General features: G+C 64.2%; 198 protein-coding genes, 6 pseudogenes and 1 riboswitch (2 of these 205 running past the window's edge). Of the genes and pseudogenes, 116 read left to right on the top strand and 88 right to left on the bottom strand.

Features of this window, described 5'->3' with window-relative positions:
* The 14 genes from AB4Y40_RS12760 to AB4Y40_RS12695 all read left to right on the top strand — a co-directional run.
* Positions 1 to 610: the 3' portion of a carbohydrate ABC transporter permease gene (locus tag AB4Y40_RS12760; protein WP_256094494.1), read on the top strand. 308 nt of this gene lie to the left of the window's left edge; only the last 610 of its 918 coding nucleotides appear in the window; its start codon lies beyond the left edge, outside the window; it ends in the stop codon at positions 608 to 610.
* A 3-nt stretch (positions 611 to 613) separates the two neighbouring features.
* On the top strand, positions 614 to 1,444 hold the full coding sequence (locus AB4Y40_RS12755) for a carbohydrate ABC transporter permease (RefSeq protein WP_368687979.1): 831 nt from the start codon (positions 614 to 616) through the stop codon (positions 1,442 to 1,444).
* Between the two features lie 45 nt (positions 1,445 to 1,489).
* Positions 1,490 to 2,620 (top strand): ABC transporter ATP-binding protein, encoded by a 1,131-nt coding sequence (locus AB4Y40_RS12750; protein WP_368687978.1) that lies wholly within the window; start codon positions 1,490 to 1,492, stop codon positions 2,618 to 2,620.
* A 107-nt stretch (positions 2,621 to 2,727) separates the two neighbouring features.
* The gene (locus AB4Y40_RS12745) at positions 2,728 to 5,136 is read left to right on the top strand and encodes a glycoside hydrolase family 3 N-terminal domain-containing protein (RefSeq protein WP_368687977.1); all 2,409 of its coding nucleotides are present in this window, start codon (positions 2,728 to 2,730) and stop codon (positions 5,134 to 5,136) included.
* Positions 5,137 to 5,224: 88 nt separating this feature from the next.
* Positions 5,225 to 5,992: an SDR family NAD(P)-dependent oxidoreductase gene (locus AB4Y40_RS12740; protein ID WP_368687976.1), complete on the top strand. Its 768-nt coding sequence runs from the start codon at positions 5,225 to 5,227 to the stop codon at positions 5,990 to 5,992.
* A complete protein-coding gene (locus tag AB4Y40_RS12735; RefSeq protein WP_368687975.1) occupies positions 5,989 to 6,873 on the top strand; it encodes an SMP-30/gluconolactonase/LRE family protein in 885 nt (294 codons plus the stop codon). The genes AB4Y40_RS12740 and AB4Y40_RS12735 overlap by 4 nt, the downstream gene beginning before the upstream one ends.
* Positions 6,874 to 7,023: 150 nt before the next feature.
* Positions 7,024 to 7,650, top strand: coding sequence for a hypothetical protein (locus AB4Y40_RS12730; protein WP_368687974.1), 627 nt, complete (start codon positions 7,024 to 7,026; stop codon positions 7,648 to 7,650).
* Positions 7,651 to 7,806: 156 nt separating this feature from the next.
* A complete protein-coding gene (locus tag AB4Y40_RS12725) occupies positions 7,807 to 8,091 on the top strand; it encodes a type II toxin-antitoxin system Phd/YefM family antitoxin (protein ID WP_133183973.1) in 285 nt (94 codons plus the stop codon).
* Positions 8,091 to 8,429 carry a type II toxin-antitoxin system RelE/ParE family toxin gene (locus AB4Y40_RS12720; RefSeq protein ID WP_133183974.1) on the top strand — a complete coding sequence of 113 codons (339 nt, stop codon included), beginning with the start codon at positions 8,091 to 8,093 and terminating at the stop codon, positions 8,427 to 8,429. The genes AB4Y40_RS12725 and AB4Y40_RS12720 overlap by 1 nt, the downstream gene beginning before the upstream one ends.
* Positions 8,430 to 8,623: 194 nt before the next feature.
* A complete protein-coding gene (locus tag AB4Y40_RS12715) occupies positions 8,624 to 9,775 on the top strand; it encodes a diguanylate cyclase (RefSeq protein WP_368687973.1) in 1,152 nt (383 codons plus the stop codon).
* A gap of 483 nt (positions 9,776 to 10,258) precedes the next feature.
* Positions 10,259 to 11,494: an MFS transporter gene (locus AB4Y40_RS12710; protein WP_368687972.1), complete on the top strand. Its 1,236-nt coding sequence runs from the start codon at positions 10,259 to 10,261 to the stop codon at positions 11,492 to 11,494.
* Positions 11,495 to 11,822: 328 nt separating this feature from the next.
* Complete coding sequence (locus AB4Y40_RS12705) at positions 11,823 to 13,067, top strand: ABC transporter substrate-binding protein (protein WP_368688091.1); 1,245 nt, start codon at positions 11,823 to 11,825, stop codon at positions 13,065 to 13,067.
* Positions 13,064 to 16,024 (top strand): EAL domain-containing protein, encoded by a 2,961-nt coding sequence (locus AB4Y40_RS12700; protein WP_368687971.1) that lies wholly within the window; start codon positions 13,064 to 13,066, stop codon positions 16,022 to 16,024. The genes AB4Y40_RS12705 and AB4Y40_RS12700 overlap by 4 nt, the downstream gene beginning before the upstream one ends.
* A gap of 99 nt (positions 16,025 to 16,123) precedes the next feature.
* Positions 16,124 to 16,423, top strand: a complete 300-nt coding sequence (locus tag AB4Y40_RS12695) for a hypothetical protein (RefSeq protein WP_368687970.1) — start codon at positions 16,124 to 16,126, stop codon at positions 16,421 to 16,423.
* Between the two features lie 99 nt (positions 16,424 to 16,522).
* Here AB4Y40_RS12695 and AB4Y40_RS12690 read toward each other — a convergent pair whose 3' ends face one another.
* Both AB4Y40_RS12690 and AB4Y40_RS12685 read right to left on the bottom strand, forming a co-directional pair.
* Positions 16,523 to 17,314, bottom strand: a complete 792-nt coding sequence (locus AB4Y40_RS12690; protein WP_368687969.1) for a 3-hydroxybutyrate dehydrogenase — start codon at positions 17,312 to 17,314, stop codon at positions 16,523 to 16,525.
* 24 nt (positions 17,315 to 17,338) lie between these two features.
* Complete coding sequence (locus tag AB4Y40_RS12685) at positions 17,339 to 18,739, bottom strand: GntP family permease (protein ID WP_368687968.1); 1,401 nt, start codon at positions 18,737 to 18,739, stop codon at positions 17,339 to 17,341.
* A 357-nt stretch (positions 18,740 to 19,096) separates the two neighbouring features.
* Between AB4Y40_RS12685 and AB4Y40_RS12680 the strand changes: the two are divergent.
* Positions 19,097 to 20,554: pseudogene (locus tag AB4Y40_RS12680) on the top strand (sigma-54 interaction domain-containing protein).
* Between the two features lie 18 nt (positions 20,555 to 20,572).
* Here the strand turns inward: AB4Y40_RS12680 and AB4Y40_RS12675 are convergent.
* A complete protein-coding gene (locus tag AB4Y40_RS12675) occupies positions 20,573 to 21,493 on the bottom strand; it encodes a 3-hydroxyacyl-CoA dehydrogenase family protein (protein ID WP_368687967.1) in 921 nt (306 codons plus the stop codon).
* Between the two features lie 166 nt (positions 21,494 to 21,659).
* On the opposite strand from AB4Y40_RS12675, the pseudogene rbsK reads away from it, so the two are divergent.
* The 9 genes and pseudogenes from rbsK (at position 21,660) to AB4Y40_RS12630 (ending at position 34,255) form a co-directional block, all read left to right on the top strand.
* A pseudogene (gene rbsK, locus AB4Y40_RS12670) lies at positions 21,660 to 22,624 on the top strand (ribokinase).
* Between the two features lie 8 nt (positions 22,625 to 22,632).
* Entirely contained in the window at positions 22,633 to 23,031 is a 399-nt protein-coding gene (gene rbsD, locus AB4Y40_RS12665; protein WP_368687966.1) for a D-ribose pyranase, read from the top strand.
* Positions 23,032 to 23,050: 19 nt separating this feature from the next.
* Complete coding sequence (locus AB4Y40_RS12660; protein WP_368687965.1) at positions 23,051 to 24,550, top strand: sugar ABC transporter ATP-binding protein; 1,500 nt, start codon at positions 23,051 to 23,053, stop codon at positions 24,548 to 24,550.
* A gap of 42 nt (positions 24,551 to 24,592) precedes the next feature.
* Positions 24,593 to 25,552, top strand: a complete 960-nt coding sequence (locus AB4Y40_RS12655; protein ID WP_368687964.1) for an ABC transporter permease — start codon at positions 24,593 to 24,595, stop codon at positions 25,550 to 25,552.
* Positions 25,553 to 25,659: 107 nt separating this feature from the next.
* Positions 25,660 to 26,625 carry a ribose ABC transporter substrate-binding protein RbsB gene (gene rbsB, locus AB4Y40_RS12650; protein WP_368687963.1) on the top strand — a complete coding sequence of 322 codons (966 nt, stop codon included), beginning with the start codon at positions 25,660 to 25,662 and terminating at the stop codon, positions 26,623 to 26,625.
* 197 nt (positions 26,626 to 26,822) lie between these two features.
* Positions 26,823 to 27,851: a substrate-binding domain-containing protein gene (locus AB4Y40_RS12645; RefSeq protein ID WP_368687962.1), complete on the top strand. Its 1,029-nt coding sequence runs from the start codon at positions 26,823 to 26,825 to the stop codon at positions 27,849 to 27,851.
* A gap of 94 nt (positions 27,852 to 27,945) precedes the next feature.
* Positions 27,946 to 29,913 (top strand): amylo-alpha-1,6-glucosidase, encoded by a 1,968-nt coding sequence (locus tag AB4Y40_RS12640; protein ID WP_368687961.1) that lies wholly within the window; start codon positions 27,946 to 27,948, stop codon positions 29,911 to 29,913.
* 92 nt (positions 29,914 to 30,005) lie between these two features.
* Complete coding sequence (locus tag AB4Y40_RS12635; protein ID WP_368687960.1) at positions 30,006 to 32,735, top strand: glucosidase; 2,730 nt, start codon at positions 30,006 to 30,008, stop codon at positions 32,733 to 32,735.
* 200 nt (positions 32,736 to 32,935) lie between these two features.
* Positions 32,936 to 34,255: a tetratricopeptide repeat protein gene (locus AB4Y40_RS12630; protein WP_368687959.1), complete on the top strand. Its 1,320-nt coding sequence runs from the start codon at positions 32,936 to 32,938 to the stop codon at positions 34,253 to 34,255.
* Here the strand turns inward: AB4Y40_RS12630 and AB4Y40_RS12625 are convergent.
* Positions 34,246 to 34,404, bottom strand: a complete 159-nt coding sequence (locus tag AB4Y40_RS12625) for a hypothetical protein (protein ID WP_368687958.1) — start codon at positions 34,402 to 34,404, stop codon at positions 34,246 to 34,248. The two genes, AB4Y40_RS12630 and AB4Y40_RS12625, sit on opposite strands and share 10 nt — an antisense overlap.
* Between AB4Y40_RS12625 and AB4Y40_RS12620 the strand changes: the two genes are divergently transcribed.
* Positions 34,403 to 35,587 carry a TIGR03118 family protein gene (locus tag AB4Y40_RS12620; RefSeq protein ID WP_368687957.1) on the top strand — a complete coding sequence of 395 codons (1,185 nt, stop codon included), beginning with the start codon at positions 34,403 to 34,405 and terminating at the stop codon, positions 35,585 to 35,587. The genes AB4Y40_RS12625 and AB4Y40_RS12620 overlap by 2 nt on opposite strands.
* 157 nt (positions 35,588 to 35,744) lie before the next feature.
* On the top strand, positions 35,745 to 36,950 hold the full coding sequence (locus tag AB4Y40_RS12615; RefSeq protein WP_368687956.1) for an NAD(P)/FAD-dependent oxidoreductase: 1,206 nt from the start codon (positions 35,745 to 35,747) through the stop codon (positions 36,948 to 36,950).
* A 96-nt stretch (positions 36,951 to 37,046) separates the two neighbouring features.
* Here the strand turns inward: AB4Y40_RS12615 and AB4Y40_RS12610 are convergent, their stop codons facing one another.
* Positions 37,047 to 37,562 (bottom strand): Rrf2 family transcriptional regulator, encoded by a 516-nt coding sequence (locus tag AB4Y40_RS12610; protein WP_368687955.1) that lies wholly within the window; start codon positions 37,560 to 37,562, stop codon positions 37,047 to 37,049.
* 198 nt (positions 37,563 to 37,760) lie between these two features.
* Between AB4Y40_RS12610 and AB4Y40_RS12605 the strand changes: the two genes are divergently transcribed.
* A complete protein-coding gene (locus AB4Y40_RS12605; protein ID WP_368687954.1) occupies positions 37,761 to 38,141 on the top strand; it encodes a BON domain-containing protein in 381 nt (126 codons plus the stop codon).
* A 172-nt stretch (positions 38,142 to 38,313) separates the two neighbouring features.
* Here AB4Y40_RS12605 and AB4Y40_RS12600 read toward each other — a convergent pair whose 3' ends face one another.
* The gene (locus tag AB4Y40_RS12600; protein ID WP_368687953.1) at positions 38,314 to 38,529 is read right to left on the bottom strand and encodes a hypothetical protein; all 216 of its coding nucleotides are present in this window, start codon (positions 38,527 to 38,529) and stop codon (positions 38,314 to 38,316) included.
* Positions 38,530 to 39,011: 482 nt separating this feature from the next.
* On the opposite strand from AB4Y40_RS12600, the gene AB4Y40_RS12595 reads away from it, so the two are divergent.
* Positions 39,012 to 39,305: a phasin family protein gene (locus tag AB4Y40_RS12595; RefSeq protein ID WP_368687952.1), complete on the top strand. Its 294-nt coding sequence runs from the start codon at positions 39,012 to 39,014 to the stop codon at positions 39,303 to 39,305.
* Between the two features lie 81 nt (positions 39,306 to 39,386).
* The gene (locus AB4Y40_RS12590; RefSeq protein ID WP_028204658.1) at positions 39,387 to 39,584 is read left to right on the top strand and encodes a hypothetical protein; all 198 of its coding nucleotides are present in this window, start codon (positions 39,387 to 39,389) and stop codon (positions 39,582 to 39,584) included.
* Positions 39,585 to 39,642: 58 nt separating this feature from the next.
* Here AB4Y40_RS12590 and AB4Y40_RS12585 read toward each other — a convergent pair whose 3' ends face one another.
* On the bottom strand, positions 39,643 to 39,810 hold the full coding sequence (locus AB4Y40_RS12585; protein WP_176732827.1) for a hypothetical protein: 168 nt from the start codon (positions 39,808 to 39,810) through the stop codon (positions 39,643 to 39,645).
* 198 nt (positions 39,811 to 40,008) lie between these two features.
* Between AB4Y40_RS12585 and AB4Y40_RS12580 the strand changes: the two genes are divergently transcribed.
* The 3 genes from AB4Y40_RS12580 to AB4Y40_RS12570 all read left to right on the top strand — a co-directional run bounded on the left by AB4Y40_RS12580 (position 40,009) and on the right by AB4Y40_RS12570 (position 41,430).
* Positions 40,009 to 40,602 carry a DnaJ domain-containing protein gene (locus tag AB4Y40_RS12580; protein ID WP_368687951.1) on the top strand — a complete coding sequence of 198 codons (594 nt, stop codon included), beginning with the start codon at positions 40,009 to 40,011 and terminating at the stop codon, positions 40,600 to 40,602.
* 83 nt (positions 40,603 to 40,685) lie between these two features.
* Positions 40,686 to 41,015, top strand: coding sequence for a hypothetical protein (locus AB4Y40_RS12575; protein ID WP_342921722.1), 330 nt, complete (start codon positions 40,686 to 40,688; stop codon positions 41,013 to 41,015).
* A gap of 118 nt (positions 41,016 to 41,133) precedes the next feature.
* Positions 41,134 to 41,430 carry an H-NS histone family protein gene (locus AB4Y40_RS12570; protein ID WP_368687950.1) on the top strand — a complete coding sequence of 99 codons (297 nt, stop codon included), beginning with the start codon at positions 41,134 to 41,136 and terminating at the stop codon, positions 41,428 to 41,430.
* A 37-nt stretch (positions 41,431 to 41,467) separates the two neighbouring features.
* Here AB4Y40_RS12570 and AB4Y40_RS12565 read toward each other — a convergent pair whose 3' ends face one another.
* The 8 genes from AB4Y40_RS12565 to AB4Y40_RS12530 form a co-directional block, all read right to left on the bottom strand.
* The gene (locus AB4Y40_RS12565) at positions 41,468 to 42,229 is read right to left on the bottom strand and encodes a YoaK family protein (RefSeq protein ID WP_368687949.1); all 762 of its coding nucleotides are present in this window, start codon (positions 42,227 to 42,229) and stop codon (positions 41,468 to 41,470) included.
* Positions 42,230 to 42,466: 237 nt separating this feature from the next.
* On the bottom strand, positions 42,467 to 42,598 hold the full coding sequence (locus AB4Y40_RS12560) for a hypothetical protein (protein ID WP_368687948.1): 132 nt from the start codon (positions 42,596 to 42,598) through the stop codon (positions 42,467 to 42,469).
* Positions 42,595 to 42,984, bottom strand: a complete 390-nt coding sequence (locus AB4Y40_RS12555; protein WP_368687947.1) for a hemerythrin domain-containing protein — start codon at positions 42,982 to 42,984, stop codon at positions 42,595 to 42,597. Before AB4Y40_RS12555 ends, AB4Y40_RS12560 begins: the two co-directional genes overlap by 4 nt.
* Before the next feature lie 1,708 nt (positions 42,985 to 44,692).
* Entirely contained in the window at positions 44,693 to 44,986 is a 294-nt protein-coding gene (locus AB4Y40_RS12550; protein ID WP_368687946.1) for a hypothetical protein, read from the bottom strand.
* 9 nt (positions 44,987 to 44,995) lie between these two features.
* Entirely contained in the window at positions 44,996 to 46,912 is a 1,917-nt protein-coding gene (locus AB4Y40_RS12545; protein ID WP_368687945.1) for an SMP-30/gluconolaconase/LRE-like region family protein, read from the bottom strand.
* A gap of 271 nt (positions 46,913 to 47,183) precedes the next feature.
* Complete coding sequence (phaC, locus tag AB4Y40_RS12540) at positions 47,184 to 48,869, bottom strand: class I poly(R)-hydroxyalkanoic acid synthase (RefSeq protein WP_368687944.1); 1,686 nt, start codon at positions 48,867 to 48,869, stop codon at positions 47,184 to 47,186.
* Positions 48,866 to 49,354, bottom strand: a complete 489-nt coding sequence (locus tag AB4Y40_RS12535; RefSeq protein ID WP_368687943.1) for a MaoC family dehydratase — start codon at positions 49,352 to 49,354, stop codon at positions 48,866 to 48,868. Before AB4Y40_RS12535 ends, phaC begins: the two co-directional genes overlap by 4 nt.
* Before the next feature lie 277 nt (positions 49,355 to 49,631).
* Positions 49,632 to 50,309, bottom strand: coding sequence for a TetR/AcrR family transcriptional regulator (locus AB4Y40_RS12530; RefSeq protein WP_368688090.1), 678 nt, complete (start codon positions 50,307 to 50,309; stop codon positions 49,632 to 49,634).
* Positions 50,310 to 50,697: 388 nt separating this feature from the next.
* On the opposite strand from AB4Y40_RS12530, the gene AB4Y40_RS12525 reads away from it, so the two are divergent.
* The 5 genes from AB4Y40_RS12525 to hydA all read left to right on the top strand — a co-directional run bounded on the left by AB4Y40_RS12525 (position 50,698) and on the right by hydA (position 57,908).
* Positions 50,698 to 51,963 carry a Zn-dependent hydrolase gene (locus tag AB4Y40_RS12525; protein ID WP_368687942.1) on the top strand — a complete coding sequence of 422 codons (1,266 nt, stop codon included), beginning with the start codon at positions 50,698 to 50,700 and terminating at the stop codon, positions 51,961 to 51,963.
* 123 nt (positions 51,964 to 52,086) lie between these two features.
* Positions 52,087 to 53,481, top strand: coding sequence for an NAD(P)-dependent oxidoreductase (locus AB4Y40_RS12520; protein WP_368687941.1), 1,395 nt, complete (start codon positions 52,087 to 52,089; stop codon positions 53,479 to 53,481).
* A gap of 62 nt (positions 53,482 to 53,543) precedes the next feature.
* Positions 53,544 to 54,821 (top strand): NAD-dependent dihydropyrimidine dehydrogenase subunit PreA, encoded by a 1,278-nt coding sequence (preA, locus tag AB4Y40_RS12515; RefSeq protein WP_368687940.1) that lies wholly within the window; start codon positions 53,544 to 53,546, stop codon positions 54,819 to 54,821.
* 64 nt (positions 54,822 to 54,885) lie between these two features.
* Positions 54,886 to 56,388, top strand: coding sequence for an NCS1 family nucleobase:cation symporter-1 (locus AB4Y40_RS12510; RefSeq protein WP_368687939.1), 1,503 nt, complete (start codon positions 54,886 to 54,888; stop codon positions 56,386 to 56,388).
* A gap of 44 nt (positions 56,389 to 56,432) precedes the next feature.
* Positions 56,433 to 57,908 (top strand): dihydropyrimidinase, encoded by a 1,476-nt coding sequence (gene hydA, locus AB4Y40_RS12505; RefSeq protein WP_368687938.1) that lies wholly within the window; start codon positions 56,433 to 56,435, stop codon positions 57,906 to 57,908.
* A 24-nt stretch (positions 57,909 to 57,932) separates the two neighbouring features.
* Here the strand turns inward: hydA and AB4Y40_RS12500 are convergent, their stop codons facing one another.
* The 4 genes from AB4Y40_RS12500 to AB4Y40_RS12485 form a co-directional block, all read right to left on the bottom strand.
* Positions 57,933 to 58,904, bottom strand: a complete 972-nt coding sequence (locus tag AB4Y40_RS12500) for a lipase family protein (protein WP_368687937.1) — start codon at positions 58,902 to 58,904, stop codon at positions 57,933 to 57,935.
* 68 nt (positions 58,905 to 58,972) lie between these two features.
* Positions 58,973 to 59,752: a phosphoribosyltransferase gene (locus AB4Y40_RS12495; protein WP_368687936.1), complete on the bottom strand. Its 780-nt coding sequence runs from the start codon at positions 59,750 to 59,752 to the stop codon at positions 58,973 to 58,975.
* A 174-nt stretch (positions 59,753 to 59,926) separates the two neighbouring features.
* Complete coding sequence (locus AB4Y40_RS12490) at positions 59,927 to 61,042, bottom strand: patatin-like phospholipase family protein (RefSeq protein ID WP_368687935.1); 1,116 nt, start codon at positions 61,040 to 61,042, stop codon at positions 59,927 to 59,929.
* A 75-nt stretch (positions 61,043 to 61,117) separates the two neighbouring features.
* The gene (locus AB4Y40_RS12485) at positions 61,118 to 61,681 is read right to left on the bottom strand and encodes a TetR/AcrR family transcriptional regulator (protein ID WP_368687934.1); all 564 of its coding nucleotides are present in this window, start codon (positions 61,679 to 61,681) and stop codon (positions 61,118 to 61,120) included.
* Between the two features lie 61 nt (positions 61,682 to 61,742).
* Between AB4Y40_RS12485 and AB4Y40_RS12480 the strand changes: the two genes are divergently transcribed.
* A complete protein-coding gene (locus AB4Y40_RS12480; protein WP_368687933.1) occupies positions 61,743 to 62,195 on the top strand; it encodes a DUF4188 domain-containing protein in 453 nt (150 codons plus the stop codon).
* Positions 62,196 to 62,208: 13 nt separating this feature from the next.
* Here the strand turns inward: AB4Y40_RS12480 and AB4Y40_RS12475 are convergent, their stop codons facing one another.
* Positions 62,209 to 64,221, bottom strand: coding sequence for an esterase/lipase family protein (locus AB4Y40_RS12475; RefSeq protein WP_368687932.1), 2,013 nt, complete (start codon positions 64,219 to 64,221; stop codon positions 62,209 to 62,211).
* Between the two features lie 274 nt (positions 64,222 to 64,495).
* Between AB4Y40_RS12475 and AB4Y40_RS12470 the strand changes: the two genes are divergently transcribed.
* From AB4Y40_RS12470 to AB4Y40_RS12420, 11 genes are all read left to right on the top strand, one after another.
* Positions 64,496 to 66,112 (top strand): MFS transporter, encoded by a 1,617-nt coding sequence (locus tag AB4Y40_RS12470; RefSeq protein WP_368687931.1) that lies wholly within the window; start codon positions 64,496 to 64,498, stop codon positions 66,110 to 66,112.
* 463 nt (positions 66,113 to 66,575) lie between these two features.
* The gene (locus AB4Y40_RS12465) at positions 66,576 to 66,995 is read left to right on the top strand and encodes a cellulose synthase (RefSeq protein WP_368687930.1); all 420 of its coding nucleotides are present in this window, start codon (positions 66,576 to 66,578) and stop codon (positions 66,993 to 66,995) included.
* Positions 66,996 to 67,091: 96 nt separating this feature from the next.
* A complete protein-coding gene (bcsR, locus tag AB4Y40_RS12460) occupies positions 67,092 to 67,541 on the top strand; it encodes a BcsR/BcsP family cellulose biosynthesis protein (protein WP_368687929.1) in 450 nt (149 codons plus the stop codon).
* Complete coding sequence (gene bcsA, locus AB4Y40_RS12455; RefSeq protein WP_368687928.1) at positions 67,538 to 69,784, top strand: UDP-forming cellulose synthase catalytic subunit; 2,247 nt, start codon at positions 67,538 to 67,540, stop codon at positions 69,782 to 69,784. The genes bcsR and bcsA overlap by 4 nt, the downstream gene beginning before the upstream one ends.
* 68 nt (positions 69,785 to 69,852) lie before the next feature.
* Positions 69,853 to 72,114, top strand: coding sequence for a cellulose biosynthesis cyclic di-GMP-binding regulatory protein BcsB (gene bcsB / locus AB4Y40_RS12450; RefSeq protein ID WP_368688089.1), 2,262 nt, complete (start codon positions 69,853 to 69,855; stop codon positions 72,112 to 72,114).
* Between the two features lie 40 nt (positions 72,115 to 72,154).
* Entirely contained in the window at positions 72,155 to 74,482 is a 2,328-nt protein-coding gene (gene bcsB / locus AB4Y40_RS12445) for a cellulose biosynthesis cyclic di-GMP-binding regulatory protein BcsB (RefSeq protein WP_368687927.1), read from the top strand.
* A 13-nt stretch (positions 74,483 to 74,495) separates the two neighbouring features.
* Entirely contained in the window at positions 74,496 to 78,491 is a 3,996-nt protein-coding gene (locus AB4Y40_RS12440) for a cellulose synthase subunit BcsC-related outer membrane protein (RefSeq protein WP_368687926.1), read from the top strand.
* 44 nt (positions 78,492 to 78,535) lie between these two features.
* Positions 78,536 to 79,186, top strand: coding sequence for an SGNH/GDSL hydrolase family protein (locus AB4Y40_RS12435; RefSeq protein ID WP_368687925.1), 651 nt, complete (start codon positions 78,536 to 78,538; stop codon positions 79,184 to 79,186).
* Positions 79,187 to 79,233: 47 nt separating this feature from the next.
* Positions 79,234 to 79,974 carry a cell division protein FtsQ gene (locus AB4Y40_RS12430; protein WP_368687924.1) on the top strand — a complete coding sequence of 247 codons (741 nt, stop codon included), beginning with the start codon at positions 79,234 to 79,236 and terminating at the stop codon, positions 79,972 to 79,974.
* A 4-nt stretch (positions 79,975 to 79,978) separates the two neighbouring features.
* Positions 79,979 to 81,388, top strand: coding sequence for an MBOAT family protein (locus tag AB4Y40_RS12425; RefSeq protein ID WP_368687923.1), 1,410 nt, complete (start codon positions 79,979 to 79,981; stop codon positions 81,386 to 81,388).
* Between the two features lie 4 nt (positions 81,389 to 81,392).
* The gene (locus AB4Y40_RS12420) at positions 81,393 to 82,550 is read left to right on the top strand and encodes a cell division protein FtsQ (RefSeq protein ID WP_368687922.1); all 1,158 of its coding nucleotides are present in this window, start codon (positions 81,393 to 81,395) and stop codon (positions 82,548 to 82,550) included.
* 41 nt (positions 82,551 to 82,591) lie between these two features.
* Here the strand turns inward: AB4Y40_RS12420 and AB4Y40_RS12415 are convergent, their stop codons facing one another.
* The 4 genes from AB4Y40_RS12415 to AB4Y40_RS12400 form a co-directional block, all read right to left on the bottom strand.
* Positions 82,592 to 82,969: a hypothetical protein gene (locus tag AB4Y40_RS12415; protein WP_368687921.1), complete on the bottom strand. Its 378-nt coding sequence runs from the start codon at positions 82,967 to 82,969 to the stop codon at positions 82,592 to 82,594.
* Positions 82,970 to 83,101: 132 nt separating this feature from the next.
* Positions 83,102 to 84,364: a DUF3734 domain-containing protein gene (locus tag AB4Y40_RS12410; protein WP_368687920.1), complete on the bottom strand. Its 1,263-nt coding sequence runs from the start codon at positions 84,362 to 84,364 to the stop codon at positions 83,102 to 83,104.
* A 26-nt stretch (positions 84,365 to 84,390) separates the two neighbouring features.
* Positions 84,391 to 85,173, bottom strand: coding sequence for a 3-hydroxybutyrate dehydrogenase (locus tag AB4Y40_RS12405; RefSeq protein WP_368687919.1), 783 nt, complete (start codon positions 85,171 to 85,173; stop codon positions 84,391 to 84,393).
* A gap of 34 nt (positions 85,174 to 85,207) precedes the next feature.
* Entirely contained in the window at positions 85,208 to 86,005 is a 798-nt protein-coding gene (locus tag AB4Y40_RS12400) for an acetoacetate decarboxylase (protein WP_368687918.1), read from the bottom strand.
* A gap of 577 nt (positions 86,006 to 86,582) precedes the next feature.
* On the opposite strand from AB4Y40_RS12400, the gene AB4Y40_RS12395 reads away from it, so the two are divergent.
* A complete protein-coding gene (locus AB4Y40_RS12395; protein ID WP_368687917.1) occupies positions 86,583 to 88,595 on the top strand; it encodes a hybrid sensor histidine kinase/response regulator in 2,013 nt (670 codons plus the stop codon).
* Here the strand turns inward: AB4Y40_RS12395 and AB4Y40_RS12390 are convergent.
* Positions 88,592 to 89,287 (bottom strand): response regulator transcription factor, encoded by a 696-nt coding sequence (locus AB4Y40_RS12390; RefSeq protein ID WP_342921697.1) that lies wholly within the window; start codon positions 89,285 to 89,287, stop codon positions 88,592 to 88,594. The genes AB4Y40_RS12395 and AB4Y40_RS12390 overlap by 4 nt on opposite strands.
* A 167-nt stretch (positions 89,288 to 89,454) precedes the next feature.
* On the opposite strand from AB4Y40_RS12390, the gene AB4Y40_RS12385 reads away from it, so the two are divergent.
* On the top strand, positions 89,455 to 89,901 hold the full coding sequence (locus AB4Y40_RS12385) for a hypothetical protein (protein ID WP_368687916.1): 447 nt from the start codon (positions 89,455 to 89,457) through the stop codon (positions 89,899 to 89,901).
* Between the two features lie 26 nt (positions 89,902 to 89,927).
* Positions 89,928 to 90,293, top strand: coding sequence for a hypothetical protein (locus tag AB4Y40_RS12380; RefSeq protein WP_368687915.1), 366 nt, complete (start codon positions 89,928 to 89,930; stop codon positions 90,291 to 90,293).
* Positions 90,294 to 90,490: 197 nt separating this feature from the next.
* Here the strand turns inward: AB4Y40_RS12380 and AB4Y40_RS12375 are convergent, their stop codons facing one another.
* Positions 90,491 to 91,972, bottom strand: a complete 1,482-nt coding sequence (locus AB4Y40_RS12375; protein ID WP_368687914.1) for an HD domain-containing phosphohydrolase — start codon at positions 91,970 to 91,972, stop codon at positions 90,491 to 90,493.
* 151 nt (positions 91,973 to 92,123) lie between these two features.
* Between AB4Y40_RS12375 and AB4Y40_RS12370 the strand changes: the two genes are divergently transcribed.
* Positions 92,124 to 92,708, top strand: a complete 585-nt coding sequence (locus tag AB4Y40_RS12370) for a DUF308 domain-containing protein (RefSeq protein ID WP_368687913.1) — start codon at positions 92,124 to 92,126, stop codon at positions 92,706 to 92,708.
* A gap of 131 nt (positions 92,709 to 92,839) precedes the next feature.
* Here the strand turns inward: AB4Y40_RS12370 and AB4Y40_RS12365 are convergent, their stop codons facing one another.
* Positions 92,840 to 94,879, bottom strand: coding sequence for a pyridoxamine 5'-phosphate oxidase family protein (locus tag AB4Y40_RS12365; protein WP_368687912.1), 2,040 nt, complete (start codon positions 94,877 to 94,879; stop codon positions 92,840 to 92,842).
* A gap of 33 nt (positions 94,880 to 94,912) precedes the next feature.
* Complete coding sequence (locus tag AB4Y40_RS12360) at positions 94,913 to 95,554, bottom strand: glutathione S-transferase family protein (protein WP_368687911.1); 642 nt, start codon at positions 95,552 to 95,554, stop codon at positions 94,913 to 94,915.
* A 126-nt stretch (positions 95,555 to 95,680) separates the two neighbouring features.
* Here AB4Y40_RS12360 and AB4Y40_RS12355 point away from each other — a divergent pair, with 126 nt between their 5' ends.
* Positions 95,681 to 96,625, top strand: coding sequence for a LysR family transcriptional regulator (locus AB4Y40_RS12355; protein WP_368687910.1), 945 nt, complete (start codon positions 95,681 to 95,683; stop codon positions 96,623 to 96,625).
* Positions 96,626 to 96,673: 48 nt separating this feature from the next.
* Here AB4Y40_RS12355 and AB4Y40_RS12350 read toward each other — a convergent pair whose 3' ends face one another.
* The 4 genes from AB4Y40_RS12350 to AB4Y40_RS12335 form a co-directional block, all read right to left on the bottom strand.
* Positions 96,674 to 97,912, bottom strand: a complete 1,239-nt coding sequence (locus tag AB4Y40_RS12350) for an FAD-dependent oxidoreductase (protein ID WP_368687909.1) — start codon at positions 97,910 to 97,912, stop codon at positions 96,674 to 96,676.
* Between the two features lie 225 nt (positions 97,913 to 98,137).
* On the bottom strand, positions 98,138 to 98,506 hold the full coding sequence (locus tag AB4Y40_RS12345) for a DUF2784 domain-containing protein (RefSeq protein WP_368687908.1): 369 nt from the start codon (positions 98,504 to 98,506) through the stop codon (positions 98,138 to 98,140).
* Between the two features lie 52 nt (positions 98,507 to 98,558).
* Entirely contained in the window at positions 98,559 to 99,614 is a 1,056-nt protein-coding gene (locus tag AB4Y40_RS12340) for a hypothetical protein (RefSeq protein WP_368687907.1), read from the bottom strand.
* Positions 99,615 to 99,914: 300 nt separating this feature from the next.
* Complete coding sequence (locus AB4Y40_RS12335) at positions 99,915 to 100,511, bottom strand: DUF1571 domain-containing protein (protein WP_368687906.1); 597 nt, start codon at positions 100,509 to 100,511, stop codon at positions 99,915 to 99,917.
* Positions 100,512 to 100,615: 104 nt separating this feature from the next.
* On the opposite strand from AB4Y40_RS12335, the gene AB4Y40_RS12330 reads away from it, so the two are divergent.
* The 5 genes from AB4Y40_RS12330 (at position 100,616) to AB4Y40_RS12310 (ending at position 106,216) form a co-directional block, all read left to right on the top strand.
* Positions 100,616 to 101,107, top strand: a complete 492-nt coding sequence (locus AB4Y40_RS12330) for an SRPBCC family protein (RefSeq protein WP_368687905.1) — start codon at positions 100,616 to 100,618, stop codon at positions 101,105 to 101,107.
* Positions 101,108 to 101,219: 112 nt separating this feature from the next.
* On the top strand, positions 101,220 to 101,693 hold the full coding sequence (locus AB4Y40_RS12325; protein ID WP_368687904.1) for a bacterioferritin: 474 nt from the start codon (positions 101,220 to 101,222) through the stop codon (positions 101,691 to 101,693).
* A 25-nt stretch (positions 101,694 to 101,718) separates the two neighbouring features.
* The gene (locus AB4Y40_RS12320; RefSeq protein WP_368688088.1) at positions 101,719 to 102,405 is read left to right on the top strand and encodes an ABC transporter ATP-binding protein; all 687 of its coding nucleotides are present in this window, start codon (positions 101,719 to 101,721) and stop codon (positions 102,403 to 102,405) included.
* A gap of 69 nt (positions 102,406 to 102,474) precedes the next feature.
* Positions 102,475 to 105,060 (top strand): FtsX-like permease family protein, encoded by a 2,586-nt coding sequence (locus AB4Y40_RS12315; protein WP_368687903.1) that lies wholly within the window; start codon positions 102,475 to 102,477, stop codon positions 105,058 to 105,060.
* A 16-nt stretch (positions 105,061 to 105,076) separates the two neighbouring features.
* On the top strand, positions 105,077 to 106,216 hold the full coding sequence (locus AB4Y40_RS12310; RefSeq protein ID WP_368687902.1) for a lipocalin-like domain-containing protein: 1,140 nt from the start codon (positions 105,077 to 105,079) through the stop codon (positions 106,214 to 106,216).
* Between the two features lie 5 nt (positions 106,217 to 106,221).
* On the opposite strand, the gene AB4Y40_RS12305 is transcribed toward AB4Y40_RS12310, so the two are convergent.
* The 16 genes from AB4Y40_RS12305 to AB4Y40_RS12230 all read right to left on the bottom strand — a co-directional run bounded on the left by AB4Y40_RS12305 (position 106,222) and on the right by AB4Y40_RS12230 (position 123,837).
* Positions 106,222 to 107,067, bottom strand: coding sequence for a GNAT family N-acetyltransferase (locus AB4Y40_RS12305; RefSeq protein ID WP_368687901.1), 846 nt, complete (start codon positions 107,065 to 107,067; stop codon positions 106,222 to 106,224).
* A gap of 5 nt (positions 107,068 to 107,072) precedes the next feature.
* A complete protein-coding gene (locus AB4Y40_RS12300) occupies positions 107,073 to 107,480 on the bottom strand; it encodes an OsmC family protein (protein WP_368687900.1) in 408 nt (135 codons plus the stop codon).
* A 64-nt stretch (positions 107,481 to 107,544) separates the two neighbouring features.
* A complete protein-coding gene (locus AB4Y40_RS12295) occupies positions 107,545 to 108,354 on the bottom strand; it encodes a CoA ester lyase (RefSeq protein ID WP_368687899.1) in 810 nt (269 codons plus the stop codon).
* 60 nt (positions 108,355 to 108,414) lie between these two features.
* Positions 108,415 to 109,158, bottom strand: coding sequence for a GntR family transcriptional regulator (locus AB4Y40_RS12290; RefSeq protein WP_368687898.1), 744 nt, complete (start codon positions 109,156 to 109,158; stop codon positions 108,415 to 108,417).
* Between the two features lie 38 nt (positions 109,159 to 109,196).
* Positions 109,197 to 110,387, bottom strand: coding sequence for a CaiB/BaiF CoA transferase family protein (locus tag AB4Y40_RS12285; protein WP_368687897.1), 1,191 nt, complete (start codon positions 110,385 to 110,387; stop codon positions 109,197 to 109,199).
* Positions 110,384 to 111,556 (bottom strand): acyl-CoA dehydrogenase family protein, encoded by a 1,173-nt coding sequence (locus tag AB4Y40_RS12280; protein ID WP_368687896.1) that lies wholly within the window; start codon positions 111,554 to 111,556, stop codon positions 110,384 to 110,386. Before AB4Y40_RS12280 ends, AB4Y40_RS12285 begins: the two co-directional genes overlap by 4 nt.
* Before the next feature lie 43 nt (positions 111,557 to 111,599).
* Positions 111,600 to 113,048, bottom strand: a complete 1,449-nt coding sequence (locus AB4Y40_RS12275; protein WP_368687895.1) for an MmgE/PrpD family protein — start codon at positions 113,046 to 113,048, stop codon at positions 111,600 to 111,602.
* 50 nt (positions 113,049 to 113,098) lie between these two features.
* Positions 113,099 to 114,490 (bottom strand): MFS transporter, encoded by a 1,392-nt coding sequence (locus AB4Y40_RS12270; RefSeq protein ID WP_368687894.1) that lies wholly within the window; start codon positions 114,488 to 114,490, stop codon positions 113,099 to 113,101.
* A 131-nt stretch (positions 114,491 to 114,621) separates the two neighbouring features.
* Positions 114,622 to 116,019 (bottom strand): amidase, encoded by a 1,398-nt coding sequence (locus AB4Y40_RS12265; RefSeq protein WP_368687893.1) that lies wholly within the window; start codon positions 116,017 to 116,019, stop codon positions 114,622 to 114,624.
* Positions 116,009 to 116,227, bottom strand: a complete 219-nt coding sequence (locus tag AB4Y40_RS12260) for a hypothetical protein (RefSeq protein WP_368687892.1) — start codon at positions 116,225 to 116,227, stop codon at positions 116,009 to 116,011. Before AB4Y40_RS12260 ends, AB4Y40_RS12265 begins: the two co-directional genes overlap by 11 nt.
* 35 nt (positions 116,228 to 116,262) lie before the next feature.
* Positions 116,263 to 116,772 carry a MaoC family dehydratase gene (locus AB4Y40_RS12255; RefSeq protein WP_368687891.1) on the bottom strand — a complete coding sequence of 170 codons (510 nt, stop codon included), beginning with the start codon at positions 116,770 to 116,772 and terminating at the stop codon, positions 116,263 to 116,265.
* 206 nt (positions 116,773 to 116,978) lie between these two features.
* Entirely contained in the window at positions 116,979 to 117,449 is a 471-nt protein-coding gene (locus AB4Y40_RS12250) for a hypothetical protein (RefSeq protein WP_368687890.1), read from the bottom strand.
* Between the two features lie 228 nt (positions 117,450 to 117,677).
* Positions 117,678 to 117,896, bottom strand: a complete 219-nt coding sequence (locus tag AB4Y40_RS12245; RefSeq protein WP_342921677.1) for a DUF2945 domain-containing protein — start codon at positions 117,894 to 117,896, stop codon at positions 117,678 to 117,680.
* Positions 117,897 to 117,958: 62 nt separating this feature from the next.
* Positions 117,959 to 118,912: an ornithine cyclodeaminase family protein gene (locus tag AB4Y40_RS12240; RefSeq protein ID WP_368688087.1), complete on the bottom strand. Its 954-nt coding sequence runs from the start codon at positions 118,910 to 118,912 to the stop codon at positions 117,959 to 117,961.
* A 25-nt stretch (positions 118,913 to 118,937) separates the two neighbouring features.
* Positions 118,938 to 120,386 (bottom strand): short-chain fatty acid transporter, encoded by a 1,449-nt coding sequence (locus tag AB4Y40_RS12235; RefSeq protein WP_368687889.1) that lies wholly within the window; start codon positions 120,384 to 120,386, stop codon positions 118,938 to 118,940.
* Between the two features lie 52 nt (positions 120,387 to 120,438).
* Positions 120,439 to 123,837 carry a molybdopterin-dependent oxidoreductase gene (locus tag AB4Y40_RS12230; RefSeq protein ID WP_368687888.1) on the bottom strand — a complete coding sequence of 1,133 codons (3,399 nt, stop codon included), beginning with the start codon at positions 123,835 to 123,837 and terminating at the stop codon, positions 120,439 to 120,441.
* A 111-nt stretch (positions 123,838 to 123,948) separates the two neighbouring features.
* On the opposite strand from AB4Y40_RS12230, the gene AB4Y40_RS12225 reads away from it, so the two are divergent.
* Positions 123,949 to 124,860, top strand: a complete 912-nt coding sequence (locus tag AB4Y40_RS12225; protein WP_368687887.1) for a LysR family transcriptional regulator — start codon at positions 123,949 to 123,951, stop codon at positions 124,858 to 124,860.
* An 82-nt stretch (positions 124,861 to 124,942) separates the two neighbouring features.
* Here AB4Y40_RS12225 and AB4Y40_RS12220 read toward each other — a convergent pair whose 3' ends face one another.
* From AB4Y40_RS12220 to AB4Y40_RS12180, 9 genes are all read right to left on the bottom strand, one after another.
* Complete coding sequence (locus AB4Y40_RS12220) at positions 124,943 to 126,523, bottom strand: isocitrate lyase (RefSeq protein ID WP_368687886.1); 1,581 nt, start codon at positions 126,521 to 126,523, stop codon at positions 124,943 to 124,945.
* A gap of 363 nt (positions 126,524 to 126,886) precedes the next feature.
* Positions 126,887 to 128,194: a chloride channel protein gene (locus AB4Y40_RS12215; protein ID WP_368687885.1), complete on the bottom strand. Its 1,308-nt coding sequence runs from the start codon at positions 128,192 to 128,194 to the stop codon at positions 126,887 to 126,889.
* A 90-nt stretch (positions 128,195 to 128,284) separates the two neighbouring features.
* Positions 128,285 to 128,704, bottom strand: a complete 420-nt coding sequence (locus AB4Y40_RS12210) for a MarR family winged helix-turn-helix transcriptional regulator (RefSeq protein WP_368687884.1) — start codon at positions 128,702 to 128,704, stop codon at positions 128,285 to 128,287.
* A gap of 124 nt (positions 128,705 to 128,828) precedes the next feature.
* Positions 128,829 to 128,987 carry an Lrp/AsnC ligand binding domain-containing protein gene (locus tag AB4Y40_RS12205; RefSeq protein ID WP_368687883.1) on the bottom strand — a complete coding sequence of 53 codons (159 nt, stop codon included), beginning with the start codon at positions 128,985 to 128,987 and terminating at the stop codon, positions 128,829 to 128,831.
* An 84-nt stretch (positions 128,988 to 129,071) separates the two neighbouring features.
* Positions 129,072 to 129,500 (bottom strand): hypothetical protein, encoded by a 429-nt coding sequence (locus AB4Y40_RS12200; RefSeq protein WP_368687882.1) that lies wholly within the window; start codon positions 129,498 to 129,500, stop codon positions 129,072 to 129,074.
* Positions 129,501 to 129,568: 68 nt separating this feature from the next.
* Positions 129,569 to 130,927: an epoxide hydrolase family protein gene (locus AB4Y40_RS12195; RefSeq protein ID WP_368687881.1), complete on the bottom strand. Its 1,359-nt coding sequence runs from the start codon at positions 130,925 to 130,927 to the stop codon at positions 129,569 to 129,571.
* Between the two features lie 153 nt (positions 130,928 to 131,080).
* Positions 131,081 to 132,016, bottom strand: coding sequence for an NAD(P)H-binding protein (locus AB4Y40_RS12190; RefSeq protein ID WP_368687880.1), 936 nt, complete (start codon positions 132,014 to 132,016; stop codon positions 131,081 to 131,083).
* 82 nt (positions 132,017 to 132,098) lie between these two features.
* Positions 132,099 to 133,091: a carbon-nitrogen hydrolase family protein gene (locus AB4Y40_RS12185; protein ID WP_368687879.1), complete on the bottom strand. Its 993-nt coding sequence runs from the start codon at positions 133,089 to 133,091 to the stop codon at positions 132,099 to 132,101.
* Between the two features lie 49 nt (positions 133,092 to 133,140).
* Positions 133,141 to 133,617, bottom strand: coding sequence for a MarR family winged helix-turn-helix transcriptional regulator (locus AB4Y40_RS12180; RefSeq protein ID WP_368687878.1), 477 nt, complete (start codon positions 133,615 to 133,617; stop codon positions 133,141 to 133,143).
* Between the two features lie 454 nt (positions 133,618 to 134,071).
* Between AB4Y40_RS12180 and AB4Y40_RS12175 the strand changes: the two genes are divergently transcribed.
* On the top strand, positions 134,072 to 134,395 hold the full coding sequence (locus AB4Y40_RS12175; RefSeq protein WP_368687877.1) for a DUF4148 domain-containing protein: 324 nt from the start codon (positions 134,072 to 134,074) through the stop codon (positions 134,393 to 134,395).
* Positions 134,396 to 134,470: 75 nt separating this feature from the next.
* On the opposite strand, the gene AB4Y40_RS12170 is transcribed toward AB4Y40_RS12175, so the two are convergent.
* Positions 134,471 to 135,004, bottom strand: coding sequence for a 4-oxalocrotonate tautomerase family protein (locus AB4Y40_RS12170; RefSeq protein WP_368687876.1), 534 nt, complete (start codon positions 135,002 to 135,004; stop codon positions 134,471 to 134,473).
* A 106-nt stretch (positions 135,005 to 135,110) separates the two neighbouring features.
* On the opposite strand from AB4Y40_RS12170, the gene AB4Y40_RS12165 reads away from it, so the two are divergent.
* Positions 135,111 to 136,100 (top strand): GlxA family transcriptional regulator, encoded by a 990-nt coding sequence (locus AB4Y40_RS12165; protein ID WP_368687875.1) that lies wholly within the window; start codon positions 135,111 to 135,113, stop codon positions 136,098 to 136,100.
* A 33-nt stretch (positions 136,101 to 136,133) separates the two neighbouring features.
* Here AB4Y40_RS12165 and AB4Y40_RS12160 read toward each other — a convergent pair.
* Together AB4Y40_RS12160 and AB4Y40_RS12155 are read right to left on the bottom strand one after the other, a co-directional pair.
* Positions 136,134 to 136,256, bottom strand: a pseudogene (locus AB4Y40_RS12160) (branched-chain amino acid ABC transporter substrate-binding protein); the annotation flags it as partial.
* A 282-nt stretch (positions 136,257 to 136,538) separates the two neighbouring features.
* Positions 136,539 to 136,754, bottom strand: a complete 216-nt coding sequence (locus AB4Y40_RS12155; RefSeq protein ID WP_342921661.1) for a hypothetical protein — start codon at positions 136,752 to 136,754, stop codon at positions 136,539 to 136,541.
* 267 nt (positions 136,755 to 137,021) lie between these two features.
* On the opposite strand from AB4Y40_RS12155, the gene AB4Y40_RS12150 reads away from it, so the two are divergent.
* A complete protein-coding gene (locus tag AB4Y40_RS12150) occupies positions 137,022 to 137,285 on the top strand; it encodes a hypothetical protein (protein WP_368687874.1) in 264 nt (87 codons plus the stop codon).
* Between the two features lie 42 nt (positions 137,286 to 137,327).
* Here AB4Y40_RS12150 and AB4Y40_RS12145 read toward each other — a convergent pair whose 3' ends face one another.
* Positions 137,328 to 137,606 carry a hypothetical protein gene (locus AB4Y40_RS12145; RefSeq protein WP_368687873.1) on the bottom strand — a complete coding sequence of 93 codons (279 nt, stop codon included), beginning with the start codon at positions 137,604 to 137,606 and terminating at the stop codon, positions 137,328 to 137,330.
* Positions 137,607 to 138,145: 539 nt separating this feature from the next.
* On the opposite strand from AB4Y40_RS12145, the gene AB4Y40_RS12140 reads away from it, so the two are divergent.
* The 4 genes from AB4Y40_RS12140 (at position 138,146) to AB4Y40_RS12125 (ending at position 143,608) form a co-directional block, all read left to right on the top strand.
* Positions 138,146 to 139,780 (top strand): L-lactate permease, encoded by a 1,635-nt coding sequence (locus AB4Y40_RS12140; RefSeq protein ID WP_368687872.1) that lies wholly within the window; start codon positions 138,146 to 138,148, stop codon positions 139,778 to 139,780.
* Positions 139,781 to 139,790: 10 nt separating this feature from the next.
* Entirely contained in the window at positions 139,791 to 140,009 is a 219-nt protein-coding gene (locus AB4Y40_RS12135; RefSeq protein ID WP_069262417.1) for an EmrB/QacA subfamily drug resistance transporter, read from the top strand.
* Between the two features lie 69 nt (positions 140,010 to 140,078).
* On the top strand, positions 140,079 to 141,740 hold the full coding sequence (gene ggt, locus AB4Y40_RS12130) for a gamma-glutamyltransferase (protein WP_368687871.1): 1,662 nt from the start codon (positions 140,079 to 140,081) through the stop codon (positions 141,738 to 141,740).
* 59 nt (positions 141,741 to 141,799) lie between these two features.
* Positions 141,800 to 143,608: an SLC13 family permease gene (locus AB4Y40_RS12125; RefSeq protein WP_368687870.1), complete on the top strand. Its 1,809-nt coding sequence runs from the start codon at positions 141,800 to 141,802 to the stop codon at positions 143,606 to 143,608.
* Between the two features lie 18 nt (positions 143,609 to 143,626).
* Here the strand turns inward: AB4Y40_RS12125 and AB4Y40_RS12120 are convergent, their stop codons facing one another.
* Positions 143,627 to 144,274 (bottom strand): transcriptional regulator, encoded by a 648-nt coding sequence (locus tag AB4Y40_RS12120; protein ID WP_368687869.1) that lies wholly within the window; start codon positions 144,272 to 144,274, stop codon positions 143,627 to 143,629.
* 104 nt (positions 144,275 to 144,378) lie between these two features.
* A complete protein-coding gene (locus AB4Y40_RS12115) occupies positions 144,379 to 145,347 on the bottom strand; it encodes an ornithine cyclodeaminase family protein (protein WP_368688086.1) in 969 nt (322 codons plus the stop codon).
* Positions 145,348 to 145,515: 168 nt separating this feature from the next.
* Here AB4Y40_RS12115 and AB4Y40_RS12110 point away from each other — a divergent pair, with 168 nt between their 5' ends.
* From AB4Y40_RS12110 to AB4Y40_RS12095, 4 genes are all read left to right on the top strand, one after another.
* Entirely contained in the window at positions 145,516 to 146,313 is a 798-nt protein-coding gene (locus AB4Y40_RS12110) for an ABC transporter substrate-binding protein (protein ID WP_368687868.1), read from the top strand.
* 31 nt (positions 146,314 to 146,344) lie between these two features.
* Positions 146,345 to 147,589 (top strand): NAD(P)/FAD-dependent oxidoreductase, encoded by a 1,245-nt coding sequence (locus AB4Y40_RS12105; RefSeq protein WP_368687867.1) that lies wholly within the window; start codon positions 146,345 to 146,347, stop codon positions 147,587 to 147,589.
* 444 nt (positions 147,590 to 148,033) lie between these two features.
* On the top strand, positions 148,034 to 149,143 hold the full coding sequence (locus AB4Y40_RS12100) for a 3-oxoacyl-[acyl-carrier-protein] synthase III C-terminal domain-containing protein (RefSeq protein ID WP_368687866.1): 1,110 nt from the start codon (positions 148,034 to 148,036) through the stop codon (positions 149,141 to 149,143).
* A gap of 28 nt (positions 149,144 to 149,171) precedes the next feature.
* Complete coding sequence (locus AB4Y40_RS12095) at positions 149,172 to 151,760, top strand: hybrid sensor histidine kinase/response regulator (RefSeq protein ID WP_368687865.1); 2,589 nt, start codon at positions 149,172 to 149,174, stop codon at positions 151,758 to 151,760.
* On the opposite strand, the pseudogene AB4Y40_RS12090 reads toward AB4Y40_RS12095, so the two are convergent.
* Together AB4Y40_RS12090 and AB4Y40_RS12085 are read right to left on the bottom strand one after the other, a co-directional pair.
* Positions 151,733 to 152,053 (bottom strand): annotated as a pseudogene (locus AB4Y40_RS12090) (ATP-binding protein); the annotation flags it as partial. The gene AB4Y40_RS12095 and the pseudogene AB4Y40_RS12090 overlap by 28 nt on opposite strands.
* On the bottom strand, positions 152,037 to 153,974 hold the full coding sequence (locus AB4Y40_RS12085) for an EAL domain-containing protein (RefSeq protein ID WP_368687864.1): 1,938 nt from the start codon (positions 153,972 to 153,974) through the stop codon (positions 152,037 to 152,039). The gene AB4Y40_RS12085 and the pseudogene AB4Y40_RS12090, both read right to left, overlap by 17 nt.
* Positions 153,975 to 154,211: 237 nt before the next feature.
* Here AB4Y40_RS12085 and AB4Y40_RS12080 point away from each other — a divergent pair, with 237 nt between their 5' ends.
* Positions 154,212 to 154,571: a DUF3564 family protein gene (locus AB4Y40_RS12080; protein ID WP_368687863.1), complete on the top strand. Its 360-nt coding sequence runs from the start codon at positions 154,212 to 154,214 to the stop codon at positions 154,569 to 154,571.
* 45 nt (positions 154,572 to 154,616) lie between these two features.
* Here AB4Y40_RS12080 and AB4Y40_RS12075 read toward each other — a convergent pair whose 3' ends face one another.
* Positions 154,617 to 154,874 carry a hypothetical protein gene (locus AB4Y40_RS12075; protein WP_368687862.1) on the bottom strand — a complete coding sequence of 86 codons (258 nt, stop codon included), beginning with the start codon at positions 154,872 to 154,874 and terminating at the stop codon, positions 154,617 to 154,619.
* 264 nt (positions 154,875 to 155,138) lie between these two features.
* On the opposite strand from AB4Y40_RS12075, the gene AB4Y40_RS12070 reads away from it, so the two are divergent.
* The 3 genes from AB4Y40_RS12070 (at position 155,139) to AB4Y40_RS12060 (ending at position 157,661) form a co-directional block, all read left to right on the top strand.
* Positions 155,139 to 155,963, top strand: a complete 825-nt coding sequence (locus AB4Y40_RS12070; RefSeq protein ID WP_368687861.1) for an IclR family transcriptional regulator — start codon at positions 155,139 to 155,141, stop codon at positions 155,961 to 155,963.
* Positions 155,964 to 156,014: 51 nt separating this feature from the next.
* On the top strand, positions 156,015 to 156,716 hold the full coding sequence (ehuD, locus tag AB4Y40_RS12065) for an ectoine/hydroxyectoine ABC transporter permease subunit EhuD (RefSeq protein WP_368687860.1): 702 nt from the start codon (positions 156,015 to 156,017) through the stop codon (positions 156,714 to 156,716).
* Positions 156,717 to 156,800: 84 nt separating this feature from the next.
* Positions 156,801 to 157,661, top strand: a complete 861-nt coding sequence (locus AB4Y40_RS12060) for a substrate-binding periplasmic protein (protein ID WP_368687859.1) — start codon at positions 156,801 to 156,803, stop codon at positions 157,659 to 157,661.
* Positions 157,662 to 157,691: 30 nt separating this feature from the next.
* On the opposite strand, the gene AB4Y40_RS12055 is transcribed toward AB4Y40_RS12060, so the two are convergent.
* The gene (locus AB4Y40_RS12055) at positions 157,692 to 158,984 is read right to left on the bottom strand and encodes a GGDEF domain-containing protein (RefSeq protein ID WP_368687858.1); all 1,293 of its coding nucleotides are present in this window, start codon (positions 158,982 to 158,984) and stop codon (positions 157,692 to 157,694) included.
* 179 nt (positions 158,985 to 159,163) lie between these two features.
* Between AB4Y40_RS12055 and AB4Y40_RS12050 the strand changes: the two genes are divergently transcribed.
* From AB4Y40_RS12050 to AB4Y40_RS12015, 8 genes are all read left to right on the top strand, one after another.
* Positions 159,164 to 162,061: an EAL domain-containing protein gene (locus AB4Y40_RS12050; protein ID WP_368687857.1), complete on the top strand. Its 2,898-nt coding sequence runs from the start codon at positions 159,164 to 159,166 to the stop codon at positions 162,059 to 162,061.
* Positions 162,062 to 162,158: 97 nt separating this feature from the next.
* A complete protein-coding gene (locus tag AB4Y40_RS12045; protein WP_368687856.1) occupies positions 162,159 to 162,851 on the top strand; it encodes a DUF1223 domain-containing protein in 693 nt (230 codons plus the stop codon).
* A 150-nt stretch (positions 162,852 to 163,001) separates the two neighbouring features.
* Positions 163,002 to 164,114: a lactonase family protein gene (locus tag AB4Y40_RS12040; RefSeq protein WP_368687855.1), complete on the top strand. Its 1,113-nt coding sequence runs from the start codon at positions 163,002 to 163,004 to the stop codon at positions 164,112 to 164,114.
* 128 nt (positions 164,115 to 164,242) lie between these two features.
* The gene (locus AB4Y40_RS12035) at positions 164,243 to 166,267 is read left to right on the top strand and encodes an FAD-dependent oxidoreductase (RefSeq protein WP_368688085.1); all 2,025 of its coding nucleotides are present in this window, start codon (positions 164,243 to 164,245) and stop codon (positions 166,265 to 166,267) included.
* A 39-nt stretch (positions 166,268 to 166,306) separates the two neighbouring features.
* On the top strand, positions 166,307 to 166,753 hold the full coding sequence (locus tag AB4Y40_RS12030; RefSeq protein ID WP_368687854.1) for a nuclear transport factor 2 family protein: 447 nt from the start codon (positions 166,307 to 166,309) through the stop codon (positions 166,751 to 166,753).
* The gene (locus AB4Y40_RS12025) at positions 166,750 to 167,577 is read left to right on the top strand and encodes an enoyl-CoA hydratase-related protein (protein WP_368687853.1); all 828 of its coding nucleotides are present in this window, start codon (positions 166,750 to 166,752) and stop codon (positions 167,575 to 167,577) included. Before AB4Y40_RS12030 ends, AB4Y40_RS12025 begins: the two co-directional genes overlap by 4 nt.
* 81 nt (positions 167,578 to 167,658) lie before the next feature.
* Positions 167,659 to 168,636 carry a dienelactone hydrolase family protein gene (locus AB4Y40_RS12020; protein WP_368687852.1) on the top strand — a complete coding sequence of 326 codons (978 nt, stop codon included), beginning with the start codon at positions 167,659 to 167,661 and terminating at the stop codon, positions 168,634 to 168,636.
* Positions 168,637 to 168,814: 178 nt separating this feature from the next.
* On the top strand, positions 168,815 to 169,504 hold the full coding sequence (locus AB4Y40_RS12015; RefSeq protein ID WP_368687851.1) for a CBS domain-containing protein: 690 nt from the start codon (positions 168,815 to 168,817) through the stop codon (positions 169,502 to 169,504).
* A gap of 81 nt (positions 169,505 to 169,585) precedes the next feature.
* On the opposite strand, the gene AB4Y40_RS12010 is transcribed toward AB4Y40_RS12015, so the two are convergent.
* Complete coding sequence (locus AB4Y40_RS12010) at positions 169,586 to 170,212, bottom strand: universal stress protein (RefSeq protein WP_368687850.1); 627 nt, start codon at positions 170,210 to 170,212, stop codon at positions 169,586 to 169,588.
* 278 nt (positions 170,213 to 170,490) lie between these two features.
* Between AB4Y40_RS12010 and AB4Y40_RS12005 the strand changes: the two genes are divergently transcribed.
* The 10 genes from AB4Y40_RS12005 to AB4Y40_RS11960 all read left to right on the top strand — a co-directional run bounded on the left by AB4Y40_RS12005 (position 170,491) and on the right by AB4Y40_RS11960 (position 181,694).
* Entirely contained in the window at positions 170,491 to 170,658 is a 168-nt protein-coding gene (locus AB4Y40_RS12005) for a hypothetical protein (protein WP_368687849.1), read from the top strand.
* Positions 170,659 to 170,841: 183 nt separating this feature from the next.
* Positions 170,842 to 170,941, top strand: a riboswitch (guanidine-I (ykkC/yxkD leader).
* Positions 170,942 to 170,999: 58 nt separating this feature from the next.
* Positions 171,000 to 172,070, top strand: a complete 1,071-nt coding sequence (locus AB4Y40_RS12000; RefSeq protein ID WP_368687848.1) for a putative urea ABC transporter substrate-binding protein — start codon at positions 171,000 to 171,002, stop codon at positions 172,068 to 172,070.
* Positions 172,071 to 172,103: 33 nt separating this feature from the next.
* Entirely contained in the window at positions 172,104 to 172,919 is an 816-nt protein-coding gene (locus tag AB4Y40_RS11995) for an ABC transporter permease (protein ID WP_069262094.1), read from the top strand.
* Positions 172,916 to 173,704, top strand: coding sequence for an ABC transporter ATP-binding protein (locus AB4Y40_RS11990; protein ID WP_368687847.1), 789 nt, complete (start codon positions 172,916 to 172,918; stop codon positions 173,702 to 173,704). Before AB4Y40_RS11995 ends, AB4Y40_RS11990 begins: the two co-directional genes overlap by 4 nt.
* A gap of 13 nt (positions 173,705 to 173,717) precedes the next feature.
* Positions 173,718 to 174,422 carry an urea amidolyase associated protein UAAP1 gene (locus AB4Y40_RS11985; RefSeq protein ID WP_368687846.1) on the top strand — a complete coding sequence of 235 codons (705 nt, stop codon included), beginning with the start codon at positions 173,718 to 173,720 and terminating at the stop codon, positions 174,420 to 174,422.
* 14 nt (positions 174,423 to 174,436) lie between these two features.
* On the top strand, positions 174,437 to 175,078 hold the full coding sequence (locus AB4Y40_RS11980; RefSeq protein ID WP_069262091.1) for an urea amidolyase associated protein UAAP2: 642 nt from the start codon (positions 174,437 to 174,439) through the stop codon (positions 175,076 to 175,078).
* A gap of 172 nt (positions 175,079 to 175,250) precedes the next feature.
* Entirely contained in the window at positions 175,251 to 178,850 is a 3,600-nt protein-coding gene (gene uca / locus AB4Y40_RS11975; RefSeq protein ID WP_368687845.1) for an urea carboxylase, read from the top strand.
* Positions 178,851 to 178,868: 18 nt separating this feature from the next.
* Positions 178,869 to 180,680, top strand: coding sequence for an allophanate hydrolase (gene atzF, locus AB4Y40_RS11970; RefSeq protein ID WP_368687844.1), 1,812 nt, complete (start codon positions 178,869 to 178,871; stop codon positions 180,678 to 180,680).
* 42 nt (positions 180,681 to 180,722) lie between these two features.
* On the top strand, positions 180,723 to 181,127 hold the full coding sequence (locus tag AB4Y40_RS11965) for a hypothetical protein (protein WP_368687843.1): 405 nt from the start codon (positions 180,723 to 180,725) through the stop codon (positions 181,125 to 181,127).
* A 72-nt stretch (positions 181,128 to 181,199) separates the two neighbouring features.
* Positions 181,200 to 181,694 carry a GFA family protein gene (locus tag AB4Y40_RS11960; protein WP_368687842.1) on the top strand — a complete coding sequence of 165 codons (495 nt, stop codon included), beginning with the start codon at positions 181,200 to 181,202 and terminating at the stop codon, positions 181,692 to 181,694.
* 12 nt (positions 181,695 to 181,706) lie between these two features.
* Here the strand turns inward: AB4Y40_RS11960 and AB4Y40_RS11955 are convergent, their stop codons facing one another.
* The 3 genes from AB4Y40_RS11955 to AB4Y40_RS11945 all read right to left on the bottom strand — a co-directional run bounded on the left by AB4Y40_RS11955 (position 181,707) and on the right by AB4Y40_RS11945 (position 183,688).
* Positions 181,707 to 182,168 (bottom strand): hypothetical protein, encoded by a 462-nt coding sequence (locus AB4Y40_RS11955; RefSeq protein ID WP_368687841.1) that lies wholly within the window; start codon positions 182,166 to 182,168, stop codon positions 181,707 to 181,709.
* A gap of 19 nt (positions 182,169 to 182,187) precedes the next feature.
* Positions 182,188 to 182,610, bottom strand: coding sequence for an ACT domain-containing protein (locus AB4Y40_RS11950; RefSeq protein ID WP_368687840.1), 423 nt, complete (start codon positions 182,608 to 182,610; stop codon positions 182,188 to 182,190).
* Positions 182,611 to 182,740: 130 nt separating this feature from the next.
* On the bottom strand, positions 182,741 to 183,688 hold the full coding sequence (locus AB4Y40_RS11945; protein ID WP_368687839.1) for a pseudouridine-5'-phosphate glycosidase: 948 nt from the start codon (positions 183,686 to 183,688) through the stop codon (positions 182,741 to 182,743).
* Positions 183,689 to 183,880: 192 nt separating this feature from the next.
* Between AB4Y40_RS11945 and AB4Y40_RS11940 the strand changes: the two genes are divergently transcribed.
* From AB4Y40_RS11940 to AB4Y40_RS11915, 6 genes are all read left to right on the top strand, one after another.
* Entirely contained in the window at positions 183,881 to 184,618 is a 738-nt protein-coding gene (locus AB4Y40_RS11940; RefSeq protein WP_368688084.1) for an alpha/beta hydrolase, read from the top strand.
* Positions 184,619 to 184,963, top strand: coding sequence for a hypothetical protein (locus AB4Y40_RS11935; protein ID WP_368687838.1), 345 nt, complete (start codon positions 184,619 to 184,621; stop codon positions 184,961 to 184,963).
* A gap of 167 nt (positions 184,964 to 185,130) precedes the next feature.
* Complete coding sequence (locus tag AB4Y40_RS11930) at positions 185,131 to 186,105, top strand: cysteine synthase A (protein WP_368687837.1); 975 nt, start codon at positions 185,131 to 185,133, stop codon at positions 186,103 to 186,105.
* A 62-nt stretch (positions 186,106 to 186,167) separates the two neighbouring features.
* Entirely contained in the window at positions 186,168 to 186,371 is a 204-nt protein-coding gene (locus tag AB4Y40_RS11925) for a hypothetical protein (protein ID WP_342921622.1), read from the top strand.
* A gap of 19 nt (positions 186,372 to 186,390) precedes the next feature.
* Positions 186,391 to 187,890: a type I glutamate--ammonia ligase gene (gene glnA / locus AB4Y40_RS11920; protein ID WP_368687836.1), complete on the top strand. Its 1,500-nt coding sequence runs from the start codon at positions 186,391 to 186,393 to the stop codon at positions 187,888 to 187,890.
* A gap of 134 nt (positions 187,891 to 188,024) precedes the next feature.
* Positions 188,025 to 188,762 carry a BON domain-containing protein gene (locus AB4Y40_RS11915; protein WP_368687835.1) on the top strand — a complete coding sequence of 246 codons (738 nt, stop codon included), beginning with the start codon at positions 188,025 to 188,027 and terminating at the stop codon, positions 188,760 to 188,762.
* A gap of 109 nt (positions 188,763 to 188,871) precedes the next feature.
* On the opposite strand, the gene AB4Y40_RS11910 is transcribed toward AB4Y40_RS11915, so the two are convergent.
* From AB4Y40_RS11910 to AB4Y40_RS11895, 4 genes are all read right to left on the bottom strand, one after another.
* The gene (locus tag AB4Y40_RS11910; RefSeq protein ID WP_368687834.1) at positions 188,872 to 190,038 is read right to left on the bottom strand and encodes a porin; all 1,167 of its coding nucleotides are present in this window, start codon (positions 190,036 to 190,038) and stop codon (positions 188,872 to 188,874) included.
* Between the two features lie 356 nt (positions 190,039 to 190,394).
* On the bottom strand, positions 190,395 to 191,924 hold the full coding sequence (locus AB4Y40_RS11905) for a SulP family inorganic anion transporter (RefSeq protein ID WP_368687833.1): 1,530 nt from the start codon (positions 191,922 to 191,924) through the stop codon (positions 190,395 to 190,397).
* 113 nt (positions 191,925 to 192,037) lie between these two features.
* Positions 192,038 to 192,658, bottom strand: coding sequence for a carbonic anhydrase (locus AB4Y40_RS11900; RefSeq protein WP_368687832.1), 621 nt, complete (start codon positions 192,656 to 192,658; stop codon positions 192,038 to 192,040).
* A gap of 365 nt (positions 192,659 to 193,023) precedes the next feature.
* Positions 193,024 to 193,788 carry a class I SAM-dependent methyltransferase gene (locus AB4Y40_RS11895; RefSeq protein ID WP_368687831.1) on the bottom strand — a complete coding sequence of 255 codons (765 nt, stop codon included), beginning with the start codon at positions 193,786 to 193,788 and terminating at the stop codon, positions 193,024 to 193,026.
* A gap of 443 nt (positions 193,789 to 194,231) precedes the next feature.
* Here AB4Y40_RS11895 and AB4Y40_RS11890 point away from each other — a divergent pair, with 443 nt between their 5' ends.
* Positions 194,232 to 194,438, top strand: coding sequence for a hypothetical protein (locus tag AB4Y40_RS11890; protein ID WP_028204535.1), 207 nt, complete (start codon positions 194,232 to 194,234; stop codon positions 194,436 to 194,438).
* Positions 194,439 to 194,635: 197 nt separating this feature from the next.
* Here AB4Y40_RS11890 and AB4Y40_RS11885 read toward each other — a convergent pair whose 3' ends face one another.
* Positions 194,636 to 195,019 (bottom strand): ATP-dependent protease, encoded by a 384-nt coding sequence (locus AB4Y40_RS11885; protein ID WP_368687830.1) that lies wholly within the window; start codon positions 195,017 to 195,019, stop codon positions 194,636 to 194,638.
* A 162-nt stretch (positions 195,020 to 195,181) separates the two neighbouring features.
* On the opposite strand from AB4Y40_RS11885, the gene AB4Y40_RS11880 reads away from it, so the two are divergent.
* The gene (locus AB4Y40_RS11880) at positions 195,182 to 195,982 is read left to right on the top strand and encodes a LuxR C-terminal-related transcriptional regulator (protein WP_368687829.1); all 801 of its coding nucleotides are present in this window, start codon (positions 195,182 to 195,184) and stop codon (positions 195,980 to 195,982) included.
* Between the two features lie 201 nt (positions 195,983 to 196,183).
* Positions 196,184 to 196,651, top strand: a complete 468-nt coding sequence (locus AB4Y40_RS11875; protein WP_368687828.1) for a hypothetical protein — start codon at positions 196,184 to 196,186, stop codon at positions 196,649 to 196,651.
* A gap of 512 nt (positions 196,652 to 197,163) precedes the next feature.
* Here AB4Y40_RS11875 and AB4Y40_RS11870 read toward each other — a convergent pair.
* Together AB4Y40_RS11870 and AB4Y40_RS11865 are read right to left on the bottom strand one after the other, a co-directional pair.
* Positions 197,164 to 198,624, bottom strand: a complete 1,461-nt coding sequence (locus AB4Y40_RS11870; RefSeq protein ID WP_368687827.1) for an esterase-like activity of phytase family protein — start codon at positions 198,622 to 198,624, stop codon at positions 197,164 to 197,166.
* Positions 198,625 to 199,055: 431 nt separating this feature from the next.
* A pseudogene (locus AB4Y40_RS11865) lies at positions 199,056 to 199,220 on the bottom strand (SDR family oxidoreductase); the annotation flags it as partial.
* On the opposite strand from AB4Y40_RS11865, the pseudogene AB4Y40_RS11860 reads away from it, so the two are divergent.
* Positions 199,184 to 199,690, top strand: a pseudogene (locus AB4Y40_RS11860) (LysR family transcriptional regulator); the annotation flags it as partial. The pseudogenes AB4Y40_RS11865 and AB4Y40_RS11860 overlap by 37 nt on opposite strands.
* A gap of 321 nt (positions 199,691 to 200,011) precedes the next feature.
* On the opposite strand, the gene AB4Y40_RS11855 reads toward AB4Y40_RS11860, so the two are convergent.
* The 3 genes from AB4Y40_RS11855 to AB4Y40_RS11845 form a co-directional block, all read right to left on the bottom strand.
* Positions 200,012 to 201,280, bottom strand: a complete 1,269-nt coding sequence (locus AB4Y40_RS11855; RefSeq protein WP_368687826.1) for an RNA polymerase sigma factor — start codon at positions 201,278 to 201,280, stop codon at positions 200,012 to 200,014.
* The gene (locus tag AB4Y40_RS11850; RefSeq protein ID WP_368687825.1) at positions 201,277 to 201,648 is read right to left on the bottom strand and encodes a YciI family protein; all 372 of its coding nucleotides are present in this window, start codon (positions 201,646 to 201,648) and stop codon (positions 201,277 to 201,279) included. Before AB4Y40_RS11850 ends, AB4Y40_RS11855 begins: the two co-directional genes overlap by 4 nt.
* 409 nt (positions 201,649 to 202,057) lie before the next feature.
* Positions 202,058 to 202,741 carry a hypothetical protein gene (locus tag AB4Y40_RS11845; RefSeq protein WP_368687824.1) on the bottom strand — a complete coding sequence of 228 codons (684 nt, stop codon included), beginning with the start codon at positions 202,739 to 202,741 and terminating at the stop codon, positions 202,058 to 202,060.
* Between the two features lie 842 nt (positions 202,742 to 203,583).
* On the opposite strand from AB4Y40_RS11845, the gene AB4Y40_RS11840 reads away from it, so the two are divergent.
* Positions 203,584 to 204,663 (top strand): tartrate dehydrogenase, encoded by a 1,080-nt coding sequence (locus AB4Y40_RS11840; protein WP_368687823.1) that lies wholly within the window; start codon positions 203,584 to 203,586, stop codon positions 204,661 to 204,663.
* A 51-nt stretch (positions 204,664 to 204,714) separates the two neighbouring features.
* Here the strand turns inward: AB4Y40_RS11840 and AB4Y40_RS11835 are convergent, their stop codons facing one another.
* The 4 genes from AB4Y40_RS11835 to AB4Y40_RS11820 all read right to left on the bottom strand — a co-directional run bounded on the left by AB4Y40_RS11835 (position 204,715) and on the right by AB4Y40_RS11820 (position 209,703).
* Positions 204,715 to 205,812: a PAS domain-containing protein gene (locus tag AB4Y40_RS11835; RefSeq protein WP_368687822.1), complete on the bottom strand. Its 1,098-nt coding sequence runs from the start codon at positions 205,810 to 205,812 to the stop codon at positions 204,715 to 204,717.
* Between the two features lie 223 nt (positions 205,813 to 206,035).
* Positions 206,036 to 207,004 (bottom strand): 2Fe-2S iron-sulfur cluster-binding protein, encoded by a 969-nt coding sequence (locus AB4Y40_RS11830; RefSeq protein WP_368687821.1) that lies wholly within the window; start codon positions 207,002 to 207,004, stop codon positions 206,036 to 206,038.
* Between the two features lie 80 nt (positions 207,005 to 207,084).
* Positions 207,085 to 208,545, bottom strand: a complete 1,461-nt coding sequence (locus AB4Y40_RS11825) for an NAD-dependent succinate-semialdehyde dehydrogenase (RefSeq protein WP_368687820.1) — start codon at positions 208,543 to 208,545, stop codon at positions 207,085 to 207,087.
* 9 nt (positions 208,546 to 208,554) lie between these two features.
* Positions 208,555 to 209,703 (bottom strand): aromatic ring-hydroxylating dioxygenase subunit alpha, encoded by a 1,149-nt coding sequence (locus AB4Y40_RS11820; RefSeq protein WP_368687819.1) that lies wholly within the window; start codon positions 209,701 to 209,703, stop codon positions 208,555 to 208,557.
* Positions 209,704 to 210,100: 397 nt separating this feature from the next.
* On the opposite strand from AB4Y40_RS11820, the gene AB4Y40_RS11815 reads away from it, so the two are divergent.
* From AB4Y40_RS11815 to AB4Y40_RS11790, 6 genes are all read left to right on the top strand, one after another.
* Positions 210,101 to 211,546 (top strand): cytosine permease, encoded by a 1,446-nt coding sequence (locus AB4Y40_RS11815; RefSeq protein ID WP_368687818.1) that lies wholly within the window; start codon positions 210,101 to 210,103, stop codon positions 211,544 to 211,546.
* 24 nt (positions 211,547 to 211,570) lie between these two features.
* Complete coding sequence (locus AB4Y40_RS11810) at positions 211,571 to 212,722, top strand: porin (protein WP_368687817.1); 1,152 nt, start codon at positions 211,571 to 211,573, stop codon at positions 212,720 to 212,722.
* Positions 212,722 to 213,714, top strand: a complete 993-nt coding sequence (locus AB4Y40_RS11805) for a LysR substrate-binding domain-containing protein (RefSeq protein ID WP_368687816.1) — start codon at positions 212,722 to 212,724, stop codon at positions 213,712 to 213,714. Before AB4Y40_RS11810 ends, AB4Y40_RS11805 begins: the two co-directional genes overlap by 1 nt.
* 15 nt (positions 213,715 to 213,729) lie before the next feature.
* On the top strand, positions 213,730 to 214,965 hold the full coding sequence (locus AB4Y40_RS11800; RefSeq protein ID WP_368687815.1) for an SRPBCC family protein: 1,236 nt from the start codon (positions 213,730 to 213,732) through the stop codon (positions 214,963 to 214,965).
* 256 nt (positions 214,966 to 215,221) lie between these two features.
* Complete coding sequence (locus AB4Y40_RS11795; RefSeq protein ID WP_368687814.1) at positions 215,222 to 216,811, top strand: amino acid permease; 1,590 nt, start codon at positions 215,222 to 215,224, stop codon at positions 216,809 to 216,811.
* Positions 216,812 to 216,874: 63 nt separating this feature from the next.
* The gene (locus tag AB4Y40_RS11790) at positions 216,875 to 218,143 is read left to right on the top strand and encodes an NAD(P)/FAD-dependent oxidoreductase (protein WP_368687813.1); all 1,269 of its coding nucleotides are present in this window, start codon (positions 216,875 to 216,877) and stop codon (positions 218,141 to 218,143) included.
* A gap of 77 nt (positions 218,144 to 218,220) precedes the next feature.
* On the opposite strand, the gene AB4Y40_RS11785 is transcribed toward AB4Y40_RS11790, so the two are convergent.
* From AB4Y40_RS11785 to speB, 3 genes are all read right to left on the bottom strand, one after another.
* Complete coding sequence (locus tag AB4Y40_RS11785) at positions 218,221 to 218,877, bottom strand: methionine ABC transporter permease (protein ID WP_069267213.1); 657 nt, start codon at positions 218,875 to 218,877, stop codon at positions 218,221 to 218,223.
* A gap of 42 nt (positions 218,878 to 218,919) precedes the next feature.
* The gene (locus tag AB4Y40_RS11780; RefSeq protein ID WP_368687812.1) at positions 218,920 to 219,735 is read right to left on the bottom strand and encodes a MetQ/NlpA family ABC transporter substrate-binding protein; all 816 of its coding nucleotides are present in this window, start codon (positions 219,733 to 219,735) and stop codon (positions 218,920 to 218,922) included.
* A 197-nt stretch (positions 219,736 to 219,932) separates the two neighbouring features.
* Complete coding sequence (gene speB, locus AB4Y40_RS11775; protein ID WP_368687811.1) at positions 219,933 to 220,886, bottom strand: agmatinase; 954 nt, start codon at positions 220,884 to 220,886, stop codon at positions 219,933 to 219,935.
* A gap of 326 nt (positions 220,887 to 221,212) precedes the next feature.
* On the opposite strand from speB, the gene AB4Y40_RS11770 reads away from it, so the two are divergent.
* From AB4Y40_RS11770 to AB4Y40_RS11745, 6 genes are all read left to right on the top strand, one after another.
* Positions 221,213 to 222,916 carry a 5-guanidino-2-oxopentanoate decarboxylase gene (locus tag AB4Y40_RS11770; RefSeq protein WP_368687810.1) on the top strand — a complete coding sequence of 568 codons (1,704 nt, stop codon included), beginning with the start codon at positions 221,213 to 221,215 and terminating at the stop codon, positions 222,914 to 222,916.
* Positions 222,913 to 224,406 carry an aldehyde dehydrogenase family protein gene (locus tag AB4Y40_RS11765; protein ID WP_368687809.1) on the top strand — a complete coding sequence of 498 codons (1,494 nt, stop codon included), beginning with the start codon at positions 222,913 to 222,915 and terminating at the stop codon, positions 224,404 to 224,406. The genes AB4Y40_RS11770 and AB4Y40_RS11765 overlap by 4 nt, the downstream gene beginning before the upstream one ends.
* Before the next feature lie 146 nt (positions 224,407 to 224,552).
* On the top strand, positions 224,553 to 225,650 hold the full coding sequence (locus AB4Y40_RS11760; protein ID WP_368687808.1) for a PotD/PotF family extracellular solute-binding protein: 1,098 nt from the start codon (positions 224,553 to 224,555) through the stop codon (positions 225,648 to 225,650).
* Positions 225,651 to 225,655: 5 nt separating this feature from the next.
* Positions 225,656 to 226,582: an ABC transporter permease gene (locus AB4Y40_RS11755; protein ID WP_368687807.1), complete on the top strand. Its 927-nt coding sequence runs from the start codon at positions 225,656 to 225,658 to the stop codon at positions 226,580 to 226,582.
* Positions 226,579 to 227,421 carry an ABC transporter permease gene (locus AB4Y40_RS11750; protein ID WP_368687806.1) on the top strand — a complete coding sequence of 281 codons (843 nt, stop codon included), beginning with the start codon at positions 226,579 to 226,581 and terminating at the stop codon, positions 227,419 to 227,421. The genes AB4Y40_RS11755 and AB4Y40_RS11750 overlap by 4 nt, the downstream gene beginning before the upstream one ends.
* A 41-nt stretch (positions 227,422 to 227,462) precedes the next feature.
* Positions 227,463 to 228,192 carry the 5' portion of an ABC transporter ATP-binding protein gene (locus tag AB4Y40_RS11745; protein ID WP_368687805.1) on the top strand. It continues 344 nt past the right edge of the window, so 730 of the gene's 1,074 nt are visible here — the first part of the coding sequence; the start codon lies at positions 227,463 to 227,465; its stop codon lies off the right edge, out of view.

Here is a 228,192-nt window from a genome sequence, read left to right as displayed (position 1 = left end):
GCTGCTGGAAAAGGCCGGCCGTGGCTCGCGCGTGCTCAAGGTTCTCTATTTTCTGCCGCTGCTCATGTCGAGCGTGGCGATCGGCGTGCTGTTCAAGCAGATCTACGATCCGAACTTCGGACCCCTGAACGTAGCGCTGCAGGCGTTCGGGCTCGATGGCCTCGCGAAGGACTGGCTGGGCGACCCGCACTTCTCGCTGGGCGCGACCATCGCCGTGATCATCTGGCAGAACGCGCCTTTCTACATGATTCTGTTCCTCGCCGGCCTCTCGTCGATGCCGGCCGAGGTCAACGAGGCGGCGCTGCTCGACGGCGCTTCCGAGTGGACCATCTTCTGGCGCATCAAGCTGCCGCACCTGCAAGGCACGGTGCGCACGGCCGTGATCCTTTCCGTGCTCGGCTCGCTGCGTTACTTCGATCTCGTCTTCGTCATGACCGGCGGCGGCCCCGAGGGCTCGTCCGAGGTGATGGCCACCTACATGTATCGCACGGTGTTCAGTTCGTTCCAGCTCGGCTACGGCAGCACCATCGGCTCGGCGATGTTCCTGATCGTCATCGCAGTGGCGGCGGTGTCGATGTACTTCACGCGCCGCTATGCAACCGAGGTCTGAAGCATGATCAAGAAATTTCGCTTTCCCCGCGTGACGATTCCGATCCTCGCGCTGATCTGGCTGGCCGTCACCACGGTGCCGTTCATCTTCATGGTGGTGTCGAGCTTCAAGAGCCAGGAAGAGACCTTCACGACTTCAGTGTGGGCGCCGCCGAGCCACATTTACTGGGGCAATTACGCGGCCGTGCTGAAGGGGCCGTTCTTCACGTATTTCCGTAACAGCCTGTTCACGGTGGGTGTGTCGGTTGCGCTGATCGTCGTCATCAGCGCGATGGCGGCCTATGTGTTCGCACGCATGCGCTTCAGGCTGAACAAGCTGCTCTTCGGCCTCGTGGTCGCGGGCATGATCGTGCCGCTGCATGCGACACTGGTGCCGATCTATCTGCTCACGCGCAACCTCGGCCTCTACGACACGCAGTTCGCGCTGCTCGGCCCGTATGTGGCGCTCAGCCTGCCGGTGTCCATCTTCATCCTGACCGAGTTCATGCGGCAGATTCCGCGCGAGCTCGAAGAAGCCGCGCAGCTCGACGGCTGCAGCCCGTTCCGCATTTTCTGGCGTATCTTCTTCCCGCTTTCGGGACCGGGGCTCGCCACGGTGGCGATCTTCAACGGCATTGGTCTCTGGAACGAGTTCATCTTCGCGTACATGCTCACGTCGACGTCCGAGCACCGTACGCTGCCCCTCGCGATCTGGGATTTCATGGGGCAATACGCGTCGAACATACCCTCGATGCTGTCCGTTCTCGTGCTCACGTCGCTGCCGTTGATCGTCGCCTACGCGTTCGGTCAGGAGCGCGTGATCAAGGGGATGATGGCCGGCTCGCTGAAGGGCTGATTCAGGTCTGATTCGCACCGCTAACCGAACTTCGCATAAATCGATATGGCAAGCATTTCCCTCAATAACGTACAGAAGGCCTACGCGAGCGGCAACGCCGTGATCCGCGACGCCAACCTCGAAGTCGGCAAGAACGAGTTCTGCGTGTTCCTCGGCCCGTCGGGCTGCGGCAAGTCCACGCTGCTGCGCATGATCGCCGGACTCGAATCGATCACCGACGGCGAACTGCGCATCGACGGCGAACGGATGAACGAGGTCGAACCCGCGAAGCGCAAGGTCGCGATGGTGTTCCAGAACTACGCGCTCTATCCGCATATGAGCGTGTACGAGAACATGGCATTCGGTCTGCGTCAGGCGAAGATCGACAAGGCCGTCATCGACAAGAAGGTGCGCAGCGCCGCCGCGGCGCTGCAGCTCGATAGCTATCTCGAACGCCGCCCCGCAGCGCTTTCCGGCGGCCAGCGCCAGCGCGTGGCGATTGGGCGCGCGATCGTGCGCGAGCCGGGCGTGTTCCTGTTCGACGAGCCGCTGTCGAATCTCGATGCGGCGCTGCGCGTGCAGACGCGCACCGAGATTGCGCGTCTGCATCGCGAGTTCAGCGAGGCGAGCGCCGTGTATGTGACGCACGATCAGGTCGAAGCCATGGCGCTGGCCGATCGCATCGTGCTCCTGCAGGCCGGCGATCACATGGAGCGCCACGGCAGCGTCGCGCAGGTGGGGGCGCCACTCGATCTGTATCACCATCCGAAGAGCCGCTTCGTCGCGGGCTTCATCGGCTCGCCGAAGATGAACTTCTTCGCGGGCACGGTGGTGGGCGGCGACGATGGCGGCGTGGACATCGACCTGCAAAGCGGCGAGCGCGTGCGTGCGCGCGTGGACGGCGCGCGTGCGCGCGCCGGCATGAAGGTGACGCTCGGTGTACGGCCGGAGCATCTGCGTGTGGCCGGCGATGCGCGCAACGAACAGACGCTGGCGTGCCGCGTGAAGCTCGTCGAACACATGGGCGAGCACAGCTACATCCACGCGGCGCAGACGGGGCCCGGCGCGACGACATTGATCGCCAAGGTGCCCGGCGACAGCGCGTTGACGCACGATGAAGTGGTCAAGCTCGCGCTGCCGGCCGAGGCATGCCACGTGTTCGACGATCACGATATGGCGCTGCGTCGTCTCATCTAAGCCGGGCGCGGCTTTCGCCGCGCGACCGCGCAACGCCATTTTCAAAAGCACAACTAAACGGACGGCGAGAAAAAACGCCGTCTCGTGCAATACCAGGGAGTGAAGCAATGTCGCTTGAACACACCACCGAGATTCCGCTTTACCGCCGCTCCGACGCACCGACGGCGCAGCGCGTGACCGACCTGCTCGCGCGCATGACGCTCGATGAAAAGATTGCCCAGCTTCACGCCGCGTGGCTGGTGCTTTCGGCCGACGGCGAGCACAAGGCGCGCAGTATCGACTTCGCGCAAAGCGCCAACAGCCTCACGGTGAACCAGATTCTCGAACACGGTCTTGGGCAGATCACGCGTCCGCTCGGGACCCACACGGTCGATCCCAAAGAGGGCGTGCGCGCGCTCAACGAGCTGCAGCGCAAGATGGTCGAAGACACGCGCCTGGGCATTCCCGTCATGTCGCACGAGGAATGCCTCGTGGGCCTGATGATCAAGGACGCCACGCTGTTTCCCTCGCCGCTGAACTACGCGGCGACGTGGAACCCGAATCTCGTGGGCGAAGTGGGGCGCATCATCGGCGAGCAGGCACGCTCGATCGGCTGCCACCAGGGCCTGGCTCCCGTGCTCGATGTGTCGCGCGATCCGCGCTGGGGCCGCACCGAGGAAACGCTCGGCGAAGATCCGTATCTGGTGGGCGTGCTCGCGTGTCACTACGTGAACGGTCTGCAAGGCGAGCGGCGTGACGTGCTCGCCACGCTCAAGCACTTCGTCGGCCACTCAGCGAGCGAAGGCGCCCGCAATCATGCGCCCGTGCATGTCGGACCGCGCGAGTTGAACGACGTGTTTCTGCTGCCGTTCGAAATGGCGGTCAAGCTCGCGCACGCGGGCTCGATCATGCCCGCGTACCACGATATCGACGGCGTGCCCTGCCATGCGGACCGCACGCTGCTGCACGATACGCTGCGCGAGAAGTGGGGTTTCGAGGGGCTCGTCGTTGCGGACTATGCTGCTGTCGACCTGCTCTACAGCCATCATGCGGTAGCGCACGACAGCGCGTCGGCGGCGGCGCTCGCGTTCAATTCGGGACTCGACGTCGAGTTGCCGGGCCACGAGTGCGCGGTCCATCTGAAAGAAGCGCTCGATCGCGGCGAGATCACCGAAGCGACGATCGACACCGCGGTGTCGCGCGTGTTGAGCACCAAGTTCCGCCTCGGCCTGTTCGAGAATCCGTATGTGGACCCCGAGCGCGTGGACGTGAAGGGCACGGCGGCGGCCGATACCGCGTATCAGGTCGCGCTCGAATCGGCGGTGCTGCTGCGCAATGAAGGCGGCGTGCTGCCGTTGAACGCCAACGGCGCGGAAAAAATCGCGGTGATCGGTCCGACCGCCGACGACCCGCTCGCGCTGCTCGCCGGCTACAGCTTCCCGGTGCACCTCATCAACTCGGGCGAGCAGTCGGTCGCTTCGATCGCCACGCCGCTGGGCGCATTGCGCGAGGTGCTGGGCGAGTCGCGCGTGCTGCATGCCAAGGGTTGCGACATCATCAAGACCCGCCGTGCGGGCGCGCCGGTTTTCCCGGGCGACGTGTCGCTCGACCTGAGCGCCGCTGCCAACCGCGACGACCTGATCAGCAAGGATACCGAAGCGATCCCCGACGCGGTCGAAGCCGCGCGCAAGGCGGACGTGGCTGTCGTGTTCGTCGGCGATCTGGCGGGCTTGTTCCAGTCCGGTACGGTGGGCGAAGGCTCCGATACGGACAGCCTGGAACTTCCGGGCGTGCAACTGGAATTGCTCAAGGCCGTGGTCGAGAGCGGCACGCCGACGGTCGTCGTGATGACGGGCGGCCGGCCGTACAACCTGGGCGGCCTCGAAGATCGCATCGCCGCGCAGATCATGGCGTTTGCGCCGGGCGAGCGCGGCGCCGAGGCGCTTGCCGATCTGCTGGTGGGGCGCGCCGGGTTCAGCGGCCGTCTGCCGCTCTCCGTGCCGAAGAGCGCAGGCGCGGTGCCGTATGTGTACAACCATCGCCTCAAGAGCGCGGGCACGCCGATCGCCTACCACTTCGGCAGCCGCTATCCGTTTGGTTTCGGCCTCGGCTACACGCAGTTCCGTTACGGTGATCTCGCGGTGGCGCAAGGCGAAGTGCCGCTCGAAGACGGCACCGTCGAACTGAGCTTCACGGTCGAGAACATCGGCTCGCGCGACGGCACGGAAGTCGTGCAGATCTACGTGCGCGACCAGCACGCGTCGACGGCGCGGCCGGTGCGCGAACTCAAGGCGTTTGCACGCGTGCCGCTCGCGGCAGGCGCGCGCACTCGCGTGAACGTGAAGCTGCCCGTCGATCTGTTCAATTTCACCGACGCACGCGGCGAGCGCATCGTCGAACCGGGCAAGTTCGATCTGATGGTGGGCAGTTCGAGCCGCGACATCCATCTGAGCGGTACGGTCACGGTGGTGGGCAATGCCACGCGCACGCTCCCGCGCGACTGGCGCATGCTGAGCGCCGTCGAGGTCGTCTCGTAAGCGAAAGGGAAGCGGCAGGTCAGGGCGGCGAGCCATCTGCGGCTCGCCGCCCTGTTTGGGTTCTGACAAGTCAACACTGGAATATCTGATGTCGTACGCAATCTATCCGAGCCTGGCGGACAAAACCGTCGTTATCACCGGCGGCGGCAGCGGGATCGGCGCCGCGGTCGTGGAGGCATTCGCGCAGCAGGGCGCGCGCGTATTTTTCCTCGACGTGGCCGAAGACGATTCGCTCGCTCTTCAGGAGAAGCTTCGCGGTGCGAAGCATCCGCCGCTGTTCAAGCGTTGCGATCTGTGCAGCGTGGAGGCGATCGAAAGCGTGTTCGCATCGATCGTCGATGCCGCGGGCCCGATCGACGTGCTCGTGAACAACGCGGGCAACGACGATCGCCATGAGATCGGCGAGCTGACCGCGAGCTACTGGGACGGGCGTATCGCCGTGAACCTGCGCCATCAGTTCTTCTGCGCGCAGGCCGCCGCGCGAGGCATGCGCCAGGCGGGAAGCGGTGTGATCCTTAACTTCGGTTCGGTGTCGTGGCACGTCGCCTTGCCGAACCTGCCGATCTACCTGACCGCGAAGGCCGGCATTGAAGGCATGACGCGCGGCCTCGCGCGCGATCTGGGCGGCGCGGGTATTCGCGTGAACTGCATTATCCCGGGCGCCGTGAAAACGCCGCGGCAGATGAATCTGTGGCAAACGGCGGAGAGCGAGGCGAAGGTCGTCGCGGGGCAGTGTCTGCAATTGCGCATCGAGCCCGAGCACGTGGCCCGCATGGCCTTGTTCCTCGCATCCGACGACGCCTCGCGCTGCTCCGGACGCGATTACTTCGTCGACGCGGGATGGTACGGAGAATGACGATGCCGCATCCCGTGTGCGTCTGGCCGATCGGCGCCGAGCTGGCCGAAGGGCCGCTCTGGCAGGCCGCGGAAAACGCGGTCTATTTCGTCGATATCAAGGGTCGCCGGATTCATCGCTTCGAGGTCACGACCGGGGAGCGCATGACGTGGTACGCGCCCGACCAGGTCGGCTTCATCGCGCCGCTGGGCGACCGCGTGTTCGTGTGCGGCTTGCCTGACGGCCTGTATCGCTTCGACGCCGTGAGCGGGGAATTCGACAAGCTGGTGGATGTCGAGCCGCATCTGCCGGGCAATCGCCTCAACGACGGTTTCGCCGATGCGCGCGGGCGCCTGTGGTTCGGCTCGATGGACGACGCCGAGGAAGCGCCGAGCGGCACGCTGTATCGCGTGGACGCAGGCGCGGTGTTGAGCGCACAGGACAGCGGCTACGTGATCACCAACGGCCCGGCCATGAGTCCGGACGGCCGCACGCTCTATCACAACGACACGATGCGTCGCGTCGTGTATGCGTTCGACGTCGCCGTTGATGGCACGCTGTCGGGCAAGCGCGTCTTCACCGCCATAGCCGGCGACGGGCACCCGGACGGCATGGCGGTGGACGCCGAGGGCTACGTGTGGGTCGCGCTGTTCGGCGGCTGGCGCATCGACCGTTACTCACCCGAGGGCGAACTGGCCGGTCGGATCGCGTTTCCTTGCGCGAACATCACGAAGCTCGCGTTCGGCGGGGACGATCTGCAGACCGTGTACGTTTCCACCGCATGGAAGGGGCTCACGGCTGCCGAGCGCGAGAAACAGCCGCTGGCGGGCGGCTTGTTCACGTTCCACTCGCCGGTGCCGGGGCAGGCGCCGGCGAACTGCGCGGCGGCGTTCGCACGGTAGGCAGCCTCGACCCCGGCCTCGACCCTCTTGACCCTATAGGACCAAAGTCCGATGGTCGGGGCGTCCTGCGGTGTTAGGCTCCGAGAGCACACGCCATGGTCCCTGACCGGCGCAACAAGCGTGGCACCTGATCGTTCCAGGGGGACTACCATGCTCTATCGATCGAATACGTGCATTGCGTTCGCGCGCGGCCTGGCGCTCTCAGTCGCGGCTTGCGGCTTCTTTGCGGCCTCGGCGCCCCTGTGCCGCGCGGCCGACACGGAAGCTTCCGCCGCCTCGGAGGCCATGCCAGCCGGGGCCTCCGTCGACACGGAAAGCGGCACCATCAGTTTGATCGATCAGAAGAATGCACTCATCGTCGTGACCGTGCCGGGTCGCGACGACCTGAGCTTCAATGTGAAAGATCATCCCGACGTGCTCAAGGTCATCCGGGTCGGCGACAAGCTCACGACCCACTACATGGAGCCGTACGTCACCGGATTGACGCCTGCCGAGGGCGCGGCGGTCACGCGCCTGACCCACACGGCAAAGGTGACCCAGCATTCCTCCGGCGCCGACCAGGAAAACTTCCAGGTGCTCCGCGAGTTCAGCGGCGTGGCGCAGGTCACCGGCGTGGACCGCAAGCTCAACCTCCTGACCGTCGTGGACAAGTCCGGCACCGCCCGTTCCATTCGGGTCAGCCGCCCGGACCTGATCGAAGTAATGCAGTCCCTCAAGCACCATAGCCACGTGCGCATCAAGTACGAATCGGAGATGACGATCATCGTCGCCCGTTAGCGGCCATGCTGGGGGACGCACGCGTTTCGCACGCGGCGCCGATCTCGATCGGCGCGGAGGTGCGATCGGTCAAACCCGGCCCTAAAAGGTGGTGCGTGCAAGCGGACCGATAATAGTCTATATTTGGTCCTGTTTAACTTGCTACGGGAGCACCTCATGCATCTCGCCGATCACGTGAAGCCAATCAGCTACCTCAAGAGTGAAGCCGCGCAAATCGTCAAGGATCTGACCGATTCAGGGGAGCCGCTCATCATCACGCAGAACGGCGAAGCGAAGCTCGTTGTTCAGGACGTGCGAACCTATGAATCGACTCAACAAACGCTCGCATTGCTGAAGATCCTGGCCATCGGCCAAAAACAGATCGAGCGTGCGGACCATCTGGATGGCGACGAGTTCTTTGCAGAACTCAACGAACTCGACCGCCAGGAAAAGCTTCGCTAATGCAGGCCCCGCTGCTGAAGTACCGCGTCCTGCCGACCGCGCGGATCGGTATCGATGAGTTGAGAAGCTACATCGTCCGCGCATTCGGATGGGAGACCTGGCGCCAGACGTCGGCTCAACTTCAGGACGCCATTGCGCAGATCCGCCAGTTCCCGGAGAGCGGCCACTTGCCTGCCGAACTCGAAGGCTTTGTCGACGACACTTTTCGACAGATACTTTCGGGCAAGAACCGGATCATCTATCAGGTCCGCGATGACACCGTTTTTATTCACCTCGTGATCGACACGCGACGCGACCTGCAAGCGCTTCTACAAAGAATCGTGCTTCGCCTGATGTAAATCGCATACCAAATCTTCAATTGGTTGCTAGCTCAACCAACGATATCCACCCGCATTCCTAAAGTTTCCCTTACAGCCTGCCGTTATCGCAGTTGGGTGGCCGCCTGTTGCTTTCGCGCGGCCGTACGACCCGGACTTGACAGGGCGCGAGAGGCGATAACGTCTGGCGCGCGGTACGACCGACGGTGATGCATGTGAGCTCCCGCAACGAAATCTACTCTTTGCCGCGCGGCAAGCTGGCCCGTTGGTTGACCGAACCCGGACGGGACACGCCGCACGAAATCCGTGTCGCCCTTGTCGGCACCTTGTTTGGAACGTTGCCGATCTTCTTTGGCGGCGTATCCAATACCGTGGCCGTGGCGTGGGTGCTCGCGCGCCGGCACGGCACGCTGCCGTTCAAGTTCTGGCTCGTCGCCGAAATCCTCGTCTGCGCGGTGCGCCTCGCCACGCTCACCCTGTCGCGCCGCCGCGCGAGGGAGGGCAAGAGCACGCCCACCGACTTCTATATTCTGCTCGCGCCGTTGTGGGGCGCGACGGTCGGCTACGGCGCGCTCGTCAGCGCCATGAGCCGGGATTGGGTATCCGCTACGCTCGCCTTTCTTTCCGCCGCCGCCATGGTGGGCGGGATCTGCTTCCGCAATTTCGCGGCGCCGCGCCTGGTGGCGGTCATGATCTGCCTTTCGCTGGGCCCGTGCTGCATTGGCGCGCTGCTGGGCGGCGAGCCAGTTCTCCTGCTCTCGCTCCTGCAAATTCCCTTCTATCTGTTCGCGATGAGCGCCGCCGCGCGCCACCTGAACGCCATGCTCATCTCGACGATGAAGGCCGAACGGGAAAACAGCCATCGCGCGCGCCATGACGCCCTCACGGGACTCCTGAACCGCGATGGTCTGTTCAGCGCGGCCGGGCCCACGAGCGCCACGCCACTCAAGGCCGGCATGACGGTGTTTTTCGTCGATCTCGACGACTTCAAGCTGGTGAACGATGCGCATGGCCACAAGGCCGGCGACATGCTGCTCGTGCAGGTCGCCAGCCGTCTGCGCATGCTCGCTAGCGCGGGCGCATGGGTGGCCCGCATGGGCGGCGACGAATTCGTCATCGTCGATCCTCAGGTGGACCGGGCGCCGCGCGATTGGGCCAGCCTCGTGACCGAAGCGATCGAGCGGCCGTTCGAGCTTGCGCCGGGGCTGCTGGTGAAGGTTGGGGCGAGCGTGGGCTTCACGACGGTGGCGGCAGACGACCTGGACGTCGATCAGGTCTTGCGCCGCGCCGATCTCGCGATGTACGCCGTCAAGCGCGAGAAGGCGCCTGGCGAGCCCGTTGGGGTGGTCGAACGACCCGCGTCTTGAGAGCGGCCTGCCCGATCGCGCCGGTACGTCGAGTGGTCCTAACCAGTTCATCGCCCGCATGGGCGTGCGGACACGCTTCTGAACTGGGTCGCTTGCGAGCGCCGCGCGCTGACCAGAAAGACCGGTTTCCGGCAATGCCTCACAGGGCGCTTTCCCGGCGCCCTTAGCCTCCTGGCCAGCGACAGGCATAAGCATCGATTCGATGCCTAATTTGTCCCCGGAAAAATATCGTTTATTTTTCCGGCGCTGAAATGACATAATCTCTGCCCCGCCGGCGCGGCGCGCGGCGGGCCGCGTCACATTCCATTCATAACCCTTTTGACGACCCCGCTAATCGCAGGGCCGCACGCCATTCTTTATTTGATGTTAATTTAAACCCCATTCCCGATTGGCCATTTAAACGGCGATTTTCCCCATTTTTTGGTGCGAAATTGCCGAACAATGGCTTTTATTATTCGCCACACACAAAACAGTCATAGAAACATGAACGACCGTTCTCCCAATCTCGCGCCCGCGCCGCTCGAAGAGACGACACTGCGCCAGTGGTTGTCTGTCTTTGCCGTGGCGATCAGCGCATTCGCGTTCGTGACGTCCGAATTCCTGCCGGTCGGTCTGCTCACCGAGATCGCCCGCGACCTCGGCGTGACGCCAGGCACGGCCGGCCTCATGGTGACCACGCCGGGCGTCATGGCGGCGATCTTCGCGCCGGGCCTGATGATGTTCGCCGGCCGCATGGACCGGCGGCAGGTATTTCTCCTGCTCACGGCCGTGCTGCTCGCATCGAATATCGTCTCCGCGCTTGCGACGAATTTCGCGCTCATGCTGGTTGGCCGCGCGATGCTCGGCGCAGCGCTCGGCGGCTTCTGGACCCTCGCAACCGCAGCGGCGGGCCGCCTCGTGCATACGAGCGACGCCGCACGCGCAACGGCCATCATCCTGACCGGCGTGACCTTCGCGACGGTGATCGGCGTGCCGCTCGGTACCTTTATCGCCGGTTTCGCGTCGTGGCGCATGTCGTTTTTCGTAACGGGCGGCCTCGTCGCGCTCGCGCTCGCTGCGCAGGCGTTGCTGGTGCCAACGCTTCCTTCCGCAGCCGCATTGCGTCTCGCCGATTTCGCCACGCTGCTGCGCCGCCCGCATGTGCGTCTGAGCATGCTGATGGTGGCGCTCGTGTTCGGCGCGCATTTTTCGACCTATACGTTCATCGCGCCGCTGCTTCAGCAGGACTTCTCGATGAGCGCGATCACGCTGCTGCTGCTCGCATTCGGCGTGATCGGCTTTTTCTCGAACGCGCTGACTTCGGCGGTCGTGGCCACGCGACTGAAGTCCGCCGTGGCGACGATGACGGCGCTGCTGTTGTGCGCGCTCTCGGCGATGATTCTGCTCGACCACGTGCGAATCGGCGAGATCGCGGCGATGCTGATGTGGGGCGTGGCGTTCGGCGCGATTCCGCTGTGCTTCTCCGTGTGGATTCAGCGCGGCACGGCCGATCTCGCCGAAGCGGGCTCGGCGATGTTCGTGAGCGTGATCCAGGTGGCGATTGCGCTTGGCTCGTCGGTGGGCGGCACGATCGTGGACCGTGCGGGCATCCGTGCCGATCTGGTGCTCGGCTGCGCGCTCGCCGTGTTCGGACTCGTGACGCTGCAGCGGCTTGCGGCAATGGAGCGGCCGGCGCGGGTCGCGGCGCTCGAATGCGAATGCAGCCCGTCGCTCGATTGAAACCATTGAAACGGGAGCGACACAAGGCGGCGAGCCATCGACCTTGCCGCGCCGCGCGCCGGGTCTGCGCAAAGAGACCTGATTTCATTGCACCACGTTAGCGCATCGCGCACTGCGCTAACGTTTGCGAACGGGCATGATCGTCCGTCCGCAAGGCTCGCCAATTGTCGCGTGCCACGCTCACGCGTAACCCCTCAAGTGACGCCCGGTTTCGGCCGATATGCAATGTGGTTCCCCTGCGTTCCGCAGGGTCCGCCATTCCCGAACTGAAAGCGAGCGTTACGTGCACGGAATCAAGTTTGCCTGGCTGTGGTCCGGTCTGATCGGCATGCTTTTGCTCCTGGGTTGCGATCAGCAGAACGGCGCCCAGAGCAGCAAGGCCGCGCCGGCACGGACCACCATCACCGCGCTGATCTGGGCGCCGGACTGGCCGGAGGAGATGCTCCAGATCGCCGCCGGGTTCGACAAACTGAATCCCGATCTGCACGTGAACGTGCAGTTCATGGTCGGCAACTCGATCGAGGAGAACATCAAGCCGCGCGTGGCGGCTGGCACGCTGCCCGACCTCGTCAGCATCAATCCGAACGCCTATGCCGCCGAGCTGGCCGACCAGGGCGTGCTCGCCGATGTCCGCCAGAGCGCCGCATGGAAGAACATGCTCGATCCGCTCGAGGCCGACTGGACCAGTCGCGACGGCAAGGGGTTCGGCGTTTCGGGCGGCGTGGCGACGACGATGATCTATTACAACCGCGCCATGTTCGCCAAGGCCGGCATCGACACGCTGCCGACGAATTTCGATGAGTTCCTGGCGGTGTGCGCGAGGCTCAAGCAGGCGGGCATGATTCCGGTGATGTGGAGCGGCGGGTTTCCGAACATGCTCGGCAACGGGCCATTCGCTTCAGGCTTTGCCAATGATGTGGTCGCGCGCGAGCCCAACTGGAAAGAGAAAATGGCGGACGGCACGCTGAACCTCGATACGCCGGAGGCGGCCGATATCTTCGCCAAAATCGCATTGATCCCGGAGCGCGGTTACGCGCAGCCGTCGTTCATGACGACGGGGTACGACGAGGGCATTCGCCTTTTCAAGGAAGGCAAGGTGGCGATGGCGTTCCAGGGCAGCTGGTCAGCCGGACTCATGCTGCATGGAAACGATTTCTCGGTGGGCGTGTTCGTGCCGCCCTGGAACGCGCGCGGCGAACGCGTCGTGCCGGTGCTCGGCAGCGAAACGGGCTTTGCCGTTTGCGAAACGCCCAACAAGGCCGCGGCCATGCGTTTTCTGGAATTCATCGCCGGCAAGGGGTTTCCGATTCTTCAGCGGAAACGCCACAACATTTCGCCGTTCCAGAAAGGCATGGGGACCGTGGTGAGCGACGTGGAGATCGTCGACTACACGAACGCGCTCAGCCGTTATCCCGTCACGGCAAGCCCCTATTATTCGTCGCTTCCTTCCAATACGATTGAGCTGGTGCATGAATTGATGCAGGATGTGCTGCTCAGGAAAATTACACCCAGGCAGGCTGCGCAGCGCCTGGACATCTCGGTCAAGACTGAAGCGAAGATGCACTACAAATGAATGCAATCTCCGCACTGCTGCGACGCGCTTTCGACTACCTCTGCCAGGATTTGCTTCGACGCGTCGAGATTCGCTATCGACTGATTGCCGCTTCCATTCTGTTGGCGCTGTTGCCCATTATCATTTCGGGCTGCATTTCCTATGTGAAGTCAGTTGCTGCGATCAAGGAAAATGCGGAGATATTTTCGAAAGAGGTGGTGAGGCAGGTTTCGAGAAATGTCGAACTGCGCATGCATGAGATCGAAACGGAAAGCAATCTGCTCGTGCTTTCGGACCGGGTCCAGGGCGCGCTCGCGAGAGTGGCGAGCGGCAGCGCGAGGGAGCAGAGCGAGGCGCGCGAGGACATGACGCGTTTGCTGCTCGAGCATTATGGGTCGGTCGATTTCATCAACCAGAAATATTTGCTCGACCAGAAAGACCGGATTCTCGATACGCAGGCATTTGCGCAGTTGACTTCGGGTGTGACGGCGCTCGTCGGCATCGCGGAAGAGTCGCATGAACGCACCTACTGGGGCAGCTACGACGACGGCGTCGGGCAGCAGAACCTGGGGATGGTGCGCGCCATCTACAACAAGAGCGACAACGCGAAGATCGGCAGTCTGGTTCTGGTCGTTCGCCCCGAATACTTCTCGACGATTTTCAACGACGTCGCGACGGGCAGCGGAACAGAGATTTACGTATTCGATGCGAGCGACAACAAGATCATCGTAGTCCCGAATCACGCGTCGTCGCCCAACCCGGGCGCCGCCCCCGAGCCTGGCCTGATCGAGGATATCGCGCGCCACCGCGTATCGGGCGAGTCGAGCCGGTTCGTCAATTTCGCAGCAAAGCGCGGCGGCCATTATCTTGCCGCCTACGCGCGCATTCCCGGCACGAGCTGGTTCGTGGTCAGCACGATCGCCGAACAGAATCTCACTGCGGAGGCCCAGGCCGTACGCAACCAGATCGTGGTCGTCGGCATCTCCGGGTTTCTGCTTTCCATTTTCCTTGCCTACTTTATTTCGTACAGCATTTCGGCGCCGCTGCAGGATCTGGTGCGCCGCATGCACGACACCGGCGAGGATGCCGGCGCCGTCGAGGACGATGGCAAGGACGGGGAAGGGCCGCTTGGCGGACCGGACGAATTGGCCCGCCTGGCGCAGCGTTTCGAGCGCATGCGCACGGCGATCAGGCAGAAGATTCACAAGATCAACGAAATCAATGCGTCGCTCGAACAGACTGTCGTCGACCGGACGGCGGAACTCGTCGCCCGCGAACGGGAGGCGCGCACGCTGATCGAGAATTCGCCCGATACGATCACGCGATATGACCGCGAGCTGCGCCGCACCTTCGCCAATCCGGCCTTTTGCACGTCGGCGGGATGCGATCTCGCCACCGTCCTCGGCAAGCGGCCTTCGGAGCTTCCCGGCGGGGCCAATGCGCTGGTCTACGAAAGGAAGATCGGCGAAGTCATCGCGACGGGAAAAAGCGCGCAGTTCGAACTGCGGTGGGCAGGGAAGGACGGGCAGGAGCAATGTACTCACATTCGCATCACGCCTGAGATCGATCGGTCCGGCCATGTCACTTCCGTGCTGGCGGTCGGTCGCGATCTCTCCGACCGGATGGCGTTCGAGGCGACCATCTGGAAGCAGGCCAATTTCGATGCATTGACGGGGCTGCCGAACCGGCAGTTATTCCACGATCGTCTCACCGAGGAGGCCGCGCTCGCGCGCCGTTCGCAAAGGCGCGTGGCCCTGATGTTGATCGACCTCGATCGCTTCAAGGAGGTCAACGACTCGCTGGGGCACGACCGCGGCGACGTGCTGTTGATCGAGGCTGGGCGCCGTATCAGCGCCTGCGTGCGCAATCTGGATACCGTCGCGCGGCTGGGCGGCGACGAGTTCACGGTGATCTTGCCCGATCTCGAAGACATGGAAGCGGTCGAGCAGACCGTGCGCAATATCAATCGCAAACTGACTGAGCCGTTCAAGCTCGGCGCGGACGAGGTCTACATTTCGGCGAGCATCGGCGTCACCGTTTTCCCCGACGACACGGTCGAACTCGACGCGTTGTTCAAGAACGCCGACCAGGCCATGTACGCGGCCAAGAATGCCGGACGCAACCGCTTCAGTTACTTCACGCCCGATATGCAGCTGGAGGCGGAAACGCGCTTGCGCCTGACCAGCGACCTGCGTTCGGCGCTGCCGCGCGGTCAGCTTCGGCTGGTTTATCAGCCGGTCGTCGACCTGGCGACGGGCCGGGTCTGCAAGGCGGAAGCCTTGTTGCGCTGGCTGCATCCCGAGCGCGGCATGATCAGTCCGCTCGAATTCATTCCGCTCGCCGAAGATACCGGCCTGATCATTCCCATCGGCGACTGGGTGTTCCGGCAAGCCGTGCAACAGGCGCGCATCTGGCGTGAGCAATACGATCCGTCGTTCCAGATCAGCGTGAACATGTCGCCGGTGCAGGTCCGCCAGGACAGCACGGTCGGCGTGCGGTGGCACGACTATCTCGACCGCGAGGGCATGCCGGGGCAAAGCGTGGTGGTGGAAATCACCGAGGGGCTGCTGCTGCAGGCCGAATCGAATATCGACGAGAGGCTGCTCGATTTCCGTCTTGCAGGCATTGGCATTTCGATCGACGACTTCGGCACGGGCTATTCCTCGCTGGCCTATCTCAAACGCTTCGACATCGATTACCTGAAAATCGATCGCTCATTCGTCCAGAACCTGAGCGTGGACGAAAACAATCAGGTGCTCTGCGAGGCGATGGTGGTGCTCGCGCACAAGCTCGGAATCCAGGTCATCGCCGAAGGCGTGGAAACCGTCGAACAGCGGGATTTTCTGAAGTCGATGGGCTGTGATTTCGCGCAGGGCTATTTGTACTCCAGGCCGATCGAGCCCGAACAGTTCGAACAGGTGGTCTGGCCGTTGATCGCAGAAGGCGCGACGGGCGAGCCGGAGCGAAGCGATCGCTAACGAATCGATGCGGCAGCATCGCGTCGACTCATTGTGAAGCGACCCGAAGTAATCAGCCAGCATATCAATCGACGCGTTCGGGCGTTCTGTACGGTGCGCGTGCTTTCGGGAAAACAGGGCATCCGTCACTCGAACAATTTCCACTACGACTCGTACGCCATATCGATCCTGCTGCCGATTCTGATTCCCAATGACCCGGGCGAACTGGCCGCCCATCTCGTCATGTTTCCGAATCTACGCAAGGCGCGGCGCTTCGCAATCGTCAATATCGTCGAGAAGGCGATCGTGGAAAAGCTGCTCGCGAGGATCTGGCGCTCACCGCGTGTGCAGACATGGCTTTCTGCGAAGGTCGTGACGTTGCAGCCGGGTAACCTTTACTTCATTTGGGGCTTGCGCTAAACAGTGTCTTCAAAGGGCTCAGCCAACGGCTGCACGCCATGAAGCTGCGGCGCATGGCGCGCGATTGACGCGTTGTGCGTCGCTCGCGCGCCGCCGCTTTTACTGCGCGAGCCAGCCGCCATCCACCTTGAACTCGGCGCCACGCATCTCGTTCGCCGCTTCCGAGCACAGGAACGCCGCCACGCCACCAATCTGCTCGACCGTCGCAAAGCTTGCCGACGGTTGCTTTTCGCCGAGCAGTTTCAGCGTAGCGTCTTCGACGGACATGGCCTCGCGGTGGGCCAGATCGTCGATCTGCTTCTGCACGAGCGGCGTGAGCACCCAGCCCGGACAGATCGCATTGACGGTCACGCCGCTGCGCGCGGTTTCCAGTGCGGCGACCTTGGTGAGCCCGATCACGCCATGCTTGGCCGCGACATAGGCCGACTTGCCGACCGAGCCCACGAGCCCGTGTACCGAAGCGATATTGATCACGCGTCCCCAACGCGCTGCGCGCATGATGGGAAGCGCCGCGCGCGTCGCGTGAAACGTCGCGCTCAGATTGATCGCGATGATCTGGTCCCAGCGCTCCACCGGAAAGTTCTCGATCGTTTCGACATACTGAATGCCCGCGTTGTTGACGAGAATATCGAGTCCGCCGAACGTGCTGGCCGCGAAGGCCACGAGGGCTTCGATCTCGGCAGGACGGCTCATATCCGCGTTGTGATGCGCGACGCGCACGCCGGCCGCCTCGATTTGCGCTAGCGCGGGCGCCGGATCGCCGAAACCGTTCAGGACGATATTGGCGCCTGCGCGAGCCAGCGCCGTCGCAATGCCGAGACCGATGCCGCTGGTCGAACCGGTGACGACGGCGGTTTTTCCGGCGAGGGAGAGCGTGTTGGGGAGATGCATGGGTGGGCCTGGTGTAGTTGCCGGTTAGACGATGCCGGTCAGGTAGAACACGGCGATCACGAAGAAGACCGCAAGCGTTTTGATGATGGTGACCGCGAAAATGTCGCGATACGATTCGCGGTGCGTGAGGCCCGTGACCGCGAGCAGCGTGATGACCGCGCCGTTGTGCGGCAGCGTATCCATGCCGCCGCTCGCCATTGCCACCACGCGGTGCAGCACTTCCATCGGAATGTGCATGGCCTGCGCGGTCTTGATGAAGGTGTCCGACATGGCGGCGAGCGCGATGCTCATGCCGCCCGACGCAGAGCCCGTGATACCCGCGAGCGCCGAAACCGACACGGCCGCATTCACGAGCGGATTCGGGATGGCCTTGAGCGCATTGCCGACCACGAGGAAGCCGGGCAGCGCCGAGATCACGCCGCCGAAGCCGTACTCGGATGCCGTATTGAGCGTGGCGAGCAGCGCGCCGCTCACTGCGGTCTTCGTGCCGGTCGCAAAGCGTTCCTTCACGCGGCCGAACGCCGTCACGATGACGAGCAGAATGCCGAGCAGCAGTGCGCCCTGCACGGCCCAGATGGCCACGACGCTCTTCACGGCCACCGTTACGGGCGCATGCATGCCGGGCAGCACGTCGGGCGCGACGGTGAAGCTTTCGCCGTACCACTGCGGAATCCACTTCGTCAGCAGGAAGTTGGCGACGCCAACGAGCGCGAGCGGCGCGATGGCCAGCGCCGGATGCGGCAGGTTGCCGGTCTCGACGCGCTCCGGTTCGTTCACGAGCGACGTGCCATAGCCTTCGCCCTTCGCCATGGCGCTGCGGCGGCGCCATTCGAGGTACGTGAGACCGACCACGATGATGAAGATCGAGCCGATCACGCCGAGCCAGGGCGCGGCCCACGCGGTGGTCTTGAAGAACGTGGTGGGAATGATGTTCTGGATCTGCGGCGTACCGGGCAGCGAATCCATCGTGAACGTGAACGCGCCGAGCGCGATCGCACCAGGCATGAGGCGCTTCGGAATGTTGCTCTGGCGATAGAGTTCGGCGGCGAACGGATACACCGCGAACACCACGACGAAGAGCGAGACGCCGCCATACGTGAGCAGCGCGCAGACCGCGACGATCACGGCATTGGCGCGCGAGCGGCCAATGTAGCGGATCGCGGCGGCCACGATCGCCTCGGAGAAGCCCGATAGTTCGATGACCTTACCGAACACGGCACCGAGCAGGAAGACGGGGAAGTAGAGCTTGACGAAGCCGACCATCTTTTCCATGAAGATGCCGGAAAACACGGGGGCGACGGCGGAAGGATCGATCAGCAGCACGGCGCCCAGTGCGGCAATGGGCGCGAAGAGAATGACGCTGTAGCCGCGGTAGGCCACGAACATCAGGAACGCCAAAGCGGCGATCACAATCACAAAGGACATCTTGTCTCCAGTTGGTTTATTCGTGCAGGTCTGTTTGTTGTTCGCGCGCGCCGAAGCCGGCGCGACCGCGCAATAGAGCACGATATGTGCCAGCGGGCGGGGAGCCTTGCGCGAAGCGGCGCGCGAACGGGCGGCATGGGGCGCGAGGGCACAGCTGGGGTGGTTGCGGCGGCAGTGCGTCTCAAGACTGAGACGGGTTAGGCGAAGAGAGCGCGCCGCCGCTTGCCACCCCGCGCGCAAAGCCAGGAATTTCAGGGGACGTGGCGCAATCTCATTTCTGAGATAATGCGTCCCGCAAATGAGAATCCACTGGTCGTGACGGGCTACGTCAGGGCCGCGATCCAGGAAAAGCACCGAATGGAAATCGAAACGACCGCGCTGCTGGCCGACTACGACCACGTGCGCAAGCTGGCGATGCAATCGCTCTTTCAATCGCTCGACAAGTTCAGCGAAGGCACCGTGATCGTCGATCGCAACGCGCGCGTGGTCTAGATCAACCGGGACTACGCGGCGCGCTTCGGCTTTGACGACCCCACAGCCGTGATCGGTCTCGATTGCGAAGCCGTCATTCCGAACAGCATGATGCGCGACGTCGTGAAGGGGGGCGAGCCCATTCTGCTCGACATTCTCGAGACCGATCGCGATCCGATCGTCGTCACGCGTTTGCCGATCAAGGACGACAACGGCGAAACGATCGGCGCCGTCGGCTTCGTGCTGTTCAACGAACTCAAGGGACTGTCGCCCCTCTTCAGCCAGTACGCGCGGCTGCGCGCCGAACTGATCAGCACGCGCCAGTCGCTCGCGCAGGTGCGGCGCGCGAAGTACAGCTTTTCTAGCCTGATCGGCACCAGCGCCGCAAGCCTCGAAGTGAAGCGCCAGGCGCGCCGGGCCGCGCGTCTCGCCTCGCCGGTGCTGTTGCTCGGCGAAACGGGCACGGGCAAGGAATTGCTCGCACACGCCATCCACGGCGCGTCCGGACGCGCGGACAGTCCGCTCGTGACGGTGAACGTCGCGGCGATTCCCGACACGCTGCTGGAACTCGAGTTCTTCGGTGCGGAGGCGGGCGCGTACACGGGCGCGGAGCGCAAGGGGCGCATCGGCAAATTCGAGCTGGCCCAGGGCGGCACACTCTTTCTCGACGAGATCGGCGACATGCCGCTCGCGCTGCAGGGCAAATTGCTGCGGGTCTTGCAGGAGCAGGAGTTCGAGCCGCTCGGCTCGAATCGCATCGTGCGCACCGACGTGCGCATCATCGCGGCGACCTCGGCGGATCTGCCCGCGCTCGTGGCGCGGGGCCGGTTTCGCGCGGACCTCTACTATCGGCTCAACGTACTGATGATTCGTGTGCCGCCGCTGCGCGAGCGCCTGGCGGACATCGAGGCGATGGCGTATTCGATTCTCGACAAGCTCGCGGTGGAGAGCGGCGCGGGGCATCTCGAACTCGACAAGGACGCGCTCGCGGTGCTGTGTGCGTATGGCTGGCCGGGCAACGTGCGCGAGTTGCGCAACACGCTCGAGCGCGCGGTGCTGCTATCGGATAGCGAGCGCATCGATGCGCGCTCGCTCGCGCGCTTCATCGGCGACGGGCGCGGGCAGCGCCGGGACGAGGAGGAGGGCGCTCAGCACGATACGCAGGACGACACCGGCGCGCCGCAGTATCAGCAGTACGACGAAGCAATGCGCGACTACGAACGCCGCTTCCTGACCGACGCGTTGCGCGCGGCGGGCGGCCAGGTGACGAAAGCCGCCGCGCAGATCGGCATGGCGCGCGCGACGCTGTACCGGCGCATCGTTGCGCTGGGTATCGACGTTTGATGCCGTGAGTCCGCGCAGTCACCCGCCCGCAATGAGTTTTTTGCGCGCGGCCTTCACGCGCGCCACGTGTGCTTCATCCCAGTCGTAGAAGCCCGCGCCGCTGCGCACACCCACACGGCCCGCTTTGACTTGCGCGCGCAACAAATCTATCACGTCTTCGTCCTTCGCCAGTTCGGGCATGAGATGCGAGGAGATGTCGACGAAGGTGTCGAGGCCGCCCATGTCCGCGCTCTCGAACGGGCCGACGATGCCCCACCGGCGGCCGAGCGACGCCTTCATCACGCGGTCCACCACCTCGGGGCTCGCCGCGCCCGAACGCACGATATTGAGCGCCTCGCGCAGCACCGCGAATTGCAGCCGGTTGCCGACGAAGCCGGGGATCGCTTTGGCGAGCACGACGGGCTCCATGCCGATCGCGCGCATCAGCGTCTCGGTTCGCGCGGTGACGTCGGGCGTGGTGGCGCGCCCCGGCACGACTTCGACGAGCGGGATCATGTGCGGCGGATTCCAGAAATGCGCGATCACGAAGCGCTCGGGCGCGGCCAGCGGCTCTGCCAGCAGATCCGGCTCGAAGCCGCTCGTGTTGCTCGCGAGAATCGCGTCGGGGGCGAGCACCGCGCCGAGTTGCGTATAGAGCCCGTGCTTGAGATCGAGCACTTCGGGCACGGCCTCGAAGACGAACTGGGCTTCGGTCATGGCTTCGAGTGTCGCGCTCGTTTCGATACGCGCAAGCGCGGCCGCGCCTGTTGCCGCGTCGATGCGGCCTGCGTCGGTCAGTTCGTCGAGCACGGCCTGGGCCTTCGCGGACACACTGTCGAGCCGCGCGGGATCAACGTCATGGACGATCGTGCGCAGGCCGTGCAGCGCACATTGCGTCGCGATGCCGACGCCCATCAATCCCGTGCCGATCACGCCCGCCACCGTCACCGTTCTGTTCATGCTTCGTCATCTCCTTGCTGTTCTTCAATTGGGTTCGACAGCATAGCGCTTCGCATGACGCGGCGTCGTCCCGCTTCGGCTGGTTGCCAATAATCGGGGACATATTTGCTATGCGTATCCGGTAATACCCTGGGTCTATTTCACCCGCGTGAGGACTCTGGTATAACTGCGCTCCCAAGCTGATTACGTTTTAGCACGGCAAAAAACCGCAGGCGCGGCAAGCCGTGGAAAGGGAGTGCAATGGCGCGCGTAGTGGTGGTGGGCAGCATCAATATGGACATGGTCGTCACGACCGACACGTTTCCCCGGCTCGGCGAGACGCTGTTCGGCACGCATTTTTCGACCCATCCGGGCGGCAAGGGCGCGAACCAGGCGGTCGCGGCGGCGCGTCTTGGCGCGGAGGTGACGATGATCGGCTGCGTCGGCGCCGATGCGTTCGGCGGCGAGATGAAAGCGACGCTGGCGCGCGAAGGCGTCGATATCGCGCATGTGAGCACGGGTCGCGAGGCGACCGGCATCGCCTCCATCACGCTCTCGGGCGGCGACAACGCGATCATCGTCGTGCCGGGCGCGAACCACGAGCTTTCGCCCGAAGACATCGACCGTGCAAGCGCCGCGATCGCCCAGGCCGACGTCGTGCTCGCGCAACTCGAAGTGCCCTATGCAACGGTGCTCCATGCCGCGCGGCGCGCTCGCGAACACGGCAAGCCGTTCTTCCTCAATCCCGCACCCGCAGTCGAACTGAGCGGCGAGCTGCTCGAGCTGACCACGCTGCTCACGCCCAACGAGCACGAGCTCGCGACCGCGCTGCAAACGCCGGAAGGCGCGTGGGCCGAGGTCATCGCGCGCTCGCCTGTGCGCATTGCCATGACGCACGGTAAAGACGGCGCGTACTACACCGACGCCGATGGCGCGCTCGTGCATCAGCCGGGATTCACCGTCGAAGCCGTCGATACGACCGGCGCCGGCGACACCTTCAACGGCGCGCTCGCGGCGTTCTGGCATCTCGGCATTGGCGAGGCCGTGCGGCGCGCGAACGCGGCGGGCGCGCTCTCGGTGACGCGCGCCGGTGCGCAGGGCGGCATGCCCACGCTCGCCGAACTCGAAGCCTTCCTGAACACGCAAGCCTGAGATTCGCAGTGAAAAAACACGGACATCTGAATCGCGATATCGCACGCGTGCTCGCGCGCATGGGCCACACGGACAGCCTCGTGATCGCCGACTGCGGCCTGCCCATTCCCGACGGTGTGGAATGCATCGACGTTTCGCTCGCGGTGGGCGTGCCCGACTTCTTCGCCGTGCTCGACAGCGTGCTCGCCGACTTCAAGGCCGAGCGCGCGGTGTTCGCGAGCGAGGCGCAGACGCACAACGCGGCCGTGGTGGCGCGCAGCCGCGAGATGGCCGCCGCGCACATCGCCGTGGAAAACGTGCCGCACGAAGAATTCAAGCACCGCTGCCGCGAGGCGAAGGCGGTGATCCGCACCGGCGAATGCAGCCCCTACGCGAATGTGATTTTGCATTCGGGCGTGATCTTCTGAGAGGTCCAGGATGCAAGTGATGATGCAGGGGATCGGCAAGGCGTTCGGTCCGGTTCGGGTGCTCGAAGGCGTTGATTTCCGCATCGAGGCCGGCGAGATCCACGCGCTGATGGGCGAGAACGGCGCAGGCAAATCGACGCTCATGAAGATCCTGAGCGGCGTGTATCAAGCCGATGCGGGCGAGATCCTCGTGGACGGGCGCGCGGTGCAGATCCGCAGCACCGTCGAGGCCGAACGCGCGGGCATTGCCATCATTCACCAGGAATTGAACCTCATCCCGCAACTGACGGTGATGGAGAATCTGTTCCTCGGCCGCGAGCCGAGCCGCTTCGGCATGGTCGACGTCGCGACGATGCGCAAAGAGGCGCGCAAGTGGCTCGACAAGGTCGGCGCGCAGCGTATCGATCCGCAGACCGAGGCGGGGCTGCTCTCCATCGGTCAGCAGCAACTCGTGGAAATCGCCAAGGCGCTGTCGCTGAACGCGCAAGTCCTCGTGATGGACGAGCCGACCGCCGCGCTCACGAACCGCGAGATCGAAACGCTGTTCGAGATCATGCAGTCGCTCAAGGCGAGCGGCGTGGCGATCGTCTACGTCTCGCACCGCATGGAAGAGATCTTCCGTGTTTGCGACAAGATCAGCGTGCTGCGCGACGGCCATTTCGTCGGCGAGCGCGCGATTCGCGACACCGGCTTCGACGAGATCGTGCGCCTGATGGTGGGCCGCGAGATCGGCGAGCGATTCCCGAAGCGCAGCCATGCGCCGGGCGACGTGCGCATGAGCGTGTCCGGTCTGGCGGACGACGGCCATATCGAAGGCATTACGTTCGACGTGCGCGCGGGCGAGGTGCTGGGCATCGCCGGACTCATGGGCGCAGGCCGCAGCGAGATTCTGCGCACGCTGTTCGGCGCGAACCGCAAGACCGCGGGCACGGTCACGCTCGACGGCAAGCCGCTCGAGGTGCGCGATGCGTCGAGCGCGATTGCGGCGGGCATTGGCTTCGTCACGGAAGACCGCAAGCGACAGGGGCTCGTGCTCGGCATGTCGGTGCGCGAAAACGCGACGCTCGTGCATCTGGACCAGTACGCCACGCTCGGCTTCGTCAACGAGCGCGCGGAGCGCAGCGCCGTCGACGGGCTCATCAAGCAGTTGCGCGTGCGCACGCGCGACGCCGAACTGGACGTCAAGGCGCTTTCGGGCGGCAATCAGCAGAAGGTCGTGTTCGCGAAGTGGCTGGCGCAGCCGCCGAAGGTGCTGCTGCTCGACGAGCCCACGCGCGGCGTGGACGTGGGCGGCAAGGCCGAGATCTACACGATCATCAATCAGCTCGCGGAGCAGGGCGTCGCCATCGTGATGGTGTCGTCCGAGCTGCCCGAAGTGCTGGCCATGAGCGATCGCATTCTCGTCATGCATCAGGGACGCCAGAACGGCATCTTCGAAGCGGCCGCGGCCACCCAGGAACGGATCATGACGGCGGCAGCCGGCGGCCAGGCGAGTGCCGCGCAAGCCGTGGCGGCCTGAGCGAAGGCGCTTACCAATCACTGAAAACTAGCGAGACATGACATGTCGCAAGTGACCCTTACCCCCGCCAGCCGGGCGACGCTGCAAAAGCTCGGACCCTTCGTAGCACTGCTGATCATTTCGGTGGCGCTCTCGATCGTGAGCCGCGATTTCCTCACGCTCGACAACCTGCTCAACGTGATGCGGCAGGCGTCGATCAACGCGCTGATCGCGTTCGGCATGACGCTCGTGATCCTGCTCGGCGGCATCGATCTCTCGGCGGGCTCGGTGCTCGCGCTGTCCTCGGTGATCATCGCGACGCTGCTGAGCGCGGGTACGCCCGCCGTCGTCGCGACGCTCGCCGGCCTCGTGGCCGGCGGCCTGATGGGCTTCGCGAATGGTCTCGTGATCAGCAAGGGCAAGGTCGCGCCGTTCATCGCCACGCTCGGTTCGATGACGGTGCTGCGCGGCCTCGCGCTCGTCGGATCGAACGGCAGCCCGATCAGCAGCTTCAACAGCGACTTCTTCTCGTTGCTGGGCGGCGGCTATGTCGCGCGCCTCGTGCCGATTCCCGTCGTGCTGATGCTAGTGATGTTCGGTGTGTTCTGGGTCCTGCTGCGCAAGACCGTGTTCGGCCGCCATATCTATGCAACGGGCGGCAATGCCGAATCGGCGAAGCTGTCCGGCGTGAAGGTCGATCGCATCCAGTTGTGGGTGTACACGATCGCGGGCGTCATGTCGGCGCTCGCGGGCGTGGTGCTGACCTCGCGCCTGAACTCCGCGCAGCCGACCGCCGGCACGGGCTACGAGCTCGACGCCATCGCGGCGGTCGTGCTGGGCGGCACGAGCCTCACGGGCGGCCGCGGCTGGATCTTCGGCACGCTCGTGGGCGCGCTGCTGATCGGCGTGCTCAACAACGGCCTGAACCTGCTCGACGTGTCGTCGTTCTATCAGCAGGTCATCAAGGGCATCGTGATCCTGCTTGCCGTGCTGATCGACCGCGGCAACAAGAAGTCGTCGTAATACCTCGGCGCGCCACGCTTCATTCGCGTGGCGCGGCAGTTCTGCATCAATAGTTATCCTGACGTTTTTTATCTCCACACACTCCATATATAACGAGGAGGAAGACTATGCATAAGCACAATTCGCCGTCGATCTTGAAACTGTTTGCGGCGCTCGCCGCCGGTTCGCTCGTGCTGGGCCTCGCAGCCTGCTCGAAGGAAGGTCCGGGCAGCACCGCCGATGCCGGCGCATCGGCCGCGGCGCCGGCTTCGGGCGGCGCAGTCACGGTCGGCCTGTCGATCTCGACGCTCAACAATCCGTTCTTCGTCTCGCTCAAGAAGGGCGCCGAAGACGAAGCGAAGAAGGACGGCGTGACGCTCATCACCGTCGACGCGCAGAACGATCCGGCCAGGCAGCAGGCGAGCGTGGAAGACCTGATCGAGAAGAAGGTCAACGTCATCCTCATCAACCCGACCGATTCTTCGGCGGTGGCCAACGTCGTGAAGGAAGCGACGAGCAAGGGCATCAAGGTGATTTCGCTCGACCGCAGCGTGAACGGCGCGGAAGTCAGTTCGCATATCGCTTCGGACAACAAGGCGGGCGGCAAAATGGCTGCTGATTTCCTCGCCGACACGCTGGGCGGCAAGGGCAACATCGTCGAGCTGCAAGGCATTCCGGGTTCGTCGGCGGCCAACGAGCGCGGCGCCGGTTTCGACGACGAAATCGCGGCCAAGGGCGGCGTGAAGATCGTCACGAAGCAGCCGGCCGACTTCGATCGCGCCAAGGGCCTTTCGGTGATGGAAAACATCATCCAGAGCAACAAGGACATTCAGGGTGTGTTCGCGCAGAACGACGAAATGGCGCTGGGCGCGGTCAAGGCGCTGCAGGCTGCGGGCCTGAAGAACGTGGCCGTGGTAGGCTTCGACGCCACCGACGACGCGATCGCCGCGGTCAAGGCCGGCCAGATGGCCGCGACCGTGCAGCAGCAGCCCGAACTGATCGGCCAGTATGGCGTGCAGGCCGCGAAGAAGGTGGTCGACGGTCAGCCGGTCGACAAGTTCATCCCGGTGCCGCTGAACCTGTACAAGCAGTAAGCACGTTTTCAGGCGCGCGCGAGCGTAGTACCATCGGACGCGAAGATCTTCGCGTCCGCGCGCGCTTGAGAGCGACCGCGCGCCCCGTGCCACACGGGGCGCTTCGTTTTGGGGCTTGCCCGGGCTCCCAGCCGCGTCGCCGGCTCTTCGCTCTCGCGTTTATCCGATCCCCAACCCACATCCAGCAGGAAGGCCGCGTGTCCCAGTTCGAGCGTCTGACTATCGACGACATTGCCCGCCTCGCGGAGGTTTCGCGCACCACGGCCAGCATGGTGCTCAACGGCAACGCCGAGCGCTACCGCATTTCGGCGGCGACGGTCGAGCGCGTGCTGCAGGTGGCGAGGGACCATCATTTCACGCCGTCGCAATCGGCGCGCGCGCTGCGCTCGCGGCGCAGCAACACGATCGGCCTCGTGATTCCCGATCTGACCAACTCGGCGCACGCCGCGCTCGCCCAGGCCATGGAATGGCAATGCCGCGAGCGCTACCGTTATCAGCTCGTGATCGTGACGAGCGACGAAGATCCGGTGCGTGAGACCGAAGGCCTCGCGCATCTGGTCGCGCAGCAGGTAGATGGCGTGGTGGTCGTGCCGTGCACCGCCGATGCGCCGCGCTACGACAAGTGGGTCAAGCGTCTGCCGATCGTCTTCGCCGACCGCCGCGTGGCGACGAGCGCGATTCCCTATGTGATTACCGACGCCGCCGAAACGGTGGCGGCCCTGGTGGGCGAGACGATCGCGCAGGGCGCACGGGAAGTGGTGTTTTTCGGCGGCCAGCCCGAACTGTCACCGAGCCGCGACCGCCTGGCGGGCTATCGGCTCGCGCTCGAGCGCCACGGCATTGCGGAGCAGGCCGACTGGGTGTTTCAGCGCGACTACCAGCGTGAGTCGGGCTATGCGCTGATGAAGGCCTGGTTCGAAGCGCATGGGCGCTATCCCGAGGCGCTGTTCGCCGGTTCGATCACGCTGCTCGAGGGCTTGCTGGAGTTCGTGAACGAAGCGCACCAACTCGCCCAGGCGCCGGGCTGCGTGATGACCTTCGACGATCATCAGCTGCTCGACTGCCTGCCGCTTCGCATCGACGCGATCGTGCAGGACAGCGCGCAACTCGCGGAACATAGCCTGCGTTGCGTATTTTCGCTGCTCGAAGGCGAAGGCGCGCCAGAGTCCGTTCAGGTGCCCGCGCAGATCCATTATCGGCAGCGGCGCGGGCGAACCGTCGAATGACGGGTCGGTGCAACTGCGCCGACTTTGACGCTCACGGCAGCCCGAGGCGAACGGGAGTATCGTTGCGCAGATGATCCACGAGGTAGGACATCCGATGACGCGTCTTGACAGCCCCATCGATGGGCAGCGCCTCGACGACGAATGGCTCGAAGCGGACGGCGCTGGCGGATTCGCATCCGGCACCGTCGGCACCGCGCGCACGCGCCGCTATCACGCGCTGCTGCTCACGGCCAGGCAGCCGCCCACGAACCGCGTGGTGCTCGTCAACGGCATCGAAGCCTGGCTCGAGGACGGGGAGCGCAAGACCGCACTGACGATGCAGCGCTACGCGCCCGATCTGCTCTATCCCGATACCTCCGAGCGCATCGCGAGCTTCGACTCCACGCCGTGGCCCACGTGGCGCTACCGGCTGGACGGCGGCGCCATGCTCACGGCAGAAGTGTTCGTGGCAAAGGCGAGCCGCGAGACCGTGCTGCGCTGGCGGCTCGATGCGCCCTCCGGGGCTGGCGGTGCCGTGCTGAAGGTCCGCCCGCTGATCTCGGGCCGCGACTATCACGGGCTCCACCACGAGAACCCCGCGTTCGACTTCAACGCCCGGATCGACGGCGAGCACGTGCGCTGGCAACCGTACGGCGATCTACCGGCCATCGTCGCGCACTCTAACGGCGGCTATACGCATGCGCCGGACTGGTACCGCAACTTCTGCTACACGTGCGAACGCGAGCGCGGTCTCGACTACACCGAGGACCTCGCGACGCCGGGCGTGTTCACGTTCGATCTGCGCGAGGGCGACGCGGTGATGCTGTTGCGCGCGCAACCATCGTCCGGTGCACCTGCGCCGGATACCTCGCTCGACAGCGGCGAAAGCGCGGCGAGCCGCGCGCAGCTGCTCGCCGGCTTTGAAGAAGTGCGCCGGGCGTCGTTCGGCTCGCGCCTGCAGCGGTCGGCCAGCGCCTATGTCGTCGCGCGCGGCGACGGCCGCACGATCGTCGCGGGCTATCCGTGGTTCACCGACTGGGGCCGCGACACGTTCATCGCCATGCGTGGTCTGCTGCTCGCGAACGAGCGCTACGAGGAGGCGGGCGAGATCCTGCTCGAATGGGCGGCGACCGTATCAGAGGGCATGCTGCCGAACCGCTTTCCCGATGCGGGCGGCGCGCCCGAATACAACTCCGTCGACGCATCGCTGTGGTTCGTCGTGGCGGTGCACGAGTACTTCGCGGCCGGGAACGTGCCGCCCGAAGCGCGGCATGCGCTGCAAGGCGCCGTCGATGCCATCCTCGAAGGCTATGCGCGCGGCACGCGCTACCGGATCGCGGCCGATCCGCGCGATGGCCTGCTGCGAGCCGGCGTGCCGGGCGTGCAGCTTACCTGGATGGATGCGAAGGCGGGCGACTGGGTGGTCACACCGCGTATCGGCAAGCCGGTCGAAATTCAGGCGCTGTGGATCAACGCGCTGCGCATTGCCGCGGCATGGGATACGCGCTGGCGCGAACTCGAAGCGCGCGCCAGCGCCTCGTTTGCGGGGCGCTTTGTCGATCCGTCGACGGGGGCGCTATTCGACGTGGTCGACGTCGACCACGTAGACGGCACGGCCGATCGCTCGATCCGGCCGAACCAGATCTTCGCGGCAGGCGGTCTGCCGTTCGCGCTGCTCGAAGGCGACGCGGCGCGCCCGGTCGTCGCGCAGGTCGAAGCCAGGCTGCTTACGCCCATGGGGCTGCGCACGCTCGCGCCGTCTGACCGCGCGTATCGCGGGCAGTACCGTGGCGGCGTGCTCGAGCGCGACGGCGCCTATCATCAGGGCACCGTCTGGCCCTGGTTGCTCGGCCCCTTCGTGGACGCCTGGCTGCGCGTGAACGGCGATACCGCGGCGCAGCGCGCGCTCGCTCGCGAGCGGTTCGTCGCGCCGCTGCTCGCGCATCTCGACCGCGCCGGGCTCGACCACCTTCCCGAGGTCGCCGATGGCGATGCGCCGCACCGGCCTGGCGGCGCACCGTTCCAGGCTTGGTCGCTCGGCGAACTGCTGCGCGTCCTGAAACGGCTCGGCGACGCCGGCTAGCCCGCAGCCGAAGCGCCGCGCGCACGCCCGGCGGGCAAACCGCGCTAGCATGGGAGACTCGCGACGCTTGCGCCGCGCCCCAATTCAAGGAGATGCCCATGCTGCAGCGCGCCGCCGGCCTCATCCACACGGTTGAAGGCCAACGCCTCTACTCGGCCGATTACGCCCGCTGGCAGCGCTGGGGACCGTACCTCAGCGAGCGCCAATGGGGCACGGTACGCGAGGATTACAGCGAGCACGGCACCGCGTGGGACTACTTCCCGCACGACCACGCGCGCATGCGCGCCTATCGCTGGGGCGAGGACGGACTGGCCGGTTTCGGCGACGAGCGGCTGGACTGGTGTTGCTCGCTCGCGCTGTGGAACGGCCTCGATCCGATTTTGAAGGAGCGTCTGTTCGGCCTCACGAATCAGGAAGGCAATCATGGCGAGGACGTGAAGGAGCTGTACTTCTACCTCGACAGCACGCCGACGCATTCGTACATGCGCATGCTCTACAAGTACCCGCAAGCGGCGTTTCCCTACCAGGACCTGGTCGATGAAAACGCGCGGCGCGGCGCCGGCTCGCCCGAATATGAAATCCTCGACACGGGCGCATTCGACGACGAGCGCTATTTCGATGTACAGATCGAATACGCAAAGCACACGCCGGAAGACATCGTCATGCGCGTGACAGTCGAGAACCGCGCCGGGCAGCACGCGTCGATCGATGTGTTGCCGCAGTTCTGGGCGCGCAACACGTGGTCGTGGAAGGCCGCAGGCAGCAAGCCGTCGCTCGCACTGGTCTCGTCGGCCGGCGGCGAGCACGTCGTGGCGCACTGTGGCACGCACGAGCCGCTCGTCGTGACGGCTGCCGCGCAAGGCGGCGAGCGCGTCGAGTGGCTGTTTTGCGAGAACGACACCAACGTGAAGCGTCTCTTCGGCATGGACGGCGCCGGTCCATTCAAGGACGGTTTCGACGACTATGTCGTGCATGGCAACAACGACGCGATCCGGCGCGACGCGGGCACGAAGGTGGCCGCGCGTGTGCATATCGAGATCGCTGCGCACGGCCGCGCGGTCGTCACGTTCCGCTGGCGTCCGCTGTCCGCGCCGAAGGATGAAGTGGCGCTCGACATCGACGGCCTGTTCGCGCAGCGCATTGCCGAAGCAGACGCGTTCTACGACGCGCTGCAGCGCGACATCGAGAGCGCCGACGCGCGGCTCGTGCAGCGCCAGGCGCTGGCGGGGATGCTGTGGTCGAAGCAGTACTACCAGTACGACGTGAACCGCTGGATGGCAGGCGACCCGCTGCAGCCGACACCGCCCGCCGCGCGGCAGCGCGGGCGCAATGCGGACTGGCGGCATCTGTGCAACGCGGACATCCTCTCGATGCCGGACAAATGGGAGTACCCGTGGTACGCATCGTGGGACCTCGCGTTTCAGGCGGTCGCGTTCGCGCTGGTCGATCCGATGTTTGCAAAGAAGCAGATGCTGCTGCTCGTGAAGGACCGCTATCAGCATCCGAACGGCCAGTTGCCCGCCTACGAATGGGCGTTCGGCGACGCGAATCCGCCCGTGCACGCGTGGGCGGCGTGGCGCGTGTATGAAATCGATCGCGCGATCACCGGCAAGGCGGACCGGGATTTTCTCGAACTCGTCTTCCACAAGCTGCTGCTGAATTTTTCGTGGTGGGTGAACCGCAAGGATGCGGACGGGCACAACATCTTCCAGGGCGGCTTCCTGGGGCTCGACAACGTCGGCATCTTCGACCGCTCGTCGCCGCTGCCGACAGGCGGGCACCTCGACCAGGCGGACGGCACCGCGTGGATGGCGGCCTACGCGCTCGACCTGATGCGCATCGCGCTCGAACTCGCGTTCGCGAACCATGTGTTCGTCGATATCGGCGTGAAGTTCTTCGAGCACTTCCTGTATATCGCGGGCGCGGTGAGCTGCGACGACGGCTGCGAGACGGGCCTGTGGGACAGCGTGGACGAGTTCTTCTACGACAAGCTGAGGCTGCCGGACGGCACCAGCGTGCCGCTGCGCATGCGCTCGATCGTCGGGCTGATTCCCTTCTTCGCGGTGCGCGTGCTGGAGGAGCGGGTGCACGGCGGCCTGCCGGGGCTGCGCGAGCGGCTGGTCTTCTTCCTCCAGCACCGGCCTGACCTCGCCAGCCTCGTGTCGCGCTGGAACGAACCCGGCAAGGGCAATTCATTGCTGCTCTCGCTATTGCGCGGGCACCGCATGAAGGCACTGCTGCGGCGCATGCTCGACGAAGCCGAATTTCTCTCGGACCACGGCGTGCGTGCGCTCTCTCGCGCCCATCTCGACGAGCCTTTCGTTTACCGGCACAACAGCTGCGACTTCCGCGTCAGATACCTGCCGGCCGAATCGGACTCGCGCGTATTCGGCGGCAATTCGAACTGGCGCGGCCCGGTGTGGATGCCGGTCAACTATATGCTGATCGAGTCGCTGTACGAATTTCACCGCTACTATGGCGACGATTTTCGCGTCGAGTATCCGACCGGCTCGGGCAAGAAGCTTTCGCTCGCGCAGATCGCCGACGAGCTGGCGCGCCGCGTCACGACGCTCTTTCTGCTCGACCGCAACAACGAGCGCCCGGTGATGGGCGCGTACCCGCTGCTGCAGGCCGATCCGCGCTGCCGCCATCTCGTGCTGTTCCATGAGTACTTCCATGGCGACAACGGGCGCGGCGTCGGCGCATCGCACCAGACCGGCTGGACCGGACTCGTCGCGTTGATGCTGCAGCCGCGCATGATGAGCCCCTCGGGCAATGTGCCGGTGGCGGGCGAGGTCGAAGACGTGGAGGCGGTGAAGTAAGCGCGCGTTCGCAGGTGTGTGCCGCGAACCGGCACTCGCCGCGTTCAAGCGTTGGTCAGGAGAAAACACCCGCCACGCCAGAAATTCGCAACATGGTCAAAACGCCCGTCAATCAAGCCTTTGCGGGCGCTGGCACACTCGATGCGTTCATGCCGACCGACGGTTGGGCCCAGCCAACTGCAGCCGAGTCGAGGTGCAACATGTCGAGCGTTCCGGATCGCAGGCCCGCGGGTCTGTCTCATGTGTTGTTTCTGGTCGGGCTGATCGGCCGCGCGCCACGGGAGCTGTGGCCCTTTGTGCTCACCTGGGTCATCGCGGTACTGACCGTGCCCTTTTGCTGGCTCGTCATCTCCGGCGCGCTCACGCAGCACGTGCTGGTGCCGCCGGTGGAAACACCGAAAGCGCTGGCCGAGACCGGCTATACGCCGGAATTCCTGGCAGAACGAATTCTTTCGGCGATGCGCGGAATCAGCAGCGACAGCGAAGCGGTTCCACACGATGTCTCGCTGGCCGATAACGACAGCCCGGATATCAAGCTGCCGGGTCAAGACATGTCCTATGCCTCGATCGTCGGCTTTCTGAAATCGACGCTGTTCAGGAACAAGCAGGACGTGGTCGTCCATATCGGCATTACGCATGTGAGCGGCGGCGCCGATGGGTATGTTGCGCATATCCAGATCGAAAACGGCCCGTTCAACGCCATGCACGACGACGTCGCGTTCACCGGGAAGGACTTCAACCAGTCGGTGCGGGACATCGCGATCGAGGTCATGCGGCTCGTCGAACCGAATACGCTTGCGAGCCATGTGTTCACGACGGTGCAAAAGACACGGTGTTCGCCGGGCCAATGCGACTACAGCGACGTCGAAGCCATTTATGACGATGTCCTCAGCCGGCCTGGCTCACCGCAACGCCAATGGGCGCTCGCCGGAAAAGGCTGGCTGCTGCTGCGGCAAAACCGTGCCGAGGAGGCGGAACAGCAATCGCGCGACGCGCTGTTGCTGTATCCACACTCGGCCGTCTTGCGCGCCAATCTCGGTATCGCGCTCGAGCAGGAGCACAGCATCGACGCCGCGATCAAGGAGCTTCGCGCGGGCGCTCACGAGCGGTGGAGCACTGCGGAGAACCAGCGCTTGCTCGGCGACGTCCTGTTGCACGCGCACCGGTATGCCGAAGCGCTTGGCGCGTTTCGCCGCGCCGATGAAATGCACCACGACGACGTGAACATCCTGCATGACTGGGGAGAAGCGCTCATCGACAACGGACAATACGAGGCGGCGATCGTCAAGCTGGCGCGCGCGGTGGAGCTTCGTCCCGATCTCGCGCCCTCTTATGAACTGTGGGGGCAGGCGCTGGAAGACGAAGGCGATCTGTCTCGTGCAGCGCAAAAATATGCCGAAGCGGACAAGCGCGACAGTGGCGCGCTGACGCCGCACGAGAAGCAGCTCGCCCTGCTCGGTACGCCGCGCAGATCGCCGCCGGTATCGGCGAGTCTGCAGGCGCCCGATAGTCACACATAGCGCTCGTTGCCCGCCACGTGTTTTTCGCTAGCTAGTTCAGTCATTGCGATCGCCAGAGAAGCAAGCCCTGTTTCTTCGCTGGAATAAACGCTGCATCCTCCTCGTTCTTTGTCCGTTAGTCCCCTGGATTGAACGAGGAGTGCGGTCATGAAGTCTCTACTCGCCGTATTCGGCGTCGTAGCATGTGGCGCGGCCATCGCGACGCTCGTGTCGTGTGGCGGCAGTTCCGGTTCCAGCTCGGGTTCCAGCAGTGCGAGCGTGCCCGCCCCGTCGTCGTTCACGGCGACGGCGCTCGTTTCCGATGGCGCGGTGGCGGCCGCGCACATCGACGGGAATCTGAAAAACCCCTGGGGTGTCGCCTTCAATCCGAACGGGTTTGCCTGGGTCGCGGACAACGGCACCAATGTCGCCACGCTCTATGACGGCAACGGCGTGCCGCAATCGCTGATCGTCGCGATACCCAGCGGCAAGAACGGCACGGCATCGCCCACGGGCATCGTCTTCAACGGCACACAAAGCTTCACCGTCACGGAAAACGGCAAGTCCGGCCTCGCGGCGTTCATCTTCGCGGGCGAGGGCGGCACCATCACCGCGTGGGCGCCAGCGGTCGGGCCGACCAACGCATTCGTCATGTACGACGACGGCACGGGCGGCGCCGTGTACAAGGGGCTCGCGCTCGCGACGATGAACAACGCGAACTTCCTCTACGCGACCGACTTCCATAACAACAAGATCGACGTTTTCAATACCTCATTCAACAAGGTGACGATGCCCGGCGGCTTCACGGACCCGACGATGCCGGCCGGCTTCGCGCCGTTCGGCATTCAGGCGATCGGTTCGAATCTGTTCGTCACGTATGCGATGCAGGACGCGGCGAAGCACGACGACGTTGCAGGCGCGGGGCTCGGCATGGTCGACGTGTACGACACGGCCGGCAACCTGAAGCAGCGCTTCGCGACGGGCAGTCCGCTCGACGCGCCATGGGGCATTGCGCAAGCGCCCGCGAACTTCGGCTCGATGAGCGGCGCGATACTGATCGGCAATTTCGGTAATGGCGCAATCAACGCGTTCAATGCATCGAACGGCCAGTCGATGGGGCCGCTCAACGGGTCGAACGGCAATGCGCTCGTCGAATCCGGCGTGTGGGGCATCGCGTTCGGCAACAACCTCAGCAATCAGCCCTCCAATACGCTGTTCTTCGCCGCGGGACCGAACGACGAAGCCGATGGCGTGTATGGACGAATCGATCTGAATGCGACGCCGAACCCGGTCACGACCACGGGCACGGGTACGGGCACAAGCACGGGAGCAGGGACGGGCATGGGCATGTAGCGCCCGGCCACGCAACATCGTTGCCTGATTCGTCAACAGTGCGTCCCAAAAGGGGGCTTGCGCATTTAAACTCCGACTCATAGAATCCGAGTTATGCGTTGCTCAGGCGCGGCGCGAGTCCACCGATATCCCGTATCCCTGCATTGGAGAAGCACACATGTCGAAGCGTATTCTTGTTATTGGGGCCGGCTTCGCCGGCATGTGGAGCGCGCTGAGCGCGGCGCGGCTGCTCGATGAGCAGGAGCGCACGGACGTGGAGATCACGCTGGTCGCGCCGGACCCGCATCTGCATGTCCGTCCGCGTCTGTACGAAGAGGGCCCCGCGAACTTCCGGGCGCCGCTCACGGAGATCTTCGATGCGACTGGCGTCAAGTTCATCCAGGGCACGGTCGAACGCATCCACGTGGAGCGCCGCGCGGTGGATCTGACCGATGTCGACGGCCAGTCCTCTACGCTCGGCTACGACCGCCTCGTGCTCGCCACTGGCAGCCGGCTGTTCCGCCCGTCGATTCCGGGCCTGGCCGATCACACCTTCAGCGTGGACCAGACCGACGAAGCGGTCGAACTGGAAGCGCACATCCGCAGTCTGGCCAGCCAGCCGGACTCGCCCGCGCGCAATACCGTGGTGGTGGCGGGCGGCGGATTCACCGGCATCGAGACCGCTACGGAAATGCCGGCACGCCTGCGCGCGGCGCTGGGCGAGCGAGCGAATGTGAAGGTGATCATCGTCGAGCGTAACGATGCGATCGGCCCCGATCTGGGCGCGGGCCCGCGTCCCGTGATCGAAGAGGCGCTGGGTTCGCTCGGTGTGACCTGGAAGCTCGGCTCGGGTGTGGCTTCAGTGGATGCCGGCGGCGTCACGACAATGGACGGCCAGCGTATCGAATCGCACACGGTGATCTGGACGGCCGGGCTGCGCGCGAGCGCGTTGACCGCGCAGATTCCGGGCCGCCTCGACGCCATGGGACGTCTGCATGTCGATCGCAATCTCGCGGTGGAGGGCGTGCCCGGTGTCTACGCGACCGGCGACGTCGCCCGTGCAGCCACCGACGACGAAGGCAATCACACGATGATGTCGTGCCAGCACGCGATGAACCTGGGGCGCTCGGCAGGCCACAACGCGGCCGCCGATCTGCTCGGCCTCGCGCCGATTCCGTATAGCCAGCCGAAGTACGTGACCTGTCTGGATCTGGGCCCGTGGGGCGCGGTCTATACCGAAGGTTGGGAACGCGAAGTGAAGTTGCAGGGCGCCGAGGCGAAGAGGCTCAAGCACCAGATCAACTCCGAATGGATCTATCCGCCTCGCGCGGACCGCGAGCAAGCGCTCATCGCCGCAGATCCGCTGCGCATCGTGGTTGCCTGATCCTTCAGGATAACGACGGATCGGATTGGACGCGGAAGCCTCGTTGGAGGCTCCGCGTTTTTTCGCATGCTGGAAGGTCTTGTAAAGCGACGGATGTTACCCGCGCCGATTGGCGGCACGCTCCGTGAACCAGTCGACCACATGATGGTGATAGCTGGCAGGCGCCTTGGAATACGCGCGGGTGCCGAGATCGGCAATCGAGTGTTGCTTGAGCTCCGCGCGCATGGCGCGCTCGGCGCCCTGCATCACGGCATGGATCGAGCAGGTGCCGCGTGTGGCCCATGCCGGCGGCTCGTCGTCGAAAACGGCACATTGCCGGCGCACTTCGCGACAGTCGAAGAGCGCCTTTTCGCCGTCGATGGCGTCGACGACATCCAGCACCGAAATATTGCGTGCGGGTTTCGCGAGTCTGAAGCCACCGCGTATGCCTTCGGTCGACTCGACGATGCCGGCTTTGGCGAGGCGTGTGAAGAGCTTGGCGGCGTAATCGACGGGCACGCCCTGCATTTCCGCGAGGTCGCGCACGCTCGCCTCGCACACGCCGGCGGACGTGCCGGCAAGATAGAGCAGGCAATGCAGCCCGTATTCGACGCCGGTGCTGATGTGTGACATGGTTATACGACGACTTTTTGTATCGGAGTTGTTAGGGTAGCGCAGTGCGGCGCCGAAGTCATCCGCTGCATCTGCGTGTGCGCTCGGGCAGGCATCGGGTCGGGGCAGGCCATCGTGAACGCGACGCGTGAATACCTGTGCGAACATACGCGTAGAGGCGGCGCTTTTCCTCGGTTGACTCGACCCGATGGAGGCAGCATGAACAGAAACGGTGCGAATGGAACGATCGGCGCGATGGTGTTCGTGGCTATCGCGAGCTGCGCTGCCAATGCGAACGCGCAAACCGGTGTGAGCGAGCTGGCCGGTGTGGCCGTGCAACGTGTCTCGGCATCGACACCCGGAAGCCGGCCGGATACCTCGGTGGTGCGTGACGTTCGCCGTGCCATCAGGCGCGTTCCGGATCTCGACGATTCGGACATTCACATTCGGGTCAGCCATGGCGTCGTCACGCTCTCGGGCACCGTCCCGGAGACCTGGCAGATCTCGCGCGCGGGCAATGCGGCGAGGCCAGTGCTGGGCGTGACGGCCGTGAGAAACCGGCTGAAAGCCCAGAAAGAGGACGCCGCGGCCAGCGAGTAGCGTCTCGCCCGCGCTTCCATCCGAGGCAACGCCGCCAGAACGCGACTCCCGATCTTTCCTTACCCCGGCGAACGCTCCCAGGAGCCAGTTCAAACCTGGCTTGCGCTGACGCAGAATACTGTATAAATTCACAGTATGTGTTTATGTCCAGTAGGAGCGTCGCATGGAATCGCTAATTCGCATTGTGAATGACGAAGACCGTCAGGCGTTTGAATGGCTGGTGGCAAATGTAGGGGCGGATCGCGTTGCCGCTGCGACCCGGCGGCTTGCTGGTGGAGGGAAGCGGCCGTTCGTTTCCGCGCTGTGCCGATACCTCGGCGCGTGGCCGCCTGCTGCGCGTCGGGCCCGCAAGGTCGAGCCCGTTCATACGGCCGTTGGCGATCTGCATCTGGCGCGCATACGCGAGCTGCTTGCGCAACGCAATGCGGTGAAAGTCAGCGCGCATTGATTGGCCCGTTCACCCTTGCTCGAGGGCGCAACAGCGCTGCACTCCCAATCCGCTTGCGATGAATCCTCATCGCAAGCGGTACCTTGTTTGACTTCTTGCCTCACCAGACAGCGCAAAACCCGTAATTCGTCTTTTCTTGTCTGACTGGCTGAGATCCAGGCTGACAAGTCAACTTTTCACAAGCCTGTTCTGCACTTGCCGCCGCCATACTTCGGGGTGAATCCATCCGCGTAATAAATTGGGGAAACTCCTGACTCAACTAGCATTCATGAGGCGGATTTAACAAAGTTAGAATCAAGGCTCTAGATCGACACCGGCATTCGCTTCTGAATGAGCAACGCTACGCGCGTTGAGAAGCCATACATCAAACGCGGTCGATACAGACATAACGATTGATGAAATGCACGGGGGGGTAAATTAGTATGTCTAATCAAAAATTCGCGGCGGCGGGAAGCGAATCGTGGGCCGCAAAGTTCACTACGTTGACCGGTCATCTATTCGATGGCTTTTGTGAACTCTCACGCCTGAATCTCGCGACTTGCAGGTCGATATTCGCTGGCTCGCAACAGCACTTCGAAGGCATGTTGTCCGTGCAGACGCCCGAGCAATTTGTCCGCAACCAGGTCGAGATGTTGCCGTGGGTTGCTTCGCAGGCGGCCGGGTACACGCGCGCATGCATGGACATCGCGGCGGAGACTGCGGCGAAGCTGCGGTAGCACGCATCGCATTCGGGCCGCGAGTGCGCTCGCAGCCGCGAAGAAGCGTGATCAAACAGGATCAAGCGGGAGGGAAATGACATGTTGAGCCCCCACGAACTTGCCACGTTGATGCTGATAAAGAATGCGCCGGGGCGGATCGAGCCGGACCGGGAGGAACTCGGTGCGCTTCGCGATCTTCACCTGGTCATCGTCGATACGCCCGAATCCGGCTTCCCTACGCCCCGCGTGACGCCTCAAGGCGATGCGCTCCTGAGAGCGGTCGCCCGCGTGCGCTGATTGGCGGTCGAGACCGCATAGTCTGTCACACGGACAGGCTATATTCAGAGTGCGTTGCTCACAATTGGGTTGCGATCCGCATGGATCCGAGGAGGCTGACGTGGACCAGTCCTGGCTGGGTATGGCTGCCGGCACGATCGTGCTCGTAATAGCCGCAGTTGGTGTCACCGCTCACTATCGGCGCGAACGGCGCAGGGCCGATTTGCTGCGCAATCTCGATCACCACGACTGGTGTCGCTGGACACGGGTTCGACGCTGAGTACCCGGGTGCTGCGCGCTGGTGGCGCAGGCGGATTTCGATTTCCGCGGCCTGTTTGCTTAGGACAATTGACCGGTTGCCGGTTGGCGATCGTCATCGCATGCGCGGTGCATCTGCGGACGACATGCTACGATCGACCGCATCTCACTTCCATTTGTGCGAGCCATGGCGACGTTGTATGACTTGCTGGGCGTAAGCGACGACGCGAGCGACGCCGATATCAAGCGGGCCTACCGCAGGGCCGCGATGAAAGCGCATCCCGACCGTAATATGGGACGCGAAGCCGCTGCTCATGCGCAGTTCCAGGAGATCAAGGAGGCTTACGCGATTCTTTCCGATCCGGCGCAGCGCAGCGTCTACGACGCGGTCTATGCCAAGGAGATGGGGCGTATGGCCCGTGAGCGGGAAGAAGAGGCGCGTTTGCAGGAGGCCGCGCGTCAGGAGGCGTATACGCGGCACGTGAGCGTGGCCATGCGCTTCGCGGAGCAGGGCTACAACCGCGACGTCGTGTTCGGTGCACTGCTCGCGAGTGATTGCGAATCCCAACTGGCCGGGCGCATTGCCGATGGCGCTATCGCGCTGCACCTGTCGCGTCAGGCGGACAGCGCCGCGTCGCGCAATGCCGCAGAGCCGGACCAGGCCGTGCCGCCGTCTTCGTCGCACGGCGCAGGCGACGAGGAGTCGCAAAAGTCCGACGATCGTCGTCACGCCAACCTCTTTAGTACGATCTGGCACGGTATGTTCGGGCTACATCCCTGAACGCATCCCGCTGCCAAAATGCGCCGAACAGGCAGGAGCGGGGGTACGATAGTGATCGACATACTACTCAGCGTGGCCCCCCTATGACTTCGAACACACATGCAGCCCGCGATGTCGACACAGAGGCGTTGGCGACCTTGTCCGAGTACCTGGAGATTGCGCTCGACAAGGGGGGAAGCCTGATTCTCGTTCGCACGCCTGGCGGGAAAAACGAGGTCTATCTGGGCGATCCCGCGCTGTTGCCGGAAGACTGGGCGCACCTCGGCGCGATTCCGGAACCCGTGGCCCGGGCGATACTGGAGGGCACGCGCTCCGGGCTCAACGAACTGACTATCCAGGCGCAAAGCTATCGTTTCGTACGGTTGTTCGCCCAGGTTGCCGATGCGGGGGCAATCGTCTTCGTCACGGCCTGAACGGTCTGCCGCGTGGGCTTGCTGTGCCCGCTGCGCATGTCGGGTGATCACGTTGGAAGGGGGTGTGAGCGAAAGCCACTATGATTGGCGAATGGTGTCCACGCGCAGGAGACGATTCGTGGCAACGTACAAGGAACTGAAGGCGCAACTCGCGGAACTCGAGCGTCAGGCGGTCGTCGCCCGTCAACAGGAGTTCGAGACGGTTCTCGCGGATATCCGCGCCAAGGTGGCCGAATTCGGGTACACGCAGCAGGACATCTTTGGTAGTCGTCGCGGCAGGTCCGGGCTTTCGCATAGCGCGGCGCCGCCGAAATATCGCGATCCCGCAAGCGGCGCGACCTGGTCCGGCAGGGGACGCGCGCCGAACTGGATCAAGGACGCGAAGAATCGCGACCGGTTTCTGATAAGCGAATGAGTTGGCGGGTATTGGCCGCCGGCGACCGACGTATTCGTCAAAACAGGTCGCGCAGCGGCAGGCGACGCAAATCGTCGGTCACCGGCACGCTCGCCAGGATCACCAGCAGCATCGACAAGGGCACGCCCGCGGCAAATCCAAAATGCCGGAAAGCCACGGCGCCCAGCGTTCCGCCAAGCAGGAACATTCCGAGCAGGGAGCCGAGTACGCGGACGCGCTGCATGTCGGCCGCCACGTGATGCGCCGCTGAAGGCGGCACGCCCCAGTTCCAGTAGAGCGCCTTCCCAAGTTCGATTCCCAGATCCGTCACGATGCCGGTCACATGCGTCGTGCGGATTTCGGCCTGCGAGATTTTCGTGATCATGGCGTTCTGCACGCCCATGATGTAACAGAGCACAGCCACCGTCAGCGGCACGAAGAGAACGCGATGGATGCCGGGATTCGCGCCGAGCGCGGCGAAGCAAAGGAGCAGGGCGGCTTCGAGCAGGAGTGGCAGCGCGTAGACGCTGCGCGCGCAACGGCGGCGTCCCCAGTTGATCAGAATGGCGGACGTCGCGGCGCCACTCGCGAAAGCAAGGATCGAACTGATAGCGGACAACGCGATGCCGCTCTCGCCGAGCGCGGTGCTGTCGGCAAGCGACGAGACGATGCCCGACATATGCGACGTGTATTGCCCAACGGCGAGGAACCCGCCGGCGTTGATTGCACCGGCGACCCACGCCAGTGCACGGCCAAGCCGCAGGTTGGCCCGCTCGGTGCGTTCGACAGAGGTGAAGCTGCGCAGATAGTGAATGGGCACGACGGCGTTCCGGGCTACGAGCGTCGAAACGCACAGTGTACGACGCGGACTGATTGCACGGCCCAAGCTCATCTGGCGTTTGGGCTGCGGTTGTTTGCCGCAGGCTTGCCACGTTGCCGTGAATTCGTGTAGTCCGTTTGCAGATGTTTTTTCGCGCTAGACCCAGGGCTCGATCGAGCGTCTGCAAGTCCGGACGGGCGGCGATCCACGATGCACATCGCGTGAAGTCGCTCAGGCTTACGCTTCGGGCATCGTCTGGACGATCAATCTGTAAAGATCGTTAAGATTGTCCTCGGTCTCCAGACTCTCGAACGGATCGCGATTCGCGCCGAACGCCTCGTCGATCGCCACCCAGTCCGATAGCGTCAAATAAGGTTGCGCGCCGGCAGGATGACGGACTCTTCCAGGTGCCGGTGACTGGCGTAGAAGTTCGCGTAACCATACACGCCCTCGCGCAACGCCGGCAGCATGTCGGCGCCGGCCAGTTCATAGCGTGTGAGTGCGCGTTCGAGTGCATGAACGCGCAGCTTGCCCTCGTGCTGGCGCGCGAGTTCCCCGATGACAGCGTCGAATTCTTCGGTGCGATTGCGAAGCCGCGCGAACAGGTATTGCTCCTCTTTGGGGTGATGAACCTGCTCGGGGAATTCGCTGACGTAGTAGAGCACTGCCCGCATCAGCATGGCGCTGCGTGGCCCGGAGCCGGACGCCATGCCATCGGCCACACTCAGCATGGTCAGCCGCGGCTGATTCACCATGCGCCCGGCATTTCACAGTGCATTGATCTTGATCAATTTGTACTCGTGCTGCGGGTCGCTCATCGGCGCTGCTACACAAGATTTCGGCACGGCGATGCGTCACCGTGCCGAATCCAAAGCGATGTGTCGCGCGAGAGCACGAATGCGTCTATGGCGTGCTCGTTGGGGTCAGGATCGGTGGTTCGTACCCGCCCGTGTCCACCGCGAAACCCGCTTTGGTCGTGCCGCCCACGCCAGGCGAGCCTGAGTTGTTCGCGGCCCGTGCAGGACCGGCGCCGTGGCCCGCGCCGCTGCTCGTACCGGATACGCCCGGCGGACCGTAGTCGTTCGCAACCGGCTCGGCAGCTGGTCTTGCGACCGCAACGGGGGGCGGACGCGGTACGCCCGGCGGCGGCGCGTAGTTCGCCACCGGCGCAGTGGGTGCCCCGGTGGTTGTGCCCCGGACCGACGTGGTCGCGCTCGGCGGCGGGGCATTGTCGCTCCCCGCTGGCGTGGGTATCACCAACGCATTCGGACGATAATCCGAGTGCGGCGGTGGGCTATATGCGTTTGTAACCGGTGCGTCGATGATCGGCGCAGGTGGAGGAGGCGGCACGATTTCGACCATGGCCGTCCGTGCACTCATACCTGGTGAGCCGCCGCGGCCCATAGGTCCACCGGGGCCGCCTGCACTCGCGCTACCTGAGGAGCTACCCGCACTCGAACTACCGCCTGCCCCAGCGCTACTGCCACCGGCGCTGCTTCCACCGGCGCTACCCGCACCGGAACTGCCTGCGCCGGAGCTGCCCGCGCCGGAACTGCCTGCGCCAGAGCTACCTGCACCGGAGCTACCCGCGCCGGAACTGCCTGCGCCAGAGCTACCTGCACCGGAGCTACCTGCACCGGAGCTGCCTGCGCCGGAGCTGCCTGCGCCGGAGCTGCCTGCGCCGGAGCTGCCTGCGCCGGAACTGCCTGCGCCGGAGCTACCTGCACCGGAGCCCGAGCTTGATCCCGAACCCGAGCCTGAGCCTGAGCCCGACCCAGAGCCTGCGCCCGACCCAGAGCCTGAGCCCGACCCTGAGCCGTGACCACCACCCGCACCAGCACCAGCACCCGCGCCGCCGCCATTGCCGCCGCCGTTACCGCCGCCGTTGCCCCCACCATTACCGCCGCCGTTCCCTCCGCCGTTACCGCCGCCCGCACCATAAGCGGCACCCGACAGGGCCAGAGCGAGCACCCATACCACGGTCTGCTTGGTTGATCGGTTCATCGTTCCCCCTATTTCGCGCAAGCCGCTTCAAATGCCCGACTTGCCCGCGCAAAACCGCTCCGCGCGTTGGCCAACAGGCGCGCAAGCGATGTGCCGCAACGCGCTCCCCCGGTGCGCGTCGTCGGCATGGTTCAGAAGGACTATCTTCATCGCGACGCCGCCCCTCATAAGCGGAACGCAATGATGTATCGCTGCAGGATACGGCGATTAGAAAGCCACGTCTTCGCTCAGTTGATTCGCATTGCGAATCAATACCATTCGTATGATTTGCAGACTCGGTAAACGACGCAGCCTATAGGTAGATTGTCCGGGCTGGCAGCTGAGATGGGCCAGGTTGGCGAAGAAATGCTAGCGAATGGCGTGGGTTCGGGCAAACAAAGCGCTTTCACCAAACGCTTTTAATGAAGCGAGGAGTCGGCGACATCCGGGCGTAGGCGGGGTCAGGCCCGGCCGCGTGTCCTAATGCGAAGCCATTGCGTCTTCTTCTTCGCTGCCGCGAAAGCGGTTTTCCGAATCGATCATGCGCCGCTTCAGTGGCGGCACATTGTTGACGACGCGCATTGCCGTGCGCATCGCACCGAGCGCAAAGCTTCCGACAATGGGCCGATGTATTGCGTCGCGCTCGTCGAACTGTTTGCGCGATTCGGCCACCGCGTGAAAGCCATAACGGCGCATCTGCGTTTCATAGCCGGCAATCGCATTCACGAGCGCCAGTTCGCCGCGCGCTACCCGCACGAGTTGCGAGCCGAGCAAGGTCAGCTGTTACGGGTGCCAGCGATAAACCACGACGCTCGATCCGTTGTAATTGTCTTTCGTGACGACGTATTCGCCGGTCGAGCGCAGGTACGCGCGGATGCCGTACATCGAATCCACGTCGTTGCCGACATCCATCGCCGTCGGGTTCGAGTTCGTCAATGTCGTGACGAGACTGCCGGTGTTCAGGTCGAACACGTCGATATTCGGTACCGTATGCACGTAGCCCACGAACAGGTAATGGCCCGCTGCCGCGATCGATTTCGGATTCGCGCTGGTGAGATCGATCACCGGGCCCGGCGCGCTCGTGTTGCCCGCTTTCCAGCCGCGATAGATCTCGATGTGCCCGTTCATGGCTGTCCAGTCCCAGCTCCCCGCAATGCCTTGCGCGAGGATCATCGTGTCGCTGTCCGACTGATAGACGATGCGCGTGAGCGGGCGCACGGTCCGCGGGATCTGGATCGTGCTGGCGGCGCCCCATGATGGCTTGCCGTTCGCGTCGAAGCCGGTCAGCGGGTAATGGTAGATCTGGTTGGTCCGGTCGAGGCCGGCCCAGACGTTGCCATTGCCGTCGATCGCGAAGCCACCCGTCACCTTCGTATTCGTATTGAACGCCTTGCCCGGGATCGAGCCGTCGGGAATGGCAATGTACCCGCTCGACGGCTGGAAATGAAAGAAGTTGAAGGTGTCGGGATTCTGCCCGGAGGCGACGAGAATGCGGTTGCCGCCCACCACCACGAGTTGTCCGAAAAGCTGGCCGCGCTGATAGTCGTTCATGTTCAGGCGCGGGTCAGTCGGCCAGCTGAATGGATCGATCGTGTTTGCGACGAACGTGCCGCCCGATGCACCCGTGTAGATGGTGTTGCCGCTGTAGAAGTTCGCGCCATCGGTTGCCGGGTCGGGTGCCGCGACCGCCTCGAAATTGAGCGCTTGCAAAGTCCACTGCAGCGTGCCCGTTGAGTTGTACGAATGAATGTCGGTACTGCCGTTGCGGCCGAGGTCCCAGTCGCCGCCCCACGCGTTGTTGAGCACGTACAGATTGCCCGCCGCATCCTTGCCGATACCGGCGACGCGCGTGAAGCGCTTGTCGCCGACCTGCCCCTTGATGCCCGTCGTGGTGTCGAGATAGCCGCCCTGTACACCGAACGTGCCGACCAGCGCCGGCACCCCGGTCAGGGCATAACACTTGATGTTCATGTCGGGACCTTCGTCGCCAACCAGCAGCTGGTTCGTCGGTGCGTCGAAATCGAGCGCCGATGGCCGGCCGCCCGCGGCCATCTGGATCGTGTTCATCGCCGCGCCAGCCGGGCTGAACTGCGCAATCACACCGGCGTTCGCGCGTGCGACCCAGAGGTTGCCCGCACCGTCGATTGCGAGTGCACCGGGTTGCTGGACGCCGATGTCGCGTTGCCAGACGCCGTCGGTCGTGTACACACGTACGCGGTTGCCGTAATAGTCGCTGGCATAGAGGAGTGTGCCCGCAGTCGCGAGGCCGGTGATCACGTCCGCGTTCTGGATGCCGGTCCAGGTGCTCACGGCAATGCGAAGGTCACGGGTCTTCGAGCTTCGGCTGTAACGGCCCACCGATCCGCTGCCGTACGCCCGGCTATAACCGAGCGCGACGAAGATCGACGTCGCGTTGCCTGTGATCGCACTGCCCTGGAACTCGTCGTGCGCACCGATGGTGCCGAGCGTTGCGCCGTTCTGGTAGAGCGCGACGCCACCCGCGTTTTCGTCCCAGCGCGATGACGTATAGATGACACCTTCGGGCGCGACCCACATCGAGCGCGCGCCGTTGCCGACGTGTGCGGCGAGCGTGCCGAAGGTGTTGGCGAGCCAGTCGGTCATGTATTGCGCGTGACTGGCAGGCGCGATGGCGGCGACGAAAAGCCCCAGCAATGCTGCGCGAATCCGCTTCTTGAACATGCGCTGGGCTTCCCATAGACATCGCGCCGCGATGGCATGAATCGCGGCGCATAAAGTGACCGATAGTGAAGCCACGCCGCAATCGGGAGGTCGTGCTCAGTGAGCACGTGTATCTGGAGTGTAGTCAGAAAATCGCGTTCGGCGTTTCAACCCGCCCATGGATTTATGAAGGATGCACAGCGAATGATTCAGTGCGCATCAGCGTGAATTGGGTCACCCGGAGGCAATCAGGAGCACGTAGCACGTGCCATGACTGCTCGTGCACGTGGACTCAATTCACCCGCGCCTTGACGTAACGGCCAGGCGCGGGCTCTATCGGCCGAAACTTCGTGCTTCCGAGCTTCGTGCGCGCCTTGACTTGACCACCCGCATGCGGCTGCAGCCACGCGATCCAGTGATTCCACCAGCTGCCCGAAGTCTGCTGCGCAGAAGCGAACCACTCTTCAGCGTCGCTTTCAGGATTGCCGCTCGGGCCGCTGTCGACCCAATAGCTCCGTTTGTTCTTTGTCGCCGGATTAATGACGCCGGCGATGTGTCCACTCGCCCCGAGCACGAACTGGGCTTCGCCGCCAAGGAGCCGGGTGCTGCGCCATGCCGATTTCCACGGCACGATGTGATCCTCCTGGGTCGCCAGCACGTAGGCCGGCATGTCGACGCGGCCGAGGTCGACCGGCACGCCGCACATGGTGAGCTTGCCGGGCTCGCGCAGGTTGTTTTCGAGGTACATGTTGCGCAGGTACCAGGTGTACATGGGGCCGGGCAGATTGGTGCTGTCGGCGTTCCAGTAGAGCAGGTCGAACGCCGCGGGGCTCTTTCCCTTCAGATAGTGGTTGATCACATTTGGCCAGATCAGATCGTTGGCGCGCAGCATCTGGAACACGAAGCCGAGTTCGCGCCCCGGGTAGATGCCGCCGCTGCCTATCGAATGCTCACGCTGCAGCACGGTTTGCTCGTCGATGAACACGCCGAGATCGCCCGGATCGGTGAAGTCGAGCATGGTCGTCAGAAGCGTCAGGCTCGCAACCTTTTCTTCTTCGCGCGCGCGTATCACCGCGAGCGCCGAAGAGAGGATCGTGCCGCCCACACACCAGCCTACCGTGTTGACCTTGTCCGCGCCGGTAATCGCAAGCGCGACGTCGATGGCCTGCATCACGCCCGTTTCCAGATAGTCGTCCCATGTCGTATGCGCAGTTTCCGCATCGGGATTGCGCCACGACACCATGAAGACCGTTTGTCCCTGCTCGACGGCGAAGCGAACAAACGAGTTTTCAGGCTGAAGGTCGAGAATATAGAACTTGTTGATGCAAGGCGGCACGATCAGCAAGGGACGCTTCGCTACGTGCGTGCCGAGCGGGGCGTACTGGATCAGCTGAAACAGGGCGTTCTCGAAGACCACCGCGCCTTTGGACACGGCAACGTTGTGACCCACCTCGAAGGCGGCTTCGTCGGTGATCGTAATGGTGCCGCGCGCGAGGTCTCCAACCAGATTGGTCATGCCCGTGCGAAGGCTGGCGCCGTTCGACTCGATGGCCATCCGGATCGCATCGGGATTGGTCGCGGCATAGTTGGTGGGGCTCGCCGCATCGATGAACTGGCGCATGAAAAAGCGCAGCCTGTGCTTTTCGCTCTCGTTATAGCCGGTCGCGCCGACCATGTCTTCGAGCAGGCCCGCGTTGGCCAGATAGCTCTGCCGGAGCAGGTTGTACCAGGCGTTGCTGGTCCATTCGTCGGCCCGAAACCGTGGGTCGCGGGATGCCTGACCGGCTGCCGCCTGCGGGTTCAGCACGGTCGTCCACAGCGCCCACTGCTGTTCCCAGTAGCGAGTGCCGGCTTCATGCATGACAGCCGGCGCAACGGCTGCGCTCGCCGGAATACCGGCCAATGCGTTCAGGAAATCTTTTGCCGAGCGGGAAAAGCCGTGCGCGACTTCGTCGGGCATATTGAAGTGATTGCTCATGCCGGTTCCACTGCGGTATGCGTCGAAGCGTCTTCGCAACGTGCTTCGCTGGCGCGATCCGCGCGCGAAGTGGGCATGACGAGCGCGTCACCGTCGATGACAACCTTGCCTTGCACGGTGCAGATGGTGTCCAGCACGACCCGGCGCTTGCCCGGAATGAGTTCGCGGACCGTCACCGTGGCCTGCACGGTATCGCCCGGCCTGACCGGCGCCTTGAAGCGCAGGTTCTGCCCGAGATAGATCGTGCCGGGGCCCGGCAACCGGCCGGCGATGGCCGCGGAAATAATGCTTGCACTGAGCATGCCGTGCGCAATGCGTCCCTTGAAGGGCGTCTTGCGCGAGAACTCTTCATCGATGTGCACGGCATTGTTGTCGCCCGAGGCGCCGGCAAACAGCACGATATCCGCGTCGGTAATGGTCTTGGCGAAGCTCGCGCTCATCCCGGGTGCCAGGTCTTCGAAGTCGTATCCTGCGATGTCGTTCATACGTGATCCTAAGGAAATGGTGATCGCGTTCAGCCGTCTTGTTGATCCGTGCGGGGAAGACGATCACCTCGCGTAGCGAGGCGCAGCATGCTGGCGCGGCCCGACCGTCATGGCGTGATTCTTCACACGAAGCGTCGTCGGTACTGGGTTCATGGTTGAAGTCGCACGATACGGCAAACGCGGATCTCGCATTTGCGATTGGACGCCACGGTTTTAGTATTTCGCGCCATCGTTTGTTTTGGAACGGGGCGGAAAAAGGGCGGCAATCGTGTTTCGCTCAATGCCCAGGCGAGCGCGCGCCGCTCGCGCGCAAAATCAGCCGCACCACTTCCTCGGTGCTCGCCTCGAAACCCGCCGATGAAAGCGCGCGCTTGCCCGAGAGCGCGCGTATTTGCGCCTCGAAATCGGCGTAGTGCTGCGTGGTCGCCCAGATCATGAAAAGCAGCGTTTTCGGATCGACGGGTGCGAGCAATCCCTCCGCGATCCAGCGATCGATCAGCTTCACGCGCGTTTCCATCCACGGCTTCACACGCTTGAGCAGGATGTCCTGCATATGCGTCGCGCCGCTGATGATCTCGTTCGCCCACACTTTCGACCCCAGCGGCCTGCGCCGCGAGAGTTCCATCTTCGCACGCACGTAACCGCCAATCGCCTCGACCGGATCGTCGCTCGCGTCGAAGGTGTTGGCCGCCGCGTTCCATTCCTCGAACAGATCGTCGAGCACGCGCCAGTAGAGCGCGAGCTTGGTCGGGAAGTAGTAGTGCAGATTGGCCTTCGGCAGGCCGGCGCGCTCCGCGATCAGCGCCGTGCTCGCGCCTTCGAAGCCGCGCTCGGCGAACACGGCCTCCGCGCAGGCGAGCAGATGCGCTTCGTTCGACTCGCGAATGGCGGCTTTGCGCCGACGCGGCTTGTGCGTTGCGTCAGCGGCATCCCGTTCGTGCGCCGGGCCTCGCATCGCGTGGTTCGCGGCTCGCGTGGTGGGTTCGTCGTCGCGCATGATGGTCGGTCCGTTCAGAAGGGAAGAGGCGGCGCACGGCTGCCGCGCCCATGTCGGCTTCATTGTAGTCACGATGTAAGCGCCTCGTGCATTCACCGCCCTCGGGGAAAACGCGCGGAGCGCGGGGGCGTTTTCGCGCACTGCAGCATCGATGGCACGCTTCTCGCTGGTAACACCGCATTGAATTCGCAAAGTTTATCGTCTACAACCTGTCCAATCGGACAGGATTCGCGGGGCGAGGTTTCGGGAGTCGTGAAGCGCCATTCGAGCGTGCACCGCCATGGATCTTCCCGCCCCAGAAGGTGGCACGAATGCACGTTTGACGAACACGGACAGGAGAACACGCATGAACGCAGTAAGCGAAGCCGCGCTGACGACCGCGATTCACGTGAACGGCCAGCGTTTGTGGGACAGCCTGATGGAGATGGCGAAGATCGGCGCCACGCCCAAGGGCGGGGTGTGCCGCCTCGCGCTCACGGACCTCGACAAGACAGGGCGCGATCTCATCGTGCAATGGGCGAAAGAGGCGGGCTGCACGGTGAGCGTCGATCAGATGGGCAACGTGTTCATGCGCCGCGCGGGGCGCAACGACGACCTGCCGCCGGTGATGACCGGCTCGCACGCCGATTCCCAGCCCACGGGCGGGCGCTTCGACGGCATCTACGGTGTACTGGGCGGTCTCGAGGTGATCCGCTCGCTCAACGATCACGGCATTCAAACCGAGCGCCCCGTCGAAACCGTGATCTGGACCAACGAGGAAGGCTCGCGTTTCGCGCCGGCCATGGTCGCCTCGGGCGTGTTCGCGGGCGTCTTCACGCTCGACTACGGCCTCTCGCGCAAGGATGTCGACGGCAAGACCATTGGCGAGGAGTTGCAGCGCATCGGCTACGCGGGCGAACTGCCGTGTGGCGGCCGCAAGATTCACGCGGCGTTCGAGCTGCATATCGAGCAGGGGCCGATACTCGAAGCCGAACACAAGACTATCGGCGTCGTCACGGACGCGCAGGGCCAGCGCTGGTACGAAGTCGTGCTCACCGGACAGGAAGCGCACGCGGGCCCGACGCCCATGCCACGCCGCCGCGACGCGCTGCTGGGCGCCTCGCGTGTCGTGCAGCTCGTCAACGAAATCGGACTGCGCCATGCGCCGCTGGCCTGCGCGACGGTCGGCATGATGCAGGTGCATCCGAATTCGCGCAACGTGATTCCGGGCCGCGTGTTCTTTACCATCGATTTCCGCCATCCCCGGGACGACGTGCTCGCGCAGATGGACGCCGAACTGCGCGAAGGCATCGAAAGGATTGCCGAGCAAGGCAAGCTCGAAACGCAGCTCGAGCAGATTTTCTATTACGCACCGGTGCCGTTCGACAAGGCCTGCGTGAACTCCGTGCGGGCGGCGGCGGAGCGCTTTGGCTACTCGAACCGCGAGATCGTTTCGGGCGCGGGCCACGACGCGTGCTATCTCGCGACGGTCGCGCCGACTTCGATGGTGTTCGTGCCATGCATCGACGGCATCAGCCACAACGAGGTCGAGGACGCGACGATCGAATGGATCGAGGCGGGCGCGAACGTGCTGCTGCACGCCATGCTCGAACGCGCGAGCGAACCCGGCTGACGCCTTTGACGCCAACGCAAGCGGCCTGAGAGCCGCGCTGTCTTTCACGCTTTCCCCACGTACCGGCTGCGCGCGTCGCGCACAGCCGGCGGACCCGTGTTTTGCCTCGCAAGGAGCATCCGGATGTCCCAGTCCAACTCGAATGCCGCCGACGGCATCGCGCCTGGCCGCCTCACGGCCGAACAGCTTGGCTGCAACTTTGCCGACGTCGCGCCGCCACTGTCCGCCAATGCGGCCGTCATCGCCGCCGACCGCTGCCACTACTGTTACGACGCGCCGTGCGTCGCGGCTTGCCCGACCGGTATCGACATTCCGGGCTTTATCCGCAAGATCGGCAACGGCAATCTCAAGGGCGCGGCGCGCGATATATTGAGCGCGAATCCGCTGGGCGGCACGTGCGCGCGCGTGTGCCCGACCGAAATTCTCTGCGAAGGCGCGTGTGTCCGGAATCATCAGGATGGCGAACCAGTTCGGATCGGCGCGCTGCAGCGCCATGCCACCGACTTTCAGATGGCGCGCGAAGCCGCCGGCGCGCCGGCGCTCTTCAAGCGCGCGAGCGAGACGGGACGGCGCGTGGCCGTGGTCGGGGCCGGACCGGCTGGACTCGCCTGCGCGCATACGCTGGCGCTCGCCGGGCATCGCGTGAGCGTGTTCGACGCGGGCGAGAAGCCGGGCGGGCTCAACGAATACGGCATCGCGGCGTACAAGGTCGTCGACGATTTTGCGCAGCGCGAAGTGCAATGGCTGCTTTCCGTCGGCGGGATCGAAATACGTCAGGGTCAGCGGCTTGGTCGTGACGTCACGCTTACGGAACTGCGAGCCGCCTATGACGCCGTGTTCGTCGGCGTGGGCCTCGGCGGCACGCAAGCGCTTTCCATTGAAGGCGAAGCGCTCGATGGCGTGCGCGATGCTGTCGAATTTATCGCCCGCCTGCGCGAAACCGACGATCTTTCGACGCTGGCGGTGGGCCGCAAGGTGGTGGTGATCGGCGGCGGCAACACGGCCATCGATGCCGCCGTGCAAAGCCGCAAGCTGGGCGCCGAGCAGGTGACGCTTGCGTATCGCCGCGGTGCGGCGCAGATGAGCGCCACCTGGGCCGAACAGGAATTCGCACGGGCGCAGGGCGTGATGCTGGTCGAGTGGATGAAGCCGCTACGCATTACCGGCGACACCTGCGTGCAGGCCGTGGAGTTCGAGCGCACCGCGCTCGATGCGGGCGGCGCGTTGCGCGGCACCGGCGAGATCGTGCGTGTGGAAGCCGACATGGTCCTGAAAGCCATTGGCCAAAAGCTCTTGCCCGAAGGCCTGGTTGGCCTCGACGCCTTGCGACTTACCGCGGGCGCCGCGCGCATTGCCGTGGATGCCGATGGTGCGACCTCCATCGAAGGCGTATTCGCCGGCGGCGACTGCGCAGCCCATGGCGCAACCGATCTCACCGTGCAGGCCGTGCAGGACGGCAAGCTCGCCGGGCGCGCGATCGACCGCTACCTCGCGAGTCAGTCCGCCAAAGCCGCTTGAGTCGCGCAACTCGATCCATGCGAGCAACACACCGAATCCAGACAATACGAAGGAGTCGCATCATGGCCGACCTGCGCTGCACGATTGCCGGCGTTGAATCGCCGAACCCGTTCTGGCTCGCCTCCGCGCCACCCACCGACAAGGCCTACAACGTCAACCGCGCCTTCGAGGCGGGCTGGGGCGGCGTGGTCTGGAAAACACTCGGCCTCGACCCGCACGTGGTGAACGTGAGCTCGCGCTATGGCGCCACCACATGGCGCGGCCAGCGCATGGCGGGGTTGAACAACATCGAGCTCATTACCGACCGCCCGCTCGACGTGAACCTCAAGGAAATCGCGCAGGTGAAGCGCGACTGGCCAGACCGGGCGCTCATCGTCTCGCTGATGGTGCCGTGCACCGAGCAGGACTGGAAGTGGATCCTGCCGCAGGTGGAAGATACCGGCGCCGATGCGGTGGAGCTCAACTTCGGCTGCCCGCATGGCATGAGCGAGCGCGGCATGGGCGCGGCCGTGGGGCAGGTGCCCGAATACATCGAAATGGTCACCCGCTGGGTGAAGGAGGGCACGCGCCTGCCTTGCCTCGTGAAACTCACGCCCAATGTGACCGACATACGCCACGGCGCGCGCGCGGCGATGAAGGGCGGCGCGGACGGCGTCTCGCTCATCAATACGATCAACTCGATCGTGGGCGTCGATCTCGACGTGATGGCGCCGCTGCCGACCGTCGATGGAAAAGGCACGCACGGCGGCTACTGCGGCCCCGCCGCGAAGCCCATTGCGCTGCACATGGTCGCGGAAATCGCGCGCGACCCGCAAACGCACGGCTTGCCCATCTCCGGCATCGGCGGCATTTCCGACTGGCGCGACGCCGCCGAATTCATCGTGCTGGGCGCGGGAAGCGTGCAGGTTTGCACCGCCGCGATGCACTACGGATTCCGAATCGTCAGCGACATGATCGACGGGCTCTCGAACTGGATGGACGACAAGGGCTACGCGAATCTCGACGCCATTCGCGGCCGCGCCGTGCCCAACGTCACCGACTGGCAGTACCTGAACCTCAACTACGACATCAAGGCGCGCATCGATCAGGACCGCTGCATCCAGTGCGGGCTCTGCCATATCGCCTGCGAGGACACCTCCCATCAAGCTATTACCGCCACGCGCGACGGCAAGCGTCACTTCGAGGTGGTCGACGCCAACTGCGTCGGGTGCAATTTATGCATGCATGTCTGCCCGGTCGACCAATGCATCACGATGGAGCGCGTCGACTCGGGCAGCTACGCGAACTGGACCACGCATCCCAACAACCCGGCGCGCGTGGCCGATCCGAAAGCCGCCTGACGCATCGAAACAGAACTGAGCCGAACCGAACCAGACCAACGACAAGCCACGGAGAACTGCAACCATGAGTCAGCCATTGACAGGCGACGCCAGCGCGCGCCGCGCCGAAAGCGAGCTATACAACGACGATCTCGCGCCCACCGGCGCAGCGCAGCGCACGTGGCGCTGGTATCACTTCGGGGCGCTCTGGGTGGGCATGGTGATGAACATCGCCTCGTACATGCTTGCGGCCGGGCTCACCGAGCAGGGCATGTCGCCGTGGCAGTCCGTGCTCACGGTGCTGCTCGGCAATCTCATCGTGCTCGTGCCGATGCTGCTGATCGGCCACGCAGGCACGAAATACGGCATTCCCTACGCGGTGCTGGTGCGTTCCTCGTTCGGCACGCAGGGCGCGAAGCTGCCCGCCATGCTGCGCGCCATCGTGGCGTGTGGCTGGTACGGCATCCAGTCCTGGCTTGGTGGCAGCGCCATCTATACGCTCGCCAATATCCTCACGCACAACGCGCTGGTGGGCGACGCGCTGCCGTTTCTCGGCATCTCGATCGGCCAGGGCGCGTGCTTCCTCGTGTTCTGGGTGCTGCAGCTCTACTTCATCCTGCACGGCACCGATTCGATCCGCTGGCTCGAGAGCTGGTCAGCGCCGATCAAGGTCGTGATGTGCGTGGTGCTCGTGTGGTGGGCCTGTTCGAAGGCGGGCGGCGTGGGTTCGATGCTCTCGCAGCCTTCCCAGTTTGCCGCTGGCGGCAAGAAGGCGGGGCTCTTCTGGGCGACGTTCTGGCCGAGCCTCACGGCCATGGTGGGCTTCTGGGCCACGCTCGCGCTGAATATTCCCGACTTCACGCGCTTCGCGAAAACGCAGAAGGACCAGTTCGTGGGGCAGGCCATCGGCCTGCCAATTCCGATGGCGCTGCTTTCGGTGGTCTCCGTCGTCGTGACGTCGGCCACGGTGGTGATCTACGGCAAGGCGATCTGGGACCCCATCGATCTCACGAGCCGCATGGAAGGCGTGGGCGTGGGCATCGCGCTCGTCATCCTCACGCTCGACACGATGTGCTGCAATCTCGCTGCCAATCTCGTCGGCCCGGCCTACGATTTTTCGAGCCTCTGGCCCAAGGCCATTTCGTACAAGGCCGGTGGGCTCATTACCGCGGGTATCGCCATCGTGATGATGCCGTGGAAGATTCTCGCCACCACGCAGGGCTACATTTTCACCTGGCTCGTCGGCTATTCGGCGCTGCTCGGACCCGTGGCGGGGATTCTCATCGTCGATTACTTCCTCGTTCGCGGCACGCGCCTCGATACGGCTCAGCTATTCGAGGAGAACGGCGAATATACCTACTCGAACGGCTGGAACCCGGCGGCCGTGATCGCGCTGGTGCTGGGCGTGCTGCCCAATCTGCCGGGCTTTCTCAACACCGCGTTCCCGAATGTGTTTTCCTCCGTGCCCGACGCGTTCAAGAGCATCTACACCTATGCGTGGTTCGTGGGGCTCGCGATTGCGGCGCTCGTCTATGGCGTGATGATGAAGCTAGGCAAGAGCCGGCGCCCGAGTGTGGCAAGCGCGTGAGTGGTGGCAGCGCGAATTCGTTCAACTGAAGGAGACTTGGCATCATGGCGATCCTGATTCGAGGCGGCACCGTCGTCAATGCGGACAAGAGCTGGCGCGCGGACGTGCTCTGCGAAAGCGGCGTGATCCAGGCCGTGGGCGAAAACCTCGACGCGCCCGCGGGCGCGACCGTGGTCGACGCGGGCGGCCAGTATGTGATGCCGGGCGGCATCGACCCGCATACGCACATGGAGCTGCCGTTCATGGGCACGACGGCGAGCGACGACTTCTATACGGGCACGGCGGCGGGCCTGGCGGGCGGCACGACGTCGATCATCGATTTCGTGATTCCGAACCCGAAGCAGCCGCTGATGGACGCGTTTCGCGAGTGGCGCGGCTGGGCCGAAAAAGCCGCCGCCGACTATGGCTTCCACGTGGCGGTCACGTGGTGGGACGACAGCGTGCATCGCGACATGGGCCTGCTCGTGAACGAACATGGCGTGTCGAGCTTCAAGCACTTCATGGCGTACAAGAACGCCATCATGGCCGACGACGAGATTCTCGTGAATAGCTTCGCGCGTTCGCTCGAACTGGGCGCGCTGCCTACTGTGCATGCGGAAAATGGCGAACTCGTCTTCCAGTTGCAGCGGCAACTGCTCGCGCGTGGCTTCACGGGGCCCGAGGCGCATCCGCTTTCGAGGCCGCCCGAAGTCGAAGGCGAGGCCGCGAACCGCGCCATTCGCATTGCGCAGGTGCTGGGCGTGCCGGTGTACATCGTGCATGTTTCGGCGAAAGACGCGCTCGAAGCCATCGCCCGCGCGCGCAGCGAAGGGCAACGCGTGTTCGGCGAGGTGCTCGCCGGGCATCTGGTGATCGACGAGTCCGTGTATCGCGACCCGGACTGGACGCGTGCCGCCGCCCATGTGATGAGCCCGCCGTTCCGTACGAAAGAGCATCGCGACGCGCTTTGGCGCGGGCTGCAAGGCGGGCTGCTGCACACCACGGCGACCGACCACTGCGTGTTCTGTGCATCGCAGAAGGCAATGGGCCGCAACGATTTCACGAGGATTCCGAACGGATGCGGCGGCGTGGAGGATCGCATGGCCGTGCTGTGGGACCAGGGCGTGAATACGGGCCGGCTCACGCCGAACGAGTTCGTGCGGGTAACCTCCACGAACGCCGCGCAGATCTTCAACCTGTATCCGCGCAAGGGCACGGTGGCTGCCGGCGCCGACGCCGATCTCGTCGTTTGGGATCCGCAGGCTACGCGCACGATCTCGGTGAAGACGCATCATCAGAACGTCGACTTCAACGTCTTCGAAGGCATGACGGTGCGCGGCGTGCCCACGCATACGGTCTCGCAAGGCGAACTCGTGTGGGCGAACGGCGATCTGCGGGCGCGGCGCGGTGCCGGGCGGTATCTGAAGCGGCCCGCGAATCCCGGCTATCTGCAGGCGTCGCGGCTCGCGAAGAGCCTGAAGGAGACGCAGCCCGTGCATCGCGAGGGAGACGCGGCTAATCAGGTGAAAGGGCTCGGTTAGTCTGATTGACGGCGACGTGTCGTTTCACGGAACCAGACTTCTCACGTAGTTGATGGGTGCGTGATCCGCGAGGTCACGCACCATGACGTCACCGATGCGCCAGGCGTATTGGAGCAGATAGTCCTCCCGGGCGGCGGCGCGGTCTGCCTGCACGAATGCGTCGTCCGCATGCGGTGCCAGTTTGCCTTCGCGCGTGATGTAGTCCGACGCTCCCGTGTGAACGTATCCGCCAATGGGCGGCGGCAAATCGGTGACGAGATCGCAGCAGTCGACATAGCGCCTGATGCCGACAGGGGCAAGCGTGGCGACGAACGCCGCGTCGCCTACGCGTGGCGAACCGAACGTCACGAGGGCGTTTGGCGTGCATAGGCTGGCAAAGAGCGTCGCGATGGCCGCACCGAGGCTATGGCCTGTCAAGATGAGTTGTTTTCTCGTCGGCGCGGTCTCGTTCAACCAGTTGCCGACTGCTTCGTGCAAGCCGCGGGCGGCACGTGCAAATCCAGCATGAACCTGGCCGGCGCTTTCGGTCCAGGCGGTCAAGCTGCCTTCGAGGTCGATTGCGATATCGGCGAGCGATTGCGGTTCCGTTCCCCGGAAGGCGAGGACGGCGAGGCCATCGGAGCGCCTCACTGCGCCGAAGCCGTGCGTGTCGTCGTCGGCATTGTTGAAGGGAACCGCGCCTTCGAAACCCACCAGCGCGAGCGCCTGTTCGAGCCGCTGGAGTTCGGCGCCGCCATTCTCGTAGCGTATGTAGGCAAGCCGCGCGAACTCCGCACACAGTCCGTCGATATCGTAGTTGCCGCCCGCGGTGAATACCGTCGGCCTGAGTTGCGGTGAGTTGAGCGCGTCGCGCGACGGGTCGTAGGGGACAGGCATTTTCACCTCCGTCTTCACGTACTGTATCGCGAACCAGTCTCTCATCGAGAATACGAGGTATTGAAGGTCGTCCTTCAAGCCGTTCGGCACGAGATAGTCGCAGTGCGCCGATGTACGCACAAGCTTCCGTTTGCTTACAACGTGCCTGGTACCCGTACTCGCCGAGGTGCCGAGTGCAGAGTCAATCGCTAATCAGAAGCGCTGATCCTGTACCGCTTGCTGTTGATCGTTTTATATATGATGGAAAACGGAAATGCTTTAAGCAAGACTTCTATCAGAGATTCGTTGTTGCAATAAATCTCCTCTGGTCCAACGGACTCGATGGTTTTCAAGAGCGAGTGGTGATCGCCCGCGAATTCCAGGCGGCAATCCACCTTCCATTCCCGTTTCAGGTTCAACGGATAGGCGGAATCGTCGATGGCCAATGTCTTTTTATAGCCTTGATCTTCCAGCAGCGCCGCTTCCGTCTTCACGAAATCATCGAGGCACTGACGGCTGGTGACATACCGCTCCCATGGCAATACTGCGCGCACCGAAGAACAGTCTTTGTAGTGGTCTGCCGCCGTTCTGCTATCGACGTGGTGCACCAGTGTCAGCACTCTGATCAAAGACGCGTCCTTAACAAACGAAAGCAGATACGCGTAGCAGTTGGCCAGCGTATATCCAACGCCGGCAACATCGTCCACCAGCAGGATTCTCTTGCCCTCCTTGACGCAGGCATCGACAAGATCAAACACTTTCTCGTTGTTGATTTCAGCCTTGGCTTCCCGACGATCGTAGTGTACGAAGTCGACGTGCAGGCCCAACATCTGCGAAAGCATCAGGGCCGGTATGGCGCCTCCGCGCATGATGCCGAGTATCAAACCGATGTTTTCCTGAACCAGCTGCTCTCTTTTGGACAGGCAAAACGTTTCTATGTCGTCGTAGCCATAGAAGTAGACAGGAAGGCGGGCAAATTCTGTGTTCACCTGGTTTCGCTCCGTTCACCTATAGCGATAGCGGCAACGCAAGATGTCGCGCTGCATTGCGGTTTCGACGTCGATATATTCGAACGGCATTGATCTGCTCCCTCGAGGCGAGCAGGGCCAGCGTACTCGCCCCGCCCAGCCGATCCAGGTCCGAATATTACGCCACGCGCGTTACTACGTGTGTGATCCGCTGACCTGCTTGAGCGTCGGATCGAGCAGCGCATCCTTGACGTCGAGCGAAGACGCTTGCCCGAGATTCACATAGTTTTTTTTGAGCCACCCGTCCGCCACCTCGCGTCCACGGTCGAACAGCGTTTTGAGCAGCGACCAGGACGTGCTGCTCTTGGAGACGAAGCCGAACTGCGCGAGAAAAGCGTCGTCGCGAATCAGGTGAAACCGGACGGTCTTAAAACGGCTTTGGCGCGCGGCTTCCTTGCCCACCGAATCGAGCACGCGGTTGACCGCTTCGATCGCGTTGATCTCCAGCACGACGGAAGCGTTGAAACCGATTTCGTTGAGCCGGTCCAGAATGCCGCGCGCATTTTTCGGCGGCATGTCGTGGCGCACGAACGGATTTACGAGGATCAGGATCAGGTCCTGGGCATGGGCGATCAACGGCGCCAAAGGCGGATTGCCCAGATAGCCGCCGTCCCAGTACGGCACGCCGTGGAGGTTCACGGTGCGGAATTCATTTGGCAGGCATGCGGATGCGCGCAGCACATCGACTGAAATTTCGGGCTGCGTAAAGATGGTGCGTTCGTTGGTTCGTACGTTGGTCGCGCAAACGAAGACCTGCGGGCTCCCGTTCTTCGCGTTGAGCGCGGAGAGATCCGCTTCCTGGAGCGCGGAGCGGATCACCGGGCCGAGCGGATCGCGATAGAAGGGATTGTTGTAAGGCGAAGCGACGAGTCCCACGATCTCCGAGAAGATGGCGCCAGGACTCCAGTCGATATTCCAGCCGCCGAACGGCCCCGGCTCGGAAAAACCGAAGAGCGCATTGCCGGCCTGCTCCCCGGCGTGCGACACCGCTTCCCAGAAGGTGCGCAGTTTCTCGCGCGCTTTCGTGGCTCCCCCGCTGGCCAGGCCCGCCGCGCAGAGTGTCGCGTTGATTCCGCCCGCGCTCGCGCCGCTGATCGCCTCGACACTGAACGGCGTGCCCTGCGATGTCGATTCCAGCAATCGATCGAGCACGCCCCACGTAAAAGCGCCGTGTGAGCCGCCGCCTTGCAGGGCAAGCGCGACCTTGGGGCCGGACTGTTGCCCGCCGCTCGTGGATTCGTCTGTCGCCATGGCTCCTCTCTCGTCGTCGTCGCGTTGCCGGCAATCGTACGCGCGAGAGGGAATGCGCGTGCTGCGAATGCCGCCTCAGGAACCGGTGAGCGAGGGCGGCGCGGCCTTGAGCGCGTGGGTGATCAGCGCGATCGCCGCACGCTCACCGGCCGGATCGGCCGGAATTCTTCCGTCGAGCGCCAGCGTGGCCAGACCGTGAACCAGCCCCCAGCAGGCGAGTACTCCCGCCTCGACGCAATGCGGCGCCAGCGCCGCCACGTTGCGTGCCATCAGCGTATAAGCGCCCCGGCAATCCTCATGGGGCAGGGCGAGTCCTGCGCCGTCCGCGAACATGAGCCGGAACAGGGCCGGATGCGCACGGGCGAAGCCAACGTAGGCCACGCCCTGCGCCTCGAGGGCTGCGCGCGCGTCGTCCGCCTCGTTGGCGCGCGCGGCGCCTGTCTCCAGCATAGCGAAGCCCTTGAGCGCGACGGCGCCCATCAGCGCCGCCTTGTCCTCGAAATGGCGATAGGGCGCCATCGCCGAAACGCCGGCCGCCCGCGCCACCGCACGCAGGCTGACGTCGCTTTCGCCCTGTTCGAGCAAGGCCAGCGCGCAATCGACCAGACGGTCACGGAGAGTCAAATTCGACTCGCTCATTGGTTGTTTACACTGTAATCATTCGGGGCTATGCTTACAGCGTAAACAACCGGGAGCCATCATGCAAGCCACCGTCACCCGAAAGTCCGTCGACCTCAGCGCCTATCCGAATCTTGTGGTCATCCTCCTGGGTTTCCGCGTACGCCGGCTGCGGGGGCTCGCGACCTTGTTCGGCATCGGCAAAGGCTTGCGGCAAATCGAGTCGAATCCGCCGGAGGGATTGCTCTCCAGCGAGCAGTTCCTGTTCGCCCTCAACCATGTCGGCATCCGCCAGTATTGGCGCGACCTCGAAAGCCTCGAAGCCTTTACCCGCAGCGCGCCGCATTCGCGCTGGTGGGGCGAGTTCCTGCGCGACAGCGGCGGCGCGGGCTTCTGGCATGAGAGCTATAGCCGGCAGGGAATGGAAGCGGTGTATATCGACATGCCCGCCCCCGTGGGCTTCGATCGCTTCGCGCCGGCACGCCAGCCGACGGGACCTTTTATGACCGCGCGAAAGCGCATGGCGGCGGACTAGACCAGAGCGCCGTTCACTGCGTCTCATGTACCGCCGCGCGCCTGCCGCAAGCGCCTTCGTGTGCGCCCTGGTTATCGAACACCTCGACATCCTCGTGCAGAATGCGCCGGATTTCGAAAATCGCCTCGGGTGTTTCCTGAACGCTGTGTCCCGCGACGATCACCTTTTCGGAGAGCGCGCCGTCGAGGTGCGCGCTGCGATAGGGGACGACCCCGTCATCGGAATCTTCGAGCGGGCCTGTCTCGCGGCGCCGCGCAATGATCGAGTGAAAGCACACATCGGGGCTGATCGGTAGTCGTGAGATCGACTGGATGATGGGATCGGTCTCCCGCAACTGCTCGATGCTGTTGGGAACCATGATGGTCTTTCCCGCCCGCTGGGTGCTATCCGCGTTGGTGGCGCTCTGCAGCATCTCGTCGATTTCCTTGAGCAGCGCAAGCGGCAAGCGTACCAGGTTCGCGACCCAGCGAGACAGGCGATTGCTCGCGAACGGCGTGCCGCGGTGTGGCGTGGCGATGAAGATCGCGCGCTCGACCTGTGGCATCGGCGTAAAACGCAGCAGACGATCGAGCCGCTCATCCTCGCGCACGATGTCGACCCCTTCGGGCAGGTACTTGTTCTGGATGGTTACCCACAGAACATCGTCGGAGGACGACACGAGCAAGCGCGCGAGCACGCCGCCCATGCTGTGCCCGATCAGCACCATGCCGTTCGAAGCCGGCAGCTTGCCTGCGGGATCGAAATGCGCGAGTGTGAGTTGCACCGCCTGCCGAATTCTCGCGAGGTTGATGAGAATGGGCACGTTGGTCGGGTAATAGACCTGCCAGACCTGGAAGTGCTGGCGCAGCATTTCGTCGCCCTGAATGTCGTTGGCGACGTTGACCCATGCCTCGGGGCTGCTGGCCAGGCCGTGCAGCATCAGAACGATGCGCCGGTCCGGATCGAACGGTTGCATCATGTAAATGCGCGGACGATCGATGCCCCTCGTGCGGCCGAGCAGCGAACGCAAGGACTGCCTGGCAAAGCCGGAGCGGGCAAGCCAGATGCCGTAGCCCGCACTGAAGTTGGCCGCGAGCGGCACGGTCTCGCCATTGATCTCCACGCTCTCTACGCGAAACGGATCGTAGGCGGAGAACACCACGTCGTGCGAAGCGAGCAGCTGCTCGAGCGTGCCATTGCCAAACAGCAGCAGTGCGGTGACGTTCGGCGAAGGCATTTCATTGAACGGACGCGAGCCGGGTGCGAACCAGAAGGCTGCGCCTGCGTTCGCGTTCGCATCGTCTTCAGCCGTTGTCGTTGCGCTGTGAGTCGTAGCGCTATTTGCGTCGGGCTGGGCGGGCTGTGTGACCGCAACCAGATCCGCACCAAGGCCGTCACGGCGATAGGTACTGTGGAGTCCCGCGAACGACAGTCCCGAGGCGGGAATGACTTCGCTGAGTTCGCGCACGCCCTCGGGCAGCCGGACCTCCCTCAGGTCGATATGAATGGTCCAGCCTGCGATGAACTGATTTGCCGGATCGCGATGGCCGGTGGTCGTTTCAGCGGTGCCGCGCAGAAACAGCGCGCCGGCCAGCTCCTGGACCGCATAGTTGTAGTAGTCGCGAACCTGCGTCTGGCGGTCCTCGAAGGCCCGTTCGCCAGCCGTGCGCTGGCCGAGGAACAGAAACGCGTACGCGTATCGCGCTGTCTTGAGCCACGAATCGAATTGCGCGTCGGTCCAGGGGGTGCCGGCAGGCGGCGTTTGCTCGAGCGCCATCTGGAGCGATAACTCGGCGAGGCAGGCAAGGCGCTGTCCGGTACTGAGTCCGCCGACGGTTGCGATCGTATCGATACACGCTTGCGGCGCGCTCTGGCACGAACTTTCGTCGAGGGCCGCGACCCGCAAGGTGGCCTGTGTCGCCGCGCTCAACTGGCCGGTCGAGAGAATATCTCCGCGACGCATGGCAAAGTACTGCTGCGGGCCGAGCGAGTTCACGCGCACCATCGCGCAGCCGCAGAGCAGCGCGGCAGCGAGGAGGGCCGACACATTGGCCAACACATGGGCTAACGGCGGGCAACGCGGCATGCGTGATGGGTAAGGGCGCGTCATGAAGGATCCAGGCCATTCGCGCGGTCACGCACGAGCGTGTGGCGAAATGGGGGACGGCGCAGCGCGGTGGCCGGCAGACCGATGTATACCAGCCTGATCTGGATCGCGTCCGCACGGTGATCCGCGGCCGGCGCCTATGCGCTCTCCCGGGTTGACTCGCGCCGCTGGCATCAACAGACTCTAGTCATCGTCGATCCAGACGGGAGCGAACTTGGCCAACCCGGATCTTGTTGAAAGCGGGCCGAAGGGCGCGCATGTCGTCGCCGCGCAGGCGAGCCCGTGCGACGAGCTCGTGATCCGCACGCAGCCCGCCTCAGTCGACCGTCCGTGCCGGCGCAAGCGTCTCGCGCTCGCGGCGACGATCCTAGGGTCGAGCATGGCGTTCATCGACGGCTCGGTCGTCAACGTCGCACTGCCGTCCATTCAGAGCGAACTCGGTGCGAGCGTCGCGGCGATGCAATGGGTCGTCAACGCGTATCTGCTGTTTCTCGGCTCGCTCGTGCTGGTCGGCGGATCGATGGGGGACAAGCTTGGCCGCCGCACGGTGTTCATCGCTGGCATCGCGCTGTTCACGCTGGCGTCGGCGGCTTGCGGCCTCGCGCCGAATGCGGCTGCGCTGATCGCCGCGCGCGCGGTCCAAGGCATCGGCGCGGCGCTGCTCGTACCCAGCAGCCTCGCGATCATCGGCGCGGTGTTCGACGACGCAGCGCGTGGGCGGGCGATCGGCACCTGGGCGGGCGTCGGCGCGATCACGTCGGCGGTGGGGCCCGTGGCGGGCGGCTGGCTCGTCGATGCATTTTCCTGGCGCGCGATCTTCTTCCTCAACGTCCCGCTCGCCGCGCTCACGATCGCGCTCGCCGTTTCATCGGTGCCCGACAGCCACAGGCTCGATGCACCCGGGCAGCTCGACTGGCCCGGCGCGCTGGCCGCGGCGGCAGGACTCGCCGGTCTGACTTTCGGGCTGACCCAGGCGTCGGCGCGAGGCTTCCAGCATCCGTTCGTGCTGGTTGCAATCGGCGCCGGCGTGCTCGTGCTCGCCGCGTTCGTGATGATCGAAGCACGCAGCGCCAATCCCATGATGCCGCTCGATGTGTTCCGTTCGCGCGACTTCACCGGCGCGAACCTCGTCACACTGCTGCTTTACTTCGGGCTCGGCGGCGCATTCTTCTTCCTGCCGTTCACGCTGATCCGCGCGCATGGTTTTACCGCGACGGAAGCGGGCGCGGCGCTGTTGCCGGTGCCCGTCATCATCGGTTTGCTGTCGCGCTTCACCGGTGGACTGACGAGCCGCTTCGGCTCGCGAGCGCTGTTGACCATTGGCCCGGGCGTCGCCGGACTCGGGTTCACGCTATTGGCGTTGCCGTTCGTGCGCGGCAGCTACTGGAGCGGATTCTTCCCGGCGCTCGCGGTGCTCGGCCTCGGCATGACGATCACCGTCGCGCCGCTTACCACGACCGTGATGGGCGCGGTGTCGAGCGAGCGCACCGGCGTCGCCTCCGGCATCAACAACGCTGTTGCGCGCGTGGCGAGCCTGCTGGCGGTAGCGGTGCTCGGCATCGTATTCGTGTGGTCGCATCACGCAGCGCTGGCGGCGCGCCTCGAAGCATTGCACGTGACGGTGGGCGTACGCCAGATCGGCCAGTTGCTGGAGCCGGACGCGCAAGGCGGGCTCGCACCGGACGGCGCCGGCACGCCGCACGCAAGGCTGGTGGCGCGTGCGGAAGCGGAGGCCATGCTCGACGCGCTGCGTGCCGTCGCCGTTGTGTCCGCCGCGTGCGCGTTCGCTGGAGCGGCTATTGCGGCGGCAGCCATTCAGCCGCGCAAATGAATTGCAAACGTTTGCACCTGATTGAATTCGCGGAAATGACACTTCAACGTGAATATTTAGCGAATCCAGGTGAATTGATAAATGCGCGGCGAAATTTCCCGGTCAAAATGAATACGACCGAATTCGTATTTCGTATTCGGGGAAGCCGGGCGTGTGGGCTAATGAATGTAATGGGGCGTTAAATTGGCGTGCCGCTTTTTTATGCGCAAACGTTGTCGTTTTTGATTTGTCGCGAACGCGTGACAATTTGAGTGCTGCAGGCAAATTAAATAATAAACACTGCGAAAATAATACGTATAATCCGCCGCGCGCGTCAGTTGATCCACCGTCCTTCCGGAATCACCCACCAGGATCGCCTGCGCTTAACGCCGGTCACCGTTCGAATGGTGATCATGGCCGCTTCTGCAAATTCTGTTGACCCTGTGCGCTTTCTTTCCGGGCGCATGAATAGGTGATGAATTCCATGCCAGCACCGCAATGGCGTCCGTTCCTGTCGTTTCTCACGCAGGAGTTGACGCAGAACCTGACGCCCAGGTTTTTGACCCAGCTTATGCGTGCTGCGGGCGGCCAGTTCGCGCATCAATATGCACTGGGTGAGGCGGCCACCGTGGCCGCGATGCGGGACGCCATGAATCAGGTGTGGAGCGAGCTGGATTGGGGCCAGGTCGAGATACGCGAGGCACAGGACTGGCTGGTGCTCACGCATTACCACGCGCCGCTCAAGGCCGTATTCGGCGCGGAGAACGTGGCGTGGGCCGGGGCGTTCCTCGAAGGGGCCTATGAAGCGTGGATGCATCAGTTGGGCGCCGATACGCAGTTGCGCATGACCACGGCGTGTCCTGCCGACGCATCGGACACGATGGCTTTCCTGTTTGGTAAGTAGAGGTCGGCAGGTCGGCAGTTCAGTAAAAAAACACAGAACGTGCTGCGCGCATGACGCGCCTTGATGGACAGCACAACGAATATACGGGGTCGGGGCATGAGCAGTGCATCGGACATTGCGAATCTTTTCGAGGTAGCGGACGCAAGCCCATCGCAGTACCGGGAAGTGGAAAGGGCGGAGCAGTCGCAAGGCCTGCGTGGGCGCTGGTCCACGCTGAACGCGGCGGAGCCGGACCCCGTTGCGCCCGCGCCTGTCGCGTCGGCGCAGGGCGACGCCGCTGATCCGGCCGATATCCTCGTTACGGCTGATACGCTCGATGCGCCCGCCACGACCGATGTGTCACCCGACCCGGTTAGCGCCACGCCTGCTGCCGCCGCGTCCGAACCTCCGCCGGCTGAGCAGGCCGCAGCCGAAGCGCCCGTCGCTCAACCCTTGCCCGAGCCTGTCGTCGCTGTGCAGCAGTCTGCCGCGCTGAGCAGTGTGTTTGCACGCCTCATGGAACGCAACGAGCCTCGCGGCGATGTTGCGCAGCGTGGCGCGCCATGATCCTCAAACCGAAATCGATGCGGCCGCAACGACAAGCGGCCGGTGCCGGGCAAAGCGACGATGCCGGAGACTGGGACGACACACTGCTGCAAGCGGGTGCGTCGCTGCTCGCGTCGCGCTGGTCACGCGTGCTCGTGACGCTGGCGGCCGTGCTGTTGTTCACGTCGGCCATGACGGTCCATCTGGCGGTGTCGAAGCAGTGGCTGTTCGCGATCCTGTGCATGGGCGTCGCGATTGCGCTGAGCCGCATTCGCGGCCGCGTCCTCACCGTGTCGCTGGTGACGTTGTCGGTGTTCATGTCGCTGCGCTACCTGTACTGGCGCGTGACGCAGACCCTGTCCTTCACCAACTCGCTGGACCGGACCTTCGGCTATCTGCTGCTGCTGGCCGAAGGCTACGCGGTGCTCATGCTGCTGTGCAGCTACTTCCAGACGCTCTGGCCGCTGCATCGCCGGCCTGCGCCGCTGCCGGCCGATACGTCGGCCTGGCCCACGGTGGACGTCTACATCCCCACCTACAACGAGCCGCTCGAAGTGGTGCGGCAGTCGGTGCTGGCCGCGACGCTGCTCGACTGGCCGGCCGACAAGTTGCGCGTGTATCTGCTCGACGACGGTCGTCGTGACGAGTTCCGGGCCTTCTGCGAGCAGGCCGGCGTGGACTATCTGACGCGCCCCGACAATACGCACGCCAAGGCGGGCAATCTCAACGCGGCGCTGGCGAAGACGAGCGGCGAGTACATCGCCGTGTTCGACTGCGATCACGTCACCACGCGCTCGTTTCTGCAAATCTGCATGGGCTGGTTCCTGAAAGATCCGAAGATGGCCATGGTGCAGACGCCGCACGTGTTCTACTCGCCGGATCCGTTCGAGCGCAACCTCGAAACCTACCGCAAGGTGCCCAATGAGGGCGACCTGTTCTATGGCGTGCTGCAGAACGGCAACGATCTCTGGAATGCCGCGTTTTTCTGCGGTTCCTGCGCGGTGTTGCGGCGCTCTGCGCTCGATGAGGTGGGCGGCGTGGCGACCGAAAGCGTCACGGAAGACGCGCTGACCGCGCTCAAAATGAGCATGAAGGGCTACAACACGGGTTATCTCGCGATTCCGCAGGCGGCGGGCCTCGCGACCGAAAGCCTGGGCCGCCACATCGGTCAGCGGATTCGCTGGGCGCGCGGCATGGCGGAGATCTTCCGCCAGTTCAACCCGCTGCTGATTTCGGGGCTGACGCTGCCGCAGCGGCTGTGCTACCTCAGCGCGATGATGCACTTCTTCTTCGGCTTGCCGCGCATCGTGTTCCTGATCACGCCGATGGCCTATCTGTTCTTCGGCGCACATGTCTTTCACGCGTCGGCGCTGATGGTGTTGGCCTATGCCGTGCCGCATCTCGTGATTTCGAGCATCGGCGCTTCGCGCATTCAGGGCCGCTTCCGCCATTCGTTCTGGAGCGAGGTCTACGAGACGGTGCTCGCGTGGTACGTGATTCTGCCCGCGCTCCAGGCCGTGCTGTTTCCCGGCACGAGAGGCTTCAACGTGACGTCCAAGGGCGGGGTGATCCGGCAGTCCTTCCTCGATTGGGCGATGGCGCGGCCCTACATCGGCCTGTTGCTGATCAACCTCGCCGGCTTTGCGGTGGGGGTGGCCGGTCTGATCCGCAGTCCCGGCTGGCCCGAGGCGATGAGCATTTTGTTCAACCTGGTCTGGGTGATCTACAACGTCATGAACCTGAGCGCGGCGGCAGGCGTGGCGTCCGAATCGAAGCAGCTGCGCCTCACGCCGCGCGTGCAGATCGAATTACCGGCCGCAATCCGTCTGGCCGACGGATGTCGCGTCGTCTGCCAGACCAGCGACTATTCGCACGGCGGGCTCGGACTCGTGCTGCCCGAGGACGCGCCGCTGCCGCAGCGCGGCGAGCGCGTCGTGGTCTCGGTGTTCCGCGACGACTACGAGGGCAGGTTCCCCGCCGAGGTCCAGGTGTGCCGCGGCCGCACCGTGGGCGTGAGTTTCCCGGCCCTGACGATCGATCAGGAACGCGACCTGATGCGCGTGACGTTCTCGCGCGCCGACAGCTGGATTGCGTCGTGGGGCCGCTATCGTCGCGACCGGCCGTTGCGCAGCCTGTTCGAGGTGCTCGGCGTCGGCGTGCGCGGCCTGAAGGAGTTGTTCCGGCATCTGCTGATGGGCTCACGCGAGCGTCTCGCACGTTCGGCCGAGGCGCAGGCGGGCGAGTTGGGATCGAAGCAATCGTGAGTCCCGTCCATCTGTTGCCTTGGCGCGCCCTGGCGTGCACGCGCCGGTTGGCGCCGCGGTTGGGCTTGGTGCTCGCCGTGCTCGCGTGCGGCGCGCCGGCCGCATCGGCGCCGTCGTTGGCGTCGCAGGCCGTGACGGCCGAAGCGCCTGCATCGGCGCAGCCGCAGACGGCCACCGACGCCGGCGAAACCTATACCTACCGCATCCCGCTGCTTCGGCAAAATGCGGCGCGAGGGCTGACGCTGCTCGGCGAGGACGCCTATGCCGGCATGGACTTCGGCTTGCGCCGCGACGAGCGCGTGGTCGGCGCGCGGCTCGTGCTCGACTACCGCTATTCGCCCACCTTGCTCCCCGCGCTCTCGCACCTCAACGTGCTGCTCAACAGCGTGGTGGGCGCGACGATTGCATTGCCGGAACCCGCGCCGCGCACATCGACGCAGATGACGGTGGATCTGCCGGTGTCGCTGCTCAGCGAGTTCAATCACCTCAACCTCGAGTTGATTGCCCATAGCAAAGCCAGCGATCAAGGCAACGATCCGCTGAGTCCCGATCTGTGGCTAAAAGCCGGCCCGAACAGCGCGCTCGAACTGACCGTGGCGCCGGCGGCGCGCGCCAGCGACCTGTCGCAACTGCCCGCGCCGTTCGTCGACGCTCGCGACGTGCGCCGCGTGAATTTGCCTGTCGTGCTGCCTCGCGTGCCCGGCGCGCGGCGCCTCGAATCCGCGGGGATCGTGGCTTCGTGGCTGGGCGCGCAGGCGGGCTATCGCGGCTCGCACTTTGCCGCGAGCCTCGGCGCGCTGCCCGCACATGGCCATGCCGTCGTGCTGGCGCTGCGCGACGAATTGCCGGCCCTCGGTCTCGCCTCAATCGCCATCGATGCGCCGACGCTCGCGATCGTGCCCAACCCCAACGACCCCAACGGCCGGCTGCTGCTGGTCGCGGGCCGCGACGAGCCGCAACTGCGCACTGCGGCGCTGGCGCTGGTGCTGGGCGCGAAGACGCTGGCGGGCCCGCAGGTCCGCATCGACGGTCCAGTATCGGCCGCGCCGCGCAAGCCCTTCGACGCACCGAACTGGTTGCCGGGCGACCGCCCGGTCGAACTGGGCGAACTGTTGCCGGCGGACCGCTTCACGATCCAGGGCTTCCGGCCCGGCGCGATCGATGTGGACCTGCGCCTGCCGCCGGGCCTGTTCGGTTTCAACAACGGCGGTGCGGTGCTGAATCTGCGCTATCGCTATACGGCGCGCCCGGAATCGGCGCATTCGGCGCTGAACGTGCTGGCGGGCAACACGCCGATCGCGGCGTTGCCGCTGCCGGGCGACGCATCGGACGGCCATGCCGTGATCCGGATTCCGACGTATCTGCTGCCGCCGTTGACGACGCTGCAATTCGACTATCGCTACGAGGCGGTCAAGACGAAGGACCACTGGCAGGACGTGCCCGGCGGCCCGCTGCTGAGCGCCATCGATCCGGCTTCGACGATCGACATTTCGCAGTTGCCGCGTTACACGGCCATGCCGGATCTGGGCGCGTTCGCCAATGCGGGTTTTCCGTTCACGCGCCTCGCCGATCTGTCCGAAACCGCGGTGATCCTGCCCACGCAGCCGGTAGCGCTCGACCATTCCGCGTACCTGACGCTGATGGGCAGCATGGGTCAGGCCACCGGTTACCCGGTGCTGGGCGTGACGGTGGGCGATCCGGCCCAGGTCGAAGCGCTGCGGCAAAAGGACTTGCTCGTGCTGGCTTCGGGCGACGACCAGCCGTTGCTCAAGGCGTGGCGCAGCAATCTACCGCGCGGCTTCTTCGCTCCGGCACCGCCGTCCGGCGACGGGCTCGCCGGGTGGTGGGACAAGCTCACTGGCGGCCAGGCGCAAGCCAGGCGCGAGGCCGACATCGCCGCGCTCTATCGCAGCGACGACCACGACGGCATGGTGGCCGGGTTCGAGTCGCCGCTGGCGCATGGCCGCAGCGTGGTGGTCGTAGCGGGCAACACGCCGGGCGGCCTCAGCGCGGTCGCGGACGCGCTGCAAGCCCGCCACTACCGCGTCGACGACGCGATCGGCGGCAGCCTCGTGGTCGTCAACGACGGCATCCTCACCACGCTGAACAAGGACCAGAGCTATTTCATCGGGTCCTTGCCGCTGCGGCTCGCGGTCGAGTGGTTCTTCGCGAGTCACATCGTGCTGCTGCTCGCGGCGACGCTCGTCAGCGTCGTGCTCATCGGTTTGCTCGGCGGCGTACTCCTGCATCGGCGCGCGCTGAGCCGCCTGAATCTGGACATTCCCCAGACATCGCAACGTGAAGAAGGACGACGAGGTTCTCATGTTTAAAAGACGGCCTGCTATTTCCCGGGCACGCCTCGCGCGTTGCATGACCGTACAGCCGGTATTGCAGGCGTTGCCGGCACTGCTGCTCGGCTGCACCCTCGTCTCGACGGCGCACGCCCAGGCTGAGGCGAGCGGCAATGCCGCAAACAATGTGCAGGCGCAGCCCGCTGCGGCTGCTGCTGCGTCGTCAGCGACTGTGACCTGGTCGTTGCGACAACTGGGTGCGCAATACGCGCTCAATCTGCGCGGCGTCGACGGCAGCAATACGCTGCCGGTCGGCGTGCGCGACGATCAGGTCGTGAGCGGTGCGCGCCTGAATCTGCGCTACGCCTATTCGCCGGCGCTGCTGCCCGATCTCTCGCACATCAACGTGCTGGTCAACGACCAGGTGGCGGCCTCGATCGCGGTGCCGAAGGACACGGCCGGCGCGAGCCTGCAGCGCACGATCGCGCTGCCGGCGTATCTGTTCGCCTCGAACAGCAAGTTGCGTCTGCAACTGATCGGCCACTACACCACGCAGTGCGAGGACCCGCTGCATTCGAGCCTGTGGGCCAACATCAGCAACGAAAGCACGCTGAGCATCGACACGCAGCCGCTGCCGCAGGCCAACGATCTGGCGCGCCTGCCCAAGCCGTTCTTCGACGGCCAGGACATCCGCCGGCTGAACCTGCCAGTCGTGTTCGCGGGCAATCCCGATACGGCCGCGCTCGAGGCCGCAGGGGCCGTGTCGTCGTGGTTCGGCGCGCTGGCAAGCTTCCGCGGCGCGGACTTCCCGGTGTCGCTCTCCGCCGTGCCCGCGCAGGGCAACGCGGTCGTGATCGTCGAAGGCACGCCGCAGGCGGCAATCGCGGGGGCGCCGCTGCAAGGTCCGACGCTCGCCATCGTCAGCAACCCGAACGATCCCAACGGCAAGCTGCTGCTCGTCATGGGCCGCGACGGCAAGGAACTCAAGCAGGCGGCCGACGCGCTGGTCACCGGCAGCCAGACGCTGTCGGGCGCGAGCGCGCTCATCACGCATTTCGCCGACCTCGCGCCGCGCAAGCCCTACGACGCCCCGCGCTGGCTGCGCACCGACCGCCCCGTATCGTTCGGCGAGCTGATCGACACCAAACAGCTGAGCGTGTCGGGCTACAGCCCGGACCTCATCCGCATCAATACGCGCGTGCCGCCCGACCTGTTCGGCTGGCATGCGCACAACGTGCCGATCGACCTGCACTACCGCTACACGCCGCAGCCTTACATGGTCAATTCGTCGCTGCTGTTCAGCGTCAGCGACCAGTTCATGAAGTCGATTCCGCTGCTGCCGCTCGAGCGTCTCGAAGGCGGTGACAAGCTGCGCGCCGAAGTGCTGCCCGACAGCAGCCTGCCGCGTCAGGCGAAACTGGAAGTGCCGCTGGAGTCGCTCCTGCAGCCGAACACGCAGCTGCAGTTCCGCTACATGTACGACTACATCAAGCAGGGCGAGTGCCGCGACATCATCATCGACAACGTGCGCGGCGCGATCGATCCCGAGTCGACGATCGATCTGTCGACCTATCCGCACTACATCGCGATGCCGAACCTGGCCGCGTTCGCCCAGGCGGGCTTCCCGTTCACGCGTATGGCCGACCTGTCCGACACGGACGTCGTGCTCGGCGCGAATGCAGGGACGCAGGAATACAGCACGTATCTGGCCGTGATGGGCCGCATGGGCGACTCGACCGGCTATCCGGCGCGCGGCGTCACCGTGCTGCGCGGCCAGCGCATCGACGCCATGCCCGCGAAGGATCTGCTCGTGATCGCCTCGGGCGCCGATCAGGCGTGGCTCAAGGACTGGGCGCCGTACATGCCCGCGGCGTACAACCACGGTGCGCAGTTCTCGGTTTCGGATCTGCCGGGCCGCGTGCGCGGATGGTTCCACGCCAATCCGCGTCTGGACGCGGCACCGGGGCGCCTGTCGCTCGCCTGGACCGGGCCGGGCGTGAGCGCCGTGCTGGCGGGCTTCGAGTCGCCGAAGGAAAAGGGCCGCAGCGTGGTCATGCTGGTCAGTAATCAACCCGATGGCCTGAAGGATGCGGTCGCGGCGCTCTTGGGCGTGCCGAACTACGACAAGCAGCCCATCCAGGGCAGCCTCGTGTCGATCCGCGGCAATGAAGTCGATGCGCTCGTGGGCGAGCACACGTACTACGTCGGGCATCTGGGCCTGTGGCGCGGCCTCGACTGGTGGCTGGCTTCGTTCGGCGTGTCGCTGGCGTCGCTGCTGAAGGCGCTCGGTGTCGTCGTGCTCGTGCTGCTGGCGGCGGGTGGGTTCGTGGCCTTGCGGCGCCGTCAGGCGCGGCGCGATGCGGAAGCCGAGGCACGGCTGCGCGCAAAGCAGCACGCACAACAATAATCAGGAAGCCGTCATGTTAGTCAGCCGCAGCCAGGCCTGTGTTCTGGGTTTGTTGCTCACCTCGGTCAGCCACCCCGCGTGGGCGCAGGACGCCAGCTCCAGAATGCTGCTCGAGCAGGGCCGCTATTGGCAGGCGCATGACAAGCCCGATCTGGCCGCGCAGTCCTGGTCGAAGCTGCTGCTGGCCGACCCGAAGCAGCCCGAAGGCCTCTATGGCATGGGGTCGATCGCCGTCGCCAGGAAGCAGTTTGCGGTCGCCAACGACTATCTGACGAGGCTGCGCGCCGCCGCGCCCGACAGCCGCTACGTGCCGCTGCTCGAGCAGGACCTGCGTCTTGCCGTGGAGCCCAACAAGTCCACGTTCGCGAAGGCGCGCCAGATGGCGCAGGACGCCGTCAACCAGAACGACCCGAAAGCGCTGGCGGCCGCGCTCGCGCAATACGACAGGGCATTGGGCGGCAAGGCCCCGCAGGGCAGTGTGGCGCGCGAGTACTACACCTTCCTCGGCTACACGGACGGCGGCGTGGATCCGGCCATTCAGGGCTTGACGCGCCTGAACGCCGAGACGCCCGATCCGTATACCCAGTTGGCGTTGGCCCAGCATCAGGTGCGCGATGAACGCTATCGCGCGGCGGGCGTCGCCTTGCTGGAAAAGCTGGCCGCGCGCCCGGACATTGGCGGCGCGGCCACGGAAGCCTGGCGCTCCGTGCTGACCTGGGTCACGCCCACGCCGAAGAACAAGTCGTGGTTCGAGGACTATCTGAAGCTGCATCCCGATGACGATGAAATCCGCCATCAGATGCTGTCGCCGCGCGCAGCTGGCGCCCCTGCCGCGCCGGTCATGGACCCGCGCCTGACGCGCGGCTTCGCGGCGTTCAAGGCAGGCGACATCACGACCGCCGAACAATCCTTTACCGACGTGCTGCGCGACAAACCCAACGATACCGACGCGCTCGGCGGGCTGGGTCTGGTGCGCATGCAACAGGGCGACCTGGCGCAGGCGCAGACGCTGCTCGCGCGCGCCGTCGCGCGTCCTGGCGCCGGCGCCAACTGGAACAAGGCGCTCGCTTCGGCACGCTACTGGCTGCTCGTGAATCAGGCCGAAGGCGCGCAAAGCGCGGGCGACTACGCCGCCGCGCGCAGCAAGCTCGACCAGGCGCTGCGCATGGACCCGGCCGAGCCGGGCGGGCGCAATGCGTCGGCCCGGCTGTATGCGGCGCAGGGCGATCTGACTCGAGCCGAAAAGGTCTACCGCGAGGTGCTGGCGGCGCACCCGAACAACCGCGAGGCGGTGAGCGGGCTCGTCGATATCCTCGCTGCGACGGGGCGCGCCGACGAGGCCCAGAAGTGGGTCGACGGCATGTCGCCCGAGCAGCAGGCCGGCATCGGCGGCCTCGATCGTTTGCGTGCGGCGGTCGCCGCGGGCCGCGCCGACGCCGCCGAGCAGCGCGGCGATCTGGACGCGGCGCGACGTATCCTCGAAGACGCGCAGCACCGCGATCCCGACAATCCGTGGATCCGTCTGGAACTGGCGCGCTACGAACTGCGGCAGGGCCATGCCGACGAGGCGAGGGAACTCGTCGACGGCCTGCTCGCCTCGAACCCCGACAATCCCGACGCCCTCTACGCAAGCGCGCTGCTCGCCATGCAGATGGGCGACTGGACGCGCGCGCAGGACACGATGGCGCGCATTCCCACTGCCGCGCGGACGCCGAACATGGTCGCGACGGCGCAGCAGATCGATTTCCAGGCCGTGGCGGCGCAGGCCTCGCAGCTGGCGCGCGACGGCAACCTGGACGACGCGCGCAATATGCTGGCGCGGCTCGAAGCGTCGGCGGGCAAGGACCCGGCGCGGGTGAGCGCGCTGGCCCAAGCCTATGTCGACGCGGGCAATCTGCCGCGCGCCATGGCCTTGATGCATGGACTGATGCCGAATGGCCTGAAGGGCAGCGGTCCCGATGTGCAACTGGCCTACGCGGGCCTGCTGCTCAAGACCGGCCAGAACGTTCAGGCCCAGGACGTAATCCGCGGTTTGCAGGGCGAGACGCTGACCGCGGACCAGCGCCGGCAACTGGACGACCTGAATTACCTCTACGCCGTGCGTCTGGCCGAGCAGCAACGTCAGCAAGGCGATCTTGCGCAGGCCTACGACACGCTCGCGCCGGTTCTCGCGAAGCGGCCCAACGACAGCCTGGCCAACGCCGCGCTCGCGCGCATGTATGCGGCCGATGGCCAGTACGCCGAGGCGCTGTCGCTCTACCGGAAGGCGCTCGCGAACGACCCCGACAACCCCGGTCTGGAGCTAGGCGTGGCGATGACCGCGGTGCAGGCCGGCAAGGGCGACGTGGCGGACGCAGCCCTGAAACGGGCTGTTGCGAAGGCGCCGAACGATCCGGACGTGCTGGCGGGCGCTGCGCGCATCTATGCCATGCAGGGCAAGACCCGCGAGGCGCAGGCGCTGCTGGTGACGGCCATCGCCGCCAAGGAAAAGCGTCTCGGCGTGCAGGCGCAAGGCGTCCATGTGGCGGGCAATCCCTTCGTCCACGACGACGATCGCCGCCGCCGTGCGGCTCGCGACAAGCGCCAGCCGGCTGCCACTGCGTTTGCCGCGCAGGGCTCTGGGGGCACCGCGTCCGATGGCGCGCTCGCGAGCGATGCTGGAACGGCTTCCGGTGGCTCGTCCGCAACGACGTCGAAGGCGGCGCGTGCCTCTGCGCTGCCTTCCGTGGCCGGCACGCCGATCGGCGAGCAGGCGCCGCAGGACGCGCAGGCCACGAGCGCGCCTCAGGAGGGCGCGATCTCGCTCGACGACATGCGCAACGAACTCGACGATATCCGCTCGGAACGTTCAGCGGAGATTCGCGGCGGCCTGTTCGTCTCGTCGAACAACAGCGCCGGCGGGACCTCCCAATTGACGAATGTGCAGCAGCCGCTCGAAGCGCTGCTGCCGGTCGGCAACGGCAAGCTGTCGTTGCGCGTGACGCCGGTGGAACTCGAGGGCGGCACGCTCGGCACCGATGTCTACAGCAGCAGCCAGTTCGGCGGCGGCCCGGTTGCGGCACAGGATCAGAAAAGCGGCACGGTCGCTGCGCCGGGTGCGCAGAGCGTCCATGGCGTCGGTCTGGGCGTGGGCTACGAGACGCGCAAGTGGGCGTTCGACATCGGCACGACGCCTTTGGGTTTCCAGTACACCAATGTGGTCGGCGGCGTGTCGTTCAAGAGCGCCATCGGTGCGAAGGGCGGCTGGTTCAACGCGGGCGTGTCGCGCCGCGCCGTGACCGACAGCATCACGTCGTTCGCCGGTTCGACCGACGCGCGCTCGGGCCTGCGCTGGGGCGGCGTGACCGCCACGGGGCTGCATGGCGCGATCGGCGTCGACAACCAGGATTACGGCTTTTACGGCTACGGCGCCGTGAAATACCTGGACGGCTACAGCGTCCAGTCCAACGAGGGCGCCGAGGTCGGCGCGGGCACGTACTGGTACCTGCTGCGCAGCGCCAGCAACATGCTGACCATCGGCATGAACCTGAGCGGCGAGTTCTACCGCCACGACCAGAACAACTTCACCTATGGCAACGGCGGCTATTTCAGTCCGCAGCGCTTCTATGCGTTCACCGTGCCCATCACGTGGGCGCAGCGCTCGGATCGCTGGACCTACAAGCTGCAAGGGTCGGCAGGTCTGCAGTACTACCACGAGGCCGGCGCGCCGTACTTCCCGACCGACAGCACGCTGCAGGCGGCGGCCGTCACGGCAGCGACATCGCTTGGCTTGAGCGATGGCGCGGTCCATCCCGCGCAGTCGAAAACCGGCATCGGCTACAACCTGCTGGCCGCGGCCGAGTACCGCTTCAGCAATCACCTCACGGGCGGCGCATCGGTGGGCGCCAACAATGCGTCCAGCTACCGCCAGTGGGTGGCCGGACTGTATCTGCGCTTTAGCTTCGCACCGCAGACGAAGTCGCTGGATATGCCGGTCATGCCTTACCAGTCGCATTACAACGATCAGTAGCCCGATCGATCGCAGATCGATCGTTTTTCAGGAGTTTCAAGTTCATGCTTGCTTCCGTACTTGCAGGTCTCAGCATTCTCATGATTGGCGACAGCCATCTGAGCGAGCCCGGTTATCTCATCGACACGTTGCAGGACCAGCTGATCGCCGCCGGTGCGCAGGTGCACACCTACGGGGTGTGCGGCAGCGTGCCGGGCGACTGGGTGAAGTCGGTGCCGGGCACCTGCGGCGGCGCCACGCGCAACGGCAAGGCGCCGCTCGTCGTCGATCACAGCGCGAAGACGCAGCCGATCGATCAACTCGTCGCAGCGAACAAGGCCAACCTCGTCATCATCGTCGAAGGCGACACCATCGGCGGCTACGGCAAGGACGATTTTCCCAAGAGCTGGGTGTGGCAGCAGGTCACGGCGCTCACGCAAGACCTGGCGGCCAGCAAGACGGCGTGCATCTGGGTCGGGCCGGCGTGGGGCTCGGAAGGCGGCAAGTACCAGAAGAGCTTTGCGCGCGTGAAGCAGCTTTCGTCCTTCCTCGCCACCAACGTCGCGCCGTGCCAGTACATCGACTCGCTCACGTTTTCGAAGCCGGGCGAATGGGCGACGGTCGACGGTCAGCATTTGACGACGACCGGCTACAAGTACTGGGGCGCGGACATCATGAAGGCGCTGGTCAAGCTACCGGTCGTGCAGCACAGGTAAGGCACTGCCGCCGCTGCTTCGTCCACATCGAGAGTCTGAGAAAAACAATGAAAAACGTCCTTTCCCAGCCGTTGCGTTCCGTTGTTCGCGGCCTTGCGCTGTCCGGCTTCGCGCTGGCCGCGCAACTGGCCGCACCGTTTGGCGCGCCGTTCGTCATTGAACCGGCCATCGCCGCCGATATCCCGCTGTACCCGAGCGGTCCGGCGGAGGATGCGTCGTTCGTGCGTTTCGTCGATGGCGGATCGCATCCCGTCGATGTGACCTCGGCAGGTTCGAAAGCGCGCCTGACGCTCGATGCCGCGAACCCGGCCAGCCGCTTCTTTCCAATTGCCGCGGGCAAACCCGTGGCCGGCACGCTGACGGGCGGCGGCGCGCAGCAGGACGTCAGCGCGACCGTGAAGCCCGGCGAGTTCGTTAGCATCGTCGCGCTAGACGGGGCGCAGAAGGGCGCGCATTCGCAGGTCGTGACGGTGCGCGAAAAGCCGGACGACTTCAACGCGCTCAAAGCCTCGGTGGGCTTTTACAACCTCGATGCGCACTGCGCGGCGCCCACGCTGAAAGTGCCGGGCCGCGACATCGTGCTGCTCGACGGCGTGGCCGCGGGGCAGAGCAAGCGCCGCCAGGTCAACCCGGTCGCGCTGTCGGTGCAACTGGCCTGCGGCGGGCAGCCGGTGGGCCAGCCGCTGAACCTGGGCACGCTCGCGGCGGGCCAGCGTTACACGGTGTTCCTCGTGCCGGCCGGCGCGCAGTCGCGCATCTTCTTCGCGAACGACGCGGTGAGCCGCTGATCGCATGGTCTTCGCGTCCCTCGAATTCCTGACGCTGTTTCTGCCGGTCTTCCTGGCGATCTACGTCGTGTCGCCGGCCCGCTGGCGCAACGGCGTGCTGCTCTTTTGCAGCTGGTTCTTCTATGCCTGGTGGAGCCCGGTCTTTCTGCTGCTGTTCATCGCGCTGACCTTCTGCGGCTGGTTCGGCGGCGTGGTCATCGACCGGGCGCCGAGCCCGCGTGCGCGCGGCGGCTGGCTCGCGGTCTTCATCGTCGTGAACGTCGCGATCCTGTGCTGGTACAAGTACGCCAACATCGTGGTCGACAGCCTCGACAACGTGCTGGCGGCAGGCCACGCGGGGCCGGTTCCGTGGCAGCACGTCGTGTTGCCCATCGGGCTGTCCTTCATCGTGCTGCAATCCATTTCGTACCTGATCGACGTGCAGCGCGGCACGGTCCCGGCCGATCGCAGCGTGATCCGCTATGGGGCCTATCAGGGAATGTTCGTACACCTGATCGCCGGGCCGATCATCCGCTATGCGTGGGTCAAGCGCGAGCTGGCGTCGCGCACGGTCGACTGGGACGCTTTTGCGGCCGGCGCGCGGCGGCTCATGGTGGGCATGAGCATGAAGGTGCTGGTGGCCGACACGCTGTCGCCCATCGTCGATGCGGTGTTCGCCATGCATGCGCCCACGCTGGCGGACGCATGGCTCGGATGCGGCTTCTACACGCTGCAGCTGTTCTTCGATTTCGCGGGCTATAGCGCCATGGCCATCGGGCTGGGGCAGATGCTGGGCTTTCGCTTCCCCGAGAACTTCGACCATCCGTACCTCGCCAGCAGCATTCAGGACTTCTGGCGCCGCTGGCACCTGTCGCTGTCGAGCTGGATTCGCGACTACCTGTACATCCCGCTGGGCGGCAACCGCGACGGCGAGTGGCAAACCTGCCGCAACCTGCTGCTGACCATGGCCATCGCGGGCCTGTGGCACGGCGGCGATAGCTGGAACTTCCTGCTGTGGGGGATCGCCCACGGCGTGGCGCTGACGGTGGCGCGCCTCTGGCGGCGCGCCGGCATGCCCGCCGTGCCGCTGTGGCTATCGCACGGGCTGACGCTCGTTTTCGTCATGCTCGCGTGGACGCTGTTCCGCGCGGTGGGTTTCCATGCGGCGCTCGCCATGTACCGTGGCCAGTTCGGCTTGAACGGAATCGGCTTCAGCGACGCCACGATCGTGCTGCTGCGCCCCGTGCACGGGCTGGCCGCCGCGCTGGGCATCGTCTGTGTGCTGCTGCCGGTCTGGCAATCGCGCTGGGAGCGCCTCGCGGACACTGCGCCGGGCCGGCTGTGGCAGGCCGTGTGGCCGCTCGCGGGCTTTCTGCTGTCGTTCGGGTTGATCGTCGCGCGCGGCGCGGTGCCTTTCCTTTACTTCCAGTTCTGACGCCATGGAAGATCCCAAGCCGCTACCGCAACTACCCGCTACGCGCGCCGGCAAGATCGTCGCCGTCATGCTGATGGGCTTCCTGTTCGCAGGCCTGTTCTTCAATCTCCGGTTCGCGGCGACGACGGCATCGCTGTTGCCTTACGCCGTCACGCGTGCGGGCATGCTGGACGGCACGGTGTCGAAGGAACTCGCGAGCCGTATGGCCGATACGCCGATCGCGGCCGACGCCGCGCGCATGCAGCGCGCGCTGGGCTGGCTGGCGCTGGGCGATCTGGGCCCGCGCGTGCGGCAGGGCTGCCCCGGCTGGCTGTTCCTGCGCGACGAACTGAACGTGTACCCCGACGCAGAGCGCCATCTCGCGGCGCGCGCCGCGACGGTCGCCGCCGTGCAGCGCGAACTGGCGCGTCACGGCATTGCGTTGCTCGTTGCCGTGGTGCCCGACAAGTCGCGCATCGAACCGCAGCATCTATGCGGCCTGTATCGGCCGGCATCGCTGAGTGCGCGTCTGGGCGACTGGACAGCGCGTCTCGCCGCCGTTGGCGTGCCCGTGGTGGACCTGGGCCCGGCGCTGCGCGGCGTGCCGGGCGACGCGTTTTTCCGGACCGACACGCACTGGACCCAGGACGGCGCGGGCGCCGCGGCGCGCGCGGTGGCGCAGCGCATTCGGGCGCTGGACGAGCCGCCGGGTTCGAGCCAGCCCGGCTACCGCGTGGCCGACAAGGCGCCCGCCCGGCGGCCCGGCGACCTCGTGCGGCTGGCCGGCCTCGATGCGTTGCCGGTCTCCTGGCAGCCGCGAGCGGAGATCGTGACTGGCCGGGCGTACCTTCACGTGGCCCAGGCGGCCGCGTCGGCCGACGATCTGTTCGGCGATGCCGATCTGCCGGGCATCGCGGTCATCGGCACCTCATATTCGACGACCTCCGATTTCGTGCCGCAGCTGGCGCTGGCATCAGGCCAGGGCGTGGGGAATTTCGCGCGCGAAGGCGGCAAGTTCGGCGGCTCGGCGCGCGCGTATTTCGCGAGCGCCGCGTACGCCCAGACGCCGCCCAAACTGGTGGTGTGGGAACTGGACGAACGGGATCTGCAGGCGCCGCTCGAAGCGGAGGACGACGTGGTCGTGCCGAAAGCCGGTCCGGTGGGCACGATGGCTTCGCGTTGAGGCTTTCGGCCCGGGTAATCGATCCTCCGGGCCGCCTGCGATCAGGCCTTCAGCAGTTCGGACGCGAAAGTATTTGCATGCGCTACGGCCTCCTGCGCGTTCGGGAACACGCCGAGCTGCTCCCAGCGCTCCTCGACCGCGTAGGTGCCTTTTATCGCGAGCGCCCTTTGCACGCGCAATTGCGCTGCGTAGCCGCCGTCCTCGAGGGGGCGAGCCGTCGCGATGATCCTGTGCGGGGGGCCGGATCGTTCCGGCTGAACCAACTCGGCAGGACCGCCGGGGATGCCGACATCCTTCAACTCGTTCCGGGTCTTGCAGTCCGGGCAGTAGAAACACCACCCGTCGTCCTCGTGACTGGCTCTGACCTGACCGCGAGCCAGTACGGCACGACATTCAACGTTTTCGCAGATGAACGGCATCGCTGTCTCCGGAGTTGTTTGAAGGGAGCCTAGCACGTCCTCCGTCGGTCAACCATTGGCGATGTTGCCGGGCCGGCGTCAAGGAAAACCCTCGGGCGCGGGCCCGACGCCGGGTCGGCTCTTGCGCTACGCCTACGCGACCTTGCGAGTCAGATCCACCTGTCCCGATGCGCCCGCGCTCAGCTCGGCGCGATCCGACTCGGGCACTTCGCCCGCGCGCCGATGGATGTCGTGCGTGACGAAGCCTTGCTCGCGGCTCGGGATCGCGAACCAGTCCGGTTGCGCGAACGACGCGCGAATGTCTTCGACGCCGCTCGACCAGTGCTCTTGCATGGTGTCGGCGCTGAATTCGTAGTCCTTGTAATGCCCTTCGTAAGGCTTGTTCTTGTAGATCAGATGGACCACGTTGATCGACGACCCATCGGCCACCTTCTCCGCGAGCTGGAAGAGGGGATCGCTGCGGCGCGCCTCGGCGGGCACGTGCTCGAGGAGTTCCTTGATGAAGCGCGCGTGCTTTTGCCGATCGGCAAGCATGTTGGTGATGGCGCGCGTGCGGCTCGAATATTGAATGTCCTTGGCGCGCTCGGCCACGTCCAGAAAATCGGCGGGCACGTTGCCGCTCGCGCTCCATAGATCGACCTGGAATACGAGCGTGTCCTTGTGGTCCGCGTCACGCAGCACCTCCGTGAGCGGCGTGTTCGACACGAGGCCGCCGTCCCAGTAATACTCGCCATCGATTTCCACGGCCGGAAAGCCCGGCGGCAGCGCGCCCGACGCCATGAAGTGCTCGGGCTCGAGCCGCATTTTCGCGTTGTCGAAATAGACGAGATTGCCGCTGCGCACGTTCACGGCGCCCACGGAAACGCGGATCGGGCCGTCGTTGATGCGGTCGAAATCGGCGAAACGTTGCAGCGTCGACTTCAGTGCGGCCGTGTCGTAGTAGCTCACCGCATTCGGCGTCGCCTTCTGCCAGCCCGCGACGGGCAGCGGGCGGCGCGGCGCGAAAAAGCCCGGCTGACCTTCGGTGAGCGCGCGACCCGCGGCCCACATGCTGGCCCAACGGCGCGAAAATTCCTGCTGGCTGAACATCGGCATGGCGAGCGCGCCGAGGTTGCCGAACCAGTCGAGCGGATGGCAGATCGACTCCCAGAAACCACGCAGCGCTTCGACGCGCCGCGCGGGCTCGTTGCCCGCGATTATCGCCGTGTTGAGCGCGCCGATCGACACGCCCGCAATGCGATGCGGTTCGACGCCGGCCTGCGCGAGCCCTTCGAACACGCCGGCCTGATAGGACCCGAGCGCGCCGCCGCCCTGCAAAACAAGGGCGATTTCGTCGTAGCGCGGCAGCTCAAACGGCTTGCGCTCCGTGCGGGCGGTTAGATTGCTGCTGCGCATACGTTCTCCCTTCGTTCGTTGATTGCTCAGTGCATCGACCAGCCGTGCGTGACGAGCACCGACTGGCCCGTCAACGCCTGCGACCCGAAGCCCGCGAGGAACGCGACCGTGTTGGCCACGTCGTCGAGCGAGGTGAACTCGCCGTCCACGGTGTCCTTGAGCATCACGTTCTTGACGACGTCGGCTTCCGAAATGCCGAGCGCCCTGGCCTGCTCGGGAATCTGCTTGTCGACGAGCGGCGTACGCACGAAACCCGGGCACACGACGTTGGCGCGCACGCCGCGCGGACCGCCTTCCTTCGCCACGACGCGGGCCAGGCCGAGCAGACCGTGCTTCGCCGTGACATAAGCCGCCTTGAGCTTCGACGCCTCGTGCGAGTGCACCGATCCCATGTAGACGATCGAGCCGCCCTTGCCGCTGCCGTACATATGCTTGAGCGCGGCCTTGGTGGTGAGAAACGCGCCGTCGAGATGGATCGCGAGCATCTTCTTCCAGTCGGCAAACGGGAACTCGTCCACCGGGCTGATGATCTGGATGCCCGCGTTCGACACGAGCACGTCGATCCCGCCGAAGGCTTTTGCCGCTTCGTCGATCCCCGCATTCACGGCTTCTTCGTTGGTGACATCCATCGCCACGGCGAGGGCCCTGCCGCCCGCGGCCACGATGCTGTCCGCCACCTTGCCGGCGTTCGCGAGATTGAGGTCGGCGATCACGACCGCCGCACCCTGGCTCGCGAACGTGCGTGCGCAATGTTCGCCAATGCCGCTCGCGGCGCCTGTGATGACTGCAACCTTGTCCTTCAACGACATATGTATTCCTTACTAAAAGCGATTGATAAACGGATCAGGCGAGCTCGGCTTCGGGTTCGCCGAGGGCGGCATCGTGGCTCGATGTCGCGGCGAGATAGTCGAAGGCGACTTCGCCGATATCGAGCGTGAGGTCCGCAATGACGTGGCGTGCACCCACCACTCGGCGCACCGGCAGATCGGCGACGGGCGCGAGCGCATGCGGATGCAGCTCGATCGCGGCCGGGCCGCTCCATGCGCCGCGCACCGTCACGTCGCGCAGATAGAAGCGCACGAGTTCGCAGATGCGCGCCGTGCCGTCCACATGCGGAATGATCTTGAGGAGATAGTTGGGCGTGTCGGCGAGCTTGCGGCGCTCGTCTTCGCTGTTGAGCACGTGATGCTTGTAGCCCATTGTGCCGGTCGCGATGCGCTGCGTGCCGTAATCGAGCGTGCCGAGCAGCGTGTCGTTGCCATCGACCGCGAGCACGGGGCGCGCGAGCTTCTTCGGGAAGCCCCAGATTTCACGGCCGCCCGCAATCGGGCCTTCGTCGTCGAGATACATCGAATGCGTGTAATTCGCGAGGCGGCCTTGCGGATCGCGTACGGAAATCACCTGACCGCTTTCGGTGTAATCGCCGAAACCCGACGAGTCGGGCATACGGATGAATTCGTAATGCACGAGATTGTTTTCCGCCTTCAGCGGCTCCGGCACGATGGCGCGCAGCGCATCGGGATCGGTCTCGTACGTGATGATGAAATATTCGCGATTGACGAAGCGAAACGGCGGCCGCGGATACGCGGGATTGTGCATGGGCATCGCGAATGCATCGCGGCGGATTCTTGCCAGATCCATACTGTTCTCCAGTCCAGGCTGCGTGAAAACGTCGCGACAGATCTTAGAGGGAAAACATGACACGATCGCATTTATGGCGATAAAACACCGTTTCAGTTTCGTTAAATAAAAAGGAAATTGAAAGTTTATTGGCCATCCCAGCGTCATTTTCGTGTGATTGGCGCAACCTCGCGTATGCCGATTTTTGCAGCTTAATCATGGCATTACGTTCGTTGCGCAGGAAACATCTGATGAATGCTGCTCAAAATGGGAAATAGATTGATGCGTGGATTGGGAGGGGAGGCCGGCCACGTCGCACATTGAGGAACGCCTCGACCCCGGCATCGGTATGCTTTGTCTAAATTCGGAAGGAATGCGAAGTATCGCAGATGCCTGGAGAGAGCCGCCGCGATACCGGATCGTCGCGCGCCGAACACCATGTTATATGACATCTCTTGTGGTCCGCAGGCGTAAGATATCCTCGCTTCCAGCGGGGAAGCGGGCGGGGCAGGCTGTGACCGGCTAGAATGGATTGGCATGCCTAAGCGCGAGACGTGCTTCCTGCTTCGTTAGCCAGCGAGCATACCGGCGAGATGCGATGAGCATATTCAGATTTCAATCGGCGACGGAATCGGCATTCCTCAAACGCTCGCATGCGCCCAGTGCGGTTCGCGCATGGCTGGTCGATATGCTTTGCTGGCCTGCCCGCTTCGAGGATCCGCAGGTCGAACGGGAATTTACGGAGGAGTATGGCCGGCGCTTCGCCGACTTTCGCCGTGCGGCGCTGGTGCTCGGAACCCTGATCTGGGTGTGTTTCGGCTTTTGGGAAATCAGCCTTGCGCAGACCAGTCCGGTGTTCCGGCCGTACTTCCCGGAGGTTTTCGCGTTCCGTTGCGCCGGTGCGCTCGGCGCGACCGTCGGCATCGTGCTGGCCTTCAGGCTCGAATTTTATCGGGACAAGGTTGCACACTGGATCCTGCTGTCGGGCCTGGCGTTCATGTGCTTTTGCCTGTTGATGCAAACGGTCCTTGCCCCGCGCCCATTCAATTTCACCCATTTTTTTGTCGGCTTTTATTTAATTCTCTTTTATCTGTTCGGCTTTCTGCGCCTGCGGGCCAAGGCGACGCTCATGCTGACCGCATGCGTGATCGCCGTGATCGTGATGGCGCAACTGGTCACCCAGTCGGTCGAGCCGGACAACTTCGCCGCGGGCATGTTCTATCTGTTGAACGTCGCCGTGCTGGGGCATAGCGTCAACGTGAATGCCGAGCGACATGTGCGCGACCGCTATGTCGCCGTCCAGGCACTGGCCCAGAGCAACGCCGCGCTGCAAAGCGCCAACGCCGAACTCGCGCAAAAGCATCATGACCTCGAGCGCGCGCGGCGCGACCAGCAGACCAAGTCGGAAGCCCTGATCGCCTTGCGCGAGCAGCAGCGCGAAGCCGCCGAGCAGTCGAGCCGGGCGAAGTCGCGCTTTCTGGCCGCGGCCGCACACGACCTGCGCCAGCCCATGCATGCGCTGAACCTGTTTCTCGCGGCGGCAGACGAAGCGCTGGAAGCACGCGACATCGAAGCATCGGGCAAGCTGATCGGCGAAGCGCGCAAGGCGTCGGTATTGACGGCACGCCTGTTCAACGCGGTGCTCGACCTGTCGAAGCTCGAATCGGGGCACGTCAACCCGACCTATACGAGCGTCGACCTGAGCCGCGTGACCGAGGAGGCGGTCGAGCAGCTCGCGTCGTTCGCGGCGAGCCGCGGCGTCGTGCTGCGCTATGCGAAGGCGCTGCAAAAGCCCGCATGGGTACGCACCGACGCCGACTGGATTCCCCGCGTGCTGAGCAACCTCATTGCGAACGGCATCAAATATTCGGATCCCGCGAAAGCAGGGCGCTCCACGGTGCTCGTGGGTTTGGTCCGTATGCCTAATTATGTGCGTCTCGACGTGCTCGATAACGGCATCGGCATCGCGTCGGAGCATTGGGATGCGATCTTCCAGCCGTTCGTCCAGCTCGGCAACCCGGAGCGGGACCGCGAGAAAGGGCTCGGACTCGGTTTGTCGATCGTGAATGCGGTGGTGTCCCTGCTCGAGGGCCATCGTCTCGAACTCAAGTCGATCGAGGGTCACGGGTCGCGCTTTTCGGTGCGCATGCCGGTGGCGGACCCATTCGCGCACGAGGATGCCGCGCTTTCGCCCGCCGATGCGGCATCGTCGCTGTCACCGTCGTCGCTGCGCGGTCTCTACGTGCTGCTGGTCGAGGACGACAGCCTGGTGCGCGCCTCGATGGAGGCGTTGTTTGCACGCTGGGGCGTGCTGTCCGATTCGGTTCGCTCCGCAGCCGAACTCGATGAACTGTTGCAGACGATCGAGCGCGTGCCGGACCTCGTGATCAGCGACTACCGGCTGCCGGAGAATTCGACCGCGCACGACGTCATCCGCCTGCTGGGTGAGCACGTTGCGCGGCCCGTGCCGTGCCTCGTGGTGACGGGGGAAGCCATGGCAAGCACGCAGGGCGTGTTGCCCGAGCGCTGCGTGCTCAGCAAGCCATTGGCTCCCGACCTGCTGATTGCGCGCATGCTCGAATTGACGGAGGCATCGGCGCGGGCGACCTAGACCGCCGGGGCGTGCGCAACGGTGGGAATCTCGATGCCGCGGCGTGCCATCTCGACGATCAGGAAAGTGCGCCGCGATACGTTGAAGCGGCTCAGCAGATCGCTGATGTACTCCTTCGCGGTGTTCTCCGAGATATTCATCTTGCGCGCGATGGCCTTGTTCGACATGCCCTGCAGGACAAAGCCCAGGGTTTGCGCGAGGCGCGGCGGAAGGTTCAGCGAGTCGATCGGAATGGCCTTGCTCGGACCCGGTGACTGCGGGGTATGGCCGCCCTTGCCGAGCACGCTGTTGGGCAGGTAGACGCGTCCATTCAGGATCGTCTGCAGGGCTTCCCGGAACACCGCACCGCCTTCCTCGCTGGCCTTCGAGATGAAGCCGCCGGCGCCATTCTTGATGCAGTCCAGCACGGTCTCGCGGTCGTCCTGCGCGGACAGCATGACCACGTGCGCCGCGCGCTCGTTCTCCTGCAGCCAGCGCAGCAAATCAAGCCCGGTGTGATTGTCCCCGATCTGGTAGTCGAGAAAGACGAGGTCGTAAGCCTTGTTCTGCAGCCGTTCGACAGCAGCGTCGTACGAGCCGGCCTCGTCGATGTCGAGCGTCGGTTCCGACGTCAGGATCAGGCTCTTCATCGCGATACGCGTCAAGCCCTCGTCTTCGACGAGCAGTACGTGCCGGAAATACAGGTTGTCCATCGAGCGCCTCTCTAGTCGTCCCCACTGTACCCGTAATCCTGCAGGTTGCGATCCCCCCATAGCGGGGGACGCTTGTGGGGCCGCCTTCTGGAGGCGTTTTTCCCCCGCCATGGCCGGTTTTGCCAGCGCCCCGGGACGCGCAGGATGGAGTCGCTGCAGTTCGGACGATGAGGGACACCATCATGCATACGCCGCATCCCGACTTCAAAAGCCTGCTGAATATTTTCCGCTTTGCGTCGGACGACGAAACGCGCGCACGCCCTTGCAAGCCGGAGCCTGAACCGGCCACGCAGCCGGACGCGACGATCCTGGCCGAGCTGCTTCGGGCAAGGGCGCTCATGGTCCGCATCGAGTCGAGCGGCGTGACTTTTCCGGACCAGATCTACGACGTCTTCGTGCAGGCGCTGGCCGCCTATGACCAGAAGTGCTGGACCGAGCAGATCGACCGGAGTTTCTGCATCACGTTGAGCCTGCTGGAGTCTGTCGCACGCCACCGCCGTGGCGCCAAAGCGGCCCGCACCGTGTGCACCGATGCGACCCTGGTTAATCACGACAATCCGGGCCCGACGGTCATCATCAGCGAGCGCCGGAACATGCTCGACGGTAATTGGTGAGCGATCGCCGACGAGGAGACCGTGCGATGCGAGACAACTCCATCCGGTACGACGCGCTCGATGAGCAGCGCCTGCAATCCCTGCTCTCGCAGGAGCGCGATAGCCAGGCGGGAGGCAAGCGGGCAGGGCGCGAGAAAACGATTCAGATAAAGACAGAGACAGGAAGGCGGCCGCAGAGTCCCTACACTGTCCACACGCTCGACACGGCAATTGCTCACCTCGAAAGCGCGATCAGCGCGGACAAGGCGATGGCGATTTTCGGTGCGAGTTATTGGCACTCCCGCGTGCTCGAGCTCCGTTCCACACCGGGGATCCTGCACATTCAGGAGCGTCGGCTGCAGTGTTTGCTGGATCGGTTCGCGGCCAGAGCCGGGGGACAAGAAATAGACTGAGTCATGCCTGATTCGGGGGAGCAGAGGAGATCAAACAAGTTGGGGTAGCGTGAGAGACCACCTAAAAATCCGGGAAGCGTGAGAGACCACCAAAAAAGCAGGGGAAAAAAACCATTAACCTGCACTAGAGCAACGCGTTGCTGCCACCGGACATGGCAACGCGCGGCGTTCTCTTCCGGAACGCATCGGCATGATCGCTAAAGCAGGCCCATTGCCGATGCCTTGAGTGTCGCCGCCGCGCGGGTGGAGCATTCGAACTTGCGAAACACGCTTTCGACGTGCGTGCGCACTGTGCTCGGACTCAGCGCCAGTTCTCGTGCGGCTTCCTTGTTGCTCGCACCGCGCGAGATGGCACGCAGCACGTCGATTTCGCGCGGCGTCAGCGGCGAGCGCTGCGGCGTGCTGTTCATCGGTCGCCTGACGGCAACTGCGCCTTCGGCCAGCAGCGCATCGACCGCTTCGCCGCTCAGCCGGCCGCTCGTGACCTCGTCGCGCAGCTGTTGCGCGGCGGCGTCGTCGGAGAGCGCGGCTCGCCACGGGCGCGCCGAGCGCAACGCGACCCACGCCACCGAAGCAGCCAGCACGCGCGCCTCCAGCGTCATGGCTTCGCCGCGCGCGCCGCGAAAATAACCCGAGCCGTCCAATCGTTCATACGCATACGATGCGAGTTCGGCCGCGTCACCGAGCGCGCCGGCCTGCCTGCCAGCGCGAGACGTCCAGTAGGGCACGAGGCGCACCTTCTCCCAGGCGCTAGCGGGCAAGCGCGCGCTCAGATTCCAGATGCCGTTGGGCACCGCTGCCCGCCCGATCCCATGAATCAATCCTGCGCGATAGACGCGTTCGTGCGCGGCCTTGTCCGTTGTGAGACGTTCACAGCACCGGGCGGCCGTTGCCGCGACCGCGCGCGAGAAGCCGGTCATCCAGGGCAGCTTGAGGTCGATGACGTCGGCGATCAACTCCGCCGACGTTGCCTGCTGCATGGGCGAGGTCGTCAGCGCAGCGTCGAGCGCGGCGAGTGACGCATGTTCCAGTTCCGCGAGCCAAAGGGGCGCACTGCGCTGCGCGGTCTCGACGAGCCGCAGTGGATAGCGCGTGTCGGCGCGTTGCGCGATGAGACCGAGCGCCTGCTCGACACCGTAAGTGCGGCTGAAAATCTCCAGATCTCCGGCAAGCGCGACGACGAACACCGGCATCGGCACGGCTTCGCGTGCAAGATGCGCGGGCACACCGTTGCCGTCCCACATTTCGAAGATATGACGCAACGCCGTTTCGGTTGCGAGCGGGAGGCCCAGCATGCGCGCCACTTCGCCCGCCACTTCGCAGTGGGTCTGCGCGAGCGGCGTGAGCACCGCCGCGGCACCGCCACGCGAGTCGAGTGGCGCGACCCAGTCTGTGCGGCCGTCCAGCATCGAGACGCGGCTTTGGATGTCGTCGCCGAAAACGTCGGCGAAGCCCGCCGCGTTTGCCGTGCATCCCGACCAGCGCAGCAGCGACGTCTCCCGCACGGTATCGATCGTCGACGCGTCGAGCCGGGCGGCTTGCGCGAGGCGCGCCGCGAGCCATGCGGTGCGCGGCGAATGATCGGTGGGCTGGCCCATGCTCAGATCGCCGATGAAGGCGAGTGCTTTCACGGCATCGAACACGCGCAGCGGGAAAAGGCCAGCTTGGTCGTCGGTCATCGGCATGGGAGGCAGGGCGCACGTCAGGCGTTCGATCACTATACGTCACAACGCCATTCGACCCCGCGAGGGTCGGTCATTCGACCGATGCCGCAAAAACGAGGCGAGTGCGATCCTTTGCACCGTTGTCACGAACTGTTCAGGAGTTGCCATGGCTGATCGACACGCAGATATCACGCTCACTCGCGAAGCGAGCTGGCTCAAGCAGTATTACTTTGTGCGGACCGCGTTTTCCGCCGCCTGGGTCGCACTGGCATTCTCGCTCGGCCAGCATTCGCCGGCCAGAATCGCGGCGCTGCTCGTCGTCTATCCGGCGTGGGATGCCGTGGCCAACTATCTCGACATGTTGCGCAGCGGCGGGGCGGAGGAAAACCGTACACAGGTCGTCAACGTCGGCATCAGCATCTTGACGACGGTCGCCGTGATGGTGGCGTTGAAGCTGGGCGCGCACGGGGTGCTGGGCGTGTTTGGCGTGTGGGCCATTCTTGCCGGGTTGCTTCAGCTCGGCACCGCCGTGCGTCGCTGGAAACGCTTCGGCGCGCAATGGGCGATGATACTAAGCGGTGCTCAATCGGCATTGGCAGGGGTGTTTTTCATCGTGCAGGGCGGCGCGCCTCTGGCCTCTGCGATCGACAAAGTGGCGGGCTATGCAGCGGTCGGCGCCGTCTACTTTCTGATCTCTGCCTTGTGGCTTTCGGCTGGCCAGCTGCGCAGCAAGATGGCCAGAACGTCTTGATGCGCCGGCGCAGCTGGCGTGTTGCCTGAATAAATCATCGGTGCGTTCTCCTGCAGAGGTTCAACGACGAAGTCATGCGATTTCTGCGCGCGCCGAGCTGACGCTGGTCGCGCGTGCAGCGAGCATGGCGGCTAGAGATCCAGCGTCACGCCGCCCGCTGCCGGATGCCCGATGCAGATCAGCGCGTACCCCGGCTCGGCGTCGAACTCGGGCGGTTCGTCGTATTCCACGCTGCCATCGAGCACGCGCGTGGCGCAGGTCCCGCACATGCCGGAGCGGCAGCTGGACACCGCGTCGGTGCCGCAGCGCTCTGCGGTTTCGAGCAGCGAGCCCTGCTGCGGCTGCCATTGCACCGTTTGCGCCGTGCGGGCGAAGGTCACCGGTCTGGCTGGCGTTGCCTCGCTCGCAACGGGCGCGTGATCGGGCGCACGCTTCAGGCTCGATGGCCCGAACGCCTCGAAACGGATCCGCTCGTCCGCAATATTCAGCGCGCGCAGCCCCTGGTACAGATCGCGCATGAACGCTTCGGGGCCGCACAGATAGAAGTCGTAGTCGTCGAACGGCAGGAAGCGACGCAACGCATCGATGTTCACGCGGCCCGCGAGCCGGTCTTCATCGGGCGAGTCGTGCTGCGCGGCGCTGTCGTACAGATGCACTGAGACGTTCGGATGCGCGCGTTCGATCTCCCGCAGCGCCGCTGCGAACGGCCTTTCGTGCTCGCCGCGCGTCCCATGAAACACGTGTATGCGGCGTTGCGGTTCGAGCGTGAGCGCCGCGTCGAGCATCGCCAGCATCGGCGTGATGCCGATGCCTGCCGCCGCCAGCACAATCGCGCGCGGGCTGCGTGCATCGAGCGTGAACGATCCGCGCGGCGCCAGCGTGTCGATCAGCGCGCCGATGCGTGCGTGTTCATGCAGCCGGCGCGACGCCGCGCCGTCGCGCTTCACGCTGATCCGGTAGCGCGCCGGATGCGCGGCATCGTGCGCCGCGGAGAGCGTATAGGTGCGCATGAGCGGCTTGTCCGAGCCAGGCATGGCGATGCGCAGCGGAAGGTACTGTCCCGCTTCGAACGGGGCGAGTGGTTCGCCGTCCACCGCTTCGAAATGGAACGAGCGGATCGTCGGAGACTCGTCGCGCACCTCGGCGACGCGCAGCGTGCGCCACGGGCGCGTGTCGGCGTTCTTCGGTGCAGCGGCTGGCGAGGATTCCGTCGAAGCCTGCGCGAACTGCGGCGCATAGTCGACCGCCGACCACCGCAACGGCAACGCGTCCCGCACGCGGCGCACTGCAGCCACATGAAAGCGCACCAGCCGCTGTGCCAGCGGGAATTGCGCGATTTCGGCACCGTCCCAGATCACCTCGCCGCGTACCGCCAGATACAACAGATCGCCGCGCGCAAAGTCGACGAACAGCAATCCCGCGCGCGGATCGCGCAGCAGGTTGCCGATCGTGTTGAAAAACTTGTTGCCGCTGAAGTCGGGCGCAGTCAGCGTGCGCGCGTCGTCGATCCGCACGAAGCCCGGCATGCCGCCGCGGTGCGACACGTCGGCGCCGCCCGCCGCTCCCGCTGCATCGTCGAGATTGGCGGTGGCGATGAAAAATACGTCGGCGTGCGCGATCAGCGCGCGGTCTTCCTCCGAGAGTGCGTCCGCACGTTCGACTGTGGCGCGTGCTGGCGCATTGCCGGCGAAAGCCGGTTCCCGTCCATTGATGTACTTCGCGCAGTTGCCAAAGCTCTGCTCGACGGCGAGCGTCACCACGCCGCCATCGACTGCTTCGATCACGCCATTCACGCGGTTGCGCCGCCGCGTATGCGGTTGGATGCCGAGCCCGCCGATACGCGCGCCCGGCGCCCAGCTCCCTTCGAGCGGATCGCCCGGCAGCGCGCCGCCGTCGATGCGCAGCGTGCGGCTGTCCGGCGTCGACACGAAGCCCGCCGTGTTCGCACGCAGCGTGGCCCAGGGCTGACCGTTTGCGTCGACGCCGCCGAACACCATGAACGGCAGCATCGCGAAGAACGCGCGATGCTGATCCGGCATGTAGTCGCGGATGCCGCGCGAGCCGTTTTCGAGCGCAACGTCGGCCACGCCCGCGCGCAATTGGGCCTCGCGCTCGCCGTCGTGAAACGGCCCGGCGGCGCGGTACGGATTCAGTTCGGGGAGAGCGGTCATGACGGTCTCGGGTTGGCGGCGCGCAGGTGCCGTTCAGGCGGCGAGCAGGCCCGCTTTCGTCGATGGCATCGGCACGAAGCCCGGCAACGCGGCCACGCGGTCGAGCCATGCGCGCAGATGCGGATACGGCTCCAGCGACACGCCGCCTTCCGGTGCATGCGCGATGTAGGTATGCGCGGCAATATCGGCGATGGTCACGTGCTCGCCCGCGGCGAACGGCTTGTGCGCGAGTTCGGCATCGAGCAGCGGCAGCAGCGTTTGCGCGATTTGCTGGGCACGCGCCAGATCGAGATCGCGCTTGAATACATGGACGAGGCGTGCGGCGCACGGGCCGAACGCGATCGGACCGGCTGCGAGCGACAACCAGCGTTGCACGGCAGCCGCACCGAGCGGGTCGTCGGGCAGCCACGACGGATCGCCGTAACGCTTCGCCAGATAGACGAGAATCGCGTTCGAATCGAACAACACCGTGTCGCCGTCGACGATGGTCGGGACCTGGCCGAAGGGATTGAGCTTCAAATACTCGGGCTGGCGGTGTTCGCCTGCGGCGAGATCCACCGGCACGATCTCGAACGGCAGGTCCAGCATGGACAGGAACAGCCGGACGCGGTGTCCGTGGCCGGATAGCAGCATGGTGTACAAGCGGATCGGCGTGGCGGGACGGGCAGCGGGCATCGCATTCTCCATAACGAAAGCGCCTCGGGATGAAGCGTCAGTGAGCGTTCAGAATAGGCAATGGCTGCGCGCGCGAGAAGACTGCTAAGCTTGCATTCATTTTCTATCGAAAGTGGACAATCGCCGATGACCGACGTACGCGACGTGAATCTGAACCGGCTGGCGGTGTTCGTCGCCGTGGTCGAAGCGGGCTCGCTGACCGCCGCGGCCGAGCGGCTCGGCATCGCCAAGACGATGGTCAGCGCGCACATGCAGCGCCTCGAACGCGAGATCGGCGCGAGCCTGATCACGCGCACCACGCGTCAGCTCTCCGTGACCGATGCAGGCCGCGCGTTCTACGACGCCAGCTGCCGTATCCTGCAGATGACGGAAGAGGCGCTCGCGGCCGTCTCGGACGAGGCCACGCCCGCGCGCGGCGCCCTGCGGGTGAGCGCGCCTGTCGACTACGGCGCGCAGATCGTCGCGCCCGCGCTCGTCGATCTGCGCGCCGTCTATCCGGAACTCGACATCGAACTGGTTTGCGCCGATCACTACGTCGACCTGATCGGCGAGGGGATCGATCTGGCCGTGCGGCTCGGCAATCTGCCGGACTCGAACTACCGCACGGTGAAACTCGGCAGCTACGTGCGCTGGCTGGTCGCGAGCCCCGCGTTCGTTGCGCGGCACGGCATGCCGAGGTCGCTGAACGGATTGGCGTCCTTGCCGCATATCGCGATGAGCGTGCTGCGGCATCCGTCGACGCTCGAGTTGACGCGCGAAGCCGGGCGCCTCGCGACGGGCCGCGTCAGCCACGACAAAGCCGTGCGCCGCGTGCGCTGCGTGAATGCGCTGAGTGTGAACACGGCGACGTCCGCGCGCGCGGCGGTCCTCGCAGGTGGCGGCTTCGCCGCGCTGACCGACTTCTCGACCCGCGCGGATCTTGCGTCCGGCGCGCTGGTCCGCTTGCTGCCCGAATGGTCCGGGGTGCCTTTGAGCGTGCAGGCCGTGTTCGCGCCGACGAGCTACCCGTCGGGCAAGGTGCGCGCCGTCATCGAGGCGTTGAAGGCGAGGATCGCGAACAGTGCCGCGTAAGCGTCGCTGGCACGCTTCCGTGCGTGACATTGAACATGCGTCGCGAGATCAGCCTGGCGGCAAAAAACGATCCTCGACGAAGAGCCGCCGGCGAGCCTCTTCGTCCGATGGCGTCTCCGGGCCGAGCCCCGGCAGATCGGGTGCGCGATCGGGCTCCATGGCGAAACACGGCAGGATGCGGGCGCGGCGCTCGTCGGCGCTCGCGCCGCGTTCGTACAGCAGCTGGGTGAGCCAGTCCAGTACGCGGTGCAGGGCGCCGTAATAGCGATCGTGCTCGAAGGCGTACGCGTGCGCGGCGGCTTCCCAGTCATCGTTGGCGAGCAGACGGTCAAGCAGCACCCTGACGTCACGCAGCGTCAACGACAGCCCGCATCCCCATGACGGGTCGCTGGCCGCCGCTGCATCGCCGATCAGCACCACGCTGCCGATGCAGGGATGCTCGACCCAGATGTCCGCGCCGGGATACGCCGCGAGCGGGCCAACGACACTCGCGCGTTCGAACCAGTCGCGCGGCACGCCCGTGTCGACGCAGGCGTCGAGGAACTCGCGGACATGCCCGCTACCGCTGATGGGGTGCGCGCGCTGCCCGACCCACGAGACGAAGTACGACCGGAACCGCTGCTGCCCGATCGGAAAGATCAATGCGGCCTGTCCCAACGCGGGACACTGGAAGTGGTGGACTGAATCTTCCGGCGTATCGAGCCCCTCGTAGAGCACCCCCGCCACGACCAGCCGCCCGGGATCCTGGTTGAGCGTGAAGCCGGCTAATCTGCGCACCGTCGACCGGCGTCCGTCGGCGCCCACCACGAGCCGCGCTTTCACCCGATGGGTACCGCCATCCGAGCGAATCTCGACGACCGGCGGCTTGCCCGGGGCGTCGCCCGGATCGACGCGCACGACCTCGGCGCCGCGCAGCACGATGGCCCCCGAGGATTCGGCCGCGTCGAGCAGCGTGCGCTGCATCGACGGATGATAGAAGTCCAGACACGCGGTGTGCCCGGGGGTGGTCTCCGCGAGGTTGCGGGACTCGGCCGGCACCAGTCCGCTGTAGCGCCGCCAGAACGGGACCACGTGCGCGCCGTCATCGCAGAGCAGCCGGTCGATGCCGAGCGCGCGGGCTTCGACGACACCCCAAGGCATCATGCCCTCGCCGCGCACGCGGTCCCTGAACGCCGTCTCGCGTTCGACGATGAGCGTGCGCACGCCGGCGCCTGCCAGTGCACGGCCAAGCGTTGCGCCGCCGAGACCGCCGCCCGCGATCACGATGTCGTAGCTGCCCTGAGTCATTTGAAAACCTCCACGCCATGGCGGCGAGGCGAACCCGGACGTCAGCAAACTGACGGCGCATGAAGCGCGTGAGCGTGCGTGTCGAGAGGCGCGCGGATAGCGCTATTATGCGACGCGCATACGCTGTGGAGGCAAGATTCGCTGTTCGGAATGCGAGGCGCCAGAGAAAACAGGCGGTGTCCCGCCAGTGTCGTTACACGCCGAAAGATCTACGCGCTGTTGCCGTCACGAACGCGGCGGGACACGAAACCAGGTGATTGCCACGATCAGCAGGAATCCTGCATAAGCTGTCGCGAATACCCAGCCGGGCAAGTCGTAGTACAGCAAGTCGCTGACCCAGCGCTGGATGAAGCCCTGCGGCCCGGCGTGCCCGGTACGCAGCCAGTCCTCGAGCACCGTGAGGGGACACGGGATGTCGAGGACGGCAAGAAGCGCGACGAGCCCTATCGCTAGGAGATGCGTGAGCCGGAACACGCGGTTGCGCACCCAACCGCGCTCGAGCCAGGCGCCCACCCAGATCGCGACCAGGCCGCCGACGATGAAGAGTACGACCAGTGCATGTAGTACGAGAACGGTATTGGCCAGCCAGTCCATGACGATGCTCGCAGTTGCACGCGCCCTGCGTTCTGGCTTTGATGATACGTCTTCAGAGGTCGATAGGCCGGGGAAGGGCTCCCGCGTTTGGCGTCGTCGCGGTTGCCGTAAACGGCGAGTCGAAGGCCGCGTCTTCGACTTCAGGATTCACGAGGTCGTTGTCGCGCCTCGTCTGTTCGGTCCAGATCTGGCTATCGGGAAACCAGAAGGCGTTGTTGCGGGGCGGCACGACGAGCCTCACCCGCAGCGACGGATTGAAGATCTTCGACCACGCCGAGAGATAGGAGGGCGTCTTGATCAAATGGCCGCAGTTTGCGAGTAGCAGGCTCGCGACCAGGGCTTCGCGGCCGATGGCGAGTCCGGGATGTCCGCTGAAGTGCACGGGCTTCTCGCCGCTCGCGAGCAGCGTGGCAGGCGCGACGTTGACGGGCACGGCGAAGCCCCACTTCTGGAAGAAGTCGAGGAAGGCCTGCTCGTCGCTGGAGACGAAGATGTTCGTGAGCCGGTGATCGTCCGCAAGGGTTCTCTCGACCATGCGGCAAAACCCACTCCAGTCGATCGTATGGGCCTCGAACTTTTTGTCCGTGCCGCGAAAATGGACGCCCAGCGTCGAGGCGCCAATCTCGAGCCGCTCGCTGATGCGCGCGACTTCCTGCCGGATCGCTTCGCCTGGCCGAAAGTTCGACAGGAATACCGTACTTGCCCGCGCGAGCCCGAGGCCGGCTTCGTAACGGCGAAAGCCCAGATCGCCGAGATCGCGCACGATCGACGTTCGCAAACCCGCCCTCGCGTCGTCCGGCAGGGCGGACGGTGCGAGGTTTTCAAAGTATTCGGCTAGCCAGTCGATTTTGCCTTGCGCGTCGCCATAGCTGCCGCCGCGCGCCGAAATAACGGGCGTCAAATGCTTTTCGTCGCAGTACAGGAGGATGCACAGGACGATCTGCATGACGGAAAAGAAGCCCGAATTTGCGCGAATCTCTATGACGAAGTGGCCACGGTTGAGGCGCTGCTTCGCATGCAGGGACAGGCGGGCGGGCGTATTGAGCGCGTTCTTGAAGTCTTCGCTGCGTCGCACCTGTCTTGCGAACTCGATAAAGTTTCTGAACATGCCATGTCCCTTCGACCCAGCAAACGGGGAATACCTTTCGGGCAGAGCGCCGCCGCTTCCTGTTCGCAGGCGAGCGGGGCGCTCACGGTAGATTCCGTCGACGGATTCGCGATTGACTGCGTTAGCAACGATTGGGGGATCAGACGTATGTTTTCCGACGATAGCTTGCTCGTCGCGCACGCTTGGGCAGGCTGGTTATTTGGCATCCTAAGCGGTTGAAGCATTCTAGGATGTCATGTTTACGCCTTGATTAACCTGAGGATTAAGTGACATCCCCAATGCCAGTGATCGCTCGCGCGACTAGCCGAACGGCCTGAGCTGCGAATCCGGCACGTCGACGCGCAGGTTTTCCATCAGCACCGTTTCGATCGGCTCGCGTGACTCGCTCTCGCTCACGACCTTGATGGGCAGCTCATGGCTCAAATCGAACCATAACTCATAACGGAACACGCCGCTCACGAAGTGCCCGGGCCGGCACGTCACGATCACATGCGCCGCCTGGTGCGCGCCGATCGTTTCGGCGCCGACGACCTGGGTGTCCCCATGCTCCTGCAGCGCACGGACATTGACCAGCAGCGCGCCGAGATCGGACTCGTCGACGCGATGACCCTGCGGGCCCTGAATCATGTGATTGTCGGGACTCAGCGTGAGCCTCGGAAACGTGTCGATACCGAACGGCCAGAGCTTGACCTTGCCCGATTCCGGGTTGAAGGTGAGCGTCGCGCCGCCGTGCGGCCGGATGAAGTCCATCCGGACGAAGCCGGGCTTTCGGTAGCCATAGAGCACCTCGACCGTTTCCGCTCCCGCCGATGTCGATTTCAACGTGACCTCATAGTTTGCGAGCGCATCGAAGCGTGCCTGTGCGACGGCCACGAAATCCCGGTCTGGGAGCGTCATTGCCCCCTCCTATACTCGAATGTGGAAGATGAGTCATTCTGGAGCACGGCTTCGCATCGCGCAATGCAGGCTCGGCCCTGGCGCGGACAAGGAGGAAACGTACGATGGCGGAATTCCGTCTGACCACCTTGTGGTGCATCGAGGCGCCGGTGCAGCCGGTATGGGACGCGATCCACGATGCGATGAACTGGCCGAGGTGGTGGAAGAACGTCGAAGCGGTACGCGAGTTGCGGGCGGGCGAGACCGACGGGCTCGGTGCCGTGCATCGTTACACGTGGAAAGGCGTGCTGCCTTATCGCGTGATCATCGACGTGCGTGTCACGCGCGTCGCGCCGCTCATCGCCCTCGAGGGCGAGGCCAGCGGCGCGCTGGAGGGCGTGGGGCGCTGGCAGTTCGCGGCCGACGGCGGCCGCACGGTGGTGCGCTACGATTGGCACGTCAGGACGGCCAGTGCGTGGATGAGCGCGGTCGCACTCGCGCCCCTCGCGCGGCTGGTATTCCGCTGGAATCACGATTCGATCATGCGCGAAGGCGGCCTGGCGCTTGCGCGCCTGCTCGATGCACGGTTGGTCGACTGCAGCGGCAAACCGCGATAAGTGCAACAATCGAATTCGTCAGTGCGCTTGCACACGCTTTCTGCAAGATTTCTGCGAGACGGAGGTGTTATGAACAGTCCCCACCGCTTACTTGTCGTGCATGGGAGGCAACATGACTGAGATCGAGAAGGAGCCCGTCGTCGCCGTGCTGAACAAGATCCTCGAATCCGAGCTGGCGGGCGTTGTGCGCTACACGCACTATTCGTTCCTGGTGTTCGGCTTCGGCCGCATTCCGATCGTCTCGTGGCTGCGGCAGCAGGCGGACGAGTCGCTCCTGCATGCGCAGCAGGCTGGCGAATGGATCACGACGCTCGGCGCGTATCCGTCGCTCGCCATCGGTCCGCTGCTCGATTCCCATACCTTCGATATCGGGGCCATCCTGCGCGAATCGCTCGAGGCCGAACAGATCGCGCTCGGCCTTTACCGCGAGCTGCTTTCGCTCGTGGCAGACCGCTCGGTTGCGCTCGAGGAGTACGCGCGCCAGATGATCCAGGTCGAGGAGCTGCACGCGGGCGAGGTCGACAAGATGCTGCGCCGTCCGGGCACGACCGCGACGTCGCCGCAGCAGGACATGGGGCCCGCCTGACTGGCGCTGCGTTTGGTTCGACATGATGCTGACGCTCGCCAACGTATCGAAGCACTATGACGGCACCACGCCGCGCAACGTGCTGCGCGGCGTGAATCTCGAGCTGCGCTCGGGTGAATGCGTCGCAATCATGGGCGAATCGGGCGCCGGAAAATCGACGCTGCTCAATCTCGCGGCCGGGCTCGACCGACCGGACGCGGGACAGATCGTCTTCGACGGACACGACCTCGGTACACTCGACGACGACGCGGCCACCCTGCAGCGCCGCCAGAAGATGGGCTTCGTGTTCCAGGCGTTCCATGTGCTACCGAACCTCTCGGCGGCGCAGAACATCGCGCTGCCGCTGCTCCTGAACGGCATGCGGGCGAAAGACGTGCCGGTGCGCGTGTCGTCCGTGCTGCAGGCCGTCGGGCTCGGCGGGCGCGAGCGCGCGCTGCCGCGCGAATTGTCGGGCGGCGAGTTGCAGCGAGTGGCGATCGCGCGCGCGCTCGTGCATCAGCCGCGTCTTGTGCTGGCCGACGAGCCCACCGGCAATCTCGATCACGACACGGCGACGCGCATTCTCGCGCTGCTGCGCGAACTGGCGCAGAAGAACGGCGCGGGCGTGCTGCTCGCGACGCACTCGACCGCCGTGGCGGCTGCCGCCGACCGCGTGCTGCGGCTCACGCCCGCCGGGCTCGAGCCGTACGCGCCCGGCGCCGGCGGCGCGTAGGCGATGCGCTGGTTCGGCGCCGTGGGTTCATCGCGCGACGCTGCTGCATCGCGTTGCCCGGGCGATCGCATGCCCGCTGGCGGCGTCGGCGCGGCGCTCATCGCCGGTGAAATGCGCGCGCATCCGCTGCGCACGCTGATCGGCATTCTCGCGATCGCGGCGGGCGTCGCGATGGGCTACGCCGTGCAGTTGATCAATCGCGCGGCGCTCAACGAGCTGTCGGCCACCGTCAACTCGCTGATGGGCAACGCCGATATCGAATTGCGCGGCCCGCGCGCGGGCTTCGATGAAGCGCTCTACCCGCGCATTGCCCGCTTGCCCGAGGTTGCCGCGGCCAGCCCGGTGGTCGAGGTCGACGCGCGCGTGGCGGGGCGCGACGAGTCGTTGAAGCTGCTCGGCGTCGATGTGTTTCGCGCAGGGTATGTCACGCCGAATCTCGTCGGACGCGTGGAGCGGGCCGATCGCACGAACGGCGCGAGCGGCACGCATGGCACGCATGGCGCGAATGGCGCGAAGGCCGCCACGCTCGATCTGCTCGATCCCGACACCGTATTTCTCTCGCCTGCCGCGCTAAGCTGGCTCGCGCTCAAGCCCGGCGACTCGCTCATGGTGCAGGTCGGGCTCGCTTCGGTCGCGCTGCGTGTCGCGGGCGTGTTGCCCGCATCGGGTGATGCGGTGCGCGTCGGCGTGATGGACATCGGCGCCGCGCAATGGCGCTTGCAGCGGCTCGGCACGCTCGAGCGCATCGACATCAAGCTCATGCCTGGCGTCGATGCCGAAGTGTTCGCGCATTCGCTCGCGTCGCGCCTGCCCGCGGGTGTCGCCGCCGTCACGCCGGGCGACAACGCCCAGCGCACCTCGATGCTCTCGCGTGCGTATCGCGCGAATCTCAACGTGCTCGCGCTCGTTGCGCTGTTCACGGGGGCGTTCCTCGTCTTCACGATGCAGGCGCTCGCCGTACTGCGGCGCCGTGCGCAGTTTGCGCTGTTGCGCGCAATCGGCGTGACGCAGCGTGGCGTGCTGTGGCTCGTCGTCTCCGAGGGCGCGATTCTCGGCGTGCTCGGCGCGGCGGCGGGCCTCGCCATCGGCTTCGCGCTCGCGGCCGCCGTGCTGCGCTATGCGGGCGGCGATCTGGGCGGGGGCTATTTCGAAGGGGTGCAGCCGCGCGTGCATTTCGATGCGATGCCCGCGGCGATATTCTTTGCGCTGGGGATGGCCGCGTCGGTGCTCGGCAGTCTCGCGCCGGCGCTCGAAGCCGCGAAGGCGCGACCCGCGCGGGCGCTGAAGGCGGGCGACGAGGAAGCGCCGGCCGCCCGGCTGCGTACGAAGCGCACGGTCACGGCGGCGCTGCTCGCGATCGCGGCCGGGCTCGTCACCGCGCTATTGCCGCCCGTGGCCGGCTTGCCGGTGTTCGGCTATGTTTCCATCGCGCTGTTGTTGCTGGGCGGCGTGCTGGCGATGCCGGCGCTCGCGCGCGCCATATTCGCCGTGCTGCCGCGCTCGAATCATGCCTTGCCGCAGCTCGTGCTGGCGCAGCTCGCCAACGCGCCCGGCCGCGCGACGATTGGGCTCGCGGGCATCGTCACGAGCTTCAGCCTGATGACGGCGATGGCGATCATGGTGTCGAGTTTTCGCGTGGCGGTCGACGACTGGCTGCAGTTGCTGCTGCCCGCGCCGCTCTATCTGCGCGCTTCGCCGGGCGGCGATAGCGCGTTTCTTTCGCCTGGCGATCAGGCGGTCATCGCCGCCACGCCCGGCATCGCGCGCGCCGAGTTTCTGCGCGCGACGCAAATCTCGCTCGACGCTCGCCTGCCGCCCGTGAGCCTGCTCGCGCGGCCCATCGATGCGCGTAACCCCGCCGCGCGCCTGCCGCTGACGACGGCGCCCCGTGTGCCTCAAGCCGGCGAGCCGCCGCCGGTGTGGATCAGCGAGGCGGCTGCCGATCTGTACGGGATGCACACGGGCCAGCGCATCACGCTGCCGCTGGCGGGCCAGCGCTTGCCGTTCACGGTGGCCGGCATCTGGCGCGACTATGCACGCCAGTTCGGCGCCATCGTGATCGACGCGAGCGACTATCGACGGCTGACTCGCGACACACGCGTGAGCGATGCCGCCTTGTGGCTCGACGCGGGCGTGGCGCCGGCGCAAGCGATGGCACGCTTGCGCGAGAGCGTGCACGGCGGGCAGCGTCTCGAGTTCGCGCAGCCCGGCGAGATCCGCGCGGCGAGCCTGCGGATCTTCGACCGCAGCTTCGCCGTGACGTATCTGCTGGAAGCGGTGGCGGTGATCATCGGTCTGTTCGGCGTCGGCGCGAGCTTCGGGTCGCAGGCGCTTGCCCGCACGCGCGAGTTCGGCATGCTGCGGCATATCGGCGTGACGCGCCGCCAGATCGCGCTCATGCTCGCGATGGAGGGCGCGCTCGTTGCGCTGCTCGGCGTGCTTGCCGGCTTGACGCTGGGCCTGAGTCTCGCGATGGTGCTCGTGCATGTCGTCAACCCGCAGTCGTTTCACTGGACGATGAGCGTGCATATGCCGTGGGGACTGCTGGCCGCGCTGGCTTCTGCAGTCGTCGTGGCCGCCGCGCTCACGGCGCTCCTGAGTTCGCGCGCCGCGATGTCGGTCGATGCAGTGCGCGCCGTGCGCGACGACTGGTGACGCGATGAGACGGCGCATGTTCCTCTTATCGCCGCTCGCCGCGCTGTCGCCAGGCGCTGCGTGGGCGCGCATGCCGGACTATCCCGCGGTGACGAGCGGACAGCCGCTCGTGTTCCCGCGCGACTATGGCGCGCATTCGAGCTATCGCACCGAATGGTGGTACGTGACCGGCTGGCTGCAAACGGATTCTGACGCGGCCACGGCTACCGATGCATCGCTGGGCTTCGAAGCGACCTTCTTCCGCTCGCGCCCCGCGCTCGACGATGCGAACCCGAGCCGCTTCGCGCCGGATCAACTGCTGTTCGCCAACGTGGCGCTCAGCGATCCGCATGCGGGCAGCCTGCAGCACGACCAGCGCATTGCGCGCCGCGGCTTTGGTCTTGCCGATGCGAGCGAGACGGACACGGCGGTACACATCGACGACTGGTCGCTCGAGCGCAACGCGGACGGCCGCTACCGCCTGAACATCGCCACGCCTGGCTTTGCGTTCGCCTTCACCTTGGCGCAGACGCAGCCGGTGCTCGTCAACGGCGCGGGCGGGTACAGCCGCAAAGGTCCGCTGCCGGACGAAGCGAGCTACTACTACAGCGTACCGTGGCTGCAAGTCGACGGTGTGCTCAAGCGCGGCGATGATTCGAACAGGAACGCCGCGCACGTGCGAGGGCAGGCGTGGCTCGATCACGAATGGTCGTCGGCGCCGCTCGCGGATGGCGCGGTCGGCTGGGACTGGATCGGCATCAACTTCGATGACGGCGGCGCACTGATGGCCTTGCAGATCCGCGACAAGGCCGGCGGCAAGTTCTGGGCAGGCGGCACGCTGCGCGCCGCCGATGGAACCACACATACGCTCACGCCCGATAGCATTCGCTTCACGCCGCTGCGCCAGTGGCGTTCGCCGCATACCGGCGCACGGTATCCGGTGGCGATGCGCGTCGATGCGCAGGACGTGCATCTGACGCTGGTGCCGCTCATGGACGATCAGGAGTTCGACAGCCGCGCGACCACCGGCGCGGTGTACTGGGAGGGCGCGGTGACGGCGTTTGCCGCGGACGCGGCGAGCACGGGCAAGGCAAACACCGCTGCGAAACCCACAGGAAAACCGCTAGGACGCGGCTATCTCGAACTCACGGGCTATGTTCAGCGGCTCCAGCTTTAGCGCGATCAACCCAGCTCGAACGACGTCACCCCGAACACGCGATCGATCGCAATCGCGGGCGCGTTTTTCGTGTACATCCTCGCGGTTTCGAACACGCTCGTCATACCGTGCCGTTCCGCCAGCGCGACGGCCGCAGGGTTCGTTTCCGGTACGTCGAGCACCATGACCTCGCCCGGCATGCTCGCCGCCAGCGCGCGCAAGAGGCCCGTGGCAACGTCCGCATCGTTGGCGAAGAGCGGGCCGATCTTGCAGCCCGCCTCGCAGCGCCGCACGACGCCATAGCCGGCGACGCGGCCCGCGTCGACGGTAGCGAGCGCGACGGCATCCGGCTGCGCGATCCAGGCGCGGAGGAAACGCTCGCGCGCCGCGGGAAAACAGGCGCGATCGTAGGCAAGCAACTGCTCGAACGGCACGTCCGCGGCTGGCCCCGCACACGCGCACCCGATGCCGCTCACGCGCCCCTGATAGCGGATGTTGCGGTACGCGAGCCGGAATCCGGACTTGCCGTAGTTCGCCTGTTGGGCGACGACGCCGTCGAGACCAATGTTACGGTCTCCCAGGTAACGCATGCCGTGCTGCCAGATTCGCATGCCGAAGCCCTTGCCGCGAAATCCGGGTTTCACGATGTAGAGACCGATGAAGCCAAAGCGGTCGTCGTAGGCAATCGCGCACAGGCACGCGACCGGCTCGCCGCGCCAGAGGCCGACGAAGAAACCGTCCGGGTCCGCTTCACGGAAGCAGCGCGGGTCGTGCCACCCGGGGTTCCAGCCCTCTGCGGCTGCCCATTCTACCGACAGGGCCACCTCGTCGGCCGACATGGTGCGTACGATGAAGTCGCCAGATTGATCCATGAAATTCATCCAATGCGCAAGGTCGTGTCGATGCGCGTGCCGCGTTTGATGAAGAGTGTGACTGGCGTTTTTTCGCAGATTTCGGCCAGGCGCGCGCGCCGCGCTTCCTCGAGCGGTCCGCCGACTGCAACGCCGCGGCGGATGTACTGGGTTCCGTCGTGATCCGCATGCAGGCTGACCTCGACGGCGATCGCGGCGGCTGGCCAGGTCTTGCGCTGCATGTACATGCGCAGCGTGGCGGCCGTGCACGCTGCGAGCCCGGAGAGCACGAACGCGAATGGCGCGGGGCCGCGGTCCTGGCCGCCCTCGTGCGGGCCTTCGTCGCCGGTCAGCGGGTGGCGGCCAGCCTCGATGGCGACGACGTAGTTGGGCGCGTCGGCGGCGAGGCTGGCAGTAGCGGTGGCGAGCGGCATGGGTGTAACTCCTCGGGGTGGTGGGGTCTCGCGTGCGATCAGTTTAACGAACGCGGCTGAACCGTCAGTCGAACTGCGCGACGATCGCCTTTGCCCGCTCGACTATGGGGCGATCGACCAGCTTGCCGTCTACGGCGATCGCGCCCGCGCCGCTCTTTGCCACGGCGTCGAGCACGCGCCGTGCCCACGCACAGTCGGCTTCGGTTGGCAAAAAGCCGCGGTTGACCGCTTCCACCTGGCGCGGATGGATGCAGAGCTTTGCGCCCATGCCAAACATTCGGGCGTGGCGCACGTCTTCCTCGAGTGCCGATTCGCTGCCAAGGTCGAGCGTCACACCGTCCACCGGGGCGGGCAGTCTTGCATGGCGGGACTCGATCACCAGTTGCGTGCGCACCGGATCCAACGCCGCGCGGTCGTCGCCCATGCCGGCGTCGGCGCAAAAGTCGAATGAGCCGAACGCGAGGCGCGTAAGCCCGGCCACCGCCGCAATCTCGCGCAACCGCACGACGGCATCGACCGTTTCGATCAGCGCGTAGAGCGCCTGTGATTCGCGCAATGCGGCGCGAATGTGGGCGAGGTCGCTGGCGCGCTCGGCCTTCGGCAACATGATGCCAGCCACGCCTGGCAACGCCGCGAGGCGCAAGTCGTCGTCATGCCAGGGCGTTTGCACGCCGTTCACGCGCACCAGCACGCGAGCATCGACGCCATGCCGTTCGAGCCAGTCGTGCAGCGTGTCTCGCGCCAGCGCTTTCGCCTCGGGCAGCACCGCGTCTTCGAGATCGAAAATCACGCGGCCGGCGCCGCTCGCGAGTGCCTTGTCGAATCGCTCGGCACGCTCGCCGGGCACGAAGAGATAGCTGCTTGCCGCTTTCATTGTGTGTCCTCTGCGCGGGCGCGCTCGTCCGTGAAGATCGTCCGCGCAACGGACGCGCCTTCAGGTCGCGCGCCAGTCGCGCTGAAATGTTTCCAGATAACTGAAGCGCTCGGACGGGTGGATGCTGATCGCCGCTTCCACGACTTCGTCGCGCCGGTTCAGATAGCGCCGGCAAATCCATAGGGCCGGCGAACGGGCCTGCGTGTTGAGCAGACGCGCCTGGTCGGCCGTGACGAGCGTTGCGCGGATTTCCTGCTGTACCGCCGCAATCTGTTCGCCAAACTGCTGCTCGATCAGCGCGTAGATCGGCGTATGGGCATGCCCCTCGACTTCCACCGCGCGAAACGCGGGGTGAATGTAAATGTCGCTGACGCAGATCGGATCGGTCTCGTTTTCGCTTCTGCGCACGCCTTCGAGATGCAGCCAGATCTCGCCGTGACTCGCACGCAGCACCTTTGCGAGCGCGTCGTCCACCTCGACGAGATCGCTATGGAGCAGCGTCAATTCCGTGTCGGCCGTGTACTGGTGCAGGTCGTTCAGTTGGCGCATGACCTGCTGATAGCCGCTCACTGCCTCGCGAGCGAGCACGCGCGTGCCCACGCCCGGCTGCCGGTCGACGAGCCCCATCTGCACGAGTCGGCGCACGGCTTCGCGTACGGTGTGCCGGCTCGCGCCGAACTGCTCGCAGAGGTCGAATTCCGTGGGCAAAAATGCGCCCACGGTGTAGCGTCCGCTGCGGATCTCGTTGATGAGCGTCTGCGCCAGTTGTAGATAACGCGGCTGCTGATTCAGCAAGGGTGTCATACGGTGAACCGGCCGGGCCGGAGGCAAGAGCAATCCTGTCATTGCACCACAGCTTGCCGGCGTAGCCAAGCGATCGTGTCGTCCTCGAAACCGGCCTCGCGCAGTACCTCATCGGTGTGCTCGCCCATGCGCGGCGCGGCGCGCATGGGCAAATCTTCGTCGATACGCACCGGCGAAGCCACGCCCTTGATCGGCCCGTGCTCGGGGTGCTCGAATGCCACCACGCGCGCCTGCTCGGCCACGAACGGGTTCTCGAGCGCCTGCGCCACGTCGTACACGGGCGCGGCCGGCACCTTGCCCGCGAAGCGCTCCATCCACGTTGACGTGTCGGCGCTCATGAGCACGTCGTCCAGTTCGCGGCGCACGCGGTTGCGATGCTTCAGGCGCGCCGCGTAGTTGCACAGCTCCGGGTCGTCGATCCATTCTGGCTTGCCCACCACGTTTGCGAGCACGCCCCAGAACTTCTCCTTGTTGCACATGAGGAAAATCCAGCCGTCACGCGTGCGGTAGAGCTCGCTGGGTGTGAGCGACGGGTGGCTCGAACGCGGCTCCCGCTTCGTCATATGGCCGCCGTTGAGATACCAGGTCGCCACATAGGCGAGGTTGTGCAGCGCGACGTCAAAGAGGCTCACGTCCACGTCGCGGCCGCGCCCGCTCTGGCGCGCCTCGACGATGCCCGCGAGCAGTGCCATCGCCGCCGTGGTGCCCGTCATCAGGTCGATGATCGAGAGGCCGAAACGCGCAGGCGGGCCGTCGGGCTCGCCGGTCAGCGAGAGATAGCCCGCTTCGGCCTGCATCAGATAATCGTAGCCCGGCCACGCCTTGCGCGACCCGGTGCGCCCATATGCGGAGAGATGTGCGCAGACGATGGCGGGATTGGCGCGCGAAAGGGCGGCGTAATCGAGCCCGAGGCTGGCGGGCAGATCGCCGCGCAGGTTGTCGAACACGGCGTCGGCCTTTTCCACCAGCTTGAGCAATATTTCCTTGCCCTCGCGGCTTTTGAGGTCCAGCGCCATGCTGCGCTTGTTGCGATTGAACGCCTCATAAAAATGGCTGTCGCCGGGGCCGAAATAGTGCGGGCCAACCGCACGGCCGACGTCGCCCCCGTCTTTCGCGTTTTCGATCTTGATCACGTCCGCGCCGAGATCGGCGAGATGCTGGGTGGCGAACGGCCCCGCGCCGTACTGCTCGACGGCAATGATGCGGAGTCCAGAAAGTGGCAGGCTCATACCGGGCTCCTTTCGATCAGCTGTTTGGCGATGATGATGCGCTGTAGTTCGTTCGTACCTTCTCCGATCACGAGCAATGGCGCGTCGCGATACAGGCGCTCGATATCGAATTCCTTCGAATAGCCGTACGCGCCGTGTATGCGCATCGCCTCCGTGCTGTTCTCCACGCCCGCTTCCGTAGCGAAATACTTCGCCATGCCGGCTTCCATGTCGCAGCGCTCGCCGCGATCGTAAGCCTGTGCCGCCGCATCGACGAGCAGGCGCGCCGCGTGAACACGTGTGGCCATTTCACCGAGCTTCAGTTGAATCGCCTGATGCTCGCAGATCGGTTTGCCGAACGTCTTGCGCATCTGGCTGTACGCCACCGAAGCATCGAGCGCGGCGACCGCGATGCCAAGGCCACGCGCGGCTACGTTGATGCGTCCCAGTTCGAGGCCGCCAAGTATTTGCTGCAGACCGCGGCCTGGCGCGCCACCGATCAAGCGATCGGCCGGCACGCGGTAGCCGTCGAAATTGAGTTCACAAGTGTCGATGCCCTTGTAGCCGAGTTTTTCGAGCTTGCGGCTCACTTCGAAGCCCGGTCCTTTCTCGGCGATCAGCAGGCTCATGCCTTTGTGCCGGGGCTGCGCGGCCAGGTCGGTTTTCACGAGCAGCACGAGGCAATTGCCATAGAGGCTGTTGGTGATCCACGTCTTCGCGCCATTCACCACGTAGTGGTCGCCTTCGAGCCTGGCGGTCGTGCGGATCGCCTGCAAGTCGGTACCACAATCGGGCTCGGTGAGGCCAATGCCGCCGCGCAACTCGCCCGTGGCGAAACGCGGCAGGAACTGCGCCTTTTGCTCTTGCGTGCCGTTGCGCTGCACCGTCATCGCCATGATCAGATGCGAATTGACGATCCCGCTCAGCGACATCCACACCGCCGACATGCGCTCCACGATGCGCGCATAGGTTCGCGCAGAGAGACCGAGGCCGCCGTACGCGGGATCGATCAGGCATCCAAACAAGCCCATTTCCTTCATTTGCTCGACGATCTCGGCCGGATATTCGTCGGCCTTTTCGAGCGCGTGCACATAGGGCTTCACCTCGGTCTTCAGGAAACGGTCCAGCATGTCGAGGATCAGCGTGTCGTCTTCGCCCTGATCCAGCACGTTGTCTTCCACTTGAGACATATCACTTCTCCGAACTACGAATTGATCTGGTTTGCGCTGTGTTTTAAACCGCCTCGCCAAGCACTGCGTGCCAGGCGCCGGGCGGCAACGTGTCGAGCGCGAGCACGGTTTCGCGAATCTTCTCCACGCGAGCGCCGGGCAGCGCGCGGCACGCATTCGCACGATACTTCGCGACGATCTCCTCGTTGCTGAGCGGCCGGCCGGCGCTGCCGCGGTGAACGGCCTCACGGTGCGAGAGCGTTTCGCCGCTCGTCAGCTCGAGGCATACCTCGCCGGTGTAGTGGCGCGGAAACGTGCTGTCGGGATCGATTTCGTATTCGACCTTGGCCGCGAGCGCCAGCACGGCATCGTCGCGCAGTGCCGAGGGTTCCAGTTCGTCGAGCGTGAAGCGCCCCTTCACCAGGGCGCTCGCTGTGACGTAAGGCACGCTGAATTGCGCGTCGTACGCGTTGGCCGGACGGCGCTTGTTCGCCACTGGCTCGCACACCACCTTCACGACGCCCTCGGGCACCTTCACGCGAATGCGTCCAATTCTGTCGATCAGTTCGGTCAGCCGATAACCGCGCTCCTGCCATTCATGATGCAGCGCGGACCCTGCGTCGGCGAATGCGTGCGTGAAATGGCAGGCCGGAACGGGCTTGATGGCGACCTCCTCGATTTCCCATTTCTCGCCGAGCCCAACGGTGGCGAGTGACAGATCGGCGTTGCCGCGCTGCTCGCCTAGATAGCTGGAAAAGAGGCCGAAGCGCCCCTCATAAGGCGCCGATGCGCCGACATACCCGCGCGACGCGAGTGCGGCCGCCGTAAACGCTGACTGCGCCGCCCAGCCCGGATGCATACGCTTGGTCCATGCGCCGTCCTGGAGGAATTCGAGGCTGCCGCTCGCCATGGAAAGCGCGATGCCTTGCGCCATCTGGGCCTGCTGGCGCGTAAGGCCTAGCAAACGCGCCGCCGCCAGTGCGCATCCGAAGATGCCGACCACGCCAGTCGGATGAAAACCGACCTGATGGAAGCCGCTTTGCGCTACTGAGCCGATACGCGTCGCGGCCTCCATGCCCGCGATATAGGCGGCGAGCGTTTGCGCGCCGTCGAGCGGCCGTCCATCCGTCACGCCGAATACGCAGGGCAGAAGGCTCGCAGTGGCGTGTATCACCCCACGCGAATGGGTATCGTCAAAATCGAGGCCGTGCGCCAGCACGCCGTTCATCACCATGGCGTCGCGCGCCGTGAGGGCGCGGCCATGGCCGATCACCGTCGCGTCACCCTTGCCGAGCACCGAGAGGCCGTCCATCGTGACGCGCGCGAAATCGGTGGCGTGCGCGGCATACGCAAGACCGATCGCGTCGAGCAGCAAGTGCTTGGCCCGCTCGCGCACGGCTTTGGGCACCGCCTCGAGCTTCAGCTCGAGCGCGAACTTCGCAAGCTGGCCCGAAATGCCGCCCGCCACTGTGTCCGTTTTCTGATCGTCTTCGCGTAGAACCTGTGGGCTCATGTCATCTCCTGTGTCTGCGCCGGCCGCCTTCGTGCCGCCGGCTGGTGAGTTCAGCGGTCAGCGTGTTCCGCGGCTGCCATGCCCGTGACGTCCTCTTCGACCACCGTGCCGATTTCTTCGAGCGACTGGCCGCTCGTCTCCACACGCAGCACCAGCAGTGCGACGATCAGGAGACTCAGGATGCCGATCACCATGGCGAGTACGCCCGAAACGCCGAAGTTCTGGAACAGCGCGACTGCCGCGTAGGGTGTGCTCATCGAAGCGGCGCGGCCGCATACGCCCGCGAAACCCGTGCCGCGCAGGCGGAACGCCGTTGGGAACAACTCGGGGATATAGCCGTAGAGGCCTAGCGTGACGAAGGTGTAGATCGACGTGACGAGCGCGAAGCCCGTGACCGAGATCGCAACTGGATCACGCATCTGCGGATAAATAAAGCCGAGAACGATGGTCGCGAGCGAGAACACGATCAGCCCGCGTTGCCGGCCAAGACGATCTCCGAGCAGGTAGCCGACCAACGCACCGCCCGGCGCGCCGAACGCCATGAGCGTGACGAAGCCGAGCGATTGCACGACTGTCAGGCCCTGCTTGACGAAGAACGTGGGCAGCCAGGCAATGAAGCCATACACCGAAACGTTGACCGCCACGCACACCAGTGCCGCAACCAGCGTGCGGCCCACCACCGGGCGCGAGAACAGGACCGAAAGCGGCAACTGGCGCGGCGTGACGGGCTGCATGCCGAGCACGGGTGGCAGCTTGCCGGTTTCGCGTTCCACTTGCGCTTCGATTTCAGCGAGTGTGGCTTCGGCTTCGGCCGTGCGTCCCACCGATTCGAGCCAGCGCGGCGACTCCGGCATGCGTTTGCGCATGATCCAGATGACGAGCGCGCCCGCGCCTGCGATGGCGAACATCCAGCGCCAGCCGAGGTGCGGAATCACCAGATAGCCCACGCTTGTGGCGATCAGCAGCCCGGAGTTGATCACGAGGCCCATGAGGGATATCCAGCGGCCGCGAAACGCTGGCGGCACGAATTCGCACAGCGTGCCCGCGGCAACGACGAGTTCGGCGCCGAGTCCGAGGCCCATCAGGAATCGCAGCACGATCAGCGTTTCGATGTTCGGCGCAAAGCACGCGAACAGCGACGCAACGCCGAATACGGCGAGATTGATCTGATACGATGCGCGCCGGCCGAAGCGGTCGCCTACCCACCCGGCGAGCGCCGAACCGATGAGCATGCCAAAGAATGTCGCCGAAATGAACGCGGCGTTGGTCGCGAGCGTAGAAAAACCCGACTTCACCATGGCGGCAAGCACACCCGCCGCAAGATAGACGTCAAAGGCGTCGAGCACGGCGCCGCCGCTGATCAGCCCGAGAATTCTCCAGTGAAAGCGCGCGAGCGGCAGCCGGTCTAGCCGGGCGCCTGCGTTGACGGACGAAGCGTTCATGCGATTGTCTCCTGAACGATGCGGCATCTGCCAGTCTGGGCCGGCGTGATGCGATGCCAAATGGCACTACACGATTAGTTATCCTGTATGTTGCTTCACTGCCGAATTGACTTCCAATATGCGGGACGGTTTCAGGCCACGCGTGATCGATGCGAGAGTATGGAAGGCAAATGCCAGTCGGTGTTGCGCTGCAACTGATGCGCGAGACGCAGCAACACATCCTCGCTCCACGCCCGCCCAATGAGTTGCACGCCAACCGGCATCCCGTTTTCACTCTTGCCCGCAGGCACGCTCATGCCGGGCAAGCCCAGATAGTTGATGCCGCGCGTCCAGTACGAAAAATTGCCGAAGCGCCGCTTGATTTCACTGGCGTCACCTTCGAGAGTCTCTTCGATGGTGGGCACCGCGTAGGGGAGGGCGGGCAACAACAAGGCTTGCGCACCGCCGAGATAGCGCTCGACGAACTGCGCCATAAGGGGTGCACGTAAGCGCAGCGCATCGACATAGCGCGTGGCCGGATACAGCAGACCGCGTTCGAGGCGGCGCAGCACCTGCTCGCCATAGTCGCCGCGGCGCTCGCGCAGCCATTTGGCCTGAATGGACGTGGCCTCCGCGCCGAGCACCAGCGTCGCTAGCGCGCCCGTTTCGCGCAGGTCCGGCAAGTCGACCTTGCGGATCGTTGCGCCGCATGACGCGAACGCATCGGCCATGCGCAAGACAGCCGCACGCACCTCTCCCGAAACGGGAGCGTCGTCGTCGAATGCGGGTACGGCGATGATGTCGTCGGGCGTCAGTGGCCGCTCGATCGCGCCTTCGAAATCGCGCCTCCCGGTCGCAAGGCAATGCGGATCGAGCGAATCGGCCCCCCAGATTGCTTGCAGCAGGGAGGCAGCGTCCTGCGCCGTGCGCGCAAGGACGCCAACACAGTCCAGACTCGGCGAAAGCGGCATCACGCCTCGCGTCGAAATGGCATGTTGCGTGGGCTTGATGCCCGTGACGCCGTTCACCGCCGCCGGAATGCGTACCGAGCCGCCCGTATCGGAGCCCAACGCGCCCGCCACGAGGCCGCGCGACACCGCAATGCCGCTGCCGCTGGACGAACCGCCGCTCACATGCGCGTCGGACCATGCATTGCGGCCGTGGCCCAGGTGCGCGTTGAAGCCGGTGGGGCTCATCGCGAACTCGGCCATATGCAAGGCGCCGAGGTCGGTTGCGCCTGCCGCGTCCAGGCGTTGGAGCACGGTAGCCGTATAGGAGGCACGATGCCCCGCCAGGATGCGGCTGCCGCACTCGCTCAGCTCTCCCGCACGGAAGAACATGTCCTTATGCGCAAGCGGCGCGCCGTTCAACCGGCCTGCCTGCAGGCCTTCTTCGCGTTGCGTGTCGACGGCGCGCGCTTGCGCCAATGCGGCCGCCTCGCGCAGCCGGACAAAGCCTCCACGCTCACCCGCTTGCGCCGCTTCGCGCAGCGCGTGCGCCGTGCGCTGCTCGCAGGTTTGCGTCGGAAGCGGGAATACCTCAGCGCGCATGTCCGGGCTCCGTCTGTTGCAGCGTTTGCGCGAAGGCGTCGGCTTCGATCCAGTCGAGCAATTGCGCCGCATCGGCGACCGCCCGTACCGTAGCGTGTGCCGCCTCCACTAGCGTAGCGGCGTGGGCGACGGTGAGCGGCGCGGCGCCGAAGTGCTCCGCCCACGCTTGCGCGCCGGCGTTGAACTGCGTGAGACTTTCATTCGACATGCCAATCCCCCTGCGATCGCAGCTACCCAGTGAATTCAGTCACCGACTCCGTGCCCACGCTTCGGAATCAGTGCACTGCGCACGAAGTCCATCACCCGCACGCCGTTCTGGTTGAACGCACGCGTATGCACGGTGACGATGCCTTGGGTGGGACGGGAACGCGACTCGCGCTTCTCGAGCACTTCGGACTCCGCATAAAGCGTGTCGCCGCAAAACACGGGAGCCGTGAGATTGATTTCCTTCCAGCCGAGATTCGCAATGGCCTTGCCGCTCACGTCGTTGACCGTCATGCCGAGCACGATGGCCACAGTCAGGCCGCTATTGACGAGCAATTGGCCGAATTCGCTCTTTGCGGCATGAGCGGCGTCGCAATGCATGGGATGAAAGTTCATCGTCAGCAGCGAAAAATGAATGTTGTCGGCCTCCGTGATCGTGCGACCCGGCCGGTGCTCGTAAATGTCCCCGATTTCGAAGTCTTCCAGATAGCGCCCGTAGCTGGCGCGGATACGGCGCGTTTCGCCAATCTGCTCTCGTTTTACGTCCATTGCCTGCGTCTCCGGTTTCATCCGACTTTGTTCGGTGATTGTCACTTTGTACGGACAAAGTATCGGGCGAAGAAAAACGCCTGTCAAGGCGCAGGATTGAGGAATTCATCCAGGGTTTATGCCGGTGGAGGAACCCTTGCCAGCTCAATTTCGGGCGTTGGCCTGAACTGACTTCGGCGTCCGATGCCCCTTGCGGGGAGCGTAGCTCACTCGATCGGCTTCCACGGCCAGCCCGTCCTCATCGCAGGTGCAGGTTTCGTTCCGCCGTTCCCGTCGTCACGATCGTTCACCCGTGTCGAGGCCTGGGCTGTCTCGTCGAGCTCGAGTCCGAACCAGCTGACCTTCTGCCTGACCCAGGCGGCGTACGATGCCCAACCTTGCGGATCGTCCGCGAAGAGTTCGCGCTGCACCGTCGAGGCAAGCTCGATTCGATCGAGTTCGGTTTCCAGGAGCGCCCTTGGCCAGCTCGCGTAGGCACTTGCGGCCCGTTCAAGAAAATCTCTCGCGCGCAAGCGAGGCGACATCTGCTGCAGAAAGGGCAACGCCTGCAGGGAAGGCTCGCGCGACGCAAGGAGCGCAACGGGCGAAAAGGGTTGAGTCGCGCCGACGTTACGCATCGCTTCGAGAACATCTCCGAGGTGCAGCAACAGTTCGCGTCGGTCGAATCGGTCGTCCACAATACGTTCCAGGTCATATTCCCCGGCGGTGGCATACGGCCGCGCGCCGGGGAAAGGGTGATGAGGGTAGCAGCGGTGCGCTTCGGCAAGCCATCGGCTTGCCCGCACGAGAAGTTTACCGACTCATCGTGCACAGAACGTTTCGAGTTGTATCAGGGAACAGCGAGCCTGTCCCTCAAAGAGGTCAGGCCCCCGGCCGACGAATTCGACCGTGTGATTCCGCGCCGATCAGTGCTTGTGCACCTTCTCCAGTCCGTCGGCGGGTTGCACCGCGTGCTGACCGTCTTTCTCGCTTTCGACCTCGTAATACGGGTCGTCCTTCGACGCGGCGACAGTGTGACCTTCCAGTTCCGTATCCCTGATGATCCGGCGGACGACCGTGCCTGTCGCCATGCCCTCCGGGGTGTTCCACGTGACGCGATCGCCTGTTTTGAGTCGATGGGACATGATTGTGCGCTCCGGTGGTTGAATCCCCCTCCGGAGTCGCATTCTTCGTTCCTGCGGCTGGGTTATTCGTGCGATACGGCGGTGTCCCCGCGTCGCTCATAGACCAGCGCCGCTGCCGCCAGGTCTTCGAGCGCCGTGCCCACTGCCTTGAACACGGTGCGTTCCGTGTCGTTGGTGCGGCCCGGCGCCTGCCCCCGGCACAGCGCTTCCAGCGTCGGCCAACGTTGCGGATCGGTGACGACGTGCCGCTGCAGTGGACCCAGCAGATCGCCGGATTTCTGGAACGCTTCCGCTGTATCGACAAACAGCGTCGCGTTCATGAAGCACGCGTCGTCGGCTTCGCGCATCGCGGGCGTAAAGCTGCCGATGAGGTCGAGATGCGAGCCCGGCGCGAGCCATTCGCCACGCACGACCGGCTCGGTGGCGAGCGTCGCACTGGTGACGACATCGGCGCGCGCCACGCTTTCCGGCAGATTGTCGACGACGCGCGCATGGAAGCCGAGTCCGTTCAGACGTGCGACGAGACGTTCCGATGCGGCGGGAACGGCATCCCAGACATCGACTTCGCGAATCGGTAGCACGGCGCGATACGCTTGCGGCACGAGACTGCCCACGCGGCCCGCGCCGAGCAGCGTCATGCGCGATGCCGTCTTGCGCGCGAGATAGCTCGCCGCCAGCGCCGACGCCGCGGCCGTGCGGCGCGACGTGATTTCGTTGCCGTCGAGTTGCGCAAGCGGCGCGCCGGTACGGGCGTCGTAAAGCACATAGGTCGAATGCAGGCCCGGCAGGCCGCGCGCTGCATTGCCGGGAAACACGTTGACGGTCTTGATGCCGAGATAACGCCCGTCCTGCCACGCAGGCATGATGAGCACGGTGCCTTCGTCGCTCGCAGTCGCGATCTTGTGGTTATGGCGAAGCGGTACATGACAGCCTTCGATGAACATTTCGCGCAATGCGTCGATCAGTTCGGGAAAGGGCAGCGCCTCACGTGTGACAGTCGAATCCAGAATCTTCATGTGCGGATTTTCCATGTGATGTCCTTCAGGGCATGACGGGCGCGTGGTAGGTCAGGGTCGGCGCGAGCGCCCACAGCATGAACACCACGAGCGGGATATGCACGATGAGCTGCGTGAACGTGAAGCCGACTACGTCCTTCGCGCGCAGTCCAAGCACGCCGAGGAGCGGCAGCATCCAGAACGGGTTGATGAGGTTGGGCAACGCCTCGGCCGCGTTGTAGACCTGCACGGCCCAGCCGAGATGCACTTGCAGGGACTTCGCCGCTTCGATCACGTAGGGCGCTTCGATGATCCACTTGCCGCCGCCAGACGGCACGAAGAAGCCAAGGATCGCGGAGTACACACCCATCACGGCGGGAAACGAAGCTTGCGACGAGATCGCGACAAAGAAGTGCGCGAGATGCTCCGACAAAGGCAGGCCGCCGGGCGCCGCAGCTTTGGTGAGGATGTATGCGATGCCGCCGTAGAGCGGAAACTGGATCAGCACGCCTGCTGTCGACGGCACGGACTTCGCGACCGCGTTCAGGAAGCGGCGCGGACGCCAGTTGAGCAGCATGCCGAGCAGGATGAAGACGAAGTTGTAGGTGTTGAGGTTCGAGATCGCGAGCAGCGGGTTCTTCGTCGTGAACTCATGGCCGATCCACACGATGCCGAGCAGCACGATCAGGATCGTCACGAGCGGGCTGTATTCGAGCCATTCGCCGGGGCGTGCGGGCTTCTCCACGTTTATTTCGATGTCGTCGAGCGATACGCCAAGATCCTGCGCCGTGCGCGCACGCTCGCCGACCGGCGCGGCCAGACCCGCGATCGCGAGTGACACGATGGTGAGCGCCGCGACGATCAACATCGACTGCGGCAGGAAGATCGTTTCGGAGAATGGGATCACGCCGGTGATCGCGAGCAGTGTTTTTGGCAGGCTGTCGGCGTTCGCCTGTAACTGCGCGGCCGCCGAGCTGAGGCCGAGCGCCCAGGTCGCGCCCATGCCGAGATAGGCCGCCGCACCCGCTGCGCGATAGTCCATGCGCAGGTCGGCGCGGCGGGCGAGCGCGCGCACCAGCAGGCCGCTGAACACGAGGCTGATCGCCCAGTTGAACAGCGACGTGGCGATGCTCACGAACGCGACGAACATCACCGCGCCGCGCGCGGTCCGCGGCAGGTGCGCGAGCCGCGCGATCATCTTCGACGCGGGCGGCGACACGGCGACCACGTAGCCCGAGATCGCGACGACGGCCATCTGCATCGTGAAGGGGATGAGGCTCCAGAAGCCGTCGCCGAACGCGATGCCCACGCGCTGCAGCGGCGCGCCGATCGCCAGTGCGCCCAGCGCGACGACGACCACGGCGATCGCCGCGAAAATATACGCATCGGGAAACCAGCGTTCGGCCCAGCGGGTAACGCATGCGGCCGTGCGTTCCATCGTGTTGCCCGCGCCCGGACCGGACGGTAGCGGCTTTGCCTGTGTGACCTGTTCCATGATGCTGTTTCTCCTCGAGCGTGTTTGCGGGTGTGTTGGTATGGGTGAGTCGTCATGCTTCGACGACAAGGTCCGATAGCGGAATCGCCTGGCATGCGAAACACATGTCGGCTTCCTCGGGCGCGTTGCCCGCAAGGTGATCGGTGGCGCCCTGGGCGATACGCACCGCGCAGCTTTCGCACTGACCGACGCGGCAGCCACTCGGCAAGGACACGCCGATGCTTTCGGCTAACGTGAGCAGGCTGCCTTGCGCCGGCGTCCATCGCGCGGTTTTGCCGGAGCGTGCGAAGGTCACCGAGAACACCTGCGATGCATCGGCGCGCGGCTGCGGCGGTGAGCGGAACGCTTCCTTGAAGATGTCGAACGCGGGTACGCCGCGCGCGACGAGCCCGTCGATGATGGACGTCATCATCTGCTCGGGGCCGCACAGGTAGAAGCGCGCGCGGCGCCGGACCAGATCGTCGTCGATCACGGAGGCGTCGAGATAACCGGCGCGGTCGTAGTCGATGCCGGCCATGTCGAGTCCCGGACGCGGATGCGCATAGCAGTCGGACACGCGCAATGCGGGCCATTCTTCACGTAAGGCCGCGATGCGCTGTTTGAATGCATGCGCCGCGCCGTGACGGTTCGCATAGAAGAGCCGCACTTCGGGGCGCTGCTTCGTCGCGGCATCGCGCGCGAGCGACTCCAGATACGAAATGAACGGCGTGATGCCGATGCCGCCCGCGAACATCACCACGGGCTGGCGCGAACGCATCGGCAGCACGAAGGTGCCGCTGGGCGCGCGCAAGGCCACTGCGTCGCCCACGGCGAGTTCGCGATGGATGTGGCTCGACATCGCGCCTTGCGGATGATGGCGTACAGAGATCGTGTAGGTGCGCCGGCCGCGTTCCTTCGCATGGCCAACGAGCGAATAGGCGCGTGTGGTGCCGCGTTCGCCAAGCTTTGCGACGTGCACGCTCACGTGCTGTCCCGGCAGATAGTCGGGCAGGGTGCCTTCGTCTCGAGCGGCGAACGTCACGGTGCGCACGCCTTCGGCTTCGTCGGCGAGCTTCGTCACGACGAAGTCGCGCCAGCCGTTCCACGCACGCCGCTTGCGTTCGAACGACGGGTCGCGCTGCAAATCGCAGGCGAGCGCTCGCATCGGCATGGAGCCGGACAGCGGATCGTATTGCCTGCCCGACACCAGATTGCTGAAGTTGCTGTTGAGCTTGCCGCGCGCATCGAAGCCTTGCATGCCGAGTTCGTCGCATGCCTGCCACCAGCCGTATTCGGCGACGAGCACGTCATCGGCGAGGGCGTTCTCGATACGCGCGACGAAACGCGCCGAGCCGTGCATGGTACGCAACACCACCCAGTCGTCGTTCTCGATGCCCTTGCTGGCCGCGAGCGCCGCGCTCAATTCGACCAGCGGATATGGCGCGCGCTTGCGCAGCCGCGTCACGCCGCGATGCTGGCTGTGACAGTAATAGCCATTCTTGGTCGAGGTGAGCACGTAGGGCCAGGCCGGGTCGCGCGCTTCCTTTGCGAGGCCAGCGGGCGGCACGTAAGCCGGCACCGGCGGGTAGCCGTGCCGCAACAGCTTCTCCGAATACAGCTCCACACGCAGCGTTTCGGTGCGAAAGCCGCGCGGACCGTCGTGCATCGGCAGCGCGTATTGCTTCTCGCGTTGTTCGAGCGGGCGCGAAATGCCTTCGGGATGCGCGCGCAACGTCGCCACATCGAGACCGAGCGGGGCGAGCATGTGATTCCATCCCGCTTCGATGCTGCCGCCGAAGAACGCGTCGCCCATGCCGAGACGCGTCGCGAGCGCGAACACGACGTCGTAGTCGGCGCGGCTTTCGCCACGCGGGGTCACCATGCGTTGTCGCAGTTGCACGAGTTCCACCGCGCGCTCGTCGATTTCAAAGCCGATGCGCAAGCCCTCGCGTTCCCACGGCGTGTTGATCGGCAGAAAGATGTCCGCGTAGCGCGACGACGGGGTTTCGTAGAGGTCGCAATGCACGTGAAATTCGAGCTGACTCAGCGCGGCGTGCGCGGCTTCGGCATCGGGCTGCGAGACGAGCGGATTGGTGCCGAACGCGAACAGTGCACGCACCTTGTACGGTTCGCCTTCGAGCATCGCACGGTACATGTCCCGCGCCGTGATCCAGCCTTGCGCGGGCGGACCGAGCGGGCGTTCGCCGAGGCCGAGCGCCTTGGCGCGCTGCTGCGGCGCACAGAGCGCGTAGGTGCTCACGGCATTGGCCGGTTGCTTGACGAACTCGCGATTCGAGCCGCACGTGTCGAAGGCGCCCGTCAGCGCGTAGAGCGTGGCGATGGCGCGCTCGGTTTGCGTCGCATTGGTGTGCTGGCCGACGCCCGACCACGCGTGATACGCGATGCGCCGACCCGGCGCGAGCAGCGCGGCGGCGCGTTCGAGCGCATCGGGAGCGACGCCGGTGATGGCTTCGACGCGCTCGGGCGTGAAGTCATCGAGCGCGCGCCAGTAGCAGGCGAATGCCGGTTCGCATGCATAGGTGGCGACTGTGTACAGGCCGTCGAGCGCCAGGTCGTCGGGCGTCGTGTGCGCGTCCTCGCCGAGCGCTTGCGCACGGCCGCGCGTCGCGTTCCATACGACGTAACGATTCGCGGGCGCGCGGGGTTCGATATCGCGCTCGCGCAGAAACTGCCCGTTGTCGCGTCTTACCAGCAGAGGCGCATTGGTCCATGTGCGCACGAACGTGTCGTCATAGGCGCGCGTGTCGATGATGTGGCGCGCGATGCCCATCGCCAGCGCGGCGTCGGTGCCGGGACGCACGCGCAGCCAGACATCGGCCTCACGCGCGAGGGCGGTCGGACGCGGATCGGCGACGATCAGCTTCGCGCCATTCCGGCGTCCCGCCGCGATCGCGTCGGCCTGCGCGAGCCACGTGTTGGCGGGGTTCGTGCCCCACAGGAGCATGACTTCGGCGTGCCGGTAGTCGGCAACCGGAATCCCGCAGCCGAACGTGAACGCATGCGCGACGTCCTTGTGCCAGTTGCAGATTTCCGTCGCGTAGCAGATGTTGGGGCTGCCGTAGGACCAGATGAAGCGTTCGACCCAGTCGATGCTGTCGCTCATCGGTGTGCCGCTGGGCGTCGTCACGCCGAATGCGACCGATTCCGCGCCGTGCTCGCGGCGCAGCCTGTCGAGCTTCGCGGCGATTTCGTCGAGCGCCTCGTCCCAGCCGATGCGCACCCAGCCCGGATCGCCGGCACCCTTCGGCGCGGTGCGGCGCATCGGATGAAGCACGCGGTGCGGGCTATGCACGAGTTCCGGCGCGGACTTGCCCTTCAGGCACATCGCGTGGCCTGTCGGGTGCTCGCGGTCGGGGCGCACTTCCGTCAACTGATCGCCGCGCACGATGTTGATCGTGCCGCAGCGCGAGCGGCAAAGCGTGCAATAGCCCTTTTTTTCCTGTACTTCCATCTCTTCTCCGGGTTCGATAGGGCTATGCTACGAAACCAGAAACGATGCCAAATTCATATTTTTGATCCGGCAATATAGAGTTTTTCAATACCTCACATTCGGGCGTTTCCTATGCCGCGCCAGATCACCCTGCGCCAGATCGAGTACTTTTTATCCGTCGCCGACACCGGGCAGATTTCGCATTCGTCGAATCTTTGCAACGTGTCGCAGTCGTCGATGACCATCGCGCTGCAAAACCTCGAGGACGCGGTTGGCGTGCCGCTTTTGTCGCGCCATGCCAAGGGAGTGCGCCTCACCGATGCGGGTGTGCGATTCATGCGGCACGTGCAGCAGGCGCAACAGTCGGTGCAGGAGGCCGTGCTCGCGGCGCAGGAGGTGCCGGAGCAGATTTCGGGGCGGGTGTGTATCGGCATGACGGAGACGATTTCCGCGTATCTGTTGCCGTCGTTGATGTCGACCGTCACGCGGCGCTTCCGCAATCTGCAGGTGGAGGTCATCGAGCGCGAGCGCGAAACCATCGAACGCCAGTTGCTCGACGGCGAACTGGACATGGCGCTGCTGCTCGTCTCCAACACCGCGCTGCACGACGACCTGAAGTGCGAAACCATGATCCGTTCACCGCGCCGGTTGTGGACCCCGCCCGATCATCCGTTGCTCGAAGCGCAGCGCGTGACGCTCGAAGACGTCGCGCAGGAGAACTATCTTTTGCTCGACATGGACGAGCACGTGCAGACGGTCGCGCGTTACTGGGGAAAGTATGGCGTCTCGCCGCGCGTGCGCATGCAGAGCACGTCGATCGAGGCGGTGCGCAGTCTCGTCGCGTTGGGCGAGGGCGTGACCATTCTTTCGGATCTCGTTTATCGGCCGTGGTCGCTGGAAGGCAACCGCATCAGCCGCAGGGACCTGAGTGTTGCAGTGCCGACCATGGACGTGGGCGCGGTATGGCATCGTGACGTGACCTTGAGCCGCCAGGTCAGGGTGCTACTCGATCTGTTCAGGTCGTGGAAGCACAGTGCGGCGTGACAGGCCGCTGCACGAGCGATCTCGACGCATAAAAAAACGCCAACCCGAAAGGATTGGCGTTGTACATGGGGGCTGACGACTATCAGAACTGATTCATCGTGTTGTCTTTACCCGCCGCCTTCAGCGCCGCTTCGCCGCTGAAATACTCCTTGTGGTCGTCGCCGATATCCGAGCCGGACATGTTCTGGTGCTTGACGCAGGCGATGCCCTGGCGGATTTCCTTGCGCTGCACGCCAGCCACATAACCGAGCATGCCCTGGTCGCCGAAGTATTCGCGGGCGAGGTTGTCGGTCGACAGCGCAGCGGTGTGATACGTCGGCAGCGTAATCAGGTGATGGAAGATGCCGGCTTCGCGCGACGCATCGGACTGGAAGGTGCGGATCTTTTCGTCGGCGGCCTTCGCCAGTTCGCTCTCGTCGTACTCCACGCTCATCAGCTGGGCGCGGTCGTATGCCGACACATCCTTGCCCGCGGCCTTCATCGCGTCATACGCCTGCTGGCGGAAGTTCAGCGTCCAGTTGAACGACGGGCTGTTGTTGTACACCAGCTTGGCGTTCGGGATGACCTTGCGAATCTCGTTGACCATGCCGGCGATCTGGGCGATATGCGGTTTTTCGGTTTCGATCCACAGCAGGTCAGCACCGTTTTGCAGCGAGGTGATGCAGTCCAGCACGCAACGCGCCTCGCCCGTGCCGGCGCGGAACTGGAACAGGTTGCTCGGCAGGCGCTTCGGACGCAGCAGCTTGCCGTCGCGCTTGATGACGACGTCACCGTTGCCCAGTGCGTCGGCCGCGATTTCGTCGCAGTCGAGGAACGAGTTGTACTGGTCGCCCAGGTCGCCCGGCGTGTGGGTCACGGCGATCTGCTTGGTCAGGCCGGCGCCCAGCGAGTCGGTGCGGCACACGATGATGCCGTCGTCCACGCCCAGTTCCAGGAAGGCGTAGCGGATCGCGCGGACCTTGGCCAGGAAGTCCTCGTGCGGCACGGTGACCTTGCCGTCCTGGTGGCCGCACTGCTTCTCGTCGGACACCTGGTTTTCGATCTGGATGCAGCATGCGCCCGCTTCGATGAACTGCTTGGCGAGCAGGTAGGTGGCTTCCGCGTTGCCGAAGCCCGCGTCGATGTCGGCGATGATCGGCACGACGTGGGTGACGTGGTTGTCGATCTTCTCCTGGATGGCGGCCTTGGCCGGGCCAACAGCTGCGTCCAGCTGGCGGAACAGGCCGCCCAGTTCACGGGCGTCGGCCTGGCGCAGGAAGGTGTACAGCTCGCGGATCAGCGCGCTGACGGAGGTCTTCTCGTGCATCGACTGGTCCGGCAGCGGGCCGAACTCGGAGCGCAGCGCGGCCACCATCCAGCCGGACAGGTAAAGGTAGCGGCGCTCGGTGCTGTTGAAGTGCTTCTTAATGGAGATCATCTTCTGCTGGCCAATGAAGCCGTGCCAGCAACCCAGCGACTGCGTGTACTTCGACGGATCGGCGTCGTAGGCGGCCATGTCGGCGCGCATGATCTTCGCCGTGTACTTCGCGATGTCGAGGCCCGTCTTGAACTTGTTCTGGGCCCGCATGCGTGCGGCAGATTCGGGATTGATGGCATTCCAGGCGCTGCCTTGTTTCTCCTTCAAACCAGCCACTGCCTTGATGTCGTCTTGATATTGAGCCATGTGTATCTCCTAAGTCTCCGAAGAGCAAAGCGCGATTGAATGAATGGTTCAGCGTGCCGCCACGTAAGTCGAAGCGAACTGCATGGCTCAATTGTAGGGTCTTCCTGATGCGTCGCAGCAAAGTCTTATATAAGACATATGAGTTATTTATTCTTTATTTATCAAATAGATAGCGAACAATTTTTGCGCTGTAGAACATGTTTTCATAAAGCGAAATGGCGCCGCTTCGGGAATTCAAGCTGTATTTCACGATGTGAAGTGCGCTTTCGGTTGCCGGGGACGGGCGAGCGCGAATGGCTCGAGCAACGATAGATGGGGGTTTTGGTAGACGTCCGTTGTGACGAACGGACGTCTCAGCGCGCGTCAATGCTTCAGATAGCGATGCGCCAGGGCTTCGTACAGCGGCGGCGCGAACAGCCTGGAAACCTGGCTCGACACGAGCGCCGTCGCCATCAACGAGATCACGAGCGCATGCCCGTCGATCATTTCGATGACGATGACGAATGCCGTAATCGGGCTCTGCGTGACGGCGGCCAGATAACCGACCATGCCGAGCGCGATCAGCATCGGCAACTGCATCTGCCCGAACACCATGTGCAGGGCATTGCCGATGCCGGCGCCGATCGCCAGCGACGGCGCAAAGAGGCCGCCCGGCGTGCCCGGCAGATACGAGCCCACCATCGAGGCCATTTTCAGCACGGGATACGCGACGCCGAGCTGCGAATGACCCTCGAGCATGCCGCGCGCTTCCGCATAGCCGCTGCCGAACAGGTGGCCGCCGGTCGCCACGCCGATCACGGCGATGAACAAACCGCACAGCGCGCCGAACGCTACGGGGCTGTCCTTTCGGAGAGTGAACAAGCGTGAGGGCATCCATCGTTCGGTATTGAGCAGCAGCCAGCAGAACACGCCGCCCGCTACGCCCGTGATCACGCCAACGAGAATGACGGCGACCGCGAGCAGATCGGGAAAATGGCCGCCGATGGCGATCGTCCCGAAATACACATAGTTGCCTTGCAGCGCGAGTGAGACGACGCCCGCAAAGATGATGGCCGTGATGATGACGCCGCTGGTTTTCGCTTCGAAGCTGCGCGTGAGTTCTTCGATGGCGAAGACCACGCCTGCGAGCGGCGCGTTGAACGCGGCAGAAAGGCCGGCGGCAGCGCCCGCGAGCGCGAGCTTGTATTCGAGGCCGACGCCGTACATGCTGCGCAGCCGCGCGGGATAGAAGCGCCGGAGGCTGTACATCAGCGCGGCGCCCACGTGGATGGTCGGCCCTTCGCGGCCAATCGTGAATCCGCCGAGGATCGCGAGGAACGACAGGGCGATCTTGCCGATCAGGATGCGCAGCGTGAGCAGGCGCGGGCCGAGTCCGCGCACGTCGTGCAGCGTCGCGATGACCTGTGGGATGCCGCTGCCCTCGGAACCCGGAAACCAGCGTCGCGTGGTCCAGACGCTGAACGCGGCGATCGCCGGCGTGATGGCAAGGGGTAACCACCAGTAGTGGGCGGTCACCTGTACGAAGAGGTCGAAACCGAAGTCGATGAGCCGCGCGTACAGGACCGCGATGAGCCCGGTCGCGATGGCGCCGACCCAGAACACGCCGAAATAGCGCCAGCGCCGATGGCTTCGCACAAGCGTGCGCCGATCAAGAATGTTCGTAAATCGCATGGGTAGCCGGAGAAAATGGCATTTAAGGCACATTGTGACATAAATTGCCTTTTCATCCGCCACAGTCCAACAGGCCCGCTCCGGGAAGGGCTAGCTCCCGGCCTCGTCGAACACCCAGCCGAACGCGCCATAGACCGCCTTGTGCTCGGCCGCGAGTTCGAGCAGGAACATCTCGCCTTTGGCTGTGAGATGGACCTGCACCTGGCGACGGTCGGCGGGATCGGGCTTGCGCGCCACGAGTCCGGCCGACTCGCAGCGCGAGACGAGCGCCGCCGTGCCGTTCGGCGCCGCCTGCAAGCGCTCCGCGAGTTCGCCGACGGTCGCCCAGTTGCGGTCGGGAAAGCCACATACGTGCAGCAGCAACTGGTACTGGAGCGTCGTGATGCCCGCGGCGTTGGCGATCTCTTCGGAAGCCCGCAGAAACTTGCGCAGGTCATAGCGGAACGCCGACATCGCTTCGAGTTCGCGCTTGCCTGGCAGCGCGCGTCTGGTTGATTTGCCTGAATTCATGTGCGGTTCCTGATGCGTCGCCGGTCGTGCGGAGTGCCTCGCCGGGCGAACGGGTGGCGGCGGACCGGCCGTCGGGGAGGTTACCACGCACGTGCTTCCAGCCATCGGGCGCGCACGGTGGCGGTCATTCTGTTGATGATTTCCAGTTCGTGCGTATCACGTGTCTTGTCGTACTCAATAGATCCCGCGTGACGACATGCAGCATGTAGTCGGGTTCGCCGAACAGACGCTCCGCGCGCGTGATCTCGGGAATGTCGATGAGCGCGTCCTCGAACGATTGCACGTTCTCACCCTATCGTGACGACGTGTCTCCGGACGCTTTGCGCATCCGCTCGATCAACGCGATCACCTCCGGCTGCCCCGTGACCTACGTCGTCTTCAATGCCGCCGCTTCCGGTCCACTCAGATAGTGGTCGCGGAATCGTTCGTCTACTCGCTCCCACATCAGGGCCGAAAACAACAGCGCTGCCTTGAGCGGCCGATGGTTGATGACGACCGAGTCCGTTTCGCCGTTCTCGTTTAAATGCGCGACGACCACGGTTTCGATGGGTTGTCCCTGGATCTGCGACCGGTAGGACTCCAGGTAGAGGCTGTTGCCGATTTTGCCCTTGTAACTGTGATGCTGGAACGCATAGAGAGAAACGGCATGCCTGATCACGGCAAGGATATCCGCGCGGCCCTCTATCGGACGCTTCAGGACGGTCGCTTCCAGCGTGGCATTTTCTGCCAGTTTCGCCAGCCAGAGCGGCGGCGTGTTTTCGGGCGCCAAGACAGGCGCAGTGTCGTTGAATTTCATGTCGGTTGTTCCTTCGGTTTCAGGTCGGCGCCGGGAGTCGCGTCCCGGCGCCATACAGACGGCTCGCGCTATGACTGGCGCAGCGGCCGCAGGCCCGCTCGCACCTCTTGTGCGAACAGTTGCGGCTGTTCCCACGCCGCAAAGTGGCCGCCCTTGTCGGGCCGGTTGTAGTAGATGAGGTCGTGATAGGCGCGCTCGGTCCAGCTGCGCGGCGCCTGATAGTTCTCGCGTGGGAAGACGCTCACCGCGGCCGGCACCGATACGTCGGCGGCGGCCAGGAAATTGAAGTGCGACTCCCAGTAGAAGCGAGCGGCCGAGATGCCCGTGTTCGTCAGCCAGTAGAGCGTGATGTCGTCGAGGACGTCGTCGCGCGTCATCGCGCCCGCCGATTCTCCGTTGACGTCGCGCCCGTACACGGCCGAGGTGAGCGCTGCAGCCGGCTGGATATAGCCGTCGCCGTGATCGAGCAGCCAGCTGGCCAGCGCGATCGGCGAATCCGAGAGCCCATAGAGCGTTTGCGGGCGCGTGCCCTGTTCGAGCGCGTAGGCGCGCCGCGATTTGGCTGCGCTCGCGAGCTGCTCGTAGGCGTGCTTTTCGTCGTCGCTGAGACTGGCTGGCGGGGGCGAGCCGGCTTGCAGCGCCTTGGCGATTTCGGGCGGAATCGTCGCCGGGAAATTCACGTGAATGCCGAGCAGTTCCGGCGGCGCTTGCTTCGCCATCACGTTGGCGACGATGCCGCCCAGATCGCCGCCTTGCGCCGCGAACTTCTCGTAGCCAAGGCGCTTCATCAGCACGACCCACGCACGCGCGGTCCGCTCGGGACCCCACCCGACCTCGGTCGGCCTGGCCGAGAAGCCGTAGCCCGGCAGCGACGGAATCACCAGATGAAAGGCGTCGGAGGCGCTCGCGCCGTAAGCCGTGGGATTGGTCAGCGGGTCGATGATCCTGAACTGTTCGATGACCGAGCCCGGCCAGCCGTGCGTGACGATGAGCGGCATCGCATTCTCGTGCTTCGAGCGCACATGAATGAAATGAATATCGAGTCCGTCGATTTCGGTCATGTAATTCGGCAGTGCGTTCAGTTTCGCCTCGCAGCGGCGCCAGTCATAGTCGGTCGACCAGTGGCGTGCGACCTCCTGCATCATCGCGAGCGGCACGCCTTGCGAATCGTCGTTCACTGTTTCCTTGTCGGGCCAGCGCGTGGCCTTGATGCGGCGTCGCAGATCGACGAGCTGCGCTTCGGGCACATGCACGCGCAGCGGGCGAATCGCGGTCTTGTCGCCGTTCGGTGCGGACTTGACTTCGGTGATGCCCTGCAGGGTTTGCGAGAACGCCAGCTGGCTCAGCGAGGCTGCCGCCACGGCGGCCGCGGTCGCGCCCATGAAGCGGCGGCGCGACGGCGACGGGATGAGAGAATCGTCAGACATAGGTACTCCGTTTTTCTGGTATCGGAGGCAGAGCGCACATGGATGCTTCGCAATACCAGGCGTAGTTGTGCTGGCGTGCGCATGTGCTGCAGTTTTGCATCGCTCGCCAACGGAATTCGCGCCGGATGTCCCGGCACGCAAACGTGCGTCGCATCAGGCCGATGCCGCGCCGCTCGCAAATGCCGCAGCATGGCGCGTCACGAACTCGCGCATGCCGATCGGCGCCTGACCCGTGAGCTTGCGCAGGTCGTCGGTCATGCGGTCGTAGCGGCCTTGCGCATGCAGTTCGGCCATGACCGCGAGATGCTTGACGACGTGCGCGGTAATCCCGAGTTCGCCCAGCTTCGCAGCCCATGCCTCGACGGGCACGTCGCGGTAGCGGATCGTGCGGCCCAGCACCTCGGAGAAGAGGCGCGCATAGTGCTCCATATCGCAGGATTCGAGGCCCGTGAGGTGGTAGACCTGGCCGATATGCGGCGCCGGATTGTCGAGGATCTCCGCGACGGCACGCGCGACGTCGAGCGACGAGATCGGCGAGGTCCGGCCTTTGCCGAGCGGCAGCACGAGTTCGTCGTGCTTGCGCACGCCCTCTGCCGCAAGAAGCAGGAAGAAGCTCTCCAGAAACACCGTGGGCCGCACGGTGACGACGGGCAGGCCCGACCAGGCGAGCGCCTGCTCGGCGAGCCAGTGCTGCTTTTGCTGCACGCTGTCGGTGGTTTCGGTGATGCTCATCTGCGAGACGGTCATCTGCGACATGTTCACGAACGCTTCGACACCGTGATGGCGCGCAACGGCTGCGGTATTGATCGTCGCTTCGAGATACGCGGGCGACACCGACATGCCGAAGTAGAGGCGCGAGACGCCTTCCATGGCGCGGTGCATCGAATCGAGATCGGTCAGATCGCCGAGCACGACCTGTGCGCCGAGGCGGCGCAGTTCGTCGGCGCGCGCGTCCTCGCGGCGCACTAGCGCGCGCACGCGATGGCCCTTCGCAAGCAGGTTTTCGGTGATGCTGCGGCCGACGGCGCCAATTGCGCCTGCCGCACCCGTGACGAGAATCGGACGGTCATGCTGGGTTTGAGTGGTCATTTCGCTTACCTGTTTCGTAACACTAAAGAGTGTATATACACATTTAAAGAGAGGCAGTAGCCAGAGCGGATGCAGTGCGCCCTCAGGCAACGATCGTACGTGGTTCCTCGCTGTCGTTTCCGGTCGCCGCAGCGGCGTGCTGCACACGTTCGTGAACGTTCGCCGTCGGCGTGCGGTCGATCTGCAGGCTGAGCAGTTCCGGACGGTTGTAGTGGCCGGCCGCGTCCATCAGCATCTTGCGACGGTCGATCAGCGAGAAGTCGAGGTCGGCGATGACTTCGCCTTCGCCCTCGCGCAGCGGTTCGCCGATCAGCGAGCCGTCCGGCGCGACGATCGTGGTGAAGCAGCCGCCCGAGATCGGCCCGATCGCGCAGCCAGTGTCCTTCATGATCTGCGCCTGCTGGTCGGCATCGAGCCACGCCGTCGCATTTACGACGAAGGCGCCGGATTCCAGCGCGTGCTGGCGGATATTGATTTCCATGCGTTGCGCGAAGCCTTCGCCGAAGGCCGAGCCCGGATACATGGCCGAATGGATCTGCTCGCCGTCGGCGATCATCGCGTAGCGCGCGAGCGGGTTGTTGTGCTCGAAGCAGGCGAGCTGGCCAATGCGGCCCACCTTGCTGTCCACGGCGCGCAGGCCCGAGCCGTCGCCCTGGCCCCAGATCATGCGCTCGAAATGGGTGGGCGTGATCTTGCGGCGGCGCTGGATCAGCGTGCCGTCGGCGTCGAACAGCAGTTGCGTGTTGTAGATGGTGCCGCCGTCGCGCTCGTTCACGCCGATGGAGACCACCATGCCCGCCTGCCGTGCGGCCTCGCCGATCGCATCGGTGGCGGGCGAGGGCACCGTCACGGACTGTTCGAGCAGGCGCAGATGCTCGGTGCCCGCGAGCAACTGCATGGGCGTTTGCACCGCGGAAAAGTATGGGTAATACGGCACCACGGTCTCGGGGAACGTGGCGAACTGCACGCCCTTGCGGCCGAGTTCGAGAATCTTCTGCACGACCTTGGCAACCGTTGCCTCGCGGCTGTAGAGCACGGGGCTGATCTGGACGGCGGCGGCTTTGACGACTTTCATTGCAGGCTCCTGATGGTGTTGCATATGCAACATTGACGACGAAAAAAATTCAGACAGTGGCTGACGACAGATCCGCCGCGATGTTCATGAGCGCGCTCGCGCCCTCCAGGCCGAGCACGCCGGCGGCGCGCTGTTGCGCGGTGGACCACGCCGGCCCGGCGGTCCGAAGCAGCGCGCGGCCCGCTTGCGTGACCGAGAGCGCACGGCTGCGGCCGTCGCCGCCAGGCTCGCCATCGGCGACCCAGCCATGGGCGATGAGCGGCTGCAGGTTGCGCGTGAGCGTCGTGCGGTCGTGATGATTCTTGCGCCCGAGCGCGGCGCGGCTCAAGGGGCCGTACTCCGCGACGAGCACGAGCAGCGAAAGCTGCGATGAGCTGATGCCGAGCGGGCGCAGCGCCTCGTCGTAAAGGCCGGTCAGCACGCGCGCGATCTGCCGGGTGCGCGTCAGCAGGCAGTGGCGGGCGATCTGCGCGCTCACGCTGGCCGATGCTTCGGTGCTGCGCGGAACGGTTTCGATACAGGACATGCTTCGCGACTCCAGGGTTCGTGCGGGGCGGTTGGCCCGGTTGACGTATTGAAGCGTGCCGATGTATCCCGCACGTGTCGGGCGGCCCGCCTTTGTGTATGTGCCTGTTTCCACGCGGCGGCCAGATACATGGGGATACAAAACCCGTGCGGGGTCGCCAGGAACGGCGCGCCGCACGCACTAGCCCGGCATCCGCAACATTCAGACGATTGAGACAGGCGCGCCGACCCGAACGGCACGCAGCGATCTTGCGGACTTTGTATCGTGGTGTATCCATCGCGCCAAAGGACAAGGAGGCTTGCAAAAGCCGGGGTTCACGGAAACAAGCCGGATACGTTGAGGGTTTCAAATACGTCCATGCCAGTCGGCGGTGTCGCAAAGCAGACGTCGAGGCGACTGGATGCACGTGCCACGCAACCGTGGTCTGACCCAATACTGCTTACAGGTGGATCCCATGAAACTCATCAAGTCGCTGGTCGTTGCCGCTATCGTCGCCGTTCCGGTTGTTTCCTTCGCGCAATCCAGCGAGCCGCTCACGCGTGCACAGGTTCGCGCGGAGCTCGTCCAGCTGGAGAAGGCCGGCTACAACCCTACCGCCGACTATGCGAACTATCCGCAGGAAATTCAGGCGGCCGAGGCGCGCGTGAGCGCGCAGAACGGCGCGGTGGCTTCGGGGTTCGGCGGCGTGGCGGACGGCTCGTCGGCGGCAGGCGCCGGTGCGGCGACAGTTTCGTCCCGGCAGGATACGCCCGGGCTCGGTCCGGTCTACGCGCATTAACGATGCTTGTCGGGCGCGCGGCCCTGCGGGCCGTCGCAATCGAGAGGCTCTTCGTTTGCGAAGGGCCTTTCGCCGTTACTCGTCAGTGTGCCCCGTGGATGCCGCGTCGAGCGCTGCCGCGAGCGTGGTACGCGCTTTTTCGCGGCGTCGGCGCGCGAGTCGCGCCGCGCCCACGTCGCGTTCGGCCTCGCCTTCGAGCAGGGCGTGAATATCGGGCAACGTCCAGATGCTACCGCGGCTGCCCCACGTGCCGTCCGGAATCTCGGTCGGGAAAACCCACACGCGCGGCGCCACGTCTTCGAGGGGACGGTTCTCGGCGCGGGCCACGGCTTCGGTCACGGCCCTGACGAGCGCTTTGCGGGAAGCATCGGTGTACTGACCTTCCGGTGCCGAAGGAACGATGCGGTAGCGCGGCAGCGGCGAGGGCTCCCCGGCGACATAGACGGCGGCCGGCCGGTGCAGATAGAGCACGGTCACGCCCTGCGCGATGCGGTTGCCGGGATCGTAGCCTTCCGCGTGGATCAGAATGTTGGTGAGTTCCTTGACGAGCCCGGCTTCGGCTTCGGGTGTCAGGGCGTCTTCGGGCCACAGTGCGTCGATCATGGGCATGGCGCTACTCCGTCGATCAGGTGTTGGGATGGGACGATCATGCGGCTTTACCGGCTAGCGAGGAAGTGGCAAGATCGCCATTATTGAAGGCATATCGGACACGCCAATGATCACGATCCGCATCTGGGTTTACGACGGCATTCTGGCCTCCGGCGTGGCCGGCCCCATCGACGTTTTCAACGCCGCCAATCAACTGGGGGCACGCGGAGGCCATGGCGCGTGGCGTTTCGCATGGCGCGTCGAATCCCTCGACGGGCAGCCGGTGAGGGCGGCGTCGGGCCAGACCATTGCGGTGGACGGCAAGATCGACGGACGCAAAGGCGCGCACGCCATCCTGCTCACGGCGCCGTTCTTCGCCGACATGGACGAGTTCATTGGCCACCGCGAGCGGATCGACAAGCTCTCGAGGGCGCTGCGCTGCCAGCACAAGGCCGGCGCCGTGCTGGCGGCCTACTGCACAGGCAACTATCTGCTTGCCGAGGCGGGCCTGCTGGACGGGCGGGTCGCCACCACGCACTGGGCGAAGGCGGCCGACTTCGCGCGACGTTATCCGGCCGTCGAGCTGCGGGCACGCGAGGTCCTGACCGGGCAGGACCGCATCATTTCCAGCGGCGCGGTCACGTCGTATCTCAACCTCGCGATACGGCTCGTGGAAGTACTCGCCGACGAGAAGCTTGCCGCCGTGACGGCGAGATCCTTGCTGATCGACGCCAATCGGATTGATCAGGCGTCCTATGCGACGCTGGTCGACGAGCACGGTCACACGGATCCCCTCATCGCCCGGGCGCAGCAGCGCATGGAAGCGACGATTGCCGAGGGGTTCCGGTTGAGCGAGCTTGCCACGTGGCTCGCCGTGAGCGAACGGACGCTGAACCGCCGCTTCAAGCAGGCCACGGGCCTCGCGCCACTCGAATATCTGCAGAATCTTCGCATCGAAGTGGCGAAACAGTTGCTGGAATCCCGGCCCATCGCGCTCGAAAACCTCAGCGACCGCGTCGGTTACGCCGATCCGGGTTCGTTTCGCGTGCTGTTCAAGCGTAAAACGGGTCTCTCGCCGCGCGAGTATCAGTTGCGTTTCTCGCGTGCGTCCCGCTAAAAGCATCGCGCCGGGCCGCGATGCGGTCGTGGCTCAGTGCTGGACACCGAGGCTTTCGCGTTTGCCGTCGTTGAACGTGTAGAGGGTCAGCGTTGCATTCTGCAGATCGCCCTTCGAATCGAAACGCGTCTCGCCGATCACGCCCTTGTAGTCCGTCATGACACCAGCCCGAAGAGTTGGACCGCCACAGCGAGATGACGTGAACTCTCCGCCGCACTCTCGAGGAATAGACGCAGTTCTGTGGCGTCCCGAAAACTGCGTCGTTTCTCGAGAAATCGGGTTCTTCCCGTGTGCGGCATGCCAGCGACCATCACCATTCAGGAACATTTGGATTCGCCCCCGGTATAACGACACGGCCGGGATTTCCTTTAGCCTGGCGTGGCCCCATCTCGGGCAGGCCGCGGAGCGGCAAATGCGCGGAGCAGCCGATGGGACCGCCTAGCCAAAGCGGGCATCCAGCCATTGCCTTGCCCAGTTCTCCGCAAAGGCAATGGCATCCTCGCGCGCGTCGAATCCCGCGAGATCGCCGCTGGAGTGGACTTCGCACTCGCTTCCATCGATACGGCTGGTGCTGATGCGCGCGTGCGCCATGTATTCCCCATCCGCCCGACGTGGCGTGGGATCGATATGAAACCGGTCTGGATCTGAACGCATAGTTCGCTCCCTGAATCCCAGTGAAGAGTCCGCAAGCTGTCTTCGGCCGGCGGCATTCGTGGTCTGCGATGGAGGGGAGCGGCGCGATCCCTGAGAAGTGGCAGGAGGAGCGGCGGGATCGGTCGCAGTCGACGGAAGTTTTCATACTACGCCCCGGCCTTCATTTGTACAGCGATAGTTTCTCGTGCGAGGCATATACTGGGGTGGTCGCGGTGCCAGCCTTGCCATTCGTTGCGGCCGATTGCGGCGAATCCGGAGAGGGGCATCATGAACGACCCATCAGCCGAGGAGCTCGAGCTTCATACCGCAGACCTTCACCTCGCGGAAGCTCGCCACAGGCTGGCGGTGCTCACGGCATGCGTCCAGCGTCAGCGGGATCACGGCACCGCCAGCGTGGCAGGAGAAGATTTGCTTTGTGTCATGCACGACATCATGCAGACCATGACGCTGCACCGCGATCTGCTCAGACGCGAGGTCGCGCAACAGCGCAGCCTTTCATGCGGAGGGCGCGGACGGTGGCCGGCGGCCTAAACGGCCATTCCTGCGTCAGTGCCGCCAGGCTCCGGACATGAGTCAGGAGTCAGCGAAGTGCCCAAACTGGGCAAGCAGCAACTCGATGCGAAGGAGCGCGCAAAATGGCCGCTCCAGCACGACCAGCGATCGGGCGATGTTGCAGGCGCTTTGAACGCGTAGGTCGTCAGGCAGTTGCGCCTCGACGAAGTTGATGAATTTCGACAGATCGGACCGTACGCGTGTCTTTTCGCCGGACCAGAGATCGACCACCTGCATTCGAAGGACCGCAAGCCTCAGCAGGTAGTCACTGCCTTCCAACGCATTGACTTTATCGTCCATCGCCGCCGTATCCGTGGAACCGACGAGCTCGATGCCGCAACTCGTCACGATTCAGCATACGCCCGTGGCGAGCCGGCAGTCACCAACATAGGCGTGTCCGAAAGCGGTGCTTTTCGGCGCGGCGTGCGTCAGCTATTTCGCCGGCGCGGGAAATAATCCGGGCGTTTACACTTGATCCCCAATTCGCATGCGGGGTTGATGCGCCACGCAACGGTCGATCGCATTAGCAAACCTGGTAGTGGCGCGTGAACGGCATCCCAATGTGTGGGATGTCCCGCCTGCGGAAATGCCGATGTTTCATTGCGGGCGCAATCATTGTCTTTTTTCGAAAGTCGGTAATCGGTTGAGAACGACGTTAAATAACGAAATAATTTTCAAGGAAAAGATAAGCCACTCAAATCGGAAAAATGTTGCACAACGAAATAAGTCACTGGATTTTTATCTTGCGGCTTAAACAAAAGCGACTATCATCAGTTAAATCGATTTCCAGGCCAAATCTCCCAACGTCAGCGGAGACTTTGTCGGTATGAGGGAAGGAGATGGCTGAGACATCAATTCCGGTCGACCTGATTCACTGGATTCTGGCAACACTTTCCATCGTCGCGCTGCTTGTCTTTCTCGTGCCGCTGCGCTGGCGCGCGCCCGAGGCGGGTCCGGGTGCAATGTTCGTGGCGGGTTTGATCGCCTTTTTCGCATTCCGCACCCCACTTGGGACATTGACCGTCGCAAGCGCGAAGGGCGTATGGGACGCCATATTCATCCTGTATGTCATGTGGCCGGCATTGCTGCTCTACCAGATCACCAAACAGGCCGGCGGATACGACGCCCTTCGTCAAGGGATTTCCCGCTTTAGCCGAAATGAATTGTTCGTCATTCTCGGACTCGGCTGGGTATTTTCATCGTTTCTTCAAGGCATCGCCGGGTTCGGCGCGCCGATTGCCGTTGTGGCTCCGCTGCTGCTCGCAATCGGCGTGAGACCCGTTTACGCCGCCGCCATTTCGATCATTGCGCATGCATGGGCCCGGTTCTTCGGCACGCTTGGTGTCGGCTGGCTGGCGACCTTGCAGGTGGCGGATGTGCAGGACGTGACGCGGGCCGCGTTCGAATCGTCGCTGCTCCTGCTGATTCCCACCTACTTTGGCGGGTTGCTGATCGTGTGGCTGTACGGACGCTGGGCCGCGGTGCGTCATGCCTGGCCGCTCGTCCTGATTCTTGGCACCATACTCGGCTTCGGCCAGCTGATTTTTGCGTTCCTGAGTCCGGAGCTCTCCACGTTTCTCGCAGCGGCCATTGCGATGATCGCGCTGTACCCGCTCTCGCGCTGGCGCCGTTTCAGCGAGCCGGTTCCACAAGCCGACGTGCCGCTGCGGCCCGCAATGGACGAAACGGCGGTCCGCACCCAGGCGGATGCGAGCGAGCCGGTGATGAGCATCGGCATGGCCTTTCTGCCGTATGTCGTGCTCACGGTCGTCACGCTGGGAATTTTGCTCATCGATCCGCTGAACAACGCCTTGCGGCAATTCCGTATCGGTCTGCCGTTCCCCGAAGTGACCACGGGCTTCGGCGTGACGAACGCGGCGGTCGTGCGTTATGCGCCGTTCGCGCCGTTCACCCATCCGGGCACCATGCTGCTGATATCGGCCATCATCGTGTGGATCGTGTATCGCGCGAATGGCTACTACGGGGCGTGGCAGTCGCGTCATGGCAAGGAGAACCTCGGGCGCTCGCTCATTGTGGATGGCGTGCCCGCGTCGCTGCCCGTCATCGCGTTCCTCGTGACGAGCCGGGTTCTCGATCACAGCGGCCAGACCATGGTGCTCGCGCACGGTATTGCCGACGCGTCGCCGCCGCTCGTCTACGCGGGCATTGCCAGTGTGATTGGCGCGCTAGGCGCGTTCATGACGTCGAGCAGCACCGCATCGAACGTCCTGTTCGGCGGCTTGCAGAGCGACGTGGCGCATTTGCATTCGCTGCCTGTGGAGGCGATCGTGGCGGCGCAGGCCGCAGGCAGCGCCTACGGGAATGCGATCGGCCCCGCGAATATCGTGCTGGGCACCAGCATCACCGGTATCAAGGGGCAGGAAGGCGCGGTCATGAAACTCGCCATCCCGTGGACGATCATCGTGGCGATCCTCACGGGGATAGGCACGATTGTTCTCGTCATGCTCGCGTGAGGTCATCGGCATGGACAAGCTCGTGGCAGAAACGGTGGCGCTGATCCTGATGTTCCTGGCCTTTCCACTCACCAGCAGGGGCGCGACCACCGGTAACACGCTGCTGCTGAGCCTCGGCCTGCTATGCGTGATTGCCGGCGGCGCGTTGCCTATCATCACGCGCTTCATGGACCACTCCAAAGACAAGGTCAGGGACGCGGGCGTCGAGTTCGACGATCGGGCCTCCTGATTGATTCGTCGGTTTCGCGCGTTCAAGCGTGTCGCTTTGCCGGATCAACATCACGGGAGCGCATTCATCATGAGTCATCCAAACGGCCCTCGCACCGGTCGGCCGCCCACCCGCGCACCGCAAGGGATGGTGTCGACCCCTCACTATCTCGCCAGCCAGGCCGGCCTAACCATGCTTCAACGCGGCGGCACGGCAGTCGATGCCGCGATTGCCGCGAATGCCGTGCTGTGCGTCGCCTACCCGCACATGGCGGGACTGGGCGGCGACGGATTCTGGCTGATCGCCGACGGCAAGAGCGAGCAGGTCTACGCCATCAATGCGAGCGGACCCGCTGCGCAGCAAGCCACACTGGCGCGCTATCGAGGCAGCGCCGGCGCCGACGAAATCGCGGCGCGCGGGCCACAGGCCGTGCTCACCGTGCCGGGCGCGATCGATGGCTGGCGGCTCGCCCACGAGCGCTTTGGGCGGCTGACGTGGGCGGAGCTGTTTGCGCCGGCGATCGGCTACGCGCGCGACGGTGTGCCGGTGAGCCGCTCGCTCGCGGACTGGACGGTGCAGGACGTGCCGATCCTCACCAAATATCCCGAAACCGCGGCGATCTTCCTGCCGGGCGGCCGCGTGCCGGCGGACGGCGAGCGCCTCGTGCAGGGTGCGCTCGCACGCTCGTTGCAGCACCTCGCCGATCACGGCGCACGGGCGGGATTTTACGAAGGCGATCTCGCCGCACGGATCTGCGGCGCGATCGGTCAGGCGGGCTCGCCGCTGCAGGCGGACGACTTCGCCGCGTACCACGCGCAATGGGTGACGCCGATCAGCACGACGTACCGGGGCAACACGGTGTATGAACTGCCGCCGAACACGCAGGGCTTCACGCCGCTGCAAATCCTGAACCTGATCGAGGGCTACGACGTCACCGCGTGGGGCGATGGGACGGCGGACTACTATCACCACCTCGCCGAGGCGGTGAAGATCGCGTTTGCCGACCGCGAAGAGTGGCTGACCGACCCGAGCTTCGTCGCGATACCGGTGGACGAACTCATCTCCAAGGCGTACTGCGACGAGCGCCGCAAGCTGCTGGACCCCGAGCGTGCGCTGGACATCGCAACGGTGCCCGCGGGCATTGCGTATCAGCATCCGCACGAGCGCCGCGCGCCGGACGGCGACACCTGCTACTTTTGCGCCTCCGACAAGGACGGCATGGTCGTGTCGCTGATCCAGTCGATTTATCACGACTTCGGCAGCGCGGTGATGGGTGGCGACACCGGCATCATCATGCAGAATCGCGGCGCGTTCTTCTCGCTGGACGAGCATCATCCGAACAGCCTGCAGCCGGGCAAGCGAACGTTCCATACCTTGATCCCGGCGCTGATGTCGCGCGACGGCAAGCCTTGCCTCGCGTTCGGTTCGATGGGTGGGGAAGGGCAGCCGCAGACGCAGGCGGCGCTCGTCACGCGGATCGTGGACTTCGGCTACGACGTGCAGCAGGCCATCGAAGCGCCGCGCTGGCTGATGGGCCGCACCTGGGGCACCAAATCGCGCAACATGTCGCTCGAGGGACGCATCTCCGACGAAGTCGTGCGCGAACTGAAACGCCGGGGTCAGCCCGTGCAGATGGTCACGCACTGGAACGACAACATGGGACATGCGCACGCGATCCGGGTCGATCGCGAACAGGGCTTTTATGAAGGCGGCGCCGATCCGCGTGGAGACGGCGCGGCGCTGGGCTACTAGCTTTCGCGGCTGCTGACGGCGGACTAGTGCACTGTGAAGTCGCACGAAGGGTCGAACACATGAACCCGATGATCGTTACCTCGCTCATCCTCGCTGTAACGATGGTGCTGTTCATCTGGAACAAGCTGCCGGCAGCGGTGGTCGCCGTCATGTCGCTGCTCGCGCTCTACCTCACCGGCGTGCTGACGATGCACGAGGCGTTGGGCGGATTCGGCGATCCGCTCATCGTCTTCATCGCCGCGCTGCTCGGCGTGGGGATCGGCCTCGAGACGACCGGCGTGGGCACGTGGGCGGGCCAGTGGCTGATTCGTCATGCCGGCCAGAGCCAGAAACGGCTCATCGCTTCGCTGCTGATCCTGTCCGCGATCTCGACGGCGCTGATCGGCATGAACGGCGCCGTCGTCGCGATGTTGCCGATCGCGGTCATCGTCTGCGTGCGCACGCGGCTCGAGCCTTCCCAACTGATGATGCCGGTGTCGATTGCATGCCTGACCGGCGCCAAGCTCACACTGCTAGGCAGTCCTGTGAATGTCATCGCGGCGAGCGCGGCCGATGCGGCAGGCGGCGCGCCGATCCGCTTCTTCGAATGGTCGATTGTCGGCCTGCCGCTTTTCGCGGGCAGCCTCGTCATCATTCTGGTGCTGGGGCCCCTCCTGCTGCCCAAGCGCAGTTCGGGATCGCTGCCAGCCGATTTCAGTCAGCATGCGCATACGCTCGTCGAACAGTACCGCATGGCCGACGACGTGTGCCGGCTGCGCGTGCGTGCCGGCTCGCCGTTCATCGGCAAGACGGCGGCCGACATCGATCTGTCGCAATACCCGGGCCTCAGCGTCCTCGGGCTCATGGACGAAGAGGATGCGGAGCTGGGTGGGCAAGCCGCGCTCGAGGGACAGCACCTTCTGGTGCGCGGCGACGCGCAGGTTGTCTCGCGGCTGGCCAACGACCTGCACCTCGCCATTCGCGAGCCGTACGCGGAATCGCAGGCCGTGACCAACGCGCTGTTCAACCGCTCGTCCGGCCTTGCCGAAGTGGTGATTCCGCAGCGCTCCGCGTTGATTGGTCAAGCCGTGTTTCCGGGCATGGCGACGCACGAAGGCGACCTGATCGTCCTCGCCGTCCAGCGGGGTGGCGAAGACGTACCGGGACCCTCCACGCATCTGCTCGCCGGCGACCATCTGCTGTTCCGGGGTACCTGGGAGGCGCTGGACAAGCACTTCTCCGACCCGCAGATCCTCATGGTCGATGCGCCGCAAGCCGTCCGGCGCCAGACTGTCGCGCTCAGTCGCGGCGCTCGCGAGGCGCTCATCATCCTCGCCGTGCTGGTCGTGCTGCTTGCGACCAACGTCGTGCCGGCCGCCGTGGCCACGCTGATCTGCGTGACGGCGATGGTGCTGACACGCGTGATCAAGCTGAGCCAGCTGTATTCGATCGACTGGAACACCTGCGTGCTGGTCGGTGCGCTGATCCCGCTCGCCACGGCGATGTCGAAGACCGGGCTCGCGTATCTGCTCGGCGACTACGTGATCCAGATCGTCGGCTCCGGCGGCCCGCGCGCCGTGATGGCGGGGCTCTTCGTCGTCGCGGCTGTGCTGACCCAGGTCATCTCCAACAACTCTTCCGCGCTCGTGACCGTGCCGATTGCGGTTGCCACGGCGCGGGAACTCGGGGTGTCCGCGACGCCGTTCCTGATCGCGGTCGCACTGGGCGCGGGCGCAGCCCACCTCACGCCAATGAGCACGCCGGTGAACATCGTCACGTACGGGCCGGGCGCCTACGGGTTCGGCGACTACTGGAAGATCGGCGTGCTGATCGTGTCGTGGTCGATGGCGGTGGTCGTGTTCATTGCGCCGTTGTACTGGCGCTTCTAGTCAGTCATCGCTTGCGCGCTATTCGGCGTCCGCCTTCATTTCGCGCAGATGCTTGTAGACCGTCGCGCGCCCCATGCCCAGCACCTTCGCCACATAGTTGGCGGAACTCTTGCCCTTGAACGCGCCTTCGGCGTACAGCGCCTCGACCAGTTCGCGCCGGTGCTCGCGCGTGAGCGAGTTGAGCGCGACCTGCCGCTCGCGCAGCCAGCCGTGCAGGAAGGTGTTGATGCGCTCCTGCCAGTCGTCCTTGAAGAGTTCCTCGGGCTGTGCGATCACGCCTGCGCCGCGCAGGAAGAGGTTGAGCGTGGCCTGCATGTCGTCGAACGCGGCGATGTTGAAGTTGATGCACATCACACCCGCCGCGTGCCCTTCGTCGTCGAACAGCGCCGTGCTCACGCAACGCATGCGCCGGCCGTCCCAGTTCACCTTCTCGTAGGGGCCGAGCAGCTTGTTGCGCGTGGTTTCCTCGACGTCTTCGAGCGCGGCGTCGTCGCCGACCTCGCGCTTCGAGAGGTTGTTCGAGAGATACGCCACGGTCTGGTCCGAGAGGTCGTGAATCACGACCTCCGCGAACGGAAAGAACAGCGTGGTGATGCTGTCCGCCACGTGCGCGTAGCGCGCGAGCAGCAGGTCGCGCGCGGACTTCGGGCTGGCGGTTTTCTTCACGCGGGTTTTCTCGTCTTCTCGTTTCGGCATCGGACTGGGACCGGGTGGCGGCAGAAAGGACATCGATGATACTGCGTCCAGTCGGCGCCGCGTATCAACGGGCATCAACGTGCGCTTTGCAGATGCTTATACAGCGCGTTCGCGACGGCCATGTCTTCGAGGCCAAGACCGATCGAGCGGAAGAAGGCATGGCGCGCGTAAGCCGGGCGCGGGCACGCGTCGTTGGCGAGTTCCGCGAGATCGCCCGCGATCGCATCGGGCGACCAGCCGTGCTCGCGCGCGGCCAGCACCATTTCGCCCGCGCTTTGCGGCGTGGTGTGGCGATAGTCGCAGTACACATCGAGCGAGGGCAGCGCGGCCGGATCGATTTCATGCGCGTTCGCGACGTTCGTGCTGATCGAGGTGATGAGCGCGGGTTTCGTGAGCGTGTCCAGCGCGAGCACGGGCTTGCCCGACGAGGTGCACAGCATCACCACGTCGGCGTCTTGCACGCAGGCTTCGACCGTCTGCGCCACGCTTGCCCGTGCGTCCAGGGCGTGCAGTTCAGACTGACGCTGTGCGTCGCCCGCGAGCTTCGGCGAAAACACGCGAATGCTCTCCCACGCGCGAAGCGGCGCAACGTGACGAAGATGCGCCAGCGCGACCGCGCCCGAGCCGATCACGGCCAGGCGTTTCGCCTCGCGCGGCGCAAGCTGGTCGACGGCGAGCGCCGTGGTGCCCGCGGTGCGCTCGGTGGTGAGCAGCGCCGAGTCGCACCACATGAGCGGCTGCCCCGTTTTCATCGACATCAGCGCGGTCCATGCGGTGATGATGGGCGGCTGGCCTTCGGCGCCGACGATATACGGCGAGAGTTTCGCGCCGAACACGCCCGCTTCGGCGAGCACGCCGAGATAGGTGATGAAGTCGCCTGCCTGCTTCGGGAACAGCGTGAGGGTTTGCGGCGGCTGCACGGCGTCGCCGCGGCCGAGCGAGGCGAACAGGCGGCCCAGTTCGCCCCGTACGTCGAGGCTGGGCAGGGCGGCGCGCACCTGGGCGGCGTCGACGACGAGCGGCGCGGCGATGGCTTGGGACATCTCGTTCATGTTGGGGCTCCGGAGTCGCGATGTAGACATTTTTGTCCATTCTAGACTTTATTTTTATTTTTCGTCTATATTCCTCCTGCGGCCGCGGCCCTCGTGAAAGGGCGCCGCACGAAGCGCAACACACGTGAACAGACACTTATTACGAATTGGGTGACGACGATGAACAGGAAGATGATTCGCTTTGCGGCTGCGGCCAGCCTTGCGTGCCTGGCGGGCATGACGGCGGGCGCGGCGCACGCGCAAGACCCGAAAACGCTGCGCTTCGGCGTGGAGGCATCCTATCCGCCGTTCGAGAGCAAGACGCCCTCGGGCGATCTGCAAGGCTTCGACATCGATATCGGCAACGCGGTGTGCCAGAAACTGCAGATGAAGTGCGTGTGGGTGGAGAACAGCTTCGACGGTCTGATCGCCGCGCTCGAGGCGCGCAAGTTCGACGTCATCAATTCGGCCATGAACATCACCGACAAGCGGCGTCAGCAGATCGCCTTCACGCCCGCCATCTACGTGATGCCGATCCAGATGGTCGCGAAGCGCGGCTCGGGTCTGCAGCCCACGCCCGCGAGCCTGAAGGGCAAGTCGGTTGGCGTGCTGCAAGGCTCGACGCAGGAAGACTATGTGCGCAAGCACTGGGGCACGCAGGGGGTGAACGTCGTCACCTACGAGAACCAGGACCAGATTTTTGCTGACCTCGCGGCCGGGCGCCTGGACGGCGCGGTGCAGGAAGTGCAGACTGCCACCGACGGCTTCCTCTCGAAACCGCAGGGCAAGCGCTTCGAATTCGCGGGCGCGCCGCTCAAGGACCCGGCCACGCTCGGCGAAGGCACGGGCTTCGGCATGCGCAAGGACGACGCGGCGCTCAAGGCGAAGGTGGTGGCCGCGATCGATTCGCTGCGCCAGGACGGGACGCTCACGAAACTGTCGATGAAGTACTTCGGCCGCGATATCGTCGCAAAGTGATGCCGATGACTTTGGACTCCAGAGCCGATTCATGAGCCAGAGCGCGATCGTTCTCGGGGCGGGCATCGTGGGCGTGAGCGTCGCGCTGCATCTGCAGGCGCGCGGCGTGCAGGTCACGCTGGTCGACCGGCGCGGGCCCGGCGAGGAAACGAGCCATGGCAACGCGGGGTTGATCGAGTCGTCGTCGGTCGTGCCTTATGGCTTTCCGCGCGACTGGCGCACGCTGCTGCGCCTCGTGCGCAACGACTCGACCGTGCTGCGCTACGACGTGCGCTCGTTGCCCGCCTACGCGCGCTGGCTCGCGTCGTTCTGGCGCGAGTCGTCGCCGGCGCGCCTCGCACGCGCCGCGCGCGACATGCTGCCGCTCATCGAGCGCAGCGTGGCCGAGCACGACGCGCTGATCGCGCGCGCGGGCTTGCGCGACATCGTGCGGCCCGTCGGCTGGCTCGAAGCGTGGCGCTCGCCCATTGGCTTCGAGCGAGAAATGCACACGGCGCAGGGCGTGGCCGACGCCCATGCGCTGCATGTGCAGATGTTCGACGCGCCGGGCCTCATCGCACTGGAGCCTTCACTCAACGCGGGCTATGCGGGCGCGATTCACTGGATCGATCCCGCGAGCGTGGCGGATCCTGGCGCGCTGACGAAGGGCTATGCGCAACTATTCCTGCGTGAAGGCGGTGCATTTGCACAGGGCGACGCGCGTACGCTGATGCCCGACGGCAAGGGCTGGCGAGTGCAGACCGACGCAGGGCCGGTGAGCGCCGAGCTTGCGGTCGTGGCGCTCGGCCCATGGTCGGACCTCGTGACACAGCCGCTCGGCTACCGCGTGCCGCTCATGGTCAAGCGCGGCTATCACATGCACTACGCGAGCGAAGCGCGTGCGCCGCTCGTGCGTCCGGTGGTGGATATCGAAGGCGGTTACGTGGTCGCGCCGATGCGTCGCGGCCTGCGCCTGACCACGGGCGTCGAGCTTGCCACGCGCGAGCGTCCGCCCAACTATGCGCAGCTCGACGCCGCCGAGCGCGAGGCGCGTCCTGTGTTCGGCCTCGGCGCGCGGCTGGACGAAACGCCGTGGATGGGCTTGCGCCCGTGCACGCCCGACATGCGCCCGCTGCTCGGGCCTGCGCCGCGTCATGCGGGGCTGTGGTTCGCGTTCGGTCACAATCATCATGGCCTCACGCTCGGGCCGGTCACGGCGCGCCTCGTTGCCGAGCAGATCGTCGGCGAAACGCCGTTCATCGATCCCACGCCGTATTGGCCCGCACGGTTTGGCTAAGAGACGTGTGTTGAGCCGGTAGCGACCCGGACCGCGGCGACGGCACATCGGCCGCCCGGAATGACGAGTTCGCGGATTCCGTAGCCATTCGATGCGACCGGTTCGTTTGGCCAGTCAATGAACTTGCGCACGCTCTCGTTGACGAGCCCGGTGGGTCGATTTCCCGACGCTCAAGTTCCACTCACTGTTGCCGATATTCCGTTCGGGATCATTCCCGCAAAGTATGCGCCGAACATGAGTCGTGAAGCCTGAGCCGTCGCCGAATGGCTCAGGTAGCCAGAAGCTGAATTGAAAGAATGGGAGGGAGGCAGGTTCCCGGGAGCATGGCGACGAACCCCGGGCGCTCGAGACCCAGCCGCTGAAAGTCAACGCGTAGGGAAGGGGGGAAATTCGTGATAAACGGTGGGGGCGCTAACGTACGGGGGCCGTCCGGCCGGATATCTGGTGTCCAGATATCCGCGTGCCACACGCGCGAGACCTTTACCCATCCATCTTTTCGCGATTCACGGATTCTCTATGCTTATCAAGAACGTCGCAGTCAGTCTTCCCTCGAGGGTCGTCACGAACGAAGAAGTCGTCGATATGATCCGCTCCCACTCTACGGCTTTCGATGGCGACATCGACAGGACCGCGCGAACCATCAAGACGCTGCTCGACCGGAGCGGGCTGGTCCATCGTCGCTGGTGCGACAGCCATGAGTCGCCCATCGATCACGTTGCGATGGCGACGCGCAAGGTCTTATCGGAAACCTATCTGAGGCCGGAGCACATCGAACTGTTCATTTTCGTCGGCATCGGTCGAGGGTTTCTCGAGCCGGGCAACAGCCACATGATGGCGAGCACGCTCGGCTTTGGCAATGCCGAATGCTTCGATGTGGTCGATGCCTGCATGAGCTGGACGCGGGCCATGTCGATCGTCGACAGTCTCTTCAAGACCGGCCAGTATAAGAACGCGATGATCGTGAATGCCGAATTCAATATGCTCGCAGGGGGGCCGCTCTATCCTTCGAATTTCGCGCTCAAGCATCACGCCCAGGTCGAATACACCCTGCCGTCGTTTACGATAGGCGAAGCGGCGACGGCCACGCTGGTGGTGGCGAAGGAGCCGGATAACTTCAGCTTTGCATTTCGCGGCAAGCCCGATGTCTCGGACCTGTGCACGATTCCGATTCCTGGCTACGAGGGGTATTGCCATCCCACCGACCGTATCGGCAAGAACGGCGAAATGCGGTTTACCTCGTTCGGCCACGAACTGCACAAAAATTCAGATGAGCTTTCCGAAGTCTTCTCCAGACTGGCCGTTCCCAAAAAGGACATCGACATCGTGTTTACGCACGCCTCCTCCAAGGCCGCGTGGCACGGCTACGGCGTGAAGGCAGGCATCGACGATAAGATGTATCACATCTATCCGGATACCGGAAATCTCGTTTCCGCCTCGATTCCGGCCGCGATTTCGATGGCCAAGGAGACCGGGAAGCTGAAGCGGGGCGACAGGGCGCTGTGCTGGGTCGGCAGCGCCGGCATGTCGTTCAACGTGAGCAGCTTCCTGTTCTGAGGCTCGGTATCAGTCTATTGAGAACGATATGAAAGGCATTGCAGGAGGCGTTCGCTATCTGATGCAGCGGGTTCGCGACGCATATGGGTTGTCGGACCTTAGCGTGCTGGCGGTGGGCGTGATCGGGACCATCGGCCATCCGCTGTACTGGTTGTGGTGGACCTACATCGACCCCCAGCCCAATGAAAGCACGCTGATGCGCGTGATCGGCGCGCTCGCCTGTCTGCTGTTGCTGCTGCGCCGCTTCTGGCCCGCAGCAGCAGTGCCTTTCCTGCCGTGGTATTACTTCCTGACGGTAGCCTATACGCTACCGTTCTTTTTCACCTACTACCTGATCACCGGCCACTATTCGATGATCTGGTCGATGGCGGAAGTCGGGATGATGTTTTTCCTGATCGCGATTTTTCCGTCGTTCGTCGCGCTGGCGGTGAATCTCGCGCTCGGGGTTGGCCTCGCTATTCTGTGCGCGTGGATCGTCACGCCGGAGTCCCTGCACGTCGACGGCCATTTGCTGCTCTATACCTACCTGCCGGTTTTCGCGTTCGGCATCAGCGCGGGCCTCACGTTCAGCTACAGCAACATGCGGGGGATCACGGCGCAGGCCAAGAACGGCGCACTTCGGGCGCTCGCGGGCACGATCGCCCATGAAATGCGGAATCCGCTCAGCCAGCTCAGGTACGTGCTCGATCGCGTCGAGGAGGCGCTGCCCGCGATGGCCGAGTCGAAGCCTGTGCCGGCGTTGCCGGTCGACGCGGTGGCTTCGCTTTCGCAGCACGTTGCGCACGGACAGCTGGCGATCGATCGCGGGCTCAGAATCATCGCGATGACGCTCGATGAAGTCAGCGCCAAGCCCATGCAGTCGGACAATCTCAACTATGCGAGCGCGGCGGAGGCGACACGCAAGGCGCTCGACGAGTACGGCTTTGGCGGCAGGAAAGAGCGCAGCCGCGTGAAACTGATGGTCCTCGAAGACTTTACCTTCAAGGTCGACGAGACCGTCTATCTGTTTACCTTGTTCAATCTGATCAAGAATGCGCTGCATCACATGGCGGCGCATCCCACGGCAACACTCACGCTGACTGTCGACCGGAACAAGGTGATCGTTCACGACACGGGACCGGGCATCGCAGCCGAGATGATGTCCCATCTGTTCGAGCCTTTCCGCACCCAGGGAAATGCTGCCGGCACGGGTTTGGGGCTTGCCTACTGCCAGCGTGCGATGCGCTCGTTCGGCGGCACGATCGAGTGCCGCTCGGAAGCCGGCCGATTCACCCAGTTTACGCTCGAGTTTCCTGCCATACCGGAGAGCGAAATCGCGGCCTACCGGCAGACGCTACTCGCACGCGCCACGGAGTTCTTCAGCGGGAAGGCGATCCTGTTCGTGGATGATGACGCGGTGATACGCGAGAAAGTCTGCCATGCGTTTGCGGGGGTGGGCGCCCGGGTCGTCGAAGCGGAGAGCGGTGAGCGCGCGCTGACGCTCCTTCGAGAGAGCGCCGCCTACGATCTCGTCCTGATGGACATCAACATGCCGGGTCTCGACGGCTACACGACCACGGAGAAGATCCGTTCCGACGCCGACCTGGCTGGCGGGGGCCTTCTTGTGGTCGGTTATACGGCCGAAGCTCACAACCTGGCTCGCGTGCTCGCGAAGGGTGCCGGCATGGACGCAACGATCAGCAAGTCCATACGCATGGTGGAACTGGTGAGTACGCTGCAGAAACTCATGGAAAGCGGCGATCGCCATTTGCGCCACCCGCGCTTCGACGGATTCGCGGGCAAGACGATTCTCGTCGCGGACGACGACACCTACAGCCGGATGGTCGCGAAGAGCTATCTGGAGCGTTGTGGCGCCAGCGTCGTGGAGGCGGAAAACGGACAGGGCGTGCTGGCGCGCCTGCAGGGCGGCGGCAATGTCGACGCCATCGTGATGGACATGAACATGCCCGGCATGGGCGGCGTGGAGACGGCGGCGTGGATTCGCGCCCGCGTGGACGAGTATGGCGAGCTGCCTATCGTGGCCCTGACCGGCCAGTCCGATATGGCGGCAGTCAGGGCCTGTCTCGCGGCGGGCATGAACGAGGTCATGACGAAACCGGTGCAGGTCGGTGTGCTCTATGCCTGTCTCGCGCGGCAGTTTGCGCACTCGCGCGTGGCGAGCGCCCCGGAGAAACGCGAGCGGCCGACAGCGCCGGTCATGCGGGTTGCAAACCGGGCTGCGAATCGGCCGGCGATCGCGGAGAACGACCTGCTCGATGAGGCACACCTCGACGAACTGGCGTCGCTCGACATGCTGGATCAGACCTTCCTCAAGGGCATTGCGCAAATCCGCTCGCTACTGGCGCAGCTTGCAACCAGTGTGGAGGCCGGTGACATCCGGGCAGTCCACGCGACGCTACACGTGCTTTCAGGCATCAGCGGGAACATCGGCGCGAAAGCGCTGCACCTGTATGTGAAGCAGATCTATCCGCGCGTCCTCGATGGCCAATGGCCGGACGAGACCGACTGGCTCGACCAGACCACCGCACTGGGAAACCGCTCGGCCGACGCGCTGCATCAATATTTTGTGGCGGCGATAAGCCCGGTCGATCAGCCGGGCGTGTCGAGCGAGGACTGAGGCTCGAGCGGCCGTTGTGTGTTAGCGGCTTGCGCGCGTTCCTTGCGGGTGCCAAAGCGCATCGTGACGGTCGTCCCGACACCCACGGTGGAGTCGACTTCCAGGCCGCCGCCAAAAGATCGCATGATGCGGTTGCAGAAGATCATGCCCATGCCGTGGACACCTTCTTCGGCGTGAGTCGTGATCGGGTCCCGCAAGAGTCGCGCCTTGATTTCGGGAGCAATGCCCGGACCGTTGTCGCGCACGCGGATCTGCGGTTCGAGCGTGTCGAGCACTTCAATGCGCAACGCAGGGCGGGGCGTGCGGCTTTTCGCCGAGCGTGGCAAGCGAAGCCCGCGGTAGCGGGCCGCCGTCGGCGAGCATACGCGTGATGCTTTCGGCATCGAGCGGCCTGCTGAAGCGGAATCCCTGCGCTTCCACACAACCGAGCGCGAGCAGGCACTCCTGCTGGGCGAGCGTCTCCACCCCTTCGGCGATGACGGATAAACCGAGCGCCTGCGCAAGCGTAACCATCGCCTTCACGATCGCACCCGTGTCCGTTTCCCCGACGCCTTGCACGAACGCACGGTCGATCTTGATGCGATCGACCGGCAGCGCGCGCAGTTGACTCAGGCTCGAGTAGCCCATGCCGAAATCGTCGATGGCAATACGAATACCCGCGCGGCGAAATGCGTGAAGGCGGCGCGCGGCGATCTCCGGTTGCTTCATCAACGCGGTTTCGGTGACCTCGAGCTCGAGCATCGTCGGATCGACGCCCGTCTCCTGCAGGATGGTCTGAAACGTCTCGACCATATCCGTGCGTTGCAACTGGAACGGCGACAGATTGACCGCGATGCGCACCGGCGCAATCCCCATGTGCCTCCATAGCGCCGACTGCCGGCAGGCCTCATGCAGCACCCACTCGCCGAGCATCTCGACAAATCCCGAGGCTTCCGCTATCGAAACGAATTCGGCCGGCGCGATCTCGCCGTAAATCTCATCGTGCCAACGCGCCAATGCTTCGACGCCAAGCACGTGGCCGTTGCGCATGTCGACCTGCGGCTGGTAGTGCACGCGCAGCGTCCCTGCTTCGATCGCCTTTCTCAGCCGTGCCGAAAGGATGAGCTTTGCGTCGGCGTTCTCGCCCATCTCAGGCCGATAGCGATCCCAGCAATTGCGGCCACGACTCTTGGCCGCGTACATCGCCATGTCCGCGCACGAGATCAGCGTTTCCACATTGTCTCCATCCGCTGGAAACACGCTGATGCCGACGCTCGCGCTCACCACGAGTTCGTTCCCGCCGACGAGCATTGGTTTCGCAATCGTCGCGAGTACGGCATCGGGAAGATCGAAGCGTGTGTCGTCCTGCCCGCGCGGCGCAACGATCATGAACTCGTCGCCGCCGTAACGACCAAGAATGTCGACCGGGTGGGCGCAGGCCCGCAGACGCCCGGCAACTTCGACGAGCAGCTGATCGCCGACGCTGTGCCCGAGCGCATCATTGACGGTCTTGAACGTGTCCAGATCGAGGAAAACAACGTAGACGGTTTCGCCGTGGCGGGCGGGGTCAGTCAGGAGTGCCTGCAATCGTGCGCTGAGCGCCGAACGATTCGCGAGCCGGGTCAGGCTGTCGCATTCGCTGAGTTCGCGCAAACGGCGCGAACGATCGAGAAGCCTGACCGACACGTCATGGGTCGTTTTGGCGAACAGGAGTGGATAGATGAAGATGATGGGCAGCCACACCGGCGCGATCCGTACGTCCAGCGGCGTGGCGGCGACACCGAAGATCGCCGCCCCGGCGATCAGGCCCGCCGCACTCGCGCCCACCCCGGCGACGAAGACCGGCCAACCGCCCACGGCCATGGTGTCGAGCGCAAACATCAACAGGATGACGACGGTTGCGACCGGTTCGAAATGAACCGCCGCGGCCAGCCAGCCGCCGAACGCCGAATCGAAGAGCAGGTTCCATTTCTCTTTGCGGAGTGCATCGTCAGTGTTGGCGCGTACCCGCGAATAAGCGACATGCGGCCAGACGAGACAGATGGCAAGAACGCCGGCGAAGAGCGACGCCGGCGCATGTTGCACGTGCAGCAAGGACAGAACGGGTATGGAGCCGATCGCGTAGCCGAGGACCCGGAGAACATAAATGCGGCGCAAAGTGCCGGCGGTCCAGAACTTGTCGCCCCTGGCGGACGTAAGCACGTCGTCTCCCCGATTCAAATCATATGATTTCATGAGGATAGACCAGATCGGACTCCAGGATGCGGAGAACTCATTCCGACCCCCGGGCGAACCGAAGCTGTGCCGACGTCTTCGGGTTCCGGCTTGACCTTCGCGTTATGTGCGCCTGCGCACCACGGAGTTTTCCCAATATATGGAAAATCCGCTTGCGTTCCATCGCGGAACTTCTAGACTGACAACTTGCGATTCGCGCCGCGATCCCACTAACGAGCCGCACTGCACGGAGTGCTCATGCGACTGACCATCCTGATCAATGGTTCTGACCCGGCAGACAAACACGAATTCGCCCTTGTGTGGATCGATCTCGACCAGAAACGCTGGTCGCGCGAGTCACACGAAGGGGTCGACCTGCCTTCGTGGGGCGACGTCCGCGCCGGCGGCGACGAGACGGTCTTATGCGCTCCGCAAACCGATGCGCCTCTATGCATCATGCGCGGTCTCAGCCTGGACGAGCGCCAGGAAGTCCATTCCGGGCATGGCGATGCGAGCTGGCCGGACAGCAGCGCGTGCAACGAAACAGCATGGCAGTGGCGCTTGCAGGCGGTTGACCGTAAATCGGTTCGAGCCGCGAATTCGCTGTTTGCCTGCTAGTCGTTCGCACGATGGCTGTCGAGCCATCGCCGATGCCGTGCGCCATTACTCCTTCAATGTCGCGAGTAGCCGGTCGATTTCGTCGAACTGGCTTTTCGACAATTGATGGCTTTGCATGATTTCCTGCAAGCGCTTTCGCCAATACGCCGGCGGCAAACGCGACTCGTTCAGGTCCTCTGCAGACAATCGCTGAATCACGGATTTAATGTGCAGGATGTCGCTGTGCGCGACTTGCGACGACCAGGCGCCGGACTTTCTGGATTGCCCGCCACCGTCCAAACCCCTTTCTGACACTGTTCCCATCTTTATTTGCCGTCGGAATATGGCGCTGCGCATGCATGCCCCGAGCGCACCACCGGCCCTGCGGCCTCCTGTTGTCATTTACCTGGGTAAGCCACGCCACGAATCAGGCGTCCTGTATGCCGAATAGATATTCTGTTCGGCTAGGCCGAACGGCGTTCGGCGGCTTATTTATGGTAGTTTCCACCTTGATGACTGTCAATATTGGCAGCGCTAAGCTGGCTGAAACGCGCGACCGCCTGCTAGCGGATAAAAGACGAAATACTAATGACACAAACGGACCAAACCATTGGGGAGCGCAATGCGCTTCGCAGCGTCAGCCGGGCGCTCGATGTTCTGGAGACGCTGGGGAGCAGCGATAACGAGGGGCTTACGGTTGCCGAAATTGCGACGGCAATCGGCGTGTCGAAGAGCACGGCGTTCGAGTTGTTGCAGACCTTGCTCGCCCGTCATTACGTCACCGATGTACGCCTTGGCGGCTCACGGCGCTATCGGCTCGGCTTTGCGCTCGTGCATCTCGGCGACCGGGCGGCGGCGGACGTCGGCATCTCCCAGCTTGCGATGCCGGTTCTGCGCGAGCTGACCGACACGACCGGTCTCACGTCCCGGCTTGCGGTGCTCGACGACAGCGGCTATGCCGTCGCAATCAGCCGCGTCGAGGCGCCCGGCATCGTGCGGATCGCGTCCGCGCTCGGACAACGCGAGCTCCCGCATTGCTCGGCGCTCGGCAAATCCCTGCTCGCGCTGTTGCCGCCGGCGCGCGTCGTCAAGCTGCTTGCGCATACCGGCATGCCGCGTCGCACCGAGTACACCCGCCTGACGCCCGCGGAGCTGATGAAGGATCTGATCCTCGTCGCCGAGCGCGGCTATGCATTCGACGACGAAGAAGACAATCTGGGCGTGGTTTGCGTCGGCGCGGCCATTACGAACCGCGACGGCGAAGGCGTGGCTGCGATCAGCGTGACGACGCTCAAGAACGGACTGGACGACGACGACCTGCACGCGCTGGGGCGCACGCTGCGCGCTCATGCAGAACGCATCAGCCGGATGCTCGGCGCGCAGATTGTCCCGCAACGCGGCGCGGCGAGCTAGCACGCATCTCCTGGCGGATCACCGGTGCCCCCGCGACGGGGCGAGGACCTCATGCTGACCACCTTCTTCGATCTGTTCGATCTGCACGACGCGAACAGCTATCTGCCCGATCTGCTCAAGGGGGCGCTCACGAGCATCGAGTTGACCTTCAGCATCCTGGCGCTCAGCCTGCCGTTCGGCCTGCTGCTCGCCATCGCCAGAATCGGCCGCGCGCGGCTGCCGAGAGCCATTGCATCGGTTTATATCGAGGTCATACGCGGCACGCCCGCGCTGCTGCAACTGTTCTACATCTACTTCGTGCTGCCCTCGTTCGGAATTCGTTTCGCGCCGTTCACGGCGGGTGTCATCGGGCTGTCGATCAATTATTCAGCGTACCTCGCCGAGGTGTATCGCGCGGGCATTGAAGCCGTGCCGAAGAGCCAGACGCAAGCCGCGAAGGCGCTCGGCATGTCCGGCCGCCAGACGCTGCGCCTGATCGTGCTTCCCCAGGCCATCCGCATCGTCGTGCCGCCGCTCGGCAACTATGCGATTTCGCTCTTCAAGGACACCTCGCTCGTGTCGATCGTGACGGTCAAGGAGCTGATGTTCACCGGCCAGATCATCTCGTCGACGAACTTCCAGTACGTCACGATCTTCACGCTGGTCGGCGCGCTCTATCTGGCATTTTCCTGGCCGAGCGCCCTGGTCGTACACTGGCTCGAGCGCAAGATGGGCACAGCGCGGCCGGCGAACGCCGCAGTGCGTCCACGATGACCGTCGCGCTCGTACGTAAGGCAGCAAGGTGAATGACGCGATCGATTCGTCACATCTGGATAACTAACCAATTCGGGGTGTTTCATGCGCAAAGCTACGCTGGCGTTTGCATCGATATTGTTGGGTGTTGCAACCTTGCTGTCCCATGCCCATGCGGCTGATAGCAGCGCAATCGGCGACGCGCACTTCGATGGCGGAGACGGCTCGTACGCGCGCGCAATCAGGAACGGCATCACGCTCGTGATCGCCGCCGACCCGCCGTCGACCTTCCGGGACGAAAAAACTCACTCGTTCGACGGCGCGGACGTGCGCATCTTCCGCGAAATCACGAAGCGGCTCAAGATCACCAAGGTCACGTGGGATATCGTGCCGTTCGACGCGATGATTCCGGCACTGCTCGCCGGCCGCGCCGACGTCATTGTCGACAACCTGCACGAGAACGAGCAGCGGCTGCGCGTCGTGGCATTCACGAGCCCGGCATACTGGTACGGATCGGGCATCGCGGTACAGCGCGGCAATCCGTCGAAGATTCATGGGTGGGACGAGTTTGCCGGCCATACCGTCGGCACGGTGCGCGGGAGCTTCAATCACCAGTTGCTCGAAGGGCGCAAGGACCTCAAGGAGCTCAAGCTCTACACGAGCAACGAGGCAGAGTTCTCCGATCTGATCGCGGGGCGTATCGACGTTGCGATGGAAGACGACATCAAGATCGGGCAATTCCTGAAGCAGCATCCCTCTGCCGCCATGCAAATGGTGGCAGACTACCGGCCGCTGCCGCAGGAGTACGGGTACGCGCGCTACGCGTTGCGCAAAGGCGACGTCGATCTGAACAACGCGGTGTCGAGAACGCTCGACGAAATTCGCGCCGACGGCACGCTGGGATCGATCATCAGGCAGTTCGGCTATACCGACCGCAATCTCTGGTATTTCCCGGTGAAAAACTGATTGCGTCGCGTACCAGCCTGCCTGTCTGTTTCAGGCGGCAAATGCGCGGTCGCAGATTTCCACGCGGTTGCGGCCGAGATGCTTGGCGTGATAGAGCGCCGTGTCGGCATCGCGCGCCAGCTGCTGGATTGTCGCTTCCGCGGCGGCGAGGCAGGCCACGCCGATGCTGCATGTGTATCGAATCACGGGCGCGGTGAAGCCGGGCTGAGCGATTCGCGTGCGGACCACTTCGGCCAGATCGTTAGCCTGTTGCAGGGAGAGTGCCGGCAGCAACACGGCGAACTCTTCTCCTCCCCAGCGCGCGAGATACGCTGAGGCCGGTATTGCCGCACTGGCGCGTTCCGCAAAGTCGATCAGGACGTTGTCTCCCATATCGTGCCCATGCTCGTCGTTGACCCGCTTGAAGTGGTCGAGGTCGATCAGGAGCATGGAGAGCACGGCCCCGTTGCGCTTCGCCAGTTCACGTTCCTCTTCGAATGCGAGCGCGAGTGCGCGGCGGTTCAGCAAACCGGTCAGCGGATCGCGGTACGACTGCCGCTCGAGCTGGATGCGCAAGCGCTCCATGGCAATCAGCAGCAGGCCCACTGTCACGAGCAGGGAAAACGCGGCGCCCGCGGTGAGGTAGAACGTCTGCATCCACTCCGGATGGAAGAGATCGGGCAGGCCCCTCGTCGCAAGCGCGACGGAGATGCTGCGTGCGCCCGCCACTGCGCATTCGGCAAGCAGCAGTGCGCCAACGGCAAGCGCCGTGCGGCTGGGTCGGCCAAGGTGGAGCATCACCACGCCGTGCGTGCCGTAGAGTACCGCGAGCACCCCGGTGATTACGATCGTGCGGCCCGCAACCGATGGCTGGACCAGCCACAGCCAGGTCATGCCGGCCGCGGCGACGAAGACGAGCAGCGAGACGAAGCGCCAGCTGGGTTGGCACCCATAGAGGAGTTGGGTGCCAATGAGTCCCAGCCCCGCGCCAAAAACGATGCCGCAGTTCGCAACCAGGATCGAAAGCCAGTCCGGCACGCTGCCTCGAAATGCGAGGAGAAGAACCGATACGCTGACCACCAGCGCACCCGATGCCCAATGACGAACCCCGCGTATGTTCTGAGGAAAGCTTCGGGCCAGTGAGAGCAACGCGATTGCCATGAGTCCCGGCATGACCGAAGACATCAGGATGACCGTGCGCAGATCGAAGAGCGGCATGCAGGTTCGGCGAGAGTAGGCACTGCGCCTATATAACATATCGATGTCGTCGAGCGCGATGCCAGAGTGAGGCGTGATCGATAACAGACACAAGCGTTGAATGAATTCGCACGCAATACCCGCCATGTGCTTGCCGGAAATCCATCGGCGCCCATTTTTGCGCTCTTCAGAATTCCCGTATCCTGCCGTTAGCGCATGGATGGCATGCCGTGTTGCGCGTTGTTGAAGTTGCCGATTCCGGGAACGCGTGCGTAGATGGCGTTGTACGAGCACACATTCTCTTTGACAGCATGACAAACCCTGGAATGGACGCAGAAAGCGAGTACGGCGAGCCGCTCGGCAACCTGCCTATGCCGGTCATCCGTTACGACGCGCAGGGCCAACGGCGCTACCTGAATAGCGCGGCATTGGCGATGTTGAGGGCAGCATCCGAAAGCGCCTGCGCGACGCATGCCGAAGCCCGGATGTTTTCACCCCAGACACTGCAGCAGTACCTCGATACCATTCGCGAAGTGGCGATCACGGGCGTTGCGCGCGAGCTGGAACTGACGTTCGACGGCCTGCCGCAAACGCCGGGTGAGCACTACCTCGTGCAGTTCGTAAGCCATCCGACACCGGACGCGGCTCCTGCGGTGCTGGCGATCTATTTCAACATCACGGCGCGCAAACGTGCGGAGGCAAAGCTCCGTGAACGCGAGTCATTTCTCGAATCGTTGCTCGATACCATGCCCATTCCGGTCTTTTCGAAAGACAGGGAAGGGCGGTACCTTCATCTCAATCGGGCTTTCGAAGAATTTCTTGGCGTCCCCAAGGAGCGCTTCATCGGCAAGACGGTCTTTGAGACGAGTCCTTCGGAGTTGGCGCAAACCTATTTCGCCATGGACGAGGCGCTGTTCGCGAAAGGCGGCATCCAGCGCTACGAATTCAAGGTCCAGAACGCAAGGAAAGCGGTGCGCGACGTGGAATTCAGCAAGGCGGTTTTCCACGACGATGAAGGCCGCCAGGCCGGCTTGATCGGTGCGATTCTGGACATCACCGAACGTAAGCAGGCGGAGTCCGAGCAGCGGGCCCAATACGAGAGGATCCTGCAACTCAACGGACGCCTCGAAGACAAGGCGCGTCAACTGTCCGACGCGCGTGCACAGTTGATGACCGTGCTCCATACCATCCCCGACTTGGTGTGGCTGAAGGACACCGCTGGCAATTTTCTGCTTTGCAATTACAGCTTCGAGCAATTTGTCGGCAAGCCGAAAGCTGAAATTCTCGGGAAAACCGACTACGACATTTTCGATGCCGAGCTGGCGGACTACTTCCGGGAGCGCGACAAGGCAGCAATCGATGCGCTGCATGTTTGCGTGAACGACGATTGGGTGGTCGCTCCGGCGACCCGTGAACGGACCTTGCTCGAAACCCGACGCTTGCCGGTGTTCGGCGCAGGGGAGACGGTGGCGGGCGTCCTCGGCGTGGCACGCGACATGAGTGAACGGCGCCGTTTCGAGGAAAAACTGGCCCGCCGGGAACGCGAGTTTCGAACCCTCGTCGAGAACTCGCCCGATACGGTCGCCCGTTACGGACGGGATTGCCGACGCCTCTACGTCAATCCAACCTTCGCCGCGCTGGCCAGTGGAGGGGCACAGGCGCTGCTGGGCAGGACGCCGGCCGAATATCCGGGCGGGCCAGGGTCCGTCCTCTATGAGCAGCGACTCCGGGAAGTATTCGCAACGGCAAGCGACAGGGAATTCGAATTGGTCTGGGGGCCTGACGAGAACCGGGAACTATGCCAGCTGATCCGGTTGACAGCGGAACTGGGCGAGGACGGCAAGGTGGAAACCGTCCTTGCCGTAGGTCGGGATATCTCGGAACTGCACGCTTCCAGAGGAAAGATCCATCGGATGGCGTATTTCGACGCGTTGACCGCGCTGCCGAATCGCGTCCTGTTCAACGAGCAATTGCGTCAGGCAATCTCGAACAGCAAGCACGGCCACTATACGGCCGTCATGATGATCGACATGGACCGCTTCAAGGGTGTCAACGACACGATGGGTCATGCGGTCGGTGACGAGCTGCTGCGCGAGGCCGCGCATCGGCTGGTTTCATGCGTGCGTGTGGGAGACACGGTTGCCCGCTTCGGTGGGGACGAGTTCGCCGTGCTGCTGCCCGGGATTGCCGATCGCGGCATCCTCGAGGAGATCTCCGCGAGAATCATCCGGCGGCTCGACGAGCCTTTCCTGCTCGACGGAAGAGAAGTGTTCATATCGTGCAGCGTCGGGATCGCGCTGCATCCGCTCGACAGCACCGACGCGAAAGACTTGCTGAGATACGCCGACTCTGCGATGTACCTCGCGAAGCGCTCAGGGCGTCGCGGCTTTCGCTTTTATACGAAGGACCTGACCGTCGAGGCCACGGCGCGTCTTTCGCTCGAGTCGGAGCTGCGGCGTGCAGTCGATCTGGGCGAGTTCGAGCTGTACTACCAGCCTCAGGTGACGCTGCGCGGTGCGGAAGTCATCGGTTCGGAAGCCTTGTTGAGATGGAATCGCCCCGGAGAGGGCTTCATTCGCCCGGATCAGTTCGTGCCGCTCGCGGAGGAAACCGGCCTGATCGTCGAGCTTGGGCGGTGGGTGCTTCGCGAAGCTTGTCGCTCGGCCGTCGAATGGAATACCGGGCGTGCCGCGCGCCACAGGGTGTCGATCAATCTTTCCGCGCGACAGTTTCAGTCGCGCGATCTCGCGCTGACGGTCAAGGATGTGCTCGATGAAACCGGCTGTCGACCGGAGTGGCTGGAATTCGAGATTACCGAAAGTCTGCTGCTGGAGGAAGACGACTCGGTTCTGAGCGCGCTCCTCGAATTTGAAAGCATGGGCCTGTCGATTGCGATCGATGATTTCGGCACCGGCTATTCCGCACTCAGCTATTTGACCCGATTCCCGATCGATACGCTCAAGATCGATCGTACGTTCGTGCAGCGAGTCACGACGGACCGGCGCCATGCCGAACTCGTGAAGGCGATCCTTTCCATCGCCCGTTGCCTCGGGCAGCGGGTCGTTGCCGAAGGCGTCGAAACCATGGAGCAGGCCGCCTTTCTCGATGCGCATGGTTGCGAGATTGCGCAGGGCTTTCTCTACAGCGTGCCGCTGCCACAGCCTGCCATTGCAGCGCTTCCCCGTTTTCTCGATCCCGGCGCTGCGGACGACGCCAATCCGTAAGGTTGGCCAGGCCCGACGAAACAAATTCCTTCCGGCTGTAACCGGAATGCGTAACCGAACGAATTAAGAGGCAGTCCTGTCGTCCTGGAGACCGGTCATGTCCGTTCGGCTCGTTGCTTTGGCGTTCTTTTTTCTCGTCGCGCCCATCGTGGCGTCAGCGAGGCCGGTCGTGGTCGAGCTGTTCACCTCGGAAGGGTGCTCCTCGTGTCCTCCCGCGGATGCCTACCTGTCTGAGCTATCGCGTGAGCGTCAGGGCGTGCTTCCCCTCGCGTTTCACGTGACGTACTGGGACGGCCTGGGTTGGCGCGACCCTTACTCGCTGGAAGCCGCTACACAGCGCCAGGCCGAGTACAGTGCCCGTTTTGGTCAGAGCGCCTACACCCCGGAAATGGTGATCGACGGCCAGCAGGGACTGGTGGGTTCGAATCGACGTGCAGCCGAGGCGGCGATCGCGATCGCGCAGAAAGCGGACGAGGCAGGGGTGGAGGTGAGTGGCGTGCGCCGCGGCGGGACGTTATCAGTCATGGTGGGGCGCGGCTCCGGCCACGGTCGGGTCTTGCTCGTCGGTTATGACACCGGGCACGTGACCGCGGTCGGGCGAGGCGAAAACACGGGCCGTACGCTCAGGGAGTCCAATGTCGTTCGCTCGATACAGGCCGTCGGCGAATGGACCGGCGCGCCATTGAGGCTCGAACCGGCGTCGCCGGCTGGTGAACAGGCGGCAATCCTGATCCAGTCGCCGGATGGGGCAATCATCGGCGCGGCACGAGTGACCAACGGCGCGCCTTGAGCCGCCAGGGATGACGTCATCAGATCTCTCCGTTGTCGTTAATAAGGTGTGCTTCCTGTATTCGCAAGCGACGCTACGAGAGCAGAAGGAGTGCGCAGTGCAGTGGCAGTTCCCCTAACGAAGTCGTGTCTACCAGGCAAGGAGTTCGTCATGTCATTTGTCACGTACGCTTCATCGTTTCCTTTGCGGGCCATCGCGTTCGCCGCAGCGCTGGGATTCGCTTCAAGCGGCTTTGCGCAAACCGCTTCCGAGGTCGATCCGCCCGGGGCGGTCTACGTCATGTCGAACCAGCCTTCCGGAAACTCGGTTCTTGTCTATGCTCGAGCCACGAACGGAACACTGACCTACGCGGCCACCTATCAAACCGGCGGAAAAGGAGCGGGCACGGGCGCCGATCCGCTAGGCTCGCAGGGCGCGCTGACGTTGGACTCGGGCTTTCTGCTCGCCGTGAATGCAGGCAGCAATGACGTTTCGCTTTTCGCAATCGACGGCAGCAAGCTGACGCTGCTCGACAGAAAGCCGTCGGGCGGTCAGATGCCCGTCAGCGTGACGGTCAAGGGGGCGATCGCGTATGTGCTCAATGCCGGCGGCACGCCGAACATTAGCGGCTATTTTGTCGACGCGTTCGGCAAGCGCCTCGTCGCGTTACCCGGCTCGCAGCGGTCACTCGCTGGCGGTACCTCCGCCCAGCCGGCGCAAGTCAGGTTTGCACCGGAAGGCAACGAATTGCTCGTGACGGAAAAGGGTACGCAGCTCATTGACACCTATTCTGTCGGCTTTACCGGCTACGCCTCGACATCGACCCCGCATGCCTCGAACGGCGTTACGCCGTTCGGCTTTTCCGTCACGACACGCGGTTATGCCATCGTCTCCGAGGCCGGGTCCGGTTCGGTTTCCTCATACGAAGTCGAAGACGGCAAACATCTCGATTCGATCAGCGCGGCGATCCCGCTGGGCCAGGCCGCTCCTTGCTGGCTCGTCACAACCGGCGACGGGCGCTTCGCCTATACCGCCAATGCGGGTAGCGGCACGATCAGCAGTCTGCGCATTGCCGCGGACGGGAAGATAAGCCTGCTCAATCCCGCTGCGGGTACGCTCAGCGCGCCGCTCGACATGGCGCTCAGCAGTCGCAGCAAATTCCTCTATGTGCGGGAGGGCAACGGCGCCGTAACCGGATTTCGCGTGATGCCCGACGGCACGCTCGAACCGGTGGGTTCAGTGACCGGCGTACCGCCTGGAGCCCAGGGGATCGCGGCGCGCTAGGCGTGTGGGAGTCACGTCTGATCAAAGCGGCGGTGTAGAGGAGGTTTTCGAAATCCGCGCATTCGCTTGATTCTCTATGCAACTGGTTGCATTATCGACTTCGCCGTCATACAACCAGTTGCATGAACATGACAAACCGCTATCCCCACCTCCTTCGCCCACTCGATCTGGGCTTCACGACCTTGAAGAACCGCGTGCTGATGGGCTCCATGCACGTCGGTCTGGAGGAAGTGCCGAATGGCTTCGAACGTATGGCCGCATTCTATGCGGAGCGCGCGCGTGGCGAAGTTGGGTTGATCGTGACGGGCGGCATCGCACCGAACGAACGCGCGCGCCCCATGCATGGCGGCGCGATGTTGACCACAGAGGAGGAAGCCGGGCGGCACCGTACGATTACGCGCGCCGTCCACGCGGAAGGCGGCAAGATCGCGATGCAGATCCTGCATTTCGGCCGCTACTCGTATCAGCCGATGCTGGTCGCGCCCAGTGCGCTGCAAGCCCCCATCAATCCGTTCACACCTCACGAACTGAGTGACGACGAAGTCGAAGAAACCATCGACGATTTCGTCCGCTGCGCAGCCCTCGCGCAACATGCTGGCTACGACGGCGTGGAGATCATGGGCTCCGAGGGCTACCTCATCAACGAGTTCATCGCGATGCGTACCAATCATCGCTCTGACCGCTGGGGCGGCAGTTACGAGAACCGCATACGTTTCGCGGTGGAGATCGTGCGCCGCGTGCGCGAGCGTGTGGGCCGCGATTTCATCATCATCTACCGGCTTTCGATGCTCGATCTGGTCGAGGGCGGCTCGACACTCGAGGAAGTCATCCAGCTCGCGCAGGCAATCGAGCTGGCGGGCGCCACCATCATCAATACGGGCATCGGCTGGCACGAGGCGCGTATCCCGACCATCGCCACCAAGGTGCCGCGCGGCGCCTGGGCCTGGGTCACGCAGCAACTGATGGGCAAGGTCTCGGTGCCGCTCGTCGCCACCAATCGCATCAACACGCCCGAGCTCGCCGAGCAGCTGCTCGCTGGCGGCGCGTGCGACATGGTGTCGATGGCGCGTCCATTCCTCGCCGATGCCGAATTCGTACGCAAGGCTCGCGAGGGTCGCGCCGACGAGATCAATACCTGCATCGGCTGCAATCAGGCTTGTCTCGACCATACGTTCGCCGGCAAGGTCACGTCCTGCCTCGTCAATCCGCGCGCCTGTCACGAGACGGAAATCGTCATCCGGCCTGCCGCGCAGCCAAAGCGCATGGCGATCGTGGGCGCAGGGCCGGCCGGTCTCGCCTGCGCGGTGACGGCGGCCAGCCGCGGGCATGCCGTTACGCTCTTCGAGGCCAGCACCGAGATCGGCGGGCAGTTCAATATCGCCAAAAAGGTACCGGGCAAGGAAGAGTTCAATGAAACGCTGCGCTACTTCCGCCGCCAGATCGAATTGACGGGCGTCGAGCTTCGCCTCGGCACGCGCGCGAGCGCCGAAGCGCTGATGCAGGAGGGCTTCGATGAGGTGGTCGTGGCGACCGGCGTCCTGCCGCGCGAACTGCGCATCGAAGGCGCCGACCATGCCAAGGTACTCGGCTATCTGGACGTGCTGCGCGACGGCAAGCCGGTGGGCTCGGACGTCGCCATCGTGGGGGCTGGCGGCATCGGCTTCGACGTGGCCGAGTACCTCGTGCATGAAGGCGAGTCCGCGAGCCTCGATCCGCAAAAATTCTTCGCCGAATGGGGCGTCGATACGAACTACGCCGAACGCGGCGGATTGCGTCGCGCGGTGGTGGGTCCGGCGGCACGCAGCGTGCATCTGCTGCAACGCAGGCGCTCGAAGGTTGGCGAGAACCTTGGCAAGACGACGGGGTGGATTCACCGGACGGCCTTGAAGGCGCGCGGTGTCGGCATGTCGTCCTCGGTGGAATACCAGCGCATCGACGACGATGGGCTGCACGTGAGCATCGACGGTGTGCCGCAAACCCTCGCCGTCGACAACGTCGTGGTTTGCGCAGGACAGGAGCCGCTGCGCGAACTGGCCGACCGGTTGCTGGCCGCCGGCCGCAAGGTGCACGTGATCGGCGGTGCCGCCGAGGCCGCCGAACTCGACGCCAAGCGGGCCATCCACGAGGGCACGACGCTCGCAGCCGCGTTATGAGCGCGCTGCGTTTTCTCTCGACCTGAAAACGGACCTCATATGACCGACGCCATACTCAACCTGCCTCCCGCTGTCGCGCGGTCCCTCGCGATCTGGCATGAGCTCGTGGCCAGCAAGGATCTCAGCCGGCTGGAGTCCATCGTGCATCCCGAGGCCGTTTTTCGCTCGCCGATGGCGTTCAAGCCCTACGGTCCCGCGCCCGCCTTGCTGATGGCGCTGCGTACGGTGATCACCATTTTCGGGGACTTTACCTATCATCGGCAGTTCGGCAGCGCCGACGGCCTGAGCGTCGTGCTCGAATTCAGCGCGACCGTGCAGGACAAGCAGCTCAAAGGCATCGACATGATCCGCTTCGACGAGACGGGTCGCATCGTCGAATTCGAAGTGATGATCCGGCCGTTCAATGCATTGCAGGTACTGGGCGCCGAGATGGGCGCACGTCTGGCTCATGTTCTCCCCGCATATAAGGCTGCGAGCAATCCATGAACGACAAATACTTTCGCCTCAATACCGAAGCCGGCATCGCGCATCTTCAATTGAACCGTCCCGACCGGCTCAATGTGATGGACATCGCGTTTTATGCGGGCCTGCGCGAAATCGTGCAGACGCTCGATGCGAGTGGCGAGGTGCGCGTGCTGGTCATCAGTTCGACCGGCAAGCACTTTTCGGCCGGTATGGATTTCGAGGTGTTCGCCAACATCGTGAACGACTTCGACACCCGCAGTCCGCGCAAGCGCCTCGGTTTCCAGCGCGCCCTGGCAGGTCTGATGGATTGCTTCGACGTGCTCGACAAGGCACGTTTCCCCGTCATCTGCGCCGTGCAGGGCGGGTGCATCGGAGGCGGCCTCGACCTTGCCGCTGCTTGCGACATTCGTGTCTGCACGGCGGACGCCTTCTTCTGCCTGCAGGAAACGCAGATCGGCATGGTGGCCGATCTGGGCGTGCTGCAACGCCTGCCCAAACTCATTCCGGCGGGCGTCGCGCGCCAGATGGCATACACCAGCGAGCGTTTGAGCGCCGAACGGGCGCTCGCCGTGGGGCTCGTCAATGCCGTGCTGCCCGATGCCGATGCGCTCCAGCACCATGCGATGGAGTTGGCGCGCAGCATCGCCTCGAAATCGCCGCTGGCCGTGGCGGGGAGCAAGACGGCGCTGAACTTCGCCCGCGACCACGCAACCGCGGAGTCGCTGCAACACATGGCGCTGCTTCAGAGCGCCATATTCGATACCGCGGACCTGTCCGAAGCCATCGCAGGCTGGCAGGCCAGGCGTGAATCACGCTTCGAAGGCCTGCCGCCGTTGCCTGACTGATCTCCCGCTTTCGCACTACGTCTGCCTATACTGGACTTCGTAAGTCAGTCAAGCGAACCGGTAGCGAAGAAGAGGCGCGTCATGTCGAGAACAAGCAAAAATCTGCTCGTCCGCATCGCATTGATCTGCATGTGCAGCTGCCTCGCGAACGCCTCACGCGCGCAGGTGACGCGCATGGAGGTCATCCCGATTTCGTCCGTGACGCTCACCGACCAGGAATTCCTGAGCGGGCGCGAGGATGGCAAACCTGTTACGGTGGCTGGCGAACTTCGGCTGCCCCGAAACGGAACTGACCGGCTTCCGCTCGTTATTCTGCTGCATGCGTCGGGCGGGATCGGCAGCAGCATCACCGACTGGGAGGAGTACTTTCTTTCGCTCGGTGTCGCGACTTTTGTGATCGACAGCTTCTCCGGCCGAGGTATCGTCAACACGATCAACGATCAATCGCAACTCGGCCGCCTGGCACAGACCGAGGACGCCTATCGCGCGATTGCGACGCTGTCGAAGCACCCGAGAATCGACCCGAACCGGATCATGCTCATGGGATTTTCGCGAGGCGGGCAAAACGCGCTTTACGCGAGCCTGAGCCGGTTCCAGAAGATGCACGCCCAACCCGGCACCCAGTTCGCGGCGTTCGTCGCGTTCTATCCCGACTGTACCTCCACGTATCTCGAAGACGAGGATGTCGTTGGCAAACCTGTGCGTATTTTCCAGGGGACTGCGGACAACTACAATCCTGTCGCTCCATGCCGTGCCTATGTGGAACGTCTGAAAACGAAACTGCATGACGTCCAGCTGACCGAGTATGCCGGCGCCAGTCACTTCTTCGACGCGCGAGCGCTCAGGCAGCCTCAGCAGCTAGCGCAGGCGCAGACCACACGAAACTGCCGGACGGTCGAGGTCGAAAACGGACTGCTCGTCGACGCCAAAACGAAGCAACCGTTTAGTTATGGCGATTCGTGCATCGAGCGCGGGACAACCATCGGATACGACGAGAACGCGGCGGCCAGCGCCAAAGAAGCCGTCGGCGGCATCGTCAAGGCCGTGCTGAAGCCATAGGTTCACTGTGGCCGCGTTGAAGGCCGGGAGCCACGCCAGTCGCAAAAGCAGCACGTCATACCGGGCGACGAAAGGTCATATCGGCCGGCGTCAGATTCATTGATTTAAATCAATGCGCGTGCGCAACCGATCTCTAAATTGGGTTCCAGTGCGGTCTTAGCCGCTAACGGAGGAACTCATGCAAGCTTCGGACATCATGACCACGGACGTCGTCAGCCTGCGCCCTGACGCGTCGGTCTTCGAGGCCGCGACATTGCTCACCGAGCATCACGTGAGCGGCGTCCCGGTCGTCGACGACACCGGCGCCGTCGTCGGCATTCTCAGCGAGGGCGATCTGCTGCATCGCGTGGAAACAGGGACAGGCAAGCCGCAGCGCAGCTGGCTGGGTGAATGGCTCCACTCGACTCGAAGGCTCGCAAGCGAGTACCTGAAGGAGAACGCCGTGAAGGTCGGCGACGTCATGACGGGCAATGTCATCTACGTCTCGCCGGCAGCGGAACTGGGCGAGATCGCCGACCTGCTGGAGCGCCACCACATCAAGCGCGTGCCCGTGCTGGAGCAGGGCAGGCTCGTGGGCATCGTGAGCCGTGCCAACCTGATACGCGCGTTGGCGAGCGCGACGCAGCCCGATCCGGCGGCAGTCGCTTCGGACGAGGCGATCCAGCGCGACGTGCTGCGTGCACTCGACGGGCGCCGCTGGGCGATGGCTGCAGAGAACGTCGTCGTGAAGGAGGGGATCGTCCATCTCTGGGGCACGGTGAGCTCGGAAGAGGAGCGCAAGGCGATACTCGTCTCCGCGGAGCGTGTCACCGGCGTCAAGGGAGTCGAAGACCACCTCGGTTATCCGGTCGTGTTCACGCCGATGTAAGGGCGTCTTGTCCCCGGTGCCTTTCTCTTGCACCGGGGATCTTGCGAGGCCTCGTTAGGTCGTCGCGCTGGGGGCAGCCGGTCAATGAGACATCAGTACCGGCAGCGTCATCGTGGAGAGTACGGATCGCGTGGCGCCGCCCAGAACCAGCTCCTGGAATCGCGCATGGCCATACGCTCCCATGACGAGCAGGTCGTACGCGCCGTCGGCCGCATGGTTCAGCAGCGTATCGCCCGCGGATTCAGCCGCGTGTTGGTCGAGCATGGCGATGTCTACTGACTTGGCGCCGTGGCGCGCAAGCATGGCGGCGAGCTCTTCGCACGATGCGTGCGACTGCTCGGGCGTCAGGATCCTCACGTGCGCCGCCCGCAGGATGAACGGCAGCGCGTCGTGAACCGCACGGGCGGCTTCGCGGCTCGCGTTCCAGGCAATCAGCACGCGATCGCCGAACGACTCGAATCGGCCCGTATAGGGCACCAGCAGCACCGGGCCTCCCGCTCCCAGCAGAACACTCTCCGGGAATCCGTCCGCAAGCCAGGACTCCGGGTCGTCCGGATTGGTTTGTCCGAGAATCACGAGATCCGCGGTGCGGCTGCGTTGCATGATTGCAGACACTGGATCGCCATCGGGCCCAACCCAGGCGCCGTCGATCTGCGCACGAGACACTTCTGCGCGGAAGAGCCGTTCAATCGCGCCGCGCTGCTCCATGCGTAGCGTGCGATGCGTCTCGTAATACTCCGCTGTGCCACCCATCACGTGGAACTCGCGCGGGTTGGGTTCGAACCGCGCGAACAGTCCTTCCAGATGTGCGCCGAACTTGCGGGCCAGCCTCAGTGCGAGCGCGAACTTTTATTGGCCAGGCAGACGGCGCAGAAAACGGCAGCAGATCCAATGAATGAGTGAAGGCGAAGCAGGGAAGGCGGAGCCCGTAGCGCTGCGTTCTGGATTCGGAATACTCATGGCCGAATCTGGCCAGTATTGATCCTGTGTCTTCCCGTTTGCCCAACGGGCGCAACTACTCGAACGACTACTGCTTCGTCTACGAAGTGAAGGACTGGCAAGTCGCGGCGATCAGGGAGTGCATGGATACCCGCGGAGGCTGGGTCCAGGTCTTCGGCGATCGGGAGGCTTCCCAATTGATCGAGTCTCTGTGAGAGCGAACGGCACAGCGCAGTGCCCGAAACGGGTGCGCCGTGACGCATATTAGTGCGCATTGTTATCAGTGCAGGGCAGACAAACGCCTTCCACGCCACAAAGCCGGGCCTCTTTTCATTGGCACGCTTCTCGCTTTAAGGAGTGGGCAAGGAGCCGGCGCAGCATCCGGTTCAGACAATCTGGAAATGGACAGCTAGGGTTCCGGCCTGCTTCTCGCAGGCGCTGGTCCGAGAGCTGGCGACCTCAGGCGAGGTTACACGGCGGGATAAAAGCCCGGGAGAGAACGCGATGTTTGCGCTGCTCCCTGCCGTTGCTAACCGTCCCCTTCGAGGTCAACCTCATGCGCAAGCTCGTTCGCTGTCTTGGCATCGCCGCCGTCTCCCTCGCCACCTTCGCTTCAAGTGCCGCGTTCGCCGCGGGCCGCAGCGACTTCAAGGTTTGCTGGACCATCTACGCCGGCTGGATGCCGTGGGGTCAGGCAAAAACCCAGGGCATCATCTCGAAGTGGGCCACGAAGTACGGCATCAAGATCGATGTCGTCCAGCTGAACGACTACGTCGAATCGATCAATCAGTACACGGCTGGCAAGTTCGACGGCTGCGCGATGACCAACATGGATGCGCTCACCATCCCGGCCTCGGGCGGCGTCGATTCGACGGCCCTGATCGTGAGCGACTACTCGAACGGCAACGACGGCGTGCTCATGAAGGGCAAGGGCAAGCAGATCGCCGACCTGAAGGGCCAGCAGATCAACCTCGTGCAGTTCTCGGTCTCGCACTACCTGCTCGCACGCGCTTTGGAAAGCGCCCATATGAGCGAGCGCGATCTCAAGGTCGTGAACACCTCCGACGCCGATATCTCCGGCGCATTCGCGACTCCGACTGTTCACAACGCGGTGACATGGAACCCGATGCTCGCCGATCTGAAAGCGCAGCCAAACGTCACCGAAGTCTTCGATTCGAGCAAGATTCCCGGCGAAATCATGGACATGATGGTCGTCAATACGAAGACGCTGCAGGAGAACCCGGCACTCGGCAAGGCATTGACGGGGGCATGGTTCGAGATGGTCGCGCTGATGCACAGCAATTCGGCGGCGAGCACCAGCGCGTTGACGTCGATGGCGAAGGCCTCCGGTACCGACCTGGCGAACTTCAAGGGACAGCTGTCGACCACCGCGCTCTTCTATACACCTCAGGCGGCCGTCGCTTTCGTCACGAGCCCGGACATGCCGAAGATCATGACGCGCGTCGCGCAGTTCTCCTTTGACCACGGTCTGCTCGGCCAGGATGCCAAAAGTGCGGATTCCGTGGGCATGGCGTTCGACAAGAACGTGATCGTCGGCGACAAGAACAACGTCAAGCTGCGTTTCGACCCGAGCTATGTCGAGATGGCGGCCGCGGGCAAGCTCTGAGACTGATTTCGAAGCCACAACCAGGCGGTCACCATGCGACTCATCAATCGACATCCGAGCCGGATCGGCAGCATGATGCTGCTCCTGCTGCCGTTCGTCGTGCTGTTTGCCGTGTATTTCACGGGATCTGCGCAGCGGCTCAAGCTCAATCCCGATGACAAGCTGCTTCCGAGCGCGGCGCAAATGAGCGATGCCGTGAGATTGGTCGCATTCACCGAAGACAAGCGCACGGGTGAATATCTGTTGTGGGACGACACGCTGTCGAGCTTGCGACGACTGGGTATCGGTCTCGTCGTGAGCGCGGTGATTGCGCTGGTGGCCGCTATCGCGACCGGCTCGTTTCCGCTCGTCAGCGCAACGCTCTCGCCATTCATCACCGTCGTCTCGATGGTGCCTCCACTGGCCGTGCTGCCGATTCTTTTCATCGTCTTCGGGCTCGATGAGCTATCGAAGGTCGTGCTCATCGTTTTCGGCATCACGCCGATGATCATTCGGGACCTGCATGCCCGTGCCCGCGAGATACCCGCCGAGTTGTGGGTCAAGGCACAGACGTTGGGGGCCACGAGCTGGACGGTGATTCTGCGTCTGGTTTTGCCCCAACTCCTGCCGCGCCTGCTGGTGGCGATGCGTCTCTCGCTCGGTGCTGCATGGCTGTTTCTCATCGCCGCCGAAGCGATCGCATCGACGGACGGCCTGGGCTACCGCATCTTCCTCGTGCGCCGCTACCTCTCCATGGATCTGATTCTGCCGTACGTCGCGTGGATTACGCTGCTCGCGTGGCTCACCGATGAGCTGCTTCGCCGCATCACGCAGTGGTCGTTCCCCTGGTACGGCGGAGGTGGGCGATGATCGAAGTCCGCAATGTATGGAAAGAGTACGGCAGCCAGGTGGTCCTGGAGCGTTTGAATCTGACGATCCAGGAGGGCGAGTTCTGTTCGATGGTCGGTGCGTCCGGCTGCGGAAAGTCGACGTTTCTGCGACTGCTGCTGGGGCAGGAGCAAGTGACGCGCGGCGAGATCCTGCTTGACGGTCAACCGCTGCCCGCCGAACCGGATGCCCATCGTGGCGTGGTGTTTCAGCGCTACTCGGTGTTCGAGCACCTAAGCGTATTGCGCAACGTGATGCTGGGACTGGAGCTTCCGGAAGCGAAGCTCACGGGCAGACTCTTCGGGGCGCAGCGGCGCGCCGCGCGAGACGAGGCGGCCGCCATGCTCGAGCGGGTGGGACTCGGTGCGGCCTTGAACAAGTACCCGCAGCAACTCTCCGGCGGTATGCAGCAACGCCTCGCCATTGCGCAGGCCCTGATGATGAAGCCACGCGTCCTGCTGCTCGACGAGCCGTTTGGCGCACTCGACCCCGGTATCCGCAAGGACATGCACGCGCTGCTCTCGGACCTGTGGCGCGAAGCGAAGCTGACCATTTTCATGGTGACGCATGACCTGAAGGAAGGCTTCACGTTGGGAAGCCGTGTGCTGGTTTTCGACAAGGTACGCGTGGACCCCCACGCGCCGGGCGCCTATGGAGCCCGCATCACCTACAACATTCCACTCGACCGCAGCCGCGAATCGGTGTCCGCGGTGCATCTGGCGCGCGCGGCGGTTCAAGGCGCGTCCAGCATCGAAGCGGTCTCATGAAGGGAACTCGAACATGAAGTTATTGCTTGAAGAAACCGTACCGGGCGGGGGCCATACCTCGCTCATCGTGAAGCGCGGGCAATCGTTGCGCGTGACCGACCTGCACGGCGGCGCCAATGTCAGCGTCATGATGGTCAATGCAACGGAGAAGAGCGAACGACTGAACCTCCCCGATTCGCTGAAGTGCCAGCACACCGCAAAGCTCACGACGGGGCACTGCCTGTACTCCGATATGGGGCGTGTTCTCGCCGCCATCGTCGACGACACGTGCGGGTGGCACGACAGCATCGGCGGCGTCTCGAACGCCGAAGAGGTCATGGCGCGGTATGGTGCTGGCCGCTATCAGGAACTGCGCAACGCGTTCTACCGGAATGGCACGGACAACTTGCTCGTCGAGATGGGCAAGTGGGGCCTCGAGATTTCAGACCTGCTGATGACGCTCAATCTTTTCAGCCGCGTTGATGTCACGAGCGAAGGAGAGCTGAATTTCGTGAGCCACAACTCGACGGCCGGCGACTACGTCGAACTGTATGCGCCAATGAACACACTTGTCGTGCTCACCGCGATTCAGCACCCGCTCGACCCGAACCCTGAATTTGCGCCCAAGGCGGTGAAACTCGAATTGAGCGAGGCGCAGCCTGGCGTGGCCGAAGTGTGCCGTACCGCATGCGAGGAAAACGTGCGCGGCTTTATCAACACAGAGCGATTCTTTCTTTGAGCGGAGGCCACTTCATGATGAGCACGCTTGTCGTCAGCGACAAACAGCCCGAGAGCGCGGTCTACCGCGAGACGGTGGCCGCGGGTGAGCCCTGGCTTCACGAAGTGAAGGCGGGCCAGACACTGCGCATCGTCGATCTGGAGGGCAACCAGGCGGTCGATACGCTCTTCTACAGCCTCGCCGATCCGCGCGAGCGCTTTGACCCACAACGCACGCTGCGTCGGCAGAAGAGGCTCTACCTGACAGCCGGCTCGGTGTTGTACTCGAATCTCGGCAATCCCATGCTGACCGTCGTTGCCGATACCTGTGGACGCCACGATACGCTCGGCGGCGCCTGCGCACAGGAGAGCAATACCGTGCGCTATGCGCTGGGAAAGCGCTATATGCACAGCTGCCGCGACAACTTCCTGCGCGCTTGCGCACATGACGGCCGCCTCTCGAAGCAGGACATCGGCGCGAACGTCAACTTCTTCATGAATGTGCCCGTCACGGCGGAAGGGGGCCTCACCTTCGAAGACGGCATTTCCGCACCGGGGAAGTACGTCGAACTGCGTGCCGAGATGGACGTCATCGTGCTGATTTCCAACTGCCCCCAGTTGAACAATCCGTGCAACGCCTACAACCCGACGCCAGCGGAATTGCTGATATGGGACTGAAGCGCCTCCGTAGCTGGTGCTGGTTTCTCATGCTCGTGCGCTCGCGACGTCATTTCACGCTCACGCGCGAAGCGCTGACCCAGGCAGATCGCTGACGCGAATACGGCCGTGGACGACCGCGGCTCGCCTCTCCCACGGCGGGACGGCCCGCCTCTGAATCAAGTTTCCTTCCATGTTCGAGAAGATTCTTATCGCCAATCGTGGCGCTATCGCGTGCCGGATTCTGAGAACGCTGCGCGAACTCGATGTCACCGGAGTGTCCGTTTTTGCGGAGGCGGATAGAGCGAGCCGTCATGTAAGCGAGGCGCCCATCGCGCATTGCCTGGGCGACGGGCCCGCTGCAATGACCTATCTCGACACGAAAAAAATCCTCGAGATCGCTCGCCGCGAGGGCGTGCAGGCCATTCATCCCGGATACGGGTTCCTCTCCGAGAACGCAGCCTTCGGCGAGGCTTGCGAAGCGGCAGGGATTGCGTTCATCGGGCCCACGCCCGCGCAGCTGCGCGCCTTCGGCCTGAAGCACACGGCGCGTGAAATCGCGGAGAAGGAAGGCGTGCCGATGCTCAGGGGCACCGGCTTGCTCGCTGACCTGATGGCGGGGCTGGAAGCAGCGGAAGTCATCGGCTATCCGGTGATGTTGAAGAGCACGGCTGGCGGCGGCGGTATCGGCATGCGTGTGTGCTGGAACGCGGCCGAACTCAGTGCGCATTTCGATGCCGTGAAGCGACTCGGTGAAAACAATTTCAGCGACTCCGGCGTTTTCCTCGAGAAGTACATCGAGCGGGCGCGACACCTGGAAGTGCAGGTCTTCGGCGACGGCAAGGGCGATGCCATCGCACTCGGCGTGCGCGACTGCTCTGTGCAGCGGCGCAACCAGAAAGTGCTCGAGGAAACGCCCGCGCCGTGCCTGCCGGAAGGGATTTCCGAGGCGCTCTGTGCGGCGGCCGTGAAGCTGGCGAAGGCGGTGGACTATCGTTCCGCCGGCACCGTCGAGTTCGTGTACGACAGCGCTGCGGAGCAGTTCTACTTCCTCGAAGTCAACACGCGCCTGCAGGTGGAGCACGGCGTAACCGAGCAGGTGTGGGGCGTCGACCTCGTGCGCTGGATGATCGAGCTGGCAGCGGGCACGCTCGAGCCGTTGCAGGAACTCGCAGCGAAGCTGACGCCGCGCGGCCATGCGATTCAGGCGCGGCTCTATGCAGAAGACCCCGGCAGGGACTTCAAGCCGAGCCCCGGCCTGCTGACCGACGTTGCGTTCCCGCAAGCCGACGGTCGCGCGCTACGCATCGACACGTGGATTGAAGCCGGCTGCGAAGTGCCACCGTACTTCGACCCCATGCTCGCCAAGGTGATCGCCTGGTCGCCGACTCGCGACGAAGCGCGCAGCGCGCTCAAGGACGCGCTCGAAAAGACGCGCATTTACGGCGTAGAGACGAACCGCGACTATCTGCGTCAGATCCTGGACGACGAGCCGTTTGCATCGGGCGAACCATGGACGCGGTGCCTCGAAGGACTCAAGTACCGGGCCATTACGGTCGAAGTCGTCAGCGGCGGTACGCAGACGACGGTGCAGGACTTCCCCGGCCGTCTGGGCTACTGGGCGGTCGGCATTCCGCCTTCTGGGCCGATGGATGACCGCGCCATGCGGCTGGGCAACCGCCTGCTTGGCAACGCCCCCGATGCCGCCGCGCTCGAAATCACGATGAGCGGTCCGACGCTGCGTTTCAATACGGACGCGGTCGTCGCCATCACGGGGGCAGACGTTCCCGTGCTGCTCGACGACGTCGGGCAACCGTTGAATACGAGCCTCTTTGTCCCGGCAGGCTCGACGTTGTCGCTCGGCACCATTCGGGGCGCCGGCGCACGCGCTTATCTGTGCGTACGTGGCGGCCTGGACGTCGGTGTGTATCTGGGCAGCCGTAGCACCTTCACGCTCGGTCAGTTCGGCGGGCATGGCGGCCGCGCACTACGCTCAGGCGACGTGCTTCACCTCCATGCGCTCGAGAATCCGCAGGCTGGCAAGACGCTGAATGCCGTGCCGAAGCTCGACGACGTGCGGCACATCCGCGTGATCTATGGTCCGCATGGCGCGCCCGAGTACTTCAGCTCCCGCTACATCGAACGCTTCCTCGAGACCGACTGGGAAGTTCACTTCAACTCGAGCCGTACCGGTGTGCGCCTGATCGGGCCGAAGCCGGAATGGGCACGCGAAGACGGCGGCGAGGCGGGGCTGCACCCGTCGAACATTCACGACAATCCCTATGCGGTCGGAGCCATCGACTTCACCGGCGACATGCCGGTGATTCTCGGCCCCGATGGGCCGAGTCTCGGCGGTTTCGTCTGTCCGGTGACCATCATCGCGGCCGACCTCTGGCACATCGGGCAACTGAAGGCCGGCGACAAGGTCCGCTTTGTGCCGGTGGAGGTGGAAGACGCACGTGAAGCCGCACGCCAGCGCGCCCGCGAACTGGAAAGTCTCGAGATCGAGTCGAACGCGCCGGCCCGCATACGTTCGTCCCTGACATCGCCCATCGAGCTCGACATGGGTTCGGGCGGCGAGCGGCTCGTTGCGCGCGTGTCCGGCGACACGCATCTGCTGCTCGAAATTGGGCCCGCTGAGCTGGACCTCGTCTCGCGCTTTCGTGGGCACGCGCTCATGCAGTCGCTCGAGGCCATGGCGCTTGCCGGCGTCATCGATCTGACGCCCGGCATCCGGTCTCTGCAGATTCACTATCGACCGGAGCAACTGGCGCTCGCGCCACTGCTGGATGTCGTACGCCGGACGTGGGAGCAGGTCTTGCTGAAAAAGGATCTGCGTGTGCCGTCGCGAGTCGTGCACATTCCGCTCTCCTGGGATGACCCGGCGTGCCAGCTCGCGATTGAAAAATACATGACCACGGTGCGCAAAGACGCGCCGTGGTGCCCCAGCAACCTGGAGTTCATTCGCCGGATCAACGACCTCGAGTCGATCGATGCCGTCAAAGAGATCGTCTTCGACGCGAGCTATCTCGTGATGGGTCTCGGTGACGTCTACCTGGGTGCGCCCGTTGCGACACCGCTGGACCCGCGTCACCGCCTCGTGACGACGAAATACAACCCGGCCCGTACGTGGACCGCGGAGAACTCGGTCGGCATCGGCGGCGCGTATCTGTGCGTGTACGGCATGGAAGGGCCCGGCGGCTATCAATTCGTCGGGCGCACGTTGCAGATGTGGAATCGCTATCGCAAGGTCGCGGATTTCGCCGGTCAGCACTATTTGCTGCGCTTTTTCGACCAGATCCGCTTCTACGAAGTGTCGGCCGACGAACTGCTTCGCATCCGCGCCGATTTTCCGCTCGGGCGTTATCCGTTGAAGATCGAGGAGTCGGAGCTCTCGCTGGTGGACTATCAAGCATTTCTCGAGAGCGAAGCGGTCAGCATCGGCAAGTTCCGTTCGCGACAGCAGGCTGCCTTCCAGGCCGAGCGCGAGCGTTGGCGCGAAGCGGGCACCCCGGAAGAGGCAATCGAGGCACCGGACGCGGAGGACGCCCAACTGGCTCCCTTGGAGGACGGCGAGGTCGCCGTGGATTGTGAAATCGCCGGCAGCCTCTGGCAGGTAAAGGTGAAGACGGGCGACGTCGTTGCCGCCGGCGACGTACTGCTGATTATCGAGTCGATGAAGATGGAGATCTCGGTATTTGCCTCGTGTGCGGGGACAGTCGGCGAAATCTACGTGGCCCCTGGCTCGCCCGTGCGCGCAGGGCAGCGAGTCGCAGTCATTGAACGTCACTAACTACAAGGACAGAGAATCATGCCGACATTCGATCTGCGACTTTCCACGCTCCGTAGCGCGTACCGTGACGGGCGCCTCACACCGCGCAAGCTCGTGGCTGAACTGCTCGGAAAAGCGAGTGCGCTGAATCCGGAGTTCAATCTCTTCATTCATCTTCTGACCGCAAGCGAAGTCGCGCCGTACCTCGACTGGCTCGAGGAGCAGGATTTCGAGCGTCTGCCGTTGTACGGTGTGCCGTTCGCAATCAAGGACAACATCGACCTTGCAGGAGTCCCAACGACTGCCGCTTGCCCCGACTTTGCGTACACGCCGGAGGCGTCCGCGACGCTCGTCAGCCAACTGATCTCGCTTGGCGCGATCCCGATCGGGAAAACCAATCTCGACCAGTTCGCTACGGGTCTGAACGGCACGCGTTCGCCATACGGAAAATGCCGCAATAGCGTGCATCCTGACTACCCGTCGGGTGGGTCCAGCGCGGGTTCATCGCTTGCCGTTGCATTGGGCGTGGCGAGTTTCGCGCTCGGTACCGATACGGCAGGATCGGGCCGCGTGCCTGCCGGCCTGAACAATCTCATCGGACTCAAGCCGACGAAGGGCGTCCTGTCGACGGCGGGGGTCGTCCCGGCCTGCCGCACGCTTGACTGCGTGACGTACTTCACGGCCACGGCCGGCGAAGCCAGCGAGCTTCTCTCGTTGACCGCGCAAACCGACGCTCGCGATGCATACAGTCGCAGAAACCAGCAGTGGAACTCGGCAAGCGCGTTCGGCAAGCCTACGTCGTTCCGCTTCGGGGTTCCCGCGCGCCTTGAATTCGCGGGATGCGCCGAGAGCCCGGAACTGTTCGCAAGGGCGCGTGCGCGCCTCGAAGCAGCAGGCGGCGAGGCAGTGGAGATTGATTTCGAGCCCTTTGTCGAGGCCGCGAATCTCCTTTATCAGGGTCCGTGGGTTGCGGAGCGCTACAGCGTGGTTGGCGAGTTGATGTCAGCGACGCCGGACGCCGTGCTTCCCGTCATTCGGGACGTGCTGGCCAAGGCGCCGGGTGCAACGGCGGTCGAACTGTTTCGCGCGCAGTATCGCCTGCAGGCGTTGAAGGCAGCCTGCGATGCGGTGGTCGATTCATTGGACTTCGTGCTGACGCCGACGTATCCGCGCCCTGTGACGCTCGCTGAACTGGAAGACGACCCGATTGGGCCGAACTCATTGCTCGGCTACTACACGAACTTCATGAATCTGCTGGATTACGCGGCTGTCGCCACGCCATCTGGGTTCATGAAGAACGGACTCCCGTGGGGCGTAACGGTCTTCGGCCGCGCGTTCACCGACCAGTATCTGCTGGGTGTCGCCGATGTGTTGCAGACGGCGAGTGGCATCGAATGTGTTGGCGGAAGCCGCCCGGAGCCTGGCGCGCGGCGAATAGCGGCCAACGACCGGATTCGCATCGCGGTGTGCGGTGCTCACATGCAAGGGCTGCCGCTGAACAAGGACCTGGTTTCGCGAGGCGCGCAACGGATGCAGATAACGCATACGGCGGCCCACTATCGGCTGGCCGCGCTGCTCGCTTCTGCGGACGGCACCCGACGCCCGGGATTGTGGCGAGTTGCGGAGAACGGCTCCGGGATTGCGGTCGAAGTGTGGGAAATGCCGAGCGCCGAGTTGGGCTCGTTCCTGGCAACCGTGCCGTCTCCGCTGGTGCTCGGGAAGGTCGAGTTGTCGGACGGCTCGTGGGTGACCGGCTTCTTGTGCGAACCGTATGGCGTGCTGTCGGGAACCGATATCTCCGAATTCGGCGGATGGCGAGCGTGGCTCGCCAGCGAGCGCCGGCCCGACTGACCCTGCGAGATGTAACGGAATACCTGGGACCACAAAATTACCATGTTCGAATCGAGCTGCTTTTGCGCTTTAATGTTGGCGACGCTTGCGATCGCTGTCCGGATGATAGTGCTCATCCACGAAGGCAATGACCGCGCGGCGATTTTTCTCGAAATGAAGCTGGCATTGCACGTCGCTTTGATCCTGCTTTTGGCGATGACTTACGACGTTGGGATTGAACCGGCATTTGTGTGGCTGCACCACAGGTTGCCGCATACCGGTACGCTCGAAAACCGGACGATTGCAGCGATGCTTACCGGCATGGGATGCGTTGTCATCGTCATTGCCGTGCCATGGTGCATGGTCGCCTTCCAACGGTTACGACGTGATTCATCGACGGCTCGCAGGGTTACCGACGACTTGATTGTTCGACTTCGGGTCGGAGAGAAGCGGGCGGCGCTGATGTGATCAAGATTGCTCGTGGCGTGCGAAACCAGCCCGTTGCCTTGTGATGTCGCCCAGCGCTACACTGCGCGGGCGATGAGGAAGCGCCAGGTAGCGGGCTTCCAGCGGGGCATTCGGCAGATGCCAGTAAAACCGGGTTCAGCGGCAGGAGGAAACAGCGACGTGACAGTGCCATTTTCCGGCGGGTGTGCATGCGGAGCGATCCGTTATGTCTGCTCGCGCGCGCCAGTTGCGACGCTAAACTGCCATTGCCTCGATTGCCAGCGCTCGAGTGGTGCTCCTTTTGCCTCCGGCTTCATCGTCCGCGTGTCGGACGTGACGGTCAGCGGCACGCCGAACACATACTCGGTTCGTGCCGGCAGCGGCAGGCTCGCGACTCGCAGCTTTTGTGCCGATTGCGGTTCTCCTCTGTTCACCCAGGGCGAGGCGGCACCCGAAGTGATGTCCATTCGTTTCCCTACGCTGGACGATCCGTCGGAGTTTCAGCCGATGCTGGATATCTGGACATCCAGTGCCCAACCATGGGTTTGCCTGAGTCAGGCCATTCCTCACTATCCTCAGTCGCCCTAGACGGGGCGCCGATCAATGCGGTTCACCGAGGCAAGCGTCGGCAACATCGACGATCGGCTCGTTGTCCGAGTGAGCTTGAGGAAACCGGTCAACGCATTTGATCTGTACATACGTCCACCACGTTCCTGGTGGATCGTGGCCCAGCCACATCACAGTGGCTGCGACCTTGGTACGCAAACCCCAATGCCGCCAGTCAGCACCGGTTGGCGAAAAGTTTCCGTGCATGTCCTTGTACAGGCTGCGGTCCAGCCCGTACTGCTTTAGCCAGGGCGGATCGATGCGCGCCTCGAGCGCAGCCGGCTCGCCCCGCGCGGTGCCTGCTTGGGCTATTGCCTCGTCCCGGCGCAGATCGCTCACGGCATGGCCAATCACCGACAGTTCGAACAGCAATACCGCACCAACCGCCGCGCAGGTGGTAATAGTGCAGAGCGAAAGCGCCCAAAGTACCCGCCTTCTGGACGTCGGCGTTTTCATCGCGCTCGACACGGGCGCTTCAGGCCCTTTGCAGAATGTCGATTGCCTTTTCGGCGTCGTCCAATGAGTCGAGCGCGAGATAAGCAATGAACTGCGTGCCAAGTACCGCCGCGGAGACGCCGCGGAAGCTGATGCCCCCCTCGGCCAGCATCTGGGTCAATTGGGCGATGATCCCCAGTTGGTCAAGACCCATTACACGGACGGAATGAAGGCTCGGGGTGACGCTAAACCCCGCCTGTCTGGCAGCACCGATCGCGCTGTCGCCCTCGATCGGAGCGACGAACACGACCCCCTTGCCCGATGCCTCCGGCGTGCGACGCGCCACGATAAACTGCAAGTCGACACCCGCATCTCGCAAGGCGCCTAATACCTTTGCAAGGCCGCCCGGTTTGTCGTCGATGGTCGCTGCCCAAACCTCGACCCGTTCCACACTCAGTTCCATGGCAGTCTCTCCCGCCTCGGACATGATTAGAAAAATCTACTTCAGGAACGGCATGCGGGCAAGACAGGCCGCGCGCGGATGTGCCCGCGGGCGGTTGCCGGAAACACGGTGGTGGATGAGTGTGCGGCGGCTACGCCGAGCCTGTCTCGCGCGCTGTGTGTGCCAACGCCAACGCCAGTCGTGCCCCGACCTCGGCGTTGTGTTTCACGATCGCGATGTTCGTCGCCAGACTGCGTCCACCCGTGAGTGTCGTGATGCGAGACAGAAGGAAGGGCGTCACGGCCTTGCCTGTGATGCCTTGTGCCGTGGCCTCAGCAAGCGCCTGCTGAGTCAGCGCGTCGATCTCTGCGGACGGCATCGCTGATCCTTCTGGCACCGGCGTGCTCAACAAGACGCCGCCCTCGAGGCCCAGGTCCCACTTGGTGCGGATGAAGTGCGCCTGGTCCGCTGCGTCGTCCAGCCGGAAGTCCGCGCGAAAGCCGCTGTCGCGAGTGTAGAACGCAGCGAAATTGTCCTGTCCGCAACTGAGCACCGGCACGCCGTAAGTTTCCAGGTATTCCAGTGTGAGCCCGATGTCCAGGACGGACTTCGCACCGGCGCAAACCACCGCCACCGAGGTCTTTGCCAGTTCCTGCAGGTCGGCCGAGATGTCGAAGGTTTCCTGCGCGCCCCGGTGCACGCCGCCAATGCCTCCGGTGACGAAGACCTCGATGCCGGCCAGCGCGGCACATATCATCGTGCCAGCCACCGTCGTGGCGCCGAGCCTGCCGCCGGCCAGTACGGCCGGCAGGTCGCGGCGGCTAACCTTGTGCACATGCTCCGAGCGGCCAAGCCGTTCCAGCTCGTCGTCAGCGAGCCCGATGTGGATTCGCCCCCCGATCAGTGCGATCGTTGCCGGTTCAGCTCCCATCTCGCGGACCAGCGCCTCCACTTCGCGCGCAGTGCGAATATTCTCTGGATAGGGCATGCCGTGAGCGATGATGCTCGATTCCAGCGCGACAAGCGGGCGGCCGGCGGCCTTGGCAGCGCTTACAGACGCGCTGAACGTCAACCAGGAGTGTGCGAGGTCGGCAACCATGTCTTTGGGCCTTTGGGGGCGTGGACTCGAGTATGCCGCATGGGGCCGCTTCACGGCGCATCGCCTGATCCACGTGCTCCAGACGAACGATCGGGCAGTCCGGCTTGCGGCCAGACCCTGACCGGCGCATCGTTCACGGGAATCGTGCTGAGGCGCGCCTTCGCGCGCCGAACCCTTTTGACAGGCTTCGCCATGTTGCAGGAACGTTTTCTCTACTTTCCCGAAAGGGCTGTAATCGAGGACGTCGTTTCCGATCGACTCGCGGCCTGGCCGACGATGGAGGCGTTGCGGGGGCTCGCCGCCGAACCGCCCGGAACCGCGAGCGGCACCGCCATTGTTTTTCACGGCAACGCGGGGCACGCAGGACACCGCGCCTTCTACGCCGCCGCGCTCAACCGGCTGGGACTGCGCACGATCCTCGCCGAATATCCGGGCTATGGGCCACGCGAGGGCACGCCCGATGAACAACGCCTGGTCGCCGATGCGCGAGAGACCATCGAGCTTGCGCATCGCCTTTACGGCGCGCCTGTGCTGGTCATCGGGGAATCGCTCGGGGCAGGCGTGGTTGCCGCCGCCGGCGCGCGCGAACGCGACAAGATCGCCGGCCTGATGCTCATCACACCGTGGGATACGCTCCTGAACGTCGCCGCTTTTCACTACCCATGGGCGCCCGTGAAGTGGCTGATGCATGACCGATACGACAGCGTGGCCCACCTGGCCGGCTTCGGCCGCCCGGTTCTCGTGGTGGTTGCCGAACGCGACAGCATCGTACCGCCACGCCTGGGCGAAGCGCTCTACGACGCGCTGCCCGGTCCGAAGCAACTGTGGATCGTGCAGGCGGCCGAGCATAACGACTGGCCTGGCCACGTCGACGCTAGCTGGTGGCGGGAGGCGATCGACTTTCTGCTCACACCCTCCGGATCAGAATAGATGAGATCCCGCCCGGTCCCGCCCCAGTGCGAACGCTTCTACATCCTCGATGCGAAGAACAGGCCTGTTGAGATGTGCGACCGCAGCGAGTGGTCGCGCTGGATGGCCGAGAACGAATTGATCTTTCGCCGCACGCTGCTCGAAGCGTCGGGCGTGACGGTCACGACGCGATTTCGCGGTGTGGCTGACGCACGGGCTGGCGAGCCCGCGCTCTTCGTGACGCGCATCGCCGGAATGGAAGCGCGAAAAGACAACGAGAGCTTTGGCGCAAGCACGCTCGGTGAGGCGCTCGAGTTGCACGAACGCATCGTGCAGAAAATCCTTCGACTGCTGGCCGGGCGGTGATCGGCGCGCCCAAAATATTGGCAAGCTTCTTGCAGGTGAGCCTGTGTATCCACTTCAAGGTCACCTTCACCGACTGCGGATCAAACCTCGGGAAGTGCGCCGGATCTTTGCCTATCCTTCCAGTGTGAGAGTGGCCTGTTGCCAGGCCTGCGATTACGGGGGGAGGTATGCATGTTCGGACGGGTTTTGTCGGGTGCGTAGGCGACACGCCGCTCATCAGGCTCGCGCGGCTCAGCGACGAAACCGGCTGCGAGATTCTCGGCAAGGCCGAATTCATGAACCCGGGTGGTTCGGTGAAGGACCGGGCCGCGCTTTCCATTATTCAGGACGCCGAGCAGCGCGGCGAACTCCGGCCCGGCGGCACGGTGGTGGAGGGCACTGCGGGCAATACAGGCATTGGCCTTGCCCATATTTGCGCGGCTCGCGGTTATCGCTGCGTCATCGTTATTCCCGAGACGCAGTCTCCCGCGAAAATGGAACTGTTGCGCGTCCTGGGCGCGGAAGTCCACCCGGTACCGGCCGCCCCATACAAGGACCCGAACAACTACCAGAAGATCGCGGGAAGGCTCGCGCAGGAACTGGGCGATGCGATCTGGGCGAACCAGTTCGACAATCTTGCCAATCGCAAGGCTCACTACGAAACAACCGGCCCTGAAATCTGGCGCGATACCGCTGGCACGGTCGATGCGTTCGTCAGCGCCACCGGGACTGGCGGCACCCTCGCCGGGGTGGCCCGCTTCCTGAAGGAGAAGAACCGGGATGTGTGGATCGTGCTCGCCGACCCGTACGGCAGCGGTTTGTACAGCTACGTGAAGACGGGCGAGATTCACGCGGAAGGCAACTCGATTACCGAAGGGATCGGCTCCAGCCGCCTGACTGCGAACCTCGAAGGCACGCCGATCGATGACGCTTACCAGGTCGATGACCAGTCATGCGTCACCATGGTCTACCGCTTGTTGCGCGAAGAAGGGCTCTATGTCGGCGGTTCGACAGGCATCAACGTCGCGGCTGCCGTCAGGCTTGCCCGGGAGATGGGGCCGGGGCATACGATCGTCACACTGCTGTGCGACGGCGGCGAGTTGTACCGCTCCCGCCTTTTCAATCTGGACTGGCTGAAGCAAAGGGGCCTGGTCCCGGCGTAGGCAGCCCCTCACGCCTGGCGTCACCCATGTTCCCTTTTGGGTTTATCTCTTGAGGAGGTCAAATGAACACCAAGGACAAAGGCAACGTGCGCGCATTCGTGCAGACGGCCGAACAGATCGGCGGCTGGGTGTGGGTTATCTCGCTCGTCGACTTCGATGCGCGCGAAGTGCGGCGCTCGCTCGTCGCCGAAGAACCCTTCGCCACGGAGCGCGCGGCGAAAGACGCAGGCTACGCCCGTCTCGAAGCGCTCGCACACGATCAGTAGCTGCGCAGGGAGAGTCCCCATGGCCAGTCCACGAGGTGGATCGGCGTTCGACGTATCCGTCGACCCCGGCCGTTATCGTGTCGCGCGGCCTGATAACCCGCAGCAGGTTATCGAGCTACTGCGCGAACACAGGATTCAGATCGTCGACCTCAAATTCACGGATCTGCCCGGTCTCTGGCAGCACTTTTCGATCACGCTGCCCGAGGTGCACGAAGACCTCTTTGCCAACGGGATCGGCTTCGACGGTTCATCGATTCGCGGATTTCAGGAAATTCAGGAATCCGACATGCTTCTCAAGCCGGATCCCACGACCACGTTCATCGATCCTGTGAGCGAAACGCCCACACTCTCGATGATCTGCGACGTGATCGATCCCGTGCTGCATCAGCCGTACTCGCGCGACCCGCGCTACATCGCGAAGAAGGCCGAGGCCTACTTGAAGCAGACCGGCATTGCGACGACATGCTACTTCGGGCCCGAGCTCGAGTTCTTCATATTCGATTCGATCCGCTTTGGCCAGGATGCCCATAGCGGCTACTTCTATGTCGAATCTGCCGAAGGGGACTGGAATTCGGGCCGCGACGAAGGAGCGTATGGCGGCGGCAACCTCGGTTACAAGCCTCGCTTCAAGGAAGGGTATTTTCCGGCGCCGCCGCACGATACCCTGCAGGATATCCGCTCGACGATCGTGTTGTTGCTTCAGCAGGCCGGCGTGCAGGTGGAAGTGCATCACCACGAGGTGGCGACAGCGGGACAGAACGAAATCGACATGCGGTTTTCCACGCTTACGCGGATGGCCGACAACGTCATGATCTATAAGTACATCTGCAAGAACGTCGCGCGCCAGCACGGCAAGGTAGCGACGTTTATGCCGAAGCCGCTCTTCGCCGACAACGCGAGCGGCATGCACTGCCACCAAAGCCTGTGGAAGGACGACGAGAATCTGTTCTACGATGCGCATGGCTGGGCGCTCACGTCTGACATGTGTCGATGGTATATCGGCGGCCTGCTGAAGCATGCGCCAGCGCTGATGGCTTTCTGCGCGCCGACCACGAACTCCTACAAGCGTCTCGTGCCCGGATATGAAGCGCCGGTGAATCTGGCGATGTCGCAACGCAACCGCTCGGCGGCCGCGCGCATTCCGATGTACTCCGATTCGCCGAACGCGCGGCGCGTCGAGTTCCGGTGTCCCGATCCGTCGGCCAATGCGTACCTCGCCTTCTCAGCAATGCTGATGGCCGGGCTCGACGGCATCGAAAACAGGACAGATCCGGGCGATCCGCTTGACGTCAATATTTACGACCTGCCGCCCGAGAAAGCGAAGGACGTCCGTCAGGTGCCGGGTTCTCTCGACGAATCGCTGAATGCGCTCGAGGCCGACAACGAGTTTCTGCGCAGAGGCGATGTCTTCACTGAAGATGTCATCGACACGTGGCTGGAGTACAAGCGCAAGCGTGAGATCGACGCGATCAGGCTGCGCCCGCATCCGTGGGAGTTTTATTTGTACTTCGACGTCTGATCACCCGTGCAACGCTGAGGGGAAGGAGGGGCGCAATAACTATAATGAACTGGGCAGCGCCCGCCTCGCGTGACACGTTTTAGACTGCGGGGCAGGGAGATTGCTGCTTCGTCCCCCTTTGCGCGAGGCAGATCATGCAACGCCCTGATGCGATCCTCAAGCACGTAATGGCGGCGTTCGAACACGAATCGCACCTGAAACTCCACAATTCCCCCATTCATATCAGCCGCGAGAGCGGTGCCTTGACGGTTGCAGGCGAAGTGCCGGACGTTGCGTCCAAGAAGCGGTTGATTCAGCTGACCCGGACTTACAGCGACGGCGAAGCGCTCATTGACCAGTTGCGCGTCAGCGCTATGCCGCAGATTGGCGACGGCGAGTTGCGCACGCGAATCTGCGAACGGATTCTGCAGACGGTGGAGTTCCGCAACTGCGTGATATGCGCGCGCGTGAAAGACCAGCTCGAAATGCTGCGTGGCACCATGGACCAGGCCGGCGAGGAGGGCGGCGGCGTTGTGGAGGTGACCGTTGAAGGTGGCGTCGTGACGTTGACGGGCCAGGTGATGAGCCTGTCGCATCGACGGCTCGCAAGTGTGATCGCGTGGTGGGTCGGCGGGTGCCGGGACGTGGCGAATCTGCTGGAATTGGTGCCCGCCGAAGCGGACGGCGACGAAGAGATTCACGAGGCCCTCGCTCTCGTGCTCGAATCCGATCCGCGCGTTCACGCTGAACAAATCACAATCGACGTGCAGGGCAAGCGGATTACGCTCGCGGGGTGTGTAGCGACCGAAGCGGAGAGGCGCCAGGCAGAGATGGATGCGTGGTGTCTGGACACCGTGGGAGGTGTGGTCAACCGGATCGAGGTGCGCGCCTGATCGTGTTGGGGCATTGGATCAATGTCCAATATTTGGGGTGCAATTTACTAGCGCGGCTTTTCCTGGCCCGGGGTAATGCATCCATTCCCCCGGGCTTCTGAACCTGCTATTAGAACCGGTGGTACATGCCGATGTTGGCTTGAACCTGGTTGCCGCCCGATGCCGTGTTGCCGAAGTCAGCAGCCGAAGCCTGAGCGCCCTGCGCGTGAACGTAGGCACCCATCACGTATACCGAGGTGAGCTTCGACAGCGCGTACGTAGCACCCAGCGACGCCTGGTTGATCGAAGCCATCGTGCGGCCCTCAGCGGCTTGTGCAGGCGTGGCTGCCGAGCCGTAGACGTACGTGTATCCAGCAGCCAGCGACAGCGCCGGGGTTGCCTGGTACTGCAGAAGGGCACCCACTACGTTGAAGTGGATCGATTCCTGGCCGTCGTTGCCTTCATATTGAGCGTTCGAGTAGCGCAGGCCGGCCGTGTACGGACCGAACTGGTATTGGCCGGCGATTTGAGCGATGCCCGCGCTCTTGAACGCATTGCCACCGTAGTAACCCGAACTCGGATAGCCCAGCGCACCACCGAACGACGGTTGCGCCGTTGCGTTCTGCCAGCCGTTCTCACCCTGGTTTGCGGCATGGAAGTAGCCGCCAGCGACCGTCAGACCACCTTGAGCGTAGTCTGCAGCCACCGACCACGATTGACCCGAACCCATCGCACCGGCAACGCCGCCGAACGAGTACGCGCCTTCAGCCTGGAAGCCGTGGAAAATCGGCGTAATGTACTTGACGGCGTTGTTCTGGTTCGTCGTGTTGTCGTTGTTGTCCACGTCGCCCGGGGTCGAGAATGTCGACGCCGAAACGGCGTCGCCCGTCAGGCCTTGAACCATTTCCGTCACGGCGTCGATCTGGCGACCCATACGCAGGGTACCGTACTGGTCCGACGTGAGGCCTACGTAGGCCTGGCGGTTGAACAGCGAACGCGAGGAGCCAATGGGGCCCTGGCCGCCGATGCCGCCGTTGGCAATGTTGAAACCATTTTCGAGCTTGAAGACCGCCTTGAGGCCGCCGCCGAGGTCTTCCTGACCCTGGAGGCCCCACTTGTTCGAACCAGAGGCACCGCCAACGAGGGCGACCAGCGAGTGGCCATTGACGTTCGAGGTGTAGCTGATACCTGCGTCCAGCATGCCGTACAGGGTGACCGACGACTGTGCCATTGCTGCCGAGGATGCGGCGAAAGCGGCAACAGCGATAACCGTTGCCTTGATGGTGCTGTTCTTCATCTGTAATTCAGTGTCCCTGAGTATCTTTTGGATTGATTTATCTGTTACTGCGCGCCGGAGGATACGGCACCTCCTGCAAACTCAAGAAACGAAAAAAAATAGACTGTCGCAAAAACGTAACAAAAAGGCGCAATGTCTTGTCCGGCGGGGGATCGATGGACTATTCCGTGCCAGGTCGGCAAGGGCGGATGGGTGGCCGTTCCCGTCGGCCGCCGACGTTTGAAGGCCGGCCGGACCCTTCTGTGGCTGGCGCTTCATGGCCCGGCAGCCGACTCGCGTGTTTCGCATCGGCCAGCGCTTGCCGCCTTGCGGCGCGATCGGGTGGCACCTCTGGTAGAGGGTGACCGGGCGAGCGCTCAGGCGCCTGCTCGAGTTGCCGGCGGTAGCACGGCGGCTGCATGCCGTACCTCCACCGCGATCGACCGCAGCGGCGCATCGGCGATGAAACGATCGAGCAGTTCACGCACGTCGTGATCGATGTAGTCGGCGCGCGAGGTGTCGACGATCACCGTCGCGCGATCCGGGATGTGAGCGAGCATCTGCTTGAGCGGCACCTTGCCGAGGAATGACACATCCTTGCGAAAGGAAACCAGGAAATGATCGTCGTGCCGCGCGAGCGCGATCGGCCGCTGCAGATTCGCCCACAGCGCGAGCCCCGCGCTGCACAGCACGCCGAGCATGATTCCGGTGAGCAGGTCGGTGGCGAGCACGCTGGCGATCGTAACGATGAATGGCGCGAACGGTGCCGCGCCCTGTTTCGCGAGCGCGATGAACAAGGAAGGTTTGGCGAGCTTGATGCCGGTGTGAATGAGGATGGCCGCAAGACTCGCGAGCGGAATCATGTTGATCGCGTCGGTGAGCGCAAACACGCTGACGAGCAGCAGCACGCCGTGCACGATCGCGGAGAGCCGGCTTTGCGCGCCGGCGTGCACGTTTGCCGAGCTGCGCACGATGACCGAAGTGATGGGCAGGCCGCCGATGGCGCCGGCGACGATATTGCCGACCCCTTGCGCCTTGAGTTCGCGGTTGGGCGGCGCGGCGCGCCGCTGCGGGTCGATCTGCTCGACGGCTTCGAGGCTCAGCAGCGTCTCGAGACTGGCCACGACGGCGAGCGTCAGGGCGACGATCCAGATTTCCGGGTCGACCAGCCGGGCGAAGCTCAGCTCGAACTCGCCGAACTGCAGGGCGTTGCCCAGAGCCGCGAACGATTCGATGGCAGGCAGTGCCACGCGTTGTTCGACCGGCAATGCGAACGCCGTGTCGGGCGAGCCACAGACCAGCGTCGCGCTCACGCCCGCCAGCACGACGACGAGCGGTGCGGGCACGAGCCGGACAAGCGCGAAGCGTCGCAATGCGCGCGTTTCCCAACCCGCAAGAATGGCGAGCGAGATCGCGGTGACCGCGCATACGACGGGTGAGATCGACTCAAGCGCGTGGGTCAGAAACCCGGTCCCGTTGCCCGAGGTCAGTCCGAGTGCGAGCGGAACCTGCTTGATGACCAGCAGCAGGCCGATTGCGGCGAGCATGCCCTTGATGACGGGGGTGGGCACATACGAGGCGAGGCGACCGGCTTTGAGCATGCCGAAACCGAACTGCAGCACACCCGACAGCAGCACGGCAATCAGGAATGCAGAGAAACTGCCGAGGCGCGCGATGCCATCCACGACGATCACGACGAGCCCGGCGGCGGGGCCGCTCACGCTCAGGCGCGAGCCGCTGAGCGCGGCGACGACGATGCCGCCGACAATGCCGGAAACGAGCCCGGCCAACGGCTCCGCGCCGGAAGCCCTTGCAATGCCGAGGCATAGCGGCAGTGCGACGAGAAAGACGACGGTGCCGGCGGCGAGGTCACGCGCGAGCGCGGACAGGGAAGCTCTCGAAGTCATGATGGATGCGGGTAGAAAAGCAAGGTAGAGGATTCGATGGCGGCGGTCCTGACGCGCGACTTGAGGCCTGCGTCTCAAGCGTGCGTGGGCTGCACAATGCAGAATGGATTTGCTCAGGCCGCGACGGTGGCCTTCGCTGTTTCAACTTCGTAGCCCGACGCGAGTTCGCGCAGTTGGCCGTCGTTGAGCGAAAAGATCCACCCGTGCACGAGCGGTACAGTTGCGGCGTTGCGCACGAGGGGATGCTCGCGCAGCAGGCGCACCTGTTCGATCACGTTCAGTTCGGCAAGGCGGTTGACGCGCGCCTCTTCCAATGGCAGGCGCGCCAGCGTCGAGCGGTGCGTTTGCGCGAGCGCGCAAAGCGGCTTGATGCGACGGTTCACGTGGGGCAGGGCGTCGGCGGGCGGCAGCAGCGAGGCGCGTACGCCGCCGCATCCGTAGTGCCCGCAAACGATGATGTGCACGACCCGCAGCACATGCACCGCGTATTCGAGCACGCTCATGTTGTTGTCGTCGTCGGGATGGAAAAGGTTCGCGATATTGCGGTGAACGAACAAATCTCCGGGCGCGCAGTGCGTGACGCTTTCGGCGGGTACGCGGCTGTCGGAGCAGCCGATCCAGAGCACCTGGGGCTTTTGCCCTGTGGCAAGCGTGCTGAAGAATTGCGGATCGCGCCGGGCGATTTCCTGCGCCCAGGCGACATTGGCAACGAGCATACGTTTCGGAAGATTCATGGGTCGAGGCTCCATTGAAGGTGGCGGCTTCGCTCAATCCTTACGTATACCTTTCTAACAGAAATCAGCCTGTCGCTTTCGAAAAATAAATCGGAACCATGCGCGGCGAATATAAATAAACGGCCCCGCAACGCTCGTCGGTAAACGGTAGAAACGCAACCGTCGAGATCAGGCTCGTTGCGGCGCGCCGAAAGTTCGGCAGTCCGCTCAGACGGAGGCGCAACTCACGTCATCCCAGCGCCTCGCGCTCGCTACGCTTGCCGATGAAGAATCGCCTACTGCGGAAACTTGATCATGCCCGAGCGGGTCAGCGTAACGTTTCTGGACACGCTGCTGAATCGTAGAAGTCATGGAACAGGAGCGGGTCATATCGACCCCACTTCGCGCGGCCCGGCATCCATTTTCTCCACGCGAAACATGAAAATGTTTGACATCGAGGGCGCGTTAAGAACAACGGCGCGGTCTATCAAGTGGGCAATGAAGCGAAGTCGACGCGGAAAAAACGTATCCCATTGGACGTTTGGGATCAGAAAGAAGTCGATTTTCGATACTGGAAGATCGAGCTTTTCGATGGCTTTTAGCACTTTCGCAGCGTTGCAAAGCCGGTAATAGGCGGGATAATCGTTTGCCTGAGGGGCGATTGACCGACGGTAGAGATACTTTATCCCAAGTGCCTGCATGATCCGCACGATGACAGTGAAAGGGTGCCTCGCGTTAGGCGACATAGACCAATACACGCCGCCGGGTTTGAGCACCTCGATCGTTTTGGCGAGAAACGAAGTCTCGTTGACGACATGTTCAACAACGTTATAGGAATAGGCCAGGTCGTACGTGTTCGATGGCACGGGGATCTCCTCCATCGCACAGGTCCACCGCTTCCTGATCAATGGATGGGGTTGAACAACGGGGAAGGGGTCGACGCCATCGACTTCCCCAAGGATATGCTCGATCCTGCTGATGGTTGGATTGGTGCCGTGACCGCATCCGATGTCGAGTACATGGCAGGATATTCCGGGCTCCGCGGCGAGGCGAGTGGCATAGTATTCCTGAAAAAATGATCGATTGGCGTCGTAGTGTTCGAATCTTCGCTTGCAATCAACGTAATGATATGAAATCGTAATATCGCTCATTTCGGCCTCGGAATTGCGGATTAAAGTGTTGGCGCCGAAGATGTCGGCAAACTTTTCTGGAGGAGGGGATTTAAATCACGATCTCAACAATAGGCCACATGCGCGGAAACGTCAGTGATATTTATTTATTTCACTGTGCTTGCGGAAAATATCAATAGTGGCAAGGTCGACGTTCGGAAACCGTGAATAGAAAGCAGATTGAGCTGGTTTGCGAAGGTCTATATATCGCTGTCGATTCGGCGCGCAAATATCCAGGAAGCGATGTTGACCATAGGCCGTTGCTGGCGTATCGCGACGACCGTTGCGACCGCTGGCCGATTGAGCGCATGATGGGTGAACGCGGTTTGTGGTCGTGCGCGTACCAGAGGTAGGCAGCACGCCTGGCGCGGCGGCGATACCTGGAGCAGTGAAGAAACGTTCGGCGGCGACACAAGGAGCTGGCGATGAAATTCTATGCGCGAGAGTATGAAGGGCGGCTGGAAGTGTTCAGCTTCGACGGTGTTTATAGAATTCGCATCGCGCAGTTGTGCGGCGCGGCAAAAACAGCGTTCGCAGACACCGTTCAGCTATGGATAGGTGATGGCGTATCCGCGGACGAAGCCGTTGCCCGAGAGGCCGAGTCGTTGGCGCGATTAATTAACGAATACTAGAAAACAGGAAGCAACGGTGGACCTGGAAGCGCTTTCCTGTTTCAAATCGCACGCGTTGCGGCGTCGATATGTAACTGGTCCTATGAAACGAATTCGCTGCCTGAAAAAAGAAACCTCCAGCACCGGGCGCAACACGTGACTGGCCTGACGCTCGCCCCGCACCCGGCACGACTTGAAACCCCGATGGCAAGCGACGATCAGAGATCTCCGCGCACTTCGCCGGTTCCCAGCACGCCTCGCCGCCGGTTGACCTCTGCCCAAAGCTCATCGCTGTCGTCGCTGCGCAGCAGGACCACCCAGTCCAGTTGATTGTCGGCCACGCCGAAGTACTCCAGGACTTCCCTGCGAACGGCGTCGACGAACTGCGCGTATTCCGGGGTTGCCTGGGCCTGCGCGTGCAAGGCGTCGTATGCCGCATCGTCCGCGCCGCCGCCATGCTCGTCGATGTAGCGCGAGATCCACTGGTCCAGTTCGCGGTCGTAGTCGGCCTCGGCGCGCATTGCCTGCACAGCCGTGTAGAAATCCAGTTCGGCAAACGCGGCGATCGCCGCCGTTGTCGGCTCGTCGAATGTCGTTTTCATTTCATTTCTCATATTGTTCGTGGCACATCATCGCACGGGCCGCATGCACCGTTCGGAAAACAAAGGCCGCACCCAACGACAGGTTTTCCGTGCGAAGGCCCTTGTCAGGGGAGGCCAGGATCACCGAAGATCGGTGATCTGCCCATTCTTGCTGGGGACGACATGCATCCATTCGCGGATTCCGCCAATCCACCGCTCCACGATGGCGTCTTTGCACTCTGGGATCGGCTGGCCGAGTTCTCCGCAGGCGAAGGCGATGCCGCGCTGACCCACTTGCTAACCACGCTCTGTGCGATGGTCTCCGCACAGAATGCGCTGTGGGCCGTGGTTGTGCGATTGCCTTCGCCCGCGCCAAACGATCCTTTGTTCGGCTGGCGTCCACGTCTGGTTCGGCTCCTGCATCCGGTACCCGCGGTGGTCGCTTCCGTGCAGGAGCAGTTCGACACGCTCTGGTCCGGCAACGTCGACGCGTCACATGTCGTGGCCGCGTCGGGGGACGAGCCGTTCCGCGCCAACCTGCTCTTCGAGGCGATGCCCGCCGAATGGTTTGAAGGCGAGCACTATCGCCGCCACTACCTCGAAGTCGGTCACGGCGACAGCATCCAGGTGCGATGCTCGCTCAACGACGATGTGCGGATTCACCTCTTTGTGTTTCGCGATCCGCAGGCCTCCCGCTTTTCTGCGCTGGATCTCGAAGTTTTGGCTTTCGTGATGCACGGGCTGAGATGGTACTGCCGGCAGCAACTGCTCAGCCACGGCCTGCTCATCGCCGACGCTCCCCTGACGTCGGCCGAACGGAGGGTGCTGCTTGGGCTGCTCGACGGACTCACGGAAAAACAGATCGCGCAGAAGCTCGACCAAAGTCCGAATACGACGCATGTCCACGTGAAGTCGATCTACGCCAAATTCAACGTCCAGAGCCGCTCAACGCTCACCGCGCTGTGGCTCGGCAAGTTGCGATAGCGAACTGCAGGCGCTGCGGCTTTGCCGGCAACGATGCCGGGCTGGACGCGGCTCGCGCGTGTCACCTGTTCAGGTTATGTTCGGGCGTCAGCGAATAATCTACGATTCCCTGGAACATACAGGCCGCTATTGCATTGCAGGGTGACCATAACCACCGCAGATCCATGGACCAGACCGTGTCGTCGAAGGGAGGGGATCGTCATGATTTCTGTACTGAAAACGGGCCGTCAGGCAGCGAAGCGTCATCCCGTGTCCCTCGCTGGACTCCTCGCAATTGCAGGTGTCGCGGTGGCCAACCTCTATGGGCTGCAAACGCAGCCGATAGGGGGGGACGCTCCGGGACGGGCTGGCGGGGGTTACGAGAAGGCGTGGGCGGTGGTGGCGGCCTCCGGTGACGCGGGGAAGTTTGTCGCCTCGAACTATCGGACGTGCATCGAAAGCCTCGACACGGGCTACACGATGACGGATTGGTGGCTCACCGTCGTTCATTCGCGTTTGAACACGGCGGCGCAGTGCGGCCTGAAAACCGTCGCGCTTGCGTCGATGAAGGGTGACGCGTTTGTCGCCGAGGTGAAGGGCGTGATCAGCAGCCTTCCCACGCAGATTGCCGTGCCTGACCAACCGGCTCGCACGCTCCGATGGTTCGTCATTGACGATCGACCCACGTGACAGGCTAAGGGTGAAAGCGATTTCGGGCTCCTCCATTGATGAGGAGAACGACGCAACCGGATGGGGAGACAGGACATGAGATTCCAGGTCCGCAGCACAATAGCTTTAGCCTGCTGTGTATTCGCGGCGATTGTGGCAGCAGGGAGTCAAGAATGCGTTGCAGCTCCCGACGAGGCCGAGTTCGAGCCTGGCGGCTCCGCGGACGCGCCCCATCCAGGCGCCACACCGTTCCCACGCTTCTTCCCTTTGCATGCGCCGTCGGATACGGGGGCGCCCCTACCGTCCCTGGACATTGCGCTTTGCCTCCCGGACCTGTATTGCTCACTCCAACACGGGTAGCGCGACGTCGTTGGGGCGCAATGTCTTGTTCCCGCCAGGCGTGAGCCGAAAGGACTGACAGTCAAGCGAAGCGCGGAAAAAACGCAAGGACCCACGGTAAATAGCCGTGGGTCCTTTTTCTTTATGGCGAGGCGTGCGCTACCCGCCCGCCGTGGGGGCGCGCGGGCGGTGTTTCAGTGGCCGCGGCCCCGGTCGTCGTTGTCGCCGTGATGGTCGTCGCGGTCGAAGTTACAGGCGTGTGTACGCAGATCCTGCGGCGTGAATCCCGGCAAGTCAGCCGACGAAAACGCGAACACGAAGAACTGGTTCGGATTCGCGATGCCATTCGGGTGATGGGTGTCGGTAATCGTGCCGAGAAAATCGTTGTCGTTGGCGATCACGAGCGTGTGCTTGCGCTGGCCGCTCACGGTCACGTCTTCGCCGAACGCGAGACCTTCCAGCTTCGCCGGAATATCGGCCGTCGCATAGCCGTGCGAGGTCAGCACCGAGACCACGTCGAGGAACAGCGTCTTGGTCAGCGCATAGGGTGCCAGTCCCGCCTCGCCGCTCGCCTGGCTCACGTCCTGCGCATGGTCGAGATCGACGAGAAAGACTTTCTTGAACGAGGCCGTCGAGTCGTCGCCGAGGCCATTGCCGTCACGTTCGTCCATCAGCAGCTGGTGATCGTTGACGGCGAGCACGTCGCTGATGGTCGGATATTTCGGCTTCGCAGCGGTGCCGATGTTGCTGAGCGGATAGGCAAACTGCTGCGACTTGCCCGTACGAAGGTCGATGCGCAGGATGCGCGTATAGGCGCCGCTGGTTCCGCCGTCCTGCAGCAAGGGGCTCTGCATTGCGCCGAAGAGCGTCTTGCCGTCCGGCGAGATGGCGAGGCCTTCCATGCCCTTGTTCGCGACGCGGCCCGAGGTGTTCGCGCTGATTTCCGTATTGCCGACGGGACTCAACGTGGACACGGCGAACGAATCGGGCACCTTGATGACATCGATCCGGCGGCCGGTGCGGCGGTCGAAGCGATAGATGTACGGGCCGTATTCATCGGAGATGTAGACGCTCGCGCCGTCGTTGCTCACGCGGATGCTCTCGGGGTCGAGGCGCGCGTCGAGCGGCCAGGTCGACAGGTGCGTAGCCACGAAGTTATCCGAGCGGCCTGTGAAGTAACGCGTGTGCTCGCGGGCGTTGAGCGCGGGCGCGCCGTTGGGCAGGCCTTGCGCAGCGCCACTGCCGTAGACGAGGGCGTCGTCGGTATGCAGGAGGGTGGTCGCGCGCAGCTCGGGCGTGAGCGTGTAGGGAAGCGCAGCGCCATTGGCTGCAGGTCGCAGGCGCAGGCGCAAGGTCTGGAAGCGGTTGATGTAGGAGACGGTGTCGTCTACCGCGGCGTTGTACGAGACGGCGTTGGGCCCGCGGTCGGGCAGGGCGAGAAACGTTTCGCAACCAGCATAGGCGATGCCCGAACCGAGGCCGCCGAGCAGGTTGCCCGCCACGCCGTTTTCGAGCGGGGCGGCGGTTTGGGTGGCGCGGTCGCCGATCGTTCCGCTCAACTGGCCGTTCGCGATCAAGTCAACCGCGCCGTGTGCGTAATTGGTCAATGCGAAAGCAACGATCCCTGAAGTCATTAGACGGTGTATCTGCAGCATGGTCGATCTCCGTTCGTTGTTGGTCATTCTCGAAGGACGATCCCCGCAGTCATTCTCGTGCCCGTCACCATGCGCATGGCGGTGCGGGCCTTCTCTTGTGGTCAAGCTTGCAGATTGTCAGGTTTGTTGATGACGAACGCGTGACGCTTGTGCACGGTGCTGTTTGATCGGGCGACCGAGTCATGGCCGGGAGCCGGGGGGAGGTTCGTTTTCGTTCGTTAATGTTGTACGAGAAAACGAACGCCTTTGATGCTTGTCGCAATAGCTGCGGTTTCGCTCAACCGGTCATCGTTGGTAGTGCGAACAGGCGTTCACCCCAGACGACCGGCTGCGCTTCGGATACGACGCGACGCGCAGCATCCGTATGGGCGGGATTCATCGGCGCGTTGGGCGTTGCGACTGCTCGATGCGCCCACAACCAAACCCCACGCTCAGATCTGCTGCTGACCGCCGTCCACGAACAGTTCGGCGCCATTCACAAAGCTTGAATCGTCCGAGGCGAGGAAGAGCGCTGCGCTTGCAATTTCCTCGGGCTCGCCGAGTCGCGCCAGCGGAATCTGTGCGGCGAGGTAATCGGCGAGGCCTTGTTGCTGCGCGGGTGTCGCGCGGCGTTGCGCGGCTCGAGGACCGCCTGGGCGCGCGGCTCTTCAACCGCACCTCGCGCCAGCTGGCGTTGACGGAATTCGGTCGGACGATCTGCGAGAAGGCGAGCGAGATCTACCGGCAGGCCGAGGAAGCCGAGAGCGCGGCGCGCGAAATGTCGGTGCAGCCGCGCGGACTGGTGTGCCTGGCCGTGCCGATGTCGTTTGGCCTGCGCTGGGTGGCGCCGCTGCTGCCGGGTTTCTTCCGCATGTACCCCGACGTGTCGATCGACCTGCATCTCTCGGATGCGACCGTCGATATCGTTGCCGACGGCTTCGATGCAGCGTTGCGCATCGCCGCGCTGCCGGATTCGTCGCTGGTTGCGCGGCGGTTATGCGCGGTGACGCAGTATGTCGTGGCGTCGCCGGATTATTTGAAGCGCGAAGGACGGCCTGCGCATCCGCGCGAACTCGCGGATCGCCCGTGAGTGCATGGATCATTGCAATTGCGCATGTAGCGATATACCGACCGCGCGGCGAATACGTCATACCGCCTCAATGCAGCATTTCAATCCGGCGTCGCAGCAATGACGAAGGATGCGTGGCGGATTCAACCGGTCGATGCAACACCTGGAATCTGCGTGAGCAGTGGAGGTGTCGCAATGACCGGTTGAATCCGCCGAGAGGCCAGGTCATTCGGTACCGTTGCGCGACGACAGGATTTCGGCCATAGCGGACGGTCGGTGACCAGGGGCCGTGCGGCGGCTGCAGCGTTCCATTGCGGAGGTTCGCATAGCCACGCGTCCCTAGCTGCTCGCCGATGCAAGTTCCAGTTTCTTGCGCTGCAGGAACCGGCGCACGGCCGGATCGCGCTCGAGGCCAATCGCAAGTTCGTACGCGTCAAGCGCTTCGGTCGTAGCGCCCGCACGCGCGAGCAGATTGGCGCGTGCGGCCCAGTATGGCTGGTAGTCAGTCAGCCGCGGATCGCCCGCATATGGCGCGAGCGCGTCGAGCGCCGCCTGCGGGCCGTCGCGTTCCGCCAGTGCGAGTGCGCGGTTTACCGCGATCACGGGCGAAGCTGCAATGGCGAGCAGCCCATCGTAGAGTTGCACGATCTCGTCCCAGTTCGGGCAATGCGATCGGCAGCGATGCACATGCGCCGACTGCAGCGCGGCCTCGAGTTGAAAGCGACCGATTGAATTTAACGCGTTCGCGCGCCGCAGCAGCGCGTTGGCTGCATCGATCATCGGTGCGTTCCATGTTGCCGGGTCCTGAGCCGACAGCGGCACGTAATCGCCAGCCGCATCGCGTCGGGCATCTCGCCGCGCCTGCGCAAACAGCATCAGCGCAAGCAGACCCAGCGTCTCCGGTTCCTCGGGCAGCAGTTCGACGAGCAATTGTGCAAGATACAGCGCCTCGTCGGCTAGATCGCGCCGTTCGGTATCGCCGCCGACCGGGTCCGTCCAACCTTCCGCATACGCTGCATAGACAGCTTCAAGCACTGAGTCGAGCCGGCCAGGCAGTTCCTCACGCTCGGGCACGCTGAACGGAATGCCCGCTTCGCGGATCTTGGTCTTCGCACGCACGAGGCGCTTGCTCATGGCGGCGGGAGACATCAGAAACGCGGATGCAATCGTCTTCGCTTCCAGGCCCAGTACTACCTGCAGCATCAGCGGCGTGCGAATCGCGGCCTCGAGTGCAGGGTGAGTGCACGCGAAGAGCAGCGCGAGCCGCCGGTCGGGCAACGCCCCGGGTTCAGATTCGTCGATTTCGTCCGCGAGGATCGCGAGCTGGTTCACCACTGCGTCGCCGACATGGCGATGGCGTGCGCCATCTATTGCCCGGCGGCGCGCAACTGTCATCAGCCAGGCTTCGGGGCTCGCGGGGCAACCGTGCTCCGGCCAGTCCGTGAGCGCCGCCGCAAACGCGTCGGCGAGTGCGTCCTCGGCCGCGGCGACGTCGCGCGTGCGCATCGCCAACAGCGCGACGAGCTTGCCATAACTGCGGCGCGCGACTGCCTCGGCAATGGAATGTGCGGCGGCGTCAGCGTGACGGCCGCCGCCGGACTGGCTCATGTAGCAGATGGCGCATCGTACGGAGCGCTCCAGACCGGGCGCACTTCCATGATGCCGTGTGCCGCGCCTGGACATCGCGACGCCCACGTCATTGCCGCGTCCAGGTTGGGTACGTCGATCAGGTAGTAGCCCGCGAGCTGCTCCTTCGAATCGGAGTACGGTCCGTCGAGCACCTGCGGCTTGCCGTCGACCAGCCGCACGGTCGTGGCCGTATTCGTGTGCTGCAGCCGGTTGGCACCCACCAGCGCTCCTGCTTTCTGGAGCGATTCGGTGTACGCGTGATAGGCGGCGACACCTTGCTGTCGCTCGCTGTCGGTCATCTGGTTCCAGCCGTTTTCTGCCGAATAGATCATCAATAGGTATTCCATTTGAGCCTCTGTCATGGGGTTGAGGCGGATGAATTACATCGTGCCGCCATCATAATGACGCTCGCATGGCATGCTGACGGACAAGGCGCATCAAAAAAATCGCGGAGGGCAGATGTCAAGCGGCAGCAGGAAGGGGGTGATGAATCAACGCAACTAACGGCCTGTCAGTTTCGGATACACGCAGCGCCATTCGGCGACACGTGCGCTGGGAACGGGAGAAGGTGCGGCGCACGCGCATGAACGGCGTTTCCCAAACGTATCTGCAGGAACATCCTCCCGGAGAACGCCAGGTGATCACTCGATGCGTCATGCCGTGACCAGATCGAGCGATTGGCGGGAATATCGCACGACGTGCCGCTGCGCGAAACGAAGCGCAGAGAGCGAATCTCTGCGCAGTTTATATGCAGTATCAACTGAGAATGGGCGGCAATTCCCGTCGTGGCGAGTTCGGCAGCACCTTCGGTTGCATCGGCTTCGTCTCGACGACGAGGCGATGATGCGGCACCGGATGAGCGGCGGCGGTTGCGAGCGAACGTCGCGAGCCGTCACTGTGCGGCGGTAACTTTGCCGCCAGGCGCGCGCCAGCGACCGGCTTGTGCCGGGTGTTCTCCTTACTGTTGCCGGCTGAAGAGCGATGCGGCGGCGCGTCCGCTGTCGTTCGGGCGACAGTATTCGGTGCATGCCAAACGTTTGCGCGACGGCCATAGCTAAACGCGTGATGCGATCCACCCTCCGGCGCGTGTGCGGCAGCAACCGGCTCGTGCCGAACGTTGCGGACAATCTGCCCGGTCACGACGTGACCTGTATGGTTCCCGGAGTCTTTCGGCCAAAGCCCGAGCATCGCTGCCCCCGCCTTTAGCGCTCCGTCGTCATCCTGGTCTTTATGATCGCCCGACGGCGGTGCAGGGCGGGCTGCCGCAGCGCGCGGTCCGGCGCCCGCGGGCTGGCAAACACACGCATTGCCCGCAGCCGCGCCGACCGCGATCTGACCTGTTGCTTCGGTCCGTTTCGCGACGATGCCGTGACACACATCCGGCGGCATCGATTGTTCGCGATACTCGACGGAGGCCGTGGCCGCCGTCGTCACACTCATTGCCGCAACTGCCATTACCACTGCCATTGTCGCGCGCACGACATGTCCCCTTGTTTGATTTTTGCGCCACCCGGGCGGCGATTATACCTATTAGGCATCAGAGACCGGCAAGCGCTTTTGAAGCAAAAAAAGGGGCGCATTCCCCGTCGACCTGCCTGACCGGGAGTGAGTTGTTGGTGGGGGGCGCGTACAGTTCGATCACGGTTACGCTCCTTAGCCGCTAGTCTTGGGGAGCCCGATGACAGACATGCGCATCCGCTTTTCAACCGCGAGGGGCAGCACTGGTTAGAGGACGTGATGGACTCCTGTATGAGACGGTGAGCGAGCGGGGCGCAAGATCATTACGACTAGCGGCCAGTGCGATGATCTTGCGCCTGTGCGGGATGCACGCGAGACGCCAATCGTGCCGATCTCCCGTGGCCGCGCGTAAAGACCGATGATGTTGGAGCTGAGGCGGGAAACAGAAGGCCCGGTCTGCCCATGCGATGACTTGAGGCTGTTGGTAATCGCGAGTATCAACACCGTTCGCCTTTGGTGAAGGCATGTGCTGGGTCGCGAGGTTATGGCGCAATTCAGCTGTGCACCTCTGCGCTCCCGAGGGCGCAGGGGAGGGCTGAGAGGCGTGATTGGTTTGCTGGCGGCAATGTTTGTGGAATAAATGCATATATTATGATAAGAAGACTTATCCTAATCACCGTGGAAAACCACCCCCCGCCCAATTATTCACACCCCGTGTTCAACGCCTCAACGCTGGAGGGGCTAATTTCCGCCACCCTTTGCGGCATCCTTGCACCTATCGAGCGCGCACCCATTCCGGCGCGCCGCGCAACGGAGAACGCGACATGAGCAAGACATTCAAAATCGCCGCCATCGCCGGCGACGGTATCGGCCAGGAAGTGATGCCCGAGGGCGTGCGCGTGGTCGAGGCGGCGGCCGCGAAGTTCGGCCTGAAGCTCGAAATCACCCATTTCGACTGGGCAAGCTGCGACTACTACCTGCAGCACGGCAAGATGATGCCCGACGACTGGTTCGCCACACTCAAGGGCTTCGACGCGATCTATTTCGGCGCGGTCGGCTGGCCCGACAAGGTGCCCGATCACATTTCGCTGTGGGGCTCGCTGCTGAAGTTCCGCCGCGAGTTCGACCAGTACGTGAACCTGCGTCCGGTGCGTCTGCTGCCCGGCGTGCCGTGCCCGCTCGCGAACCGCAAGCCCGGCGACATCGACTTTCTCGTCGTGCGCGAGAACACCGAGGGCGAGTACAGCTCGGTGGGCGGCAAGATGTTCGAAGGCACCGAGCGCGAGTTCGTGCTGCAGGAGTCGGTGTTCACGCGCCACGGCGTCGACCGCATTCTCAAGTACGCGTTCGAACTCGCGAACCAGCGCGGCCGCAAGAAGCTCACGGCGGCCACGAAGTCCAACGGCATCTCGATCAGCATGCCGTACTGGGACGAGCGCGTGGCGGCGATGGGCGAGGCGTATCCCGACGTGAAGTGGGACAAGCAGCACATCGACATTCTGTGCGCGCGTTTCGTGCTGCAGCCGGACCGCTTCGACGTGGTCGTCGCCTCGAACCTCTTCGGCGACATTCTTTCGGACCTCGGCCCCGCCTGCACGGGCACGATCGGTCTGGCGGCCTCGGCGAACCTGAATCCCGAGCGCAAGTTCCCGTCGCTGTTCGAGCCGGTGCACGGCTCGGCGCCCGACATCTTCGGCAAGCAGATCGCCAACCCCATCGCGATGATCTGGTCGGGCGCGATGATGCTCGAGTTCCTCGGCAACGGCGACGCGCAATACAAGGCCGCGCACGACGCGATCATGCAGGCCATCGAGAAGGTGCTGGTGGAAGGCCCGCGTACGCCCGACATCGGCGGCACGGCGAACACGACGGAGATCGGCAGGGCAGTCGCCGCCGCGCTTTAAGCGCAAAGGCCCGGGGTGTTCCGGCGGGACACCCCGGTACTTCTCACGCACTCAGTGCGGCGCGGCTCCCGTGGCCGCGTTTTCTTCGGCGCCCGGCTGTGCAGCCGCGGAGACGCCTGCCGCCATGTCGGCAGGCTGCGCGGCACGGCACAGTGCCGTGAGCCACACGTCCTCGCCATGCGGCGCCACGCGCGCGTAGCCTTGCTCCACCACCAGCCGCCACGTATCGTCGGGCAGCGCCGCCCGATACAGCACGCGATAGTCGCCGCGGTGCGCGAGCGCTTCGTTCACGGCCGCTTCGCGCGCCGCGCGGTCGTCCGGGTGGATGTGCCGCGAAAGCTCGACATAGTGGCGCGGCGCGTGCGCCGGATCGACGCCGAACAGGCGGCACCACTCGTCCGAAACGATCAGCTCGTCCTGCGCGCGCAGCCAGCGCCAGGCGCCGAAGCCCGCAATGCGCGCGGCGTCGTTGAGCAGTTGCAGGCGCCGTTGCTCCGCGGATTCCACTTCCTTGCGCGCACTGATGTCGATGGTGGTGCCCACCACGCGCACCGGGCGCCCGGCGTCGTCCAGCAGCGTGGCGACGCGCGACTCGATCCAGCGGATCTGCCCGTCCGGCAAGATGATGCGGAAGTCCCAGACGCGCGGCGCCGTGCTCGCAACCAGCTCCCTGAGCGTCTCGTCGTTCAGCCATATCGAATCCTCGGGATGGAGGATTTCCCAGAATTCGGCGTTGCTGTGAATCTCGCGGCCATAAAGCTTTGCGCAGTTGCTCGAATAGATGAGCTCGTCGGTGACGAGATTCCATTCCCACGTCACGATGCCCGCCAGTTCCTGCGCCTGCTTCATGCGCGCCTCGTTCGACATGATCTCGGCGGTATAGCGGCGGCGCAGGTCGGTCATCGGCAGCTCGGTATTGCCCGCGATGCCGAGGTCTTTCACGGCTTCGTCGCCGTAGCGCAGCCAGACCCAGTTCACGTCGAGAAACGCCGCGAGGCGGCGCAGGTTCGAATAGTCGATCTCGCCGCCGCGCGTCCACTTGTGCACGGCGGGGCGTGATATGCCGACGGCGTCGGCGACTTGCTGCAGGCTCAGCTTCTTGTGCTCGAGCAGCACTTTCAGACGGAACGCGAACGTATCCTCGGACATCCATTTCCCTCTGTGACGAATCTCGCGCGGTCGAAAGAATCAAGCGCAAAAGGGCGGCATACACCCCCGGGGCCGCCGATCGGGGCCGGGCATATGCCGCCTCTTATGAATCGGGCGCGCGGCCCGGACGTTTCGTCCGCTCCGTAACCCCCGCTAGTTTAACGGATCGGCAAGCGGGCCGTTCCGGACGCACGACTCATGGTGTCCCGCGTACGCAGCCGCCCTAAAGGTCGATCACGAGGCGCGGCGTGCGCGCACGCGACACGCACAGCAAAATGGTCTTCTGCGCGGCTTTCTCGTCGTCGTCCAGATACTGGTCGCGGTGATCCGCCTCGCCTTCGAGGATCGGGACTTCGCAGGTGCCGCACACGCCTTCGCGGCACAGCGACTCGACCGTCACGCCCGCGCGCTCGATGGCCTTGAGGATGGTCTCGTCTTCGCCCACCTCGAGTTCGACGCCGGACTTCGCCAGTACGACCGTGAATGCCTTGCCGCCCGTGTCCGTCGCGGCGAACTGCTCCGAGTGCAGTTGCGCCTTCGGCCAGCCCAGTAGCGCAGCGTTCGCGTAGACGGCGTCGTTGAGGCCTTGCGGGCCGCAGACGTAGACATGCGCGTCGCCGGGCAGATCATGGAACAGCTTGAAGAGATCGAGCTTCTGGCCTTCGCTGTCGACATAGCAGTGCACGTTGTCCGCGTGCGGGCCGGTCTTCAACTCGTCGACGAAGGCGCCGTGCTCGGGGCTGCGATACGCGTAGTGCAGTTCCAACTCGACATCTTCGGGGCGATGTTCGGCCAGTTGCGCGAGAAAAGGCGTAATGCCGATGCCTCCCGCGATGAACACATGCCGCTTGGGGCCGTTCGTGCTCGCGAGTTCGAACAGATTGGCGGGCGAGCCGATCGCGAGCCGCGTGCCTGCCTCGACCTTGTCGTGCATGAAGGCGGAGCCGCCGCGCGACGCCTCTTCGCGGCGCACGGCGATCTGATACTGGCGCGTGTCGTGCGGCGAGCTCAGGAGCGAATACGCATTGTGGTGCCACTGCTCGCCGTCCTGCATCGAGACGAGCACGTGGGCGCCGCCGCTGAATTCGGGCAGCGGTGCGCCATCGGGCAGCGCGAGCGTGAAGCGCTTGATGAGCGGAGTGAGTTGTTCGACGGCGACGACGTCGACAGTGATCGATTCGCGGGCGTTCATGTTGACTTCCTTGACTTCTGAATCCGGAAAAAGCAGCGGATGCGGCACGGCCCGCATCCGCTCGAAGCTGGGCGCCGGCCTTAGCGCGTGACACCCGCCATGCAGAGGTACTTGATCGACAGATAGTCTTCGATCCCGTACTTCGAGCCTTCGCGGCCGATGCCCGACTGCTTCACGCCGCCGAACGGCGCGACCTCGTTGGAGATCAGCCCCGTGTTGATACCGACGATGCCGTACTCGAGCTGCTCGGCCACGCGCCAGATGCGGCCGATGTCGCGGCTGTAGAAGTACGCGGCGAGGCCATAGATCGAATCGTTCGCGAGCTGTACGACTTCGGCGTCGCTCGAGAAGCGCACGATGGGCGCGATCGGTCCGAAGATCTCCTCGGTGAGCACGGCCATGCCGGGCTTCGCATCGGCGAGCACGGTGGGCGCGTAGAAGTTGCCGCCGCGTGCATGCGGCGCGCCGCCTGTGACCACGCGCGCGCCTTGCGCCACGGCGTCGCGCACGAGGCCGTCGACCTTGTCGCGTGCGGCTTCGGTAATGAGCGGGCCGATGTTCACGCCTTCGGCAAAACCGTCGTCCACCTTGAAGGCGCTCACGCGCTCAGCAAAGCGGCGGCAGAACTCGTCGTAGACCGCATCGTGCACGTAGAAGCGGTTCGCGCACACGCAGGTCTGCCCGGCGTTGCGATACTTCGAGAGCAGGGCGCCTTCGATGGCGGCGTCGAGATCCGCATCGTCGAACACGATGAACGGCGCGTTGCCGCCCAGCTCCAGCGAGACCTTCTTGACCGTGTCCGAGCACTGGCGCATCAGGAGCCGGCCCACTTCGGTCGAGCCCGTGAACGTGAGCTTCCTGACGAGCGGGCTCGACGTCATTTCGAGGCCGATCTCGCGCGACTTGCCTGTGACGATGTTGATCACGCCGGGCGGAATGCCGGCCTGTTCCGCCAGTGCCGCGAGTGCGAACGCGGAAAGCGGCGTCTCGTTGGCGGGCTTGATGACGATGGTGCAGCCGGCGGCCAGCGCCGGTGCGGCCTTGCGGGTAATCATCGCGGCCGGGAAATTCCACGGCGTGATGGCGGCGCACACGCCGATCGGCTCCTTCGTCACGACGAGGCGCTGGTCCGGGTTCGGGCTCGGGATCACGTCGCCGTCGATGCGCTTGCCCTGCTCGGCGAACCACTCGATGAACGAGGCCGCGTAGCCGATCTCGCCGCGCGCTTCCGCGAGCGGCTTGCCTTGCTCGCGCGTCATGATCTGCGCCAGCGCTTCCTGGTTCGCCATGATGAGGTCGAACCAGTTGCGCAACAGGCGCGCGCGCTCCTTCGCGGTGGTGGCGCGCCACGCGGGGAAGGCGCGGTGCGCGGCCTGGATGGCCGCGCGGGCTTCCGGCGCGCCCATGTTCGGCACGTTCGCGATGCGCTCGCCCGTGGCGGGGTTGGTCACCTTGAGCGTGGCGCCGTCGTCGGCGCCGCGCCACTGGCCGTCGATATAGGCCTGCTCACGCAGCAGGCCGGGATGTTGAAGGTTCGTCATGCTGGCCTCTTAGTCCTGATACTGCTGCGCGAGCAGATTGTGGAAGTGCGCGATGCCGTGCTCGCTGATGCCGCTGCGCTGCTTGTCGACCATGATGCGGCCCTGGCCGCGATAGCCGCGCGACTTCAGGCCCTTCTGCACGCTTTCCACGAGGCGCAGGTCTTCCGGGCGGAACACGGTGCGATACCACTCGATCAGCTTCTGCTGCTCTTCGGTCGGCTCGTCGTTGAGGAAGTAGATGTCGTAGTGCTGGAGCGTGACTTCGGCGCTCATCGGGAATTCGTAGATGACGGTCATGAAGTCGCTGCCCGGCGGCACGTTGAACATCGTGCACGGCCACGCCCAGTAGCCGCTGAAGCTCGGGTCCTTCACGGACGGATCGAGCTTGAACGAACGCTCCGACGACTGCGCATGACCGAACTGCACCGTCCAGTTGCCATGCAGCGTGTGCGTGTACTGGTCGATCTTCACGGAGTCCGAGAAGCCGGGGTGAGCCGGGCCGCAGTGGTAGCACTCCAGATAGTTATCGACGATCGACTTCCAGTTGGCCGGCGTTTCGGTCACGAAGCGGGCAGCCAGCTTGAGGTCGTCGATCACCGGGCAAGCCTTGCGCAGGCTGGCTTCGAGACCGGGCAGCTGCGCTTCCACGCCTTCTGCATTCGGGTTCAGGTTGATGAACACGAAGCCTGCGTATTCCTCCACGCGCACCGGCACGAGCGTCGAGTTCTCCTTGTCGAACGACTCCACGTGATCGCAGTTGTTGGCGTGCGCGAGCGCGCCGTCGAGCTTGAACGCCCAGGCGTGGTACGGGCAGGTGATGACGTTCTTCGCCTTGCCGCTGCCTTCGAGCAGCTGGTGGCCGCGGTGCGGGCAGACGTTGTAGAACGCCCGCAGGACGCCGTCCTTGCCGCGCACGAGCAGAATGTTTTCGCCCACCACCTCGCGCGTCACGTAGGCGTTCGCTTCGGCCAGTTCGCTGCGGTGCGCGACACAGATCCACGCGTTCTCGAAGATCTTCTGTTCTTCCGACTTGTATACCGCCTCGGAGGTGTAGTAGCTCGCCGGGATGGTCCAGGCGAGTTCCGAGTTGGCGCAGAAGTCGGCCGGCAGTTTCGGCTGTTCGGGTTGCTTGTGGAATTCGATCGGGAGGTAGGTCATGGGGTCCGCCGTACTGGGGTTGGTTAACTAACAGTTACGATGAAACTAAAGGTTAACGAAAATATAAGTGAAATTTCGGCGACGGTGGATCAGGGTTATCCCTTGACGCTGAGGGATGTGCCTCTTCCGTTGATGCGCATGCCGTATTCTTGTTCTTATAAATCAACGTCCATTGACGTTTGGCAAGCAAATCGATTTCTCCCCGGGCGTCAATAGGAGGATGCGATAGGGCGACGAAACCCTCTACGGTGCGTACCATTGTTAACTGTTGGTTTTAGATTAACCGCAGGATAACAGCGCCGTGTCTGGAAACTGGAACCTCTGGTATCGGGGCCGGCGCGGGAAGCGCAGCCGCGTCATGCGGGCTCGCGCGAGCCACCCCACAACTGGAGGAGACATGTCCCAAGAGGCAATAGCCGAAGCGCTGGCCAATGAGCCGTCGCGCGCCAAATCGCGAATCGAATCACGCTCGATCGACTACGTGCCGCTCGCCGAACGCAAGGGCCGGGCGTGGCACCTGTGGCCCGTATGGTTCACGGGCGATGCCAACCTCGCGACCATCGCGGCCGGTGCGATCGGCATCAGCATGGGCGGCAACCTGCTGTGGAGCGCGATCGCCATCGTGCTCGGCAACGTGCTCGGCACCTTCTTCATGGCGTTCCATTCGAGCCAGGGGCCGCAGCTCGGGCTGCCCCAGATGATCCAGTCGCGCCCGCAGTTCGGCTATATGGGCGCGTTGCTCGTGTGGGTGGTCGCGCTCGTCACCTATATCGGCTACAACTCGTTCAACCAGCTGATGGCGGGGCAGACCGCGCATCATCTGCTCGGTACCGAACCGCATCTGAGCTACATCGTCTTCACCGTGATTGCGGTCGCGCTCGCGGTATTCGGCTATGACCTGATCCACAAGGCGCAGCGCTGGCTCGCGTTCGCGCTGCTCGCGGCGCTCACGATCTTCAGTATCGGCATGTGCGTGAAGGTGCCGTTCCCCGCTGGCCAGTTGAGCCTCGCCGGCTTCAAGACCACACCGTTCCTCGTGCAGCTCTTCTCGGCGGCGGCGTATCAGCTCTCGTGGTCGATCTACGTTTCGGACTACTCGCGATACCTGCCGCCCACTACCGGCGTGCGTGCCACCTTCTGGTGGACCTTCCTTGGCGCGTTCATCGGCGGCGTCTGGATGATGCTGGTGGGCACCGCCGCGGCGGCGCTCAACGCGCAGATCGAGATTTCCGATGCGGTCCAGCGCGCGGGCGACATGATCTTTCCGGGCTTCGGCACGGTCACGCTGCTGCTTTCGCTGCTGGGGCTGCTCGCCATTACCGGCCTGAACTTCTACGGCGCGTCGCTCACGTTGCTCAGCATCACCGACTCGTTCAAGCCGCTCAAGTCGAACGCGACCAAGCGCGTGGTGAGCCTCATCGTGGTAGCCCTCACGGCGACGTCGCTCGCGTTCGCGGCGTCGGACAACTTCATGGGCAAGTTCGGCGATTTCCTCGGCATTCTCGGCTACCTGTTCACGCCGTGGACCGCGATCAACCTGGTCGACTTCTTCATCGTGCGTCACTCGCATTACTCGGTGCGCGAGATCTTCAACCCGCGCGGCATCTACGGCCGCTGGAACTGGCGCGGCCTGACCGCCTACGCGGTGGGCTTCGTCGCGATGATCCCGTTCTTCAAGACGGAGCTTTACACCGGCCCGGTCGCCAATGCGCTTGGCGGCACCGACATCGCGATGCTCGTGGGCCTGCCTGTTGCCGCGCTGGTCTATCTGTGGACCTGCCGCTCGCTCGACATTGAAAAAGAACGCCAACTCGTGCGCGAAGCCGACCGCGGCCTGAACTGATTGCGCCACCACAGCGACTACAACATGAAATCGATGAACACAATGCGGCTTGCCGCACTGCACGCGGCTGCGCTCGCGCTCGCCGCGCTTCCGGTGGCAGCCCGTGCACAAAGCAGCGTCACGCTCTACGGCGTGCTCGACGCGGGCGTCACTTACGTGAGCAACGCCGGCGGTTCGTATCAGGTGAAGTTCGACGACGGTGTTTCGTACGGAAACCGCTGGGGCCTGCGCGGAACCGAGGATCTGGGCGGCGGCCTGAAGGCCGTCTTCAAGCTGGAGAGCGGCTTTCACATTGGCAACGGCAAGCTCACGAACGGCGGATCGCTTTTTGGCCGCCAGGCTTATGTAGGTCTGCAAAACGACTGGGGCACGCTCACATTCGGCAACCAGATCGACATGACGCAGGAGTTCGTCTACCTGTACAACGCCTCGTCATGGGCGAGCGGCTACGCGATCAACCAGGGCGACTTCGACCGCATGAACGGCGACCATCTGCCGAACGCCGTGAAGTTCATGTCGAGTACGTTCGGCGGCTTCCAGTTCGGCGGCATGTACTCGTTCAGCAATACGCCGGGGGACTTCCACACGGGCAGCGCGTGGAGCGTGGGCGCGCAGTATCAACACGGCGCGTTCTCGATGGGTACGGCCTATACGCAGTTGAACAACCCGTCGGGCATCTACGCGTTCGATCCCTACAACATGATCGGCGTGCGCACGTTCTTCGGCAGGCCGACCGTGAGTGTCGATCCCGCCACGGGCACCGTCAGCTCGCTCTATGCCAGCACGCCGTTCCCCGTGGACAAGCAGGGGGCCTTCGGCGTAGGTGCGAGCTACGTAGTCGACAAGGTTACGCTGATGGGCGCGTTCACGTACACGCAGATCAAGGCGTTCGGCGAAAGCGAGCACATGCAGGTCGCCGAGGGCCGGGCGAACTGGCAGATTACGCCCGCAGCGAGTCTCGTAGGCGGCTACCAGTACACGCACTTCGACGGCCACCACTGGAACCAGCTCTCGGCGGCGATGCATTACCTGCTGTCGAAGAGTACGGACGTCTATATCTCGGGCGACTGGCTGAAGGCGTCGGAAGGCGTGGATGCGGTGATCGGCTATAGCTTCACGCCGTCTTCCACGACCACGCAGGCCGATGTGCGCATCGGCATGCGCCACACGTTCTGATGAAAACGGCTACCACCCCGGAGCTGGACGACCTGCGGGTCTTCTGCACGGTCGCCCGCAAGTCGAGCTTCAGTGCGGCCGCCGACGCGCTCTCCGCCTCGGCGGCATATGTGAGCAAGCGCGTCGGGATACTCGAAGCAAGGCTCGGCACGCGTCTGCTGCATCGCTCCACGCGCCGCGTGGCGATGACAGCGGCGGGCGAGCGCGTTTTTTCCTGGGCCGAGAAGATCCTCGACGACGTGGACCAGCTCGTCGAGGACGTCTCCAGCACGCGGCGCATTCCGCGCGGCACGTTGCGCGTGTCGAGCAGCTTCGGCTTCGGGCGCAAGTTCGTCGCGCCGGCGCTGGCGGCGTTGTCGGACCGGTATCAGCAACTGAACGTGCAGCTCGACTTGTTCGACCGCGTGATCGATGTGGTGGGCGAGGGCTTCGATCTCGATGTGCGCATCGGCGACGACATCGCGGGCCATCTGATCACGAAGCGGCTCGCGACGAACTACCGGGTGCTTTGCGCCGCGCCTTCGTACCTCGCGCAACATGGCACGCCGCAGACCATCGCGGAGCTGGAGTCGCACGCGTGCCTCGCGATCAAGGAGCGCGATCATCCGTTCGGCGTCTGGCGGCTCGATGCAGAAGGCAAGACGACTGCCGTGAAGGTGACGGGCCCGCTTTCGACGAATCATGGCGAAGCCGCGGTGCAATGGGCGCTGGCCGGGCGCGGCGTCGTGTTGCGCTCGATCTGGGACGTGGGGCCGCTACTGGCCGAAGGCCGGCTGCAGCGCGTATTGCCCGAGGTCACGCAGCCCGCCAACGTCTGGGCGGTGTTTCCGGAGCGGCTCGCGCAGTCGGCGAAAGTGAAAGTGTGCGTGGACTTTCTGGTCGAGACGTTCGCGCAGGCCGGGTTCGGCGGCGCAGCGCGGCCGGTGCCGGAGATCGCCGATAACGCCTGGTGCGATGTGGGTGCAGGCGAACGTCTCGTGGAATCCGACTGAAAAGGAGTATTTGGCGTGATCGATTTTGCCCATGTTCGTTCGTTGCTCGAGGCGCGGCGCGAAGGCTACAGCCTCGCAGGAGACTTCTATACGGACCCTGCCATGCACGAACTCGACGTCGAGGCGGTCTTCTCGAACGAATGGCTGTTCGCGTGCAACGTGGCCGAAATTCCGCGCGAAGGCGACTACGTCACGCTGGATATCGGCAAGACTTCGGTGGTCGTGCTGCGCGGGAAGGGCGGGGACGTGGGCGCGTTCTTCAATACCTGCCGCCATCGCGGATCGCTGCTCTGCACCAGGGCGGCGGGGCATGCGAAGCGGCTAGTCTGTCCGTACCATCAGTGGGTCTATGAACTCGACGGCAGCTTGCTGAGCGCGCGTCAGATGCCCGCCGGTTTCGATCGCGAGGCGCATGGCCTGCGTCCCGTTCATGTCGAGGTCATCTGCGGGATGGTGTATGTCTGCATCGCCGACACGCCGCCCGACATCTCACGCTTCAAGGCGGCGGTCACGCCGTATATCGCGCCGCACCAGCCAGATCGTACCAAGGTCGCTTTTTCCATGACGATCGTGGAAGAGGCAAACTGGAAACTCGTCATCGAGAACAATCGCGAGTGTTATCACTGCGTGGGAAGCCATCCGGAACTGCTCGCCACGCTGATTGAATTCGCGCTGCCGGACGACCCGCGCGCGAACCGCGATTTCCAGCTCCTGATGCAGGAAAAGACGGCACTCTGGGACCGTTTCGGGTTACCGCATCTGCCCGCGGACGGCGGCACGGAATTCCGCTGCATCCGCTTGCCGTTCCATCGCGGCGCGGTCTCGTTCACCGCCGATGGGCGCCCTGCGTGCAAGAAGCTGCTGGGCGGCCTGACCGAGCCCGATCTCGGTTCGGTACGGATGTTCAGGGTTCCGAACAACTGGAACCACTTCCTCTCGGACCATATCATCCATTTTCGCGTGCTACCCCTGTCGGCCACGCAGACGGCGCTCAAGACGACGTGGCTCGTGCACGAGGATGCCGTAGAAGGCGTGGACTACGACGTAGAGACGCTCACAGCGGTATGGCGCGCGACGAACGAGCAGGACGCCACGCTGGTGATGCACAATCAGCGCGGCGTGAATTCGAAAGCGTATACGCCGGGGCCTTATGCGCCTTCGGAGTTCATGCTGACCAACTTCACCAACTGGTACGCGCGGAAGGTGGCGGAGTACGTAAAAGGAGCGCGGTGGGCGATTTCGCAGGCTTGATGAAAAAAGTGCATCAATTAGTTCTTAAATATCGTTTGTCGCCTGCGTTTCCCCATCCCTATACTCGGTCCGGCGTCGCGTGTGTGCTGCACACCGCAGGCGCATTCCCGGCCGCTTCGTTTCAGGCGTGCGGCCACCCCAAAAAAATGAAGACGGCACGTACGTCGGTCGGTCCCGTGCGTGAACCCCGCAAGAGGGCAGCGGAAAGGCCAGACGTGCTTCGCCTCTGAAAGTCGACATGGAGACAGCGCACGTCATGCGTTCACAATCCGGCAAGAATACTGAGAATCCATCCAGCTCGAGACCCCGGAAGCCCAAACTCCATCGCAGCCTGCAAGCGCGCCACCTGCGCATGATCGCCATTGGCGGCTCCATTGGCACGGGCCTGTTCGTGGCCACGGGCGCATCGATTTCGCAGGCGGGACCCGGAGGCGCGATCCTTTCGTACATGGTGATCGGCCTGATGGTCTATTTTCTGATGACGAGCCTCGGCGAGATGGCGGCGTTCATGCCGGTTTCGGGCTCGTTCGCCGCGTACGGTGCGAAGTTCGTCGATGAGGGCTTCGGTTCCGCCATTGGCTGGAACTACTGGTATAGCTGGGCCGTGACGATCGCAGTCGAACTGGTCGCGGCGCAACTCGTGATGGGCTACTGGTTTCCGCACGTGCCCGGCATCTGGTGGAGCGCGCTCTTTCTGGCCGTGGTTTTCTCGTTCAACGCGTTGTCGGTTCGCGGCTTCGGCGAGGCCGAGTACTGGTTCGCGTTGATCAAGGTGCTGACCGTGCTTGCATTTATCGCCATCGGCCTCCTGATGATTTTCGGCATCCTGCATGGCGGCCCCAGCAATGGTTGGGAAAACTTCACGATCAAGGACGCGCCGTTTGCCGGCGGCTGGAGCGCGATGCTCGGAGTTGCCATGATCGCGGGCTTTTCGTTCCAGGGCACGGAGATGATCGGCGTTGCGGCGGGCGAAGCAGAAAATCCGGGCTCGACGATCCCGCGCGCCGTCAAGCAGATCTTCTGGCGCATCCTGCTTTTCTACGTGCTCGCGATTTTCGTCATTGGCGTGCTCGTTCCCTACACGGATCCGAACCTGCTGAAGAGCGACGTGACCGATATCGGCGTGAGTCCGTTTACGCTCGTATTCCGGCGTGCCGGTCTTGCCTTCGCGGCCGGCGTGATGAATGCGGTCATCCTCTCGGCCGTGCTGTCCGCCGGCAATTCCGGCATGTATGCGTCGACCCGCATGCTGTACAACCTCGCCATGGAAGGCCGCGCGCCGCGGCTGTTTGCGAAGCTCTCGCCGGGCGGCGTGCCGCGCAACGCACTATACGCGACGACCGCGGTCGGGGCACTGTGCTTTCTCTCGTCGCTCTATGGCGACAAGACGATGTACCTTTGGTTGCTGAATCTGTCGGGAATGGCGGGCTTCATCACGTGGCTCGGCATTGCGGTCAGCCATTATCGATTCCGCAAGGGATTCCTGAAGCAGGGCTATCGCCTCGAGCAATTGCCGTATCGCGCGAAATGGTTCCCGTTCGGCCCGATTCTCGCCGCCGTGCTGTGTACCCTCGTCACGCTCGGCCAGAACTATCAGGCTTTCCTTGCCAATAAGATAGACTGGGTAGACGTGGCTGCGACCTATATCGGCCTGCCGCTCTTTCTCGTGGTCTGGTTGGGCTATTCGATCGTGCGCAAATGTCGGCGGGTTCGCTACGAAGACATGGAGATCGCGCCGTGGATCGAACGCCAGATGGCGGCTTCGACCGAGACTTCGTCGAGCGCCGGCTATCCCGCGAGCATTGCCAGCCAGGTGAGTCAGGTGAAGGCGGCTTCGGACGTGTGATCCCGCGCTGCTGGCGTCGACCTTCTCCTGTTTTCCTTTCGCACATCGAAATTCTGCAATCGCATGAATAACTACTACGAATCCACCGTCTCTCGCCCGTCCTACCCGCAACTGACCGGCAAGACGGATACGCAAATCTGCATTGTCGGCGGCGGCCTCGCCGGCCTGAATACCGCGCTCGGGCTAGTCGAGCGCGGCGTGCGCGACGTCGTCGTGCTCGATGCCGAGCGCGTGGGCTTTGGCGCATCGGGACGTAACGGCGGCTTCGTGTTCGGCGGTTACAGCCTCGATAATGCCGAACTGCTGCGCACGCTCGGGCACAGCCAGGCGCGCGCCCTGTACCGGCTAACGGTCGACGCCGTGGACCTGATCCGCACGCGCATCGCGCGCTACGGCATCGATTGCGAGATCGTTGATCGTGGCGTCATGCTTGCGAACTGGTTCGATGATCCGTCGCGGCTCGACGCCACGCGCACGCTGATGAAGCGCGATTTTGGCGTCGACTGGGAGCCGGTAACCAAGGACGCGTTGCGCGCGCAGTTGAAGACCACGCGTTATCACGGCGGCCTGTTCGAGCCCAACGCTTTTCATTTCCATCCACTGAAGTATGTGCTCGGCGTTGCGAACGCCGCGGCGCAGGGCGGCGCCCGAATCTACGACCAGTCGCCGGTGCGCGCGATCGAGCGGAACGGCGCGGGCTTCGTCGTGCGTACGCCGCACGGCACCGTCACCGCGAAGGATGTCGTGTTCGCCGGTGGCGGCTATGCGCGCGGCGTCGCACCGCGTATCGAGCGCGCGGTATTGCCGATCGCGACCTATGTGATCGCCACCGAGCCGCTTGGTGTGCGCCTCGCCGATGCGATCGACGCGCCCTATGCGGTCTACGACACGCGCTTCGCGTTCGACTATTACCGGCCGCTGAAGGACACGCGCATTCTTTGGGGTGGCCGGATCTCGGTGCTCGACCGCGGTCCGGACGCCATCGCGCGGCTGCTCAAGCGCGACCTCGCACGCGTGTATCCGCAACTGGCGGATGTGAAGATCGAGCACGCCTGGGGGGGCTTGATGAGCTACGCGCGGCACAAGATGCCGCAAATCGGTCGAGACGCCGACGGCGTCTGGCATGCCATCGCGTTCGGCGGCCACGGCATGGCGCCCACCACGGTCGCGGGCGAGACGCTCGCCGACGCCTTGGCGCTGGGAGTGCCGGTGCCCGAAGGCTTTTCCGCATTCAGCCTGACGCGCACCTTCGGCCTCGCGGGCCTCGCAGCCGCACAACTCACATACAGTGCCTTCCAGGCGCGCGATGCGCTCGCCGCCTACCGCCACTAAACCCCGCACTCTCTCCGCCCAACCCGATGCCTGCTTCGAGGCACGGGTTGCGCGCGCGTGCCGCGTATTCGGCGGCGTCAGCGCTTGCGATCGACCCGGCGTGCGAAATATTCGCCGACCAGCTGAATCACCGATACGAGCGCGACCAGTATGAAGATCACGACGATCATCACCTGGGTTTCGTAGCGTTCGTAGCCGTAGCGAATCGCCATGTCGCCAAGGCCTCCGCCCCCGACGGCGCCAGCCATCGCCGACATGTCGATCATCGCGATTGCGGTTACCGTGACGCCGCCGAGAATGCCGGGCAGCGCTTCGGGCAACAGCACGTGGTGGACGATCTGGGAGCGTTTGCAGCCCATCGCGCGCGCGGCTTCGATGAGCCCTGGCTCCACACCCCCGAGATTGACCTGGACGATGCGCGCAAAGAACGGAATCAGGTTCGCGCTCAACGGCACGACGGCGGCCCACGCGCCCAGCGTCGTACCGACGATGAAGCGCGTGACGGGCAGCAGCGCGACCAGCAGGATGATGAAGGGGATCGCGCGGAACATGTTGATGGCGGTCGAGAGCGCCTTGTGCAGTAACGGTCGCGGATAAAGTCCGCCTGGTGCGCTCACCGTGAGCACGATCGCGAGCAGCATGCCAGCGACGATCGCGATCAGCATGGAGGCACCCACCATGAGCAGGGTCTGCAGCAGGGCCTGCACGTAGCGGTCAGCCAGGGTTGGCGACATAACGTTTCACCTCGATGGAAGCATGCGCAGGCATGCGCAATATCAGAATGCGGGAATCACCGACCCATTGAAGTGTGTCTGGATAAAGTGTCTGACTTCCTCTGACTGATACGCCTTGACGAGCTTCGGCACCCACGGTGCGTTGCGGTCCTGCTCGCGCACCGCGATGATGTTCACGTAGGGGTTGTGTTCCTTGTGCTCGACCGCGATGCCGTCGCGCGTAGCATAAAGTCCCGCCTCGGACGCCACGTTATTGACGATGGCCGCGGCATCGACGTCGGGCAGCGAGCGCGCCTGGACCAGCGGGTCGGCCTCGACGAAATTCAGCTTGCGTGGGTTGGCGCGCACGTCCTGTAGCGAAGCGGTGCCGGTGTAGGGATCGAAGCCATCGCGCAACGTGATGAGCTTGTGATCGCGCAGGATCACGAGGGCCCGGGTCTGGTTGCTCGGGTCGGCAGGAATGCTGACCGTTGCGCCAACAGGAAGCGCCTCGAGCGACTTGTACTTCTTCGAATAAAAGCCGATGGGCGAAATATACGTGTCGCCAGCCGCCACGATCTTGTAGCCGCGCGACTTGACCTGATCGCGCAGATACGGAATGTGCTGGAAGGAATTGGCGTTCAGATCGCCGTTGTTCAGCGCCTCATTCGGGCTCGCGGTGCCGCTGATGACGATGGCCTCCACGTCCAGCCCGTCCTTCTTCGCAACCTGCGTGACGACTTCCCAGATCTGCTCGTCTACGCCGCCCGCCACGCCCACCTTGAGCGGCGTCGGCGCGCCGGCGGAGAAGGCGGGGCCGCTGGCCAACGGCAGCACGAGCGCGAGCGCGGCGAGAATGGGCAGGGTGCGTCGAATCATGAATGGCTCCGGGGTGTAAGGATGAGTTGGTACGCCGGGCCATTATAGGAACGCAGATCTGCGTGGCACTACGAATGGATTGTCGAATGCTAATGACGCGCGGTGGTTCATCTATGTCCACCAGGCCAGCGTAGTGCGACGCCTTTTGGTTGCAATGCGCTCGTTTTTGTGGATTGCTACGAGGCGAGCGACCCGACTCACGCGCGACGCTTCACACCCGGCAGTACGCACAGCGCTTCATAAGCGAGATTGGCGGCAAGCAGGGCGGTGGTGCCGAACGGATCGTACGGCGGCGCGACTTCGACCACATCGGCGCCCACCAGGTCAAGCCCCCACGCGCCACGAATGATTTCGAGGGCTTGCGGGACCGTCAGCCCTGCGATCTCCGGCGTGCCGGTACCGGGCGCGTACGCCGGGTCGATGCCGTCGATATCGAAACTCAGATACACCGGCCCTCCGCCAACGCGCTCGCGCACCTCTGCCATCAGCGGTTCGAGCGAGCGGTTCCAGCACTCCTCGGCCTGCACCACGCGAAAACCCTGTTCGCGGCACCAGTCGAAGTCTTCGGCGGCGTAGCCGGTGCCGCGCAAACCGATCTGGACCACACGCCGGCAGTCGAGCAGACCTTCCTCGACCGCGCGGCGAAACGGCGTGCCGTGCGCAATCTTCTCCCCCATCATCGTGTCGTTGACATCCGCGTGCGCGTCGACGTGGATCAGGCCGACCTTGCCGTGCCTGCGATGAATGGCACGCAGGATCGGCAGCGTGATCGTATGGTCGCCGCCTAGCGTGACCGGCGTAGCGCCGTGGCTCAGGATGGCGTCGTAGGCCGTCTCGATCCGGGCGATCGAATCGGGGAGGTTGTACGGATTGATCGCGACATCGCCGATATCCGCGACGCGCAGCGAATCGAACGGCGCGGCGCGTGTCGCCATGTTGTACGGGCGCAGCAACACCGATTCGGTGCGAATCTGGCGCGGCCCGTAGCGCGCGCCGGTGCGATTCGATGTGCCCAGATCGAACGGCACGCCGACGAAGCAGGCATCGAGCCCTTCGGCATTCTCCACGTTGGGCAGTCGCATCATCGTCGCGATCCCGCCGCAGCGCGGCATCGCGTTGCCGCCCAGGGGCTGGAAATATTCCGTGTTCATGATTCGCTCCAGTTGTATTCAGTCAGTTGCTTAAAAGCATTCGATGAATGCATTTTCCGCGCGACGGCGGGACACGAACAACCGAAATAATTTCATGGGACGCATGCCCTCCCGTCATGGATCGGCGTAAACCCTCGCACCTCGCCGTGCATAGGCGGGTTTTCCTCAGGTCATGCAAGAAGCTCATGCACCTCATGAAAACATATCGATTGTCCGCGCCGCGCGGCGCCGCCGAGAATGGTTTGGACAACGACGCAGATGCGTGTGCATAGGCCAGCCGGGCCGGCATCGGCATCGGGCGGTACCAACCAGGAACGCGACCATCCATGAACTATCCGGAATTCACCGCCAGCTTCGAGGAAGCCGGCGCGCGGCCAATTCAGTGGCCCCATACAACGGGCCAAACCTGCGGCGAGGCACTCGTCACCCTGCTCGAAGGATACGGCGTCCAGTACGTGTTCGGCATTCCGGGCGTGCATACGGTCGAGCTTTATCGGGGTCTCGCGGCTTCGTCCATTCGCCACGTCACGCCGCGCCATGAGCAGGGTGCGGGCTTCATGGCGGACGGCTACGCACGCGTGACCGGAAAACCTGGCGTGTGCTTCATCATCACGGGGCCGGGCATGACGAACATCGCGACCGCGATGGCGCAGGCGTATGCCGACTCCATTCCGATGCTGGTGATATCGAGTGTAAATGCACGCCGCGAACTCGGTAACGGAGACGGACGCCTGCACGAACTGCCGTCGCAGCGCGACGTGTTCGCCGGGCTCACCGCGTTTTCGCACACACTGCTCGATGCTGCGGAGCTGCCCCAGGTGCTGGCCCGGGCATTTGCCGTTTTCGGCGGCGCGCGGCCGCGGCCCGTGCACATCGAGATTCCGCTGGATGTGATCGTCGCGCCCGCTCGCGGCATGAACCTGCTGCCAGCCGCGCTGCCGGCGAGGCCGGCGAGGCCGGCGGGATGCCCGGCGGCCCTCGCTGCGGCCGCAGACCTGCTCGCCACGGCGCGACGTCCGCTGATTCTCGCAGGCGGAGGCGCGCTGCACGCCGCGGCCGAACTGCAGGAACTCGCTGAACGCCTGCAGGCGCCGGTTGCGCTGACGATCAACGCCAAGGGCCTGCTGCCGCCAGAGCATCCGCTGCTGCTTGGCTCGACGCAATCGCTGCCGCCCACGCGGGCGCTGGTCCGCGAAGCGGACGTCGTGCTCGCGGTCGGCACCGAGTTGGGCGAAACCGACTACGACGTGGTGTTCGACGGCGGCTTTTCGATCGAGGGCCGGCTGATCCGCATCGACATCGACGCGCAGCAACTGATGCGCAACTTCAGTCCCGACGTGGCCATCGCCGCCGACTCGCAGCAAGCGCTTGGCAGCCTGTCGACGCGGCTGCATGAAGGCATCATGTCGGCGCGTCAGCGCGACTGGGGCGCGCAGCGGGTCGCGCTCGCGCGGCAGGCCGTGGAGGCCGGCTACGACGCGCCAACGCGCTCGCAGAAGCGCCTTGTCGATACGATCACTGCCACGTTGCCGAATGTCATCATCGCTGGCGACTCGACCAGCCCCGTGTATGCGGGCAACTTCGTGCACGACGCACCGCAGCCGCGTTCATGGTTCAACTCGTCGACTGGCTACGGCACGCTGGGCTATGGGCTTCCCGCTGCGATTGGCGCGAAGCTCGCCGCGCCCGATCGTCCCGTGGTTTGCCTGATCGGCGACGGCGGGCTGCAGTTCACGCTGCCGGAACTCGCCAGCGCTGTGGAAGCCAGGGTGCCTGTCGTGGTGCTCTTGTGGAACAACTATGGCTACGGCGAGATACGCCGCTACATGACGGCGCGCGACATCGTGCCGGTCGGCGTCGATATCCACACGCCGGATTTCCTCGCGCTGGCGCGTGGCTTCGGCTGCGTGGCTGCTCGCGTGGATACGCCCGATGCGCTTGCCGCCGAGCTGCGGCAGGCCGTGTCGCGCGACATCCCGACTGTGATCGAAGTGAACGAAGCCGACTGGTTTGCGCGGGTGCCGGCATGAAACAGCATGAAGGGTTCGAGCTGCGTACGCAGCTCTACATCGACGGCTTCTGGTGCGCGGGCGAGGGCGGGCAGCGTCTGCCGGTCGTCAACCCATCGACCGAGGAAACGATTGCCCAGGTCGAGGCCGGCAACGCCGCCGATGTCGATTGCGCGGTGCGTGCCGCCGCACGGGCCTTCCGCACCTGGAAGAAGACAACCGGCGCGCAGCGTGCAACCTTGCTTCGTGCGATCGCGAGCGGCGTGAGCGACCGGCGCGAGCATCTGGCGGCGCTGCAGTCGCTCAACAACGGCAAACCGCTGGAGGAAGCGCGAATCGACGTGAGCGACGTGATCGCCACCTTCGAGTACTACGCGGGGCTCGCCGAACAACTCGACGCAATCGGCGAGTCCGGGGTCGCAATTCCCAGCGACGACTATCAGGCGAGCGTCCGGCGCGAGCCGGCAGGCGTGGTCGCGCTGATCGTGCCGTGGAATTTCCCGATGGTCACCACGGCATGGAAGCTCGCGCCCGCGCTTGCGGCCGGCTGCACGGTCGTTCTCAAGCCCTCCGAAATCACGCCGCTGCCCGAGCTGGCGCTCGCTGCGATCATTGCGGACGCCGGTGTGCCGGGGGGCGTGGTCAACGTCGTGACGGGCACGGGCACCGAAGTCGGGGCGCCGTTGGCGGCACACCCGCTCGTCGCGAAGGTTTCCTTTACCGGCAGCACCGCCGTTGGCGCGCAGGTCATGAAGACCGCTGCGGACACCATCAAGGGCGTGAGTCTGGAACTGGGCGGAAAGTCTTCCATCATCGTGTTCGCCGATGCGGACCTCGATCTCGCCACCGACCTCGTGGCGGGCGGCGCGTTCTTCAATGGCGGCCAGATGTGCTCGGCCACGTCGCGCGTACTGGTCGAGCGACCGATAGCGGACGCGCTCGCCGCGCGTCTCGCCGACCGCGCAACGCGCACGGTCGTGGGCGATCCATTCCGGCCCGGCGTGCAGATGGGGCCACTCACCAACCGCGCGCAGTTCGAACGGGTGCAGCGCTACATCGCGCGCGGCAAGTCCGACGGCGCGCGTCTCGTGATCGAAGGCGAGGCGCCGGCAGGTCCCGGCTACTTCGTGAAACCGACCCTGTTCGTCGATATCCCGGCCGAAAGCCCGCTGTGGCGCGAGGAGATCTTCGGCCCCGTGCTGTGCCTGCGCAGCTTCGATAGCGAGGACGAGGCGATCGGCGCGGCCAACGACACCGAGTTCGGCCTGGTCGCCACGGTCGTCACGCGCGACGCAGGGCGGAGCAGGCGAGTGGCGGCCGAACTGGAAGCGGGCGTTGTGTGGATCAACGCGCCGCAGGTCATCTTTCCTCAGACCTCATGGGGCGGCTACAAGCGCAGCAGCATCGGGCGCGAGCTGGGTCCGTTCGGGCTCGCCGCCTTCCAGGAAATCAAGCAGGTGCTCATGCCTGCCGGGGCCGCCGGCGCTGTGGAATGCGTTCGCGGCGCATGAGCTTTTGTCATGGCCCGCATGCAGAGATTTCGTTTGTTGCGGGTTTTTGACGCACGTAGAGTCCATTCACGTAGCACGTTCGCGTGATTTTTGGTAATGGCAGCGCGCATTGGGCAGCGCCCATACGGTTCAATCAGGAGATGACCATGCAGGGGATCAAGCTGGGGAGAAGGCAGGCCATTAAGGCGATCGGCACGGCTCTGGCGGCATCGACGCTGCCCATTCCATTCATCAGTACTGCCAGGGCACAGGAAAAGAGCTATGCGGGCAAGACCCTGCGGCTGCTCACCTGGTCCGACGACACCGGCGCAGCGGCTTTGCGCAACATCGCCGCCACGTTCAGCCAGAAGACCGGCGCGCAGGTCATCGCCGACCGCGCCGATGGCACCTCCGGCATGGTCGCGAAACTCAAGGCGGCCGGCGACCGGCCCACCTACGACGTGATCACGCTTGCCGGGGTCGGCGCCTCCGGTCTCGCCGATGCGGGCCTGCTGATGAAGCCGGACCTGAACAAGCTGCCGAACCTGAAAGACGTCGCACCGCAATACCGCACGGGCGCCAACGGATTCGGCGTCGGCTACCTGCTGTGGTCGGACGGTCTCATCTACAACACGTCCACCGTGAAGGCCGCGCCCTCGACGTACGAAGCCCTTTGGGATCCGAAGTATGCGGGACGCCTGTTCCTGCCGCCGCCCGAATGGGCGGAAGCGGTCGATCTCGCGATCATCGCCGCGAAGATGGCGGGCGGTTCGCAGCAGAATATCGATCCGGGGTTCAAGAAGCTCGCGCAGTTGAAGGACCACGTGCTGACGCTCGGCGAAAACCCGAACCAGGTCGCCGACCTGTTCCGCACCGGCTCGCTCGACATCGGCGGCATCTATGCACCGGCATTCTTCCCGGAGCAGATCCGCAAGCCCGAGTACAAGATGGCCGTGACTTACGGCATGAAAGAGGGCTTCGCGACCCAGCTGATGTTTACGGTGATTCCGAAGTCGCATCCCGGCGATATCGATCTCATCCACGCGTTCATCAATCATTCGCTCGATGCCGGCGTGCAGGGCCGCATGGCCGCCGACGTGCTCAACGGTCCGGTGAACTCGCGCGCGATCATTCCCGCCGAAAGCCGCGCCTTCGTGCCGTCGCCGCAGCAGATCGCCGAGAAGGCCGTGCTTCACGACGACAAGGCGCTCGCCGCGTTGCAGCCTGCGTGGATCAAGCGCTTCACCGAGATCTTTTCCGCGTGAGCGCCATGTCAGCCCTCCCTTCACATCGCGCGGGCACGCCGGCGCAGGCCGGCGAGTCGACGGCCCAGCCCGCCACCGCAACGGCGCTGCCGCGCGTGCCGCCGTTGCTGCTGCTCGCACCGATCCTCGCGTTTCTCGCTGTGCTGATCGCGGCGGCGCTCACCGTGCTGCGCATGAGCTTCGGCGTTCCGGGCAACGAGTGGCATGCCTTCACGCTGCAGAATTACGTCGACCTCGGGGACACCTGCTTCCTGCGCTCGCTCTGGCTGACCTTGCGCCTGGCCTTCCAGAGCATGATCGTTGCGGTCGTGCTGGCGATTCCGGTGGCACTCGCGATGGCACGTACGCAATCGCGCACCGCGCGGCGCCTCCTGCTGGCCGGCGTGCTGCTGCCGCTGCTGGTCAACCTGCTGCTGCAGGGCTACGGATGGCTCGTGATGCTGGGGCCGGCGGGCCTCGTCAATCACGTGCTCATGGGTACCGGCCTGATCGGGCGTCCCGTGATGTGGCTGTATCGCGAGAACGGCGTGCTGCTCGGACTGATTCAAACGGCTTTTCCGCTCGCGGTGCTGCCCATCTCGAGCGCGATGCGTGCGGTGTCGCGCTCGTACGAAGAGGCGGCGGCTACCCTCGGCGCAAGCCGCTGGCAGACGCTGCGCCACGTGATGCTGCCGCTTGCGATGCCCGGCATCGTCTCGGGCGCGTTGCTCGTGTTCGCCTATAACGCGAGCGCGTTCGCGGTGCCATTGCTGCTGGGCGGACGCCGCGTGCCGATGCTCGCCGTACTCGTGCACGATCAGGTCGCGCCGTTGCTGAACTGGCCGGCCGCGTCTGCCTCGGGTGTCGTTCTGATGGCCGCGACGCTTGCGGTGATGGCCATCTCGCAACGGCTGGTGCGCAACCTGCAACGCCACGCGGAGTCCCGCTCATGAATGCCTTGCGTATTCCCCTGACGATGCCCGGCCGCCTCAGCCGTGTGACGGGATGGTTCGCGACGATCGTGCTCTTTCTCGCCGCGCTGCCCATTTTGACGATGATCACGATGTCGTTCGGCAATTCGGACACGCTCGAGTTTCCGCCGCAGAGCTTCGGCTTGCACTGGTATCGGGCCGCCTGGCACACCTTCGTGTCGCCCGACGCGAGCGACGTGCTGTCCATGGGCACCGCGCTCACGACGAGCCTCATCGTCGCGGTCTCGACGATGTTCATCGCCACCGCCGTTTCCGTGCCCGCTGCCTACGCGCTCTCGCGCTACCGCTTTCGCGGCAAGGCCGTGATCGAGCAACTGGTCGCGCTGCCGCTCGTCTATCCGCTCGTGATGCTGGGGCTTTCGCTGCTGCTCGTCTTCAATGTCCTACCGGTGGAACTGGGCATGGGGCGGCTCGTCATTGCGCACGTCATCCTGGCGCTGCCGTTCACGGTGAAGAACTGCGCGGCATCGGTTGCGTCGATCGGACCGGAGTTCGAGGAAGCCGCCTGCGTGATGGGTGCGAGCCCGCGGCGTGCGCTCGTCGACGTCGTACTGCCGCTCATGCGTCCCGGCATTCTCGCCGGCATGCTGTTCGCGTTCATCATTTCGTTTAACGAATTCACGGTGACGTTCTTCCTCTACGGCATCAACACGATGACGCTGCCTGTCTGGCTCTACAGCCGCACCGTGTCGTCGCTCGACCCAACCGTGTTTTCGTTCGCGGTCTTCATCGTGCTGATCGACTTCGCCTTGATCTGGCTGCTCGAAAAGCTCGTCGGCGACGCAGGCGTGGCGCTCTGATCGCCGCCTCTCACGCGGTCCCCGGGCACAAAGGAACTCTCATGACTCATCTGTCTTTGCAGGCCATCACCAAGCGCTTTCACAACGCGTTCGCGGTCGACCACGTCGATCTCAACGTTCCGGACGGCAAGCTGGTGTGTTTTCTCGGGCCGTCCGGCTGCGGCAAGACAACCCTGCTGCGTATCATCGCGGGCCTGGAGACGCCGACTTCCGGATCGGTGCTGTTCGCGGGGCGCGACCTCACGCAGGTGCCGGCCAACCGGCGCGACTTCGGCATGGTGTTTCAGTCGCTTGCGCTGTTCCCGCATATGACCGTTGCCGCCAATGTCGCCTATCCGCTGCGTTTGCGCGGCGTCGACAAGCGCGCACAAGCGAAGCGCGTGGCCGAACTGCTCGAGCTGATCCAGCTTCCGCACATGGCGAACCGGCCCGTTACGCAGCTTTCCGGCGGGCAGCGCCAGCGCGTGGCGATTGCGCGGGCGATTGCCTCGTCGCCGAAACTGCTGCTGCTCGACGAACCGCTCTCGGCGCTCGACGCGAAGCTGCGTGAAGCGATGCAGGTCGAGATTCGGCTGCTGCAACAGCGGCTCGGCATCACGACGATCATGGTCACGCATGACCAGCGCGAAGCGATGACGATGGCCGACGAGATCGTGGTAATGCAGAAAGGGCGTATCGCCCAGGTCGGCAGGCCGCTCGACATTTACCGCGATCCCGTGAATGAATTCGTGGCGGACTTCATCGGCCTCGGCAACATCTTGCCCGTGACGC

It is taken from the genome of Paraburkholderia sp. EG287B, from assembly GCF_040965595.1.
Classification (GTDB): domain Bacteria; phylum Pseudomonadota; class Gammaproteobacteria; order Burkholderiales; family Burkholderiaceae; genus Paraburkholderia.
The sequence above is the reverse complement of the archived record's forward strand: the minus strand, read 5'-3'. Positions and strand labels throughout refer to the sequence as shown.

Excerpts from the sequence above, each read along its gene's own strand:
- AB4Y40_RS12315 (WP_368687903.1), top strand. The coding sequence starts at position 102,475 with ATGCCCGCTGGCGGCGTCGGCGCGGCGCTCATCGCCGGTGAAATGCGC.
- AB4Y40_RS12115 (WP_368688086.1), bottom strand. The coding sequence starts at position 145,347 with ATGTCCCAAGCCATCGCCGCGCCGCTCGTCGTCGACGCCGCCCAGGTG.
- AB4Y40_RS12375 (WP_368687914.1), bottom strand. The coding sequence starts at position 91,972 with ATGACCGACGACCAAGCTGGCCTTTTCCCGCTGCGCGTGTTCGATGCC.
- AB4Y40_RS11805 (WP_368687816.1), top strand. The coding sequence starts at position 212,722 with ATGAAAACGGCTACCACCCCGGAGCTGGACGACCTGCGGGTCTTCTGC.
- AB4Y40_RS11760 (WP_368687808.1), top strand. The coding sequence starts at position 224,553 with ATGCAGGGGATCAAGCTGGGGAGAAGGCAGGCCATTAAGGCGATCGGC.
- AB4Y40_RS12520 (WP_368687941.1), top strand. The coding sequence starts at position 52,087 with ATGTCCCAGTCCAACTCGAATGCCGCCGACGGCATCGCGCCTGGCCGC.
- AB4Y40_RS12480 (WP_368687933.1), top strand. The coding sequence starts at position 61,743 with ATGCAAGCCACCGTCACCCGAAAGTCCGTCGACCTCAGCGCCTATCCG.
- AB4Y40_RS12385 (WP_368687916.1), top strand. The coding sequence starts at position 89,455 with ATGAGGGACACCATCATGCATACGCCGCATCCCGACTTCAAAAGCCTG.
- AB4Y40_RS12290 (WP_368687898.1), bottom strand. The coding sequence starts at position 109,158 with ATGACACCCTTGCTGAATCAGCAGCCGCGTTATCTACAACTGGCGCAG.
- AB4Y40_RS12635 (WP_368687960.1), top strand. The coding sequence starts at position 30,006 with ATGCCCATGCTGCAGCGCGCCGCCGGCCTCATCCACACGGTTGAAGGC.
- AB4Y40_RS11840 (WP_368687823.1), top strand. The coding sequence starts at position 203,584 with ATGAGCAAGACATTCAAAATCGCCGCCATCGCCGGCGACGGTATCGGC.
- AB4Y40_RS12370 (WP_368687913.1), top strand. The coding sequence starts at position 92,124 with ATGGCTGATCGACACGCAGATATCACGCTCACTCGCGAAGCGAGCTGG.
- AB4Y40_RS12615 (WP_368687956.1), top strand. The coding sequence starts at position 35,745 with ATGTCGAAGCGTATTCTTGTTATTGGGGCCGGCTTCGCCGGCATGTGG.
- AB4Y40_RS12630 (WP_368687959.1), top strand. The coding sequence starts at position 32,936 with ATGTCGAGCGTTCCGGATCGCAGGCCCGCGGGTCTGTCTCATGTGTTG.
- rbsB (WP_368687963.1), top strand. The coding sequence starts at position 25,660 with ATGCATAAGCACAATTCGCCGTCGATCTTGAAACTGTTTGCGGCGCTC.
- AB4Y40_RS12330 (WP_368687905.1), top strand. The coding sequence starts at position 100,616 with ATGGCGGAATTCCGTCTGACCACCTTGTGGTGCATCGAGGCGCCGGTG.
- AB4Y40_RS12390 (WP_342921697.1), bottom strand. The coding sequence starts at position 89,287 with ATGGACAACCTGTATTTCCGGCACGTACTGCTCGTCGAAGACGAGGGC.
- ehuD (WP_368687860.1), top strand. The coding sequence starts at position 156,015 with ATGCTGACCACCTTCTTCGATCTGTTCGATCTGCACGACGCGAACAGC.
- AB4Y40_RS12425 (WP_368687923.1), top strand. The coding sequence starts at position 79,979 with ATGGTCTTCGCGTCCCTCGAATTCCTGACGCTGTTTCTGCCGGTCTTC.
- AB4Y40_RS11990 (WP_368687847.1), top strand. The coding sequence starts at position 172,916 with ATGATCGAAGTCCGCAATGTATGGAAAGAGTACGGCAGCCAGGTGGTC.
- AB4Y40_RS11935 (WP_368687838.1), top strand. The coding sequence starts at position 184,619 with ATGAGATCCCGCCCGGTCCCGCCCCAGTGCGAACGCTTCTACATCCTC.
- AB4Y40_RS12285 (WP_368687897.1), bottom strand. The coding sequence starts at position 110,387 with ATGAGCCTGCCACTTTCTGGACTCCGCATCATTGCCGTCGAGCAGTAC.
- ggt (WP_368687871.1), top strand. The coding sequence starts at position 140,079 with ATGAGTCATCCAAACGGCCCTCGCACCGGTCGGCCGCCCACCCGCGCA.
- atzF (WP_368687844.1), top strand. The coding sequence starts at position 178,869 with ATGCCGACATTCGATCTGCGACTTTCCACGCTCCGTAGCGCGTACCGT.
- AB4Y40_RS12555 (WP_368687947.1), bottom strand. The coding sequence starts at position 42,984 with ATGGTGAATCAGCCGCGGCTGACCATGCTGAGTGTGGCCGATGGCATG.
- AB4Y40_RS11755 (WP_368687807.1), top strand. The coding sequence starts at position 225,656 with ATGTCAGCCCTCCCTTCACATCGCGCGGGCACGCCGGCGCAGGCCGGC.
- AB4Y40_RS12235 (WP_368687889.1), bottom strand. The coding sequence starts at position 120,386 with ATGGAACAGGTCACACAGGCAAAGCCGCTACCGTCCGGTCCGGGCGCG.
- AB4Y40_RS12710 (WP_368687972.1), top strand. The coding sequence starts at position 10,259 with ATGAACGACCGTTCTCCCAATCTCGCGCCCGCGCCGCTCGAAGAGACG.
- AB4Y40_RS11925 (WP_342921622.1), top strand. The coding sequence starts at position 186,168 with ATGAACACCAAGGACAAAGGCAACGTGCGCGCATTCGTGCAGACGGCC.
- AB4Y40_RS12325 (WP_368687904.1), top strand. The coding sequence starts at position 101,220 with ATGACTGAGATCGAGAAGGAGCCCGTCGTCGCCGTGCTGAACAAGATC.
- AB4Y40_RS12230 (WP_368687888.1), bottom strand. The coding sequence starts at position 123,837 with ATGGAAGTACAGGAAAAAAAGGGCTATTGCACGCTTTGCCGCTCGCGC.
- AB4Y40_RS12150 (WP_368687874.1), top strand. The coding sequence starts at position 137,022 with ATGAACGACCCATCAGCCGAGGAGCTCGAGCTTCATACCGCAGACCTT.
- AB4Y40_RS11790 (WP_368687813.1), top strand. The coding sequence starts at position 216,875 with ATGAATAACTACTACGAATCCACCGTCTCTCGCCCGTCCTACCCGCAA.
- AB4Y40_RS12055 (WP_368687858.1), bottom strand. The coding sequence starts at position 158,984 with ATGGCGGGTATTGCGTGCGAATTCATTCAACGCTTGTGTCTGTTATCG.
- AB4Y40_RS11795 (WP_368687814.1), top strand. The coding sequence starts at position 215,222 with ATGCGTTCACAATCCGGCAAGAATACTGAGAATCCATCCAGCTCGAGA.
- AB4Y40_RS12085 (WP_368687864.1), bottom strand. The coding sequence starts at position 153,974 with ATGAAATCATATGATTTGAATCGGGGAGACGACGTGCTTACGTCCGCC.
- AB4Y40_RS11890 (WP_028204535.1), top strand. The coding sequence starts at position 194,232 with ATGAAATTCTATGCGCGAGAGTATGAAGGGCGGCTGGAAGTGTTCAGC.
- glnA (WP_368687836.1), top strand. The coding sequence starts at position 186,391 with ATGGCCAGTCCACGAGGTGGATCGGCGTTCGACGTATCCGTCGACCCC.
- AB4Y40_RS12165 (WP_368687875.1), top strand. The coding sequence starts at position 135,111 with ATGATCACGATCCGCATCTGGGTTTACGACGGCATTCTGGCCTCCGGC.
- AB4Y40_RS12240 (WP_368688087.1), bottom strand. The coding sequence starts at position 118,912 with ATGAAGATTCTGGATTCGACTGTCACACGTGAGGCGCTGCCCTTTCCC.
- AB4Y40_RS11885 (WP_368687830.1), bottom strand. The coding sequence starts at position 195,019 with ATGAAAACGACATTCGACGAGCCGACAACGGCGGCGATCGCCGCGTTT.
- AB4Y40_RS12300 (WP_368687900.1), bottom strand. The coding sequence starts at position 107,480 with ATGCCGCTCGCCACCGCTACTGCCAGCCTCGCCGCCGACGCGCCCAAC.
- AB4Y40_RS12015 (WP_368687851.1), top strand. The coding sequence starts at position 168,815 with ATGCAAGCTTCGGACATCATGACCACGGACGTCGTCAGCCTGCGCCCT.
- AB4Y40_RS11945 (WP_368687839.1), bottom strand. The coding sequence starts at position 183,688 with ATGGTTGCCGACCTCGCACACTCCTGGTTGACGTTCAGCGCGTCTGTA.
- AB4Y40_RS12080 (WP_368687863.1), top strand. The coding sequence starts at position 154,212 with ATGCGACTGACCATCCTGATCAATGGTTCTGACCCGGCAGACAAACAC.
- AB4Y40_RS11815 (WP_368687818.1), top strand. The coding sequence starts at position 210,101 with ATGTCCCAAGAGGCAATAGCCGAAGCGCTGGCCAATGAGCCGTCGCGC.
- AB4Y40_RS12490 (WP_368687935.1), bottom strand. The coding sequence starts at position 61,042 with ATGGCGACAGACGAATCCACGAGCGGCGGGCAACAGTCCGGCCCCAAG.
- AB4Y40_RS11875 (WP_368687828.1), top strand. The coding sequence starts at position 196,184 with ATGATTTCTGTACTGAAAACGGGCCGTCAGGCAGCGAAGCGTCATCCC.
- AB4Y40_RS12095 (WP_368687865.1), top strand. The coding sequence starts at position 149,172 with ATGAAAGGCATTGCAGGAGGCGTTCGCTATCTGATGCAGCGGGTTCGC.
- AB4Y40_RS12020 (WP_368687852.1), top strand. The coding sequence starts at position 167,659 with ATGTCGAGAACAAGCAAAAATCTGCTCGTCCGCATCGCATTGATCTGC.
- AB4Y40_RS11995 (WP_069262094.1), top strand. The coding sequence starts at position 172,104 with ATGCGACTCATCAATCGACATCCGAGCCGGATCGGCAGCATGATGCTG.
- bcsR (WP_368687929.1), top strand. The coding sequence starts at position 67,092 with ATGAGCAGTGCATCGGACATTGCGAATCTTTTCGAGGTAGCGGACGCA.
- AB4Y40_RS12610 (WP_368687955.1), bottom strand. The coding sequence starts at position 37,562 with ATGTCACACATCAGCACCGGCGTCGAATACGGGCTGCATTGCCTGCTC.
- AB4Y40_RS12700 (WP_368687971.1), top strand. The coding sequence starts at position 13,064 with ATGAATGCAATCTCCGCACTGCTGCGACGCGCTTTCGACTACCTCTGC.
- phaC (WP_368687944.1), bottom strand. The coding sequence starts at position 48,869 with ATGAGCAATCACTTCAATATGCCCGACGAAGTCGCGCACGGCTTTTCC.
- AB4Y40_RS11845 (WP_368687824.1), bottom strand. The coding sequence starts at position 202,741 with ATGAGTGTGACGACGGCGGCCACGGCCTCCGTCGAGTATCGCGAACAA.
- AB4Y40_RS11830 (WP_368687821.1), bottom strand. The coding sequence starts at position 207,004 with ATGAACGCCCGCGAATCGATCACTGTCGACGTCGTCGCCGTCGAACAA.
- hydA (WP_368687938.1), top strand. The coding sequence starts at position 56,433 with ATGGCGATCCTGATTCGAGGCGGCACCGTCGTCAATGCGGACAAGAGC.
- AB4Y40_RS12105 (WP_368687867.1), top strand. The coding sequence starts at position 146,345 with ATGAGCCAGAGCGCGATCGTTCTCGGGGCGGGCATCGTGGGCGTGAGC.
- uca (WP_368687845.1), top strand. The coding sequence starts at position 175,251 with ATGTTCGAGAAGATTCTTATCGCCAATCGTGGCGCTATCGCGTGCCGG.
- AB4Y40_RS11930 (WP_368687837.1), top strand. The coding sequence starts at position 185,131 with ATGCATGTTCGGACGGGTTTTGTCGGGTGCGTAGGCGACACGCCGCTC.
- AB4Y40_RS12200 (WP_368687882.1), bottom strand. The coding sequence starts at position 129,500 with ATGAAATTCAACGACACTGCGCCTGTCTTGGCGCCCGAAAACACGCCG.
- AB4Y40_RS12195 (WP_368687881.1), bottom strand. The coding sequence starts at position 130,927 with ATGTCTGACGATTCTCTCATCCCGTCGCCGTCGCGCCGCCGCTTCATG.
- AB4Y40_RS11855 (WP_368687826.1), bottom strand. The coding sequence starts at position 201,280 with ATGAGCCAGTCCGGCGGCGGCCGTCACGCTGACGCCGCCGCACATTCC.
- AB4Y40_RS11780 (WP_368687812.1), bottom strand. The coding sequence starts at position 219,735 with ATGATTCGACGCACCCTGCCCATTCTCGCCGCGCTCGCGCTCGTGCTG.
- AB4Y40_RS12410 (WP_368687920.1), bottom strand. The coding sequence starts at position 84,364 with ATGCGCAGCAGCAATCTAACCGCCCGCACGGAGCGCAAGCCGTTTGAG.
- AB4Y40_RS12155 (WP_342921661.1), bottom strand. The coding sequence starts at position 136,754 with ATGCGTTCAGATCCAGACCGGTTTCATATCGATCCCACGCCACGTCGG.
- AB4Y40_RS11810 (WP_368687817.1), top strand. The coding sequence starts at position 211,571 with ATGAAATCGATGAACACAATGCGGCTTGCCGCACTGCACGCGGCTGCG.
- AB4Y40_RS12725 (WP_133183973.1), top strand. The coding sequence starts at position 7,807 with ATGCATCTCGCCGATCACGTGAAGCCAATCAGCTACCTCAAGAGTGAA.
- AB4Y40_RS11940 (WP_368688084.1), top strand. The coding sequence starts at position 183,881 with ATGTTGCAGGAACGTTTTCTCTACTTTCCCGAAAGGGCTGTAATCGAG.
- AB4Y40_RS12675 (WP_368687967.1), bottom strand. The coding sequence starts at position 21,493 with ATGAACAGAACGGTGACGGTGGCGGGCGTGATCGGCACGGGATTGATG.
- AB4Y40_RS12545 (WP_368687945.1), bottom strand. The coding sequence starts at position 46,912 with ATGTTCAAGAAGCGGATTCGCGCAGCATTGCTGGGGCTTTTCGTCGCC.
- AB4Y40_RS12580 (WP_368687951.1), top strand. The coding sequence starts at position 40,009 with ATGGCGACGTTGTATGACTTGCTGGGCGTAAGCGACGACGCGAGCGAC.
- AB4Y40_RS12660 (WP_368687965.1), top strand. The coding sequence starts at position 23,051 with ATGATGCAGGGGATCGGCAAGGCGTTCGGTCCGGTTCGGGTGCTCGAA.
- AB4Y40_RS12745 (WP_368687977.1), top strand. The coding sequence starts at position 2,728 with ATGTCGCTTGAACACACCACCGAGATTCCGCTTTACCGCCGCTCCGAC.
- AB4Y40_RS12355 (WP_368687910.1), top strand. The coding sequence starts at position 95,681 with ATGACCGACGTACGCGACGTGAATCTGAACCGGCTGGCGGTGTTCGTC.
- AB4Y40_RS12010 (WP_368687850.1), bottom strand. The coding sequence starts at position 170,212 with ATGGAGCAGCGCGGCGCGATTGAACGGCTCTTCCGCGCAGAAGTGTCT.
- AB4Y40_RS12265 (WP_368687893.1), bottom strand. The coding sequence starts at position 116,019 with ATGCGCGCTGAGGTATTCCCGCTTCCGACGCAAACCTGCGAGCAGCGC.
- AB4Y40_RS12360 (WP_368687911.1), bottom strand. The coding sequence starts at position 95,554 with ATGCCCGCTGCCCGTCCCGCCACGCCGATCCGCTTGTACACCATGCTG.
- AB4Y40_RS11870 (WP_368687827.1), bottom strand. The coding sequence starts at position 198,624 with ATGCTGCAGATACACCGTCTAATGACTTCAGGGATCGTTGCTTTCGCA.
- AB4Y40_RS12605 (WP_368687954.1), top strand. The coding sequence starts at position 37,761 with ATGAACAGAAACGGTGCGAATGGAACGATCGGCGCGATGGTGTTCGTG.
- AB4Y40_RS12275 (WP_368687895.1), bottom strand. The coding sequence starts at position 113,048 with ATGAGCCCACAGGTTCTACGCGAAGACGATCAGAAAACGGACACAGTG.
- AB4Y40_RS12210 (WP_368687884.1), bottom strand. The coding sequence starts at position 128,704 with ATGAATTCAGGCAAATCAACCAGACGCGCGCTGCCAGGCAAGCGCGAA.
- AB4Y40_RS12000 (WP_368687848.1), top strand. The coding sequence starts at position 171,000 with ATGCGCAAGCTCGTTCGCTGTCTTGGCATCGCCGCCGTCTCCCTCGCC.
- AB4Y40_RS12740 (WP_368687976.1), top strand. The coding sequence starts at position 5,225 with ATGTCGTACGCAATCTATCCGAGCCTGGCGGACAAAACCGTCGTTATC.
- AB4Y40_RS12260 (WP_368687892.1), bottom strand. The coding sequence starts at position 116,227 with ATGTCGAATGAAAGTCTCACGCAGTTCAACGCCGGCGCGCAAGCGTGG.
- AB4Y40_RS11915 (WP_368687835.1), top strand. The coding sequence starts at position 188,025 with ATGCAACGCCCTGATGCGATCCTCAAGCACGTAATGGCGGCGTTCGAA.
- AB4Y40_RS12535 (WP_368687943.1), bottom strand. The coding sequence starts at position 49,354 with ATGAACGACATCGCAGGATACGACTTCGAAGACCTGGCACCCGGGATG.
- bcsA (WP_368687928.1), top strand. The coding sequence starts at position 67,538 with ATGATCCTCAAACCGAAATCGATGCGGCCGCAACGACAAGCGGCCGGT.
- AB4Y40_RS12600 (WP_368687953.1), bottom strand. The coding sequence starts at position 38,529 with ATGCAGATCGCCAACGGCCGTATGAACGGGCTCGACCTTGCGGGCCCG.
- AB4Y40_RS12620 (WP_368687957.1), top strand. The coding sequence starts at position 34,403 with ATGAAGTCTCTACTCGCCGTATTCGGCGTCGTAGCATGTGGCGCGGCC.
- AB4Y40_RS12735 (WP_368687975.1), top strand. The coding sequence starts at position 5,989 with ATGACGATGCCGCATCCCGTGTGCGTCTGGCCGATCGGCGCCGAGCTG.
- AB4Y40_RS11880 (WP_368687829.1), top strand. The coding sequence starts at position 195,182 with ATGCATCCATTCGCGGATTCCGCCAATCCACCGCTCCACGATGGCGTC.
- AB4Y40_RS11910 (WP_368687834.1), bottom strand. The coding sequence starts at position 190,038 with ATGAAGAACAGCACCATCAAGGCAACGGTTATCGCTGTTGCCGCTTTC.
- AB4Y40_RS12035 (WP_368688085.1), top strand. The coding sequence starts at position 164,243 with ATGACAAACCGCTATCCCCACCTCCTTCGCCCACTCGATCTGGGCTTC.
- AB4Y40_RS12340 (WP_368687907.1), bottom strand. The coding sequence starts at position 99,614 with ATGTTCAGAAACTTTATCGAGTTCGCAAGACAGGTGCGACGCAGCGAA.
- AB4Y40_RS11965 (WP_368687843.1), top strand. The coding sequence starts at position 180,723 with ATGTTCGAATCGAGCTGCTTTTGCGCTTTAATGTTGGCGACGCTTGCG.
- AB4Y40_RS12685 (WP_368687968.1), bottom strand. The coding sequence starts at position 18,739 with ATGTCCTTTGTGATTGTGATCGCCGCTTTGGCGTTCCTGATGTTCGTG.
- AB4Y40_RS11985 (WP_368687846.1), top strand. The coding sequence starts at position 173,718 with ATGAAGTTATTGCTTGAAGAAACCGTACCGGGCGGGGGCCATACCTCG.
- AB4Y40_RS12050 (WP_368687857.1), top strand. The coding sequence starts at position 159,164 with ATGGACGCAGAAAGCGAGTACGGCGAGCCGCTCGGCAACCTGCCTATG.
- AB4Y40_RS12720 (WP_133183974.1), top strand. The coding sequence starts at position 8,091 with ATGCAGGCCCCGCTGCTGAAGTACCGCGTCCTGCCGACCGCGCGGATC.
- AB4Y40_RS11895 (WP_368687831.1), bottom strand. The coding sequence starts at position 193,788 with ATGAGCGATATTACGATTTCATATCATTACGTTGATTGCAAGCGAAGA.
- AB4Y40_RS12380 (WP_368687915.1), top strand. The coding sequence starts at position 89,928 with ATGCGAGACAACTCCATCCGGTACGACGCGCTCGATGAGCAGCGCCTG.
- AB4Y40_RS11955 (WP_368687841.1), bottom strand. The coding sequence starts at position 182,168 with ATGAAAACGCCGACGTCCAGAAGGCGGGTACTTTGGGCGCTTTCGCTC.
- AB4Y40_RS12365 (WP_368687912.1), bottom strand. The coding sequence starts at position 94,879 with ATGACCGCTCTCCCCGAACTGAATCCGTACCGCGCCGCCGGGCCGTTT.
- AB4Y40_RS12145 (WP_368687873.1), bottom strand. The coding sequence starts at position 137,606 with ATGGACGATAAAGTCAATGCGTTGGAAGGCAGTGACTACCTGCTGAGG.
- AB4Y40_RS12595 (WP_368687952.1), top strand. The coding sequence starts at position 39,012 with ATGTCTAATCAAAAATTCGCGGCGGCGGGAAGCGAATCGTGGGCCGCA.
- AB4Y40_RS12270 (WP_368687894.1), bottom strand. The coding sequence starts at position 114,490 with ATGAACGCTTCGTCCGTCAACGCAGGCGCCCGGCTAGACCGGCTGCCG.
- AB4Y40_RS12185 (WP_368687879.1), bottom strand. The coding sequence starts at position 133,091 with ATGAAAGTCGTCAAAGCCGCCGCCGTCCAGATCAGCCCCGTGCTCTAC.
- AB4Y40_RS12465 (WP_368687930.1), top strand. The coding sequence starts at position 66,576 with ATGCCAGCACCGCAATGGCGTCCGTTCCTGTCGTTTCTCACGCAGGAG.
- AB4Y40_RS11905 (WP_368687833.1), bottom strand. The coding sequence starts at position 191,924 with ATGACTTCGAGAGCTTCCCTGTCCGCGCTCGCGCGTGACCTCGCCGCC.
- speB (WP_368687811.1), bottom strand. The coding sequence starts at position 220,886 with ATGAACACGGAATATTTCCAGCCCCTGGGCGGCAACGCGATGCCGCGC.
- AB4Y40_RS12730 (WP_368687974.1), top strand. The coding sequence starts at position 7,024 with ATGCTCTATCGATCGAATACGTGCATTGCGTTCGCGCGCGGCCTGGCG.
- AB4Y40_RS12225 (WP_368687887.1), top strand. The coding sequence starts at position 123,949 with ATGCCGCGCCAGATCACCCTGCGCCAGATCGAGTACTTTTTATCCGTC.
- preA (WP_368687940.1), top strand. The coding sequence starts at position 53,544 with ATGGCCGACCTGCGCTGCACGATTGCCGGCGTTGAATCGCCGAACCCG.
- AB4Y40_RS11825 (WP_368687820.1), bottom strand. The coding sequence starts at position 208,545 with ATGACGAACCTTCAACATCCCGGCCTGCTGCGTGAGCAGGCCTATATC.
- AB4Y40_RS11765 (WP_368687809.1), top strand. The coding sequence starts at position 222,913 with ATGAAACAGCATGAAGGGTTCGAGCTGCGTACGCAGCTCTACATCGAC.
- AB4Y40_RS12295 (WP_368687899.1), bottom strand. The coding sequence starts at position 108,354 with ATGAAAGCGGCAAGCAGCTATCTCTTCGTGCCCGGCGAGCGTGCCGAG.
- AB4Y40_RS12215 (WP_368687885.1), bottom strand. The coding sequence starts at position 128,194 with ATGCGATTTACGAACATTCTTGATCGGCGCACGCTTGTGCGAAGCCAT.
- AB4Y40_RS11850 (WP_368687825.1), bottom strand. The coding sequence starts at position 201,648 with ATGGAATACCTATTGATGATCTATTCGGCAGAAAACGGCTGGAACCAG.
- AB4Y40_RS12310 (WP_368687902.1), top strand. The coding sequence starts at position 105,077 with ATGTTCCTCTTATCGCCGCTCGCCGCGCTGTCGCCAGGCGCTGCGTGG.
- AB4Y40_RS12245 (WP_342921677.1), bottom strand. The coding sequence starts at position 117,896 with ATGTCCCATCGACTCAAAACAGGCGATCGCGTCACGTGGAACACCCCG.
- AB4Y40_RS12335 (WP_368687906.1), bottom strand. The coding sequence starts at position 100,511 with ATGACGCTCCCAGACCGGGATTTCGTGGCCGTCGCACAGGCACGCTTC.
- AB4Y40_RS12045 (WP_368687856.1), top strand. The coding sequence starts at position 162,159 with ATGTCCGTTCGGCTCGTTGCTTTGGCGTTCTTTTTTCTCGTCGCGCCC.
- AB4Y40_RS12140 (WP_368687872.1), top strand. The coding sequence starts at position 138,146 with ATGGCTGAGACATCAATTCCGGTCGACCTGATTCACTGGATTCTGGCA.
- AB4Y40_RS12305 (WP_368687901.1), bottom strand. The coding sequence starts at position 107,067 with ATGGATCAATCTGGCGACTTCATCGTACGCACCATGTCGGCCGACGAG.
- AB4Y40_RS11980 (WP_069262091.1), top strand. The coding sequence starts at position 174,437 with ATGATGAGCACGCTTGTCGTCAGCGACAAACAGCCCGAGAGCGCGGTC.
- AB4Y40_RS11960 (WP_368687842.1), top strand. The coding sequence starts at position 181,200 with ATGAGGAAGCGCCAGGTAGCGGGCTTCCAGCGGGGCATTCGGCAGATG.
- AB4Y40_RS12030 (WP_368687854.1), top strand. The coding sequence starts at position 166,307 with ATGACCGACGCCATACTCAACCTGCCTCCCGCTGTCGCGCGGTCCCTC.
- AB4Y40_RS12025 (WP_368687853.1), top strand. The coding sequence starts at position 166,750 with ATGAACGACAAATACTTTCGCCTCAATACCGAAGCCGGCATCGCGCAT.
- AB4Y40_RS12280 (WP_368687896.1), bottom strand. The coding sequence starts at position 111,556 with ATGTCTCAAGTGGAAGACAACGTGCTGGATCAGGGCGAAGACGACACG.
- AB4Y40_RS12510 (WP_368687939.1), top strand. The coding sequence starts at position 54,886 with ATGAGTCAGCCATTGACAGGCGACGCCAGCGCGCGCCGCGCCGAAAGC.
- AB4Y40_RS12345 (WP_368687908.1), bottom strand. The coding sequence starts at position 98,506 with ATGGACTGGCTGGCCAATACCGTTCTCGTACTACATGCACTGGTCGTA.
- AB4Y40_RS12320 (WP_368688088.1), top strand. The coding sequence starts at position 101,719 with ATGCTGACGCTCGCCAACGTATCGAAGCACTATGACGGCACCACGCCG.
- AB4Y40_RS12170 (WP_368687876.1), bottom strand. The coding sequence starts at position 135,004 with ATGCCCATGATCGACGCACTGTGGCCCGAAGACGCCCTGACACCCGAA.
- AB4Y40_RS12350 (WP_368687909.1), bottom strand. The coding sequence starts at position 97,912 with ATGACTCAGGGCAGCTACGACATCGTGATCGCGGGCGGCGGTCTCGGC.
- AB4Y40_RS12255 (WP_368687891.1), bottom strand. The coding sequence starts at position 116,772 with ATGGACGTAAAACGAGAGCAGATTGGCGAAACGCGCCGTATCCGCGCC.
- AB4Y40_RS12755 (WP_368687979.1), top strand. The coding sequence starts at position 614 with ATGATCAAGAAATTTCGCTTTCCCCGCGTGACGATTCCGATCCTCGCG.
- AB4Y40_RS12395 (WP_368687917.1), top strand. The coding sequence starts at position 86,583 with ATGAGCATATTCAGATTTCAATCGGCGACGGAATCGGCATTCCTCAAA.
- AB4Y40_RS12530 (WP_368688090.1), bottom strand. The coding sequence starts at position 50,309 with ATGCGAGGCCCGGCGCACGAACGGGATGCCGCTGACGCAACGCACAAG.
- AB4Y40_RS12220 (WP_368687886.1), bottom strand. The coding sequence starts at position 126,523 with ATGGCTCAATATCAAGACGACATCAAGGCAGTGGCTGGTTTGAAGGAG.
- AB4Y40_RS12400 (WP_368687918.1), bottom strand. The coding sequence starts at position 86,005 with ATGGATCTGGCAAGAATCCGCCGCGATGCATTCGCGATGCCCATGCAC.
- AB4Y40_RS12590 (WP_028204658.1), top strand. The coding sequence starts at position 39,387 with ATGTTGAGCCCCCACGAACTTGCCACGTTGATGCTGATAAAGAATGCG.
- bcsB (WP_368687927.1), top strand. The coding sequence starts at position 72,155 with ATGACCGTACAGCCGGTATTGCAGGCGTTGCCGGCACTGCTGCTCGGC.
- AB4Y40_RS11750 (WP_368687806.1), top strand. The coding sequence starts at position 226,579 with ATGAATGCCTTGCGTATTCCCCTGACGATGCCCGGCCGCCTCAGCCGT.
- AB4Y40_RS12070 (WP_368687861.1), top strand. The coding sequence starts at position 155,139 with ATGACACAAACGGACCAAACCATTGGGGAGCGCAATGCGCTTCGCAGC.
- AB4Y40_RS12435 (WP_368687925.1), top strand. The coding sequence starts at position 78,536 with ATGCTTGCTTCCGTACTTGCAGGTCTCAGCATTCTCATGATTGGCGAC.
- AB4Y40_RS12440 (WP_368687926.1), top strand. The coding sequence starts at position 74,496 with ATGTTAGTCAGCCGCAGCCAGGCCTGTGTTCTGGGTTTGTTGCTCACC.
- AB4Y40_RS12110 (WP_368687868.1), top strand. The coding sequence starts at position 145,516 with ATGAACAGGAAGATGATTCGCTTTGCGGCTGCGGCCAGCCTTGCGTGC.
- AB4Y40_RS12750 (WP_368687978.1), top strand. The coding sequence starts at position 1,490 with ATGGCAAGCATTTCCCTCAATAACGTACAGAAGGCCTACGCGAGCGGC.
- AB4Y40_RS12485 (WP_368687934.1), bottom strand. The coding sequence starts at position 61,681 with ATGAGCGAGTCGAATTTGACTCTCCGTGACCGTCTGGTCGATTGCGCG.
- AB4Y40_RS11820 (WP_368687819.1), bottom strand. The coding sequence starts at position 209,703 with ATGACCTACCTCCCGATCGAATTCCACAAGCAACCCGAACAGCCGAAA.
- AB4Y40_RS12575 (WP_342921722.1), top strand. The coding sequence starts at position 40,686 with ATGACTTCGAACACACATGCAGCCCGCGATGTCGACACAGAGGCGTTG.
- AB4Y40_RS12180 (WP_368687878.1), bottom strand. The coding sequence starts at position 133,617 with ATGTCCTGTATCGAAACCGTTCCGCGCAGCACCGAAGCATCGGCCAGC.
- AB4Y40_RS11785 (WP_069267213.1), bottom strand. The coding sequence starts at position 218,877 with ATGTCGCCAACCCTGGCTGACCGCTACGTGCAGGCCCTGCTGCAGACC.
- AB4Y40_RS12135 (WP_069262417.1), top strand. The coding sequence starts at position 139,791 with ATGGACAAGCTCGTGGCAGAAACGGTGGCGCTGATCCTGATGTTCCTG.
- AB4Y40_RS12060 (WP_368687859.1), top strand. The coding sequence starts at position 156,801 with ATGCGCAAAGCTACGCTGGCGTTTGCATCGATATTGTTGGGTGTTGCA.
- AB4Y40_RS12430 (WP_368687924.1), top strand. The coding sequence starts at position 79,234 with ATGAAAAACGTCCTTTCCCAGCCGTTGCGTTCCGTTGTTCGCGGCCTT.
- AB4Y40_RS12175 (WP_368687877.1), top strand. The coding sequence starts at position 134,072 with ATGAAACTCATCAAGTCGCTGGTCGTTGCCGCTATCGTCGCCGTTCCG.
- AB4Y40_RS12405 (WP_368687919.1), bottom strand. The coding sequence starts at position 85,173 with ATGTCGTTGAAGGACAAGGTTGCAGTCATCACAGGCGCCGCGAGCGGC.
- AB4Y40_RS11950 (WP_368687840.1), bottom strand. The coding sequence starts at position 182,610 with ATGGAACTGAGTGTGGAACGGGTCGAGGTTTGGGCAGCGACCATCGAC.
- AB4Y40_RS11770 (WP_368687810.1), top strand. The coding sequence starts at position 221,213 with ATGAACTATCCGGAATTCACCGCCAGCTTCGAGGAAGCCGGCGCGCGG.
- AB4Y40_RS11900 (WP_368687832.1), bottom strand. The coding sequence starts at position 192,658 with ATGAATCTTCCGAAACGTATGCTCGTTGCCAATGTCGCCTGGGCGCAG.
- AB4Y40_RS12420 (WP_368687922.1), top strand. The coding sequence starts at position 81,393 with ATGGAAGATCCCAAGCCGCTACCGCAACTACCCGCTACGCGCGCCGGC.
- AB4Y40_RS12705 (WP_368688091.1), top strand. The coding sequence starts at position 11,823 with ATGCTTTTGCTCCTGGGTTGCGATCAGCAGAACGGCGCCCAGAGCAGC.
- AB4Y40_RS12655 (WP_368687964.1), top strand. The coding sequence starts at position 24,593 with ATGTCGCAAGTGACCCTTACCCCCGCCAGCCGGGCGACGCTGCAAAAG.
- AB4Y40_RS12190 (WP_368687880.1), bottom strand. The coding sequence starts at position 132,016 with ATGACCACTCAAACCCAGCATGACCGTCCGATTCTCGTCACGGGTGCG.
- AB4Y40_RS12415 (WP_368687921.1), bottom strand. The coding sequence starts at position 82,969 with ATGCCGTTCATCTGCGAAAACGTTGAATGTCGTGCCGTACTGGCTCGC.
- AB4Y40_RS12525 (WP_368687942.1), top strand. The coding sequence starts at position 50,698 with ATGAACGCAGTAAGCGAAGCCGCGCTGACGACCGCGATTCACGTGAAC.
- AB4Y40_RS12075 (WP_368687862.1), bottom strand. The coding sequence starts at position 154,874 with ATGGGAACAGTGTCAGAAAGGGGTTTGGACGGTGGCGGGCAATCCAGA.
- AB4Y40_RS12640 (WP_368687961.1), top strand. The coding sequence starts at position 27,946 with ATGACGCGTCTTGACAGCCCCATCGATGGGCAGCGCCTCGACGACGAA.
- AB4Y40_RS12625 (WP_368687958.1), bottom strand. The coding sequence starts at position 34,404 with ATGACCGCACTCCTCGTTCAATCCAGGGGACTAACGGACAAAGAACGA.
- AB4Y40_RS12125 (WP_368687870.1), top strand. The coding sequence starts at position 141,800 with ATGAACCCGATGATCGTTACCTCGCTCATCCTCGCTGTAACGATGGTG.
- AB4Y40_RS11835 (WP_368687822.1), bottom strand. The coding sequence starts at position 205,812 with ATGTCCGAGGATACGTTCGCGTTCCGTCTGAAAGTGCTGCTCGAGCAC.
- AB4Y40_RS12690 (WP_368687969.1), bottom strand. The coding sequence starts at position 17,314 with ATGCATCTCCCCAACACGCTCTCCCTCGCCGGAAAAACCGCCGTCGTC.
- AB4Y40_RS12040 (WP_368687855.1), top strand. The coding sequence starts at position 163,002 with ATGTCATTTGTCACGTACGCTTCATCGTTTCCTTTGCGGGCCATCGCG.